We start from the raw sequence: 224,852 nt of genomic DNA, 5'->3' as shown, positions 1-224,852 counted from the left end.
GGCCACGTCATCGTGATCCAGCACATGGACGTACCGGACCTGCTCGTTGCCGCACATCTGGCAAACCTCATACCGCGGTGAATCGCCGTGCGACTCCGAATCACGCGAGTCATACACGGCGATCAGCCGCCAGCCCTTGTGGGGCAATCCACGTAGTCGCCAACCCTGCTGGATGCTCATGAGTGACCTCAGAACGGTGGCTTCGGGTCCGGATCGTCATCGCTATCGTCAGGCCATTCGCCCCATGTAAACAAGTCGGGGCAGGTGTCCCATTCGGCGCGCATGCGTTGCAGGTCGAGAAAGTAGCCGTTGCGTCCCCCGCGCCGCTTCTTCCGCGCCTTGAGCCGTTTCGCCAGCAGGATTTGAATGTCGTTGTCGGCGAAGTGGTTGTCGCCCTTGCGTGGCTTCAGCCAGTTGTCGGCGGCAGCACGCAGGTCCGACGTAGCCACCCACGGCACGCCGCCGGATTCCTCCGTGTTGGGCGGGAGGTTGCCGGTCAGCAGCATGTCGAACACGTAGGCAGATAGGCCCGGCAGGCTGCGCGCTTTCTGCTCCGAAAGCGCCATGTTCTTTGGAAGATTGTGCGACGGACGCCAATCACCAAGATCCATGTTCATCAGGTCGTAAAGCATGGCCGCCAGCCCGGCTCCGGGGATCAGCGTGCCATTCGGTGACTTGGCGTAAAGCTGCTTCTCGATGGCCGCAAAGTAGGTGTAGTCCTCCATGTGGTCGTCGGGCACGTCGAAGATCGCGAAGCGCCTGGCGTTCGCACCTGCCGGGACGATCCACCGCTCGTTCGACGCCATGATGATGTGGGCATAGTTCGGCGCAGTGACCACGTCAGCGCCTTTCCCTTCGATGACCAGCGTGTCCTCGGTGATGAGGGTTTTCATCACCGCTTCCGCGGTCTTGTCGCCGTGCGTGGTCACTTCGTCCGCGAACAGCAGGCAGCAGTCCCGCAGGTGAAGATTGAAGTTGCCGGTGACGTGTTTCGCATTGGTGACTTGGAGGCCGTGCCGCCCAAACAGCTCCTTGGCTGCGCGACCAAACACGCCCTTGCCGGTGCCTTCCTTGCCCCGCAGGATCAGCGCGACGCCCGCTGGGCGGTCCGGACGCTGCACCGCGTCGGCCAGCCACTTCAGCCCATAGTCGGAGCCACCGCAAAGGAAGTGGATATGCTCGCGCATCAAAGACCAGTCACCGCCGGGCGCAGGGGCCACGCCCCAGCCGCGCCAGAGATTCAGGAATCCATTGATCTCCTCGGCCTTGCCGGGAATGAAGATCACGTTGTCGAACTCGCGCCGCTGCGGATGGTCGATCCACCAGCTTCCGACAGCCTTCTGGATCGGCTGGCCGTTCTCAGCGAAGCCAACAACTACCTTCTGGTTGCGGTAGCGGTTCCGGAAGTCATCGAACGACTGTAGATCAAGGGCTTCGCGGTCCAGCTCGGGATGCGTCCGCCGCCAGCCTGCGATACGCACCTTGCCCGAAGTGATGACCGCGTGCTGGTCATTGAGCTTGAGGAGCCACGGATCAACGGCGTTCTCGTGCGCGCGCTCGATCTGCCGGAGCGCGTAACCCTTCCAGTCCGGCTTGTCCTTGACGCTCGCGGCAATCTCGTTCGGCCCAGTGATGACGCCAAAAATCATGTCGTCGGACACCTCGGCGCGCACCAAGTCGCAACAGACCCGGAACAGGGCTTCCGACCGGGAGGTGTATTTGGTCGGGTCGATGGGGTCCGTGCCGGTCGCGATCAGGGCCAGCGTCGATTCCTTGATGCTCTTGCCGTTTGCCGTCGCCCACGCCGTAAGCTCATCGACGCCGACCCCTGTACCTCCGGCCACCGGCGGGGACACCCGTTGCCTACGCGCTGCGCGCGGTGGCGTAGCGGTTGCCTTAGCTGCCGGGGTGAATTGGTCGATGGAGTAGACGGCGGCATCGTCCCATTCGACCAGCCTTGCTAGTGCAGGCACGCGACCCTGTTTGCGCTTCTTCGCGTTCGGGAGGTTGACGGTCCCGGGCAGGCGCATGATCCGGCAAACGTCGTGGCAGGCGTCGGCCTGAAACACCTTCTCCAGCTGGACGTTGTACGCCTCCAGCTCCTGCGCTTTCGTCACGTTGCCGTCGATGACCAGCCGGTCATCTGGCGCGAGCTTGAAGAACCCCTGAAGCCCGCCGCCGCTCGAAATGATCACGGTTGGTTTTGGAGAGTAGTCCCGTAGAAGCCGCAGGATGCGGTCCTGTTCCTCGGCAATGTCCTCGCCTGCACGCGGGTCTATGTCCACATGCAGCCAAGCGAGCGCAGCAACGTCCTCCTTGGAGGCTTTGTTCTTCAACTCGCGGCGAACAGGGTTGACGTGAAAGTACAGGTTCTTGATTCCCTGCCGTTCCTCAATCCACTGGGCCGCTTCGACCCACTCCGCGGGCCGGAACGTCGTTGTCTCAATCTTGCCGTCCGGGACAATCGCGGTCAGCACCCAAGGTCCTTCCGGGCTCCACTTCTTGAGGAATTCGATGGTGGCGCGGGTGTCGTGCTCGATCTTCGGCTTCATCCGCGGCGACCTCCGCGATAGATGCCACGCTTGATCCCGCGGACCCGAGCCCAGCGTGCCCAAGCATCGTTGCATTGGGCGGCGTGCTGAGACGGGAAAGACGTTTCACCTTCAAGGACCTTGTCGCACCACCAGAGCAGGCGCTTGTAGTCCATGAATTCTGGAGTGCCGTCATCGACCTCGTGCAGCGTCGCTTTCAGCGAATCCAGCGTGGCCCAGGTCGTGTCGTAGGTATGCCGGTCCTCGTTGATGAAGTCGCTTTTCTGCGGGCGTGGCTCCAAGCCCTGCGGAAAGAACTCCCGCATGAACTTCTCAACGTCGATGATGAGTAGGTACGAAACGAGACAGGCCGCTTCGCGTGCCTTCTCCGGCGTCATTTCGGGGGCGTCACTTGCGCTATTACTCATGACGTATGCCCTCACTTCGCCTGCTGGGCGTCGAGCCAAGCATCGATTTCGTTGAGGTCCCACACGGTCGCGCGTGGCCCGATCTTGCGCGGCCTTGGGAAGTCGTCGCGCTCGGCATTCCAGCGCCAGAGTGTCGCCAAGCTGACGCCCAAGTATTGGGCTGCGCCTGTCGGACGGGCATAGCGCCGCTCTTTGCGGCGGGCAAGTTCATCGGAGACAGCCTGCTTCAAGGCAGGCAATGTGATTGCTTGATGCTTCATAGTGGCGAATCCTGAGCAGTTCAGCTCACGCCACCGGAGAGGTAGGCAGCACAGAGGCGTGAGCAACAAGCCCGTGAAGGGCGGCAGCTCGAACGCCTCGCTGCAACTACAGCGAATTGGGCTCCGTGATGGGCCGGGGCAGCGCCCCAGTACCTGTGCCCGTGGGAGATACCGGCAGACCCACGCCAGTTCGTCGGCGTCGTCTCCTGTCTCCAGCGATCAATCGAGAGGAACTATAGCCGAGTAAGACGACCGTCGTCTATTTGAACATCTTGTAGATCAGCTACTTAGTGTTGAAGGAACAAAAAGTCGCCCATTCCTCCATCAGTGGCTTCCGCTTCTCAAACAGATCACCACGCCTGTATGCAGCTTCGACCTTGTTCTTCACTACGTGAGCAAGAGCCATTTCCACTACATCACTGGCTGTATGCGTTTCTTCTGATGCCCAGTCCCTGAAGGTCGAGCGGAACCCGTGCGCCGTGATGACCTTGCCCTGCTTCGGGTCAATGTAACCCGCACCGCCGCGCTTGACGCTTGCATCGTGCATATCGCCCAGCAGCTTCGTCAACGTGTTGTCGGAAAGCGGATTCTTGCCACGCTGTGGCGTGAACACGAGGTCCGTCCCTTCGACCCGCGGCAACGCCTTGAGCATCTTGATTGCCGCATCCGAGAGTGGCACCCGGTGTTCTTTCTTGCTGGACTTCATCCGCTCGGGAGGGACCGTCCAGACCTTCGCCTCCAGGTCGATTTCGTCCCAGCGCGCGCCACGCGCTTCGCCCGACCGGGCCGCGGTCAGGATCGCGAATTCAAGTGCCCGCGCGCCCATGCCGTTCCGGGAGCGAAGGTCCAGCATGAACGGTTGCATCTGGGCATAAGGCAGCGCCGGATGATGCTGCACGTCCCGCACCTTCCCGGGCGCGGGCAGAACCTTGTCCAGATAGCCCTTCCAGCGCGCCGGGTTGTCGCCCTCGCGGAAGCCGCGGACCTTCGCCCAGTCCAGCACCGACTCCATGCGCTGGCGCACCCGGTTCGCCGTCTCGTTCTTCTCGGTCCAGATGGGCTCAAGGACGCGCAGGACGTGCGCGCGGTCGATGTCGGCGACGCGGAGCGAGCCCAGCACCGGGAAGGCATAGGCTTCGAGCGAACTGGTCCACTGGTCGGCGCTCTTGCCGCCTGACTTCCATTCCGCGGACTTGGACTCGATGAACTGGTGCGCGGCCTTCTCGAAAGTGATCTCAGCGAGCCGCGCCGCGAGCATTGCGCTCCGGGCCTCCCGCTTCGCGGTGATCGGGTCGATGTTCTTCGACAGCAGTTCGCGCGCCTCGGCTGCTTTGCGCCGCGCTTCGGACAGCGACACGTCCGGATAGCCGCCCAGCCCAAGATCGCGCCGCCACGGCTTGCCGGTTCCGGGTTTCACACCGGCGGTGTAGCGAAGCACCCAGCTCCGGGCTCCGGTCGCCGTGACTTGCAGCAGGAGGCCCGAGACAGACCCACCCACAGCGTAGTATCCGGGCTTCTTCAGGTTCCGCACTGCTACGTCTGTCAGTTCTTTTGCCTTGCGAGGCATGGCGCGCCCATCGAGTATTAACCTACCACCTACCCTACTATGAATGAGCGATGTAGCGATAGGGGGCGAGACCACCCGAGACGAAAACTTCTTGCCGAAACATGCAGGTACAGCGAGAATAGAGACTTGGCGAGATGAGCTAAGACCACCCAAGCGCGGTCCCTCTCTCCGCCAGATTCACGGTTCCGGTTTCCGTCCGGAACAGAGAAACCCGGGCCGCGCGATGCGCGGCCCGCGTCTATGGTGGCCCCGTCGGCCCCTCGCGACGCTAGGTCGAAAATCCCGCCAGGGCCGGAAGGCAGCAACGGTATCGATCGACGCGGGCGCCGAGGTCAGCCGGCGGGGCCGCCACCTTTTCAGGCATCTGAACCCCTGTAGGTGCGGGGCTTGCCCCGCACGGAGGCTTTCACCGGGAAGGCCCCGGCCGCGACCAGCGTCGCTCCTGCGCAGATTGGCCGGGTTTCCGTGGGATGCCCGCGCCGGGCAAGCCCGGCGCCTACTGCGGAGTGAACGGCACCGCGCGCGGCGCGGTCGGCTCGGCCAGCACCACGCACTCGCCCGGTTCGGCCACGCGGTGGCCGCGCGCGCGCAGCGCCTGGCCGTCGGCCGCGCTGGCGTAGTGGTACAGCATCATCCGCGCCCGCAGTTGCGCCGGGTATTCGCGTTCCAGGTCGTCCACCCCGGTATGCGACGGATTGCCATGCAGGCCGCAATCGTGGGCGATCAGTTCATCGTCGTCGGCATAACGCGCCAGCATCTCCGGGATCGGGCGGGTATCGCCGCTCCAGACCAGCGCGCCCTGCAGGCGCAGGCCCCACGCCGTCTCCGGCCAGTGGTGGCGCACCGGGAAGACTTCCAGGCGCACGCCGTCGTGCCAGAACGCCTCGCCGACCACGACCAACTGGAACGCATCCCAGAAATTGGCGCCGCCCTCGGCCAGTACGTTCGGATAATCACCGACGCGCCGATGCAGCAGCGGCACCACCGGCGCGGGCACGTACAGCCGCACCCGCCCACGCCGCCGTGGGTTGAAATACGCGTCGACGAACAGGCGCTCGAAGCCGGCCACATGGTCCAGGTGCACGTGGGTGACGAACAACGCGTCCGGCATCGCGCCGTAGCGGGCCTGGTATGCGGTCAGCCCTTCGCCGCCGCAGTCGATGGTCAGCCACGGCTGGCCGTCGCGCTCGATCACCGCCATCGGCGAGCCGAGTTCGACCGCCGAAGCGTTGCCGACGCCGAGGAAGCGCAGGGACCAGTCCATCACACGCCCCGGTTCCAGGCCAGGTCGTAGGCACGGCGCAGGCGCGCGAAATCCTTCTCCACGTCCTCGCGTGTGCGCTCGCCGCGCAGCTTGAGCAGCGAACGCAGCAGGCGCTTGAGGTTGCGCTCGCGCCAGCGCGTGGCGGGAATGCGCAGCACGCCGCGGTCGAAATCGATCAGCCAGCCGTGGCCGCCGGCGTCGAACAGGATGTTGTGCGCGTTGAGGTCGGCGTGGTCCAGCCCGGCGCGGTGGAAGCGCGCGACCAGGCGGCCGGCCTCCTCCCACGGCGCGCCGCGCCCAGCCACCAGCGCACGGTCGGCCAGCGAACGCACGCCCTCCAGCCGCTCCATCAGGATCGCCGCGCGGTAGGTAGGGCCCTGGCGCATGTAGAACGCCGCCAGCGGCCGCGGCACCGGCAGCTTCAGCGCGATCAGTTTCCGCATCAGCCGGAACTCGGCGAAGCTGCGGGTGCGGTCGGCGCCCTGCCACAGGTAGCGGTCGCGGCTGATGCGCGCGGCGACGCCGCCGCGCAGGTAATGGCGCAGCACGCAATGCCCGAACGGCGCGTCCACGAACCAGGCCCCGCCGCGCCCGCCCTCGCCCACCGGACGCGCCCGGCCGCCCCAGTGCGAAGGCGAAAACAAGGCGCTTTCGGCTTGCCGCAGATGTTGGCGGTCGAACAGAATGGCGCCGTAGCCGCGGCCTTCGCGGCAAGGCGTCAGCGCTTCAGTGGCGTCGAAAGCGACCATTCACCGCGAGTCTAACAACACCATGCCTCCAGCGTCCTCCCCATTGTGCCTCCTGCGGCTGTCCGCGCTCGGGGACGTGACCCACGTGGTCCCGCTGGTGCGCACGCTGCAGCAGGCCAGGCCGGGCATCGAACTGCACTGGGTGATCGACAAGGCCGGCCATCGCCTGCTCGAAGGGCTGCCCGGCGTGGTGTTCCATGTCTACGACAAGAAATCCGGCCTTGCCGGCATGCGCGCGCTGCGCGGCGAACTGCCCGCGGCCGGTTTCGCCGCGCTGCTGCAGATGCAGGTCGCCTTCCGCGCCAACGTGCTGTCGGCCTTCATTCCCGCCCGGCGCCGCATCGGCTACGACCGTTCGCGCTCCAAGGACCTGCATGGCCTGTTCGTCAACGAACGCATTCCCGACCGCCCCGGCATCCATGTGCTCGATGCGATCGGCAGCTTCTGCGAACCGCTGGGAATGAAACAGACCACGGTGAGCTGGGACCTGGCCACGCCGGCCGAGGCGCACGACTGGGCGCGCGCGCAGTGGGACGATGATGGCCGGCCGGTGCTGATGATCTCGCCCTGCTCCAGTCACGAGCGCCGCAACTGGTATGCCGACCGCTACGCGGCGGTCGCCGACCACGCCGCCGCGCGCGGCTGGCGGGTGGTGCTGTGCGGCGGCCGCAGCGAGCTGGAACGCCGCACCGCCGACGCCATCCTGGCGGCGATGCGCGCGCCGGCGCTGGACCTGGTCGGCAGGGACACGCTCAAGCAGCTGCCGGCCCTGCTGGCCCGCGCCAACCTGCTGATGACGCCCGATTCGGGCCCGATGCACATCGCCAACGCGGTTGGCACCAAGGTGCTGGGCCTGCATGCGGCCAGCAACCCCGAGCGCAGCGGCCCGTATTCGGACCGCCGCTACTGCGTGGACCGCTACGACGACGCGGCGCGGCGCTTCCTGCACAAGCCCGCGACCGAACTGAAATGGGGCGCGAAGATCGAGTTCGACGGGGTGATGGAACTGGTCAGCGTGGACGACGCCATCGCCGCGTTCGAGCGCTACGTGGCCGACCACCTCGGCTGAAGTCTCCGGACAGCCCGCCCAAATAACCGCAGGGCGCTCACCTGGGGGGCTGCGCGCGAAGGCGCGCGGGCTTCAGCGCGCGCGGTAATCCGCGTAGGACTTCTCTTCCACGTAACCCGACCCCAGCGCCAGGTTGATCGCCTTCTTGATCCGCGCGCGCTCATCGTTCTGGAAGTACACGCTGCGCGCCAGTTCGACGAAGCCGGCGTCGAAGGCCTGGGCCTTGTCCTTGAGGCGGATGTCGTCCTCGATGTCCCACAGCTGCTCGTTAACCGCCTTGAGCTCCGCGCGCAGGCCGTCGATCTCCCGCGCCGCGGCCGGGTGCGCGCTCCAGGTGCGCTCCAGCGCGGCCAGCTCGTTGCGCACGTTCGCCAGCTTGGCCGCGTCGCTCATGCGTTCGGACTTGATCTGCAGGATCGAGATCTTGTCGAGCAGTTCGCCGAAGGAAACGGGCACCAGGATTTCGGACATGACGGACACCAGCAGAACGAGGGGCACAGTGTAGCGGCCGGCAGGAACCGCGCGCCCAGCCGCATCCCGGAAACGAAAACGGCCCCGTCGGGGGCCGTTTCCAGATCTGGCGGGAAGGGGGGGATTCGAACCCCCGATACGCTATTAACGTATGCCTGATTTCGAGTCAGGTACATTCAACCACTCTGCCACCTTCCCGGTGGTTCCCGGCGAACCGGGCTGCGAATGATACGAGGCCTTGGCAGCGCGGACAAGCTGTTTCTGCAACCCGCCGTTCCGCGCCGCCGCCGCGCCCGCCCCGCCGGCCCGGCGCTCCCCGCCCAGCCGACGCCTTTCTCCCGCCACAGGACCGCGCGGTGCGGCTCTTGCCGTGCACCTGCGCGGACGCGATCATGAAAAACCTTTCCGCTGGAAACGGCCCCCTGCGGGCGCCCATGATCGAATTCGGACACCTCAGCCATGTCGGCCTGCGCCGCCAGCTCAATGAGGACACCTATTACGGCGACGGCGAACTGGGGCTGTGGCTGATCGCCGACGGCATGGGCGGCCATGCCTGCGGCGAGGTCGCCAGTGCGCTGGCGCGCGAGACCATCGTCCGCGAGGTGCGTGCCGGCATGGCGCTGCCGCAGGCGATCCGCGTCGCCGACGAGGAGATCATCCGCGCCTCGCGCCGGCGCAACGACAGCCTGCCGATGGGAACCACGGTGGTGGCCGCGCGCATACAGGGCAACCGCTTCGAAGTGGCCTGGGTCGGCGACAGCCGCGCCTATCTCTGGCGCGATGGCAAGCTGGCCCAGCTCAGCCAGGACCACAGCTACGTGCAGGAACTCATCGCGCAGGGCTCGCTGACCGCCGAACAGGCCCGCGCCCACCCGCACCGCAACGTCGTCACCCAGGCGCTGGGCGTGACCGACCCGGCCCACCTCAACGTGGCCACCATGACCGGGGAACTGCGCCCGGGCATGCAGCTGCTGCTGTGCAGCGACGGACTGACCGAGGAAGTGGACGACCACAGTCTGGCGCAGACGCTGGCGCAGGCCGACTGCAGCGCGCAGGAATGCGTGGATACGCTGGTGGCCGCGGCGCTGGACGGCGGCGGCTCGGACAACATCACCGCCATCCTCGTCCGCTGCCACTGAGCCGCCCTGTCATGCCGGCGCCCGCTCCGTAGGTGCCGGGCTCGCCCGGCACGGGGCCGTCCCGGCGTGGCCTGCCACGAGCAGGCGGGGCAGGCCCCGCAGCTACGCGGTGACCGCTTCCTCCTGCTTCTCCCCGTCCCACCAGGCATGGCCGGCCTTCTTGCGCAGGCGCTCCAGGCGCGCCTCGTGCGCCTGCAGTTCGGAAGCCGTGGCCACCACGCGCGGGCGCGGCAGCAGGACCGCGGCATCGAAGGCCTGCACCAGGCCCGCGCCGCCAGCGGTCTCGGTTTCCGGCAGGCCGAAGCCGATTTCCTCCTGACCCGAAGTCAGCGCGATGTAGACGTCGGCCAGGATCTGCGCGTCGAGCAGGCCGCCGTGCAGGTGGCGATGCGAATTGTCCACGCCCAGCCGCCTGCACAGCGCGTCCAGCGAGTTGCGCTGGCCGGGAAAGCGCTCGCGCGCCATCGCCAGCGTATCGGTCACCGTCACCCGTCCGGCAAGCGGCTCCCTGCCCGACAGCGCCATCTCGTTCTCGAGGAAGCCCATGTCGAACGCGGCGTTGTGGATGATCAGCTCGGCGCCGTCCACGTAGGCCAGGAACTCGTCGACGATCTCCTCGAAGCGCGGCTTGTCGGCCAGGAACTCCAGGCTCAGCCCGGTGACTTCCTGCGCGCCCACCTCGAACTCGCAGTCGGGCTTGAGGTAGCGGTGGAAGTTGTTGCCGCTGGGCCGGCGCTCGAGCAGTTCGACGCAGCCGATTTCGACCACGCGGTTGCCCTTCTTCCATTCCAGGCCGGTGGTTTCAGTATCAAGGACGATCTGGCGCATGGCCTGCCTCAGTTGCTTGCGGCGCCGTCGCGCACGCGGATTGCTGCATCGCGGGCCAACTGGTCCACACGCTCGTTGTCCGGGTCGCCATTGTGGCCCTTCACCCAGCGCCACTCGATCTGGTGCCGGCCGGTGGCGGCATGCAGGCGCTCCCACAGGTCGCGGTTCTTCACCGGGTCGCCGCCCGCGGTCTTCCAGTTGCGCCGCACCCAGCCCGGCATCCATTCGGTGATGCCCTGGCGCACGTACTGGGAATCGGTCTGCAGCATGATGTTGCAGGACTCGTTGAGCGCCTCCAGCCCGGCGATGGCCGCCATCAGCTCCATCCGGTTGTTGGTGGTGTGGGCTTCGCCGCCGGACAGTTCGCGCTCGTGCGCCTTGTAGCGCAGCAGCGCCGCCCAGCCCCCCGGCCCGGGATTGCCGAGGCAGGCGCCGTCGGTGTGTATTTCAATTGATTTCATGTCGTTCCGTTGAATGAAGCGTCAGGTCGCCACCGGCCCGCGCCAGCCCACCGGGCGGGCGGCTTCGGGACCGATGAAGGCCTGGGTGCGCTTCTCGAATTCCAGCACGCGGACCGCCCGCAGCGCCGGCAGCGCCTTGCCGCCGGCCTGCCCGGATTCGCTCCACAGCGGCCCCAGGTGGCGCACCGAGCGCACCCGCAATCCTTCCCGCTGCAGGCGGAGCTGGCAATGCGTGGCCGATGGCGGCCGCGCGCCCTGCCATTGCCAGCGCGCGCGGTAGGGGCTGTAGCGGTTGAGCACGGTCATCCACAGCCGCCCGCCCGGCATCAGCACGCGCGCGCACTCGGACAACAGCATTTCCAGTTCCACCGTGGCCACATGCTGCAGGACGATGGCATTGACCGCCTCGGACGGCAGCGGCAGCGGTAGCGCACAGTTCACATCGCCGGCCCAGGCGCGCCCATCGGCTGCCCGGTGCAGCCGCACCCCGCGCCCGCCGGGCGTTTCGGCTGGCAGCCAGGTCGCGCAGGGCGCCAGCCACAGCCATGGCTGTGCGGGAAATCCCTGCACCTGCTCCAACAGGTGCCGCTGTTCGGCGGTCCGCATCGCCTCCGCTCCAGCCTTCTCAAACCAGGCCGAGACTGCAGCTTGACGGGGGAACGGGGCGGCAGGCATGGTCCAATTCTATGCGACTGACCGCCCTGCCTGCATTCCAGGACAACTACATCTGGGCGCTGCAGGCGCCCGACGGGCGCACGCTGTTCGTCGACCCGGGCCAGGCGCAGCCGGTGCTGGACGCCGCCGCGCAGGGCATGCAACCGGCGGCCGTCCTGCTCACCCACCACCACGACGACCATATCGGGGGCGTGGCCGCGCTGCGCGAACGCTGGCCGGAACTGCCGGTGTTAGCGCCACGGGATGAACGGATTCAGCTGCAATGTGAAAGGGTCGGCGAAGGCGACCGGGTACAATCGGCCGGCTTCGATTTGACGGTGCTCGCCGTTCCCGGCCACACCCGGAGCCATATCGCCTTCCATGGCCACGGTCATCTGTTCTGTGGCGACACGTTGTTCAGCCTGGGCTGTGGACGCATGTTCGAAGGTACGCCCGCCCAGATGCTGGCCTCGCTGAAGCGGCTGGCGGCACTGCCGGGGCAGACGCGGGTCTGCTGCGGGCACGAGTACACGCTGGGCAATGCCGTGTTCGCGCGGCATGTCGATCCCACCAACGCGGCATTGCATCGCCGCCAACAGGAAGCCATGGACATGCGCAGCCGCTCCCGCCCGACCGTTCCCTCGCTGCTGGCCAGCGAACTGGAATGCAACCCCTTCCTGCGCACGCATGCCGAACCCGTGCGCCAGGCCATCGCCGCGCGGCTGGGCCGCCCGGTGGTGGACGAAGCGGAAGTGTTCGCCGAATTACGGCGCTGGAAAGACGGTTTCCGCGCGTGAGGCGGCACGGCCTGTCCCTGGCGCTGGGGCTGCTGCTCGGCGCCGGTGCCGGCGTCACCGCCGGCGCGCAGTCGCTGCCGGCCAGCGCCGGCCTGACTCAGAACATCGCCTCGCTCGCAGCCCTGCCGACCGACCCGGCCACGCTGCCGGCGCCGCTCACCCGCAACGGCCACCAGATATTCGCCAGCTTCCGCGAGGGACTGGCAATGGCGCAATGCGACGCGGACGCGACCAGCCCGCGCTGGCGCAAGCAGTTCGCGCACGCACCGTCGCGGCTGGGCAACGTCGAGGATGACGCCCTGCCGCTGTTCGGCTACGTCGTGGACGAACTGCGCGCAGCCGGCCTGCCCACCGAGTTCGCGCTGATCCCTTTCGTGGAAAGCGGCTACCGGCCCGGCGCGCGCAACGCCAGCGGTCCGGCCGGGCTGTGGCAGTTCATCGCCACCACCGCGCGCAACCACCGGGTGCCGATGGAAAGCGGCTATGACGGCCGGCTGTCGGCGGTGGATTCCACCCGCGCCGCGGTGCGCTACCTGAAGACGCTGTACGGCATGTTCGGTGGCGACTGGCAGCTGGCGGTCATGGCCTACAACGCCGGCGAGTACCGCATCCTGCAGGCCCTGCGCCGCGGCGGCATGAACGCCCAGAACGCCCGTCCGGCCGACCTGCCGGGCCTGTCCCCGATCACCCACGCCTACGTCGAGAAGCTCCACGCCCTGGCCTGCGTGCTCGAACAGGCGGAAAAGGAACCCGACCTGATGGCGGCCCTCGACCGGCCGGTGCCGGTCCTGCGCGGGCACGCCCTGCCGGCCGGCACCACCCTGGCCGACTGGTCCACGCGCAACGCGCTGGATCCGGCGCGCGTCGCCCGCCTCAACCCGGCGGTCACCGGCAAGCGCGCCGGGACCCGTGTCCTGGCGCCGGCCCTGCCAGACATGGACGCGGGCATGGACAGCCTGGCCACGGCCACGGCCGCGCCGGCGACCGCCCCGCTCCCGGCGCCTGCGGCGGTCGATGTCGCCACGACGCTGGCCGCCACGGCCGCCAGTGCCGGCAGCAGCGGACGCCGCCACACCGTCCGCAGCGGCGAATCGGCGTGGACGATCGCGCGCCGCTACGGCATCCCGGTCAAAACCCTGCTTTCCCGCAACAACCTGGATGCCAAGGCGGTCCTCAAGCCAGGCATGGTGCTGCGCTTCGAGGAGAGCCGCTGACTACGGCACGGGGTCCGGCCCCAGAGTCAGAAAAGCGAAAGCCCGGCCTATGGCCGGGCTTTTTTCTTCATTGAAACCGGGAAATCCACCACAGGGCGGAACGTCCCGGCATCCCTGCGACGCTCAGAGCTGGGATTCCTGCACCTGCACCTTGAAGCGCTTGCGCAGGCCGTCGACGAAGGCCTTGGCCGCCGCCGCGCCGTCGATCTGGCTCAACTGCTGCTTCAGCATCGCCTGCTGCGGCTCCGGCACTTCCTTCAGGTCTCCCGGGGTGACCTTGGTCACCGCGAACACCGCGTAGCGGCCGTCGTCCAGCTTCACCTTGCCATAGCTCGGCTTGCCATCGCTGGGCGGAGTGGCGCTGAACACCGCGCGGTTGGCGGCCGCCGTCGGCATCGGCGCGGTACGCGGCAGGCCCGGCATCGGCAGCACCTGCAGCTTCTCGCCTTCGGCCAGCGCCTGCAGCGTCTGCCCGCCCTGCAGCTTGGCCAGCAGCGCGTCGGCGGCCTTCTTCGCCACTTCCTCGGCGCGGTTGGCCTGCACCGCGGCGACCACCTTCTCGCGCGCCTGCGCCAGCGGGATGACCTGCTCCGGCGTATGCGCGGTCACGCGGATCATCACGTTGTGGTTCGGCCCGAGCTCGATCGGGTCGCTGACGGTGCCGTCTTCCTTCAACGCGTCGGAGAACGCCGCACGCAGCACGGCCGGATTGGCGGCGATGCCGCTGGCGGTGGCGCGGGTGAACGGCCCCAGCGTCTGCACCGGCAGGCCCACTTCCTTGGCGGCCGATTCCAGCACGGTCGGGTTCTTGTAGACCAGGTCCACCAGGCGGCCGCCGAGGTCGTTGAAGGCGCGCTCGGTGTCGGCCTGCAGCTGTTCGGCCGCGAGCTGGTCGCGCACTTCCTCGAACGGACGGCCTTCGCCGCCCTTGACCTCGCGCAGCTTCAGCACGTGGTAACCGAACTCGGTCTTCACCGGCCCGGCGATCTCGCCCGGCTGCATGGCGAACAGCGCATCCTCGAACGGCTTCACCATCACGCCATGCTCGACCCAGCCCAGGTCGCCGCCTTCGACCTTGGAACCCGGGTCGTCGGAGTTGGCCTTGGCCAGCGCGGCGAAATCGGCGCCCGGCTGTTTGGCGTCCGCCGCCAGCTTGGCGGCCTTGGCCTCGGCAGCCTTCTGCGAGGCGGCATCGCTGCCGGCGCTGATCAGGATGTGCGAGGCCAGGCGCTGCTCCGGCGTGACGAAACGGGCCTTCTCCTCTTCGTAGCGTCGACGCAGCGCAGCGTCGTCCGCGGGCGCCGCCGCCGGCATGCGGGCCGCATCCAGCTCGACGTACTCGATGGACACGCTTTCCGGCTGCATGAAATCGCGCGAATGGGCGTCGTACCACTGCTTGACCTGCGCGTCGTCCACGGCCGAGGTGTCGGCTTCCGGCGCCGGCAGCATCGCGAATTCCACGTCGCGCGTCTCGCCCAGCAGCTTCAGCAGGCGCTCGCTCTCGCCCTTGGTGGCGAAGCCCGACTGCGCCAGCGCGGTCGGGATGATCGACTGCTGCAGGCTGGTGCGCACCACCTGGTCGAACATCGCCGGCGTGCGCGGCGGCTGGCTCTGCGCCAGCACCAAGCGGTACTGCTCCGGATCGAACTTGCCGTCGCGCTGGAAGGCCGGGATCGCGGCGATGTAGTTGCGCACGGCTTCGTCGCCGATCACGATGCGCGCGTCTTCGGCGGCCAGCCGCACCACCTGCTCGTCGATCAGCTGGTCGAGCACGGCCAGCTTGTTCTCGGTGGTCTCGAACTCGCGCGGGTCGAAGTTGTCGCCCTGCTGTTCGCGGGCGTCCATGCGCACCTGCTCGAAGCGCGTGCGGAAATCCTCGACGCTGATCTCGTGGTGGTTCCACAGGAACGACATCGGCCACCACGACGGCGCCGAACGCCACCATGACGGCGGTGCCGATACCTTGGCGACGTTCTGCGCGCCGACACCGCCGAGATAGCTGTTGTCGATCACGAACAGGAACGGAATCATCAGCAGCCCCAGGATCACGGTCACGATCCAGCCCGAGGTCTTGTCGCGGAGTTTCTGCAGCATGGGAAAAATCAAGGCCTGATTGGCGAGCCGGGCAGTGTAACCCGCTTCCCGCCCGACTCCCAACCGAGCCGCCCGCGCCCGGGACGGCGGAGCCGCACGGGCCGGCGCCATCCCCGGCGTCGTGGATAAAAAAAGCCCCGGGCTTTCGCCCGGGGCTTGGAATCAATGGCGGAGCGGACGGGACTCGAACCCGCGACCTCCGGCGTGACAGGCCAGCATTCTAACCAGCTGAACTACCGCTCCGCGTATTGAAACTGTTGCCGGCCGCCAATCGCGGCCGGGGTGCCACTGCAGGCAGTGGCGGGTGGAACTGGCGGAGCGGACGGGACTCGAACCCGCGACCTCCGGCGTGACAGGCCAGCATTCTAACCAGCTGAACTACCGCTCCGCGCTTGATTGTGCGCTTTCGTCCCACTCGGGAGAGTGGAGAGAAAGCAAGGCCCCCGATCGCTCAGGGGCCTTCTTGAAACTGGCGGAGCGGACGGGACTCGAACCCGCGACCTCCGGCGTGACAGGCCAGCATTCTAACCAGCTGAACTACCGCTCCACTTTCAATACTGCTCGACGGTGCTTTTACGTGGTGGGTGCTGAGGGTTTCGAACCCCCGACCCTCTCCTTGTAAGGGAGACGCTCTACCACTGAGCTAAGCACCCCCGGTGAGCCGCTTAGTTTACAGCGTCCTTGAGGGCTTTACCAGCCTTGAACGCAGGATTTTTCGAAGCGGCGATCTTGATGGTGTCGCCGGTCTTCGGGTTGCGGCCGGTGCGCTCGGCACGCTCGCGGACCTGGAAGGTGCCAAAGCCGACCAGCGTCACGGCGTCGCCCTTCTTCAGCGCCTTGGTGATCTCGGCGACGACAGCATCGACCGCACGGCCGGCTTCGGCCTTGGAGAGGTCAGCAGCAGCAGCAACGCCATCGATCAGTTCGGTCTTGTTCATTATGTAAAACTCCCTATGCGGCAACCCGCGGAATAGATTGGGTTGGTCGTCGCCCATCACAGCAGCGGCGGCAACCGTAAGATCCTGCAAACACGCCGCCCGCTCGTCGAGCGGGCGCGTGAGTCGCACTTTTATACCAGCGCCCCCCTACCCACGCAAGCCGAAAAGCCAATAACGGCGCGGGTTTCAAGGGGTTTTGCGTTCATCATCAATGCTTGACGCGCGCCGCCGGAACTGCCTTCGTGCGGCCCCGCACCGCCACGCGCTGGCCCTTCTTGCGTGCCTTCTTCGGCGCCAGCGGCGCCTCCAGCGCGATGTCCAGCACCTCGTCGATCCACTTCACCGGGATGATGTCCAGGTCGCGCGTGACGTTGGCCGGGATGTCGGCCAGGTCCTTGCGGTTCTCCTCAGGGATGATGACGGTGCGGATGCCGCCGCGCAGCGCGGCGAGCAGCTTCTCCTTCAGCCCGCCGATCGCGGTGACGCGGCCGCGCAGGGTGATCTCGCCGGTCATCGCCACGTCCGCCTTCACCGGCACCCGGCTCAGCGTGGACACCAGCGAGGTGACCATGGCGATGCCGGCGCTGGGGCCATCCTTCGGCGTGGCGCCATCGGGCACGTGCAGGTGCACGTCGTGCTTCTGCAGGAAGTCCACGTCGATGCCCAGCGCCTGCGCGCGGGCGCGCACCACCGACAGCGCCGCCGTCGCCGACTCCTTCATCACGTTGCCGAGCTGGCCGGTCAGCGTCACCGCGCCCTTGCCCGGGATCAGCGTCGATTCGATCTGCAGCAGGTCGCCGCCGACCTCGGTCCAGGCCAGGCCGGTGACCAGGCCGACCTCGTTTTCCTCCTCGGCACGGCCGAAGTCGAAGCGACGCACGCCGAGGTACTTGTCCAGGTTGGCGGCATCGACCACCACCAGCGCCTTGGGCTTCCTGGCGCCCTTCTTGGCGGCCTTCTTCGCCGGCTGCGGGCCGGCGAGCGCGATCTCCTTGACCACCTTGCGGCAGATCTTGGCGATCTCGCGCTCGAGGTTGCGCACGCCGGATTCGCGCGTGTAGTACCGCACGATGTCGCGGATCGCGTCTTCCTCGATGGCCACCTCCGCCGGCGCCAGGCCGTTGGCCCTGAGCTGCTTGGGCAGCAGGTAGCGCGTGGCGATGTTGAGCTTCTCGTCCTCGGTGTAGCCGGGGATGCGGATCACTTCCATGCGGTCCAGCAGCGGGCCGGGGATGTTGAGCGAGTTCGAGGTCGCCACGAACATCACTTCGCTCAGGTCCAGGTCCACTTCCAGGTAGTGGTCGTTGAAGGCGTTGTTCTGCTCGGGATCGAGCACTTCCAGCAGCGCCGAGGACGGATCGCCGCGGAAGTCCATCGACATCTTGTCGATCTCGTCGAGCACGAACAGCGGGTTCCTGCTGCCGACCTTGTTGAGGTTCTGCACGATGCGGCCCGGCATCGAGCCGACGTAGGTGCGGCGATGGCCGCGGATCTCGGCCTCGTCGCGCACGCCGCCCAGGCTCATGCGCACGAACTTGCGGTTGGTGGCTTTGGCGATGGACTGGCCCAGCGAGGTCTTGCCCACGCCCGGGGGCCCGACCAGGCACAGGATCGGCCCCTTCATCTGCTTCACCCGCGACTGCACGGCGAGGTATTCGAGGATGCGGTCCTTGACCTTGTCCAGGCCGTAATGGTCGGCATCGAGCGTGTCCTGGGCGACCTTGAGGTCCTTGCGCACCTTGGTGCGCTTCTTCCACGGCACGCCGAGCAGCCACTCCAGGTAGTTGCGCACGACCGCGGCCTCGGCCGACATCGGCGACATCTGCTTGAGCTTGTTGAGTTCGTTCTTCGCCTTGGCCTCGACCGCCTTGGGCATGCCGGCCTCGGCGATCTTGCGCGCAAGCTCGTCCAGTTCGCCCGGCGCGTCGTCGAGGTCGCCCAGTTCCTTCTGGATCGCCTTCATCTGCTCGTTGAGGTAGTACTCGCGCTGGCTCTTCTCCATCTGCGACTTGACCCGGCCGCGGATGCGCTTTTCCAGCTGCTGCACGTCGATCTCACCATCGACCAGGCCGACCAGCATCTCCAGCCGGTCGCCGACCTGCAGCGTTTCCAGCAGCTTCTGCTTGTCGGCCAGGCGCACGCCGATGTGGGCGGCGATGGTGTCGGCCAGCCGCGACGGCTCCTCGATGCCATTGAGGGTCTGCAGCAGTTCCGGCGGCAGCTTGCGGTTGGTCTTGACGTACTGCTCGAACAGCGACATCAGCGAGCGCGCGATCGCCTCGATCTCACGCGGCTCGCGCGCCTCGTCCGACTTGAGCTCGGTGCCGGCGCCCTGCAGCGCGCCATCGTGTTCGCGGATGCCGTCAACGGCCACGCGCGCCAGCCCTTCGACCAGCACCTTGATGGTGCCGTCGGGCAGCTTCAGCAGCTGCAGCACCTGCGCCAGGGTGCCGACGGTGTACAGGTCGGCGGCGGCGGGATCGTCGGTCTCGGCGGACTTCTGCGCGACCAGCAGGATGCGCTTGTCCGCCTCCATCGCCCGCTCCAGCGCCTGCATGGACTTGTCGCGCCCGACGAACAGCGGGATGACCATGTGCGGGAACACCACCACGTCGCGCAGCGGCAGGACCGGCAGGTCGAGGACTTGGGTTTGGGTCTGGGCCATGGGGGCTCCACTTGGATTCGGGGGTGGCCATGAAAAAAGCCGATGGCCCCGTTATGGGGCCATCGGCAGGGTGATGCAAGTGGCGTCGGGGGAAGGTCCTGAACCCGGCTTCAGCCGCCATGGATGGACCGTTCCGCGCGGCCTGTTCAGTCGCCTGAAGCGGCCTTGGCCGGCGGCGTCTGGTAGATCACGTAGGGCTCGGACTTGTGCTCGATGACGGATTCATCGACCACCACCTTGCTCACGTTCTCCTGCGACGGCAGGTCGTACATGGTGTCCAGCAGCACCGACTCGACGATGGTGCGCAGGCCGCGGGCGCCGGTCTTGCGCTTGAGCGCCTTCTTGGCGATGGCCGACAGCGCGTCCGGACGGAACTCCAGTTCGACGTTCTCCATCTCGAACAGCTTCTTGAACTGCTTGGTGATGGCGTTCTTGGGCTCGGTCAGGATCTTGACCAACGCCGCCTCGTCCAGCTCCTCCAGGGTCGCCACCACCGGCAGGCGGCCGACGAACTCGGGGATCAGACCGAACTTGATCAGGTCCTCGGGCTCGACCTCGGCCAGCACCTTGCCCACTTCCTGCTTGCGCTCGCTGCTCTTGACCTTGGCGCCGAAACCGATGCCGCCGGCGTCGCTGGAGCGCGCCTGGATCACCTTGTCCAGCCCGGCGAACGCGCCGCCGCAGATGAACAGGATGTTCTTGGTGTCCACCTGCAGGAATTCCTGCTGCGGGTGCTTGCGCCCGCCCTGCGGCGGCACGCTGGCCACGGTGCCTTCGATCAGCTTCAGCAGGGCCTGCTGCACGCCTTCGCCGGACACGTCGCGGGTGATCGACGGGTTCTCGCTCTTGCGCGAGATCTTGTCGATCTCGTCGATGTAGACGATGCCCTGCTGCGCCTTCTCGACGTCGTAGTCGCACTTCTGCAGCAGCTTCTGGATGATGTTCTCCACGTCCTCGCCCACGTAGCCGGCTTCGGTCAGCGTGGTGGCGTCGGCCATGGTGAACGGCACGTTGAGCAGGCGCGCCAGCGTTTCGGCCAGCAGCGTCTTGCCCGAACCGGTCGGGCCGACCAGCAGGATGTTGGACTTGGACAGCTCGACATCGTCGCTCTTCTGACGGCTCTCGATGCGCTTGTAGTGGTTGTACACGGCCACCGCCAGCGTGCGCTTGGCGCGGTTCTGGCCGATCACGTACTGATCCAGGACCTCGAGGATCTCGCGCGGCTTGGGCAGCGAGCTGCGCGCCGACTGCGCCTTCTCCTCGAGTTCCTCGCGGATGATGTCGTTGCACAGCTCCACGCATTCATCGCAGATGAACACGCTCGGACCCGCGATCAGCTTGCGTACTTCATGCTGACTCTTGCCGCAGAACGAGCAGTAAAGGATCTTGCCGCTGTCTCCGGAACGACCTTGCCGGTCTTCGCTCATGCTTCGCTTACCCAGTTGCTCCCCCCGTGAACAGGGGGTTCGATTTCGAGAATAGCACAGGGCCGGATGGACGCCAGTCCAGTTCCGACCCTGCAGAAAACGCCGTGTTTTCGGCTACTTGCGCCGGTCACGCCGGCTGGATCGACTCTTCCGAACGGCGATCCACGACCTGGTCGACCAGACCGTATTCCTTCGCCGCTTCCGCGCTGAGGAACCGGTCGCGCTCCATGTCCAGTTCGATCCGCTCCAGCGGCTGCCCGGTGTGCTGGGCATACAGCCCATTCAGGCGCTGGCGCAGGTACAGGATTTCCTTGGCATGGATTTCGATGTCGGTCGCCTGCCCCTGCGCGCCGCCGGACGGCTGGTGGATCATCACCCGCGAGTTCGGCAGCGCGAAACGCTTGCCCTTGGCGCCGGCCATCAGCAGGAACGAGCCCATGCTGCATGCCTGGCCGGTGCACATGGTGCTGACGTCGGGCTTGATGAACTGCATCGTGTCGTAAATCGCCAGGCCCGCCGTCACCACGCCGCCGGGCGAGTTGATGTACAGGTGGATGTCCTTTTCGGGATTCTCCGCCTCCAGGAACAGCATCTGCGCGACCACCAGATTGGCCACGTGGTCGTCGATCGGGCCGACCAGGAAGATGATCCGCTCCTTGAGCAGGCGCGAATAGATGTCATAGGCACGCTCGCCGCGGCTGGTCTGTTCGACCACCATCGGAACCATGTTCAAGGCTGTGGTTCGGTTGTCCATGTGAGGTACCTGTGTTTGGCGGAAAACATCCCCGCGCCGGAGCGCGGGGCGGGTGGAGCGTCCGCCTTACGGGCGGATCGCTTCCTGGAACGACAGCGTCTGCTCGGTGTGCTGGGCACGCTCGGCGATCCAGTCGATGACCTGCTCTTCCATCACGCGGTTCTGCAGGCCACCCATCAGCTGGGGGTCGTTGCGGTACATCTCAATGACCTGTTCCGGCTCTTCGTAGGTCGAGGCGATCAGGCGCATGGTTTCGTTCAGGCGCTTCGGGTCCAGGCGCAGGTCGTTCCGGCGCGCGACCTCGCCGACCAGCAGGCCGACCAGCACGCGCTTGGAAGCGGCGTCCTTGAACCCTTCGTGCGCATCGGCCGGCACCTGGCCCGGGTTGCCGCCCTGGCGGCGGATCGCGTCCACCTGCTGGGCAAGCATGGCGCGCGCTTCGTTCTCGACCAGGCGCGGCGGCAGTTCGACCGACGCATAGGCGGCGATCAGCTGCTCGCCCACTTCGCGGCGCAGGCGGTTCATCAGCGCGCCCTTGAGCTCGCGCTCCAGGTTGGAGCGGATGTCGGCGCGGAACTGCTCCAGCTCGCCGTTCTTCACGCCGAAGCTCTTGATGAAGGCGGCATCGACGTCCGGCACCACCGGCTCGGACACCTCGGTGGCCTTGACCGTGACCTTGACGTTCCTGCCGGCCAGCGCCGGCACGCGCCAGTCGGCCGGGAACTCGACGTCCAGCGTCTTTTCCTCGCCCTTGGCCAGGCCGACCAGACCCTTCTCGATCTGCTCGAACATCATGCCCTGGCCGACGATGATCGTGCCCTGCTCGGCGCCTTCGGCCGGCAGGCGCTCGTCGCCGGCCTGCGACCAGGTTTCCAGCGCGACCAGGTCGCCTTCCTGCGCGCCGCGCGCGACCGCCTTCCAGCTGCGGCGCTGCTGACGCAGGTTCTCGATCATCTGGTCGATGTCGGCGTCGGTGACCTCGGCGGTGTGGCGCACCACGGTCAGCTTGGTCACGTCGACGTCGCCGAAGTCCGGCACCAGCTCGACGGTGGCGACGAAATCGAACTCGCCTTCGCCGGCCTTGTCGATGCGCGGATTGCCGGCGATGCGCAGCTCATGCTGGCGCAGCGCGGCATCGAAGGTTTCGCGCAGCAGGCCGTCCATCGCCTCGGCGCGCACCTGCTGGCCGAAACGCTGCTCGACCACCTTGGCCGGCACCTTGCCCGGACGGAAGCCCTTGATGCGCACGGTGCGGGCGATCTCGCCAAGCCGGCCACTGATGTGGCTCTGCAGGCGCTCCTCCGGCAGGGAGAAGGTCAGGCGGCGTTCCAGGTTGCCGGTGGATTCGATCGAAGCTTGCATGTGGACTCCTGCCACCGGTGGCGCCCAGGCCCCGGCACGATGTGGAAGATGAACGGTTTCCGGCGGAGACTTGATTCCGCCGCAGCCCTGTAGTTTCGCCGATTCCGGCGGGCGCTTCCAGCCTGCCGCCGGACAGGCGCCCGAAAGACCATCCGGCCGACCCACGGATGGTGCGAAAGGGGGGACTCGAACCCCCACGCCTTGCGGCACTGGAACCTAAATCCAGGGCGTCTACCAATTCCGCCACTTTCGCGTCCGGCCGGCATTATCGCAGGCCGCGCAGGCAAAAAACCGCCCGGATCGCCCGTCCGGCGCCCTCGAAGCGGCCGCACGCGACGCCGCGCGGGGACCCGCCAGCGACGGGCGGACAAAGAAAAGGGCACCCGCCGCAGCGGATGCCCTTGTCTGGTGGGCTGTCAAGGATTCGAACCTTGGACCTATTGATTAAGAGTCAACTGCTCTACCAACTGAGCTAACAGCCCTTGAAACAACGGTGCGCGCTACCGCCTGCGACACCTGGCTCCTGCCTCGAAACGCAGGATCCTCTCCTGGAGAGGAAAACAGCCACCCGGCGTACCAGGTGGCTGTCTCGATTGGTGGGCCGTCAAGGATTCGAACCTTGGACCAATTGATTAAGAGTCAACTGCTCTACCAACTGAGCTAACGGCCCTGAAAATCAGGGGGCGAATGTTACCCGCACCCTTCAGTTCTTTCAACCCCGGAATGTACATTCCGGCGTCTTTTGTTCAGTGGGGTGGCTGAGGGGATTCGAACCCCCGACCACTGGAATCACAATCCAGTACTCTAACCAACTGAGCTACAGCCACCACTGAAAACCTACAACCCACCGCTTGCGCCGATTGGCGCGCCCGACAGGAATCGAACCTGTAACCGCCGGCTTAGAAGGCCGGTGCTCTATCCAGTTGAGCTACGGGCGCTCTGACCGGATCGTCGCACTCCAACACGCGCTGGTCGCATCGGATGGTCGGGGTAGAGGGATTCGAACCCCCGACATCCTGCTCCCAAAGCAGGCGCGCTACCAGACTGCGCTATACCCCGGCGGTGAATCTCCCGAGGTTCCCCCCGAAAGGTCGGCTATTGTCGGAACTGCGGGGCAGTCTGTCAACGGCAGATTTCATCGCGGCGGGGGTTGGTTATGCTGCGGGCATCCCCGCACTTCCCAGGAGCTCCTCATGCGCAGCGGCAACCCAGCACTTTCCGACTCCACCTTCCTCGATCCCGGCAGCGGCACGGTGGTCGCGCGCGGCGGCGACGCAATGACCCTCAACGGCACCGTCAACAAAACCGGGCTGCTGCTGTTGCTGGCGGTACTGACCGCCGCCTTCGCCTGGAACCACACGCTGACCGACACCGGCGAACTCGCCAGCGGCGCGCGCCTGTACCTGTGGGGCGGGCTGATCGGCGGCTTCGTGCTGGCGATGGTCACGGTCTTCAAGAAGAACTGGGCGCCGGTCAGCGCACCGCTCTACGCACTGGCCGAAGGCCTGTTCCTGGGCACGATCTCGGCGATCTACGAGGCGCGTTTCGAGGGCATCGTGTTCCAGGCGGTGCTGCTGACCTTCGGCACCCTGTTCGCCCTGCTGTTCGCCTACCGCAGTGGGCTGATCCGGGCGACCGAGAACTTCAAGCTCGGCGTGGTCGCGGCCACCGGCGGCATCGCGCTGGTCTATCTGGCGACCATCGTGCTGGGCTTTTTCAACATCAGCATCCCCTTCATCCACGAGTCCGGGCTGATCGGCATCGGCTTCAGCCTGTTCGTGGTGGTGATCGCCGCGCTGAACCTGGTGCTGGATTTCGACTTCATCGAGAGCGGCGTGGACGCCGGCGCGCCGAAGTACATGGAGTGGTACGGCGCGTTCGGGCTGATGGTCACGCTGGTGTGGCTGTACATCGAGTTCCTGCGCCTGCTGTCCAAGCTGCAGTCGCGCAACTGATTGCACACCGGTTTTTGCAGGAGCGACTTCAGTCGCGAAGGGCTTTACCGGTGAAGCCCCTCGCGACTGAAGTCGCTCCTACGAAGCCGGGTACGAACGAAGAAGGGCGCCATCGGCGCCCTTCTTTTCACCCTCCGCTGCGCGCCTTACAGGCGGCTGGCGATGGCCCTGGCGAAGTCCATGGTGCCGCCGGTGCCACCCAGGTCGCCGGTCAGCGAATCCTTGGCTTCCATGGTGGCGACGATGGCCTTGCGCAGGCGCTCGGCGTTTTCCGGCTGGCCGACATGGTCCAGCATCTGCGCGGCGCCCAGCAGCAGCGCGCACGGGTTGGCGATGCCCTTGCCGGCGATGTCCGGCGCGGTGCCGTGCACGGCTTCGAAAATGGCCGCGCCCTCGCCGATGTTGGCGCCCGGGGCCAGGCCCAGGCCGCCGACCAGGCCGGCGCACAGGTCGGAGATGATGTCGCCGAACAGGTTGGTGGTGACGATCACGTCGAACTGCTCCGGACGCATCACCAGCTGCATGCAGGCGTTGTCCACGATCATTTCCTGGAACTCGATTTCCGGATAGTTCGCGGCCACTTCGCGGGCGACGTTCAGGAACAGGCCCGAGGTCGACTTGATGATGTTGGCCTTGTGCACGGCGGTGACCTTCTTGCGGCCGGTGCTGCGGGCCAGCTCGAAGGCGTAGCGCACGATGCGCTCGGAACCCTTGCGGGTGATGCGGGTGCCGGAGAACGCGGTCTCGCCGTCGGCCGAGACTTCCTGGCCTTCGGACAGGTAGGCGCCCTCGGTGTTCTCGCGCACGGTGATCAGGTCGACGTTCTCGTAGCGCGACTTGGTGTTCGGGAACGAGATGGCCGGGCGCACGTTGGCGTACAGGTCGAACTGGCGGCGCAGGGCCACGTTGATCGAGCTGAAGCCGCCGCCGACCGGCGTGGTCAGCGGGCTCTTCAGCGCGACCTTGTTCTTCTTGATCGATTCCAGCGTACTGGCCGGGATCAGCTCACCGTGCTTTTCCAGCGCGGCCAGGCCGGCGTCGGCGAATTCGTAGGACAGCCCGGCACCGAGCTTGTCCAGCACGAACAGGGTGGCGTCCATGATTTCCGGGCCGATGCCATCGCCGCGGATGACGGTGATTGTCTGCGTCATGATTTGGGTTCCGAACAGTGAGGGGGAGCGCGCCGGCCGGCTGCCCGGAATCAGGCGCATCCAAAAGTTTCAACTGTCAATTATGCCTGATCCGGCCGCCCCGCCCCAACTGGACCAAGGTCGCAGGTTCAGCCGTGGTCGTGCCCGGCCGGCGCCTGCGCGGCCCCGGACTCCAGCTGGTCGAGGAAATCCACCGCGCGCCGCAGGTGCGGGATCACGATCGAGCCGCCGACCACCAGGCCCACCGAGAAGGTCTCGAAGAACTCCTCGCGGTTGACTCCGGCGTCCTTGCACTGCGCCACGTGGTAGCTGATGCAGTCGTCGCAGCGCAGCACCAGCGAGGCCACCAGGCCCAGCAGTTCCTTGGTCTTCACGTCCAGCGCGCCGGCCTGGTAGGTCTGCGTATCCAGCGCGAAGAAACGGCGCACGACCTGGTTCGGCTCGGCCAGGATGCGCTGGTTCATGCGCTGGCGGAATTCGGTGAATTCGGCCAGGCGGTCCTTGTCGCCGGCGCTCACGCGCCCCCCCCGGCCAGCAGCGGCTCGAGCTTGCCGGCGCGGTGCAGCGCCATCATGTCGTCGTAACCGCCGACATGGACGTCGCCGACGAAGATCTGCGGCACGCTGGTGCGGCGGGTCAGCGCCATCATCTTCTCGCGCTCGGCCGGGTCCAGGTCGATGCGCACCTCGTTCCAGGTGCGGCCCTTGCTCTTTAGGAAGTTCTTGGCGGCCACGCAGTACGGGCACACGGCGGTGGAATAGATGGTGATCTCGGGTGTCTGGCTGCTCACGGGAACCTCCGCGCGGGGAATGTTGTCCCTATATGGTAGCGACCGGGCCGATCACACTGGTCGCCGCTGGAACACTGCGGGTTAACCTGCGCTTCACACCCGCCCACCGCTTCCCCGTCATTCTCCGCCCAACCCACCGGAGCCTCCCGCTTGCGCACGCTGCTGCTCGCCACCGCCGTCACCCTGGCCCTGGCCACGCCCCTTTCCCGCGCGCAGGAAAGCCGGCTGCCGGACATCGGCTCGTCCGCCGGCGAACTGCTCACCCCGGCGCGGCAGGCCGAGTACGGCGGCATGATGCTGCGCGAGCTGCGCAACTACGGCTACCTGCTCGACGACCCGCTGGTCGACGACTGGCTGCAGTCCATGGGCACCCGGCTCGGCTCCAACAGCGCCCAGCCGCAGCAGAAGTTCACCTTCTTCATGCTCAAGGACCGGCAGATCAACGCCTTCGCCACCCTGGGCGGCTACATCGGCATGAACGCCGGCCTGGTGCTGACCGCCGAGCGCGAGGACGAGGTCGCGGCGGTGCTGTCGCACGAGATCTCGCACGTCACCCAGCAGCACGTGCTGCGCAGCGTCGAGAAGGCCCAGCGCGACCAGATCCCGATCCTGCTGGGCATGCTGGCGGCCGTGGTCGCCGCACAGCAGGCCGGCGGCAACTCCTCCGGCGACGCCACCATGGCCGCGATCACGTCCGGCATGGGCCTGATGCAGCAGCTGCAGATCAACTTCACTCGTTCCAACGAATCGGAGGCCGACCGCCTCGGCATCCGCACGCTGGCGCGCAGCGGCTACGACGTCGATGCGATGGCCGGCTTCTTCGAGCGCATGTCGGCGGCGATGCGCGGCAACGAGGGCGGCTACTCCACGCCGGATTTCCTGCGCACCCACCCGGTCACCGTCACCCGCATCAGCGAAGCCAAGTCCCGCGCCGAGCAGATGAAGAAGGACACGGTGCTGCTGACCACGGCCACGCCCACCGGCGTGCGCCAGGAGCGGGTGAACCCGGCCGAACCCAGCACCGACCCGATCAAGGCCAGCGGCAACCCGCTGCTGCCGGGCTCGATGCAGCTGTCGCTGCCGTCGATCGGCCTGCCGCGGGGGCCCAGCGGCCAGTTCGACTGGGCGCGTGAGCGCCTGCGCGTGCTCAGCGCGCCCACCCCGTCCGAACTGGTGCGCGAATACCAGGACCTGCGCCGCAGCCAGAAGAACGGCCTGAGCGATCCGCAGCGCTATGGCGTGGCCATCGCCCAGCTGCGCGACGGCGGCAGCGCGGTCCAGCAGGCCCTGCAGGACCTGCAGCAGCTGCAGTCCGAACATCCCGACAACCTGTGGGTGAACCTGGCGCTGGGCGAGGCCGAGTCGCGCAACGGCCGCCACGCCGAGGCCAACCGCCGCTTCGACGCCCTGCTGCGCAGGCTGCCGCAGAGCCGGCCGGTGGCGTTGACCTACGCGCAGATACTCAACGAACAGGGCGGCGTGGAAGCCGGCAGGCGCGCCCAGGCCATGCTGCGCCCGCTGCTGGCGCGGGCCGGCGACGACCCGGTGTTCCAGCGCACCTTCGCCCGCGCCTGCGAACTGGCCGGCGACACGCCCCGTGCCAGCGAGGCCTATGCGGAGGCCGCCTACCTGAACGGCCGCCCCGAGCAGGCCCTGCTGCAGTTCCAGGCCCTGCTCAAGCAACCGGAGCTGGACTACGTGAGCCGCGCCCGGGTCGATGCGCGCATCGAAGCGATCATGCCCACGGTGCTGGAAATGCGCCGGCTGGGCGTGCGCGACCCGGACATGGAACGCCGGTAGCGCCGGCAGCCGGGCGGGCGGCAGACACCCCGTGCGCTGTCACAAACCCGTCATCAAACCGTAGTCTACTGGGCACATCCCCGGTCCGATGGGCTTCCTGGTAGACAAGACGTGCAGAAACGCATCCTCATCGTCGACGACGAACCGGCGATCCGCGACATGGTCGCCTTCGCCCTGCGCAAGGGCGAATACGAGCCGGTGCATGCCGGCGACGCGCTGGAGGCGCAGACGGCCATCGCCGACCGCGTGCCGGACATGATCCTGCTGGACTGGATGCTGCCCGGCACCAGCGGGCTGGAACTGGCCCGCCGCTGGCGCAAGGAAACGCTGACCCGCGACGTGCCGATCATCATGCTCACCGCGCGCGGCGAGGAGAACGACCGCGTCGGCGGGCTCGAGGCCGGCGTGGACGACTACGTGGTCAAGCCGTTCTCGGCGCGCGAACTGCTGGCGCGCATCCGCGCGGTGATGCGCCGCACCCGCGACGACGACGAGGACGGCAGCGTGGCGATCGGCCCGATCCGCATCGACGGCGCCGCCCACCGCGTTTTCGCCGGCGACGCGCCGGTCTCGATCGGCCCGACCGAGTACCGCCTGCTGCACTTCTTCATGACCCACCCCGAGCGCGTTTACACCCGCTCGCAACTGCTGGACCACGTGTGGGGCGGCAGCGTATACGTGGAGGAGCGCACCATCGACGTGCACATCCGCCGCCTGCGCAAGACGCTGGAGCCGTTCGGCGCGGAAAACATGGTGCAGACCGTGCGCGGCGCCGGCTACCGCTTCTCGGCCTCCATCTGAGCATCGGGCCGGCAACCGGCCCCGGTGCTTCCTGCTATAACCGATCGCAGTACGGCTCCACCCGCATCACCTAGAGCGCAATGCCCCGCCAATTCCGATCCGCCTGGTTGAAGACGCTGGCCACCGTGGCCGCGCTGCTGTTGTCGGCCCTGCTGATCGGCGCGCTGCTCGGCCATCCGGCGCTGGTGGTGGCGCTGGCAGCGCTGGGCGTCCTCGCCTGGCACTACTGGCGGCTGCGCCAGGTGCTGCTGCGCCTGACCGCGCGCCAGCGCTGGGAAACGGCCAGCGGCACCGGCGTGTGGAATGAACTGGATCGCCTGCTCCACCGCAACCAGCAGGAAATGCGCGCGCGCAAGCGGCGCCTGATCGAGATGCTGCGCAGCTACCGCGCCGCCGCCGCGGCGCTGCCCGACGCGGTGGTGGTGGTGGACCGCAACACCCAGCGCGTGCAGTGGTTCAACGAGGCGGCCACCGCGCTGCTCGGCCTGCAGCACCCGGCCGACATGGACGCGCCGCTGGTCGAGCGCCTGCAGCCGCTGCCGCTGGCGCACTGGCTGGCCGGCGGCCGCAACGCCGAGCCGATCCTGGACGCCAACTCGCCGGTCGATCCGGGCATCCGCCTGCACCTGCGCCTGATCCCGTATTCGGACCACCACTGGCTGCTGGTGGCGCGCGACGTCACCAAGCTGCTGCACCTGGAACAGGTACGCCGCGATTTCGTCGCCAACGTCTCGCACGAGCTGCGCACGCCGCTGACCGTGGTGCACGGCTACCTGGACATGATGGACCCGGAGGACTTCCCCGATACCGGGCCGATGCTGGCGGAAATGCGCAAGCAGTCCCAGCGCATGGCGCAGCTGGTGGAAGACCTGCTCACCCTGTCGCGGCTGGAATCGCAGCAGCACACCGAGCTGGAAACCGTGGCGATGACCTCGATGCTCGCCTCGCTGCGGCGCGAGGCCGAGGCGCACAGCCAGGGCCGCCACACGATCATCATCGAGGACAGCGCGGGCATCGACCTGGCCGGCTCCAACAAGGAGCTGCACAGCGCGTTCTCCAACCTGGTCACCAACGCGGTGCGCTACACCCCGGCCGGCGGCCGCATCACCCTGACCTTCGCCCGCGAAGGCCAGGGCGCGGTGCTGGCGGTGACCGACACCGGCTACGGCATTCCCGCCAGCCACCTGCCGCGGCTGACCGAACGCTTCTACCGCGTGTCCAGCAGCCGCTCGCGCGAGAGCGGCGGCACCGGCCTGGGCCTGTCCATCGTCAAGCACATCCTCGGCCTGCACCAGGCGCGGCTGGACATCCGCAGCGAAGTCGGCCAGGGCAGCACCTTCGCCTGCCATTTCGACGCCGAACACGTGCGCCCGCGCAGCGCCCTCCCCCCGTCCCCGTCCACGGAAGATTTCCCGGCATGAACGCTCCCGCCCCGCCTCCCGCACCCGCGGCCTCCGGCAACGATCCGCTGCGCGAGCCGGCGCTGTACATCAACCGCGAGCTGTCGCAGCTGGACTTCAACTTCCGCGTGCTGGCGCAGGCGATGGACGAGCAGGTGCCGCTGCTGGAACGGCTGCGTTTCCTGTGCATTTCCTGCACCAACCTGGACGAATTCTTCGAGATCCGCGCCGCCGCGGTGCGCCACGCGCAGGAGTTCGGCCTGCCGCCGGCGCCGGACGGGCTGAGCCCGCAGGAAATCCTGGCCGCCATCCACGACCGCGCCGCCGAACTGGTGGAGCAGCAGTACCGCTGCTGGAACGACGTGCTGCGCCCGGCCCTGCAGGAAGCGGGCATCGGCATCCTCTCGCCCTCCACCTGGACCGCGCGCCAGCGCCGCTGGCTGCGCGCCTACTTCCGCAACGAGATCATGCCGGTGCTCTCGCCGCTGGGGCTGGACCCGTCGCACCCGTTCCCGAAGATCCTCAACAAATCGCTGAACATCGTCGTCGTGCTCAAGGGCACCGACGCCTTCGGCCGCGCCGGGCACCTGGCGCTGGTGCGCGCGCCGCGCTCGCTGCCGCGCATCATCCAGTTGCCGAAATCGCTGGGCGGCACGCAGGACTTCGTGCTGCTCTCGGCGGTGCTGTCCACCTTCGTCAACGAACTGTTCCCGGGCATGGACGTGCGCGGCGCCTACCAGTTCCGCGTGACCCGCAACTCCGAGCTGGTGGTGGACGAGGAGGAAGTGGAGAACCTGGCGCTGGCGCTGCGCGACGAGCTGGTGGACCGCGGCTACCGCCCGGCGGTGCGCCTGGAGATCGCCCACGACTGCCCGCGCCCGATCGTGCAGACCCTGCTGCAGAACTTCGGCCTGTCCGAGAACGCGGCCTACCGCATCGACGGCTCGGTCAACCTCAACCGCGTCATCCAGGTCTACGACCTGGTGCAGCGGCCGGACCTGAAGTACCCGCCGATGACGCCGCGCGTGCTCAAAACCCCCGAGGGCATCTTCGAGATCGTCGCGCGCGAGGACGTGCTGCTGCACCACCCGTTCGATTCGTTCAGCACCGTGCTGGAGCTGATCCGCGAGGCGGCGGTGGACCCGAACGTGCTGGCGATCAAGCAGACGCTGTACCGCACCGGCAAGGACTCGGGCATCGTCGAGGCACTGATCCAGGCCGCGCGCAACGGCAAGGACGTGACCGTGGTGGTGGAACTGCGCGCGCGCTTCGACGAGGAAGCCAACCTCGGCCTGGCCGACCGCCTGCAGGACGCCGGCGTGCAGGTGGTCTACGGCGTGGTCGGCTACAAGACCCACGCCAAGATGCTGCTGATCGTGCGCCGCGAGGGCCGCAAGCTGCGCCGCTACGTGCACCTGGGCACCGGCAATTACCACAGCGGCACCGCGCGCGCCTACACCGACCTGAGCCTGATCACCGCCGATCCGGACATCGGCAACGACGTGCACCAGCTGTTCCAGCAGCTGTCCGGGCTGGCCTCGAAGATGAAGCTGGAATGCCTGCTGCAGTCGCCCTTCACCCTGCATGCCGGCCTGCTGCAGCGGATCGAGCGCGAGACCCAGCTGGCGCTGGACGGCAAGCCGGGACGCATCATCGCCAAGATGAACGCGCTCAACGAGCCGCAGGTGATCCGCGCCCTGTACGCCGCCTCGCAGGCCGGCGTGCAGATCGACCTGATCGTGCGCGGCGCCTGCACCCTGCGTCCGGGCGTGGAAGGGGTGTCGGACAACATCCGCGTGCGTTCGATCGTCGGCCGCTTCCTGGAGCACAGCCGCGTCTACTGGTTCGGCAACAACGGCGCGCCCGAGCTGTTCTGCGCCAGCGCCGACTGGCTGGAACGCAACCTGCTGCGGCGCGTGGAGACCTGCTTCCCGATCCTGGACAGCGACCTGGCCCGGCGCATCTACCGCGAGGTGCTGCAGAACTACCTGGACGACAACCTCAACGCCTGGGAGCTGCAGGCCGACGGCCGCTACCGCAAGTGCACGCCGCAGCCCGGGCACCCGCCGCACTCGGCGCAGCAGGCGCTGCTCGAAGCGCTGTAGGACATCTACCAGCGCCCGTAGGAGCGGCTTCAGCCGCGAACCGGGCTTCCCCGCACTATCCCCGTCATCGGGCCGGTTGGCCGGGCAAGCCCCGTTCGCGGCTGAAGCCGCTCCTACGGAAGGCGCTGTCCGTATCGCGTCCGGGGTGACATGCCCCCCCGGCCATCCACTACCATTCCGCCATGCCCCAGTCCTCCCCGACCTTCCCCCCCCTGCAGGACGGCGACCTGCTGGCCGCCATCGACCTGGGCTCCAACAGCTTCCACATGGTCATCGCCCGCTACCTGCTCGGCCAGCTGCGGGTGGTCGACCGCCTGCGCGAGACGGTGCGCATGGCCGACGGGCTCGACGGCAAGGGCGGGCTGTCGGCCGAGGCGCGGCAGCGCGCGCTCGAATGCCTGGCCCGCTTCGGCCAGCGCATCCGCAACATCCCGCCGTACCGGGTGCGCGCGCTGGCCACCAACACCGTGCGCCAGCTGCGCTCGCCGCTGTCGTTCCTGATGCCGGCCGAGACCGCGCTGGGCCACGCCATCGAAGTGGTCAACGGCCGCGAGGAAGCGCGCCTGATCTACCTGGGCGTGGCCCATGCGCAGCCGCCCAAGCCGGGCCAGCGCCGGCTGGTGATCGACATCGGCGGCGGTTCCACCGAGTTCATCATCGGCAGCGGCATGCAGCCGCTGGAGCGCGAGAGCCTGCAGGCCGGCTGCATCGCCAGCACGCGCCGTTTTTTCCCGGGCGGCAAGCTGAGCAAGAAGCGCTGGAAGGACGCGCTGACCGAGATCGGCGCCGAGTTCCAGCCGTTCGCGGCCAAGTACCGGGCGCTGGGCTGGGACGAGGCGCTGGGTTCGTCCGGCACGCACAAGGCGATCAGCGAGATCTGCGCGGCGATGAAGCTGAGCAAGGGCGCGATCACCGCGCAGGCGCTGCCGCAGCTGCGCGAGGAACTGCTGCGCGCCCGGCACATCGACGACATCAACCTGCCCACCCTGTCCAGCGAGCGCCGGCCGATCATCGCCGGCGGCGTGCTGGTGCTCGAGGCCGCCTTCCAGTCGCTGGGCCTGCAGAAGCTGCTGGTGAGCAAAGCCGCGATGCGCGAAGGCATCCTCTACGACATCATGGGCCGGGCCAGCGACAACGACCCGCGCGACGAATCGGTGGCGGCGCTGACCCGGCGCTATGACATCGACGCCGCCCAGGCCCTGCGCGTGGAAGCCACCGCCCATCGCCTGTTCGAGCAGGTCGCCGAGAGCTGGAAACTGGATTCGGACGACGCCCGCATGCTGGGCTGGGCCGCGCGCCTGCACGAACTGGGGCTGATGATCGCCCACAGCGGCTACCACACCCATGGCAGCTACGTGATCGAGCACTCGGACATCGCTGGCTTTTCGCGCCAAGAGCAGCAGATGCTGGCGGCGCTGATCCGTACCCACCGCCGCGGCGTGCCCAAGGCCGCCTTCGACGCCCTGCCCGACCGCCTGCTGCTGCCGGCCCGGCGCACCGCCGCGCTGCTGCGGCTGGCGGTGCTGCTGCACCGCTCGCACGAGGACGACCCGATTCCGACGCTGGAACTGAGCGTGGACGGCAACACCCTGTCGCTGGTGCTGGACAAGGCCTTCATCGACGCCCGCCCGCTGCTGCGCGCCGACCTGGTCGGCGAGACCGAAGGCATGGCCGGCCTGGGCATCGCGTTCCGGCCGTTCGTGGCCTGATCCGGCAACACCGGCACACGGGCCGCCGGCGCGCCGGCCGTTGCCCGGCGCAAGCGTCGGGGCTGCGCGGCATGCAGGACCGTCCGACCGGCGGCCGGGCGCTGCCGGCGAACCTTCCGAGCCGTTGGTTTTCCCGCAGATGCGTCCGCCAGCGCCGGCACGGCGCGCATGGATTGCACCGCCGCCGGGCCGCGCGCGCAGAACGCCCGCGATCCGGCTCACTCCTCCGGGGCGGGCTTCCTGGCCCAAGCCGCGAACTCCGGCCCCGCCAGCCGCAGGTTCTGGCGCAGGTAGGCGCGCAACCGCGGCCCCGGCGGCTCCGGCGCCGGTCCGCCGAGGTGGCGCTGCAGCATCGTTTCCATCGCGAACAGGTAGGCCTCGCGCGGGACTGGCGCTACCGGCGAATGCCCGCCGCCGGGCTCCACCAGGAACGTGACGGGGCGTCCGGCCGCCTTGAGCGTGGCCACGTAGTGGGTGACCTCGCGGATCGCCACCGTGCGGTCCGCGCCGCCGGCCATGACCAGCAGCGGCCGGTGCATCAGCGCCGCGTTCGCCAGCGGCGACTGCGCATGCAGGCGCGCATAGGTCGCAGGATCGGTGGCGTCCAGCGACAACGTCGCCAGCATGTGTTTGAGCGAGCGATCCGGCAGATCGCCCTGATCGCCGGCATCGACCAGCCAGCGCATCGCATGACCCAGGTCCGCCGGCGGCGAGCCGGCCACGCCGACCTTGAACAGTCCGGGCTGGAAGGTCAGGCCCAGCAAGGTCGAATACCCGCCGAAGGAATGCCCCACGATGCCGACGCGCGCCGCGTCGCCGATGCCCTGCGCCAACAGCCAGCGCACGCCTTCGACGATGTCCTGTTGCACGCGGCCGTTGCCGTAGTCTCCATGCGCGGCGAACGTGTAGTCGCGTCCGTGGCCGTTGGAGCCGCGGAAATTCGACTGGAACACCACGTAGCCGCGATTGGCGAGGAACTGGGCGACGCCGTCGTAGCCCGCGCGGAAGTGGTTGATCGGGCCTCCATGCACGTGCGCGACCAGCGGCGCGCGCGCGGCGTCCACGCCCGGCGGCAGCAGCAGGAAACCGCGAACGCGCATGCCATCGGAGGCGAGGTAGTCGATGGCGACCTTGCGCGCCAGCGCGGCTTCCTTCGGCATGCCTGCGGCAATCCCGGGGTCGTCGAGGACGCGGCGCAGGTCGCCATTGCGCGGGTCGTACAGCCACCAGCGCGGATCGCGCAGGGTCGAGGCGCGCTCCGCCACCAGCCAGCGCGCGGACGGGCCGTCGCCGACCTGCACGTCGATGTCGCGGCCCGGGAACTTCCTCGCGATGGCGGACACCGTGGCCTGCGCCGCACCGATGCCATAGGTCGCGGCGACGGTGCTGCGATGGCTGGCGACCAGCGGTTGCTGCGTGCGCGGGTCCAGTTCGATTTCGTCGAGGTCGGCCTCGTGGCGCGGGTCTTCGTGGATCGTCTGCAGCGTGTCGTCCGGCGCCAGGCGCAGCACGCGCCGGAAATTTCCGCCAGGCGCATCGCTGCCGGGATTGCCTTCCATCAACAGGCTGCCGTCGGGCATTGCGGCGAGCAGGTCCAGCTTTTCCGTCGGCTCGAGGTGCAGCACTTCGCGCAGCGAACCGTCCGGAAGCACGCGATGCAGTGCATCGTGGTCGCCCTCGAAGCGCGCCAGTGCGACGACGCGACCACGCGCATCGAGCGCGACGTCGTGGATCCAGCGCGCGTCCTCGCGCAGCAGGGTGCGCTGGCCGTGCGCATCCATGCGCACGATCCGCCCCCGCTCGCCGTTGCCGGTGGACACGCGTTCGCGCAACAGCACCGCGGCTGGCTGCGAGGGATCGAGCTTCATCACCCGACGCCGCTCGCTCCCGCCCAATGGCACGCGCATGCCACCGCGGCCATCGGCGCCGACGATGTCCAGCGAACGCGGCGCGCGCAGGAACAGCCAGCGTCCGTCGCGCGACCATAGAAGTTGTTCGGCTTGGCTGCGCGCGACCAGCACCCTTGGCTTGCCGCCGGCGGTGGGCAGCAGGAACAGGCTGCGCGACTCGCCCTGCTCGCGCAGGTAAGCCACGTAGTCGCCGCCCGGCGATAGCCGCACCGAGGCGAGGCTGCGGCTTTCGAGGAAGGCGGTGCGCGGCAGTCGCGGTGCGCGCGGCAGCGCGCGCTGGGCGGCGATGGCGTTGCGCAGTTCGGCGGTGGCCTCTGCCGCCGGCGCCTGCCACGGCGCGGACAGCAGCGCGAGCAAGGCCAGCGTCCCGCATAGCTCACGGAACTTCGTCATTTCGATTTTCTCCGTCAGTCCGTGCGCTCAGGCAGCCGCGACCTGCAGGCCCGGCGGCGATGCCGGCAGGGCTTCGCGCTTCGGCACCATCAGCCACAGCGCGACCAGCGCGGGCACGCCGACCACGCCGCACATCGCCACCCACAGCCAGCGATTGCGCGGCGACAACTGCTGGCGCGCGCTCAACCAGATCGCACCGAACAAGGACACCACGCAGCAGGCCAGCGCCAGCCACAGCATGCTGCGCGGCATCGGCTGCGGCGGCGCGCGCAACGGGTCGGGCGCGGCATACAGGTCCTGCGCGCCCAGGCAGAGCGTGCGCAGCGCCGGCGACAACCACCAGATGCGCGCGGTGTAGGCGGCCGGCAGGTCCTGGCCGATGTCGCGACGCGCCACGATACGCGCGCGGCCGTTGCCGTCGACGCGCAGCACCTGCTGGAACGGATGCTGCAGCTCGCTCGACCACACACCCCAGGTGTAGGTGAACGACACCAGGTAGCCATCGAGCAGTTCGATCACGTCCATCCGGCTGAGATTGCCCACCTTGCCCGGCATCGGCACACGCATCAACGGCTGCAACAGATCCAGTCCGTTCATCGCTTCGCGACCGGGATAGAAATAGGCAGCGCGGTCGCTCAGCACCAGCAGGTTGTCGCCGGCCGGTTGCGGCGGGCTGGCCATCACTTCGCCCCGCGGCAGGCGGATGCGTTCGTAGATGCGTCCCTGCCCGTCGTCGTACTGGTAGGCGGCGTGGGCGTTGTACAGGTAGTCCACGGCGAACGGCATGGTCGGCGCCGGGAACGCCGCTTGCGCCTCACCCATCCCGAGGGCGCCGCGCGCACGCTTGTCCAGCGCGCCGTAGCCGACAAAACGCATGCTGTCGTGCTTGAACACCCAGGTGATGTTGCGTTCGCCGTCGGTGAACTCCATCGGCTGGAGGTTGGTCATCTCGCCGCGGTGCGGCAGGTTGCGCAGCGGGTAATGCGTGTACACGTCGGACAGCGCTATCTGCTCGCGCCACAGCACGGCATCGGGATCGCGGCTGTCCTCGATGCCGAGCAGCAACATGTCCTTGCCTTCGGCGCGGTCGGCTTCGATGTAGCCGCCCTGCGGCGGCGTCGGCGTGTTGAGCGGATGTGTGCCGGTGGCCGTCCACGCCATCTCGGCACCGAAGCCCAGCATCCAGAGCAGGAAGTAGGCGCCGAGCTGCACCGGCAGCGCGGTCGCCGCGGTGGCGGCGAGGCCGCGCGGCGCGGCCACCGGATCGGGGCGGAACACGATGGCGACCAGCCCCACCAGCACGGCCAGCAAGGTCGCCTGCAGCGCCAGCATCGCCACGCCCGAGGCCTGCGCGAACATCAGCAGGCACGGCAGCACCAGCACCGCGAACGAATGCCGGCGGTTGCCGATCATCGCGTAGGCACCCGCCGCGTAACCGATGAGGGCGATCAGCCAACCGGCGATCGGCATCATCCAGTGGCGCATGTCCACCACGCGCGCGGTCATCGTGTCCTGGTACAGCGCGATCAACGCGATCGGGAATGCCACGGCGACGAACAACAGCACCGCGCCCGCGCCGCCCAGCGCACCGGCAATCTGCAGGCGGTGCATAGGCCTGTGCAACAGGCTGAGCCATTGGTTCGGTTTGCGGTAGGTGCCCATCTGGTACAGCCCCAGCAAAGTGCCGGCCACCGCATAGGTCATGGCGAAGACCTGGTAGACCAGCAACGGTTGCTGGGCCAGGTCGACGATGCGGGCCATGAAGCCCAGGATGCCGGCGTGCACCGCCGCGGCCGCGATGGCCCACAGGCGGAAGCGCAGCAGTTCGCTCTTGAAGAGATCTTTCACGTTCTTGTCCTCAGGCCGCGACCGGCGCCGCATGGTTCTTGGCAAGGAAGGCGTTGACCGCGCGGTCCAGGCTGACCGGCATCGACTGCACGTTGCGCGCGCCGGCCTCGCGCAGGAAGCGCTCGAAGCCGTCGTCCTGGTCCAGCACCAGGTAGTGGTGCAGGCCGTCCAGGCACTGCGCTTCCAGCAGGCCCGGCACGGTGTGCAGTTCCGGCCCCTTGAACGGCACGTCCGCGACCCAGTGGCTGACGCGCGCGGTGAAATCCTCCGGCGCCGACATGTTCCTGAGCTGGCCGCGCTCGAGGATGATCAGGTTGTCGGCGATGCGCTCGATCTCTTCCATCTGGTGCGAGCAATAGATCACCGTGCACTCGCCTGTGGCGTTGCTGTACATCAGCGATTCCAGAAACGCGCGCTTGGCGACCACGTCCAGGCCCAGCGTCGGCTCGTCCAGCACCAGCAGTTCCGGCCCCTGCGCCAATGCCAGCGCCAGATTGAACCCAGCGCGCTCACCGCGCGAGAGCTGGCCGATCTTCTGCTCCGGCAGCACGTTGTAGTGGCCGATCACGCCGTCGAACGCCTGTTGGTTCCAGCGCACGTACTGGTGGCGCTGCATCGTCATCACCTGCGACACACGCATCCACGCTGGCAGGGTGTGTTCCTCGTTGACGAAGCCGATCCGCGCGCGGTCCTGCGGCGTCAGCGACTGGCTGTCCCGGCCGAGGATGCGCGCCTGCCCGGCGCTGGGCGGCATGAAGCCGAGCAGGATCCGGAACAGGGTGGATTTGCCGGCGCCGTTGGCGCCGACGATGGCGTGGATGCGCCCGCGCGGGACGCACAGGTCGAGATTGTCCAGCGCCAGCTTGCGGCCGTAGCGCTTGGACAGCGCGCGGGTCTCGATGACGTAATCGTGGGTGGGCATGGTGTTCTCTCTGGGCTGCCGCCCCGGTGCAGCGGAAGAACCGCCTGCCGGAACGGCGTGACGAAGCCGGTCCCTCGCTGCGCTCGGGACGACGGGGAACGGGGATCGCGTCAGGCGGTCCTGCGCGGAACGAGCTGCTGGAATTCGTGGGCGACCCGCGCCTGCACCTCGTCAGGCGGGAATCCCAGCGGGATCACGTCGTTGACGAAGCGGCCGATGGCGTCGTCCAGCCGGCGCGCGCGCTCGGCGTCGGACAGCCGCTGGCGTGGCGCGGCCACGTACAGGCCCATGCCCTGGCGCGACTCCAGCCAGCCTTCGGTGGTCAGTTCGGCGTAGGCCTTGGCCACGGTGTTCGGGTTGATCATCAATTGCTGCGCCAGCCCGCGCACGCTGGGCAGCTGGTCGCCCGGGTCGAGCTCGCCGGTGGCGATCTTCATCCGCACCGCATCCACGATCTGCCTGCCGATCGGACGCGGATCGCCGGTCGTGATCTGGATCATCAACGCCTGGGTTCGTGCCATGCCCTTGTCCCGCCATCTGTACTATTTGAAATAGTACAGTTAATACATGCATGGGCGTCAAGCGTCTTCCGACGAATGCCCGCATCGCGGGGACGAACCGGCCCCGGCGGGCGACGGGACGTCATCGGCCGGTCATCGCCGCGACACGCGCCGGTCACCCCGTGCGCGCACCCTGCCGGCAAACGGAGGAGCCATGCGCTACGCCATCGTCACCGAGACCTATCCGCCGGAGGTCAACGGCGTCGCCCTGACCGTGCAGGGCCTGGAGCGCGGCCTGCGCGCCCGCGGCAACGAAGTGGACGTGGTGCGCCCGCGCCAGCGGCAGGAGGCGGCGCAGCCGCACGAACTGCTGGTGCGCGGCGTGGCGCTGCCGCGCTATCCGGGGCTGCGCTTCGGCCTGCCGGCACCCTGTCGGCTGGCCCAGCACTGGCGCCGGCAGCGTCCCGATGCGGTCTACATCGCCACCGAAGGCCCGCTCGGCTGGTCGGCGCTGCGCACCGCGCGCCGGCTCGGCATCCCGGTCGCCACCGGCCTGCACACCCGCTTCGACACCTACCTGCCCGACTACGGCGCGGCCTGGCTGCAGCCCGTCGCCCTGGCCTGGATGCGCCGCTTCCACAACCGCGGCGACGCCACGCTGGTGCCCACCCGCGAACTGCAGGGCTTCCTGGACGGCAACGGGTTCCACCATCCGCGCCTGCTGGCGCGCGCGGTGGATGCCTCGCAGTTCTCGCCGCGGCAGCGCGATGCGGAGCTGCGCCGGGCATGGGGGTTGGACCCACGCGGGCTGGCGGTGATCCACGTCGGCCGCATCGCCGCGGAAAAGAACCTCGACCTGGCGATACGGGCATTCCGCCGGATCCAGCGGCAGCGCCCGGACGCGCGTTTCGTCTGGGTCGGCGACGGGCCGCTGCGCGAGCGCATCGCGCGCGAGAACCCCGGCTTCATCTTCTGCGGCATCCAGCGCGGACAGGAACTGGCGCGCCACTTCGCCAGCGGCGACCTGTTCCTGTTCCCGAGCCGCAGCGAGACCTTCGGCAACGTCACCCTGGAAGCCATGGCCAGCGGCGTGGCCACGGTCGCCTTCGACTACGGCGCCGCACGCGAACATCTGCAGAGCGGGTACAGCGGCGTGGCCGTGGACAACGACGAGAACTTCATCAGCGCCGCGCTGCGCCTGGCGGAGGACGACGCCCTGCGCGCGCCGCTCGGCGCCAACGCCAGCCGCGCCATGCAGCGGCTGCACCCGGACCACGTGGTCGCCGAGTTCGAGGCGCTGCTGCACGAACTGTCGCAACGGAGACGCGCCCATGCCCTTGCTGCCGCCTGACGGCCTACTCGCCCGCGAGACCCGCTGGTGCCGGCGGGCGAACCACTATTGCCGGCGTCGCCGCATCCGCACGCTGTTCGCGGCCATCAGCCGTCTCGGCGATGGCGTGTTCTGGTACCTGCTGATGGGGGCGCTGGTGCTGGCCGACGGCATGGACGGCCTGCGCGCGTCGGCGCACATGGCCGCCACCGGCATCGTCGCGCTCACGCTCTACAAGACCCTCAAGCGCTGGACCCGGCGCCCGCGCCCCTTCGCCGCCGACCTGCGCATCCGCGCGTGGGTGGCGCCGCTGGACGAATACAGCTTCCCTTCCGGCCACACCCTGCACGCAGTGTCGTTCACCGTCGTCGCGCTGGCCTGGTACCCGTGGCTGGCGCCGCTGCTGCTGCCGTTCACCGCGGGCGTGGCGCTGTCGCGCGTGGTGCTCGGCCTGCACTACCCCAGCGACGTGCTGGCCGCGACCGGCATCGGCCTGCTGCTCGGCGGCGTCTCGCTGCAGTTGGCGCCGCTGCCGCTCTGACCGGCCGCACCGGCCACATCGGGCAATGCGCAAACGCGCGGGCGCCCGCGCCACGGGGTGAAGCCGCGGCATTGCCCCTTACAATGGCCGCCATGACCACGCTGTTCATCTCCGACCTGCACCTGGACCCCAGCCGTCCGGCCATTACCGAACTGTTCCTGGATTTCCTGCGCGGACAGGCCCGGCAGGCCAAGGCGCTGTACATCCTCGGCGATCTTTTCGAGGCCTGGATCGGCGACGACACGCCCTCCGCCGCCGCCGACGCGGTCGCCGCCGCCCTGCGCGAACTGGCCGACGCCGGCGTGCCGGTGTTCTTCATCCGCGGCAACCGCGACTTCCTGGTCGGCGAGGATTACGCCCGCCGCGCCGGCATGCGCATCCTTCCCGATCCGTGCGTGATCACCCTGTACGGCAAGCCGGTGCTGCTGCAGCACGGCGACCTGCTGTGCACCGACGACACCGCCTACCAGGCGTTCCGCGCGCAGACCCGCGACCCGGCCTTCATCGCCCAGTTCCTGTCGCAGCCGCTGGAGGCGCGCATCGCCTTCGCGCAGAAGGCGCGCGCGGCCAGCCAGGCGCGCCAGTCGGAAATGAAGGAAGGCGACCGCGCCCAGTTCGAGACCGTCACCGACGTGGCCCCGGCCGAAGTCGTCGCCACGTTCCGGCGCTATGGCGTGCACACCATGATCCACGGCCACACCCATCGCCCGGCCGTGCACAGCGTGCAGGCCGGCGACGCCACCTGCACCCGCATCGTGCTCGGCGACTGGTACGAACAGGGGTCGGTGCTGCGTGTGGATGCTGAAGGCTTCCGGCTGGAAGCGCTGGGGTGAGATTGCCTGCCGGATACGGCGTGGCGGCCGCGGTACTGGCCCTGTTGGCCGGGGCGTGCAGCCATCACCCCACCGCTTCCGTGCAGGACGAGTACATCAGCATCGGCAATGGCCGGCTGATCGACGATTTCGACGACGCCCAGGTCATCGGCAACGGACCTTACCGCTACCGCTTCGTCCTGCACCGCAGCCCCCACGGCGGGCCCGCGACATCGCACCCCTTCGCCCTGTCCAACCGGCTCCACCAGCTGCCATTCGTGACCGACGCCAAGCAGGTCTTCCGGGGCGTGACCGACGCCCAGGGGCGCACGCCGGTCTTCGCCTTCCCCCATCCCATCGAGACAGACAGCTGGCTGCTGCGCGAGTGTTTCGGCGACGGACCGTTCGGCGAGCAGTTCCGGTTCAGCCACGCCGACGGCACCCGGCGGTTCGGCGTGCCCTACATTCCATACAGGATCGTGGTCTGCGGTCCCGTTGCGCGCATGTACCGTGGCATCAGCGACGGCAATGGCCATACCGGCTACGTGGCCAGCGCCAAGCCGAACCAGGCGTTTCTTTTCGAGCTTGCCGACGAAGAAGCCGAAGCCAGGCACTCAGAACAGAACGACAACCTGCAGGCAGCCCGGTACTGCAAGGAACGGCGTTCCGGCAGTTGATGCGTTGGCGCATGCGCCGCCTCGCGCGCCATCGCCGACAAGCTCCCGTCGAGCCTGATCCAACCGGCATCCCTGCTTGAACGACGCATACGACGCCAACGGTTTGCCGTGCATGCAGCCAACCGCTCCGGCATGGCGGGCTGGGCAAGGATGGGCGCCGTAGCTTCGCTTCGACGGGCCCATGCTCAAGCGCGGCCGCATGGCTCACATCATCCCGGGAAAATTCACTGCCCCGTAGCGTGGCGCCACCGCCCCGTTTGCCGGGCGACCTATGGCGTTCGCATCATTGCGGCGGCGGTGGCGAGGCCGGATCGAAGGCGCAGCCCTTCGCGGTCCTGCCGTCCAGCAGCCACGACACGCTGAACGGATACGTCATGTCGGACATGCCGTCCGAACAGGGTTCGCGGCGCACGTCCAGCCGGAACGGCGTGCCGCCGTCCTCGCCCGCCAGGTGCAGGCCGTCGGCATCGATGCGGCGCGTGGCCTGCAGAAGGCGCGGCGCGTCCATCGTCTCCGGCGTGGTGTAGGCCAGCGTCGCGCCTTCCACCTTCACGCCCCAGAACGGCTCGACGCCCGCCGCCTGCAGGTTCGCCGGGAACGCGGCCATGTCCGGGTCCACCTGCGCCGCGGCCGCTTCGCGCGCGGGGGTATCGGCGTCCGGCGCGGCGGGGCTGCACGCGGCCAGCATCGCCATCGGCAGGATCGTCAACAGGAGACGGAAGGAAGGCATGCGATTCTCCATGGGATGCGCAACACGAGGGCGGCCATCGTCGCATGCGGCAGGTAAACGCCATGCGAGCCGTGTGCCGCGAAGCCCGTGCTCCGCGCAGGACGCCGCTGCCGTCGTGCTCACCCGGCCTGTTCGACCAGGTCCGCCAGTTCGTCCTCGTCGAAGCCGGCCAGCAGGCGCGCTTCGAGGTTGAAGGGGCCGTGCAGGTAGCCGCCGGCGTATTCGCGCAGCAGTTCCTTGAACCGCGCGCGCGGCTCCACGCCGGCGCGCTCGCAGTACCAGCGGTACCAGCGCGAGCCGGCGGCGACGTGCGCGACTTCCTCGCGCAGGATCACCTCCAGCACGTCGGCGGTGGCGTCGTCGCCGAGCGCACGCAGCTTGGCGATCATCGCCGGCGTCACGTCCAGGCCGCGCGCTTCCAGCACGCGCGGCACCAGCGCCATGCGTGCCAGTCCGTCGTGCGCGGTTTTCTCGCACATCTCCCACAGGCCGTTATGCGCGGGAAAATCGGCGTAGTCGTGGCCATGCGCCAGCAGGCGTTCGCGCAGCAGCAGGAAATGGCGCGATTCGTCGTCGGCGCAGCTCACCCAGTCGGCGTGGAAACTGCCCGGCAGGCCGCGGAAGCGGTACACCGCGTCCCAGGCCAGGTCGATGGCGTTCAGTTCGATATGGGCGATGGCGTGGATGAAGGCGGCGCGGCCTTCCGCGCTGCCGAGGCCGCGGCGCGGCAGGTCGCGCGGATGCACCAGCACGAGATTCGCCGGCCGGCCGGGCATGCGGATTGGCTCCGGATCGGGCGCGTTTGCTGGCAGCTTGAGTTTGCCGGCGCGGAACTGTGCGGCGTAGTGCTGGGTGAGCGCTACCTTCCGTAGCGGGTCGGCTTCGGCCAGGCAGATGCGGGCTGCGTCGAGGAGGGTGCCGCTTTTCCCTTCTCCCTGCGGGACGGGGTGCCCTTGGGATGGAAGATGGCGCGCAGCGCCGGATGAGGGCTGGCTTCCCGAAGGGGTGGGCGTTTGTTGCATTGTCATTGGACGTCGGACATTGCCACTTCGTTTGCCCCTCACCCCAACCCCTCTCCCGAAGAGAGAAGAGAGGGACTTCAAGTGCGCTTCGCTGCGTCAGGCGCGGCGCTTGTTCTTCGCCTCGTCCGAACGCAGCTGCTGGATGCGCTCGAAATAACCCGGCTCGATGCCGGTGACGTAGTGGCCGTTGAAGCAGGACGAGTCGAACGCCTTCAGCTCCGGGTTGCCCTCGCGCACCGCCGCTTCCAGGTCTTCCAGGTCCTGGTAGACCAGCCAGTCGCAGCCCAGGTGCTTCTCGATGTCCTCGACGCTGCGCTCGTGCGCCACCAGTTCCTCGGCGGCCGGCATGTCGATGCCGTAGATGTTGGGGTGGCGCACCGGCGGCGCGGCGCTGGCCAGGTACACCTTGCGTGCGCCGGCGTCGCGCGCCATCTGCACGATCTGCTGGCTGGTGGTGCCGCGCACGATCGAGTCGTCCACCAGCAGCACCACGCGGTTGCGGAATTCCAGGTGGATCGGGTTGAGCTTGCGGCGCACCGATTTCACGCGCTCGCCCTGCCCCGGCATGATGAAGGTGCGGCCGACGTAGCGGTTCTTGACGAAGCCCTCGCGGTACTTCACGCCGAGCACGTTGGAGATTTCCAGCGCCGCGTCGCGCGAGGTGTCCGGGATCGGAATGATGGTGTCGATGTCGTGGTCGGGCTTGAGCCGCAGGATCTTCTCGCCCAGCTTCTGGCCCATGCGCATGCGCGCCTTGTGCACCGACACGTTGTCGATCATCGAATCCGGGCGCGCGAAGTACACGTACTCGAAGATGCACGGCGTCTGCTGCGTGGTGGTGGCGCAGACCTCGGCGAACAGTTCGCCGCGCTCGGTGATCACCAGCGCTTCGCCCGGGGCGACGTCGCGCACGCGTTCGAAGCCGAGCACGTCCAGCGCCACCGACTCGGAGGCGACGATGTATTCCTCGCCTTCGGCGTGGCTGCGCCGGCCCAGTACCAGCGGGCGGATGCCGTGCGGGTCGCGGAAGGCGACCAGGCCCAGGCCCAGCACCACGCTGACCACCGCGTAGCCGCCCTTGCAGCGGCGGTGCACGCCGGCCACGGCGCGGATCGCCGCTTCCGGGGTGAGCATGCGCTGCGCGTCCAGTTCGTAGGCGAACACGTTCAGCAGCACTTCGCTGTCCGAATCGGTGTTGATGTTGCGGCGGTCGGCCTCGAACACCTGCTGGCGCAGCGCCTCGGTGTTGATCAGGTTGCCGTTGTGCGCCAGGGCGATGCCGTAGGGCGAGTTGACGTAGAACGGCTGCGCCTCGTCCGTGCCTTCCGAACCGGCGGTCGGGTAGCGCACGTGGGCGATGCCGATGCGGCCCTGCAGCAGCGCCATGCGGCGCTCGTCGAACACGTCGCGCACCAGTCCGTTGCCCTTTTCCACGCGCAGGCGGGTGCCGTGCGCGGTGGCGATGCCGGCGGCGTCCTGGCCGCGGTGCTGGAGGACGGTCAGGCCGTCATAGAGCTGCCCGGCGACGTTCTGGTTGCCGACGATTCCGACGATGCCACACATGTTGCGCGATCTCCGCTGGGCCGTGGCCCGGTTAACGTGAAGGAGGCCGTGCCTGGCCCGATGGCCCGGTCCCTGCCGGGCCGGGGTGATCCGGGCGCACCTGCGCCGGATCGGTGTTGGAAGGCCACGCCTTCGCCGGGTCCTGGCGGCTGCCTCCGGTCGCGGCCGGCAGGGCGTCGTCCGCCCCCTCCGGCACCGCTTGCGGCAGTCCGCTGCCCGCTTCATGTTCGCTGAGCGCGGCATTATCGCCTGCCAGCACCGCCTTGCCCAAGTCCAGCAGCGCATGTTCCGGCATGGCTGGCATTTCCGGCAGGCGCGCGCGCAGCCAGTCGGCCGGCGGCCGCAGCCACGAGGCCACCTGCGAACGCCGCCACGCCTCGCCGTCGGCCACCGGGGTGAAGCCCACCACCAGCACCGCCAGCACGGCCAGCAACACGCCGCGCACGAAGCCCAGGCCGAAGCCGAGCAGGCGGTCCGGGCCCTTGAGCAGGAGCGTTGAATCGACCACCCCGCGCAGCAGCATGCCGACCGCCGAAACCGCCAGCAGCACGCCGAAGAAGGCGATGGCATGGCCGGCGGCGTACTGGCCCGGGGTCGGCGCCGCGCCGCCGCTGAGCACCAGCGTGGCGTCATGGCCGAAGCGGAACGCGGCCCAGCCGGCCAGCACCCAGCCCAGCACCCCGAACACCGTGGCCAGCAGGCCGCGCGCCAGCCCGAACAGGGCCGACAGGACGATCAGCCCCAGCAACAGCAGGTCGATCACGGGTGGCGCTGCCGGTGCATCAGGCGGGGGAACGCATCAGGGGTGCGGCCGGACCATGCCGGCGATGCCGATCTTCGCCGCCACCTGCGCCTTGAGCTGCTCGGCATCGGCACGGTTGGCCACCGGCCCGACCCGGACGCGGTTGAGCACGCCGCTGTCGGTGCGCACCTGCTCGACGAAGGCGCTGAAACCGGCCGCGCGCACCTTGTCGCGCAGCGCATTGGCGTCGGCCGGCCGCGCGAACGCGCCCAACTGCACGGCGAAGCCGACGCGGCTGGCCGCCGGCGCGGTGCGGACCGTCGTCGTGGTGCGTTCGGGTGCCGCCGGCCTGGCCGCTTCCGGCTTCGGTGCGGCGGGCCTGGGCTCGGGACGGGTCTCCGCCGCCACCGGCCGGGTCGGCTCGGCCGGCAGGGTTTCGGTACGCACCGGCGACGAGGCCGGGGCGGGAGCCGCCGACGACGCGGGCGCGGGCTGCGCGGCGACCGGCGCCGCCGGCTCCTTGCCGGCGTCCAGCACCACCACCTGCGGGTTCACGTCGCGGCTGGCCTTGCCTGCTTCCAGGCGGATCAGCTCGGCCTGCGCGCGATCGGCATAGGGACCGATGCGCACGCGCCAGACGGCGCGCCCATTGAGCGTGTCGGGCTGGCGGAAACCCGGCAGGTTGGACTTCTTCAGGTGGGCGATCACCGCGTCGGCGTCGGCCTCGGTCGCATAGGCGCCGAAGTTCACCGCGTAATTGCCGGCAGCCGCCGTCGGGGGCAACGCTTCGCCCTCCGCCGTCGTTGCCGGGGAGCTGCCTTCGGCCACGGGCTGCGCGCCCGGCATGCCGGTGGCGCTGCCCGTGGCCGGCGCGTTGGGCGCCACCAGCGGCAGCTCGCGGGTTTCGAACTGGGCGTCGGCCGGCGCGTCGGGCGCGCGCAGCGGCACGTCCTGCACGCCGCTGTCCGGCGCCGGGCCCTTGACCAGCATGGGCAGGAAGATCACGGCCAGCGCCACCAGGACGATGGCGCCAATCAGTCGCTGTTTCAGGGGAGTATCCACGGCAGGGCGTCAGGGCGGTGGGCGGAAGTCCGGCGATTATAGGTGGCGCTGCCGCTGAGCAACGGCGCGGCAGCTGAACGGCGGGAGCGCGTCTTGCGTGCGTGAAGGGATTTTCCCGGCAGGTAGACATCGCGCATCGATGCGCCCGCAGGGTTTTCCGGTCACCGGCGCAGCAGCGGCAGGGCCTCGGCGACGGTGTGGAAGGAGCCGAACACCAGCACGCGGTCGCCGCGACGGGCCTGCTCCAGCGCGCTGGCCAGGGCCTGCCGCACGTCCGCGCAGGCCGCGGCGTTGCCGGCCGCGCTGCCGGCCAGCCGCGCGCGCAGCTGCTCGGCGCTCTGCCCGCGCGCGCCGTCCAGCCCGGCCAGGAACCAGCGGTCGACCCGCGCCTGCAGCGCTGCGACCACGCCCGGCGCATCCTTGTCCGCCAATGCCGCGTACACCGCCAGGGTGCGCCCGGCGGCCGGCCGCGCCTGCAGGGCGGCGCCCAGGGCGGCGGCGGCCTGCGGGTTGTGGCCGACGTCGACCAGCACTTCCACCCCGTTGCGCTCGAAGCGCTGCAGGCGCCCGGCCACCTGTGCCTGCGCCACGCCCTGCGCCCACGCCGCGCGCGGCACCGGGCGGTCCAGCGCGCGCAGCGCGGCGATCGCGGTCGCGGCGTTGGTCCGCTGCACCGGCGCCCACAGCGCCGGCTGCGGCAGGTCGATGCGGAAGGACACGTCGCGCCAGCGCCAGGTGCCGGCGTCGATGGCTTCGGCAAAGAAATCGCTGCCGAAGCGGATCGCATTGGCGCCCAGCACGTAGGCGCGGCGCAGCACGCTGGACGGCGGGTCGATCTCGCCCAGGATCACCGGCTTCCAGCCGCGGATGATGCCGGCCTTCTCCTGGCCGATGGTCTCGCGGTCGCTGCCCAGCCAGTCGGCATGGTCGATGTCCACGGTGGTGATGACCGATACGTCGGCATCGACGAGATTGACCGCGTCCAGGCGCCCGCCCAGCCCTACTTCCAGCACCGCCAGGTCCAGGCCGGCGCGCGCGAACGCCCACAGCGCGCACAGCGTGCCGTATTCGAAATAGGTCAGCGGCGTGTCGCCGCGCGCGTCCTCGACGGCGTTGAAGCCGGCGACCAGCGTGGCGTCGTCCACGTCGGCACCGTCGATGCGCACGCGCTCGTTGTAGGCCAGCAGGTGCGGCGAGGTATAGGCACCCACCGTCCAGCCGGCGGCGCGCGCGATGGCCTCGATGAAGGCCACCGTCGAGCCCTTGCCGTTGGTGCCGCCGACCACGATGCAGCGCCGTGCCGGCCGCTCCAGGCCCATGCGCCCGGCCACCTCGCGCACGCGCTCCAGCCCCATCGCAATGGGCTGCGGATGCTGTCGGTCGATATGGGCGAGCCACTGCTCGAGCGTGGCGGGACGTGCGGAGGACATGCGGGATTCTCGGATGACACGCGCCTGCACGGTGCGGCGGCACGGATGGGCGCACATGATACAGCCGCGCGCGGCGCCCGCCGCCGGTCCAGCCCGAGGCCGCCATCATTCACCCGGCAGCCGTCGCGGCCATGGGCGGGCGCTTCCCCCAGACCATTGGAACGGCAGCTACGGCGGCCCGCCTGGCCGCAAGGCCTGCCCTTCCCGCCCCGCCTTGATGCTCGCGGACTGCCGGGAATTATGTTTGGATTCCAGCGCTCGAAAATCCACAGAAAAGGGGAAATGCAGTGAAGCAACTCCCGCAAGTGAAACGCTTTCAGAAGGGCGCATGGGGCCTGGCCGCGGCCTTGATGCTGCTGTTCTCCGTGGACGCGGCAATGGCGGCCACGGTGCCGATCGAAAATTTCGCGGCGCAGCAGACGTTCGAGAATCCGCGGATTTCCAGCAACGGCTCCTACGTCGCGGTGTCGGCCAATCTGGGAAACGACGAATACGGCATCATGATCTACAGGCTGGCGGACATGTCCAACACCGCCTTCCTCAAGCTGCCCAGGTACGAACTGGCACACGAAATCCACTGGATCAGCGATACCCGCCTCGTCTACGTGAAGGGCGGCAAGCGGGGCGCGCGCGAGCAGCCTTTCAGCTTCGGCGAGATCATCGGACTCGATTACGACGGCAAGAACCACAGCTATATCTTCGGCTACAAGGAATCCCTGCTCGGGGTGGGCGTCCCGGCGGGCTTCGGCGTATTCGAGGGACTGCCGCGCGAAGCCAACGGCAGGTTCTTCATGAGCCGCGCGTCGCCCGAGAACAGCCTGCCCGCCACGCTGATGTACGAGGTGGACGCGAGCAGCGCCCGCAACGTCAAGAGCCGGCTTGTCGCCGACATCGGCGAACGCGGCATGGGTTTCGTGCTGGATGCGTCCGGCGTGCCGCGCTTCGCTTACGGCACGGACAAGGACGAGAACCAGCTGCTGTACGTGGCCGACGCGGAAGGCCGGAACTGGCGCGCACTGGCTTCGGCCACCGTTGGCGGTACGTTCCGGCCCATCGCCATCACGCCGGACAACCAGCATGTCATCGGCTATCACGCTGCCGGCAATGGGCCTTCGTCGCTGGTGAAGGCCGATCTTTCGCTCGCCAACCGGCAGGTGCTGGTGGAGGACGGCTTCAACAGCGTCGGCGAAGTGGTATGGGACCGCCAATGGCAGCCCCTGGCGGCTGAAATAAAGGGCGGCCAACCCCGCGTGGTCTATATCGACCCGGCCAATCCCGACGCGAAGCTGCACGCCGAACTGCGCAAGGGTTTCCCCGGCCAGAACGTGCGTTTCGCCGACCACAGCGCGGACGGCAACCTGTCGCTGATCGCCATCGAAAGCGACCGTAATCCGGGCGAGTGGGCGGTGATGGACCGCAGGAAGGATTCCCTGGCGCGCCTGCTGCAACGGAATGCCGCGATCGATCCGGCGCAGATGGGACCACGCCACTACTTCCGCTTCACCGCCAGCGATGGAACGGAACTGGACGGATACGCGACCCTGCCCGCAGGCGCGCAGCCTTCCAGGCTGCCCATGGTGCTGCTGCCGCATGGGGGCCCGCATTACGTCACCGACACATGGAATTTCGACACCGACGCGCAGTTCCTGGCATCGCGCGGCTATCTGGTACTGCAGGTCAACTATCGTGGCTCCGGCGGCCGTGGCTATGCCTTCCAGGAATCCGGTTACCGCAGATGGAATACGCGCATCCAGGACGATCTCATCGATGGCATGCGCTGGGCGGTGGAAAAGGGCTATGCCGATCCGCAGCGCATCTGCGTCTATGGCTCGAGCTTCGGCGGCTACTCGGCGATGATGCTGGCGGCCAAGGCACCGGAGCTGGTCAAGTGCGCGGCAGGCCTCGCCGGCCTCTATGACCTGCGCGCGATGGCCAACAAGAGCGATACCTCGCGCAGCTACTACGGCCGCGCTGCGATCGAACGTTTCGTCGGACAGGACGACGGCGCGCTGCTGGCCAGTTCGCCACTGGCGCTGGCGACCCGCATCCGGCAACCCGTGCTCCTGGCGCACGGCGACAAGGATGAGCGCACTCCGATCGCGCAGGCCGAGGCGATGAGGAGAGCGCTGGAAAAGGCAGGCAACAAGCCGATCTGGATGGCGGTCGCCAGGGAGGGCCACGGCTTCTACAACGAGAAGAACGTGGTCGAGTTCTACAGGCAGCTGGAATCGTTCCTCGCGGAGAACATCGGCACCGACTGACGAGGCGGGAACCCAACTGCCCGGCGGAGCGGCGCCCGTGCCGCCGCAGCCGCCGGGCCGTCCGCCGTCCCTATGCAGGGGCGACTTCAGTCGCGGTGAGTCCGTACCGGAAAGTCCCCATCGCGACTGAAGTCGCTCCTGCAGGCGTTTCGAAGATGCGGGTGGACCGCGAAGACGCCTACGGCTGCGCGGGGACGTCGGCGACCGGCTGCTGCGGTCCGCGCGCGGCGCGCAGTTCCGCCAGTGCCTGGCGGCAGGCGTCCAGGTCGTTGCCGCACAGCACGCTGGTGACCACGAAGCGCCGCCGGCCGTCGCTGACCAGGCGGTTGCGCACCATCATCGGGCCGTCGAGCTGGAACAGGCTCAGGCCTTCCTCGTCGCGCAGCCAGAAGTTGGCCTGCCGGCCGTAGCGGCGGAACAGCGCCAGCGGGCCGATCGCGGCGATGGCCTCGGGAATCTGCAGGAAACCGATCGGATACGGGTCGGCGATGTAACCAGGCAGCGCACCGTCGCCATCCGGCGCGGGCATCGGCACGCGGCCGCTGCTGCGTTCCTCGAAGAACGGATCGTGCGGCCGCCAGCGCTCCTGTACCGCCAGCGCCTCGGGCAGAGGTTCGAACGCGAACGGCAGCCGGTAGCGCGGCTGGCCGCGGTATTCCGGCGGCACGGTCCAGGCGCGGGCCGCCGCCAGCGCCGCCGCGTCCAGCGCCGCCAAGCCGGAGGCCTGCTCGACGCGCGCTGCCGTCACCCGCCCGCAGGCGTCGGTATCGATGATCACGTTGATCGTGTAGCCGAGCAGCCGCCACAGTTCGGACGGCGGATAGTGCGGCGCGCGGTTGTCCTGCACGGAAAAAGGCGGGCAGCCATCGGCCGGCTGCGCCATCGCCGGCAACGGCGACAGCGCCAGCAGCGCGGCGGACAGCCAGCGCGCGCCTGTCCGTGGCAGCGCCATCAGAGCGCCCGGTGCTTGGCCTCGCCGAAGAACGGGGTGTGGTGCGCGCAGTCGTTCAGGCGCACCACTTCCAGGCTTTCCACGTCCGGTCCTTCGAGCAGGTTCAGCGTGGTCGGCGCCTGGCGGAAGGTCCACAGCTTGCCGATCGGCAGGCCCAGCACCCTGCACAGGATCACGCGGTTGACCGCATCGTGCGCGACCACCAGCAGGGTGTCGTCCGCGCCCAGCCCTTCGGCGGCGCGGGCCAGGCCGCGCCAGCTGCGGTCCAGCACCTGCCGCAGCGATTCGCCGCCGGGCATCAGCACGGTATCGGGCTCCTCGCGCCAGGCGCGCAGGCGCGCGGGGTCCTTGTCGTTGATCTCGCTGGCGAGCAGGCCTTCCCATTCGCCATGGGCGATTTCCTGCAGGTCCGCATCGGTCTGCAGCATCGACTCGCGGGCGCTGCCCAGCGCGGCGCGGGCGGTGCTCTGCGCGCGCGACAACGGCGAAGCCACCGCACGGGTGATGTCCAGCGAATGCAGGCGTTCGCCCAGCGCCCTGGCCTGCGCCTCGCCCACCGGCGAGAGGGGAATGTCGATCTGGCCCTGGTAGCGGCCTTCGGCGTTCCACGGCGTTTCGCCGTGGCGGGCAAGCAGGATGCGCATGCAGTTGGGAGCTCGTGGCGGGGGCCCGCATCATAGCCTGTCGCCGCCGCGGTGCAGGGCACGGTTGCCCGCGTTACGAATCCGCGCGCCGGCGGCGACATGGAGACAGGGACGCCGGGAGGTGAGCGGCAGCGATGCCGTTCCGCGGAAGCGGCGACGCATGCGCGCGCTCCTTCGGCGTCCCCGGCATCGGGGCCTGCCGTATCGGCAGCCGCGCGCAGGGCATGGGCGCATGCCCTGCGCACCATGCAGGGCACGCATCGGCGGCGGCCCCTGCCGCGTGGCGCCTGCTAGCATGCCGCGCATGAAAAACACGACCGATACGCTGCGCCGCGCGGCCGCATGGCTGGCAGCGGCCGCGTTCCTGCTGCCCGCGCTGGTGGTGATGCTGCGCGCGCCCAAGGTGCCGTATGCCGATCAATGGCGCTTCCAGGCGCATCTGCTGTCCACGCCGTTCCCGCAGAGCGTGGTCAACGCCGACAACGGCCACCACGAGCTGCTGCCCAGCCTGGTGCGGCTGGCCGAACTGCACTGGCTGCATGGCGGCCAGTGGCTGCAGATCGGCATCGGCATCGTATTGCTGCTGGCCACGCTGGCGCTGGGCTGGCGGCAGCTGGCCGCACTGCCGGCATCGCAACGCCACGCCGCGTGGCTGGCGCTGCTGCTGGGACTGTGCTGGCTGGGCAACCAGCGCGCGCTCGGGCACGGCAACGAAACCGTGCATGCCTACAGCGTGACCGCGCTGCTGCTCGCAGGGCTCCAGGTGCTCGGCCAGCGGCTGCGGCCGGGCCCGGGCGCGGCGGGCATCGCCGCGCTGTGCGGCCTGGCCGCGGCATTCTCCTTCGGCAGCGGCATCGCGACGTTCGCGGCCTTCTTCCCGATGCTGTGGCTCACCCGCGCGCGGCCGGCGGCATGGGCCACGCTGTCCCTTGGACTGGTGCTCACGCTGGCGGCGCTGCAGCTGACCGGCGACAGCGCCGGCGCGCTCGCGTTCGCGCCGCTGTCCTGGATCTCGTCCTGGCTGCGCTGGCTGGCCGGCCCCTGGATCCATGCCGCATGGCCGGTGCTGGACCCGGCGCTGGCCGAACGCCTGCCGCCTGCGCTGGGCGCGTTGCTGGCGCCCGTCGCATCGGCCTACGAAGGCCGTTTCGGGCCGGTGATGCTGGCCTGGTTCCCGCACATTCCCATCGCGCTGGCGGGCCTGGCCGCGCTGGCATGGCTGCTGCTGAAGGCATGGCTGGCCCCGCACACGCCGTCGGCGCCAGCGCAGCGGCTGGGCATCGGCATCGCCCTGTTCGCCGCGGCCACCGGCGCCCTGGTGGCGGTGGTGCGGGATGCGTATTTCCAGACCTATCCGGACCAGTTGCTGGCGCCCCGCTACCTGGTGTGGTCCAGCCTGTTCTGGGCCGGCCTGCTGCTGGCGGCGACGGCGCGCGCGTCGTCGCCGCGGCGCGCGCTGTCGCTGGTCCTGGCCGTTGCCGTGGTGCTGCTGCCCAGCCAGCTGTGGACGGCCAGACTGGCCGGAAGCATGCGCCAGGTGGCCGCGCATATCGCCGCGGCCGCCGCTGTCGGCGTGGTGGATCGCGCAGCGCCGCGGGGAGAGAACGTGCCCGCCGAGATCGCCACCGCCCTGCCGTTGCAGCGGCAGGCGCAGGTCGAGATGTTCGCCTGGCCGCAGGCGCGCTGGCTCGGCCGCACCCCGCCGTCGCAACCGCTGGCCATACGCGACCTGCAGGTCGAAGCCGTGGACAACCTGCTGGAAACACCGGCAAGGCGCGTGCAATTCGCCACCGGTGCAGCCGGCGGCGATGCGCGCCTGCTGCTGGTCGACGCCGACGGCGTGGCCCGTGGACTGGCGGTGCCCGACGCGGGCGCGGGACCGGACCGCTGGATCGGCTGGATGGAGGGCGGCGACACCACGCCGCCGCAGGCGATGCGCATGCCCGAATGAACGCAACGCGCCGATGCCGCCCGCGACGGGCGTGGCGGCCGACGCCAGGCGTTACCATGGCCGCCCCATCGGCCGCATGGCATGACGCCCACATGAGGGCCAGCACTTCTTCCGCCCGCATCGTGGCATGAGCAGCGACCCGGTTTCCGCCCCTTCCACCCGCCGGCCCTGGAACGAACGCCTGCAGCCGTGGGCGGCCGCCGTCCTGAGCGCGCTGCTGCACCTGCTGGTGCTGCTGCTCCTGCTGCACTCCACGCCGCCGGTGGTGACCACGCCGCAGGGAACGTCCGGCGGCGGCCGGGTCAAGGTGGATTTCGTCGGCGAAGCGCCGCCTTCGCCGCCCACCGCGCGCCAGCCGCCGGGGCCGAAGCCGGTGAACGAGCGCAAGCGGCCTTCCAGACCGGCGGCGCGCCGGCAGGCCGATGCACGCAAGCCGGTACCGGAGGCCAGGTACATCGAGCCCCCCGCCGAACCGGAACAGCAGCAGGACAGGAGCGATGCGCCGCCCGCGGCCGAGTCGGCGCAGGCCGCGGCCACCAGCCCGCCGGAAAGCGTGCAGCGCCGGCCGCAGACCTGGACCGGGCGCCCGCCGGGCTGGCAGCCGAAGGAAACCGCGCCCGACGACGGACGCTCCTCCGGCCCGGTCAACCGCAACGGCCATCGCAACGACGCGGCCGCGGGCGAGCCGGCCATGGAAGTGGGCGGCTACCAGATCATCTACGACCTGCTCGCCGAGACGCGGCTGCGCACCTGGATGGAACAGGGCATGAAGGAACTGTCCATTCCGCTGCCGGGCACCAGCTACCTGATGGTCTGCCCGGCGGAGGTCGCGCTCAGGCGCGGCTCCAGCAAGTGCCGCCTGCTCGCGCCCGACGCGCCGGAACTGCGCTCCATCGGCGACGCGCGCGACGTGGTCACGGTGATGTATGTCTACCGGCGCGGCGAACTGGTCTGGCGCGGGCCGGGCCCGTACCGCTGACGCGGCCGCGTTTCAGCGCGCTCCCGCAGCACACTCGTAGGTGCGGGAGCGCTCCGCATGATCGCCGTGGAAGTCCCGTATGGGGCGAGTCCTACACCTGCGCGTCGCCGGGGATTGCATGCTCCGTTGCAGAGAAGGCGCCGACATCTCTGGGTGGGCATCCCACAACACACTCGTAGATGCGGGGCTCGCCCCGCATGTCCGCCGTGGAAGGTCCGTGTGGGACAAGCGCCACGCCTGCGCGTCGCCAAGGGATTGCATGCTCTGTTGCAGAAAAGGCGCCGGACTGAGCGGGAATCCCGCGACACCCCCCGTATGTCCACCATGAGAAAGCCGGTGTGGAGCGAGCCCCGTGCCTACGGGGCCGTCGGCGGACCGAAGGCATGCCGCCACGGATGGCGGCAACAAAAAACCCCGGACGTTTTCCCGTCCGGGGTTTTCGATCAAACCGGAGCGCGGCTTACTTCGACGCGGCTTCCATTTCCTTCAGCAGCTGCGGCGCCGGCGCCACTTCCTGCATGATCCAGCGCATGTAGCGCTGGTCCACCGAGATCATGCGGGTCATCACCGGGTCGAACACCCAGTTGCTGGCCACCGACTCCCAGATGCCATCGAACGCCAGGCCGACCAGGCGGCCGTGCGCGTCCAGCACCGGCGAGCCGGAATTGCCGCCGGTGATGTCCAGGTCGGACAGGAAGTCCACCGGCACGCTGCCGAGGCGCTTGTCTTCCAGGCCGCCGTAGCGCTTGGCCTTGACCGCGTCGAGCAGCGCCTTCGGCGAATCGAACGGGTCGACGCCGGTCTCCTTGGCGGCGACGCCTTCGATGGTGGTGAACGGCTGCTGCACCTTGCCGTCCAGGCCGGTGTAGCCCTTCACGTTGCCGAAGGTGATGCGCAGGGACAGGTTGGCGTCCGGGTAGACGAACTCGCCCTTGCTCTGCTTGTAGTCGGCGATGGCCTGCAGGAACAGCGGGCGCGCCACCAGTTCCTCGCCGCGCTTGACCTTGTTCTGGTGCTCGATCTGCAGCAGCGCCGGCATCACCGCCACCGCGTACTGGATGGCCGGGTCGGTGCTGGCCTCGAACGCGGCCCTGTCGGCGTTGAACCACTTCATGCGCTCGGCCAGGTCGCCCAGCCGCGAGCCGTCCAGGCGCGCCAGCGCGGCGTCCACGGCCGCGGCGTCGCTGCCCCCCAGCCAGGTGTCGAACGCCGGCACGCGCTGGCCGGCGGGCAGCGCGACATAACGCTGCAGCCAGTACTGCTGGAACTGCCGGTCCATGGCCGCCACGTAGCGGCGGTCCATCTGCTTCAGGCCGCCTTCGATGGCCGGCAGGTCGCGTTCCTGGTAGCCGTCCTCGCGCTGCGCGTCGGGCTTGGCCTTCTCGAGCGCCAGGCGGTACAGGCGCACCGCGGTGCCCAGCGTGCCGGTGCGGTTGAACATGCCCAGGGTGATGTCGCGCTGCTGGGTGCTGCGCGCCTGGGTGCCCAGCGCCTGCAGCTGCGCGTAGGCATCCAGCGCCGGCTTGCCCTTGGCGCCCTGCCCGCGCAGCCATTCCAGCACCGCGGCTTCTTCCTTCTGCTTCTGCGCCAGCACGTTGTTGCGCTTGAAGCCGTCCAGCTGGCCGTCGTAGTTCTTGCTGGTGTTGTTCCAGCTGGCCATGGTGGCGGCGTACTTCACCGCGATGTCCTTGTTGTCCCTGCTGGCCGCCTCGACCAGCGCGATCTGGTCCTTGTAGGCCTTGGCGATGGTCGGGTACGTCCAGCCGGCGGTGTTCTCGAACTCGCTGACCAGCGCGTAGCGGTCGGTGCGGCCCGGGTAGCCGGCCACCATCACGAAATCGCCCTCGCCCAGCGGCTGGTCGGCCAGCTTCAGCCAGTGCTTCGGCTGGTACGGCACGTTGTCGGCCGAGAACGCGGCCGGCTTGCCATCCTTGCCGACGTAGGCGCGGTAGAACGAGAAATCGCCGGTGTGGCGCGGCCACATCCAGTTGTCGACGTCGCCGCCGAACTTGCCGACGCTGCCCGGGGGCGCGTACGCCAGGCGCACGTCCTTGATTTCCAGGTTCTTGAACAGGCGATAGGTGTTGCCGCCGGAGAAGCTGTACAGCGTGCAGCTGTAGCTGTCGTCGGCCTCGCACTCGGCCACCAGCTTCTTCTCCAGCGCCTCCAGCGCCTCGGTGCGCTTGAGCGGGTCGTTGCCGGCGGCGGCGATGGCGGCCTTGGCCTGCTGGGTGACATCGGTGATGTCGTCGAGCACGTAGATGCGCGCGTTCGGGCCGGCGCTCAGTTCATCCTTGAAGCTGGCCGCGCTGAAGCCGTCCTTGATCAGGTTCTTCTCGGCGGTGGAATTGAGCTGGATGGCGCCATAGGCGCAGTGGTGGTTGGTCGCCACCAGGCCCTGCGGCGAGACGAAGCTGGCGGTGCAGCCGCCCAGCGCCACCACCGCGCCCATCGGGTCGCCGGTCAGGTTGCTCAGCTGCAGCGGGTCCAGTTTCAGCCCGGCCTTCATCAGCGGCCCGGCGATCTGCGGCAGCTGCTGCGGCACCCACATGCCCTCGGCGGCGGCGGCCGCCTGCGCCAGGCCGAGCCCGGCCACCACGGAAAAAGCGAGAAGATTCAGACGCATGAAGCGGGTCCCCGGAAAATGGAAGCCCCGATTGTAGCGGGTGAAACCGTTGCCGTAGCCATGCCCGCCGGTACGGGCGGTTACGGCCGAAAGCATATAATCGGCGCTCTTTTCCCACTGCGGTTTCCGGCAATGACACAGAACACGATGCGCGCGCTGGTCAAGCGCGAGGCGACCAAGGGCATCTGGATGGAAGAGGTGCCGGTGCCGGTGCCCGGTCCGAACGAGGTGCTGATCAAGCTGGAGAAGACCGCCATCTGCGGCACCGACCTGCACATCTACCTGTGGGACGAGTGGAGCCAGCGCACCATCAAGCCGGGCCTGACCATCGGCCACGAGTTCGTCGGCCGCATCGCCGCGCTCGGCTCGGCGGTGACCGGCTATGAAATCGGCCAGCGCGTGTCCGCCGAAGGCCACATCGTCTGCGGCCACTGCCGCAACTGCCGCGGCGGCCGCCCGCACCTGTGCCCGAACACCGTGGGCATCGGCGTCAACGTCAACGGCGCCTTCGCCGAATACATGGTGATGCCGGCCAGCAACCTGTGGCCGATCCCGGACCAGATCCCGTCCGAACTGGCCGCGTTCTTCGACCCGTACGGCAACGCCGCGCACTGCGCGCTGGAATTCGATGTCATCGGCGAGGACGTGCTGATCACCGGCGCCGGCCCGATCGGCATCATCGCCGCCGGCATCTGCAAGCACATCGGCGCGCGCAACGTGGTGGTCACCGACGTCAACGATTTCCGCCTGAAGCTGGCCGCCGACATGGGTGCCACGCGCGTGGTCAACGTCGCCAACCAGTCGCTGAAGGACGTGATGGCCGACCTGCACATGGAAGGCTTCGACGTGGGCCTGGAGATGAGCGGCAACCCGCGCGCCTTCAACGACATGCTCGACTGCATGTACCACGGCGGCAAGATCGCCATGCTCGGCATCATGCCCAAGGGTGCCGGCTGCGACTGGGACAAGATCATCTTCAAGGGCCTGACCGTGCAGGGCATTTACGGCCGCAAGATGTACGAGACCTGGTACAAGATGACCCAGCTGGTGCTGTCCGGCTTCCCGCTCGGCAAGGTGCTCACCCACCAGCTGCCGGTGGACCGCTTCCAGGAAGGTTTCGACCTGATGGAACAGGGCAAGGCCGGCAAGGTCGTGCTGAGCTGGAACTGAGGCCGGTTGGTCCTCGAAAAAAAGGCGCCTGACGGCGCCTTTTTCGTTCATCGCATCAGCGCAGCGCTCAGCGCGCGATCTTCACCGCCAGCACGAGGCGGTCGTCGGCCAGCTGGCCGAAGTTGTCGCGGCCCTTGCCGTCGGTGCCGTAGTAGCCCAGCGACACCTCGGCGATGCCGAAGCTGCGGCCGATGCCCACGCCCCAGTCCGTGTAATCCTGGGCCACGTCGCTGTCGTTGAACACGCTGCGGCCGACGTTGGCCGACAGGGTGAAGTCCTTCGGCAGGCCCCAGTCGCCGCCCACGCCGTAGTACCAGCCGGTGGTGCCGCTGCCCCACACGTCGTTGGTGTAGCTGACGTTGACCTTCCAGGTCTCGGCCAGGGTGGTGGTGGTGACCAGCTCGTTGTAGGCCATCTCGCTGGCACCCGGGTAGGTGTAGCGGTTGAGCAGGACGTCGACATTCACCTTGTCGCTGACATCGAAGCCGTAGCCGACGAAGTAGTCCACCTCGATGTCCGGGCTGTCCTGGCCGAAGTCCACGCCCGAGGCGAAGCCGCCGACATACAGGCCGCTGGCCGAGGTCCAGGTGACGGTGCCCTGCACGGTCGGCTTCTCGTCGGTCTGCGACGCGCCGCGGAACAGGTAGTCCGAAACCGCGCTGACTTCCCAGCTGACGGGCGATGCGGCGTCTTCGGCGCAGGCGGCGAACGGAACGGAAAGCAGGGCAGCACAGGCAACGGCGGCAAGGCGCTTGCAGGGGATCATGTGGGTCTCCGGGAAATGGGATGCCGGCGCCGCCATGGCGCAGGATTCACAAATTCTTAACCAGATTGACCGGCAACGCCAGCGTTCCACCGGTACGGGCGGACCCGCCGGTGATGCCGGCGCCCGGTCGCCTGACATCGTCGGCCACTGGATTACCGGGGCGGACACGCGCCCGCCCCGGTGAACGCGTACGGTTACCGGACGGGTCCAACGCACCTCCGGGCGCGCGGAAGTCGCCCGGACTGCGCGGTCCGGAACGCCGCGCTGCCGCCGCTAGCTGGCAAGGGATGCCGGAAACACCCCATGGCGCCGCGCCGCCAGCGCCACGACCTGCCCCGCCGTGTAGGACGGCGCGTCGGGCGGAAGCTCGACTTCCACGTCCACGGCAGCGCCGCGCAGGCGCGCGCGCAACCGCGCCCGCGCGCCGCTGCGCTGCACCGACAGCACGGTGCCCACCCAGTCGCCGGCATCGCCGACGCGCATGTCTTCCGGGCGCACGTAGACATCCAGCGCGGCCGCGTCCGGCAGCCCCGCCGGCCGCGACCAGCGCGCGCCGGCCACGTCCAGCGCGTCGCCGTCGGCCCGCGCCGGCAGGCGGTTGGCCTCGCCGACGAAGCCGTAGACGAACGGCGACGCCGGCCGGTCGTAGATCTCGCCCGGGCTGCCGACCTGCTCGATGCGGCCGCGGTTGAGGATCGCCACGCGGTCGGCCAGTTCCAGCGCCTCTTCCTGGTCGTGGGTGACGAACACCGTGGTCAGGCCGGTGCGGTCGTGCAGTTCGCGCAGCCAGCGGCGCAGGTCGCGGCGCACCTGCGCGTCCAGCGCGCCGAACGGTTCGTCCAGCAGCAGCACGCGCGGCTCGATGGCCAGCGCGCGCGCCAGCGCCACGCGCTGGCGCTGGCCGCCGGAAAGCTGCGTCGGGTAGCGCCCGCCCAGGCCGTCGAGCTGCACCAGCGCCAGCAGTTCCTCCACGCGCGCGTCGATGCGCGCCTTCGGCCAGCGCTGCGCGCCGCGCCGCACTTCCAGGCCGAAGGCGATGTTGGCGCGCACGTCCATGTGCCGGAACAGCGCGTAGTGCTGGAACACGAAACCGGCGCGGCGCGCCTGCACGCTCAGCGCGGTGGCGTCCTCGCCGTCGAACAGGATGCGTCCGTGTTCGGGCTGCTCCAGCCCGGCGAGCGCGCGCAGCAGGGTGGTCTTGCCCGACCCCGACGGCCCGAGCAGGGCCAGCAGCTCGCCGCTGCGGATGTCCAGGCTGACGCCGTCGAGCGCGGGAAACGCGCCGAAGCGCTTGCCCAGTTGTTGGATGCGGATGTTCATCGTCACCTCAGCGGTGGTGCGCGGCGGCCAGCGACTGACCGTGCCGCCATTCCAGGAAAGTCTTCAGCACCAGCGTCAGCAGCGCGGTGCCGGCCAGCAGCGAGGCGCAGGCGAACGCCGCGCTCCAGGTATGCGCGGACGGCTCGTTGTAGAGGATCTCCACGTGCAGCGGCAGCGTGTTGGTGCGCCCGCGTATGTGCCCGGACACCACCGACACCGCGCCGAACTCGCCCATCGCCCGCGCACTGCACAGCAGCACGCCGTACAGCAGGCCCCAGCGGATGTTGGGCAGGGTCACCTTCCAGAACATCTGCCAGGCGTTGGCGCCCAGGGTCAGCGCCGCCAGTTCCTCGTCGCTGCCCTGCTGCTCCATCAGCGGCATCAGTTCGCGGGCGATGAACGGGAAGGTGACGAAGGTGGTGGCCAGCACGATACCGGGGATCGCGAACACGATGCGCGGCAGCTGCAGCAGCACCTCGCCAGCCACCGGCAGGTGCAGGCGCACGCCCTCCTCGATCAGCGGCCACAGCCAGCCGTCGCGGCCGAACAGCAGGATGAACACCAGCCCGGCGACCACCGGCGACACCGAGAACGGCAGGTCGATCAGGGTCACCAGCCAGCGCTTGCCGGGGAAGCGGTGCTTGCTCACCACCCACGCCGCGGCGATGCCGAACACCAGGTTGAGCGGGATGACGATGGCGGTGACCAGCAGGGTCAGGCGCACCGCCGCCAGCGCGTCCGGATCGCTCACCGCGCTCCAGAACGCCTGCGCGCCACCGCGCAGCGCCTCGACGAACACCAGCAGCAGCGGCAGCAGCAGGAACGAAAGCAGGAAACCCAGCGCGCCGAGAATCAACAACGCACGCACCCAGCGCGGCTCGGTGGTCACGCTGGCCACGCGCGCGGCGGCACGGCGGCCGGCCGGCGCGGCGATCGCCACGGGCAGTCCGGATACCATCTCGGTCATCGCGCGCCCCTGCGTTGCAGCCGTGCCTGCAGGCTGTTGACCAGCAGCAGCACCAGGAAGGACAGCAGCAGCATCGCCGCGGCGATGGCGGTGGCGCCGGCATAGTCGAACTCGTCCAGGCGGATGGTGATCAGCAGCGGCGCGATCTCGGTGGCGAACGGCAGGTTGCCGGCGATGAAGATCACCGAGCCGTACTCGCCCACCCCGCGCGCGAACGCCAGCGCGAAACCGGTCAGCATCGCCGGCCACAACGCCGGCACCACCACGCGCACGATGGTCTGCCAGCGGCTGGCACCCAGCGTCGCCGCCGCTTCCTCGAGCTCGCGCTCGGCTTCGGCCAGCACCGGCTGCACGATGCGCACCACGAACGGCAGGCCGACGAACACCAGCGCGACCACGATGCCCACGGGCGTGTAGGCGACTTTCAGGCCCAGCGGTTCGAGCCAGCGCCCGACCCAGCCCTGCCCGCCGTACAGCGCGGTGAGCGCAATGCCGGCCACCGCGGTGGGCAGGGCGAACGGCAGGTCGATCATCGCGTCGAACAGGCGCCGGCCCGGAAAGCGATAGCGCACGAACACCCACGCCACCCAGGTGCCCATCAGCGTGTTGAACGCCGCCGCGGCGAAGGCGGTGCCGAAGCTCAGCCGCAGCGCCGACAGCACGCGCGGTTCGCTCCATATGCGCCAGATGCCGTCCACGCCCAGCCCGGCCGCGCGCAGGAACACGCCGGCCAGCGGGATCAGCACGATCAGCCCCAGCCAGAACACGGTGATGCCCATGCCGACGCCGAAGCCGGGCAGCACCCGGCGTTGGCGCCGCGCACGCGGCAGGGATTGCACGCCTGCGCCCACTTACCTGTCTGCCTGGATCTGGTCGAACACGCCGCCGTCGGCGAAGTGCTCGGCCTGCGCCTTTTCCCACGAGCCGAACGCCTCGCGGATGGTCACCAGCCGTACCTGCGGAAAACGCGCCACGTCGGCCGGCGCGGCCAGTTCGGGATGGCGCGGACGGTAGTAGTGGCGCGCGGCGATGCGCTGGCCCTCGGCCGAATACAGGTACTGCAGGTAGGCCTGCGCCACCTCGCGGGTGCCGTGGCGGTCGACGTTGCGGTCGACCAGCGCCACCGACGGCTCGGCCAGGATCGACAGCCGCGGCACCACGATCTCGAACTTGTCCGGGCCCAGCTCCTCCTGCGCCAGGAAGGCCTCGTTCTCCCAGGCCAGCAGCACGTCGCCGATGCCGCGCTGGACGAAGGTGGTGGTGGCGCCGCGCGCGCCGGTGTCCAGCACCGGCACGTTGCGGAACAGCGCGCGCATGTAGGTGAGGATGCGCGCGCGGTCGCCCTTGAAGATGTGCTCGGCATAGGCCCAGGCGGCGAGGTAGTTCCAGCGCGCGCCGCCGGAGGTCTTCGGGTTGGGCGTCACCACCGACACGCCGGCGCGCAGCAGGTCCGGCCAGTCGCGGATGCCCTTCGGGTTGCCCTTGCGCACCAGGAACACGATGGTCGAGGTATACGGTGCGCTGTTGTCGGGCAGGCGCGACTCCCAGTTGGCCGGCAGCAGCCGCGCCTTCTGCGCGATCGCATCCACGTCGTAGGCCAGCGCCAGCGTCACCACGTCGGCCTGGATGCCGTCGATCACCGCGCGCGCCTGCTTGCCGGAACCGCCGTGTGAGGTCTCGATGGTGACGGTGTCGCCGCGGGTTTCCTTCCAGTGGCGGGCGAAGGCGGCGTTGAAATCGCGGTACAGCTCGCGGGTGGGGTCGTAGGACACGTTGAGCAGCTGCACGTCGCGGGCGAAGGCGCCGCCGGCGACCAGGGTCAGCAGGAAGGCCAGCGAGGCGCGGCCGGCACGGGAACGGAAGGTCTGGGTCATGGGGAATGCTCCGTCAGAAGGAAACCTGCAGGCGCGAGAACACGGCCTTCTCGGCAGGCAGGGCGATGCCGCCGGGAGCGGCATCGAAGCGGCTGTGCAGGTAGTTGGTCGCCAGCCTGAGGTTGGCCGTCAGGTACCAGTTGGCGCCCAGCGTCCAGGCGCGCACGCGCGAGGCGGAGGCGGCCGGATCGGCGTAGAAGGGGAACGCGTCGTCGTCGATGTCCAGCACGCCGTAACGCGCGGTGAGTTCGAACGCGCCCAGGCCACCGTTGCTGCCGAACGGCCGGGCTGGGGTCACCCCGCGGTAGCCGGCATCCTCGCCGGTGAGCACGTAGCTGGCGGTGGCCTGCCAGGCGCGGTGGTCCAGCTCCGCACGCCGGCCGTCGCGTGCCACCTGCTGCTGCGAGACGATGTACTCGCCCTGCAGGCCGAAGCCGTTGCGGTAGAACCAGGCCTGCGGCGACCAGCGGCGGTGGCTGCCGTCGGCCAGCACCGTGCCGCGGTAGCTGAAGAAGGTGGCCTGCCCCGGCGTGCGATAGCGCGGCAGGAAACTGCTGCCGGCACCGTGCTTCTCGCCGGTGCTGGCGCCCAGGCCGAAGCCCAGGCCCGCCCAGGCGCTGTCCGTTCCCTTCAACGGTTCGAAGAACACGCGACCGGCGAACTCGACATCGTCGTCCGGATTGCTGGTCATCGCATCGCGGCCATCGACCGCGCCGTTGAACACGCCCAGCGCGTAGCTGAACCTGCCGTTGGCGACCTCGCCCTGCAACTGCACGCCGAGGTCGCGGTTGGGCGCCAGTTCGCTGGCCAGCGCGCGCTCGACATCGACCAGCGCGGCGGAAGACTGCAGGCGTTCCAGCCCGACCGGCGAGGTGAACTTGCCTACGCGCACCGTATAGGCCGGATCGAAGCGCAGGTCGGCATAGGCATCGACGATGCTGGCGCTGTCGCCGGCGAACTCCGGGGTGAAGCGGTAGGCCAGCAGCCTGCCCAGCGACCCTTCCAGCGTCGGCCGCGCGGTGCGCAGCAGGAAGGTGTCGTTCTGGCTGCTGTCGTCGAGGAACACCCGCGCATCGCCCTGCAGCAGGCCGCGCAGCTTCAGTTCGTAATTGCCGTCGCCGGACCTGAACGCGGCACCCTTCTGGTCGACCGTGAGCTTCGGCGCGGTCTTCGCCGCGGCCACGCGCTCTTCCTCCTGCAGCTCCAGGCGGCGCTCGAGGATGCGCAGGCGCTGGTCTAGGTCGGCCAGGCCGGCACCTTCGGCGGGTGCGCCGCCGGACACGCCGGCCAGGCGTTCCAGCCGCTCCAGGCGCTGCTGCAGCTGCTCCACGGTGGGCTGCTGCGCCTGCGCCGATGCCGCCGCCCCGCACAGCGCCACGGCCAGGCTGAGGGACAACAGCTTCCTGGTCGGCACGGTGGACGGGAGGAAGGGCGCGGTCATCGGTGGCTCCTGGAAGGCATGGGTGGGAGCGTCGATGCTGCGGGCGCATACCCGGACGGAGAAATGACTTCGGCCGTGGCGCTTATAGCCATTCCCCATGAAACCGGCGGCGGCGACGCCCGGCCGCTAGAATCGGCACTCCTTCCACCGCAAGACCCTGCCATGACCGCAACCGCGAACACTTCCCCGCTCACCCGGCACTACGCCGAGGAACTGGACGCCATCCGCGCGCAGGGGCTGTTCAAGTCCGAACGCATCATCACCAGCCCGCAGTCGGCCGAGATCACCCTGGACGACGGCCGCACCGTGCTGAACTTCTGCGCCAACAACTACCTGGGCCTGGCCGACCACCCCGACCTGATCCAGGCCGCGAAGGACGCGCTGGACAGCCACGGCTTCGGCATGGCCTCGGTGCGCTTCATCTGCGGCACCCAGGACCTGCACAAGCAGCTGGAGAAACAGATCGCCGACTTTTTCGGCAAGGACGACACCATCCTCTACGCCGCCTGCTTCGACGCCAACGGCGGCCTGTTCGAGCCGCTGCTCGGCGAGGACGACGCGATCATCTCCGACGCGCTCAACCACGCCTCGATCATCGACGGCGTGCGCCTGTGCAAGGCCAAACGCTTCCGTTATGCCAACTGCGACATGGCCGACCTGGAAGCGCAGCTGCAGGCCGCCGATGCCGCCGGTTGCCGGACCAAGCTGATCACCACCGACGGCGTGTTCTCGATGGACGGCTTCATCGCCCCGCTGGACGAGATCACCGCGCTGGCGAAGAAGTACAACGCGCTGGTGCACATCGACGAATGCCATGCCACCGGCTTCCTCGGCGCCACCGGCCGCGGCTCGGCCGAGGTGAAGGGCGTGCTCGACAGGATCGACATCATCACCGGCACCCTGGGCAAGGCCATGGGCGGCGCGCTGGGCGGCTTCACCTGCGCCAGCGCCGAGGTGATCGAGCTGCTGCGCCAGCGCTCGCGGCCCTACCTGTTCTCCAACTCGCTGCCGCCGCACGTGGTCGCCGCCGGCATCAAGGCCTTCGACATGCTCGACAAGGCCGGCGACCTGCGCGGCAAGCTGGCCGAGAACACCGCCTACTTCCGCCAGAAGATGACCGCCGCCGGCTTCGACGTGAAGCCGGGCGTGCATCCGATCAGCCCGGTGATGCTGTACGACGCGCCGCTGGCGCAGAAGTTCGCCCAGCGCCTGCTGGAAGAAGGCATCTATGCGATCGGCTTCTTCTTCCCGGTCGTGCCCAAGGGCCAGGCGCGCATCCGCACGCAGATGAGCGCCGCGCACAGCCGCGAACACCTGGACCGCGCCATCGACGCCTTCACCCGCATCGGCAGGGAACTGGGCGTCATCAAGGGCTGATCCGGCCCAAGCGCAGAACGGAACAGGCGCCCTCGGGGCGCCTGTTCCATTTCCGGCCGGACGTCGCATCCGACGGGCATTGCTTCTTCACGCAGGCGGCAAAGCCCCCCGATGGAAGCTAGTTCTTGGCGGCCGGTGCCGCCGCGGCGCCTTCGGGCGTATTGCCGCGCGCCACGCGGATGCCGTTGGCCTTCATCCACGCGTCGAACTGGTCGGCGCTCATGTTCTTCCCTTCCTGCTGCATCAGGAAGCGGTAGTTGCCCAGCGCATCCTTCTCCGCCATCGGCGCTTCCACCGTCACCGTGACCGGCTTGTCCTCGACGGCCGCGGCCACCGGCTTGCCGGACGACGCGCAACCGGCCAGAACCGCGGCAGCCGCCAACGCAAATGCAACGGGAATGCCGTTTTTCATCGCGGAGCCGTGCGTCATGAAAGAACGGCAGGAAAGCCGTTCTTCATGGCGAAGCCGCCCGAAAGGGTGACGCACAGGGACGTGCGTCATGAAAACACCGCGGATGAAAGCTGGCATGGCCGCACGACCTCGCTGGAAACAGGCCTACAGCCTAATCATGCACTTTAAGAAATCAAGCTATACACATGAATTAAATGAAGAATTTTCATGAATTGGCGTCTAGGCCCGCTGAATGCGCAGCGAGCGCCCCCAGTTCCTCCGCTTCCAGTTCCCGCCACTGCCCCTTGGCCAGCCCGCCCAGCGTGACCGGCCCGATCGCCACCCGCACCAGCCGCAGCACCTCGAAGCCCAGCACCTGCAGCAGGCGGCGGATGTGGCGGTTGCGGCCTTCGTCGAGCACGATCTCCAGCCACGCGGTGCGCTCGCTCGCGCGCAGGACGACAACCGAATGCGCGGCCAGATGCTCGCCGGCGTCCTCGATCCCCTCATGCATGCGCGCCAGCTGCGCCGCATCGGGCGCGCCGTCGATCTGCACGCGATAGGTCTTCAGCGGCCCGGTCGCGGGGTCGGTCAACCGCGCCGCCCATTCCGGATCGTTGCTGAAGAACAGCAGGCCTTCGCTGGCCTTGTCCAGGCGCCCCACCGGCGCCAGCCACGGCATGTCCGCGCCGTCGAAGCAGCGGTAGACGGTGTCCCTGCCTTGTTCGTCGCGCACGCTGGTGACCAGGCCACGCGGCTTGTTCAATGCCACGTAGAGGCGGCGCACCGCGGCGATGGGCTGGCCATCCAGGGTGATGCGCTGCCGGCCGGCCACGACGGGAAACTCGGGGTCCAGGACCACCCGCCCGTCCACGCCGACCCTGCCGGCCAGCACGCGGCGCGCGGCTTCGCTGCGCGAGCACACGCCCGCCTTGGACAGCACGCGCGCCAGGCCATGGCGCGGCGCGGCGGCCTTCTTCGCGCCGGTGGCGGGAGGCGAAACGAAATGCCCGCCCTGTCTGGCAGGGCGGGCATCGCGGGAAATCCTGCGCGGCATCCAGGCGGCTTGCGTTACTTGACCTCGGCCGCCGGCTTGGCTTCCGCCGCGCCTTCGGCGGCCGGCGCCGCCGCCTTGACCACGCGCACGCCGCGCGCCTTCATCCAGGCATCGAACTCGTCGGCGGTCATGCGCTTGCCGCCCTGGCTCATGTCGAAGCGCCACGGCGTGTTGTCATACTGCGTCTGCGGCTTGTAGGCCGCCGGATCGTTGGGGTTGATCGCCGGACGCGCCGGCATCGCGCTGGCGACGTTGTTGCAGCTTTCCACGCGCAGGCGCATCAGCACGCGGTCGAGCGACTGTTCGTCGCTGAAGTTGGAGGTCAGCACGCCCGACGGCATGCCCAGCCGCCCCTGGCGGGCATGCAGCTCTTCGGCGACCGGCTCGATCACCGTGGCCGGCAACGGCGGCGGCACGACGGTGCTGGCCGAGCAATCGACGGCTGCGTGGGCGGCGGGGACGAGAACCAGGGCCATGGCGCCGGCCAGTGCGATACGCAGCATCGTATTTCCATTCGTGCGGAGAACGCCGCGAGTGTAGGCATGCCCTACAGGGCTTTCAACCATCCGTTGCAGCCCGGCGCAGGTCAGGTACGCGCATCGCGCTGCACCCCGCGCAACGCGGACGGGCCGCGGCGCCGGCGCAATGCGCGGCAGCGGCGCAAAAAACAAGGCCCGGCGTCAGCCGGGCCTTGTCTGGATCAACCGATGCGTCCGATCAGTTCTGGACGTTCAGCTCGGTGCGACGGTTCTTGGCGCGACCTTCCGGATTGTCCGAACCATCCGGATTGGTGTTCGGGGCAATCGGGCGGCTCTCGCCGTAGCCGATCGGACCCTGCAGGCGCGACGCGGCGACACCGTTGGTGGTCAGGTAGTCGTACACGGCCTTGGCGCGACGCTCGGACAGCTTCTGGTTGTAGGCGTCGGTACCCTTCGAGTCGGTGTGACCGGCGACTTCAACGCGCAGTTCCGGGTAACGCTTCAGGATCTCGCTGGCCTCGCTCAGGATCGCGACGGCATCCGGACGCAGGGTCGACTTGTCGAAGTCGAAGTTCACGCCCTTCAGGTCGATCGACACCGGAACCGGGCAGCCGTCCGGACCAACGATCTGGCCAGCCTGCGAGTTCGGGCACTTGTCGTCGCAGTTGTTGACGCCGTCACCATCGTCGTCCAGGTCGGCGCAGCTCGGCGCGACCGGAGCCGGCGGCGGCGGGGCAACGGCGGCAACCGGGGCCGGGCCCAGCGGGATCACGACGCCGACCGAAGCCAGCACGTCGCCGAACCAGTCGTTGTCGTTGCCGGCCAGGCGCGGGTTCACGCTCTGGTCGTCGAAGTCGCCACGGTAGGCCAGCTCGGCGCGCACGGCGACGCGCTTGTCGAAGGTGGTCTGCAGACCGACGCCGACCTTGGCGGCCAGGTTGCCGTCCTTGCGCTCAGCCGGGGAGTTCGGCGAGCTGATGACGTACTCTTCCTCGGCCTTCTGGTAGCCCAGGCCGAACAGCAGGTACGGGTTCCAGCCACGGCCTTCCTGGATGAAGTGGCGACGCAGGTCCAGCGACACGCCGTACTGCGACCAGTTCAGATCCTGGTTCTTGTCGAAGTTCGGGTTCTGGTAGTTCAGCTCGCCGTCCAGCGACCAGTTCGGGCTGATGAACTTGCCCAGGCCCAGGGTGCCGAACGGAGCGTCGTTGGTGCCACGGTCGTTGTCCTGGAAGTTGAAGCCGGCCGAACCGGTCAGGTACCAGCGGTCGTCGAATTCCTGGGCCGACGCGGCCTGGGCAAACGCCAGACCACCCAGCAGCGCGGCGGTAAGGATCTTCTTGTTCATGAATACAACTCCTTGTTTCGGGGGTATGAAACCGGTAATGGCATGGTCCAGCACAGCGATTTCGTTCGTCGCGTCCGAAAGATGGCCGTTTCCGCACGCCAACGCGGTGCACATTATGCGCTGGGTCGTGAAGACGACGTTAACAGCTATATAACAAATGACGCAGCCCCGGACCTTGGGTGGCCGGTGAAGCGCCACCCTATACAGCTTGCCAAAAACACGCAAGAGCCAGGCGGGGCGGGCGTTTCGGGCTCTTACGGCACAGGCGGACTCCTGGTCGCGTGAAGACCCACGGCGGCCCCCGGCCTGTCATCTTCGCCTGAACGGCGCCTGCGTATCATGGCGTTGCTCCCTCACCGAACGGAACTTTTCCCATGAAAGCTGTCGGCCTGGGCCGCTACCTGCCCATCGAAGACCCCCGCGCCCTGGAAGACGTCGCGCTTCCGCCGCCCGCCGCGCCGCAGGGACAGGACCTGCTGGTGGGCGTGCAGGCCGTCTCGGTCAACCCGGTGGATACCAAACTGCGACGCTCGGGCACGGGTGAGGAAATCCCGCACCGCGTGCTGGGGTTCGACGCGGCCGGCGTCGTGCTGGCGACCGGGCCGGAGGTGACCGCCTTCGAGGTCGGCGACGAGGTGTACTACGCCGGCAACGTCACCCGCCCCGGCTGCAATGCGCAGCTGCAGCTGGTGGACGAGCGGCTGGTCGGCCGCAAGCCGGCGACGCTGGATTTCGCCGAGGCCGCGGCGCTGCCGCTGACCACGCTCACCGCGTGGGAGCTGCTGTTCCAGCGCATGCCCTACCAGCTGGACGGACGTCGCAATGCCGGCCGGGTCCTGCTGGTCATCGGCGGCGCGGGCGGCGTGGGTTCGATGGCGATCCAGCTGGGCCGCCATGCGGGATTCACCGTGGTGGCGACCGCCTCGCGCGAGGAAACCCAGGCCTGGTGCCGGCAACTGGGCGCCGAGCAGGTGATCGATCACCGCCAGCCGCTGGCGCCGCAACTGCACGCGCTCGGCATCACGCAGGTGGACGCGGCGCTCAACCTGGCCGACACCGACCGCTACTGGCAGGCGCTGGGCGAACTGCTGGCGCCGCAGGGGCATGTCGGCCTGATCGTGGAACCGGCCGGCGACCTGCGCATCGGCGATCCGTACAAGGCCAAGTGCATCGGCATCCACTGGGAATTCATGTTCGCGCGGGCGCGTTTTCGCACCGCCGACATGATCGAGCAGCACCGCATCCTCACCCGCGCCGCCAGCCTGATCGACGCGGGGGAACTGCGTTCCACGCTGACCCGGCGCATGGGCGCGATCAACGCCACCAACCTCCGCGAGGCGCACCGGCTGCTGGAATCGGGCAGCACCGTCGGCAAACTGGTGCTTGAAGGTTGGGAGGAGTGAAGAAGCAGGAACGAGTGGAAAGAAACGAGGAACAAGAGAAGGCAAAGGCCCTGCTCATCCTCACGTAATCCGGTCGTCGTGCAACTGTTTGCCCCTCCGCAATAGATCAAGGGCCGCAGCGGAACACCGCCGTTGCCGTTGCTCCCTCTCGTTCCTCGTTTCTCTCCACTCGTTCCTGCCCCATGTCCCTCGCCTCCCGCCTGCTGCAACTACTGCTCGGCCTGTTCCTGTTCGGCATCGCCTCGGCACTGATGATCCGCGCCGGCATCGGCATCGCACCCTGGGACGTGCTGGCGCAGGGCATCTCGCTCCGCAGCGGGCTGGCCTTCGGCCTGGTCACCAACCTGGTGGGGATCGCCGTGCTGCTGATGTGGTGGCCGCTGCGGCAGCGGCCGGGCGTGGGCACGGTGCTGAACGTCCTGCTGATAGGTCCCAGCGCCCAGCTCGGGCTGCATGTCGTGCCCGTCGCGCAGGGACTGCCGTGGCAGGTGCTGCTGTTCCTCGCGGGGCTGGTGCTGCTGGCCATCGCCACGGGCCTCTATATAGGCGCGCGCCTGGGCCCGGGACCGCGCGACGGCCTGATGACCGGCCTGCATGCGCGCAGCGGCTGGGCCATCTGGAAGGTACGCACGTTGATCGAAGCGGCCGCGCTGGCGGTGGGCTGGTCGCTGGGCGGCAACGTCGGGCTGGGTACCCTGGCCTTCGCGCTGCTGATCGGACCGCTGTGCGGCATCACGCTGCCCCTGTTCGACCGTCGCGGCCCGGCGACACCGCCGGCCGCGGCACCGTCGGCGGACTGAGCCACTTGCCGCAGGCGGGGTTTCGCGGCACGCTGGCCTGATCCGTACGCAAGCGTATCCATCATGACGCCAGCCACCGACACCGCCTATCCCCATCTGTTCGCGCCGCTGGACCTGGGCTTCACCCGGCTCCGCAACCGCATCCTGATGGGCTCGATGCACACCGGGCTCGAGGACCACGTCCGCGACTTTCCCAAGCTGGCCGCCTACTTCGGCGAACGCGCCGCCGGCGGCGCCGCGCTGCTGGTCACCGGCGGCTTCTCGCCGAACATCGCCGGCTGGCTGGCGCCGTTCGGCAGCAAGTTGTCGTGGCCGTGGGAAGTGGGCCGGCACCGGCAGGTCACCGCCGCCGTGCACGGCCATGGCGCCCACATCTGCCTGCAGCTGCTGCACGCCGGCCGCTACGCCTACCACCCGCTGCAGGTGGCGCCGTCGAAACTGAAGGCGCCGATCAATCCGTTCACCCCGCGCGCGCTGTCGGCGCGGGGCGTGGAGCGCCAGATCGCCAGCTACGCCCGCGCCGCCCGGCTGGCGCGCGAGGCCGGTTACGACGGCGTCGAGGTGATGGGTTCGGAAGGCTATCTGATCAACGAGTTCATCGCCCCGCGCACCAACAAGCGCAGCGATGCGTGGGGCGGCGACGCCGACAGGCGCATGCGCTTCGCCGTGGAGATCGTACGCCGCATCCGCGAGGCCTGCGGCCGGGACTTCATCATCATCTACCGGCTGTCGCTGCTGGACCTGGTGGAGGACGGCAGCAACTGGGAGGAAATCCTGCGGCAGGCCCGCGCCATCGAAGCCGCCGGCGCGACCCTCATCAACTCCGGCATCGGCTGGCACGAAGCGCGTGTGCCCACCATCGCCACCTCGGTGCCGCGCGCGGCCTTCACCGGCGTCACCGCCAAGCTGCGCCCGCACGTGAACGTTCCGGTGATCGCGGTCAACCGCATCAACATGCCCGACGTGGCCGAACGGGTGCTGGCCGACGGCCAGGCCGACATGGTCTCGCTGGCGCGGCCGCTGCTGGCCGACCCGCAGTGGCCGGCCAAGGCCCGCGCCGGCAGGCCCGAAACCATCAACACCTGCATCGCCTGCAACCAGGCCTGCCTGGACCACATCTTCGTCAACAAGCGCGCCACCTGCCTGGTCAACCCGCGCGCCGCGCACGAAACCGAACTGGTCTACCGCCCCACCACCGCGGCCAAGCGCGTGGCGGTGGTCGGCGCGGGCCCGGCCGGCCTGGCCTGCGCCACCGTCGCCGCCGAGCGCGGCCACACCGTCACCCTGTTCGATGCGGCCGACGAGATCGGCGGCCAGTTCAACGTGGCCAAGCGCATCCCCGGCAAGGAGGAGTTCCACGAGACCCTGCGCTATTTCCGCCACCGCCTGGCCGATACCGGCGTGGACCTGCGCCTGGGCACGCGTGTGGACGTGCCGATGCTGGCCGGCTTCGACGAGGTGGTGGTGGCCACCGGCATCTCGCCGCGCAGGGTGGACTTCCCCGGCGCCGACCACCCGATGGTGGTCAGCTACCTGGACGTGCTGCAGGGCCGTGTCCAGGCCGCGGACAAGGTGGCCATCATCGGCGCCGGTGGCATCGGCTTCGACGTGGGCGAATTCCTGGTGCAGGAAGGCCCCTCGCCGTCGCTGGACCCGGCGCGCTGGATGGCCGAATGGGGCGTGGACGCCAGCTTCGAGAGCCGCGGCGCGCTGGCGCGGCCACGGCCGGAAGCGCCGGCACGCAAGGTATGGCTGCTGCAGCGCAGCCCCGGCAAGCCCGGTGCCCGCCTCGGCAAGACCACCGGCTGGATCCACCGCGCCACGCTCAAGGCCAAGGGCGTGCAGATGCTGGGCGGGGTGGAATACCTGGGCGTGGACGACCAGGGCCTGCGCATCCGCGTCGACGGCGCCGAGCAGCTGCTGGACGTCGGCACCGTGGTGGTCTGCGCCGGGCAGGAGCCGATGCGCACCCTGGCCGATGCACTGGCGGCGGCCGGCGTCAGCGCCCATGTCATCGGCGGCGCCGACGTGGCCGCCGAGCTGGACGCCAAGCGCGCGATCGACCAGGGCAGCCGCCTGGCTGCCGCGCTTTAGGAACGCCCGCTTCGGACCCGGCCGGTCCCTGCCGGCCCAGTCGCCACCTGCCAGTGATCGAGCGGGAAAACACCAAGGGCCGGCGGCGCTCATCCCGCCGCCGGCTTCTTCCGACGGCGAAGCGCCGCCAAAGCGGCCGGCAAAGCCTGTTTTTCGTGATGGAAAACACATCCCGGGCCAAGCCGAGGCGAATGCGCGGGCTCTCCGGAGGCGATTCCGGCCCCTGCAACGAAGCTGAATGTCAAGAATGCGCATTCAGGATGAGTTTGGGATTGCCCCCCTACCTTGCGCCCACTTTCCGCTCACCCCCCAGTTCTGGTGAGCACGGCGCAGCCCCCACGATCCGTTGATCGGGGACTGCCCACGGGGCGGCCCCGATGCCACGGCCGCCTCCCCATGACGCCAAGCCCAGTCGTCCGGTTCCGCTTCCAAGCGAGGAACAGGCAGGTTGCGGCCCATACGGAGCAAGGAGACCTATGAAACTGGCCTGGATTCTCTGGCTGTCGCAGTTGTTGCCGCAGCCGGCCGCCGATTCGCTGTGCCTGAGCACCACCGTCTATCTGGAAGCCCGCGACCAGACCCTCCGCGGCCAGCAGGCCGTGGCCGAAGTCGCACTGCGCCGCCTCGACAGCGGGCTGTGGGGCGACTCGATGTGCCAGGTGGTGACCGCACGCAAGCAGTTCGCCCCCACCCTGGTGGCGCCGGACACCCAGCTGCGCAACAACGACGCCTGGGCCGAAGCCGTGGACGTGGCCTTCGCCGCCGAGCGCAACTGGGCCCTGCCGGCCGGCCAGCGCAAGGAGATCGTGCCGGGCGCCAGCCACTTCGCCGCGCACGCCATCGCCAGCCCGAGCTGGCGCAATGCCTACCAGGTGGCGACCATCGGCGGGCATACCTTCTACAAGGTGCAGTCGCTCAAGCCGCGCGCCTCCTGACTTTGCGGCGCCCTCGCCTGCCGGTCACACCGGCCGGCGCGCCCGGGACGATAATGCGGGGGTCATTCCACCCCCGAGGTACCCGATGAAGCTCTACACCAAGCCCGGCGCCTGCTCCCTGGCCGACCACATCGCGCTGATCTGGTCCGGCCTGCCCTTCGACGTGCAGATCGTGGACTACGCGACCATGAAGTCGCCGCAGTACCTGGCCATGAACCCGGCCGGCGCGGTGCCGGTGCTGGAGGACGGCGGCTGGGTGCTGACCCAGAACGCGGCCATCCTGCACTACATCTGCGACAAGGCGCCGGCCGCCGGCCTGGACGGCGGCAGCGACCCGCGCACCCGCGCCGAGGTCAACCGCTGGCTGTCCTTCGTCAACGCCGACCTGCACCCGGTGTACTACCCGATCTTCGGCTCCACCAAATACCTGGAAGACGAAGCGGTCATCGCCCGCACCCAGCAGAATTCGCGCGACAAGCTCAAGGGCCTGTACCAGCGCCTCAACGACCGCCTCGCGCAGGTCGACTGGCTGGGCGGCACGCCGCGGCCCTCCATCGCCGATGCCTACACCTATGTGACCCTGCGCTGGGCGCGCGGCCTGAAGATCGACCTGGCCGGCATGGACGCGCTGGACCGCTTCGAACAGCGCATGCAGGCCGATCCGGCCGTGCAGGCCGCGCTCAAGGCCGAAGGCCTGGAATAAGCGGACGCATCCGCATGAACGACGGGCCGCCGGTTGCACGACCGGCGGCCCGTCGCGTTTCAGGGCCGGGCTTCAGCGCACCGACAGCGTCGCGATCAGGCGCGGCTTGTCGCGATACAGGGCAGGATACTGCCGCTTCAGCGCCTCGACCTTGGGCAGGTCGTTGATGCGGATGTAGGGCGCGTCCGGGTGCAGGGCCAGATAGTTCTGGTGGTAATCCTCGGCCGGATAGAAGCGCCTGCCGCCCTCCACCCGCGTCACCACCGGCGCGGCGAACACGCCGCTGCGCTGCAGCTGGTCGATGTAGGCCAGCGTCGCCGCGCGCTGCGGCGCGTCGTCGGCATAGACCACCGAACGGTACTGGCTGCCGCGGTCCGGCCCCTGCCGGTCCAGCTGCGTGGGGTCGTGCACCACCGAGAAGAACACCTGCATCAGCTGCGCGTAGCCGACCTGCGCCGGGTCGTAGGTCACCTGCACCGCTTCGGCGTGGCCGGTGCGGCCCGTGCCCACCCGCACATAGCGGGCGTCGGCCGCGCTGCCCCCGATGTAACCGGCCACCGCGCTCTCCACGCCCTTCACATGCTGGAACACGCCCTGCACGCCCCAGAAGCAACCGCCGGCGAACACCACGCGCGCGTGGCGCACGCCCGGCTGGCGCAGATCGGCCATGCCGCCGGGCGCGGGAACATCCACCATCGCCGCAGCCGCCGCATGCACGGGGCGATCGAGGCCGAGCACGCCCAGCACCAGCAGGCCGGCAACCAGGACGGCAACGCCGCCGGCAACCAGTTTGTCCATCGCGGGTTTCATCGTCTGGCCTCCGTGGTTCATCCGAAGGTAAAGGCGTAGGCGCGCACGCCCGGGACGAGGAACTCAATCTCGAATAGGCGTTCCTTCACCTCGCCGTTCTGGCGGATCAGCTGGTACAGGCGGTTGCCGTCCACCTGCCCGTCGCCATCGGCGCTCACGTCGCCACCAGCCATGGCGCCTGGCGCATGGCCGTCGATGCGCACCTTGAAACGTACCGGTTTGCCAGCCGCTTCCGGCGCCAGAACCAGGTGCAGGTCGCGCGCATGGAAGCGGAACGCGATGCGGCCGCCGGCCTGCTGCAGCCGCGCGTCCTCGTCGCCCACGATCCAGCGCCCGCCCAGCGCCCACTGGTTGAGCCGCAGTGCGGCCGGCACGGTGTAATCGAACGCGCGATCCGCACGCAGCCCGCCCGGTGACGCGACGTTCTCCGCGCGCGCATGGCCGATGTAGGTTTCCGGCGAGCGCAGGTTGCCCATGTCCGCGGCGCGCTCGACGCCGCCGCGCGCCGCGGACATCGTCGCCGCCGGGGCCGCATCGCCGGGCAAGGTATTGCCCGCCTCGCGCAGCAGCTGGCGGATGATGCGTTCGGAGCCCTCGTAATCGCCCTCGCCGAAGTGATGGGCGCGGATGCGCCCCCGCGCGTCGATGAAATAGTGCGCGGGCCAGTAGCGGTTGTCGAAGCGCCGCCAGATCGCAAAATCGTTGTCGAGCGCGACCGGCCAGGTGACGCCCAGGTCCTCCACCGCGCGCTGCACGTTGCGCACGTCGCGCTCGAACGCGAACTCCGGCGCATGCACGCCGATCACCACCAGCCCATGATCGCGGTAGCGTTCGTACCACTGGCGCACATGCGGCAGCGCGCGCAGGCAGTTGATGCAGGAGTAGGTCCAGAAATCGACCAGCACCACCTTGCCGCGCAGCGCCTGCGCATCCAGCGGCGGGCTGTTGAGCCAGCCGCTGGCGCCGGCCAGCGACGGCAGCGTGCCTTCGACCGGCAACGCCGGCCGCGCGGCATCGCCCGCCATCATCATCATCATCATCGAACCGCCCGCCGCCGGCTGTCGCGCGGGCAGTGTGTCGAGCAGCCCCTGCTCCAGGCGCGCGGTGCTCACCGTCGACAGCCGGGTCAGCACGCCGGTATCCCAGCCCATCGCGATCGCGACCACTGCCAGCAGCGCGGCCACGCCCAGCGCGCGCCGGATCCACTCGCCCGCGCCCAGATGCCGCTTCAGCGTGGCGAACACGCGGCCGCCGATCCACACCGCCAGCGCCAGCGACGTCGCCGCCCCCAGCGCATAGGCCAGCAGCAGGCCGCTGGTGCCGACGCTCGCGCCTTGCAGCGCCGCGCCGGTGAGGATCAGGCCCAGGATCGGCCCGGCGCAGGGCGCCCACAGCAATCCCGTGGCGACACCGATCAGCAGCGCGCTGCCAACGCCGCCGCCTTCGCCGGCCGACGCGTCCAGCCGCCCGCCCAACCGCTGCAGCGGCGACAGCAGCCGGTTGGCCAGCGCGGGCCACAACAGGGCCAGCGCGAAAATGGCCATCACCGCCAGCGCGATCCAGCGCCCGGCCTGGTTGGCCTGCGCCACCCAGCGGCTGCCCACCGCCGCCAGGCTGGCGACGGCGGCGAACATCAGCGCCATGCCGGCCAGCAGCGGCAGGGTGCTGCGCAGGAACGGCCGGTCCGCGCGCGCGAATACGAATGGCAGCACCGGCAGGATGCAGGGGCTGAGGATCGTGAGCACACCACCGAGATAGGCCAGCAGGAGCAGGAACATGGAGCGTCCTTTGTGGAATCGGGGATGCGGCGCTCAGGCCGCGACGAAGGTCATGGCCACGCCGTTCATGCAGTAGCGCAGCCCGGTGGGGCGCGGCCCGTCGTCGAACACGTGGCCGAGGTGACCGCCGCAGCGCCGGCAGTGCACCTCCACCCGCAGCATGCCGAAGGTGGTGTCGCGGTCCTCGCCGACCGCACCGTGCAGCGGCGCCCAGAAGCTCGGCCAGCCGGTGCCGCTGTCGAACTTGGTGGCCGAGGAGAACAGCGCCAGCGCGCAGCCGGCGCAATGGAAGGTACCGCGCCGGTGCTCGGCGTCGAGCGGGCTGCTGAAGGCGCGCTCGGTGCCTTGCCCGCGCAGCACCGCGTATTGCGCCGGGGTCAGCTGCCGGCGCCACTGGGCGTCGCTGCGCATGATCTCGAAACTGCCCCGGCTGGCCGGCGGCACCGGGGCAGCCCGGCTGCAGGCGCCTGCGCCGAACAGGCCGGCCGCGGCCAGCGTGCCGCCGATGCCCAGCAGCTTGCGTCGGGTGAGGGACATTGGGCGGTCTCCAGGCAGGAACGACAGGGCCATGCTGCGCCCGGGGCGATCAACGAATCCTCACGCGGAGTTAAATTTTCCGTGACACATCGGCGCCGGCTTGCGCCGACAATGGAGGCCACTCCCCGCCGGCCGGACGTGCCGATGAACCACGCCAGACGTGTGCTGATCGTCGAGGACGATGCGCACATCGCCCACCTGCTGCGCATGCACCTGCGCGACGAAGGCTACGAGGTGACCCACGCGGCCACCGGCGACGAGGGCCTGCGCCTGCTCGAGAACGACACCTGGAGCGCGCTGGTGCTGGACCTGGTGCTGCCCGGCGTGGACGGCCTGGAGATCTGCCGGCGCGCGCGGGCGATGACGCGCTACACGCCCATCATCATCACCAGCGCGCGCGCCAGCGAGGTGCACCGCATCCTCGGCCTGGAGCTGGGCGCGGACGACTACCTGGCCAAGCCGTTCTCGATGCTGGAACTGGTCGCGCGGGTCAAGGCGCTGCTGCGCCGGGCCGAAGCGATGGCGCAGAACGCGCGCATCGAGGCCGGTGCGGTCGAGGTGGCCGGCCTCCGCATCGACCCGGTCGCGCGCACCGCGCAGGTCGACGGCGCCGCGCTGGAACTGACGCCGCGCGAATTCGACCTGCTGCATTTCTTCGCCCGCCACCCGGACCAGGTGTATTCGCGCATGGACCTGCTCAACCAGGTCTGGGGCCATCGCCACGACGGCTACGAACACACCGTCAACACCCACATCAACCGCCTGCGCAACAAGATCGAACGCGACCCGGCGGCGCCGCGCCGCATCCTCACCGTGTGGGGACGCGGCTACAAGCTGGCCGGCGGCGACGGGAGCGGGGCATGAACCGGCTGACGCTCTCCCAGCGCCTGTCGCTGGTGTTCTGCGCGCTGCTGCTGGTGTGCTGCGGCGCGCTGGCGTGGATGCAGATGCGCAGCACGCGCATGCACGAACAGGAAACCGTGCAGCGCCTCTCGCGCGGGCTGGCCGAGCACATCGCGCGCAGCGGCGAGCTGATGGATGCGCGCGGCCTGCGCGACGGCGAGGTGCGCGCGTTGTTCGGCAAGCTGATGGCGGTCAACCCCAGCGTCGAGGTCTACCTGCTCGACGACCAGGGCCGCATCCTCGGCCACGACGCGCCGGACGGGCACCTCCGGCGCGACCGCGTCGACCTGGCGCCGGTGCGGGCGCTGCTGGCCGGCGCGCCCTTGCCCATCCTCGGCGACGACCCGCGCAGCGACAGGGGACGCAAGATCTTCAACGCCGCGCCGCTGCGCGTGCAGGGCCGCCAGGCCGGTTACATCTACGTGGTGCTGGCCGGCGAACAGCGCGACGCGCTGGCGGCGGACATCGCGGCCAGCGCCAGCCTGCGCACCGCGCTGTGGTCGCTGGCGATCGTGGCGCTCGTCGGCCTGCTCGCCGGCATCGTCGCCTTCCGCTGGGTCACCCGCCCGCTGCGCCGGCTGACCCGCGACATCCAGGCCTTCGACGTCGACGGCGGCGTGCCCGCGCTGCCGGCGCCGCCCGCGCCGCTGCGGCCGGGCGAACGCGACGAGCTGGCGATCCTGCAGCACAGCTTCGCCCACATGGCCCAGCGCATCGGCGAACAATGGCGGCAGCTGCGCCAGCAGGACCAGCAGCGCCGCGAACTGGTCGCCAACATTTCCCACGACCTGCGCACGCCGCTGTCGTCGCTGCACGGCTACCTGGAAATCCTGGCGCTGAAGGACGCCACGCTCGGCGCCGACGAACGCCAGCGCTACCTGTCCATCGCGCTGGCGCAGAGCAGCAAGGTCGGTGGCCTGGCGCAGGCGCTGTTCGAACTGGCGCGGCTGGAACACGGCGGCGTGGTGCTGGAACCGCAGGCGTTCTCGTTGCCGGACCTGGTGCAGGACGTATTCCAGAAGTTCGAGCTGGCGGCGCAGGCGCGGCGGCAGTCGCTGGCCGCGGACATCCCGCCGGGCCTGCCCGCCGTGCAGGCCGACCTGGGACTGGTCGAACGCGTGCTGACCAACCTGCTCGACAACGCCATCCGCCATACGCCCGAAGGCGGCCGCATCTCGGTGACGCTGCGCGCCATCGGCGGCGACGTCGAGGTCCGCATCGCCGATACCGGCCCGGGCATCGCCCCGGAACGGCGCGCGCAGCTGTTCAGCGCGCCGTCCGCGCTCGACAGCCGGCGCCCGGACAGCGGCGGCCTCGGCCTGTTGATCGTGCACCGCATCCTGCAGCTGCACCAGCGCAGGATCGAACTGGCCGCGGGCGATGCCGGCGCGGTGTTCGTCTTCTCGCTGCCGGCGGCGGAGCGCAGGCCCACCGCCGGATGACGACGGGCAGACGGACCGCTCAGCCGATCTCGCGGATCACGTTGCCGTGGCCGTCGCGCAGCTGCGTGGGCACCACTTCCACCTGCAGCCTCCCGCCCGGCAGCGCATAGACGCCGCGCTCGGCGCGGATGGTGCCCAGCATCGCCGCGAGCGTGGCGTCGGACAGCACGCAGCGCGCGCTGTCGTCATCCAGCTGCAGCGCGTCCGCCACGCCCGGTTCGAAGCGCCACTGCCGCTCCCTGCCGAGCACCACCAGCGGCCGGTCGTGCGGCAGGCGCAGCGGCAGCAGTTCCAGCACGCTGCCGACCTGCCCGGCGCCCAGCACCAGCGTGATGCCCGCGCCGTCGGCGGACCAGTCCAGCGTGTCCACGAACAGCATGCCGGTGCTGGAACCCTCGCGCCGGCTGCCCGCTTCCAACCGCGCCGCCAGCGCCGGATCGGCCAGCAGCGAAGCGCGCGCGAGGGCGGTGATCCACGACGGCATCGCCGGCGCCAGCGCATCCAGCACGCCCAGCGTCGACCAGCGCCTGACCGCCGCCATCTCGTCGTCGGTCAGGCCCACCATCTGCAGGAAGGCCAGGCGCCCGTTGGGCGTATCGATCGCCGGCAGCTGCGGGTCGGCCACGAAGGCCAGGTGGCGCAGCTGCGTATCGGCCTCCAGCGCGATCGGGCCATTGGCATCGAGGTGGTGGCCGGCCTCGAACACGTTGCCGCTGCCGAACACGTAGCGCGCCACGTTCTGCAGCAGGTTCAGCGGCCACGCCGGCGGCATGCCGCCGCTGCCTTCGCCGGCATCCGCCGCGAGGCGGAAGGTCAGCTCGAAACCGAAGCCGCTTTCCTGCGGATCGTCGCTCTGTTTGTCGTACAGCTCGGAGAAGCCGTAGGTGACGTAGTGCCAGTGCGGCTGCGGCGCCTGGCTCCAGTAGACGCTGATGCCGTCCAGCGGATCGTCGCCGCCCAGCGTGTGCGACACCAGCGTGCCGTAGTGCCTCGGCTCCTGCCGCGGATACACCGCGCGCAGCGCCGCGTTGATGGCGTCCCATCCCGCGGTGCCGGTTTCGCCGCCGTCGTGTTGATCCATGCCTGGCGCTCCCTCGGATACGAACCGCGCATGATAGTGCCGACCGCGCGGCGGCAGGCGGCGATGCCCGCCCTCACCTGCGCCGCGTGCCGGGCGCCGGTGCGGGCCTCACGCCAGCACCAGCGCGCGCGTCTCCTCCAGCCAGCGGTTGGCGAATGCCGGGCTCTTGGCCCTGCCCAGCGCGGCCGCCACTTCCGGCCACAGCTGTTCCAGCCCCACCGCGTTGCGGCTGCGCTCGATCTTGAGCTGGATCAGGTAGCCCTTCAGGCCGAGATGCCGGCGCACCGACTCGGCCATCCAGTCGCGCAGCTGCTGGCAGCGCAGCGGGTCGTCGCCCAGCTGCGTGGTGACCGGCACTTCCGGCGCGCGCTCGACGCTGCCGCCGACCGCCTCGATCAATCCCAGCGCCGCCAGTTGTTCCAGCACGTCCTCCGGCGCCCGCAGCCCCTGCGCCATCTGCTGCAGCTCACGGCTGTCGCGCTGCCCGTCCACCAGCAGCAGCACCGAACGCAGCGCCGGCGCCAGGCGCAGGCCGCGGTCCTCGATCTCGCGACGGCCAGCCGCCGTCTTGGCATGGATCAACGCCATTCCCCCTCCCGCATTTGTGCATCGCAACCACGATGCGCGCGAACGGCAGGCGGGCCCCCGCCCCGTCGTGTCCTGCCCGCACGCGCATCGCCCCTGCGATCGCCGCCCTGCGGCCCGCGCTATGTCCCCAGCGCGCGGCGGATTTCCTCGAGTGCGCCCGGGTCGTCCAGCGTCGACAGGTCGCCCGGGTCGCGCCGCTCCGCCAGGGCCTGCAGCGAACGCCGCAGCAGCTTACCCGAACGGGTCTTGGGAAGCGCATTGACGATATGCACATGGGCCGGGCGCGCCACCGCCCCCAGCGACGCGGTGACCTGCCGCACCATCTCCGCCGACAGCGCCGCGACCTCGTCCGCGGCCGCCGCCTGCCTGAGGGTGGCGAACACCAGCGGCACCTGCCCCTTCAGTTCGTCGTGCACGCCGATCACCGCCGCCTCGGCCACGCGCGGATGGCCGCAGATGGCTTCCTCGATCTCGCGCGTGCCCAGCCGGTGCCCGGCCACGTTGATCACGTCGTCGGTGCGGCCGAGGATGAAGGTGTAGCCGTCCTCGTCGCGGATGGCCCAGTCCAGCGAGCTGTACAGCAGCTCGTCGAAATGGCTGAAATAACTCTGGAGGAACCGTTCGTCGTCGTTCCAGACCGTGCTCATGCAGCCCGGTGGCAACGGCGGCTGGATCACCAGCACGCCCTTCTGCCCGGGCGCGACCTCGGCGCCGGTCTGCTCGTCGATCACCTTCATCCGGTAGCCGAGATTGGGAAAACCCGGCGAGCCGAACTTCACCGGTTTCATGTCCAGGCCGGGCAGCAGCGTCAGCGCCGGCCAGCCGGTCTCGGTCTGCCAGTAGTTGTCGATCACCGGCTTGCGCAGCGCATCGCCGATCCACTGCGCGGTGGGCTCGTCCAGCGGCTCGCCGGCCAGGAACAGGTACTTCAGTTCCGACAGGTCGTGGCGGTGGATGAAATCCACGTCGTGCTTCTTCAGCACGCGGATCGCGGTGGGCGAAGAGAACATCGTGCGCACGCCGTACTGCTCGCACAGCGCCCACCAGATGCCGGGGTCTGGATTCGTCGGCAGTCCTTCGTACAGCAGCGACGTGCAGCCGCCGATCAGCGGCCCGTACACGTTGTAGGAATGGCCCACCGCCCAGCCGACGTCGGAGGTGGAGAACATCACTTGGCCGGGAGCGCAGTCGAACACGGTGCGCATCGACTGCGCCATCGCCACCGCGTAGCCGCCGACATCGCGCTGCACGCCCTTCGGCTTGCCGGTGGTGCCCGAGGTGTACAGCAGGTAGCTGGGCTCGTTGGATTCCAGCCACTCCACCGGTACTTCGACATCGCCCACCTGCGCGCGCAGCGCGGCGTAATCCTCGTCGCGCCCGGGCACCTTCGGCAGCGCCGCGTCCAGCCCGCGCGAGACGATCAGCACCTTCGGCGGCGGACTGGCGGCCTCGGCGCATGCCGCATCGACCATGGGCTTGTACGGGATCACCTTGCCGCCGCGCATGCCCGCGTCCGCGGCGATCAGCAGCTTCGGCCGGGCATCGTCGATGCGCAGCGCCAGGTTGTGCGCGGCGAAGCCGCCGAACACCACCGAGTGCACCGCGCCGATGCGCGCGCAGGCCAGCATGGCGAACACCGCCTCGGCCATGTTCGGCATGTAGATCACCACGCGGTCGCCGCGGCCGACGTCCAGTTCCTTGAGCACCGCGGCGAAGGCATTCACTTCGCGGTGCAGCTGGCGGTAGGTGATCTCGCGGGTCGTGCCGGTCTCGGTGGAAACGACCACCAGCGCCAGCTGGTCGGGCCGCTCCTGCAGGTGGCGGTCGACGGCGTTGTAGCAGAGGTTGGTCAGGCCGCCGACGAACCAGCGCCGGAACGGCGGGTTGGAGTAGTCCAGGATCTGCCGCGGCGGGCGATGCCAGTGGATCGCCCTGGCTTCTTCGGCCCAGAACGCCTCCGGTTCCTCGATGGAACGGCGATGGATCTGCTCGTACTGCACGACGTCCTCCGGCACCTGCCTGGTCCGCTTCGAGCATAATCCCGGGGCGGACGCCGCTCCCTGCGACGATGGTCGTACGACGAAAGCCGGACGCGCTAGAACGGACAGGACGAAGCGAACATCATCGCCGCGCCGGTCGCCGGATGGACGAAGGCGAGGCGGCACGCGTGCAGGTGCACGCGCGCCGCGGGCGCGGCCCCGTACAGCACGTCGCCGGCGATCGGATGGCCGAGGCTGGCCATGTGCAACCGCAGCTGGTGGCTGCGCCCGGTAATCGGGTCCAGTTCGACCCGCGTGCGGCCGGCCGCCGCATCGCGCGCCAGCACCCGCCAGCGCGTCAGCGCCGGCTTGCCGTGCTCGTGGTCCACCTTCTGCTTCGGCCGGTTCGGCCAGTCGCAGATCAACGGCAGCGCGATCTCGCCGGCATCGTCCTCGACCATGCCTTCGACCACGGCCTCGTAGCGCTTGCCGACGCGGCGCTGCTCGAACTGCGCAGACAGCGCCGCCTGCACCGTCCTGCCGCGCGCGTACAGCATCAGCCCGGAGGTCACCTGGTCCAGGCGATGTACGGTCAGCACATCCGGATGCACCGCCTGCAATCGCGACACCAGGCAATCCTGGTTCTCCGGCAGCCGCCCGGGCACGGACAGCAGGCCGGCCGGCTTTTCCGCCACCAGCAAGGCGTCGTCGATGTGGTGCAGCGCGATGTCGTGGGTCATGCGATACGGAAATCGAGAACAGTGGCCGGATACCGTGGGGCAGTGCCGGCCACAGGGCGGCAACCGCGGCGATGCCGGGGAGATGCGAGTCTGTCGGCCCGCGGGCGGTGTTACCCAAAGCAGAACGGGGAAGCCTGAGCCTCCCCGTTCGTCATGCCATCGGACCGCTGCGGTTACAGCAGGTCGGCCACGCCGGCGCGCTCTTCTTCCAGCTCGGCCAGGGTGATGTCGATGTACTTCCTGGAGAAGTCGTCGATCGGCAGGTCCTTGACGATGGTGTACCTGCCGTTCTCGGTGGTCACCGGGAAGCCGAACACCACGCCTTCCGGAATGCCGTAGGAGCCGTCGGACGGCACGCCCATGGTCACCCACTTGCCGTTGCTGCCCAGCACCCAGTCATGCACGTGGTCGATGGCGGCATTGGCGGCCGACGCGGCCGAGGACAGGCCACGGGCGGCGATGATGGCCGCGCCGCGCTTGCCGACGGTCGGGATGAAGGTGTTGGCGTTCCATTCCTGGTCGTTGACCAGTTCGGCCACCGAGGCGCCGCCGGTGGTGGCGAAGCGGTAGTCCGGGTACATGGTCGGGCTGTGGTTGCCCCACACGGTGAACTTCTCGAAGCTGTCCACGGTCTTGCCGGTCTTGGCAGCCAGCTGGCTCAGGGCGCGGTTGTGGTCCAGGCGCAGCATGGCGGTGAAGTTCTTCGGGTCCAGGTCCGGCGCCGACTTCATGGCGATGTAGGCGTTGGTATTGGCCGGGTTGCCGACCACCAGCACCTTCACGTCGCGCTTGGCCACGGCGTTCAGAGCCTTGCCCTGCACGGTGAAGATCTTGGCGTTTTCCAGCAGCAGGTCCTTGCGCTCCATGCCCGGGCCGCGCGGACGCGCGCCGACCAGCAGGGCCACGTCGACGTCCTTGAACGCCACCAGCGGGTCGGCGGTGGTCACCACGCCGGCCAGCAGCGGGAACGCGCAGTCTTCCAGCTCCATGACCACGCCCTTCAGGGCGGCCTGGGCCTTTTCGTTGTCGATCTCGAGCAGCTGCAGGATGACCGGCTGGTCCTTGCCGAGCATTTCGCCCGAAGCGATGCGGAACAGCAGGGCGTAGCCGATATTGCCGGCAGCGCCGGTCACGGCGACACGTACGGGTGCTTTCATGGGGGTTTCCTCTGCTAAGAAGGTGTCATCGGGTTGGCCCGGCCTTCGCGGTCGCGGAGGCGGGCCGGAACGGGTGCGCAAAAACGGCCACCTTTGCGGGTGGCCGTCGGCAGGATCAGGCGGCGAGGACCTTGTTCCACTCGGCCACGCGGTCGGCCTTGGCGGCCAGCACGGCGTCGGCATCGCCCTCGATGGTGATCTTGTTGATCAGGTCGCCCTGCTTGACCGAATCGACCACGTCCAGGCCTTCGGTGACCTTGCCGAACACGGTGTGCTTGCCGTCCAGCCAGTCGGTCTTGATGTGGGTGATGAAGAACTGGCTGCCGTTGGTGTTCGGGCCGGCATTGGCCATGGACAGCACGCCGCGCTCGTGGCGCACGCCGTTGTTGGTCTCGTCCTCGAAACGGTAGCCCGGGCCGCCGCGGCCGGAACCTTCCGGGCAGCCGCCCTGGATCATGAAATCGGCGATCACGCGGTGGAAGTTCAGGCCGTCGTAGAACCCGCGCTTGGCCAGGTTGACGAAGTTGGCCACGGTCAGCGGCGCCTTGTCGGCGAACAGCTCGACCGTGATCGGGCCGCGGGAGGTGTCGAAATGGGCGGTCAGGGACATGGGAATCCTTGTGGGAGAAGACGTCTATCGCAGACCGCATAGGATACACCCGCCCCGGCGGGCCCATCTCCCCCATCCCCGCTGCACCCCGCCCGGCCGCCGGCTGAATGCCCGCCCGGGGGCCCTTCACGGCCCCTTTTCGCGGATCGGCCGCATGCCCGTATAATGTTGGACTTCTTTTCCCCATTCACGGCACCGGCTGGCCGTCTTTCGCATGTCCATCGAAAACCTTCGCAACATCGCCATCGTCGCCCACGTCGACCATGGCAAGACCACCCTCGTCGACCAGTTGCTGAAGCAGTCTGGCACCCTGTCCGAGCGCACGGTGCTGGCAGAGCGCGTGATGGACAGCAACGACCAGGAAAAGGAACGCGGCATCACCATCCTGGCCAAGAACACCGCCATCAACTGGCAGGGCAACCGCATCAACATCGTCGACACCCCCGGACACGCCGACTTCGGCGGCGAGGTGGAGCGCGTGCTGTCGATGGTGGACTCCGTGCTGCTGCTGGTCGACGCGATGGACGGCCCGATGCCGCAGACCCGCTTCGTCACCCAGAAGGCCTTCGCGATGGGCTTCAGGCCGATCGTCGTGGTCAACAAGGTCGACCGCCCGGGCGCGCGCCCGGAATGGGTGATCGACCAGGTGTTCGACCTGTTCGACAAGCTCGGCGCCACCAACGAGCAGCTGGACTTCCCGATCGTCTACGCCTCGGGCCTGAACGGCTACGCCGGCATGGAAGACACCGTGCGCGACGGCGACATGACCCCGCTGTACGAAGCGATCATGAAGTACGTGCCGGCGCCGGAAGTCGAGACCGAAGGTCCGTTCCAGATGCGCATCAGCCAGCTGGACTACAACAACTTCGTCGGCGTGATCGGCATCGGCCGCATCCAGCGCGGCAAGGTCAGGAAGAACATGCCGGTCAGCATCGTCGACCGCGAAGGCAAGAAGCGCCAGGGCAAGATCCTGCAGGTGCTGGGCTTCATGGGCCTTGAGCGCATCGAGGTCGAGGAAGCCCAGGCCGGCGACATCGTGGCCATCTCCGGCATCCAGGAGCTGACCATCTCCGACACCGTCTGCGCGCTGGACACCCCGGAAGCGCTGCCGGCCCTGACCGTGGACGAGCCGACCATCTCGATGACCTTCCAGGTCAACAACTCGCCGTTCGCCGGCAACAAGGACCTGTCCGGCGGCAAGTTCCTGACCAGCCGCCAGCTGAAGGAGCGCCTGGAGCGCGAGACCGTGCACAACGTGGCGCTGAAGGTCGAGCAGCTCGAGGACGCCGACAAGTTCCTGGTGTCCGGCCGCGGCGAGCTGCACCTGTCGGTGTTGATCGAAACCATGCGCCGCGAAGGCTACGAGCTGGCCGTGTCGCGCCCGGAAGTGATCATCAAGGAAATCGACGGCCAGCTGATGGAACCGATCGAACAGCTGGTGGTGGACATCGAAGAGCAGCACCAGGGCGGCGTGATGGAGAAGCTGGGCACCCGCAAGGCCCTGCTGGAGAACATGGAGTCCGACGGCAAGGGCCGCGTGCGCCTGGACTTCAAGATCCCGGCGCGCGGCCTGATCGGCTTCCAGAACGAGTTCAAGACCCTGACCCAGGGTTCTGGCCTGCTGTTCCACGTGTTCGACCATTACGGCCCGAAGGAACAGGGCGCCATCGCCAAGCGCCTGAACGGCGTGATGATCGCCAACGCCCCGGGCGCCACGCCGGCCTATTCGCTGGGCCCACTGCAGGAACGCGGCAAGCTGTTCGCGGCCGAAGGCGACAACGTGTACGAAGGCCAGCTGATCGGCATCCACTCCAAGGACAACGACCTGACCGTCAACGCGATCAAGACCAAGCCGCTGACCAACATGCGCGCTTCGGGCAAGGACGACGCGATCCAGCTGACCCCGGCCATCAAGTTCTCGCTGGAGCAGGCCCTGGACTTCATCGACGACGACGAGCTGGTGGAAATCACCCCGAAGGAAATCCGCCTGCGCAAGAAGTTCCTGACCGAGAGCGATCGCAAGCGCGCCTCCCGCGCCGGCTGATCGACTTGACCGCGCGCAAGCCCTACAACCCGGATCCGCACGCGCATCCGGGACTTGCCGCCATCGCCCTGCTGGAAGCGGTCAAGGCCGTGCTGGCCTTTCTCGCCGCCGCGGGCCTGGAGATCTCCGGGCCCGCTCCGCTGCGCACCATCGTCAATACGCTGATCCGCCGCGTCGGCGCCGATCCCGAGCACGGATCGTTCTCCACGCTGCTGGACATGATCACGCCCGACACCGTGCATGTCGGCGCCATCGCCCTGGTCGCCTATGGCCTGCTGCGCTCGCTGGAGGCCTGGGGCCTGTGGCGTGCCAAGGCCTGGGCGTCGTGGCTGGGCTGCATCTCCGCGGCGCTGTACCTGCCGCTGGACGTCTACGCCATCGTCCGCCATCCCGGCTGGGCGTCGTGGCTGCTGCTGGCCGCCAACATCCTGGTGGTCTGGGTGCTGGCACGTGATATCGGCAAGCGCCGGCCACCGGCCGGGCGCTGAGCCTCTCCCGCCGCTACAGCCGGCGGTGGTCAACACCCCCTCCTGCAGACCAACGTAACGCGCCGCGCGGCATGCTTCCCGATCGCCGGCTTCCCTTGCCCGGCATCGCCGCCGTTTCCCGCGCCCACCTTTCGAACACCGCAGCGCCCCTGACGGACGGCGCCAGATCGCACGCATGCCGTTTGCCAAGCCCTGTCCGGCCCGATAGCCTGCGCGGCATGCGGCCCATCCTGAAGCCTTCCCGACTGCTCCTGCCCGTGCTGGCGGCAACGCTGTGCTGCGCCTGCCAGCGCACCTCCAGCGCCAGCCCGGCCGCCGCGCAGCCGTTCCCCTACCAGGAAGCGGGCATCGCCGAACTGCAGGCGCGGATGACCGCCGGCGAGCTTGACAGCGTCACCCTCACCGACGCCTACCTGCGCCGCATCGCCGAGCTGGACCGGGCAGGCCCGGCGCTGCGCTCGGTGATCGAAATCAACCCGGCCGCGCGCCGCGAAGCCGCGCAGCGCGATGCCGAGCGCCGCGCCGGGCGCGTTCGCGGTCCGCTGCACGGCATGCCGATCCTGCTCAAGGACAACATCGGCGCCACGCCGATGCACAACACCGCCGGCTCGCTGGCGCTCAAGACCTTCCGCCCGCAGCGTGACGCCTTCCTGGTGCAGCGCCTGCGCGAGGCCGGCGCGGTGATCCTGGGCAAGACCAATCTGAGCGAATGGGCCAACTTCCGTTCCACCCGTTCGACCTCGGGCTGGAGCGCGCTCGGCGGGCAGACCCGCAATCCGTATGCGCTGGACCACAACCCCTGCGGGTCCAGCTCGGGCAGCGCGGTGGCCGTGGCCGCCAACCTGGCGGTGGCCGCCGTCGGCACCGAAACCGACGGCAGCATCGTCTGCCCGGCCGCGGCCAACGGCGTCGTCGGGCTCAAGCCGACGGTGGGGCTGGTCAGCCGCGACGGCGTCATCCCCATTTCCTTCAGCCAGGACACCGCCGGCCCGATGGCGCGCAGCGTCGCCGATGCCGCGCTGCTGCTCGGCGCGATGGCCGGCCGCGACGAATCCGACCCCGCCACCGCGGCCATGCCCGGACGCGCCGTGTACGACTACGGCGCGCGGCTGCGCCCGGACGCGCTGCGCGGCGCGCGCATCGGCGTGCTGCGCAACGCGCTGGGCGAACGCCCGGAAATCCGGCCGTTGCTGGACCAGGCAGTCGCGGCGATGCGCGCCGCTGGCGCCACCGTGGTCGAGACCACCCTGCCCGGCGAAGACGGCTGGGAGAAGGACGAAATGACGGTCCTGCTGTACGAGTTCAAGAACGGCCTGAACCGCTACTTCGAGCAATGGCGCACGCCGGTGGACTCGCTCGGCGCGCTGATCGCGTTCAACCGCGCCCATGCCGCGCAGGAAATGCCGTTCTTCGGCCAGGAACTGCTGGAACAGGCCGACGCCGTCGGCTCGCTCAACGATCCGGCCTATATCGCCGCGCGCGGCAATGCGCGGCGGCTCGCCGGCCCGGAGGGCATCGATGCCGCGCTGCGCGCCGACCGGCTCGACGCCCTGATCGCGCCCACGACCGGCGCGGCGTGGCGCACGACGCCCGGCCAGGGCGATGCCTACCCGGGCGGCAGCTACGGCGCCGCCGCGGTGGCCGGCTACCCGAGCCTGAGCGTGCCCATGGGCCACGCCGATGGCCTGCCGCTGGGACTGCTGTTCATGGGCACCGCCTGGAGCGAGCCGCGCCTGCTGGAACTGGGCCATGCCTACGAGCAGCTGACGCGGGCGCGCAGGCCACCGGCGTTCGCCGACACGCCGCAGGCCCGCTGACGCCTGCCCCTAGGCCGCCGGTGCGCCGTCCTCCGCGCCCGGCGAACGCACGTCCTCCGGCGCGCCGTCCTGCAACGGGTACGGCGCCTCGGCCTGGCGCCCGATCTCCGCGCGCAGCCGCGGCAAGGCGTAGGGATGCTCCCGCGCCAGGAAATCGATCATGCGCTCGCGCACGATGCAGCGCAGGTCGAAGGCGTCGCCGGAATTGCGCGCGCTCACCAGCAGGCGCACCTGGATGGCGTGTTCGTTCGTCTCGGTCACCTGTGTCACGCAGACCCGTCCATCCCACAACTGCGCCTCGTGGCAGATCCGCTCCAGCTCGGCGCGCACCGCCGCGACCGGCGTCCGGTAATCCAGCCACAGGAACGCGGTTCCCAGCAGGTCGGCGCTGCGCCGGGTCCAGTTCTGGAACGGATTCTCGATGAACCAGGACAGCGGCACCACCATGCGCCGCTCGTCCCAGATCCGCACCACCACGTACGAACTGCCGATCTCCTCGATCCGCCCCCACTCGCCTTCCACGATCACCACGTCGTCCAGCCGGATCGGCTGGGTCAGCGCGATCTGCAGCCCGGCGATCAGGTTGCCGAACACCGGCCTTGCGGCGATGCCGGCCACCAGGCCGACGATGCCCGCCGAGGCCAGCAGGGTCTTGCCGACCTGCCGCACCTGCGGGAAGGTCAACAGCACCACCGCCACGCCGCACAGCACGATCGCGCCCATCAGCACCCGGCTCAGCACCCGCGCCTGGGTCTGGATGCGGCGCGCGGCAAGGTTGTCGGCCACCTCGATCGGGTGGCTGCGCACGATCGCACGCTCGCCGGCCGCCACAGCGCGCACCAGCAGCCAGGTCAGGCACGCCACCACGCCCACGTGCAGCAGGTGCTGCGCCGCCTGCAGCGCCCGCCCCTGCAACGGGGTCGCGCCCAGCGCCATTTCGAGGAACAGCAGCGGCAGGAAGAACGCCAGCGGCAGGCTCACCACCCGCACGATGCGCGCGCGCCGGTAGTCGCGCCCCCGGGTACGCCGGAACAGCCACAGCATCAGCGTCCAGACGACGACACCGACGAGAATCGCCGCCCCCAGCGGCAGGGCGTAGGTGCGTATGACGGTCCATTCGGCCATCGATGCGTGTCCTCCGGGGAGACGAAAGGATGTGCCACGCAGAATGCGCCCATCGGCATGATCGCAATGTCATGCCGCAGGCGGGCCGCTTCCCGTCGCGATCACCTCCGTCCTGCGGACGCGCCCGCGCTGCGCGCGTCCAGGCCGTCCGGCACGCCTGCCGAAGCTAGGCTTCCGGCGCCTGCTGCCGCTTGCGCACGATCGCCATCGCGATCTCCAGCGACTGCTCGTAGTTCAGCCGCGGGTCCACGGTGGAACGGTAGGCCCGTTCCAGATCCAGCTCGGTGAGCTCGCGCGCGCCGCCGGTGCATTCGGTGACGTCCTCGCCGGTCAGCTCCAGGTGCACGCCGCCCAGGCGCGTGCCGGCCGCGGCATGCAGGTCCAGCGACAGTTCCACCTCGCTGCGGATGTTGTCGAAGCGGCGGGTCTTGTAGCCGTTGCTGGTGCTCTCGGTATTGCCGTGCATCGCATCGCACACCCACAGCACGCGCCGGCCGTCGCGCTTCACCGCGTCCAGCAGCGGCGGCAGCTTCTCCGCGATCTGCGCCGCGCCCATGCGGTGAATGAAGCTCAGCCGGCCCGGCTCGTCATCGGGATTGAGCGCGTCGATCAGACGCAGCAGCTGGTCCGGCTGCACCGACGGCCCGACCTTGATCGCGATCGGGTTGCGCACGCCGCGCAGGTACTCCACGTGCGCCCCTTCCAGCGCCGCGGTACGCATGCCGATCCACGGATAGTGCGTGCTCAGGTTGAACCAGCCGTGCTGGCGCGGCACCTGCCGGGTCAGCGCCTGCTCGTAGGGCAGCAGCAGCGCTTCGTGCGAGGTGTAGAAATCGACCCGGTTGAGGTTGTGCACCTGGGCGCCGGACAGGGTTTCCATGAAACGCACCGCATCGCCGATGGAACCGACCATCTTCTGGTACTCGGCCGCGAGCGGCGAGCAGCCCATCCAGCTCAGGTTCCAGTACTCGGGGTGGTGCAGGTCGGCGAAACCGCCGTCGATCAGCGCACGCACGAAGTTCATCGTCAGCGCCGACCGCGAATGCGCGACGATCATGCGCTGCGGATCGGGCACGCGCGCGGCCTCGGTGAACTCGGGCGCGTTGATCACGTCGCCGCGATAGCTGGGCAGGGTCACCCCGCCCCGCGTTTCGGTGTCGGCCGAACGCGGCTTGGCGTACTGCCCGGCGAAACGCCCGACCCGTATCACCGGCTTGCGCAGCCCGTGCACCAGCACCAGGCTCATCTGCAGCAGCACCTTGAGCCGGTTGGAGATCGTGCCGGATTCGCAATCGGCGAAGTTCTCCGCGCAGTCGCCGCCCTGCAGCAGGAAGCGCTTGCCCTCCTGCGCCTCGGCCAGCTGCTGCTTGAGCGCGAGGATCTCCCACGACGTCACCAGCGGCGGCAGCTGGCGCAGCTGCGCCAGCGCGGTTTCCAGCGCCTGCGGATCGGGATAGGTCGGCATCTGCAGCGCAGGCCGCCCACGCCAGCTGTCCGGCGCCCAGTTCGATGCGGAGGCGGCCGGGGACAAGGAGTGGGACAGGTTCATGCGGTTACCGTCGTGGTGCGTGGGGGAATCGTGGAATCAGAACAGGCGTGTCCTGCGCGCGCGCAGGCCGGCAATCAGCGCCCAGGCGGCGAGCAGCGCGAACCACACCAGGCTCCACATGGGCATGCTCAGGCCGAGGAAGGTCCAGTCGATGTTGCCGCAGTCGCCGGTGCCGGTGAGCACGGTACGAAACACCTCGAACGGCCCCATGGTCTCGCTGAGGAAGCCCAGCGGCGGCCCGCAGCTGCTGCCCAGGTCCTTCGGCAGCAGTTGCACGTAGACGTGGCGCCCGGCGATGCCGGCGCCCACGGCCGCGGCGACGAACGCCAGCACGCCATAGAGCGCGCGGCCGCCGCGCGACGACGGCCCGTGCAGCGCGCCCAGCAGGAACACCAGCCCCAGCGCGGCGAAGGCGATGCGCTGGAAGATGCACAACGGGCAAGGCTCCAGCCCCATCTTCAGCTGCATGTAGATCGCGAACGCCAGAAGGCCGGCGCATGCCAGGAAACCCAGCAGGCACTGCGCGCGGAAACTCCACCGCAAAGGATTCATCACGTCATTCCGGATCAATGATCCGGCAAGCGTAGCAGGCCCGCAGCCGCGCGGCAGCACCGCCGGGCATGACGATGCCGCATAAGCCCGGCGGCCCGCGTTCCTCCATCCGCGCACGTGCCTGGCATCCGGCAGCCACGCGCGACGGACGCCGGACCCTCCATGGACCATCAACGGCGGCCCGCATTCGGAGCGAGGCCACACGCGGGCGGACAGCACGCGTCGCGACCAGGCCAGCTCGGGGCGCAGGGCGCGGGTCCAGCAGAAACGAAAAACCCGGCCTGGGCCGGGTTCTCGTTGCATCGGTGCTGCGGAGGGCGCGATTACTCGGCCACTTCCTCGGCAACGACGGCCGGACGGTCCACCAGCTCGACGTAGGCCATCGGCGCGTTGTCGCCGGCGCGGAAGCCGCACTTCAGCAGGCGCAGGTAGCCGCCCGGACGGGTGGCGTAGCGCGGGCCCAGCACGGTGAACAGGTTGCCGACGGCTTCCTTGTCACGCAGGCGGGCGAACGCCAGACGACGGTTGGCGACGGAGTCGACCTTGGCCAGGGTGATCAGCGGCTCGGCGACGCGGCGCAGTTCCTTGGCCTTCGGCAGGGTGGTCTTGATCAGCTCGTGCTTGAACAGCGAGGCGGCCATGTTCTTGAACATCGCTTCGCGGTGGGCGCTGGTGCGGCTGAACTTACGGCCAGACTTCTGGTGACGCATGGGACAGATTCCTTGAATTGAATGATGAGACGTTGGACTTCATTGTCGCCATCGTGGCGTTGCTGCATGGACTGCGGATGGTCCTGGCCGCCCCATCCCTGGACGACCGGCGCAGCGGCCTTGTCAGCCGTCAGCGCGGGTACTGCTTACAACATTCCCCCGCATGGTCGCCCATGCGGGGGAACGGATGCTGCCATCAACCCAGCATGCCGTGGGCGGAGACGCCGGCCGGCGGCCAGTTCTCCAGCTTCATGCCGAGCGACAGGCCACGCTGGGCCAGCACTTCCTTGATCTCGGTCAGCGACTTCTTGCCGAGGTTCGGGGTCTTGAGCAGTTCCACTTCGGTCTTCTGGATCAGATCGCCGATGTAGTAGATGCTCTCGGCCTTCAGGCAGTTGGCCGAACGCACGGTCAGCTCCAGGTCGTCGATCGGGCGCAGCAGCACCGGATCCACGCCGTTGTTGGCCGGCTTGGCCGCACCGCGGTCGCGGTGGGTGAAGTCACCGAACACCGACAGCTGGTCGCTGAGGATGTCGGCCGCGGTGCGGACGGCTTCCTCGGCGTCGATCGTGCCGTTGGTTTCGATATCGATGACCAGCTTGTCCAGGTCGGTACGCTGTTCGACGCGGGCCGCTTCCACGGCATAGGCGACGCGGCGGACCGGCGAGAACGAGGCGTCCAGGACCAGGCGGCCGATGGCGCGGGTTTCTTCGTCCGGACGACGGCGCGATGCCGCCGGCTGGTAGCCGAAGCCACGCTCGACCTTCAGGCGCATGTTGATCGCCGTGTCCTTGGTCAGGTTGCAGATGATCTGCTCGCCGTTGAGGACTTCGACGTTGTGGTCGACCTTGATGTCGGCGGCAGTCACCACACCCGGGCCCTGCTTGGACAGGGAAATGGTGGCGCTGTCGCCGGAATGCATGCGGATGGCCACGTCCTTCAGGTTGAGCAGGACTTCGAGCACGTCCTCCTGCAGCCCTTCGACCGTGGTGTACTCATGCAGCACGCCGTCGATCTCGACTTCCGTGATGGCGAAGCCCGGGATGGACGACAGCAGCACGCGACGCAGGGCGTTGCCCAGCGTATGCCCGTAACCCCGCTCCAAGGGCTCGATAACGACCTTGGCGCGGGTGTCGGTAAGGCGTTCGATCTGCGGACCACGGGGACGCAGAACCTGGTTGGCGGTAACCGTCATGTTGCGGGTTCTCCTAGTGAACCCCCGGCCGTCGCCGGGGGTTCTCCAATGTGAATTACTTCGAGTACAGCTCGACGATCAGCGCTTCGTTGATGTCCGCCGGCAGGTCGGCGCGATCCGGCACGGCCTTGAACACGCCGCTGAACTTCTTCGAATCGACTTCGACCCACGACGGGCTCAGGTCATGCTGTTCGGCGATGGTCAGGGCTTCCTGCACACGCAGCTGCCTGGCAGCCTTTTCCGACAGTGCGATCGCGTCGCCGGCCTTGACCTGGTACGAGGCCAGGTTGACCGACTTGCCGTTCACGGTGACGCCGCGGTGCGAGACCAGCTGGCGCGCGGCCGGGCGGGTCACGGCGAAGCCCATGCGGTAGACGACGTTGTCCAGGCGGGTTTCCAACAGCTGCAGCAGGTTCTCGCCGGTGTTGCCCTTCTTGGTCGAGGCCTTCTTGTAGTAGTTGCGGAACTGGCGCTCCAGCAGGCCGTAGATGCGCTTGACCTTCTGCTTCTCGCGCAGCTGGGTGGCGTAGTCGGACAGCTTGCCCTTGCGGGCGGTGGCGCCGTGCTGGCCGGGCTTCTGCTCCAGCTTGCACTTGGAGTCCAGCGCGCGGGCCGGGCTCTTCAGCGACAGGTCGGCGCCTTCGCGACGGGCGAGCTTACAGGTAGGACCGATATAACGAGCCATTTCTTATCGCTCCTTTAGACGCGACGCTTCTTCGGCGGACGGCACCCGTTGTGCGGGATAGGCGTCACGTCGATGATGTTGGTGATCTTGTAGCCGACGTTGTTCAGCGAACGCACGGCCGACTCACGGCCCGGACCCGGACCCTTGATGCGGACTTCCAGCGACTTCACGCCGTAATCCAGCGCGGCCTTGCCGGCCTTCTCGGCGGCGACCTGCGCGGCGAACGGAGTCGACTTGCGCGAACCGCGGAAGCCGGCACCACCGGAGGTCGCCCAGGACAGTGCATTGCCCTGGCGGTCGGTGATGGTCACGATGGTGTTGTTGAAAGAAGCGTGGACGTGGGCGACGCCGTCGGTGATGACGCGCTTGATCTTCTTCTTGGTCTTAGCAGCAGCGGGCTTAGCCATTTTCTAGGGTCCCTTACTTCTTAAGCGCCTTGCGCGGACCCTTGCGGGTGCGTGCATTGGTCTTGGTGCGCTGACCACGCAGCGGCAGGCCGCGACGGTGACGCAGGCCGCGGTAGCAGCCCAGGTCCATCAGGCGCTTGATGGCGATGCCGACTTCACGACGCAGGTCGCCTTCGACGATGTACTTGCCCACTTCGAGGCGCAGACGGTCGATTTCCGGCTCCGACAGGTCGCGGATCTTGGTGGTCGAAGTAACGCCTGCGGCTTCGCAGACCTTCTTCGAGCGGGTACGGCCGATGCCGTAAATGCTTTGCAACCCGACCCAGACGTGCTTCTGGGCTGGCAGGTTGACGCCTGCAATACGCGCCATGACGCGGTTCTCCAGCTGAGTGATGGCCGAATGCGCACCGCGTGGCGCGCCATTCCGGCAGGATGGATCAAAAAAGTGAACTAGCGATTCTAACAAGGCCTCGGTTTGCTTGGAAGCCCGTGGAACACAAGGTTCCATGGACCCGGCGTGGGGAGTGTGCCCATGCTCCGGCGCCGGATGTGCCTGGCAGGGAGATCGCTCTCCGAGCCGCCCGCGCTACTCCCGCGCGGAACAACCACATCACACCCCCACCCGAGACCGCTGCGGGGGCCGCCCTTCTGTCTTGAAGGCCTGCCCCGGGAACCAGGGCGGCGCTTCGCGCTATGAAGCGGAAAGTATAGCGGGTGAATCAGCCGCGCGCAAAACCGCCGCGGTTGCCGCCCTTCAGGTTCGCCTTCTTCAGCAGGCTCTCGTACTGGTGCGACATCAGGTGCGCCTGCACCTGGGCGATGAAGTCCATCACCACCACCACCACGATCAGCAGCGAGGTGCCGCCGAAGTAGAACGATGCGTTCAGCTGCGTGCGCATGAGCTCCGGCAGCAGGCAGACGATCACCAGGTACAGCGAGCCGGCCGCGGTCAGGCGGGTCAGCACGCCGTCGATGTACTCGGCCGTGGCCTTGCCCGGGCGGATGCCGGGGATCAGCGCGCCCGACTTCTTCAGGTTGTCGGCGGTTTCCTGCGAGTTGAACACCAGCGCGGTATAGAAGAACGCGAAACCGGTGATCAGCGCGGCGAACACGATCATGTGCAGCGGCTCGCCCGGACCCAGCGCGTTGGCGACCTTCTGCAGCCAGGTCGCTGAACTGGCCTGGCCGGACCACATCGCCAGCGTGGCCGGGAAGGCCAGGATGCTGGAGGCGAAGATGGCCGGGATCACGCCCGCCATGTTCAGCTTCAGCGGCAGGAACGAGGTCTGGTTCATGTACGCATTGCGGCCACCTTGGCGGCGGGCGTAATTGACCGTGATGCGGCGCTGGCCGCGCTCGACGAAAACCACGAAGTAGGTGAACGCCAGCACTACCAGGACGATCAGCAGCAGCGAGATGAAGCTCATGTTGCCGTCGCGGTAGGACTCCACGGTCTGGATGACCGCCGCCGGCAGGCCGGCGACGATGCCGGCGAAGATGATCAGCGAGACGCCGTTGCCGATGCCGCGCTCGGTCACCTGCTCGCCGACCCACATCAGGAAGATGGTGCCGGCGGTCAGCGCGACCACGGCCGTGAGCACGAAGCCCATGCCCGGCGCGTAGACGACCGGCGCGCCGCCCGGCGACAGCTGGTTCTGCAGCGCCAGGGCGATCGAACCGCCCTGCACGATGGCCAGCAGCACCGCGCCGATGCGCGAATACTGGGTGATCTTGCGGCGTCCGGATTCACCTTCCTTCTGCATGGCCTTCAGGGCCGGGAAGATGTGGACCGCCAGCTGCATCACGATCGATGCCGAGATGTACGGCATCACGTTCAACGCGAAAATGCTGAAACGGTGCAGGGCGCCGCCCGAGAACATGTTGAACATGTCCACGATACCGCCGCCCTGCGCCTGCATCAGCGCAAGCATGGCATCGGGATTGACGCCCGGCACCGGCACGTAGCAGCCGATGCGATAGACGAGCAATGCCCCGACTACGAACAGAAGACGCTGGCGAAGTTCAGTGAACTTGCCCATTCCGCCCGCGAGGTTACCGATGCCAGCTTGCGCCATGTTTCAGTTACTCCTGTACGCTGCCGCCGGCAGCTTCGATCGCAGCCTTGGCGCCGGCGGTAGCCGCCACACCCTTCAGGGTGAACGCCTTGGTCAGCTCGCCCTTCAGGACGATCTTGGCCTTCTTGGCCGAGGTCGGGACCAGCTTGGCAGCGCGCAGCGCCGCGAAGTCGATCTCGCCGGCTTCCAGGCGATCCAGGTGGTAGGACAGCACTTCGGCGGTGTCCTTGGCCATCTTGGAACGGAAGCCGATCTTCGGCAGACGGCGCTGCATCGGGGTCTGGCCGCCTTCGAAGCCGGCCTTGATCTTGCCGCCACCCTTGCGGGCGAACGAACCCTTGTGGCCGCGGCCGGCGGTCTTGCCCAGGCCCGAGCCGATACCGCGGCCGACGCGGGTGCGCTCGGTGCGGGCGCCCGGTGCCGGGCTCAGTTCATTGAGACGCAGAGTCATGGTCGATTACTCCTCAACCTGGACGAGGTACTGAACCTTGTTGATCAGGCCGCGAACCTGCGGGCTGTCCTTCAGTTCACGCACATCGTTGAGCTTGTTCAGGCCCAGGGCACGCACCGACAGGCGGTGACGCGACTGGGTTCCACGCAGGCCGCGCACCAGGCGCACCTTCACGGTCTTGTTGGACTCATTAGCCATGGTTGAGTTCCTCCACCTTCTTGCCGCGCTTGGCCGCGATGCGGGCCGGCGACTGCATGCCCGCCAGACCCTTCACGGTGGCGCGCACCAGGTTGATCGGGTTGCGCGAACCGGTGGCCTTGGCCAGCACGTTCTTCACGCCAACGGCTTCCAGCACGGCGCGCATGGCACCGCCGGCGATCACGCCGGTACCTTCCGAAGCCGGCTGCATGAACACGCGGGCCGCGCCGTGGCCGTCCTTGACGGTGTGCCACAGGGTGCCGTTGTGCAGGTCCACGCTGACCAGGTTCTTGCGGGCCTGTTCCATCGACTTCTGGATGGCGACCGGCACTTCGCGCGCCTTGCCATAGCCGAAACCGACCTTGCCTTCGCCGTCGCCGACCACGGTCAGGGCGGTGAAGGTGAACTGGCGACCGCCCTTGACGGTCTTGCTGACGCGGTTGACCGCGACCAGCTTTTCGATCATGCCGTCGTCGATCTTCTCTTCGCGGTTACGGTCGCGATCGCGACCCCGCTGCTGACGCTCTTCTGCCATGTTGATTCCTTGGTTGTTGGGTATGTACGGCTCGGGGCCGCTTATGGTTGTGAAGTGATGCGTCGTTCCGGTGGGCCGCTGCAGAAGAGCGGCGCCGTCCGGCCTCACTCAGGCCGGCGAGCAGGCGGGCAGGAAGCCGAAGCCTCCTGCCCTTGTGCCTTAGAACTGCAGGCCGGCCTCGCGCGCGGCATCCGCCAGGGCCTTGATGCGGCCGTGGTAGCGGTAGCCCGAACGATCGAAGGCGACCTTCTCGACGCCGGCGGCCTTGGCGCGCTCGGCAACGATGCGGCCCACCTTGGCGGCGGCATCGGCGTTCTTGCCGTTCTTCAGGCCGTCCTTGACGTCGGCCTGGGTGGTGTTGGCGGCAGCCAGCACCTTCGAGCCGTCGGCGGTGAAGACCTGCGCGTACAGGTGCTGGCCGGTACGCAGCACCGACAGGCGCGGCACGCCCAGGGTGCGGATGTGCGAACGGGTCGACTTGGCGCGACGCAGGCGAGCGATGTTCTTGTTCATGATCTTTATCCTCGAAAGCTGAAAACCTAGGAATTAGGCCTTCTTGGCTTCCTTGCGAATGATGTTCTCACCGGCGTACTTCACGCCCTTGCCCTTGTAGGGCTCCGGCGGGCGGTAGCCACGGATCTTGGCGGCGACTTCACCGACCACCTGCTTGTCCGCGCCCTGCACGACGATTTCCGTCTGCGTCGGGGTGGCCAGGGTGATGCCTTCCGGCGCCACGAACACGACGGGGTGCGAGAAGCCCAGCGACAGGTTCAGGTCCTTGCCCTGCATGGCGGCGCGGTAACCCACGCCCACCAGCTCCAGCTTCTTCTCGAAGCCTTCGGACACGCCCTTGACCATGTTGGCCAGGATCGCGCGGACGGTGCCGGTGAGCGCATCGAAGGACGGGTCCTTCGGGTTCAGCGTGGCAACGCCGTTGTCGATGGTGATTTCAACGCCAGCGGCCTTGTTCAGCGACAGGGTGCCCTTCGGGCCCTTCACGCTCACGGATTCCGGCTGGATGTTCAGTTCAACGCCCTTGGGCAGGTTGATCGGCTTCTTGGCTACGCGGGACATGGTCTACTCCTTCTCGCTTAGGCCACGAAGCACAGGACTTCACCGCCGACGCCCTGCTGGCGCGCCTGCGCATCGGTCATGATGCCCTTGGAAGTGGAAATGATGGCGATGCCCAGGCCGTTGAGGACCTTCGGCAGCTCGCTCTTGCCGCGGTACTGGCGCAGGCCCGAACGCGAGAAGCGCTTCAGGGTCGCGATGACCGGCTTGCCCTCGAAGTACTTCAGGACGATTTCCAGCTCGGCCTTGTTGTTTTCCAGCTGGTTGACGCGCAGGTCGGCGATGTAACCCTCGTCCTTCAGGACCTGGGCAATCGCCACCTTGATCTTGGACGACGGCGCTTTCACCGTCTGCTTGCCAACCGCGGCCGCATTCTTGATGCGGACCAGCAGGTCGGCGATGGGATCAGTCATGCTCATGTGTATACCTTTGAGTGCACCGATATCCGCTTTCGCGAAAATCTCGAGTTTTCCCGGGAGGGGCCGGGGCCCTTTTCCAACGTCACCCGCACTTTCGGCCGGGCAAGACGCGGGAGTATACGACAAAAAGTCCGACTTGCGTCGGACTCTTCGTCTTGCCGGCAGGTTGCCCTTCCGGCCCGCCGGCCGGGCCTTGCGGCCCGGCGCGGAGGTTTCTTACCAGCTGGCCTTGCGCAGGCCCGGCACGTCGCCACGCATGGTGGCTTCGCGCAGCTTGTTGCGGCCCAGGCCGAACTTGCGGTACACGCCACGCGGGCGGCCCGACAGTTCGCAGCGGTTGCGCTGGCGGCTCGGCGACGAGTCGCGCGGCAGCTTGGACAGCTTGGCCGCAGCCTCGATCTTCTCCTCGTAGCTCGCGTCCTGCGAGGACACGATCTTCTTCAGAGCAGCACGCTTGTCGGCGTACTTCTTGGCCAGCTTTTCCCGCTTGATGTCGCGGTTGACCATGGAGGTCTTTGCCATTTCGGTTTCCTCGACGGATCAGTTACGGAACGGGAACTTGAACGCTGCCAGCAGCGCCTTCGCTTCCGCATCGGTCTTGGCGGTGGTGGTGATGGCGATATCCATGCCACGGATCGCATCGACGGCGTCGAAGTCGATTTCCGGGAAGATGATCTGTTCCTTCACGCCCATGTTGTAGTTGCCGCGACCGTCGAACGAACGACCCGACACGCCGCGGAAGTCACGCACGCGCGGCAGCGAGATGTTGATCAGGCGATCCAGGAATTCGAACATGGTGTTGCGGCGCAGGGTGACCTTGCAGCCGATCGGCCAGCCGTCGCGGATCTTGAACGAGGCCACCGAGATGCGCGACTTGGTGACCACCGGCTTCTGGCCGGTGATCTTGGTCATGTCGGCCACGGCGTTCTCGAGCACCTTCTTGTTGGTCGCGGCTTCGCCGACGCCCATGTTGACGGTGATCTTGACCAGCTTCGGCACTTCCATCGGATTGGTGTAGCCGAACTGCTTCATCAGCGCCGGCACCACTTCTTCCTTGTAGATTTTTTCGAGACGGGAAGTCATCAGCTCATTCCTCAGGCGTCAATCGCCTCACCGCTGGAGCGGAACACACGCAGTTTGCGTCCATCCTCCAGCACCTTGAAGCCAACGCGCTCGCCCTTGCCCGAAGCCGGGTTCAGGACATTGACGTTGGAGATATGGATCGAAGCTTCACGCTCGACCACGCCGCCGGCAACGCCTGCCTGCGGGTTCGGCTTGGTGTGGCGCTTGACGATGTTCACGTTGGCGACGACCACGCGGTCGCCGTCGACGCGGACGACTTCGCCCTGCTTGCCCTTGTCCTTGCCGGTGTTGACGACGACCTGGTCGCCCTTCTTGATACGGTTAGCCATGATTATCTCCTGTCGCTCACAGCACTTCGGGAGCGAGCGAGACGATCTTCATGAACTTCTCGGAACGAAGTTCACGGGTCACCGGCCCGAAGATGCGGGTGCCGATCGGCTCCTGCTTGTTGTTCAGCAGGACGGCGGCGTTGCCGTCGAAACGGATCAGCGAACCGTCGGCGCGACGCACACCCTTGCGGGTACGCACCACGACGGCGTCGTACACTTCGCCCTTCTTGACCTTGCCGCGCGGGATCGCGTCCTTCACGGTGACCTTGATGATGTCGCCGATGTGGGCATAACGGCGCTTCGAGCCGCCCAACACCTTGATGCACATCACTTCCTTGGCACCGGAGTTGTCAGCGACGTCGAGGTAGCTCTGCATCTGAATCATGATTCAGGCTCCTTATTTCGCTGCGCGGGTGATGACTTCCACCACCCGCCAGTTCTTGGTCTTGGACAGCGGCGCAATTTCGGTCACACGCACGAAATCACCTTCGTTGCAGGTGTTCTCGGCGTCGTGAGCGTGCAGCTTGGTCGAACGCTTGATGTACTTGCCGTACAGGGCGTGCTTGACCTGGCGCTCCACCAGCACGGTGACCGTCTTGTCCATCTTGTTGCTGACGACACGGCCTTCGACCGTGCGCAGCGTCTTGCTTTCAGTATTTTCGCTCATCGCAGCCATCCTTACTTCGTGCTGCCGATCAGGTGCTTGACGCGAGCGATCTCGCGGCGCACCCGGCGGGTTTCGTGGGTCTTCGGCAGCTGGCCGGTGGCGGCCTGCATGCGGAGCGAGAACTGCTCCTTGCGCAGGTCGACCAGGTGGGCCTTGAGTTCGTCAGCCGACTTCTCGCGGAGTTGTTTGATGTCCATCAGCGCACCGTCCGGGTCACGAAAGTGGTGGTGACCGAGAGCTTGGCCGATGCCAGGCGGAACGCCTCGCGTGCCACTTCCTCGGAAACACCCTCGATTTCATAGATCATGCGGCCCGGCTGGATCTGGGCGACCCAGTACTCCACGCCGCCCTTACCGGCGCCCATTCGGACTTCGATGGGCTTCTTGGTGATGGGCTTGTCCGGGAAAACGCGGATCCACATCTTGCCGCCACGCTTGACGTAACGGCTGATCGAACGACGGGCCGCTTCGATCTGGCGCGCGGTCAGCTGACCGTGAGCGGTGGCCTTCAGGCCGTACTCACCGAAGCTGACGGCATTGGCGCTCCAGCTCAGGCCGTCGTTGCGGCCCTTGAACATCTTGCGGTATTTGGTTCGCTTGGGTTGCAACATTGCCGTTACCTCGCTTCACGAGCCGGGCGCGACGGACGGTCGGCACGGTCGCCACGATCGTTGCGATCGCCGCGCGGGCTGTCGTCCTGCTTTTCCTGGCCAACCTGGGAGAAATCGAAGACTTCGCCCTTGTAGATCCAGACCTTGATGCCGATGATGCCGTAGGTGGTGCTGGCCTCAGCGAAACCGTAGTCGATGTCGGCGCGCAGGGTGTGCAGCGGCACGCGGCCTTCGCGGTACCACTCCGAACGGGCGATTTCAGCGCCGTTCAAGCGGCCAGCCACGTTGACCTTGATGCCCAGGGCACCCAGGCGCATCGCGTTGCCGACCGCACGCTTCATCGCGCGGCGGAACATGATGCGACGCTCCAGCTGCTGCGCGATCGACTCGGCGACCAGCTGCGCGTCCAGCTCCGGCTTGCGCACTTCGGTGACGTTGATGTGCGCCGGGACGCCCATCACTTCGCTCACTTCCTTGCGCAGCTTCTCGATGTCCTCACCACGCTTGCCGATCACCACGCCCGGACGGGCGGTGTGGATCGTCACGCGCGCGGTCTTGGCCGGACGCTCGATCAGGATCTTGGAGATACCGGCCTGCGCAAGCTTCTTGCGAAGCATCTCGCGGACCTTCAGGTCGGCCGCCAGGTAGCTGGCGAACTCGGCCTTGTTGGCGTACCACTTGGAGTTCCAGTCCTTGGCGATGCCCAGGCGGATACCAATCGGATGAACTTTGTGACCCATCGTTATTTGCCCTCGCCCACGACCACGGTGATGTGGCTGGTGCGCTTGAGAATGCGCGTGCCGCGGCCCTTGGCGCGGGCCATGAAGCGCTTCAGGCTCGGACCTTCATCAACCATGATGGTCTTGACCTTCAGCTCATCGACGTCGGCGCCCTGGTTGTTCTCGGCGTTCGCGATGGCCGACTCCACCACCTTCTTGATGAGGGCGGCAGCCTTCTTGTCCGAGAACTTCAGCAGGTTGACCGCACGCTCGGCCGGAAGGCCGCGCACCTGGTCAGCGACCAGACGGGCCTTCTGCGGGGAGATGCGCGCGGTGCGCAGGATTGCTTTCGCTTCCATCGTCATCTCTCCTTACTTGCCCGACTTCTTGTCAGCACCGTGACCCTTGAAGGTCCGGGTGATGGCGAATTCGCCGAGCTTGTGGCCGACCATGTTCTCGTTGACGAGAACCGGGACGTGGTTCTTGCCGTTATGCACGGCGATGGTGATGCCTACCATTTCCGGCAGGATCATCGAACGGCGCGACCAGGTCTTGATCGGCTTCTTGCTGCCCGCAGCGGCCTCCACCTTCTTGACGAGGTGGTGATCGACGAACGGGCCCTTCTTGAGTGAACGTGCCATGGTCGATTAGCCCCTACGATCGCGGACGATGAACTGCTGGGTGCGCTTGTTATGGCGCGTCTTGTAGCCCTTGGTCGGGACACCCCACGGGGTGACCGGATGCGGGTTACCCTGGCCGGCCTTGGCCTCACCACCACCGTGCGGGTGGTCCACCGGGTTCATGGCGGCACCGCGGACGGTCGGGCGGACACCGCGCCAACGCTTGGCGCCGGCCTTGCCCAGCTTCTCCAGGTTGTGCTCGTCGTTGCCGACTTCGCCGATGGTGGCGCGGCACTCGACCGGCACCTTGCGCATTTCACCCGAGCGCAGGCGCAGGGTGGCGTAGATGCCTTCGCGGGCAACCAGCTGCACCGAAGCACCGGCGGCGCGGGCGATCTGGGCACCCTTGCCCGGCTTCAGCTCGATGCCGTGGATGGTGGTACCGACCGGGATGTTGCGCAGCGGCAGGGTGTTGCCGGTCTTGATCGGCGCATGCGCGCCGGAGATGACCTGGTCACCCGCCTTCAGGCCCTTCGGGGCGATGATGTAGCGGCGCTCACCGTCGACGTAGCACAGCAGGGCGATGTGGGCGGTGCGGTTCGGATCGTACTCGATGCGTTCCACGCGCGCCGGAATGCCTTCCTTGTTGCGCTTGAAGTCGATGATGCGGTAGTGCTGCTTGTGGCCACCGCCCACGTGACGGGTGGTGATGCGGCCGTGGTGGTTGCGACCACCGGACTTGCTCTGCGACTCCACCAGCGCCGCGTGCGGTGCGCCCTTGTGCAGATCGGGCGTGACCACGCGCAGGGCCGAACGACGGCCTGCGGAGGTGGGCTTGAATTTCATCAATGGCATGGGATGTACCTCAGGCCTTGGCCGTTACATCGATGGACTGGCCATCGGCCAGACGCACGTACGCCTTGCGCCAATCGCCGCGACGGCCAGCGCGGTTACGGAAGGACTTGCTCTTGCCCTTGACGTTGACCACGTTGACGGCCTCGACCTTGACGTCGAACAGCTGCTCGACCGCGGCCTTCACATCGGCCTTGGTTGCTTCGTTCGAGACTTCGAAGACGTACTGGTTGGAGAGTTCCTGCAGGCGCGCGGTCTTTTCGGAGACTCGCGGAGCGCGCAGCACGCTGAAGATTTTTTCGTTGCTGCTCATGCCAGCCACTCCTCGACCTTCTTGACCGCATCGGCGGTGATGACGACCGTGTCGGCACCGACCAGCGCGACCGGATCCAGACCCTGCACGTCACGCACCTGCACGTAGGGCAGATTGCGGGCCGACAGGTACAGCGATTCGGAAGCGTCCTCGGTCACGATCAGCGGGCGCTTGCCCACTTCCAGACCGGCCAGCTTTTCCACCAGACCCTTGGTCTTGACGGCGTCGACGTCGAAGGCCTCGACGACCTTGATGCGACCCTGGCGGTTCAGCTCGGACAGGATGGCGCACATGGCGGCGCGATACTGCTTGCGGTTGACCTTCTGCTCGAAGCTGCGCGGCTTGGCCGCGAAGGTGACGCCACCGCCGACGAAGATCGGAGCGGTCAGGGCACCGTGGCGAGCGCCACCACCCTTCTGCTTCTTCGACTTCTTGGTGGTGCCGGCCACTTCAGAGCGCGTCTTCTGTGCCTTGGTACCGGCGCGAGCGGCGTTGCGGTAGGCAACGACGACCTGGTGGACCAGATCTTCGCTGAAATCGCGGCCGAACACGGCTTCGGAGACCGAGACCTTGTTGTTGCTACCCGTGATAACGAGTTCCATCGTCATCTCTCCTTATGCCTTGCTCGCCGGACGCACGATCACGTCGCCACCGGCAGCACCCGGAACGGCACCACGAACGGCGATCAGACCGCGCTCGACGTCGACCTTGACCACTTCCAGGTTCTGCGTGCTCTGCTGCACGGCACCCATGTGGCCGGCCATCTTCTTGCCCGGGAAAACGCGACCCGGGGTCTGGCGCTGGCCCAACGAACCCGGCGCGCGATGCGACAGCGAGTTACCGTGGGTGGCGTCACCCATGGTGAAGTTGTAGCGCTTGATGGTGCCCTGGAAGCCCTTGCCCTTGGTGACACCCTGGACGTCGACGATCTGGCCGACCTCGAAGATATCCGCCTTGACTTCGCCACCGACGGCGTAATCGCCGATCTGGGCGTCCTCGACGCGGAATTCCCACAGGCCACGGCCGGCTTCGACCTTGGCCTTGGCGAAGTGGCCGGCTTCCGGCTTGTTCACCAGGGCGGCGCGACGGGCGCCGACGGTCACCTGCACGGCGCTGTAGCCGTCGGTTTCGACGGTCTTGATCTGCGCGATGCGGTTCGGGGTGGCTTCGATCAGGGTCACCGGGATGGACAGGCCATCATCGGTAAAAACGCGGCTCATGCCGGCCTTGCGGCCCACGAAGCCCAACGAATACTTCTTCGTCATGGTCGTAGTCCTCAGGTCAGCTTGATCTGAACGTCGACGCCGGCAGCCAGTTCGAGCTTCATCAGCGCGTCCACGGTCTTGTCGTTGGGGTCGACGATGTCGAGCACGCGCTTGTGCGTGCGGGTCTCGTACTGGTCACGCGCGTCCTTGTCGACGTGCGGGGAAACCAGAACGGTGTAACGTTCGATCTTGGTCGGCAGCGGGATCGGGCCACGCACTTGCGCGCCGGTCCGCTTGGCCGTTTCAACGATCTCGCTGGCCGAGCGGTCGATCAAGCGATGATCGAACGCCTTCAGCCGAATCCGGATCTTTTGGTCCGCCATGACGGTGTTCCTATAGGTCTAAAGAGCGACAGGCCCGGCCTCTTGTGTACCGGACCCCATGAATGCGCGGCCATGCCACCCGGCCGTCGCGCGAATCCCTTCAAAACAGCAAGGCGGCCCGGTTTCCCGGCCCGCCCCAGACACAAACAAACGCGCAGAAAGCGCCCCGATGCCCTGGAGCGACCCACGCGACCTGTCCTTAGTCTGGCGAATACGAAGCGCGTCCTGCCCTTCATTTCGCTGGTTGCGAAGCCCATGCATGCATGAGTCCCGCGAGTGGTCGTGCATTCTGTCAGCATTCCCGGGGCTTTGCAAGTACCGGGTACGCCCCGCCTCCTGCGCTTCAGCTGCCGGCATGCCTGGACGGGAGGCGGCCGGGCCGCGCTCCCGTCCTGACGCCTCATTCGGCGGGAGTGCCGGCCTGCAGCAGGCTGTTGAACAGCAGCTTGAACGAGCCGTGGGTCTGCGAGCGGAAGGTGATGTCCGTGCCGAAGAAGGTCAGCCGGCCAGCGCCGACATCGGCCTCGGCGGCCAGCACCCCGCCCTGCAGGTGCTCCTGGCCCCAGGCCCAGCCACTGCGCAGCGGCGTGGCCGAGTCGAAACGCAGCAGCGGGCGGATGTCGTCGCGGCCGGCCGGCAGGTCGAACACCGGCGCATTGTCCCAGCGGCCATCGGAGAAGTACACGTCCAGGCGCTGCGGCAGGCCCCAGTTGAGCGGGCGCGACTTGTCCACCGCCACCTGCAGCACGCTGCCGGGGATGTAGTACTCGCGCTGGCTCAAGGCCCGCGGCTGGCCGTCGGCGCCGGGCGCCTGCAGGTGGCTGCGCAGCGGCAGGCCCAGCTGCAGCGCCAGCCCGCTGGACGAGCCGGTGGCCACGACATGGCCACCGGCCTGCAGGAACCGGCGCAGCGCGGCGACCGCGGCCTCGCCCTCCAGTTCGCCGAGCATCGGGCGGAACTCGGCCGGGATGGTGGCCGGGTCCGGCGAAGCCGGCGTGCGCCCGGCCTTGCCCTCGATGGCCAGCGCCTTGGGCAGCGGCAGCGCGCCGCTGGGCAGGATCAGCACGTCGAAGCGGCTGCGCAGGTCGCCGTCGAGGATCTGCCGCGGGTACACCACTTCATAGTCGAAACCGAAGCTGTCCAGGACCAGCCGGGTCCAGCCCGAAACCATGGAACCGCCGTAGTGGTCCCACAGCGCGATCCGCGGCGCCTTCACCGGCACGCCGCCCTCGACGCGGCGACCGGCGGCAGCCGCCCGCACGCCGGTCCCGCGCAGGGCGGCGGCCAATGCGTCGGGCGCGGCCGACGGCACGAAGAAGGCGCCGTCGCGGTCCTGCAGGCGCCGCACCGGTACGCCCGCCTTCAGCAGGCGGTTGACCGCGATCACGCTGTTGTTGGCGCGCGCATCCAGCAGGTAACCATTGGCCGAAGCCGGCACCGGCGCGTCGGCCGGCACCTGCAACTGCCCGGCCGGGAGCGCCTCGAACGGACCGTCGAAGCCCTCCAGCACGCGGTCGAACGCCACGCCCATCTGGAAGGCCAGCGTCCAGCCGGCCGAGTCGTAGGGCGCGATCGGCGGACCGCCCGCGTATTCGAAGTCGTGCGGGTGGTCCTGCGGCTCGAACATGTCCAGCACGTGCGGCCGGAACGCCTGGTCGGCCTTGACCACGAACGAACCGGCCGGGTACCTGCGGCCGCCCGCCGCGAACGGCCGGGTGGCGCGCTCGACCTCGACGCCGGCCAGCTGCAGCGCGTTGACGAAGGCGGTCGCGGTCGGGAAATCCGCCTGGTCGGCGGGGATGATGTAGCCGCGCGGGTCGCGCTGCTCCGGGCGCCGCAGCAGCGCCTTCACCTGCGCCGCGTCCAGCTCCGCGGCCGGCTTGCCGTCCTTGCCGGCGGCCTCGCGCGCCCTGGCCAGCGCGCTCGGGCTGGCCGTCCAGCTGTCACGGCTGCCGCGCTCGATGGAATTGCGGCCCATGCGGTAGATGTTCCACAGCAACTGCTCGCGGTTGCGCGAGGCGTAGTCCAGCAGCGCCCAGTTGGCGGTCAGGCTGTAGTCGATGGACTGGCGGAAATGCCAGGTCTGCGCCGGCACCGGCGCCGGCAGGTTGCTGTCCGGCAGCTGCCGGTCCGGCAGGAACGGGATCTGCATCGGCGTCGGGTTGCCGGTGATCTCGGTCAGCACGCCCAGCATGTTGTGGAAGTACGGCATGGTGCGCAGGCCGCCGTTCCACCAGGTGGAATACACGCTGCCGCCCTTGGACACCGCACCGGGCTTGTTCTCCTGCAGGAAGCGCAGGTTCATCGTCGAGCCCAGCGACTCCAGCCCGACCGGGATCATCGCGTCGATGTTGTAGTTGTAGGGATCGCGGTACGGCGGGATCACGATGACCGTGCCCTTGGGCGAGGTCTGGTGGTGGTTGTAGACGATCTGCGGGTACCAGCGCGTGTACATGGCCAGGTTGAGGTTGCGCGTCTCCTGCAGCGCGGCCATGTAGAAGTCGCGGTTGTTGTCGTGCCCGGCGTACTTCTGGTACAGGCGTGGCGGCTTGTCGAGCACGCGCCTGGCCGGTACCGGTTCGCGCATGTACCAGTCCGAATACAGCTCCTGCCCGTCCGGGTTGGCGTGGACCAGCAGCACGATGGTGTCGTCGAGGATGCGCCGGGTCTCGGCGTCGTCGCGGCTGGCCAGCTGCCAGACGGTCTCGATCAGCTGGTGCGCGCCGACGGTCTCATTGGCGTGCAGGCCGCCGTCGATCCACACCACCGCCTTGCCCTGCCCGGCCAGCCGGCGCGCAACCGCTTCGTCGTCGCGCGCCCGTGCCAGGCGCTCGGAGATGCCGCGGTACTCGTCCAGCTTCGCCAGGTTGGCCGGCGAGGACGCGATCAGCATCAATTGCGGGCGGCCTTCCGAGGTTTTGCCCAGTTCGACGAGGCGGAAACGGTCGGAGCTGGCCGCGACCTTGCGGAAATAGGCTTCGGTCTGGGTGTAGTTGGCGAGCATGTAATCGTCGCCAATGGTGAAACCGAAGTGTTCCTTCGGCGACGGCGCCGCCGCCTGCGCCACCGCGGCGAACGCGGCCAGCGCCACTGCCAGTGCCGCCCTGCGCCGCCCTTGTCCCGTTACTCGCAACATCCCGTCTTCTCCTCGCGTTTGTCCTGCCGGCCCGGCCATCGCACGCACCTTAGGCGCATCCGCCCTGCCCTTCACGTAGCGAAGGTCATGGCGGCGGCGTGGCCGGTGCGCGCGCCTGCGCGGCTCATGGATACAAGAGAGGAGTGGGGAGCGTTTTCCGCCATGCGGAACGCGTTATCCGCCAAGGTGTCGATGAAGATCCGGAAGCGCGGGCTGTCGCTGACCGCCGCGGCCGCCAGCAGTCAATGAAGATGCAATGGCATCCGGCGACAGCCCAGCAGTCCCCTGCCGTCGTCCGAGCAAACCGGAGCGCTTTCCACGCATCGCTCCCATGGAAGCGCCAGATACCGCATTGCACACATGCCAGCGAGCGCATGGCAAGTCTCCTGGCGAACATGGCAACCGGCCCCGACCACACGTCGCGCGAATCCCCATGTGGCGCCGCACCAGCTTGGCGGCCGGCGGCCACACGCCTGTCCGCCGCCCCTCCCACCAGCAGCGGTGATCAGTCCCAGGCCGGCGCCAGGCCTTCCGGGTTGACTTCGCGGCCATTGCGCTCGAGCGCGGCGATGCGCGCCATGTCTTCGGCGTCCAGCTTCAGGCCGCGGGCTAGCAGGTTGCTGGCCAGGTTCTCGCGCCGGGTCGAGGACGGAATCACCGCATAGCCGAGCTGCATCGCCCAAGCCAGGGCGACCTGCGCCACGGTGGCGTCGTGCCTGGCGGCGATGTCGGCCAGCACCGGGTCCTTGAGCACCTTGCCGTAGGCCAGGGTCATGTAGGAGGTGACGGCGATGCCCTGTTCCTCGAGGAACGCGGTGAGCCTGCCGTTCTGCAGGTAGGGGCTGAGTTCGACCTGGTTGGTCGCGATTTCACCTGCACCGACCGCGGCGATGGCCTGCCGGGTCAGTTCGATGTTGAAGTTGGATACGCCGATCTGGCGGGTCAGGCCCAGCCGCTTGGCTTCGGCCAGCGCGGCCATGTAGTCGGCCAGCTCGACGCCGTTGCCGGGGGCCGGCCAGTGGATCAGGGTCAGGTCCACATGATCGGTGCGCAGCCTGGCCAGGCTCTCGCGCAGGCTCGGGACCAGCTTGTCGGCGGCGTAGTTGTCGACCCAGATCTTGGTGGTGAGGAATAGGTCCGCACGCGGCACGCCGCTTTCGGCGATGGCCTGGCCGATGTCGGCCTCGTTGCCGTAGATCTGCGCGGTGTCGATGGCGCGGTAGCCCAGTTCGAGCGCGGATTTCACCGAATCGATGACGGCCTGGCCGGTAAGGCGGAAGGTGCCCAGGCCGAAGGAAGGAATGCTCATGGAATGACTCCTGGAGGAAAAAAATGAGTTGCCCGTCGCGGACGGAGCAGCGGCTCAGGCGCCCTGCGCCACGCGGCGGCGGCCGGCATTGCCCAGCCAGACAAGGCCCAGGCCGCCCGCGGCCAGCGCGGCACCCGCCAGCGGCACGGCGGCGTAACCCAGCCCCTGGCCGATGACGGCGCCACCGAGGGCGGCACCGACCGCATTGCCAAGGTTGAACGCACCGACATTGACCGACGAGGCCAGGCCCGGTGCCTGCGCGGCGGCCTGCATGACCCGCATCTGCACCGGCGGCACGATGCCGAAGGCGGCCGCGCCCCAGACCACCAGGCCGATCGCCGCGCCGACGTGGGTGGTCATCACCAGCGGCAGCACCGCCATGACCACCGCGAGCGCGCCGAGGATCAGCGTGGTCGCGCCGTCCAGCGACCAGTCGGCCAGGCGGCCGCCGATGCTGTTGCCCAGCGTGAAGCCGATGCCGATCAGCACCAGCGCGAAGGCCACGAACCCCGGGCTGGCGTGGGTGATTTCCGCCAGCACCGGCGCCACGTAGGTGTACAGCGCGAACATCGCGCCGGCGCCGAGCACCGTGGTGCCCATCGCCAGCAGCACCTCGGGGCGGGCCAGCACCTTGAGCTCGCGGCGCACGTCCGGACGCGTGCCCGGCTCGCCCTTGGGCAGCGCCAGCCACAGCGCGGCGATGGTGACCAGGCCGAGCACGGCGGTGCCGCCGAAAGCCAGGCGCCAGCCCACTTGCTGGCCGATCCAGGTCGCCGCCGGCACTCCGCCGATGTTGGCGATGGTCAGGCCCATGAACATGGTGGCGATGGCGCTGGCCTGCCTGTCCTTCGGCACGACACTGGCGGCGACCACCGCGCCGATGCCGAAGAAGGCGCCGTGGTTGAGGCTGGTGACCAGGCGCGACAGCAGCAGGGTCGTATAGCCGGGCGCGAACGCGGACAGCAGGTTGCCGACGGTGAACAGCACCATCAGCCACATCAGTGCCGCGCGTTTGCCGAAGCGACTGAACAGCAGGGTCATCACCGGCGCACCGGCCATGACGCCGACCGCATAGGCGGAGACCAGCATGCCGGCGCTGGGGATGCTGACCTGCACGCCATCGGCAATCACGGGCAGCAGTCCCATCGGGGTGAATTCAGTGGTGCCGATGGCGAAGGCACCGATGGCGAGGGCGAGCAGGGCGTTGGAAGATTTCATGGCGCGCAGTGTGCCCGGCTAATATTTGCGGATTAAGCCCCATATCCACCAAATTCATTTGACTCAGGATCAATAATGAAAACCACCCTTGATGAACTGCAGGCGTTCGTGGCCGTGGTGGACGCCGGCTCGATCACCGCCGCCTCGGAACTGCTGGGACTGACGATCTCGGCCACCAGCCGCACGCTCGGACGGCTGGAGGAAAAGCTGCAGACCACCCTGCTGCGGCGCACGACGCGGCGCCTGGAGCTCACCGAGGAAGGCGCCGCCTTCCTGCAGCACGCACGCGCCATCCTCGCCTCGGTGGACGAGGCCGAGGAACAGATGGCGGCACGGCGCATGCGGCCCGCGGGCCGGCTGCGGGTCGATGCGGCCACGCCCTTCATGCTGCACGTGCTGGTGCCGCTGGTGGCCGGTTTCCGCGAGCGCTATCCCGAGGTCGAGCTGGAGCTGAACTCGAACGAGGGCATCATCGACCTGATCGAGAAGCGCACCGACGTCGCCTTCCGCATCGGCGCACTGAAGGACTCCACCCTGCACGCGCGCCCGGTGGGCGGCAGCCACGTGCGGGTACTGGCCAGTCCGGCCTATCTCGAACGCCACGGCACGCCGGTCGTGCCGGGCGAGCTGGCCCGGCATGCGCTGCTGGGCTTCACCCAGCCCGAATCCCTCAACGAGTGGCCGCTGCGCGATGCGGCCGGCAACGTCGTGCGCATCCAGCCGACGATCGCCGCCTCCAGCGGCGAGACGCTGCGCCACCTGGCCCTGGCCGGCCAGGGCATCGTCTGCCTGTCCGACTTCATGACCCGCACCGACCGCGAGCAGGGCCGGCTGGTGCCGCTGTTCCCGGCGCAGACGCTGGACGTGCGCCAGCCGGTCAACGCGGTCTACTACCGCAACACCGCGCTGGCCGCGCGCATCACCTGCTTCGTCGACCATGTGGTCGAAACGCTGGGCGCGCGCCCGTTCGACGGCTGACGCCTCCGACCGCCCGGTCATCACGGCGCCGCAGTGAAGGCCGGGCGCGGATGACGACAACGACGGACTCGCCGGAAGCGGGCACAAGGTAGCCGCGGCACCGACCACCAGGCGCCCTGCTTCCCCGGAAGGCGGCAACAAGAAACCTCGGGGAGCGTTTTCCGGCACCGTTTGCCGACAGCCCGAAGAGTTGCCACCACCCATGGCGGCAACAAAAAAAAGGGCGGCCCGGAGGCCGCCCTTTTTCCACGCTCCCCGCGAACGGGGAAAACGCGATTACTTGGTGATCTTGGCGACCACGCCGGCGCCGACGGTACGGCCGCCTTCGCGGATCGCGAAGCGCAGGCCTTCGTCCATCGCCACCGGGTTGATCAGGGTGACGGACATCTTCACGTTGTCACCCGGCATCACCATCTCCACGCCCTCCGGCAGCTGCACGGCGCCGGTGATGTCGGTGGTACGGAAGTAGAACTGCGGACGGTAGCCCTTGAAGAACGGGGTGTGACGGCCACCTTCGTCCTTGGACAGTACGTACACCTCAGCCTCGAACTCGGTGTGCGGGGTGATCGAACCCGGCTTGGCCAGCACCTGGCCGCGCTCAACGTCGTCACGCTTGGTGCCGCGCAGCAGCAGGCCCGCGTTGTCGCCCGCCTGGCCCTGGTCCAGCAGCTTGCGGAACATTTCCACGCCGGTCACGGTGGTCTTCTGGGTCGGACGGATACCGACGATTTCGATTTCGTCGCCCACCTTGATGATGCCGCGCTCGATACGGCCGGTCACCACGGTGCCGCGGCCCGAGATCGAGAACACGTCTTCCACCGGCATCAGGAACGGCTTGTCGATATCACGCTCCGGGGTCGGGATCCAGCTGTCCAGCGCCTCGACCAGCTTCAGGATCGCCGGCACGCCGATGTCGCTCTGGTCGCCTTCCAGCGCCAGACGGGCCGAACCGTGCACGATCGGGGTGTCGTCGCCCGGGAAGTCGTACTTGCTCAGCAGCTCGCGCACTTCCATTTCGACCAGTTCCAGCAGCTCGGCGTCGTCCACCATGTCGGCCTTGTTCAGGAACACGACGATGTACGGCACGCCGACCTGACGCGACAGCAGGATGTGCTCGCGGGTCTGCGGCATCGGGCCGTCAGCGGCCGAGCACACCAGGATCGCGCCGTCCATCTGCGCCGCACCGGTGATCATGTTCTTGACGTAGTCGGCGTGGCCCGGGCAGTCGACGTGGGCGTAGTGACGGGTCTCGGATTCGTACTCGACGTGCGCGGTCGAGATCGTGATGCCGCGCGCCTTCTCTTCCGGCGCGGCGTCGATCGAGGAGTAGTCCTTGAACTCGCCACCGAAACGCTCGGCGCCGATCTTGGTCAGCGCGGCGGTCAGCGTGGTCTTGCCATGGTCGACGTGGCCGATGGTGCCGACATTGACGTGCGGCTTGGTACGTTCGAACTTACCCTTGGACATTTTGCGATTCCTTGATTAGCTGAAAGTTTGAGGGAGAACCTGAGCCCCAGGGGCTCAGGCCTTCTTGATGACGGTTTCGGCGATGTTGTTCGGCGCCGGCTCGTAGTGGTCGAATTCCATCGAGAACGTGGCGCGACCCTGGGTCATCGAACGCAGCTGGGTGGCGTAACCGAACATTTCGCCCAGCGGGATCATCGCATTGATGACAACGCCCGAGATGTTGGTATCGGAACCCTGCAGCACGCCGCGACGACGGCTCACGTCGCCCATCACGTCACCCTGGTAATCCTCCGGGGTCACGATCTCGACCTTCATGATCGGCTCCAGCAGCACCGGCTTGGCCTTGGCGAAGCCCTGCTTGAAGGCCATCGACGAAGCCAGCTTGAACGCCATTTCCGAGGAGTCGACGTCGTGGTACGAACCGAACACCAGCTTGACCTTCACGTCCACCACCGGGAAGCCGGCCAGCGGGCCACTGGTGATGGTCTCGCGCAGGCCCTTCTCGACCGACGGGATGAATTCCTTCGGAATCACGCCACCGGTGATGTCGTTGATGAACAGGAAGTCGTCCTTGATGTCGGCGCCGTGCTTCTCGCGGTCCTCGGCGGTGATCGGGGACATCTCGATCACGACGTGACCATACTGGCCCTTACCACCGGACTGCTTGGCGTGCTTGTAGTCCGACTTCACGTCCGCGGCCTGGATGGTTTCGCGGTACGCGACCTGCGGCTTGCCGACGTTGGCTTCGACGTTGAACTCGCGCTTCAGGCGGTCGACGATGATGTCCAGGTGCAGCTCGCCCATGCCCGAAATGATCGTCTGGCCCGACTCTTCGTCGGTCTTGACGCGGAACGACGGGTCTTCCTGCGCCAGACGGCCCAGGGCCATGCCCATCTTTTCCTGGTCGGACTTGGTCTTGGGCTCGACGGCCATCGAGATCACCGGCTCCGGGAACGCCATGCGCTCCAGGACGATCGGGGCGTCGAGGGCGCACAGGGTGTCACCGGTGGTGACGTCCTTCAGGCCCACCGCCGCGGCGATGTCGCCGGCCAGCACTTCCTTGATCTCGTCGCGCTGGTTGGAGTGCATCTGCAGGATGCGGCCGATGCGCTCCTTCTTGTTGCGCACCGAGTTCAGCACCTGGTCGCCGGCATTCAGGACGCCCGAGTAGACGCGGAAGAAGGTCAGCGAACCCACGAACGGGTCGGTCATGATCTTGAACGCCAGCGCCGAGAACGGGGCCTTGTCGCTGGATTCGCGCGACAGCTCCTTGGTCTCGTCGTCGACGTCGGTACCCTTGACCGCCGGCACGTCGACCGGCGACGGCAGCAGCTTGATGACGCCGTCGAGCATGGCCTGCACGCCCTTGTTCTTGAACGCCGAGCCGCAGAACATCGGGACGATCTCGGTCGCCAGCGTACGGATACGCAGGGCGTTGTAGATCTCGTCCTCGGTCAGCTCCTCGCCGCCCAGGTACTTCTCCATCAGCTCTTCGCTGGCTTCGGCGGCCGACTCGACCATGAACGCGCGCGCTTCCTCGGCCTGCGCCTGGAGCTCGGCCGGGATGTCGCGGTACTCGAAGCTCATGCCCTGGGACTTCTCGTCCCACGCGATGGCCTTCATCTTCACCAGGTCGACCACGCCCTGGAAGTTGTCCTCGGCGCCCACCGGGATCTGCATCGGCACCGGCACGGCACCCAGGCGCGCCTTCAGCTGGTCGCGGACCTTGAAGAAGTTGGCGCCGGTGCGGTCCATCTTGTTGACGAACGCGATGCGCGGCACGTGGTACTTGTTGGCCTGGCGCCACACGGTTTCGGACTGCGGCTGCACGCCGCCGACGGCGCACAGCACGAACACCGCACCGTCGAGCACGCGCAGCGAGCGCTCCACTTCGATGGTGAAGTCGACGTGCCCGGGGGTGTCGATGATGTTGAAGCGGTGCTCCGGCATGGACTTGTCCATGCCCTTCCAGAACGCGGTGGTGGCAGCGGACTGGATCGTGATGCCACGCTCCTGCTCCTGCTCCATCCAGTCCATGGTGGCGGCGCCATCGTGCACCTCACCCAGCTTGTGGCTCTTGCCGGTGTAGAACAGGATGCGCTCGGACGTGGTGGTCTTGCCGGCATCGATGTGGGCCATGATGCCGAAGTTGCGGTAACGCTCGATGGGAGTGGTGCGGGCCACGGGGAGCCTCTCAGATTTTTCGGATTTCGGAATGGCCGAATGCCGCCTTTCGGCGGCCTTCGGGTTGGCGCGGCGATTCTGTCACCGCGAAGTGACACACAGATGGTGTCACCGGCCTGTGTTCACAAGGCCTTCAAACTCACCAGCGGTAGTGCGCGAACGCCTTGTTCGCTTCCGCCATGCGGTGGGTTTCTTCACGCTTCTTGATGGCGCCGCCACGGTTTTCCGAGGCGTCCAGCAGCTCGGCGGCCAGCTTGCGCGGCATCGAGTTCTCGCCACGCTTGCGGGCCGATTCGATCAGCCAGCGCATCGCCAAGGCCATCTTGCGCGAGGCGCGCACTTCGACCGGCACCTGGTAGGTGGCGCCGCCGACGCGGCGGGACTTCACTTCGACGGCCGGAGCCACGTTGTCCAGCGCCTTCTGCACCAGCTCGATGGCATTCGGATTCTTTTCGCCGATCACGTCCATGGCGCCGTACACGATCTTTTCGGCGACGGACTTCTTGCCGCTCTGCATGACCATGTTGATGAAGCGGGCGATGGTTTCGCTTCCGTGCTTCGGATCGGGCAGGACGGAACGCTGCGGAGTATTACCCTTACGCGACATAGTGCTCTCTCCTTAGGCCTTCGGACGCTTGGCGCCGTACTTGGAACGGGCCTGGCGACGCTTGGCGACGCCGGCGGCGTCGAGCGAGCCACGAACGGTGTGGTAACGCACACCCGGCAGGTCCTTGACGCGACCGCCGCGGATCAGGACCACGGAGTGCTCCTGCAGGTTGTGGCCTTCACCGCCGATGTAGGAAATCACTTCTTCCTGGTTGGTCAGGCGGACCTTGGCAACCTTGCGCAGAGCCGAGTTCGGCTTCTTCGGAGTGGTGGTGTAGACACGGGTGCAGACGCCACGGCGCTGCGGGCACTTGTCGAGCGCCGGCGAGGCACTCTTGTAGGTGGTCGCTTGCCGCGGCTTGCGGACCAGCTGGTTGATCGTCGCCATCAGTAGGTTCTTCTGATTGGGGCCGTAAAAAACGGCCAAGGATGCGGAAAATGTAAAGCAGGCCCGAAATTCAGGCCTGCCGAGACAGACGATTGTAGCAACCCGTCCAGAACGCAGTCAAACGCGCCCTTTCCAGGCCAGCCCTGATCCCGGGCTGTTACAGGGGGGCCTCCATGTACCCCGTTCAGGTCGGGCCACCGGTCCGCGGACGGACCGGCAACCCTTCAAAGCGCCCGGCCGGAGCCGGACCTACCTCACTCCTCGCCGCCCGCCGCCTGTTCAGCTTCGGTCGACGCAACCTCCGACTCGACCACCGCGGCCGTACCGGCCAGGGTCTCGATCTCCGACTCGGTCAGGCCGGAGGCGCCGCGACGGCGCTTGGTGTGGTACGCAAGGCCGGTACCCGCCGGAATCAGGCGGCCGACGATCACGTTTTCCTTCAGGCCGCGCAGGTTGTCCGCGGTGCCGCGCACGGCAGCCTCGGTCAGCACGCGGGTGGTTTCCTGGAACGACGCGGCCGAAATGAACGACTCGGTCGCCAGCGAGGCCTTGGTGATGCCCAGCAGCACCGGCTCGAAACGGGCCGGCAGCTCGTTGCGGGACGCCAGCCTGGCGTTCTCCTCGATCACGCGCTGGCGCTCGGCCTGCTCGCCATTGAGGAACTTGCTGCCGCCCTGGTCGATGATCTCGACCTTGCGCAGCATCTGGCGGGAGATCACCTCGATGTGCTTGTCGTTGATCTTCACGCCCTGCAGGCGGTACACGTCCTGGATTTCCTTGACCAGGTAGCGCGCCAGCTCCTCCACACCCTTCAGGCGCAGGATGTCCTGCGGGCTCGGCTCGCCGTCCACGATGGTTTCGCCGCGGCTGACGTGCTCGCCTTCGAACACGATGATCTGGCGGTACTTCGGAATCAGCTCCTCGTGCTCGGAACCATCGGTGTCCTTGATGATCAGGCGCTGCTTGCCCTTGGTGTCCTTGCCGAAACTGATGATGCCCGAACGCTCGGCCAGGATCGCCGGATCCTTCGGCTTGCGCGCCTCGAACAGGTCGGCCACGCGCGGCAGACCACCGGTGATGTCGCGGGTCTTGGACGCTTCCTGCGGGATCTTGGCGACCACGTCGCCCACGCCCACCGGAGCGCCGTCCTGCAGGTTGACGATCGAACGCGGCGGCAGCAGGTACTGCGCCGGCAGGTCGGTGCCCGGGATGGTCAGGTCGTTGCCCTTGCCATCGACGATGCGGACCAGCGGACGCAGGTCCTTGGCCTGCGAGCCGCGACGCTTCGGATCGGTGATCTCGCGCGAGGCCAGGCCGGTCAGCTCATCGGTCTTCTCGATGACGGTGACGCCGTCGATGAAGTCGATGAAGCGGATGAAGCCGGCCACTTCCGACACGATCGGGTGGTTGTGCGGATCCCAGTTGGCCACGGTCTGGCCGGCCTTGATCTCGGCGCCATCCTTGACGGTGATGGTGGCGCCGTACGGCAGCTTGTAGCGCTCGCGCTCTCGGCCGTGGGCGTCGAGCACCGACACTTCGCCCGAACGCGACACCGCCACCAGCGAACCGTTGGCGTGGTCGACGTGCTTGAGGTTGTTGAACTTGACCGAGCCGGTGGTCTTGACGGTGATGTTGTCCACCGCCGCCGCACGCGACGCCGCGCCACCGATGTGGAACGTACGCATGGTCAGCTGGGTACCCGGCTCGCCGATCGACTGCGCGGCGATGACGCCGACCGCTTCGCCGATGTTGACCAGGTGGCCGCGCGCCAGGTCGCGGCCGTAGCAGCGGCCGCAGACGCCGAAGGCCGATTCGCAGGTGATCGTCGAGCGCACCTTGATCGACTGCACGCCAGCTTCTTCCAGCTTGTTCACCCACTGCTCGTCGAGCAGCGTGTTGCGGGTGACGATCGGATCCTCGTCGTTGCCCGGCAGGAACACGTCCTCGGCCACCACGCGGCCCAGCACGCGGTCCTTCAGCGGCTCGACCACGTCGCCGCCTTCCACGATCGGGGTCATGGTCAGGCCTTCGACGGTGCCGCAGTCGACCTCGGTGATCACCACGTCCTGCGCCACGTCGACCAGGCGACGGGTCAGGTAACCCGAGTTCGCGGTCTTCAGCGCGGTATCGGCCAGACCCTTGCGGGCGCCGTGGGTGGAGTTGAAGTACTCCTGCACGTTCAGGCCTTCGCGGAAGTTCGCCTTGATGGGCGTCTCGATGATCGAGCCGTCCGGGCGGGCCATCAGGCCGCGCATGCCGGCCAGCTGGCGGATCTGCGCCTGCGAGCCACGCGCGCCCGAGTCGGCCATGATGTACAGCGAGTTCATCGACTTCTGGTCGACGATCTTGCCTTCCGAATCCTCGACCTTCTCGGTACCGATGGTTTCCATCATCGCCTTGGCGATGCGCTCGTTGGTGCGCGACCAGATGTCGACCACCTTGTTGTAGCGCTCGCCGGCGGTGACCAGGCCCGACTGGTACTGCTCCTGGATTTCCAGCACTTCCTGCTCGGCTTCGCCCAGGATGCCCTTCTTCTCGTCCGGGATCAGCATGTCGTCGATGCCGATCGACACGCCGGCGCGGGTCGCGTAGGCGTAGCCGGTGTACATCAGCTTGTCGGCGAACACCACGGTGTCCTTCAGGCCGAGCAGACGGTAGCTCTGGTTGATCAGGCGCGAGATGTTCTTCTTGGTCATCTCGGTGTTGCACAGCTCGAACGGCAGGCCCTCGGGCATGATCTCGCTCAGCAGCGCACGGCCGACGGTCGTGTCCTGGATCGAGGCCTTGCGGACCTTGTTGCCCTGCTCGTCGCGCTCGACCTGGGTGATGCGCACCTTGACCTTGGCATGCAGCTCGACCACGCGGTTGTCGTAGGCGCGCTTCACTTCGTTGGTGTTGGCGAACACCATGCCCTCGCCCTTCTTGTTGATCAGGGCGCGGCTGAGGTAGTACAGGCCCAGCACCACGTCCTGCGACGGCACGATGATCGGCTCGCCGTTGGCCGGGGACAGGATGTTGTTGGTGGACATCATCAGCGCGCGCGCTTCCAGCTGGGCTTCCAGCGAGAGCGGCACGTGCACGGCCATCTGGTCACCGTCGAAGTCGGCGTTGAACGCGGTGCAGACCAGCGGGTGCAGCTGGATGGCCTTGCCTTCGATCAGCAGCGGCTCGAACGCCTGGATGCCGAGGCGGTGCAGGGTCGGCGCGCGGTTCAGCAGCACCGGGTGCTCGCGGATGACTTCTTCCAGGATGTCCCAGACTTCGCCTTCCTCGCGCTCGACCAGCTTCTTGGCGGCCTTGATGGTGGTGGCCAGGCCGCGACGCTGCAGCTTGGCGAACACGAACGGCTTGAACAGCTCCAGCGCCATCTTCTTCGGCAGGCCGCACTGGTGCAGCTTCAGGTACGGACCGACGGTGATCACCGAGCGGCCGGAGTAGTCCACGCGCTTGCCGAGCAGGTTCTGGCGGAAGCGGCCCTGCTTGCCCTTGATCATGTCGGCCAGCGACTTGAGCGGGCGCTTGTTGGTGCCGGTGATGGCGCGGCCGCGGCGGCCGTTGTCCAGCAGCGCGTCGACCGATTCCTGCAGCATGCGCTTTTCGTTGCGCACGATGATGTCCGGAGCGTTGAGCTCCAGCAGGCGGCGCAGGCGGTTGTTGCGGTTGATGACGCGGCGGTACAGGTCGTTCAGGTCGGAGGTCGCGAAGCGTCCGCCGTCCAGCGGCACCAGCGGACGCAGGTCCGGCGGCAGCACCGGCAGCACGGTCATGACCATCCACTCCGGACGGTTGCCCGATTCCAGGAAGGCCTCGACCAGCTTGATGCGCTTGGTCAGACGCTTGAGCTTGGTTTCCGAACCGGTGGAGGCGATTTCCTCCTTCAGCTTCACCATCTCGGCCTGCAGGTCGATGGTGCGCAGCAGTTCGTACACGGCCTCGGCGCCCATGGCGGCGTCGAAGTCGTCGCCGTGCTCCTGGCGCGCCTGCAGGTACTGTTCTTCGGTCAGCAGCTGGCGGCGCTCCAGGGCGGTCAGGCCCGGCTCGGTCACCACGTAGGCTTCGAAGTACAGCACGCGCTCGATGTCGCGCAGGGTCATGTCCAGCATCAGGCCGATGCGCGACGGCAGCGACTTGAGGAACCAGATGTGGGCGACCGGCGAGGCCAGGTCGATGTGGCCCATGCGCTCGCGGCGCACCTTGGCCAGGGTCACTTCGGTGCCGCACTTCTCGCACACGACGCCGCGGTGCTTCATGCGCTTGTACTTGCCGCACAGGCACTCGTAGTCCTTCACCGGGCCGAAGATGGCGGCGCAGAACAGGCCGTCGCGCTCCGGCTTGAAGGTGCGGTAATTGATGGTTTCCGGCTTCTTCACCTCGCCGAAGGACCAGGAGCGGATCAGGTCAGGCGAAGCCAGGCCGATCTTGATCGCGTCGAAGTCCAGCGTCTGGCGCTGCTGGTTGAAGAGATTGAGCAGGTCTTTCATGGTGTTCTCCGAAAGGAGGAATGCTGTGTCGATGGGCTGTCAGGGCGCTGCCGGCGGCGCCGCCGCATCACTGCGGCGGCGCCTGCGCGATCAGTTGTCTTCCAGTTCCATGTTGATGGCCAGGGAGCGGATTTCCTTCACCAGCACGTTGAAGGATTCCGGCATGCCCGCGACCATCTCGTGCTCGCCGTCGACGATGTTCTTGTACATCTGGTTGCGGCCCTGCACGTCGTCGGACTTCACCGTCAGCATTTCCTGCAGGGTGTAGGCCGCGCCGTAGGCTTCCAGCGCCCAGACTTCCATCTCACCGAAGCGCTGGCCGCCGAACTGCGCCTTGCCGCCCAGCGGCTGCTGGGTGACGAGCGAGTACGGGCCGGTCGAGCGGGCGTGCATCTTGTCGTCGACCAGGTGGTTCAGCTTCAGGTAGTGCATGTAGCCGACGGTGGTCTTGCGGTCGAACGCCTCGCCGGTGCGGCCGTCGTACAGCTGCATCTGCGTCTTGCTGGCGTTGAAGCCCAGCTGCTCGGTGTCCTTGTCGCCATCCGGGTACGCCAGGTTCAGCATCTCGCGGATCTCGTCCTCGTGCGCGCCGTCGAACACCGGGGTGGCCATCGGCACGCCGTCGGTCAGGTTCTTCGCCAGCGCCACCAGTTCGGCGTCGCTGAACTGCGACAGGTCGACGCGGTCGCCGGACAGCTTGCTGTCGTGGTTGTAGATCCTGCCGAGGAACTCGCGCAGCTCGTTCACCGCACGCTGCTGCTCCAACATCTTCTGGATGCGGCGGCCCAGGCCCTTGGCGGCCCAGCCCAGGTGCACCTCGAGGATCTGGCCGATGTTCATGCGCGACGGCACGCCCAGCGGGTTGAGGCAGATGTCCACAGAGGTGCCATCGGCCATGTACGGCATGTCCTCGACCGGCACCACGTTGGAGACCACGCCCTTGTTGCCGTGACGGCCGGCCATCTTGTCGCCCGGCTGGATGCGGCGCTTCACGGCCAGGAACACCTTGACCATCTTCAGCACGCCCGGGGCCAGGTCGTCGCCCTGGGTGATCTTGCCGCGCTTGTCGGCGAAGCGGCGTTCGAATTCCTTCTCGTGCGCCTGGATCTGCTTCTGCGCGCGCTCGATGGCTTCCGACGCGTCCTCGTCCTTCATGCGCAGGGTGAACCAGTCGGCCTTCTTCAGGCCGTCCAGGAAGGCGTCGGTGATGGTGTCGCCCTTCTTCAGGCCGGCACCGCCGTTGGCCACCTTGCCGACGATCTGCGAGCGCAGGCGCGCGTAGATCGCCGCTTCCAGGATGCGGAACTGGTCGTCGAAGTCCTTCTTGACGCGCTTGATCTCGTTCTCTTCGATCTGGCGCGCGCGCTTGTCCTTCTCGATGCCGTCGCGGGTGAAGACCTGCACGTCGATGACGGTGCCGTCCATGCCCGGCGGAACGCGCAACGAGCTGTCCTTAACGTCCGAAGCCTTCTCGCCGAAGATCGCGCGCAGCAGCTTCTCTTCCGGGGTCAGCTGGCTTTCGCCCTTCGGCGTGACCTTGCCGACCAGGATGTCGCCGGCGCGGACTTCGGCGCCGATGTACACCACGCCGCTCTCGTCCAGGCGGTTGAGCGCCTGCTCGGAGACGTTCGGGATGTCGGCCGAGATTTCCTCCGGCCCCAGCTTGGTGTCGCGCGCGACGCAGGTCAGTTCCTCGATGTGGATCGTGGTGTAGCGATCCTCTTCCACCACGCGCTCGGAGAGCAGGATGGAGTCTTCGAAGTTGTAGCCGTTCCACGGCATGAACGCGATCAGCATGTTCTGGCCCAGGGCCAGCTCGCCGATGTCGGTCGACGGGCCGTCGGCCAGCACGTCGCCGCGCGCGATCACGTCGCCCACGTTCACCAGCGGACGCTGGTTGATGCAGGTGTTCTGGTTGGAGCGGGTGTACTTGATCAGGTTGTAGATGTCGACGCCGGCGTCGGCGGCATCGGTGATCTCGCTCTCGTTGACCTTGACCACGATGCGGCCGGCGTCGATCTGCACGATCTCGCCGCCACGACGGGCATTCACGGTCACGCCCGAGTCACGCGCCACGGCGCGCTCGATGCCGGTGCCCACCAGCGGCTTCTGCGCGCGCAGGGTCGGCACGGCCTGGCGCTGCATGTTCGCGCCCATCAGCGCGCGGTTGGCGTCGTCATGCTCCAGGAACGGCACCAGCGCCGCGGCGACCGACACGGTCTGCATCGGCGAGACGTCCATGAAGTGCACTTCCGCCGGCGGCTTCAGCAGCGACTCGCCCTGGTAACGGCACGGCACGAACTGCTCGGTGAGCATGTTCTTGGCATCGGTCAGGGCGTTGGCCTGGGCGATGACGTACTCGTTCTCCTCGATCGCCGACAGGTACTCGACGTCGTCGGTGACCTTGCCGTCCACGACTTTGCGGTACGGGGTCTCGAGGAAACCGTACTGGTTGGTGCGGGCGAACACGGCCAGCGAGTTGATCAGGCCGATGTTCGGGCCTTCCGGGGTTTCGATGGTGCAGACGCGGCCGTAGTGGGTCGGGTGCACGTCGCGCACTTCGAAGCCGGCGCGCTCGCGGGTCAGGCCGCCCGGGCCCAGTGCCGAGACGCGGCGCTTGTGCGTCACTTCCGACAGCGGGTTGTTCTGGTCCATGAACTGCGACAGCTGCGAGGAACCGAAGAATTCCTTGATGGCAGCGGCGACCGGCTTGGCGTTGATCAGCTCCTGCGGGGTCAGGCCTTCGGACTCGGCCATCGACAGGCGCTCCTTGACCGCGCGTTCGACGCGGACCAGGCCCACGCGGAACACGTTCTCGGCCATTTCACCGACCGAACGCACGCGGCGGTTGCCGAGGTGGTCGATGTCGTCCACCACGCCACGGCCGTTGCGGATCTCGGTCAGGACCTTGATCACGTCGAGGATGTCCGAACCATCGCCATGCGCGGCGACCAGGCGCTTGGACTCCTCGTCGTTGCGCTCGCCGAAGTACTTGCTGTCGTACAGCACGGCTTCGCCGGTGACTTCCTTGCGGCCGACGCGGCGGTTGAACTTCATGCGGCCGACCGTGGACAGGTCGTAGCGCTCGAAGGTGAAGAACAGGTTGTGGAACAGGTTCTGCGCGGCGTCCTTGGTCGGCGGCTCGCCCGGGCGCATCATGCGGTAGATCTCGACCAGGGCCTCGAGCTGGGTCTTGGTCGGGTCGATGCGCAGGGTGTTGGACAGGTACGGACCGCGGTCCAGGTCGTTCACCCACAGGGTGCCGACCGCGTCCACGCCGGCCTTGCGGAAGTTCTGCAACTGCTCTTCGGTGATCTCGTCGTTGGCCTGGGCCAGCAGTTCGCCGGTGTTGGCGTCGACCACGTCGTGCGACAGGATGCGGCCGACCAGGTAGTCGTCCGGCACGGCCAGCGCGGCGATGCCCGAGGCCTGCAGCTGCTTGACGTGGCGCGCGGTGATGCGCTTGCCGGCTTCCACGATGACCTTGTCGCCGTCAGCCAGGTCGAAGCCCAGGGTTTCGCCACGCAGGCGCTCGGCCACCAGCTCCAGCTGCACACCCTCGCCTTCCGGCAGGATGTGGAAGGTGTTGATGTCGAAGAACTCGTTGAGCATTTCTTCGTTGTTGTAGCCGAGCGCGCGCAGCAGGATCGACACCGGCAGCTTGCGGCGGCGGTCGATGCGGGTGAACAGCGCGTCCTTCGGGTCGAACTCGAAGTCCAGCCAGGAACCGCGGTAGGGAATGATGCGGGCGCTGTACAGCAGCTTGCCCGAGCTGTGGGTCTTGCCGCGGTCATGGTCGAAGAACACGCCCGGCGAACGGTGCAGCTGCGACACGATGACGCGCTCGGTACCGTTGACGATGAAGGTGCCGTTGTCGGTCATCAGCGGGATTTCGCCGAGGTAGACCTCCTGCTCCTTCACGTACTTGATCGCCTTGGTGGACGACTCCTTGTCGTAGATGACCAGGCGCACGGTCACGCGCAGCGGCGCGCCGTAGCTCATGCCGCGCTGGCGGCACTCGCGCTCGTCGAACACCGGCTCGCCCAGCTTGTAGCCCACGTACTCCAGGGCGGCATTGCCGCTGTAGCTGGAGATCGGGAACACCGACTTCAGCGCGGCGTGCAGGCCGTGGTCGGAGCGCTTGGCCGGGTCAACGTTCTCCTGCAGGAACTCGCGGTACGAGTCGACCTGGATGGCGAGCAGGAACGGCACCTCGAGGATCGAGCGCTGCTTGCCGAAATCCTTGCGGATGCGCTTCTTTTCGGTGTACGAATAGGACGTCATGGGATCTTCCACCTTGTTGTGCGGGCCGTGCGTCCACGACCCGGAAGGGAACTTTTAAATTGTCAGTTGGAAGTCGCTGGTATTGCCGGCACCAGCACGCCTTCTCCCGCTACTTCCAACTGCCAACTCGTCTGCCTGCCGCCCTGCCCGCCGCGCGATGCGCGGGCCGGCCGGGGTTGGAACGCAGCCCGTGTTGGGCTTTTCACCGCACCGGGCATGCCCGGCTCTACAACGACCAAAGGCCGGGGGCTTTAGGCCCCCAGCCCTGGCTGCATCGCCGTGATTCGATGGCGACGCAAGGGAACTGCTTACTTCAGCTCGACGGTGGCGCCGGCAGCTTCCAGTTCCTTCTTGAACTTCTCGGCGTCTTCCTTCGAAGCGCCTTCCTTCACGACGCCACCGGCCTCGGCCAGATCCTTCGCTTCCTTCAGGCCCAGGCCGGTGATGGCGCGGACGGCCTTGATCACTTCGACCTTCTTGGCGCCGGCATCCTTCAGGATGACGTTGAACTCGGTCTGCTCTTCGACGGCAGCGGCCGGGCCGGCAGCGGCGACGGCCATGACCGGGGCGGCGGCGGAAACGCCGAACTTGTCTTCGATGGCCTTGACCAGCTCCATCACTTCCATCAGGGACTTCTCGGCGATGGCGTCGACGATCTGTTCGTTGGTAAGGGACATTTTGATTACCTTTGGAAAATATTCTGGGTTGAGGTTCTATTCAGAACCACGGGAACGTCGAACTCAGGCGGTTTCAGCGGCCGGCTCGGCAGCTTCGACAGCCGCACCACCGTTCTGCTTCTCACCAACAGCCTTGACGGCACGCGCGAACATGGTGACCGGCTCGGTCAGGACGCGGGCCAGCATGGCCAGAGCCTGATCACGGGTCGGCAGCGATGCCAGCACGTCGACGTGGCTGGCCGGGAAGATTTCCCCACCGATCGCCACGACCTTCGCCTTCAGCTTGTCGTTGCCCTTGGCTGCTTCCTTGATCAGGCGACCGGCGGCGCCGGGCTCCTCGAGCGAAAACGCATACAGCAGCGGACCGACCATCTGGTCCTTAGCGACTGCGAAATCGGTGCCTTCGACGGCGCGCGCGGCCAGCGTGTTCTTGACAACCTTCAAGAAAACGCCGGTTTCGCGGGCCTGCTTGCGCATCGCGGTCATCTGGGCGACCGTGGTGCCAGCGTATTCGGCTGCGATCAAGGAGTGGGCCTTGGCGGCGACGTCTGCCAGTTCGGCGACTACTTCTTGCTTCTGGGACAGATTGAGAGCCATTGCACTCCTCCAATTGAACTCCGCTTACGGCTCCTGCCGTGTGCGGTCCTGTGCGGCATCCGTCCTGGACGCCGGGAACATCGGGATGATGCTCCGGGGGTGGGCCGTTCTAGACCTGGAGTGGGCCAACCTGGGAAACCCAGACGTGCGTGAACCAGAAAAACTCCAGAAGGGCACCATCTACGCAGGGTGATTCCGGGGAATCGATTAAGCGATCCCGCTATGCCGGCGGCGACTCCTTGCCAGATCGAGCTTCCCTGCCCGTCGCCGGTATGCGCTGACCGCGCCTGCGGTCTTTGACGGCTACCGCGGACGATGCACTGCCCGCGATGCCTTCAAATGTCACGGCCACGGCACCGAAGCGCCGCGGCCGCTTGAAACGATTACTTCAGGGTCAGCGACGACTGGTCGACGGTGACGCCCGGGCCCATCGTCGAGCTGACCGAAACCTTCTGCAGGTAGGTGCCCTTCGAGGTGGCCGGCTTGGCCTTGATCAGGTCCAGCAGCAGCGCCTGCAGGTTCGACTGCAGCGCGGCGTTGTCGAAGCTGGCCTTGCCGATGGTGCAGTGGATGATGCCGGCCTTGTCGGTGCGGTAACGCACCTGGCCCGACTTGGCGTTCTTCACGGCTTCGCCCGGGTTCGGGGAAACGGTGCCGACCTTCGGGTTCGGCATCAGGCCGCGCGGGCCCAGCACGGTGCCCAGCTTGCCGACGACGCGCATGGCGTCCGGGGTCGCGATGACCACGTCGTAATTCAGGTCGCCGGCCTGCATCTTCTCGGCCAGGTCGTCCATGCCGACGGCTTCGGCGCCAGCGGCCAGGGCTTCGTCAGCCTTGGCACCGGCCGGAGCGAACACGGCCACGCGGACCGACTTGCCGGTACCGGCCGGCAGCACGGTCGAACCGCGCACCTGCTGGTCGGACTTCTTGGCATCCACGCCCAGGCGCACGGCCACGTCGATCGACTCGACGAACTTGGCCTTGGTGGCGGTCTTCAGGATGTTGATCGCGTCCTCGAAGGCATAGCTCTTGCCCGGGACGACGGCGGCCTTGATGGCCTTCTCACGCTTGGTCTGTGCCATCTGATTAACCCTCCACCACCAGGCCCATGGAACGGGCCGAGCCCGCGATCGTACGCACGGCGGCGTCCAGGTCGGCAGCCGTCAGGTCCGGCTCCTTCGCCTTGCAGATTTCTTCCAGCTGCTTGCGGGTGACCTTGCCCACCTTGTCGGTGTTCGGGCGCTTGGAGCCGGAGGTGATGCCCGCCGCCTTCTTGAGCAGCACGGTGGCCGGGGTGCTCTTGGTGATGAAGGTGAAGGTACGGTCCGAATAGGCCGTGATGATCACCGGCACCGGGATGCCCGGCTCCAGCTTCTGCGTGGCGGCATTGAACGCCTTGCAGAATTCCATGATGTTCAGGCCGCGCTGACCCAGCGCAGGACCGACCGGCGGCGAGGGGTTGGCCTGACCGGCCTTCACCTGCAGCTTGATGTAACCGACAACTTTCTTTGCCATTTGAGTGCTCTCCGGGTGCTAGCGCCTTGCGACAACAGGCTCCCCATCGGACCGGGAATCACGCGTCCCGGCATCGCGTTTTGAAATCTTGGAATCGCGGCAAAGGCCACCTCTCGGCAGCCTTTGGTTTCAGCCCCTCGCAGGGAGCCGGCAATTCTAGCAGTTTTTCCAGGGCCAACCTGAACAGGCTGGCCCTGCGGATCAGACGGCCTTCTCGACCTGGCCGAACTCGAGCTCGACCGGGGTGGCGCGACCGAAGATCAGCACCGACACGCGCAGGCGGCTCTTCTCGTAATTGACTTCCTCAACCACGCCGTTGAAGTCGTTGAACGGACCGTCGATGACGCGGACCATCTGGCCCGGCTCGAACAGCACCTTCGGACGCGGCTTCTCGACGCCTTCCTGGACGCGGTCCAGGATGGCGGCAGCCTCGTCGTCGCGGATCGGCAGCGGACGGTCGGCGGTGCCGCCGATGAACCCCATCACCTTCGGGGTTTCCTTGACCAGGTGCCAGCTTTCGTTGTCGATGCGCGGAATGCCGGCTTCCTCGTGGGTCTCGATCTGGACCAGCACGTAACCCGGGAAGAACTTGCGCTCGGAACGGCGCTTCTGGCCGGAGCGCATTTCCACCACTTCCTCGGTCGGAACCAGGACGTCGCCGAAACGCTCCTCCATGCCCTCGCGGGCGATGCGGTCACGCAGGGCCTGGGCTACCGACTTCTCGAAGCCCGAATAGGCGTGGACGACGTACCAACGTTTCACTGTTATCTCCTCAACGACCCAGGAACCACTGGGTCAGCTTCTGGATCGCGAAGTCGAAACCACCCAGCAGCAGGCTCAGCACGATCACCACCACGATCACCACCCACGTCATGCGGATGGCCTCCTGGCGGGTCGGCCACACGACCTTGCGCAGCTCGAAACGGGATTCGGAAAGGAATTCGCGGGTCTGGTGACCCTTGGTGGTGAGCATGAACAGCGCGCCGCCAGCCACCAGGCCGACGACCACGGCCAGCGCACGCAGCTGACCGGACCATGCACCCAACTGGGCCGAGCGCAGCGGAGTGGAGAACCAGAACCAGACGAACAAGCCCGCCAGCACCAGCAGCCCGGCGCCAACGTACTTGACCATATCGCCACCCGAGGCGGCGCTCTTGGAATGCTCGATCTTGCTGTTCATCCGACTCTTGTTGCGGGCGCGACCAAGGTCACTGGATAGAGTGTGGCAAGTGGCACGCCAGGAGGGACTCGAACCCCCAACCTGCGGTTTTGGAGACCGCTGCTCTGCCAATTGAGCTACTGGCGTATGACTTGGCTTGTTTCACGTCCCTTAGACGGCGAAGGCGGACCGAGGTTCCCGGCCCGCCATTCGCGTACCAGCGGCAGACTCAACTACCGCCGGGTACTGCAGGCTTACTTGGTGATCTTGGCGACCACGCCGGCGCCGACGGTACGGCCGCCTTCGCGGATCGCGAAGCGCAGGCCTTCGTCCATCGCCACCGGGTTGATCAGGGTGACGGACATCTTCACGTTGTCACCCGGCATCACCATCTCCACGCCCTCCGGCAGCTGCACGGCGCCGGTGATGTCGGTGGTACGGAAGTAGAACTGCGGACGGTAGCCCTTGAAGAACGGGGTGTGACGGCCACCTTCGTCCTTGGACAGTACGTACACCTCAGCCTCGAACTCGGTGTGCGGGGTGATCGAACCCGGCTTGGCCAGCACCTGGCCGCGCTCAACGTCGTCACGCTTGGTGCCGCGCAGCAGCAGGCCCGCGTTGTCGCCCGCCTGGCCCTGGTCCAGCAGCTTGCGGAACATTTCCACGCCGGTCACGGTGGTCTTCTGGGTCGGACGGATACCGACGATTTCGATTTCGTCGCCCACCTTGATGATGCCGCGCTCGATACGGCCGGTCACCACGGTGCCGCGGCCCGAGATCGAGAACACGTCTTCCACCGGCATCAGGAACGGCTTGTCGATATCACGCTCCGGGGTCGGGATCCAGCTGTCCAGCGCCTCGACCAGCTTCAGGATCGCCGGCACGCCGATGTCGCTCTGGTCGCCTTCCAGCGCCAGACGGGCCGAACCGTGCACGATCGGGGTGTCGTCGCCCGGGAAGTCGTACTTGCTCAGCAGCTCGCGCACTTCCATTTCGACCAGTTCCAGCAGCTCGGCGTCGTCCACCATGTCGGCCTTGTTCAGGAACACGACGATGTACGGCACGCCGACCTGGCGCGACAGCAGGATGTGCTCGCGGGTCTGCGGCATCGGGCCGTCAGCGGCCGAGCACACCAGGATCGCGCCGTCCATCTGCGCCGCACCGGTGATCATGTTCTTGACGTAGTCGGCGTGGCCCGGGCAGTCGACGTGGGCGTAGTGACGGGTCTCGGATTCGTACTCGACGTGCGCGGTCGAGATCGTGATGCCGCGCGCCTTCTCTTCCGGCGCGGCGTCGATCGAGGAGTAGTCCTTGAACTCGCCACCGAAACGCTCGGCGCCGATCTTGGTCAGCGCGGCGGTCAGCGTGGTCTTGCCATGGTCGACGTGGCCGATGGTGCCGACGTTGACGTGCGGCTTGGTACGTTCGAACTTACCCTTGGACATGGCTGCTTCTTCTCGGTAACAGGTTGGTTATGGCGCTTTGAGCAAGATGGTGCTCACGAAAGGAATCGAACCTTCGACCTCCTCCTTACCAAGGAGGTGCTCTACCGACTGAGCTACGTGAGCGAGTTTTGTATTATGGCATGTTTTTTCATTCGTTCAATGGAGCGGGAGACGGGAATCGAACCCGCACCATCAGCTTGGAAGGCTGAGGTTCTACCATTGAACTACTCCCGCACCGGGAACGACGCCACAACATGAAACTGGTGGAGGGAGGTGGATTCGAACCACCGAAGGCGTAAGCCAGCAGATTTACAGTCTGCCCCCGTTGGCCGCTTGGGTATCCCTCCGCTCCACCCCTCTTTGATGACCTTGGCCTAACCGGTCAGGGGTGGGAGAGCCCGCTATTCTGGTGATGGCGCCCGATGCTGTCAACAGAAATTTTCACATTCCGCGAAAATTCCGTCGTCCGCCTCCGCCGCGCCTTCACTCGCCCGGCATCTTCAGCTTTTCGTCGGCGAAGATCGCCACATGCGGCACGCCGTCGGCGCCGATCCAGCCGCGGTACATGCCTTCGGTATTGAACGGCGTGGCCGCCTTGCCGTCGGCCGACAGCACGATCGCGCCGCCGTCGCCGCCCAGCTCCGGCAGGCGCTTGACGATGACCTCGTCGCCCGCCTGCGCCGGGCTTTCCCGCAGGTATTTCATGCGCGAACAGATCTCGTGGGCCGCGGCCAGGCGGATGTAGAACTCGCCCCAGCCGGTGCCCGACACCGCGCAGCTGTCGCTGGCATAGGTGCCCGCGCCGATGATCGGCGAATCGCCCACGCGGCCGTAGCGCTTGTTGGTCATGCCGCCGGTGGAGGTGCCGGCGGCCAGCTTGCCCTCGGCGTCCAGCGCGACCGCACCGACGGTGCCGAAATGCTTGGCCGTCTCCAGGTCGGCGTGCGCCTGGCCGGCAGCCTCTTCCTTGAGGGCGCGCTGCAGCTGCTGCCAGCGCTTCTCGGTGCGGAAATACGAAGGATCGACCTGCTCGATCTTCTGCTCCGCGGCGAACATCTCCGCGCCCTGCCCCACCATCATCACGTGCGGCGAGTGTTCCATCACCGCGCGGGCCAGCAGGATCGGGTTCTTGACGGTATGCACGCCGGCCACCGCGCCGGCGCGCAGCGTGGCGCCATCCATCAGCGAGGCGTCGAGTTCGTTCCTGCCGTCATGGGTGAAGACCGCACCGCGCCCGGCATTGAAGGTCGGGTCGTTCTCCAGCACGGTGATCGCTGCGGTCACCGCATCCATCGCCGGCTTGCCGGCGACGAGCGCCTCGTGCCCCTTGCGCAGGGCCGCTTCCAGGGCGGAGCGGGCGGCGCGCACTTCTTCCGGATTGAGGTCCTGGCGCTCCACGCCCGCCCCGCCATGGATCACGAGCAGCGGGGACGCCGGCGCCGCGATGGCGGCTGCGGAAGACAACGAGGCCAGGCCCAGCAATACAGCGGAAGTCAGCTTCATGTTTCTTCACTCTGGAAAGGTGCCCGATTCTAGGCACGCCTTCGCCGGTCTGAACAGACACTTACGGCACCCCTGCGGGCACCGCACGGGCGGAAAGCGGAAAGGGGCCGAAGCCCCTTCCGTCCTGCCCCGCGTCATGCCAGCCGCTCAGTCCGGCTGCAGTTCCAGCTCCCCGTCCACCACGCTGGCGACCGCGGTGAACGCCGGGTTGTCGACCGTGAAGCCGTCCAGGTGCAGCCGGCTGCCGGCACCCACGCCCGTCACCGGGATGGAGCTGAATTCCAGCGACTGCCCGCTGCTCAGGCGGTCGGCGGTGCGGTGCGGCATCACCAGCCAGGCGTAGCCATCGTCGAGCGAGTACACGCGGCCGCGACCGTCCGCCTCCACGCACAGGGCGGTGTCCTCGTCCACGCCGATGCCGACGATGTCGTCCTGACCTTTTTCCTGGGCGGCGCGCGCGACGAACACGATCAGCCGCCCCAGGCGCTCGCGCTTGGCGAAATGGGTGTCGGTGACGACATTGGACAGGTAAGGCATGGCCAGGAAATCCCGGTCCATGGTGACCTCGCTGCCCATCGGGTCGCTCAGCGCGGCCGGCGAATTGACGCTGCCGCCGTCCAGGGCGCCATAGCTGTAGCCGCCCAGGATCGCCAGCCCGGCGCTGGTGCCGCCGATCGGCTTGCCCGCCGCGACATGCTCGTTGAGCACCTGGTTCAGTTCGGTTCCCTTCCAGAAACGGATGTAACGCGACTGGTCGCCACCGGCGATGAAGATCGCGTCTGCGCCGCGCACGACCCGCAGCACCGCCGGGTCGTCGGCTGCCTTGCGGCTGTCGAACACCAGGGTCTGCACCGAGGTGACCCCGCCGATGTCGTGGTACAGCTCCTTCTGCAGGTTGTCGTCGCCGGAGGCGCGCAGGATCACCACGCGGCCGTGGCCAGCGCGCTCGACCCACCAGTGGAAAGCCTCGGGAACCCAGTCGCCGCCGCCCATCAGCATCATCGCCGCCTGGGTCTGGCCGGGGCGCGGCGCATCGAGGTCGCCCACCTCGTAATAGCGGTAGCCCGGGTCCGACAGGCTCCTGCTGCCGGCGGCTCCTGCGCCCCCCGCCACGACCAAGGCGGCCAAGGCCAGGGCGACCCGACCGTACCGGGAAACCATCCGCTTCATACCGCTCCCTCCAACGCCGCATGTAATCGCTTCCACGCCGTAATGCCAGACTTTCCGGCAGTGGTCAAGCGTGTAAAAAAGGTGTTAGATGATCACGCCCCATTCACGTTTCACACGGGGCTCTCCGGCGCTTGCGCGGGCCGGCCAAGACACTTCCCGGAACACTTCAGCAGAGACCCGATTCATGCGCAGACACGCAATGGTGCGTTCAATCCAGTTGGCCCTGCTTGGCATGGCCGCTCCCGCAATGGCTCTGGCCCAGAGCACCGACAACGATCAAACCAAGCAGCTGGATACCGTGCAGGTCACCGGTTCGCGCATCCCGCGCGCGCAGGTGGAGGGCCCCGCCCCGGTCACGGTGGTCAACGCCGAGCAGATCAAGGCCGCCGGCTTCACCTCGGTCCCGGATGTGCTGCGCTCGCTCAGCCAGAACAACGGCTACACCCAGGGCCAGCAGAACACCACCGGCGCGCAGTCGACCCCGGGCGCGCAGGCCGTCGACCTGCGCGGCCTCGGTCCCAACCACACGCTGGTGCTGATCAACGGCCGCCGCATCGCCGACTTCCCGCTGCCGCTCAACGGCAAGAGCAACTTCACCGACATCGGCAACATCCCGCTGGGCATGATCGACCGCATCGAAGTGCTGACCGGCAGCGCCTCGGCGGTGTACGGCTCGGACGCGATGGCCGGCGTGATCAACTTCATCCTGAAGAAGTCCACCGACGGCACCACCATCGATTACCGCTACGGCGACACCAGCCGCGGCGGCGGCGAATCCCACGACCTGACCCTGACCACCGGTTTCGAGCAGGGCAACTTCAGCGGCATCGTCGGCGTGGAGCTGATGGACAAGCGCCCGGTCTGGGGCACCCAGCGCAAGGCGCAGGATTCCACCCTCGACGGCCCGACCTCGCGCAGCCGGCTGCCGAGCCTGGTCGCACGCCGTTATGACGTCGACGATGACGTCGCGCTGGATCCGGAAGGCGACTGCGCCGCACTGGAGGGCATGAACGGCGGCACCACCCATCTGGCCGAAGACCGTTACGGCGAGCCCTATTGCGGCAGCGAACGGGTCACCGCCCAGCGCACCATCAACAACCAGCGCAAGGGCGCCACCGCCTACGGCTCGTTCGAATACCGCTTCGGCGACAACCTGTCCTGGTTCGCCGACGTCCAGCTCGGCCGCCAGGAGGTCAAGCTGATGACCGGCAATGGCAGCCCCACGGCGGTCAGCGACAACATGGGCTGGGAGTTCCACGACCCGGCGTCGACCGACAACAACGACAAGGTGTTCTACAACGCCGGCACCGGCCATTACGAGATCTGGCAGCGGCAGTTCAGCCCCGAGGAAGTCGGCGGGCTGGAGAAACGCATGAACACCACCACGCAGAAGACGCTGGCGGTGACCACCGGGCTGAAGGGCATGTTCGCCGACAGCTGGAACTGGGAGGCCGCGTACAACCATTCCCAGTACAAGGCCGACGTGAAGATGCCGCGCATCAACGCCGCCGCCGCCAACCGCTTTTTCCTTGGCGAGCGGCTGGGTTACGACGACGATGGCTACGCGATCTACAACCCGGATCCGACGCGCCTGTTCAAGCCGCTGACGCCGGCCGAGTTCGCCGCCCTCGGCGCGATGTCCACGTTCCGCCCGGAAGCCAAGAACGACAACGTCAGCTTCACCACCGACACCCCGGCGCTGTTCTCGCTGCCGGCCGGCGACGTCGGCTTCGCCGGCGTGGTCGAGTACGGCCGCCAGTCCTACGCCATCCATCCCGATCCGCTGGCGCTGACCGCCGACGCCTATTACGGCCCGCAGTACGGCGACGGCAGCGGCAGCCGCAACCGCTGGAGCGCCGCCGGCGAACTGCGCGTGCCGCTGGCGTCCAGCCTGCAGGCCAGCCTGGCCGGCCGCTACGACCGCTACAGCTTCGGCAACAGGCATCCGGGCAAGTTCACCTACAGCGCCGGCCTGGAATGGCGTCCGTTCGACACGCTGCTGGTGCGCGGCTCCTACGGCACCGGCTTCCGCGCACCGGACATGCATTACCTGTTCGCCGGCGACGACTACTACCGCAAGGTCTCGACGGACTACTACCAGTGCCGCCAAGACGAGCCGGGCTTCAGCGACGGCGAGTGCTGGGACGACGGCAGCTGGGATGTCAACACGCTCGACGTCTACGCCGGCAACAAGGACCTGGACGTGGAGACCAGCAAGTCGTTCACGGCCGGCTTCGTGTGGTCGCCCATCGCCAACTTCGACCTGGCGGTGGACTACTACAAGATCAAGGTGATGAACCAGGTGCAGTCGCAGGACCGCGAGATCCTGCGCATCACCGAAGCCAACTGCCGCCTCGGCAAGACCGACGCTGGCGCGACCGTCGACCCCAGCTCGCCGACCTGCGTCGACGCGATGGCGCGGGTGATCCGCGATGCCGACGGCACCATCACCAGCGTGCACTTCGCGCCGATCAACATCGCCCGCGAGGAGACCTCGGGCGTGGACGTCACCGCCCACTACCGCCTGCAGACGGCGATGGCCGGCGACTTCAACTTCACCGGCACCTACACCTGGGCCCATCGCCACACCCGCCAGCAGTACCCGGGCGATCCGACCGAGGACATGCTGTCGGTGAGCTTCAGCGACACCACCCTGCCGCGGGTCAAGTCCAACCTGGGCGTGACCTGGGACAAGGGCGCGTGGGGCGCCAGCCTGTTCGGCGACTACCTGGGCCGCGTGGCCAACTACGACAACGATGCCTGGACCGAAGCCACGTGGCGTTTCAATGCCGGCGCGCGCTACGACATCAACGACCACCTGCGGGTGTCGCTGTCGGTCAACAACCTGTTCGACAAGATGCCGCCGCGCGACGCGACCTGGGCCGCGTACCCGTACTACAACACCTCGTGGTTCGACGCGATCGGCCGCAGTTACTTCGTGCAGGTCACCTGGAAGCTGGGCGGCAAGCCGCTGTAAAACGGAGCGCCCGTCACCGCAACAACGACAAGGCCCGCGATGCGGGCCTTGTCGTTTGCGCAGGGCTGGCCCGATCCATCGATGCCGCCAGCGCCCCCTTGGTTCTCCACAGCGCATGTGCAGAACACCGGGAAAAGCCTGTGGAAAACTCCCGCGCGCGGCGACGCCGCAAGGACCCTGCGCAGGCTGTCGAATTTTTGGCCAGCCACAGCGTGGCGGTGGCTCCCACCGGCCAGCGGATACGCGAAGGCCCCGCATCGCGGGGCCTCGCGCTTCCAGCATTGCGCCGGGAATCAGACGTTGAAGCGGAAATGCAGCACGTCGCCTTCCTTGACGATGTAGTCCTTGCCTTCCAGGCGCAGGCGGCCGGCTTCCTTGGCGCCCTGCTCGCCCTTGAGGTTGATGAAATCGTCGTAGCCGATGGTCTCGGCGCGGATGAAGCCGCGCTCGAAATCGGTATGGATCACGCCCGCGGCCTGCGGTGCGGTGGAACCAGCGCGCAGCTGCCAGGCGCGGACTTCCTTCACGCCGGCGGTGAAGTAGGTCTGCAGGCCGAGCAGCTTGTAGCCGGCGCGGATCACCCGGTTCAGGCCGGGCTCGTCCAGGCCGAGGTCCTTGAGGAACTCGTCGCGGTCGGCGTCGTCCAGCTGCGACAGCTCTTCCTCGATCGCCGCGCACACCGGCACCACCTCGGCGCCTTCGGTTTCGGCGCGGGCGCGCACCGCATCCAGGTGCGGATTGTTCTCGAAGCCGTCCTCGGCGACGTTGGCGATGTACATCAGCGGCTTGAGCGTGATCAGGAACATGTCGCGAATCAGCGCCTTCTCCTCCGCGTCGAGCCCGGCCGAGCGTGCCGAACGGCCCTGGTCGAGCGTGGCGGCCAGCTTTTCCAGCACCGGCTTGCGCGCCAGCGCGTCCTTGTCGTTGGCCTTGGCCGCGCGGTTGGCGCGGTCCAGCGCCTTCAGCACCGACTCCAGGTCGGCCAGCGCCAGTTCGGTGTCGATGGTCTCGATGTCGGCGATCGGGTCGACCTTGTTGGAGACGTGGATGACGTTGCCGTCCTCGAAGCAGCGCACGACATGGGCGATGGCGTCGGTCTCGCGGATGTGGGCCAGGAACTTGTTGCCCAGGCCCTCGCCCTTGGACGCGCCGGCGACCAGGCCGGCGATGTCGACGAACTCCATCGTGGTCGGGATCACCCGCTCCGGCTTGACGATCGTCGCCAGCGCATCGAGCCGCGGATCCGGCACCGGCACGATGCCGGTGTTCGGCTCGATCGTGCAGAACGGGAAATTGGCCGCGGCGATGCCCGCCTTGGTCAGCGCATTGAACAGGGTCGACTTGCCGACGTTGGGCAGGCCGACGATGCCGCATTTGATACCCATGCCACAAACTCCAGGATTCGGGATTCCGGCCTGCGCTCTCCAGTGGCGTCGCCGCCCGCGAAAGCGCAGGCCGCAATCACGGTTTGCCCGTGTGCAGCCGCTTCATGGCCTCGTTGAAATCGCCATCTGCCGCCAGCGGCAGCACGTCGATGGCGTCGTCGATGGCGCGCGAGATCAGCATCTCGTCGTCCTTCGACGGACGGCCCAGCACCCACGCCACCACGCGGTCCTTGTGGCCCGGATGGCCGATGCCGATGCGCAGGCGGTGGAACCTGCCGTGCCCGAGCAGGCGGATGGTGTCGCGCAGGCCGTTCTGGCCGCCATGGCCGCCGTCGAACTTCAACCGCGCCGTACCCGGCGGCAGGTCCAGTTCGTCGTGCGCGAGCAGGGTCTGCTCCGGTTCGATCTTCCAGAACCGCTGCGCGGCGGTGACCGACTTGCCGGAAAGATTCATGAACGTGGCCGGCTTGAGCAGCCATACCGGCTGGCCGCCGATGTCGACCTTGGCCACCTCGCCGAACAGCTTGCCTTCGAGCGTCCAGCGCGCGCCCGCCCGTTCGGCCAGGGCCTCAACGAAATGAAACCCGGCATTGTGCCGGGTCCGGGCGTGTTCGGGTCCGGGATTGCCCAGACCGACGATCAATCGCAGGCCAGTCATGCGTCCACCGTTGGCCGCGTCCGCCCGGTGCGGGCGGACGCAGCCGGCCGATTACTCGGCAGCTTCTTCGGCGGCGGCGCTCGGGGCCTTGGCGATGACGACGGCATCGTCGTGGTCCTTGCCCAGCTTCAGCGCCGGGATTTCCACGCCCGCCGGCAGCTTCAGCTGCGACAGGTAGATGATGTCGCCGGCGGTCAGGGCGGCCAGGTCGACTTCGATCGACTGCGGCAGGTCCTTCGGCAGGCAGGCGATGTGCACTTCCTTCAGCTCGTGGGTGACCAGCACGTCGGCGGTCTTGCCGGCCGGGGAGATCTCCTCGTTGATGAAGTGCAGCGGCACGGTGGCGTTGAGCACTTCATTCTCGTTCACGCGCTGGAAGTCCAGGTGCATGACCAGCTGCTTGTACGGGTGACGCTGCATGTCGCGCAGCAGCACCTTGTAGATGCTGCCGTCGAGGTTCAGGTCGATGATCGAGGAGTAGAACCACTCGTTCTGCTGGGCCAGCCAGATTTCGTTGTGGTTGAACTCGACCATCGCCGGCTCGCGGTCACCGCCGTAGACGATGCCCGGAACCAGGCCGGCGTGACGCAGGCGGCGGCTCGCACCCTTGCCCTGCACGTCGCGACGGGCGACTTTGATTTCGTGGGACTTTGCCATTGTTGACTACTCTTGGTTGTTGCACCGCAGGCGGTGCGTGGTGAAGACATTCCCGCGACCAGGAATGCCGTTGTCGGTCCCGACGACATGCCGGGCCCGGGGTTCGTCAATCCACGTACATCGAGCTGACCGACTCGCCGAAGGCGATGCGGCGCATCGTCTCGGCCAGCATTTCGGCCACGCTGATCTGGCGGATCTTGGTGCAGACACGGGCCACGTCGGACAACGGGATCGTGTCGGTCACCACCAGCTCGTCGAGCTGGGAGTTGTTCAGGTTGTCCACCGCCGGGCCCGAGAGCACGGCGTGGGTGCAGTACGCGGCGACCTTCACCGCGCCGCGCGCCTTCAGCGCGGCGGCGGCGGCGCACAGGGTGCCGGCGGTGTCGACGATGTCGTCGACCATCACGCAGGTCTTGCCCTCGACGTCGCCGATGATGTTCATCACCGTGGCGACGTTGGCGCGCGGACGGCGCTTGTCGATGATCGCCAGGTCGGCGTCGTCCAGGCGCTTGGCCACCGCGCGGGCGCGCACCACGCCGCCGACGTCGGGGCTGACCACGATCAGGTTGTCGGTGCCGTAGGCGCGCCAGATGTCGGCCAGCAGCAGCGGCGAGGCGTACACGTTGTCCACGGGCATGTCGAAGAAGCCCTGGATCTGGTCGGCGTGCAGGTCGACCGTGAGGATCTGGTCGGTATGCACGGCCGAGAACATCTTGGCGGCGACCTTGGCGGTGATCGGCACGCGCGAGGAACGCATGCGGCGATCCTGGCGGGCGTAGCCGAAGTACGGCACCACCGCGGTGACGGAGGCGGCGCTCGCGCGCTTGAGCGCGTCGATGATCACCAGCAGCTCCATCAGGTTCTCCGCGCTCGGCGCGCAGGTCGGCTGCACCACGAACACGTCCTGCTTGCGCACGTTCTCCTGGATCTCGACCTGCACTTCGCCGTCGGAGAACTTGGAGACCAGCGCCTTGCCCGGCTGCACGCCCAGTTCCTTGCAGATGCTCTGCGCAAGGTGTTTGTTGGCGTTGCCGGAAAAAACCAGCAGGTTCTGTGCGTCTTGCATGTCGGCTTTCTCGGGCGGCGGCGAAAGAGCGGGAGCGGGTGTCACGCAAAGCCCGGCCAACGCCGGGCTTTCCTTGAATCCCCGCACGGGCGAAGTACGGGTTCGCGAGAAGACTCGCATGAGTGGCAGGGGCGGTAGGATTCGAACCTACGAATGCCAGGATCAAAACCTGGTGCCTTGGGCCTCTTGGCGACGCCCCTGCATCAATCCATCACTGCATCGCCTCCAGCGCCTGGAGCAGCGGCGAGCGCGCGGCGCCCGCAACCACCCAGGCCCGCAGCTGGCCCGGCAATTCCGCCAGCGCCTGCTCTGCGGCAGCGCGCGTGGCGAACTCGACGAAACAACCGCTTCCCGACCCCGTGAGGCGTGCCTGGCCGACGCGCGAAAGCGCCTGGAACACCGCTTCGACGGCGGGTTCCCGGCATCGCAGCACCGGTTCGAACGCATTCCCGAGGACGGTCCCGGAAGCGAAGTCCGCTATTTTCGCGGGCGCGGCATCCCGCGTCAAATCCGGGGAACGGAACAGGTCGGCGGTGGGCACGTGCACGCCCGGGTCCACCAGCAGGTACCAGGCCGGCGCCAGGTCCAGCGGCACCAGCCGCTCCCCCACGCCCTCGGCCCAGGCGTTGCGCCCGCGCACGAATACCGGCACGTCGGCCCCCAGGCGCAGGCCCAGCGCCGCCAGCGCGTCCTCATCCAGCGCGGTGTTCCACAGCGCATTCAGTGCGACCAGCACGGTCGCCGCGTCGGACGAGCCGCCACCGAAGCCACCGCCTGCCGGAATGCGCTTTTCGACGCGAATGTCCACGCCTTGCGTGCAATTGGCTGCGCTTTTCAGCGCGTTCGCCGCACGGACCACAAGATCGTCGGCCTCGGCCACGCCGGGAACGGACAACCCCTCGCGGCGGACTTGGCCGTCGTCGCGCAGGCGCAGGCCGATGCGGTCGCCCCAGTCCAGCAGGCGGAACACGGTCTGCAGCTCGTGGTAGCCGTCCGCGCGCCGGCCGGTGATGTGCAGGAACAGGTTCAGCTTGGCCGGCGCCGGCCAGTACGACCAGCCGGCCGCATCCACGACGGTGCTCATGGGCCGTCCATGCTCCATTCGTCGACGATCAGCCGCACCTTGGCGTCGCCGTTGACCGCCTCGATGCGGCGCGGCAGGGCCGGGCGGGCGGCATCCTGCGGATACCAGTCCAGATAGTCGATGCGCCACCCGTCCTGCTCCAGCACGCGCGGCAGCCCTTCGGCGTCGTAGCCCTGGTAGGCCGGCACGACCGCGCCCGAGGCCCGCATGCCGCGCACCCAGGCGGCCAGCTGCTCCACCGGAATCTCCCAGCCGGTGGCCTGCAGCAGCAACTGCCCGGCGTCGGCGCCGCTGCGCGGACCGCCGTCCAGCCCATCCAGCCGCACCGGTTGCCCGGCACCGCCGCTCAGCTGCCAGCTCTGCCGCGTCACCGGCGCGGCCAGGCTGACCTGGTAGGCCTCGCCCCGCTGCTGCCAGTCGATGCGGCCGCTGCCGCCGTTGCGGCCCTTGCTGATCGCGACCCGGCCCTGGAACGACCACGCCGGCACGGTATCCAGCACCGCCAGCCGCGCCGTTTCCACGGCCGGCTCGGACGTCGTATGCACCGGCACCGCCGGCGGTGCCTGCCGCGTCGCCATCGAACCACAACCGGCCAGCGCGCCCGCTGCCAGCAGCGCCGCCACGCATCGCCACGCCATGACCGTCATACGCCGAGCGCCTCGACCGCACGCTGCAGCGCGCGGTTGTCCGGGTCCAGCCTGCGGGCCTCGTCGAAGAAGCGCCGCGCCTCGTCCTTCTGCCCAAGCGCCCACAACACCTCGCCGACATGCGCGGCGATTTCCGGGTCCTTGTTCAGGCTCCAGGCGCGGCGCAGTTGCACCAACGCCTCCTCTTTCCGTCCCAGCCGGTACAGCACCCAGCCATAGCTGTCGACGATGGCGGCGTTGTCCGGTTCGGCCACGCGCGCGCGGTCTATCAGTTCCAGCGCCTCCTGGAAGCGTGCGGTGCGGTCGGCCAGGGTGTAACCCAGCGCGTTGAGCGCGGCCACGTTCTCCGGCTCGGCGACCAGGATCTTGCGCAGGTCGGCTTCGGCGCGCGCGATGTCGTCGCGCCGCTCCCAGGCCAGGGCGCGCGCGTAGAGCAGCGCGCCATCGTCCGGGTAGGCGGCCAGGCCGCGGGTCAGGATGTCGACCTCGGCATCGTTGTGTTCCTCGCGCTGCTGCAGCTCGGCCTCGAGCAGGTAGGCGTCGCGACGCACGTCGTCGTCCACCGCGGCGTCGGCCTGGATGGCGTGGACCTCATCGGCCGCCTGCGCCTTCTCGCCCAGTTCGTGCAGGGCATTGACCGCGCGCAGCCGCGCCTCGCTGCGCTGCGGGCCGCCGGGCACGCCGTGGTACCAGTCCACCGCCTCGCGGTAGCGCTTGAGGTATTCGGCGATGCGGCCCAGCAGCAGGCGCTGGTCCGGATCGGGCTTGCTGGCCTTGGCCGAGATGTCCCGGTAGAGCGTCAGCAGCCCCGCGTCGTCCTTCTGCTTGGCCAGCAGCGAGGCGCGCATGCCCCAGGTCTGCACGTTCTGCTCGCCCACGGCGAGCATGCGTTCGGCGGCCTGCGGCTCGCCGAAGGCGTCGTAGGCAAAGGCCAGCGCGTTGCGCAGCTCCTCGTCGCCCGTTGCCTTGGGCTCGATGCCCTTCAGCAGGGCCAGCGCTTCGTCCTTCCTGCCGGCCTGGTTGAGCTGGGTGGCGTGCAGCAGGGCCACGCGCGGCTCGTCGGGGAAGCGCCTGACCACCTCGCCGACCATGCGCTTCGCCAATTCCGGGCGCTCCATGCGCAGCGCCAGCCGGCCGAATTCCTGCCAGGCCTCCAGATCGTCGGGGATCGCACCGGCATCGACCAGTTCGCCCAGCACCTTGGCCGGCGCGGCCGGGTCGCGGCCACCGGTGGCCAGCGCCAGCACTGCATAACGCCAGGCCCGCGGCTCGCGCGAGCGCAGCACCGCCAGCAGTTCCTTGCGGGCCAGCCGGGTATCGCCCTGGCGCAACGCCAGGGAGGCGCGGGTGCCGCGCACCGCCAGCGCGCCGGGATCGCGCTGCGCCCACAGCGCCAGCGCCTCGGCCGCGCTGGCCTCGTCGTCGGCCAGCATGGCGATGCGGGTGGCGCGCTCGGCCAGCCCCACGTCGCCGGCGCCCTCGCGCGCGGCCTGCAGGTACCAGCGCGCGGCGTCGGCCAGCTTGCCCGCCTGCAGGGAGAACTCCCCCGCCAGCACCGGCGTCAGCGAGGCGGTTGCCGCCCGCTCGGCCGGTTGCGGCGCAGCCGCCAGCAGCGGCGCCGACGCCAGGAAAAGCAGCAGGACGCTGTATGTACGGTTGAGCCGGATTGGTCTGGAAATGGGCATCTGCGGCAATCGGGCCGTAAAATGGCGGCCATCAACAGCCAGCAGCTTATCGCAAGCAACTGAACAGAATGACCCTGTGGGTGCTCGGACTGAACCATCAGACCGCGCCGGTGGAACTGCGCGAACGCGCGGCCTTCGGCGGCGACGCGCTGCCGCGCGCGCTGGCCTCGCTGCGCCAGTCGCCGCAGCTGGCCGAAGCCGTGCTGCTGTCCACTTGCAACCGCACCGAGTTGTACGCCGTGGCCGAGGACGGCCAGTCCCTGGCGCAGTGGCTGGAAAACCATGCCGGCGACCTGCAGGGCTACCTGTATCAGCACCGCGACGACGATGCGGTGCGCCACCTGTTCCGCGTCGCCACCGGGCTGGATTCGATGGTGCTGGGCGAACCGCAGATCCTGGGCCAGGTGAAGGACGCCTGGGCGCTGGCGCACGACAGCGGCGCCATCGGCAACCACCTGGACCGGCTGTTCCAGCAGACCTTCTCGGTGGCCAAGCGCGCCCGCACCGATACCCGCGTCGGCGCCAACCCGGTATCGGTGGCCTCGACCGCGGTGCGCCTGGCGCAGGATTCGTTCGCGCGGCTGGACGACTCCACCGTGCTGCTGGTCGGCGCCGGCGAAACCATCGAGCTGGCCGCCAGGCACCTGGGCGAGGCGCGGGTGAAGCGCCTGCTGATCGCCAACCGCACCCTCGCCCACGCCCAGGACCTGGCCAGCCGCCACGGCGGCGTGGCGCTGCCGCTGACCGAACTGGAGCGCCACCTGGCCGAGGCCGACGTGGTGTTCTCGGCCACCGCCGCGCGCGAGCCGGTGATCCTGCAGCGCCAGGTCGCCGCCGCGCTGCGCGCGCGCCGGCACAAGCCGATGCTGCTGTTCGACCTGGCGGTGCCGCGCGACATCGAGGCCGGCGTGGGCGAGCTGGCCGACGCCTATCTCTACACGGTCGACGACATGGAGCGCGCCGTGGAGGAAAACCGCCGCAGCCGCCGCGAGGCCGCGACCGAGGCCGAGGCCATCATCGACCTGCAGGTCTCCCGCTACATGGAGAACCTGCGCGCCACCCACCTGCAGGCGCCGCTCAAGCAGCTGCGCGCGTTCGGCGAGGCGACCCGCGCCGAACTGCTGGACAAGGCCCGCCAGCAGCTGGCCAACGGCAGGTCCGCCGACGAGGTGCTCGAGCAGCTCGCCCACGGCCTGACCAACCGCCTGCTGCACCCCCCCACCGCCGCGCTGCGGCAGGCCGCGCTGGAAGGCGACGCCGACCTGACCCGCGCCGCCGAGCGCCTGTTCCCGGCCACCCCGGGATACCGCCACCCCGTTGCGAGGACCGATGACGCCGACCCTGCGCCGTAAGCTGCTGGCCCTGGCCGAGCGCCGCGAAGAACTGGAACGCCTGCTTGCCGACCCGGACGTGGTCGCCGACAACGCGCGCTTCCGCGACCATTCGCGCGAATTCGCCCAGCTCGAGCCGGTGGCCGCCGCGCTGGCCGCCGAAACCCGCGCCCGCGACGATCTGGCTTCCGCCGAAGCGATGCGCGCCGACCCCGAGCTGCGCGAGCTGGCCGAGGAGGAAATCGCCGCGGCGCAGGCGCGCCTGCAGGCGCTGGACGAGGAACTGGCCCTGCTGCTGGTGCCGAAGGACCCGCGCGACGAAGGCAACCTGTTCCTGGAAGTGCGCGCCGGCACCGGCGGCGACGAGGCGGCGATCTTCGCCGGCGACCTGTTCCGCATGTACGCCCGCTATGCCGAGCGCCAAGGCTGGAAGGTCGAGATCGAATCGGACAACCCCGGCGAGCACGGCGGCTACAAGGAAGTCGTGGCGCGGGTGGTCGGCCGCGGCGCGTACTCGAAGCTGAAGTTCGAGTCCGGCACCCACCGCGTGCAGCGCGTGCCGGCCACCGAATCGCAGGGCCGCATCCACACCTCGGCCGCCACCGTGGCGATCATCCCCGAGGCCGACGACGTGGAAGACATCGTCATCAACCCGGCCGACCTGAAGGTGGACACCTTCCGCTCCTCCGGCGCCGGCGGCCAGCACGTCAACAAGACCGAATCGGCCATCCGCATCACCCACGTGCCGACCGGCGTGGTGGTCGAATGCCAGACCGAGCGCAGCCAGCACGCCAACCGCGACAAGGCGATGAAGCGGCTGAAGGCGCAGCTGCTCGATGCCGAGCGCAGCAGGCAGGCCGCGGCGCAGGCCGAATCGCGGCGCCTGCAGGTCGGCAGCGGCGACCGCAGCCAGCGCATCCGCACCTACAACTTCCCGCAGGGCCGCATCACCGACCACCGCGTCGAGGGGCTGACCCTGTACGACCTGCCCAACATCATCGAAGGCGACCTGGACGCCCTGGTCGGCCGCCTGCAGCACGAGCACCAGGTGGACGAACTGGCGCGGCTGTCCGAAGGCAGCTGAGCCGCGCCCGTCGCCCCGCGCGCAGCCGTCATTCCAAGAACGCGCCGGCGTGGCGCCGGAATGACGGCAGAATCGGGCATATCGCAGCAGAGGGTCCGGCCACCGCATGAACGCCCCGTACGACGAACGCCAGCAGCTGCGCATCGCGGTGCAGCGCCAGCCCGCCGACTTCATCGCCTGGGTGATGCTGGCCGACGCCGAGCTGGGCGCCGGCGACCTGACCGCCGGCGAACATGCCGCGCAGCGCGCGCTGCAGCTGCGCCACGACCATCCCGAAGCGCTGGCGCGGCTCGGACGCGCGCGCTGGATGCAGGGCAGCCACGAGGAAGCGGCCAACCTGCTGCGCCACGCCTCGCGGCAGGTGCCGCAGCACCCCGGCATCGCGCTGTGGCTGGGCCACGCGCTGGAAGACGCGGGCCAGCCGGAAGCGGCGGCCGACGCCTATCGCCGCGCGCATGCGCTGATGCCGGAGGAAGCCTACATGGCCGCGCAGCGGCTGAACTGGCAGCGGCGGCTGTGCGACTGGCGCGGGCTGGAGGCGTTGTCGCGGCAGGTCCGCCACGCGGTGGCGCAGGGCAATCCGGCGGTGGAGCCGTTCGCCTTCCTCAGCGAGGACGCCAGCGCCGCCGAACAGCTGGCCTGCGCCCGCCAGCGCGCGCAGGCGGTCGCCGCTTCGACGCCGCGGCTGCCGCCGGCGCCGCCGCGCGCGCACGGCCCGCTGCGCGTGGGTTTCCTTTCCAACGGCTTCGGCGCGCACCCCACCGGGCTGCTGACGGTGGCGCTGTTCGAACAGCTGCGTGCACATGACGGATTGCAGGTGCACCTGTTCGCGCTCAACCGCGACGACGGCAGCCGCATCCGCCAGCGCCTGCACGCCGCGGCGCATGCGCTGCACGAGGTCGCCGACATGCCGCACGCGGTCATCGCCCGTCGCATCCGCGAGGCCGGCATCGACGTGCTGTTCGACCTGCGCGGCTGGGGCGGCGGCGGCACGCCGGAAGTGCTGGCGATGCGACCAGCGCCGCTGCAGATCAACTGGCTGGCCTACCCCGGCACCTCGGGCGCGCCGTGGATCGACCATGTGCTGGCCGACGGCTTCGTGCTGCCGCCGGCGCTGGAACCGGCGTTCAGCGAAAAGGTGCTGCGCCTGCCGCGCGCGTTCCAGCCCTCGGACAACACCCGCGTGGTCGAGGAGCCGCCATCACGCCGCGAGTGCGGCCTGCCCGAACGGGGCGAGGACGGCAGCGGTGTGGTGTTCTGCTGCTTCAACAACAGCTACAAGCTCAACCCGCGCAGCGTCGCGCGCCTGCTGGAAGTGCTGCGCGGCGTACCCGGCAGCGTGCTGTGGCTGCTGTCCGGACCGGGCCTGGCCGACGACCGCCTGCGCGGGGTCGCGCATTCGCAGGGCATCGATCCGGCGCGGCTGGTGTTCATGCCCAAGCTGCCGCACCCGCAGTACCTGGCGCGCTACCGCCACGCCGACCTGTTCCTCGATACCCATCCCTACAACGCGCACACCACCGCTTCCGACGCGCTGTGGGCCGGTTGCCCGGTGTTGACCGCGCCGGGCGCCACCTTCGCCGCGCGCGTGGCCGGCAGCCTCAACCATCACCTGGGGCTGGACGAGATGAACGTGGCCGACGACGCGGCCTTCATCGCCGCCGCGGTCCGGCTCGGCAACGACCCGGCGGCGCTGGCCGGGCTGCGCCAGCGCCTGGCCGACGCCCGCCGCGATGCCAGCCTGTTCGACATGGCCGGCTTCGCCCGTGATTTCGCCGACCTGCTGAAGGACCTGCAACGCCCATAGGTGCGGGGCTTGCCCCGCACGAGGCTTTCGCGGCAATGCGCGTGCGGGCAGGCCCCGCACCTACGGGTTACAGCTACCGCAGCCGCTTCACCCGCTGCCGGTAGTCGCCCACGTTGTCGCCGTCGATGCGGCGCTGCTGCGTGCCCTTCACCTCACCGACCTTCCGCTCCGAGCCGGTCACCGGCTTGGCGTCCACGTCGGTCTCGTGCTCGAAAGCATGCGATTTGTCCGTATTGCGGTAGTACCGGTACAAGGCCCAGTACAGCGCGGTCGCGCCGGCCGGGCCTGCGGCCAGCAACCAGAGTCCACTGTCGTCGCTCATGAGGCAGCTACCAGGAATGCGATTGCGAGGGCTTCGATGATCGTGCCGGCGGTCAGCGCGGCCAGCAGCAGCTTCCACTGCTGCACCGGCACGCTGCCCATGGTCTCGCCGGTGCGGCCGTTGACCGCGATGTAGTGCAGCATGCCGCCGTTGCTGCCGGGCTGGTGGTAGGAATACAGCCACACCGGCAGGTACATCGACACCCAGCGGGTGCCGTGTACTTCCAGCTGCTCCTGCTCCCAGCGCACGCCGCGGTCGTAGCGGCGCACCGAGGGCGCCACCTGCGCGCGCGCGATCGACAGCAACTGGTCCTCCAGGCGCGGGCGCAGCTTCTCCACGTCGAGGTCGCGCTTCTCCGAGGTGAAACCGGCCAGGTAGGAGGCGTTCCACTTCAGCGCGTTCTTGGTGTCGAACGGCAGGATGGTGTTGATGATGTTGTTGGTATTGGCCCGCGTGTCCAGGTTGCCGCGCCCGGCGGACGATTCCAGCGGCAGATCGTCGACGGTGAAATCCACCTGCCGTTCCACCTGGTACACGTCGGCGTCGTAGTAGGTCTGCTTGTTCTTGTCGGTGCCGCGGGTGTATTCGCGCGTCTTGATCTCGCCCTTGCCGGCCACCGCCGCGCTGACGTTGCCGTCGACGATCATGTACGGCAGGTAGACGCCGACCACGTTCTCGGGCGTGAACTGCTCCTTGAACGCCTTGAGCGCGAACAGGCGGCGCTTGTCCACGAACTGGCGGATGCGCGCGACCGCGTCGTCCTTCTTGATGTGGAACGGCAGCACCGCGTCGGGCACCGCGCCGTTGGCGACCTGCTCGTTGACGCCGAACACGTGGCGGCACCAGTGACAGCGCGCGGTCATGGTGCTTTCGGTATTGACCGTGACCTCGGCGCCGCAGCCGCCGCACTTGAAGCTCATCAGGCTGGAGGTACCGGCGTCGATGTCGCGCGCGCCGGAGGCGACGACCGTGCCGCGCAGCTGGTCGATGGCCTCGCCCAGCCCGAACTCCTCCTCCACGCGCGCGCCGTGCCACTCGTGCCGGCAGTACAGGCAGACCAGCACGTCGGTGCCGGCCCGGGGCCGGATGTCGGTGGCGCCACACTTGGGGCAGCGGTTGAGGCCGTCCTTCAGTTCGGTGGCGGAAGTGTCGATGGCCAGCGGATCGGGCGCCTCGACCTCGTCGCGGATGGCCTGCGGCAGGCGCGAGGTGTCCAGCGGGAAACTGCCGGGTGGAGGCGGGACGTCGCGCGGCGAACCGGGCCCGTCCAGCGTCGCCGCCGGCAGGGGCGGCGGCGCGGCGGCGGACCCGGGCAGCGGCGGTGGGCCGTTACGGGTATCGGACATGGGCGTCGTGCGTCCGGCCGGTTACAGGCCCAGCGCCTTGGCTTTCAGCGCGTCGTAGTCGCCCTGGGTGATCAGGCCCAGGTCCAGCATTTCCTTGGCCTTCTTCAGCTTGGCCACCGGATCGTCGGCCGCCGGCGCAACCGGCTGCTGCATGCCGCCGACGCCGAACATGCCCGAGGCCATGCCGACGCCGACCAGCCCCGCCGCACCGCCGTTCTCGCCGGCCGACTGGATGCCCTGGGCGACGCTGGCCTGCAGGTTGGAGTTGCCGCGCGCCCCGGACAGCGCATCGGCGCGCTGCACGGTCTTGAGCAGCTCACGGGTGTTGGCGTCGTACTCGATGGAGACGATGGCGGTCTTGACGATGGCCAGGCCGCGGTCGGACTGCCACTGGTAGGCCTGCTCGACCGCCGCCGACAGGCTCTGCGCGAAGCCGATGGAATCCTGCTGCAGCTTGGTGATGCGGTTGCCCTTGCCGGGGTCGTTCGTGTACAGGCTGAAGGCCGGTGCCAGCGAACCCACCACTTCGTTGAACAGCTGGCTGGCGGCGGCGTTGTCCAGGTCGGTGAAATCGAACACCTGGCCCGGGCGCAGGTAGCTGGCCGGCACGAAGTTCTTCACGAACAGGATGGGGTCGACGATCTTCAGCGTGTACGAGCCACGCGTGACCGCACCCACCTGGGTGTTGAGGAAGCCGTCGTCCCAGTAGATCTCGGACTGGGTGCCGAAACGGTTGTCCGGCAGCTCCTTCAGCGAAACGAAGAACGCCGCCTGCTGCGCACCCGGCTGGCCGCCGAACTTGAAGCGCTCCCAGCTCTGCTTGATGAAGGTGCTGACCAGGCCGTCGCCGGCGAAGATCGACTGCGAGTTCGGATCGTCCGAGCGCCACTCGTAGCCGCCCGGCTCGGCGACGAAACCGGTGATGGCGCCGTCCTGGAACAGCAGCAGGCCGTAGCCTTCGGGCACGACGATCTTCGAGCCGTTGGTGATGATGTTGGACGAGCCGCCGGTGTTGGAGCCGCGCCCGGCGTTGGTGCCGCGCGGTACCGCCGCGAACAGCGCCGCCGTTGCCGGCAGGCCGTCCGGCACCGTGAAGAAGTCCTTCCACTGGTCGGCCAGCACGCCGCCGATCGCACCCTTTGCTGCCTGGACAAGCCCCATCGCACTGCTCCTGATCCATTGCCGGGCACCACGCCCGGCGCATGCGCAAAACTACATGAAAACCGAGGAACGAGTGAACAGGAACCAGGAACCAGGAACGAGAGGGAGCAGAAGCAAGGGCGCGCGCTTTTGATTCCGCCTTTACCCGTTCCTGTTCACTCGTTTCTCGCCTTAAGCTCGCCCTTCCAGACAGGGAGCCACCATGGGCAAGCTCAAGCGCAAGGAATACGAACGGCTGCTGGAACCGATGCAGCTGGAACTGGCGGCGATGGCGCGCTGGGTCCAGCACTCGGGCCAGCGCCTGCTGGTGCTGTTCGAGGGCCGCGACACCGCCGGCAAGGGCGGCGCGATCCAGGACGTCGCCCGGCACCTGAACCCCCGCCAGTGCCGCGTCGTCGCCCTGCCGCGCCCGACCGACCGCGAGAGCACGCAGTGGTACTTCCAGCGCCACGTCGCCCACCTACCCGCCGCCGGCGAGATCGTGCTGATGGACCGCAGCTGGTACAACCGCGCCGGCGTGGAGAAGGTGATGGGCTACTGCACCGACGCCCAGTACCAGGCCTTCCTCGAGCAGGCGCCGGTCTTCGAGCGGCTGCTGGTGGACGACGGCATCCTGCTGTTCAAGTACTGGCTGTGCGTGGACCAGGAGCAGCAGGAAAAGCGCTTCGCCGAGCGCCGCGAGGACCCGCTCAAGGGCTGGAAACTGTCGCCGGTGGACCTTAGGTCACGCCTGGAATACGGCGCCTACACCCAGGCGCGCGAAGCCATGCTGGAGGCCACCCACACCCGGCACGCGCCGTGGACGCTGGTGGATTTCAACGACCAGAAACTCGGCCGCCTCACCCTGATCCGCGACCTGCTCGACCGCCTGCCGGAAACGCGCTTGGACGAAGCGCCGATCGAGCTGCCGCCGCTGCCAGGCAGGCCGAAGAAGGAGAAGTACGGCGTGGTGAAGCCGCTGCCACCCTATCCGCTGGCGTAGATGCGGGGCTTGCCCCGCATTGGGAAGTTCGTCGGGAAAGCCAGTGCCGGGCGAGCCCGGCACCTACAGGGCCACCGCGCCCGCCTTCCGTAGATGCGGAGCTCACCCCGCATGGGCGTCGCCGGGAAAGCCTGTGCCGGGCAAGCCCGGCACCTACGCGGCCACCGCTGCCCGCGCATGGCGCTTGCCGTGCAAGCACCGTCCCGCGCTGCGACGCGACGACGCTTCAGGTCGCCTTGCCGCCCGCCTCGGCGATGGCCTGCTCGATCTTGTGTGCGTCCACCGGGCCGAGGAACTGTTTGGCGACCTTGCCGTCGGGAGCGATCAGGTAGGTCATCGGCAGGCCGCGCGGCGTAGCGAAGTCCTCCGGCGGGTTGTAGGGGTCGAGGATGACGATCGGATAGGCCACCGGGTGCTTGTCCAGGAAGGCGCGCATCTCCTCCGGCTCGATGTCCTCGTAGGCCAGCCCGACCACTTCGACGTTGCCGCGCATCGCATGCAGCGCCGACAGTTCGGGCATCTCCTGCAGGCACGGCCCGCACCAGGTCGCCCAGAAATTGACCACCACCCATTGCCCGCGGTGGCTGGCCAGGTCGTAGTCCTTGCCGTCCACGGCCTTGGCCTGGAAACGCGGCATCTCCGCGGTCTTCGCCACCACGCCGCTGGTGGCGGCATCGGGTGTGCCGGCCGGGGCTTCGGCCGGCGCGGAGGGCGGCGGTGCGGAGGGCGCAGCGGGCGCCTCGGCGTCGGGCTGCCTGCAGCCGGCCATCGCCAGCGCCAGCAGCGCGACGGGAAGCAATCGGATGGTCATCGTTCGTCTCCGGTAATGGCATAGATGTCGTCCACGCGGCGCTTGAGCAGCTCACGCAGCGGCACGCGCAGTTCGTCCAGCGCGCGGCAGGCCGCCTGGCCCAGCGCGTCCTCGCGGAACGGCAGGTATTCCTCGGCGACCGGGATGCGCAGCTGCGAGCTTTCGTACAGGTCGCGCAGGGTGATGCGTTCCAGGTCGCGGGCCAGCAGCCACTGCCCGCGCTCGTCGCGGCGCAGCAGGTTGATGGTCTCCATCTGGCACAGCAGTTCCTGCAGCAGCGAATCGGTGAGCATCGGCTCCAGCGCCAGCAGCTCCTCCTCGCCCAGTCCGCGGCCGTGTTCGCGCGCCTCGCGGAAGCGCCCGATCAGGCGCAGCAGGCCGTACAGTTCGCAGCCCTGCGGCAGGCGCAGCGCGGCTGGCTGGTAGCGGAACGCGGCGATCGACGAGGCCAGCGAGGCGCCCAGCAGCACCGACACCCAGCCCAGGTAGATCCACAGCAGCAGGATCGGCACGAACGCCACCGTGCCGTAGAGCTTCTGGTAGGACTGGAAGCTGCCCAGGTACAGGCCCATGCCCCACTTCACCAGTTCCAGCATCACCACTGCCAGCAGCGCGCCGGGGATGGCGTGGCGCCATTTCACGACGTGGTGCGGCACCACCCGGTAGACCAGCATCACGCAGGCGAACTCGATCAGCACCGGCGCCAGGCGCAGCGCCAGGTCGGCCAGCCAGCGGCCCTCCACCGTGCCGAACAACGGCAGCGCGAACACCTTGGCCGACACCGCCAGCGACGCGGCGGCGAGCATCGCGCCCAGGGTCAGCACGGTCCAGTACACCAGGAAGCGGGTCAGCCGCGGCCGCGCCGAGGCCACCCGCCAGATCCGGTTGAAGATCTGCTCGATGCTGTTGAGGGTGATCAGCAGCGAGACCACCAGCGCGATGAAGCCGGCCGCGGTGAGCTGGCCGACGCTGGCCGAAAATTGCCGCAGGTAACCTTCCGCCGCGCGCGCGGCCGAGGGCACGAAGTTGGAGAACACGTAGTCGCTGAGCGCCTCGCTCCAGCGGTCGAACATGGGGAATGCCGACAGCACGCCGAACACCACGATGGCCAGCGGCACCAGCGCGAACACGGTGGTATAGGCCAGCGCGCCGGCCGCCTCGAACAGGCGGTCGTCGAGGAATCGGTGCCACAGGAAACGGGCGAAGCTGGCCCGGCGCCCGCTGTCACGGACCCGTTCCATCCATAGATTGAGCGAATCCAAGGGTTCCATGCGGCAAGGGTACCCGATGCAAAGCGCGGCCCGCATCGCCGATACTGCCGCCTCCCGTGTGATGTGTGGATGGTGCGATGGCGGAAATCCTGGTGCTGTACTACAGCCGTGGCGGCTCGGTGGCGCGGCTGGCGCGGCAGATCGCCCGCGGCATCGGCGAAGTGCCCGGCATGAGCGCGCGCCTGCGCACGGTGCCGCCGGTGGCCGCGGTCACCCAGACCAGCGCCCCGCCGGTGCCGGAGGACGGCGCGCCCTATGTCGAGATCGCCGACCTGGCCGAATGCGACGGCATCGTGCTCGGCAGCCCTACCCGCTTCGGCAACATGGCCGCGCCGGTCAAGCATTTCCTCGACGGCCTCGGCGCCGAATGGGTCAACGGCACCCTGTCGGGCAAGCCGGCGGCCGTATTCACCTCCACCGCGTCGATGCACGGCGGCCAGGAATCGACCCTGCTGTCGATGCAGCTGCCGCTGCTGCACCACGGCTGCCTGATCGTCGGCATCCCCTTCACCGAGCCGGCGCTGAGCCACACCACCGGCGGCGGCACGCCCTACGGCGCCAGCCACGTGGCCGGCGCGCAGGACGACCCGCAGCCGACGGACGACGAGGCGCACCTGGCGCGCGTGCTGGGCCGGCGCGTGGCCGACATCGCACGGAGGCTGGCGCGATGAACGCAGCGACGAACCGACGCCCGACCCTGCTGCTGGCGCTGATCGCGCTGGCCGCGCTCTACACCTGGTGGTTCCTGGACGACAAGCACTGGCTGGCCACGCAGCTGGTGTTCACCGGGCCGCCGCTGCTGCTGGCCATCGCCCTGCGCCTGGGCTGGCGGCTGGCGCCGTTCTGGTCGGGCGTATTTGCGCTGGGCTGGTTCAGCCACGGCGTGATGAGCGCCTGGAGCCATCCGGAAACGGCGCGGCTGGCCTGGGTGGAAATCCTGCTGTCGCTGCTGGTGATCGCCCTGGCCAGCCTGCCGGGCCTGCGCGCGCGCTTCGGCAGGCGCGGGAGGTAGATCGCGGCTAGGCCTCCGGTGCCTTGACGCCGCGAGCAGGAATCATCGGGCGCGTATCCCCAACCTGCAGTGCCCGCGTAGGAGCGGCTTCAGCCGCGAAGGGGCCTGCGCCCCAGACTTTTCCGCAGGCGCGCGGTGGGTGCCGGACAGGCGTGAAAGCCCCATCGCGGCTGAAGCCGCTCCTACGGGCGTTCGGTGGGCCTTATCATTGCCACCTCGCACCTGGATTCACGGCAATGATGGAAGACCTTCTGATCGTCACCACCGGTGGCACGATCGACAAGATCTATTTCGACGACAAGTCCGACTACCAGATCGGCGACCCGCAGATCGGCATGATCCTGCGCGAGCTGGGCGTGACGTTCCGCTTCAACGTGATCCCGATCCTGCGCAAGGATTCGCTGCACATCACCGACGCCGACCGCGAGCTGATCCGCGCCACCATCGCCGCGCAGCCGACCCGCCACGTGCTGGTTACCCACGGCACCGATTCGATGGTCGCCACCGGCAAGGTGCTCAAGACCATCCCCGGCAAGACCATCGTGATGACCGGCGCGCTCAGCCCGGCGCGTTTCCGCGGCTCGGACGCCGAGTTCAACATCGGCTGCGCCATCGGCGCGGTGCAGTCGCTGCCCGAAGGCGTCTACATCGCCATGAACGGCCGCGTGTGGAACCCGGACAAGGTGCGCAAGAACGTCGAGGCCAACCGCTTCGAACCGGTCTGACGTGGCCCGCGGCACCCGCGCCACCGCCGCGCTGGACAAGGCCGGGATCGCCCACGGCCTGCACGCCTACGACTACTCGGCCGAGGTCGACAGCAAGGGCCTGGCCGCGGCGCGGGCGCTGGGCATCGACCCGGCGCGCATGTTCAAGACGCTGATGGCGTGGGTGGACAAGCAGCCGGTGATCGCGGTGATCCCGTCCGACCAGCGGCTGTCGCCGAAGAAGCTGGCCGCCGCCTGCGCCGGCAAGCACGCGCAGATGATGGAGATCGCCGAGGCCGAGCGCCGCAGCGGCTACCGGGTCGGCGGCATCAGCCCGTTCGCGCAGCAGCGCCCGGCCGCCGTGCTGTTCGCCAGCGGGGCGCAGGCGCACGAACGCATCTGGATCAACGCTGGCCAGCGCGGCCTGCTGCTCGACATCGCCCCGGCCGACGCGCTGCGTTTCCTGCAGGCGCGCTGCGCCGACATCTGCGAAGAATGACCGCCCGCCTCCCGCAGGATCGACGCCGGTAGCGTGGGCCTCGGTCGCGAACGGGCTTTACGCGAAGTCTCATCCGCATCGATTCCTGTCCATAAGGGAAACCCGCACTGGCCGGGAGGCCGCGTCCAGATTTACGCACCTGCGCAAGGCCCCAGTTGGTCGGGAAAGCCCCCTCGCGGCTAAAGCCGCTCCTACAGAAATGGAAAGCCCCGCGTGGGCGGGGCTTTCCGTATGCAACAAACCGACGGACTCAGCCGTCCAGGCGCACCAGCCAGCCATGGCGGTCGGGCAGGCGGCCGTACTGGATGTCGGTCAGTTCCTTGCGCAGCGACATGGTGACCTCGCCGGCCGGCGCGTCCAGGTTGCCGACCGAGAAACCTTCGCCCTTGAGCTGGCCGATCGGGGTGATGACCGCGGCGGTGCCGCAGGCGAACACTTCGGTGATCTCTCCCGAGGTCACGCCCTGCTTCCACTCGTCGATGGTCACCTTGCGCTCCTCCACGGTCATGCCGCGGTCGCGCGCCAGCTGCAGGATGGATTCGCGGGTGATGCCTTCCAGGATGCTGCCCGACAGCGCCGGGGTGACCAGCTTGTTTTCCTTGCCGTAGACCAGGAACACGTTCATGCCGCCCAGTTCTTCCAGGTACCTGCCCTCGACCGGGTCCAGGAACAGCACCTGCGAGCAGCCCTGCGCCTGCGCCTGCTGCTGCGGCAGCAGCGACGCGGCGTAGTTGCCGCCGCACTTGGCCGCGCCGGTGCCGCCCTTGGCCGCGCGCGCGTAGTCGGTGGACAGCCAGATCGCCACCGGCGCCACGCCCTTGGCGAAGTACGGGCCGGCCGGGCTGGCGATCACGTAGTAGCTGGCCTTGTGCGCGCCGCGCACGCCCAGGAACGCCTCGTCGCCGATCATGAACGGGCGGAAGTACAGGCTGGCCTCGTCGGCATCGGACACCCAGTCCTTGTCCACGGCGATCATCTGCTTCAGCGACTCGACGAAGATCTCCACCGGCAGTTCCGGCAGCGCCAGGCGGGCGGCCGAGCGCTGCAGGCGGCGGCCGTTGGCGTCCGGGCGGAAGGTCCACACCGAACCGTCGGCATGGCGGTAGGCCTTGATGCCCTCGAAGATCTCCTGGCCGTAGTGCAGCACCGCCGCGGCCGGATCCAGCGCGATCGGGCCGTACGGCATCACCGCCGCGTCATGCCAGCCGGTGTCCTTGTCCCAGCGCACGGCCACCATGTGGTCGGTGAAGTGCAGGCCGAAGCCCGGCTTCTCCAGGATCTTGGCGCGCTCTTCGGCGCTGCGCGGGTGGTCCGAACGGGTGACGTGGAAGCTGAGGGACTGGGACACCGGATGTTTCCTTCCAGATTGCGGTTTTTGAAGCCGGTCCGCGCGCGGACCGGCGCGTTGCACACCTTACAGCATGCCCGTTTCGAGCCGGGCCGCCTCGGACATCATGTGCTTGCCCCATGGCGGGTCGAACACCAGTTCGACGTCGGCCTCGGCCACGGTCGGGATCATTTCCAGCTTGCTGCGCACGTCGTCGACCAGGATCTCGCCCATGCCGCAGCCGGGCGCGGTCAGGGTCATGCGCACATCCACCTCGCGCCGGCCATCGTCCAGGTGCTTGATGTCGACGTCGTAGATGAGCCCGAGATCGACGATGTTGAACGGGATCTCCGGGTCGAAGCAGGTCCGCAGCTGCTCCCAGACCAGCTTTTCCACGTCCTCGTCGCCGGCGTCCTCGGGCAGTTCCAGCCCCGGCGGCGGTTCCTTGCCGATGGCGTCGCCGTCCTTGCCGGCGATGCGGAACAGGTTGCCTTCGACGAACACGGTATAGCTGCCGCCCAGCGCCTGGGTGATATAGCCGTAGCTGCCGGCCGGCAGGGTCACGCTGTCGCCCTGCGGCACCATCACGGCCGGGCAATCGCGTTCGAAATGGACGGGTTCGCTGCTGCGGGAGTACATGTGGATCGATATGGGGACGCGGACGCTACCCGCAAGGCGGCCATTTTAGCCGACTGGGCGTGCCGACCGCTGAAGGGCTATGCTGCGTGACCTTTCCGGGAATCCCCATGTCTCCTGCCCCACCGCCGGCCAGCCGCACCCAGCACTGGCTCTGGCCGCTGCTGTTGCTGCTGGGAAGCGTCACCCTGGCCATCGCCTGGCTGATGGTCGCCCTGGCCACCGCCTCGCAGGCCGGCTGGATGGCAGTCGCCGCCGCGGCCGAAGCGGCGTGGATGCTGCGCCTGGGCACGCTGCCGGGCGGCAAGGCCCGGATCGCCGTGGCGATGCTGGCGACACTGCTGATCGCGCTGGCCGCCAACTGGGGCATCGCGGCGGCCTATATCGGAGGACCGATGGGCCTGGTGCCCTGGGAATCGGCGCTGCGGCTGGGCCCGCACCTGGCCTGGACCCTGATCGGCCTGGCCAACGGCACCGCCGAAATCCTCTGGCTGCTGGCCGGGCTGGCGGTCGCCTGGTGGCTGGCGCGCTGATCGGCTCAGCGCGACGAGGGCAAGGAACGCTTCAGGAACATGGCGACTTTCTCGCCGAAGTCGTCCAGTCCCTTGTCGTCATTGCCGCCGACCCAGCCGCCCACTTTGCGGTCGGTAACGTCGCCCTCAGCCAGCAGCGCCCCGTCCGATTTGCGTACCGCCCGTGCCGTTACCGAAAACTTCTGCGCCCCCGCACCAAACCCGACGAAATAGCGCAACGCCTGGTTGCCCTTCTTGAAATCGATGATGTGGCCAGTCAGCGAGATCGTGCGCTGAGGGTCCGGGCAATCGGCCCCGCCGCCCTCGAGTGCGGCGCGCATTCCCGGAATCTTCTCCGGAATGTTGCCGGCCACGCTGCGCTGGATATCGGCCAGCTTTTCCGCGGGAATCATGGCAGCCCTGGCTTCCTGCTTGCTGCTGATCAGCCCCTGGTTGACCTCGAACCGGGCCACTTCGACACAATCGAAGACCGCTGCCGACAACGGCACTGACGCCAGCGTTGCAGGAGCAGCGCTGTCCATGGGTGCCGGCGCCGGTGGTGACGCGTCCGCCGATGATGCGGGAGCCGTTTGTGCTCCGGCCTCCACCCCGCCATCGGTGCGCTTCTGCGCCCACCAGCCCCCATCGGACTGCGCACCGGATTGTGCGGCGGCCCCACCGCCGCACAGCATCAGAAACGCGCAGCACGCCGCGCGCATGGAACGCTCCCGCATATTCTTTACCCCCTGTGGATCGACTACTGCCGCGACGCCGGCTCAGTGCCCGCCGTCCAGCGCCTTTAGTTCGCTGACCAGCGCCCCCGCCGCCTCGGCGCCGTCGCCGTACAGCATGCGGGTGTTGTCGGCGTAGAACAGCGCGTTCTCGATGCCGGCAAAACCGGTGCCCTTGCCGCGCTTGATGACGATGGTGTTCTTCGAATCCACCACGTCCAGGATCGGCATGCCGTAGATCGGGCTGGACGGGTCGGTCTTCGCCACCGGGTTGACCACGTCGTTGGCGCCGATCACCAGCGACACGTCGGTGGTGGCGAACTCGGGGTTGATGTCGTCCATGTCGGCGATCAGGTCGTAGGGCACGCCGGCCTCGGCCAGCAGCACGTTCATGTGCCCGGGCATGCGCCCAGCGACCGGGTGGATGGCGAACTTCACCTTGACCCCGCGCTCGATCAGCCGCTGCGCCAGTTCCCATATCTTGTGCTGGGCCTGGGCCACCGCCATGCCGTAGCCGGGCACGATCACCACCCGCTCGGCGAAAGCCATCATCGCCGCCACGTCGGCGGCCTCGATCGGCTTCTGGCTGCCGCTGATTTCCGCCGCGCCCTGCCCGCCGCCGCCGAAGTTGGAGAACAGCACGCCGCTGATCGGCCGGTTCATCGCCTTGGCCATCAGACGCGTCAGCAGGATGCCGGCCGCGCCGACCATCATGCCGGCGATGATCAGCGCCTCGTTGCCCAGTACGTAGCCCTCGAAGGACACGGCCAGGCCGGTGAAGGCGTTGTACAGCGAAATCACCACCGGCATGTCGGCCCCGCCGATGGGCAGGGTCATCAGCACGCCCAGCGCCAGCGCCGCCACGAAGAAGGCGATGATCGCCACCGGCTGCAGGCTGATCGCCGCCCACGCGCCCAGCGCCACCATCGCCACGGCCACCAGCAGGTTGAACGCCTGCTGCCCGGGGAAGGTGACGCGCTTGTCCAGCCGGCCATCGAGCTTGGCCCAGGCGATGACCGAACCGGACAGCGACACCGCGCCGATGGCCGAGCCGATGACCGCCAGCGCCAGCACCGTGGCCGAGGGCTGCCGTGCCGCGAGCGCGGCGATGGCCTCCGCGCTCCAGTGGCTGGTATCGCGGCCGGCCACGTCGGCGAAGCGCAGCAGTTCCACCGCGCCGATGGCCGCGGCCGAGCCGCCGCCCATGCCGTTGTACAGCGCCACCATCTGCGGCATGTCGGTGATGGCGACCTTCTTCGCCGACACCCAGGCCAGGCCGGTGCCCAGCACCAGCGCCACCAGGATCAGCGCGATGTTGTGCAGACCCGGCAGGAAGAACGTCGCCACGGTGGCCAGCAGCATGCCCACGCCGGCCCAGTGGATGCCGCTGCGCGCGGTCTTCGGCGAGGCCATGCGCTGCAGGCCCAGCAGGAACAGCGTGGCGGCCACCAGGTAGCTCGCCTTCACCAGCAAGGTCATGTTCATGCCGCCTTCTCCAGAACCATCGTTTCCGTAACGGGAGCGCGCCTGTCGCGGCGGTGGTGCTCGCGCATCTCGATCGCCGTCTTCAGCAGCCCGATCATGCCCATGCCGAAAGCCACCAGGCCCAGCGACAGCTGCGACAGCGCCGCCGACTCTGCCAGCGCGGCGCCCAGCAGACCGAGCACGATCGGCAGCAGCGCCTGCAGGGCCAGCAGCCAGAGCATCCAGTAGCCCTTGCGCGGGTCTTCCCATACGTCGCGGGAAACCTTGTTCTGGGTCCGGGTCGGGTCCTGCAGCGAGGACATGCCGATGCCGACGCCGGCATACAGCAGGGCGTTGTTGAAGGCATCGAGCAGGCCGTCCAGGCCCCTGAACAGCGGCAGCGCCGCATAGCCGAGCGCAGCCAGCAGGGCCGGGTACTGCAGGTAGCTGAGCCACTGGAAGACCCGCCGCGCCTCGAACCGCCGCGCGGGCGCCTGGGACGCAGGCGCGGTCACTTGTCCCTTCCTTCCGGCTTCCGCGAGCTCTTGAACATCTCCAGCATGCGCTCGGTGACGACATAGCCGCCGGCGGCGTTGCCCGCGCCCAGGGCGACGGCGATGAAGCCGATGGCCTTCTCCAGCGTGGTGTCGGCGTGGCCCAGCACCACCATCGCGCCGATCAGCACGATGCCGTGGATGAAGTTGGAACCTGACATCAGCGGGGTGTGCAGGATCACCGGCACCCGCGAGATGATCACGTGGCCGGCGATCGCCGCCAGCATGAAGATGTACAACGCCACGAACCCGTCGCTCATTGCTGTCTCTCCGGGGCTGGAACGCCCGCCCCGCATCATAACCATGCGATGAACGCCGGCGCGACCGTTGCCATGTCAACCAATCCGGCCGCCGGGCGTTATCAGCGTCAGGACCGACCGGAACGCTACCCTGTGCTGGTGACCAGCCCGCCCCTGACGCCCACCGCCGCCCCCGCCTCGCTGGAAGCCTTCCTGGCCGGCATCGGGCCGCGCGCGTTCCGCTTCGCCGAGGCCGGCCTGCGCCAGCGCGACGACGCGCTGGACGCGGTGCAGGACGCGATGGAACGCATGCTCGGCTACCGCGCGCAACCGGCCGAGGAATGGACGCCGCTGTTCTGGAGCATCCTGCGCCGGCGCATCATCGATCTGCAGCGGCGGCGCGGCTTCCGGCTGAAGTTCTGGGCGCCGGCGCAGGACGAGGACGGCCCCATCGACTGGGCCGACGACAGCCCCGGCCCGGCGCAGCAGCACGAGCAGCGCGAGGAGTACGCGCGGCTGGTGCAGGCGCTGCGGCAGCTGCCGGCGCGCCAGCGCGAAGCGTTCAGCCTGCGCGTGCTGCAGGAGCTGGACGTGGCGACCACGGCGCGGATCATGGGCTGCTCGGAAGGTTCGGTGAAAACCCATCTGTCGCGCGCGCGCGACGCATTGCAGAAACAACTGGAGGCCACGCGGTGAACCGCCTGCCCACATCCCGGCACGAAGACTTCGACCGCTCGCTGCGGCAGCTGCAACGGCATGCCGACGGCGCGGTTTCCCCGGCCACGCTGGCGCGCCTGCGCCAGGCGCGCCAGCAGGCCACCGCCGACGCGGGCGCATCGCCGTGGCGCCGCCGCGGCTGGTGGCTGGCCACCGCCTGCTCGGCGGTGCTGGCCGTCACCGTGGCGGTGCAGTTCAACCGCACCCCGCCGGTGCTGCCCGCCAGCGTGGCGGCCGATGCCGCCGACGAACTGTCCGACGACGCCCTGCTGTTCGACGAAAGCCCGGAGCTGTACCTGTGGCTGGGTTCGGACGCCGTGGCGATGGAGTGAGAACGATGAAGATCCGCCCGCCCTTCCTGCTGCCGCTGCTGCTGGCCTGCGCCGTGCCGGCACTGGCCCAGCAACCGCCCCTGCCCGAATGGGACCAGCTGACCCCGGCCCAGCGCGAGACGTTGATCGCGCCGATGCGCGACCGCTGGAACGCCTCGCCCGACCACCGCCAGCGCATGTACGACCACGCCCGCGGCTGGCAGCAGATGAGCCCGGAACAGCGCGCGCAGGCGCGGCGCGGCATGCACCGCTTCAAGAGCATGTCGCCGCAGCAGCAGCGCGAGGCGCGCGCCCTGTTCTCGAAGATGCGCACCATGGACAAGGCCCAGCGCGAACAGCTGCGCGAGCAGTGGCACCGCATGACGCCCGAGCAGCGCCGGCAGTGGCTGGAGGCCAATCCGGCGGATTGAGGCCGGCCGCCGGGTTGCGTACCCGGAACCTGCCGCCTTCCTGCGGCACGGTGCGGCATACCGCGCCGGTCCCGCTCATCCGGAAAGATGGTGCTGCGACGCTGGCCAGATGCAATCGCGCCCGGCCGCCTTGGCCTGGTACAGCGCCGCGTCGGCGCGCTCCAGCAGGCCGGGATAATCCTCCCCGTCCTTCACCGCTGCAATGCCGATGCTCGCCGTCGAGCGCATGCCGTCGGCGAACGCGCCAGCAGCGTCCGCGCTGAACGCCGCCCGGACCTGTTCAGCGAAAACATGCGGCGGGATCCCGTCGCGCATGACCAGAGCCACGAACTCCTCGCCACCGAGACGGCCGATGATCGTGCCCGGCGGCGCGTGCTCGCGCAGCTTTTCCGCGAACAACCGGATCACCCCGTCACCGCGGCCATGTCCATGGCGGTCGTTGATCTGCTTGAAGTGATCGAGGTCGCCCATGATCATCGCCGCGACCCGCCCGCGCGCACCGCCGTTCAACGCGGCATTGGCCTGCTGCTCGAATCCCCTGCGATTGAGAAGCCCGGTCAGCACGTCAGTCAGGGCGTCGCTGCGCATCTTCCCCACCACGTCCGAAGCGATCAGCGCGAAGATCGCCACGGCCAGGGTGGAGGCGATGATCACGTCGGAAACGGAAGTGAACACCCAGTAGAACAAGGGGTACTCGTCCCCGGCCGAACCGCTGGCCATGATGATGAAGGGCCTGGCCAGGAACAGCAGCAGCGCCATCCATATCTGGAAATACAGCAACTGTTCCACCGGAGTCCGCGACGTCCTGCCGTGCACGTGACGCAGCATCACCGCGCATATCGCGGCGATCCCCAGGTTGACGACGATCCCCCGCTCCTGCAGCCCGCGCCCGGCATCGACGGACAGCCACCAGCCCAGCATCGTCAGGAGATTGATCGCCAGCAGCACGCCGTATCCCGGGGCCCGTCCCATCCGCACCGCGAGAGCGACGGCCACCAGCGTGGCCGCCAGCAGGATCAGTACGTTGGCGAGCAGTCTCAGCGCCATCGTGTCGTGCGGGAGGGAGAAGTACAGCACGATGAAGCACAGCGTCCTCACCGTGTACGAAGCCACCAGGATGGCGATGTAGGTGTGCTGGCGGTCATGCCGCCAGAGGAAATAAAGGCTGACCGCGAAGATCGCGGACATCACCGGATTCAATATCCCGATAACGACATCCAGGATCATCATTGGCCTTATCCCCCGTCGATCCGTGGCGGCCAGGGAGCCGCGGCCGCCGGATTATCGCGTGTCCGCCGTCTTCTCCGGCGCGTCACGGACGCCGGCCGCCAAGTCCGCCGGCTTGCGGCTGGCGCACCCCGGCCATCGCGGCCTTCGCGCCCATGGCACCCCTTCGCCCCGCCCTCGCCCTCGCCCTCGCCCTCGCCCTCGCCCACGAAGCGTGCCGCGCCCCTCACACCGGCGGAATCTCCCCGGCCGCCGGGCGCTCGGGCCACACCGTTTTCACCAGCAGTTCGTCGTTCCAGTCGAAGGCCAGCGCGCCGTCCTTGAGGAACAGCGAGACGAAGTTGAGCACGTTGCGCGCGTACATCTCGCTGGCGTGGACGGCGCCCATGCTGGCCAGGTCCAGCGGGCCGGCCACGGTCACGCCGTCCACGTCGAGGGTTTCGCCCGGCCGCGTCGCCTCGCAGTTGCCGCCGGTTTCGGCGGCCAGGTCGACGATAACGCTGCCCGGGCGCATGCCGGCGACCATCGCCGCGGTCACGATCTTCGGCGCCGGGCGGCCGGGCACGGCGGCAGTGCAGATCACCACGTCCACGCCCTTGAGGTGCTCGGCCAGGCGCCGCTGCTGCTCGGCGCGTTCGGCGTCGGTGAGCTGGCGCGCATAACCGCCCTCGCCGGCGGCGCTGACGCCCAGGTCCAGGAACCTGCCGCCCAGCGACTCGATCTGCTCGCGGGTTTCCGGGCGCACGTCGAAGCCCTCCACCTGCGCGCCGAGCCGCCTGGCGGTGGCGATGGCCTGCAGGCCGGCCACGCCGGCGCCGACCACCAGCACCCTGGACGGGCGGATGGTGCCGGCGGCGGTGGTCAGCATCGGGAAGAAGCGCGGCGCCAGCTGCGCGGCGATCAGGGTGGCCTTGTAGCCGGCCATGCCGGCCTGCGAGCTGAGCACGTCCATGGCCTGCGCGCGGGTGGTGCGCGGCAGCCGCTCCAGCGGGAAGGTCACCAGCTGCCGCGCCTGCAGCGCGGCCGCGCGCGCGGGCTCGGCCTGCGGATGCAGGGCGCCCACCAGCACCGCGCCGGGCTTGAGCTGCCCGATCAGCGCCGGCGGCGGCGCCTGCACGCACAGCACCAGGTCGGCGCCGTCCACGGCCTCGTCGATCTGGGCGCCCGCATCGCGGTAGGCCTGGTCGGTGAAACCGGCGGCAAGGCCGGCACCGGCCTGCACATGCACCGTCGCCCCGGCCGCCAGCAGCTTCTTCACCGTCTCCGGCGTAGCCGACACGCGCCGCTCGCCCGCCGCGGCTTCCTTCAACACCCGTACCTCAACGGCCATGCCCGTCCCCGATGCGCAGTGGAATATCTGCCGGATCGTAGCAAAGCCGGGCGCCGGCAACCCGGCGCGCGCTCAATGCAGGGTGGAGGTCTGCGGGTCCAGGCGCTCGATAACGCCCTGCATGGCGCTGTCGAACGCGCCGTCGTCCATGTGCGGGCGCAGGCGGCCGAGCCGCTCCATCACCACCAGTTCCTCGGGCGAGGCCACGCAGAAGCGGATGCCGCGGCGGTTGACGAACAGCAGGCGCGAGGAGATCGGGCTCACCCAGGACAGCTTGCCGGCCTGCACCTTGCCGTCCTTGTCGATGAAATCCAACCAGGTACCGATGTCCATGGCGCGGAAGCGGGCCGCGTCGGCGTGGTCCACGCTTTCCGGGCGCGCCTCGGCGCCCAGGTCCAGCGCCGCCGACTCCTGCGCGGGCGGCGTGGGCAGGCTCACCTGCGGCAGTTCCGGCAGCGCGCGTTCCAGTTCCGGACGCGCCTCGGCGATGGCCTGCAGCGTGTCGTGCAGCGCATCGATGGCGCCCACGCTGCCTTCGCCGTGCAGGCCGACGCTGGCGAACACCTTGCGCAGGCCCGGCTGGATCGACTGCAGCCAGGGCTTGCCGACCACGTGCCGGCGCGCCTCGGCCACTTCCTCCAGCAGCACGTCGGCCAGCGCGAGCGTCTCGCCGACGGACTCGCCGTCGTCGCCTTCGCGCAGCAGGCTCATGGTCAGATGGTGGTTCCAGGGCTGGCGCAGGAAGGCCTCGATCGCGGCCGGCAGCGGCGCGCCCTGCAGGCGCCGCTCCAGTTCGGCCAGGGCGCGGGCGCGCGCCAGCTCCAGCTTTTCCTGGCCGCGCTGGGTTTCGGTGGCGCGGCGTTCGGCGATCTCGATGCGGCGGCGGTGCTGGGCGAGGAAGTCGCGGAACTCTTCCTCCAGGGTCAGGAAGATCGCCAGGTTCTCGTTGAACTCGGCGATCAGCCGGTCGATGATCTCCTCGACCTTGCCCATCAGCGCACGTTCGGCCTGGCTCTCGCCGGCGTTGCCCTCGCAGGCCTCGGCCAGCGAGTTGAGCAGGCGCCGCGCCGGGTGGGTCTTCTGCACGAACATGCGCCGGTCCAGCAGCGCGACCTTGACGAAGGGCACCACCAGGCGGCCGATCAGCTCGCGCGAGCGGCCTTCCAGTTCGCGCTCGTCCAGCATCACGTCGAACAGCATGCCGACCAGGTCGATGGCGTCCTCGTCCTGCGGGTCCAGCCGCGCCTGCCCCGGATCGACGCCGAGGCGGGTGGCGCCGGAAATCACTTCGTTCTTGAGCCGCTGCGCCAGCGATTCGCTCTGGTCGCCCACCGCCGCGCGCAGGGTCGCCGTCGGCGTGGCCTGCAGCAGCGAGAGCACCGACATCATTTCGTGCTGGCTCAGCGGCCGCTGCTGGCCGACCGCCACCTGCGCGGCGGCCGTGGCGTCCTCGCGGACATGGCGGGTCTGCGCCAGCAGCTCGTGCAGCGCCTCCAGGATCATGTTCTGGTTGCCGAGCGCGGGATCGCCCTCGTAACCGCCGTAGACGCCGGCCTGCAGCTCGCTGCGGTGGCGCGCCCAGCGCTCGGTGAAGCGGCGCGCCCAGGCTGGCGCGTTCTGCGGGTCGGAGAAGTCCTCATCGCCGCCCTGCGGCATGCCCGTTTCGGCGGCGGCTTCGGCCATGGCCGGTGCGCGCGCGGGGCGCGCCGGGGCAGCCGGACGCTGCGGCTGCGAGATGCCGGGCATCACCCCGGCCTGCGCGAGGCGCTCGTCCACGTCGCGATAGATGCGCCCGACCTGGGTGGCGAACTCGCGCTCGCACAGCTTGATCAGCACCAGCCGGACCTCGGCGGCCAGGTCGCACACGCCGAAGGCTTCGTGCACCGCCACGCCGATGTGTTCCGGGCCGATCGGGTTGGTGTCCACGTCCAGCGCCTCGACGCCGCCGATCCACGCCAGGCGGCGGTCCAGCCGCGCCAGCACCGGCTTCCAGTCGCGCAGCACCACGCCGGCGAAATTGCGCACCGCCAGCCGCGATTCCAGTTCGTGTTCGGACATCAGGCTCAACCCGCCCTCGCCCTGCGTGGCTTGGGCCAGCGTGGCCTCGGCCGACAACGGCGCGGCGGCATCGAGCGCGGCCCAAGCCTGCTGCAGGTGGGCGGCGAAACGCGCGGCGATGTCCTCGCGGCGGCGGCGCAGTTCGCGCATGCCGTCGAGGAACACCAGCTGCGACGCGCCGGCAGTTTCGGCGCGGTCGAACAGGGCATCGTCGAATCCGGCCAGCACCTTGGCGAACGCGGCCGACAACGGCGGCAGCGCGGCCTCGCGCGACAGCGCCAGCAGTTCCGGATTGTGTCCGGGACGCGCGGCAGGATGCGGATTGGACATCATGCGCAATGGCTCCGCACCTTCGCAGGCGCTGCTCTTCTCGGGATCGTATGGAAGGAAGCGGACAGCCCCCCGGTTTCCGCCCACGCATGGTAGGAGGAGAAGCTGAACAGGGCCAGTGATGCAGTCCGCACTTTGTACCTCGCCGCCGGCAACCCGGCATCTCCCGCCATGCTAAGCGTCCGGCGTGGAATTGGCGAGAAAGGCGCCAGCGGGGGGCGCCGACGGAGCGCACAGAACCGCCGCCCCCGGCACGGGCCGGCCCTCCGGCGATGTCTATAATCCACGGCCACCTTCCGCGCACCCGCCTCATGTCCGATTCCTGCTTCATGCAAGCGCTGGGCCAGCGCCGTTCGGTCCCGTCCCTGCAACTGGGCGAGCCGGCCCCGGACGACGCCACCGTGCTGGCCATGCTCGCCGCCGCGGTGCGCGTGCCCGACCACGGCAAGCTGGTACCGTTCCGTTTCCTGCGGCTGCGCGGCGACGCCCGCCACGCACTGGGCGAGTACCTGGCCCGGCGCAGCCGCGAACGCACCCCCGACGCCCCGCCGGCGGCGATCGAGAAGGACCGCCAGCGCTTCTCCCACGCGCCATTGATCCTGACGGTGATCGCGCGCCTGCAGGACAACCCCAAGGTGCCCGAGCAGGAACAGCTGCTGACCGCCGGCTGCGTGTGCTTCGCCCTGCTGCAGGCCGCGCAGGGCTTCGGCTTCGGCGCGCAGTGGCTGACCGCGTGGATGGCCTACGACGAAGGGGTCGCGCGCCACCTGGGACTGGCCGGCAACGAGCGCATCGTCGGCTTCATCCATGTCGGCACGCCCAAGCTGCAGGTGCCCGAGCGCGAACGCCCGGACCCGGCCGGCCTGCTGGAGGACTGGCGGCCGTGACGGCCATGGCGGCGGGCCGGCCGCTCTACCTGGTCGATGCCAGCCTGTACGTGTTCCGCGCCTGGCACTCCATGCCGGACAGCTTCCAGGACGCGCAGGGCTGGCCCACCAACGCCGTGCACGGCTTCGCCCGCTTCGTGCTGGAGCTGCTCGAACGCGAGCGACCGGCGCATATCGCCATCGCCTTCGACGAGGCGCTGGACAGCTGCTTCCGCCACCGCCTCTACCCGTCCTACAAGGCCAACCGCGAGCCGGCGCCGGACGCCCTGCGGCGCCAGTTCGCGCACTGCAAGGCGCTGTGCGCGGCGCTGGGGCTGGTGGTGCTGGCCGACCGCGACTACGAGGCCGACGACCTGATCGGCAGCGCGCTGCACGCCGGGCGCGGTCACGCGCTGCGCGGGGTGATCGTCTCGGCCGACAAGGACCTGTCGCAGCTGCTGCTCGAACACGACGAGCAGTGGGACTACGCCCGCAACCAGCGCTGGGGCGCGGCCGGGGTCAAGGCGCGCCACGGCGTGCACGCGCACCAGATCGCCGACTACCTGGCGCTGTGCGGCGATGCGGTGGACAACATCCCCGGCGTCAGCGGCATCGGCGCCAAGTCGGCGGCGGTGCTGCTGGCCCATTTCGGCAGCCTCGACGCGCTGCTGGAGCGGATCGACGAGATTCCCTTCCTGCGCCTGCGCGGCGCCGCGCAGATGGCCGTGCGCCTGCGCGAGCAGCGCGAACTGGCGCTGCTGTTCCGGCAGCTGACCACCATCGCCCTCGATGCGCCGCTGGCCGCGGCCACGCCCGGTTTCACCCGCGGCGCGGCCGACGCGGACATGCTCGCCGGGCTGTGCGAATCGCTGCGCTTCGGCCCGCTCACCCGGCGCCGGCTGCTGGCCGCCGCCGGGCTGGAATCGCCCTCCCCACCCGCCAGCGAGTTCGCATGAGCCAGCACACCGCCGAACCCCGTGTCGTCTACGAAGGCCGCTACCAGCGCATGGTGGTGCGCGGCACCTGGGAATACAGCGAGCGCACCCATGCCGGCGGGCTGGCCGCGATCATCATCGCGGTCACCCCGGACGACGAGGTGCTGTTCGTCGAGCAGTTCCGCGTGCCGCTGCAGGCGCGCACCATCGAGATGCCCGCCGGGCTGGTCGGCGACATCACCGCCGGCGAATCGATCGAGGCCTCCGCCATCCGCGAGCTGGAAGAGGAAACCGGCTGGACCGCCGACCACGCCGAAGTGCTGATGATCGGCCCGACCTCGTCCGGCGCCAGCAGCGAGAAGATCGCCTTCGTGCGCGCCATCGGCCTGCGCCGGGTCGGCGACGGCGGCGGCGACGACAGCGAGGACATCACCGTGCACCACGTCCCGCGCAACCGCGCCGCGGCGTGGCTGGTGGAGAAGATGGGCCAGGGCTTCGAGCTGGACGCCAAGCTCTGGGCCGGGCTGTGGATGATCGAACACCATCTGGACGGCCGCCCGCGATGAGCCTGCTCGAACGCCCGGCCGGCGTGCCCGCCGTACCGCTGCTCGGCCCCGGGGACCCGCCGCCGTTCACCGTGCACAATCCACACGGCGGATCACCCTTCCTGCTGCTCGCCGATCATGCAGGGCAGCGCGTTCCGGCCGCGCTGGGCGGGCTGGGCCTGGCGCAGGCCGAGCTGGACCGCCACATCGGCTGGGACATCGGCATCGCCGGCACCACCCGCGCGCTGTCCGCGCGGCTCGATGCATGGGCGATCGAGCAGACCTATTCGCGCCTGGTGATCGACTGCAACCGGCCGCTGGCCTCGCCGACGCTGATGCCCGAAACCAGCGATGGCACCGCCATACCGGGCAACGCCGGCCTGGATGCGGCGCGGCGGCGGCAGCGCATCGATGCCATCCACGCGCCCTATCACGCGCGCATCGCCACCGAGCTGGACCGCCGCCACGACGCCGGCACGCCCACGCTGCTGGTGATGATGCACAGCTTCACCCCGGCGATGAACGGCACGCAGCGGCCCTGGCATGCCGGCGTGCTGTACCACCGCGACACGCGTTTCGCCCATGCGCTGCTGCAGGCACTGCGCGACGAGGGCGACCTGGTGGTCGGCGACAACCAGCCGTATTCGGTGAGCAGCACCAGCGACTACGCGGTGCCGGTGCATGGCGAGGGCCGCGGGCTGGTGCACGTGGAACTGGAGATCCGCCAGGACCTGATCGCCGACGCCGCCGGCCAGCAGGCCTGGGCGGAACGGCTGGCGCGGATTTTCACGGCCCTGCAGCCGGCCTTGCTGGCACACGCCACCGCCTAGGAGCGCACTTCAGTGCGTGAAGAGGCCTTCCCGGGAAAGCCCCATCGCGCACTGAAGTGCGCTCCTACGGGGCATGTCGTGGATGCGGGACAAGCCCGCATCCACGACAACGCGGGTACCGGCCATCGGCCGGCACCCGCAAAGGCTCAGGCGAAGCTGTCGGTGGCGCGCACCAGCGCATCCACGTTCTCGGCCTCGAACGCCGAGTGGCCCGAGGCAGGGGTGATGTGCAGCTGCGCCTTCGGCCAGGCCTTGTGCAGGTCCCAGGCATTGGCCAGCGGGCACACCACGTCGTAGCGGCCGTGCACGATCACGCCGGGGATGTCGGCGATGCGGTGCGCGTCGCGCAGCAGCTGGTCCTCGACCTCGAAGAAGCCGCCGTTGACGAAGTAGTGGTTCTCGATGCGGGCGAAGGCCAGCGCGAACTGCGGATCCTCGTGGCTGTTGATGAAGTCGTCGTCCACGTGCAGGAAGCTGGTGGCGCCTTCCCACACGCTCCACGCCCTGGCCGCGGCCAGGCGGGTGGCCTCGTCATCGCTGGTCAGGCGGCGGTGGAAGGCCGAGATCAGGTCGTGCCGCTCCACCGGCGGGATCGCATTGACGTAATGGTCCCAGGCGTCCGGGAACAAGCGGCTGGCGCCTTCCTGGTAAAACCATTCCAGCTCCCAACGGCGCAGCATGAAAATGCCGCGCAGGACCAGTTCGGTCACGCGCTGCGGGTGGGTCTGCGCGTAGGCCAGCGCCAGGGTCGAGCCCCAGCTGCCGCCGAACACCTGCCAGCGCTCGACCTGCAGGTGCGTGCGCAGCTTCTCGATGTCGGCCACCAGGTCCCAGGTGGTGTTGTCCACCAGGTCGGCATGCGGCGTGGAACGGCCGGAGCCGCGCTGGTCGAACAGGATGATCCGGTACTTCGCCGGGTCGTGGAACTGGCGCATCTTCGCCGTGCAGCCGCCGCCGGGGCCGCCATGCAGCATCACCACCGGCTTGCCGTCGGGGTTGCCGCACTGTTCGTAGTACAGGGTGTGGCGCCCGTCGACCTTGAGCGTACCGGTGTCGTAGGGCGTGATCGCGGGATAAAGCGTGCGCATGCGCTGGCTCACTGCGTGGAGAACTGCCGATTGTAGGCCGGGGGCAACGCCGGCGGGGACGCCGCCGGGCGCGCGGTTCATCCGCACACGCGGTTGCGGCCCTCGCGCTTGGCGCGGTACAGCTGGCGGTCGGCGGCGGCCAGCAGGGTGCGCTGCGACTCCTGGCCCGGGCGGAGCTCGGCCACGCCGATGCTGGCGGTGACCACCAGCGCCGGATCGACCTCGTCCATGCGCTGCCGGGCCAGCGCCATGCGCAGCGCCTGCAGCCGTTCCAGCACCTGCTCCAGTGTCGCGCCCCGGAACACCGCCAGGAACTCCTCGCCGCCATGCCGCGACACGAACTGCTCTCCGCCCAGATGCAGGCGCAGCAGCTCGGCCACCTCGCGCAGCACGCGGTCGCCGCTGTGGTGGCCGTAGCGGTCGTTGATCTGCTTGAAATGGTCGATGTCGATCAGGGCCACGCACAGCGGTTCGCCGCGGTCGCCGGCGCGTTCCAGTGCCAGGCGCAGGTGGATCTCGGCCGCGCGGCGGTTCGGCAGGCCGGTCAGCACGTCGTGCGTGGCCTGGTGCTCCAGCTGCTGCAGCAGCCGGTCGCGTTCGATGCCGGCCAGCTCCAGCGCGCGGTTCTTGTCGCTCAGTTCCTCGGTGCGGGCGGCGATCACCCGGTTGAGCCGGCGCTGGCTGCGCCGGTAGCTGGCGGTGCGCAGCCAGAAGCCCAGCACCACCGCGGCCACCAGCGCCAGCCCGGCCAGCACGCGCGAGGACGTGCGCTTCCACAGCGGCGGCACGACCTCCAGTTCCATCGTCGCCGTGCCCACTTCCTGCTGCCGCGTCCAGTCCAGCGGCAGCGCCATGGCCTGCACTTCCAGCCGGTACTGGCCGGGCGGCAGGTTGGTGTAGACCGCCTCGGTGCCGGTTCCGGCCTCCACCCATGCTGCGTCGAAGCCGTGCAGGCGGTAGCGGTAACGCATCTTGTCCGGCGCGCGGAAGTTCAGCGCCGCGTAGTCGACGGCCAGGCGGCGCGCGCCCGGCTCGAGCCGCAGGCGGCCGGCCGGCGCCCGCGCAACGCCGTCCACCGACAGCGCCTCGAACACCACCGGCGACGCCTTGCCGTCGTAGCGGCCGGCGATCCGCGGATCGATCAGCCCCAGTCCCGCCGAGGTCGGGAACGCCAGCGCGCCGTTGCTGGCGCGCCAGCCGGCCGGCATCGACGCGCCGTTGCCCTGGTTGCCCGGCATGCCGTCGCTGTGGTCGACCACGTGCACGGCCAGTTGCTGCCGGGTGCCGGCGTCGATCTGGTCCAGCTCCTGGCGGGCGATGCGGAACACGCCGATGTTGCTGGGCAGCCACAGGTTGCCGGCCTGGTCGTCGATGATGCGGAACAGCTTGTCGCGCGGCAGGCCGTGGCGGTGGTCGTAGACGCGGAACGCGCCGTCGCGCATGCGCAGCAGGCCGCGGTCGCTGGCGATCCACAGGTCGCCGCCCGCCTCGCGCAGGAAATCGAACACGTACTGCGCGGGAATGTCGTCCTCCGCGTCCCAGGTCCGCAGCGTGCCGTCGGCGGCCAGCGCGGCCATGCCGCCGGTGGTGCCGATCCACAGCGTGCCGTCGTCGGTATCGCGGTACAGCGCCTGCACCACCGCCGCGGGCTGTCCCTTGCTGTCCAGCCGCAGCTGCAGGCGCCCGTCCTGGTAATGCGCCAGGCCATGGGTGCCGCCGATCCACAGGCCGCCGTCGGCGTCGGCCAGCAGTGCGCGCACGATCGGCTCGCCGTGGGTGCCGAGCCGGATCCGCTGCAGCACCCTGCCCTGCGCATCCAGCCGGAACACGCCCTGGTCGTAGGTGCCCGCCCACAACGTGCCGTCGCGCCAGGCCAGCGCCAGCACCGACGGATCGCGGCCATCCCCGCTGCCCAGGCGCACCGGCTGCATGTGCCGGTCGTGCCAGCGCTCCAGGCCGTCGGCATGGCCGATCCACAGCGACCGGTCCTCGCTCTGCAGCACCACGCGCACGTAGTCGCTGCGCAGGCCGTCGGCGCGGGTGAAACCGACCGCGGCGACCTCGGCCACGCGGTGCAGGCCATCGGTGCTGCCGCTCCAGATCAGGCCCTCGCGGTCGGCCAGCAGGGCCGGGCTCACCGGCCCGGCGATGGCCAGGTGCTCGTCGCCGTCGCCGGCATGGCGCAGCAGTTCGCCGCTGCTGCTGGACAGGCTCATCCAGATCGCGCCGACCTTGTCGCGCAGGACCGCGTCCACGCGCCGGCCGGCCTGCAGGTGCTCGACCGTGCCGGCGCCGTCGCGCCAGTAGACGCCGTCGTCGGTGGCCAGCAGCCAGCCGCCGGCACCATCGGCGGCGATGCCGCGCACCGCGGTGGCCGCGGCCCAGTCCCTGGCCCAGGGCTCGGCGCGCCCGCCGCGCAGCCGGAAGGCGCCGGCGTCGGTGGCGACCAGCACCGCGCCGCCCTCGCCCCGGGCCAGCGCGTTGACCCGCCCGTCCGGCAGGCCGGCGTCGCCGCCCACGTCGCGGATGCGGCCTGCCGCGTCCATCCGCAGCAGGCGGTTGGCCGAGGCGATCCACAGGCTGCCGTCGGCGTCGCGCAGCAGCGCGGTCACCGGCAGGCGGCGCGCGGCGGCCTCGCCCAGGTGCTGCCAGCGGCCCTGGTGATAACGGAACACGCCGTCGGCGGCGGTGCCGAACAGCACGCCGCCATCGGCTTCGGCAAGAATGCAGAACACGCCCGACAGCTCCGCGCCCGGCGTGTTCTGGCGGTCGAAAACGGTGAACTGGCGGCCGTTGAAACGCACCACGCCTTCCCAGGTCCCGGCCCAGATGAAGCCGTCGCGGTCCTGCGCCAGCGCATGCACGAGGTTGTGCGGCAGGCCGTCGGCCATGGTCCAGCCGCTGACCATGTAATGGCGGCCGTCCTGGGCCCGCGCCGCCGGCAGGAAGCACAGGCAGGCCAATGCCAGCACCGCGCCCCAGCGCCACGGCGGCGGCCATGCGGCGCGCACGCGGGAAACCACGCCCCTGGCGATCTCGATACTACCGGCCAACAGAACCGTCCCCCTTCGCGGCTTGGCGCGACGGCCACCGAGGCCATCGCGCCAGGCCAATCTACCACCGCGAAGGGGCGCGCATCCGCCGCGGAATCCCGGCGGATGGGACGTTCAGCTTGCCGCTTCGTCCGGCCGCACCCGGAACCAGGCCGCGTACAGCGCCGGCAGGAATACCAGGGTCAGCACCGTGCCGACGATCAGCCCGCCCATGATCGAGATCGCCATCGAGCCGTAGAACGCGCTGCGCGAGAGCGGGATCATCGCCAGCACCGCGGCCAGCGCGGTCAGCACGATCGGGCGGAAGCGGCGCACGGTGGCATCGATGATGGCGTGCCAACGGTCGTGGCCGGCATCGATGTCCTGCTGGATCTGGTCAACCAGGATCACCGAGTTGCGCATGATCATGCCCGCCAGCGCGATGGTGCCGAGCAGCGCCACGAAGCCGAACGGCACGCGGAAGATCAGCAGGAACAGGGTCGCGCCGATGATGCCCAGGGGCGCGGTGACCAGCACCATCGCCGCGCGCGAGAAACTGCGCAGCTGCAGCATCAACAGCGTCACCACCACGATCAGGAACAGCGGCATGCCGGCCTTGATCGAGTTCTGCCCGCGCGCCGAATCCTCCACCGTGCCGCCGACTTCCAGCAGGTAGCCGTCCGGCAGCGCGGCGCGGATGCCGTCCAGGGTCGGCAGGATCTGGCCGGTGACCTCCGGCGGCAGCAGGCCGTCGGCGATGTCCGCGCGCACGGTGACGGTGGGCAGGCGGTTGCGGTGCCAGATGATGCCGTCCTCGAACACGTACTCGAGCCTGGCCACCTGCGACAGCGGCACCGCGGTGCCGCCGGGCGTGGGAATGGCCAGGCTGGCGAGCAGGTCCAGCTGCGCGCGCTCCTCGTCGGGACCGCGCAGCAGCATGCCGATCTGGCGGTTGCCTTCGCGGTAGGTGCTCACCTGCATGCCCGACAGCGAGCTGCCCAGGAAATGCGCGATCTGCGCGCTGCTCACGCCCAGCGCGCGGGCGCGGTCCTGGTCCACCACCAGCCGCACCACCTTGCTCGGCTCGGACCAGTTGAGGTTGACGTTGGCCACGTGCGGGTTCTGCCGTACCTTGTCGGCGACCTGCCGCGCGATGGCCTGCACCCGCTCGATGTGCTCGCCGGACACGCGGAACTGCACCGGGTAGCCCACCGGCGGGCCGTTCTCCAGCCGGGTCACGCGCAGCTGCACGTCGCTGAACTGCGGCACCACCTCCTTCAGCAGCCAGTCGCGCACCTCCTCGCGCGCGTGGATGTCCTGCGCCAGCACCACGAACTGGGCGAAGTTGGTCGCCGGCAGCTGCTGGTCCAGCGGCAGGTAGAAGCGCGGCGAGCCGCTGCCCACGTAGCCGACGTAGTTGGCGATGCCCTCGCGCTGTTCGAGCAGCGCTTCCAGCTTGCGTGCCTGCGCCTGCGTGGCGGCCAGCGACGCACCCTCGGCCAGTTCGATGTCCACCATCAATTCCGGCCGGGTCGAGTCCGGAAAGAACTGCTGCGGCACGAAGCGGAACATCGCCAGCGAGAATACGAACAGGCCGACGGTGGCGAAGATCACCAGCCAGCGGCGGCGCAGGCAGGCGTCGAGGAAGCGCCGGAAGCGCTGGTAGAACGCGCTCTTGTACGGGTCGTGGTCGTGCGCCAGCTGCTTCGGCCGGACCAGGTTGGCCAGCGCCGGGTTGCGGTCGGCCCAGCGCACGCGCAGCGCGTGCCAGCGCGCGGCGAGGCTGCCCGGCTTCGGCGGCTGCGGGTTGTGCAGGTCCGGCAGCATCTTGTCGCCCAGGTACGGGATGAACAGCACCGCGGCGATCCACGACACCACCAAGGCGATGGTCACCACCTGGAACAGCGAGCGCGTGTACTCGCCGGTGCTGGAGGCGGCGGTGGCGATGGGCAGGAAGCCGGCGGCGGTGATCAGCGTGCCGGTCAGCATCGGGAACGCGGTCGATTCCCAGGCGAAGCTGGCCGCACGCAGGCGGTCGTAGCCCTGCTCCATCTTGGTGGCCATCATCTCCACCGCGATGATCGCATCGTCCACCAGCAGGCCCAGCGCCAGCACCAGCGCGCCCAGCGAAATCTTGTGCAGGCCGATGTCGAACTGGTGCATGACGAAGAAGGTCATCGCCAGCACCAGCGGGATCGACACCGCCACCACCAGCCCGGTGCGCCAGCCCAGCGAGAAGAAGCTCACCAGCAGCACGATCACCACCGCCTCGGTCAGCACCTTGACGAACTCGCCGACCGAGTCCTCCACCGCGTGCGGCTGGTCGGAAACCTTGCGCAGCTCCATGCCGGCCGGCAGCGTCTTCTGCAGCCGCGCGAACTCGTCGTCCAGCGCCTTGCCGAGCTTGAGGATGTCGCCGCCGTCCTTCATCGCCACGGCGATGCCGATGGCGTCCTCGCCCATGAAGCGCATCTTCGGCGAGGCCGGGTCGGCGAAACCGCGCTTGATCTGGGCGATGTCGCCCAAGTGCACGGTGCGGTCGCCGGCGCGGATCGGGAACGCGGCGATGTCCTGGACCGACTGGAACTGGCCGGTCACGCGCAGCTGCACGCGGTCGCTGGCGGTCTCGAACCAGCTCGCCGGGGTAACCGCGTTCTGGTCGGCCAGCGCCTGCTGCACCTGCTGCATCGATATGCCCAGCGTGGCCAGCTTGGTGTTTGACAGCTCGATCCACACCTTCTCGTCCTGCAGGCCGAGCAGGTCCACCTTGCCGACGTCGGCCACGCGCTGCAGCTCCAGCTGGATGCGGTCGGCGTAGTCGCGCATCAGCGCGTAGTCGAAGCCCTTGCCGGTCAGCGCGTAGATGTTGCCGAAGGTGTCGCCGAACTCATCGTTGAAGAACGGCCCGACCACCTCGGCCGGCAGCTGCGAACGGATGTCGCCGACCTTCTTGCGCACCTGGTAGAACAGTTCCGGCACGTCCTTGGAGCGCATCGAATCGCGCGCCATGAAGATCACCTGCGATTCGCCCGGCCGCGAGTACGACTGGATGAACTCGAACTGCCCGGTGTTCATCAGCGCCTTCTCGATCGGCTCGGTCACCTGCCGCGAGACCTGCTCGGCGGTGGCGCCCGGCCACGCGGTCTGCACCACCATCGCCTTGAACGTGAACGGCGGGTCCTCGGACTGGCCGAGGTGCTTGTAGGACCAGGCGCCGATGACCGCCAGCGCGATCATCATGAACAGCACCAGCGCGCGGTTGCCCAGCGCCCATTCGGAGAGATTGAAGCGGCGCACGGGTTACTCCTTGTCTGCCGGATGAGACAGACGCACCGTCATCGCACCGCGGGCGTCCCCTTCCTGGGGGAGAAGGGCGAAGGTGCCATGCGCGAACCTCCTCGACAGGTTCATCGTGCAGCCTCCTGCTCCGGCTTCGGCATCTTCGGGTCAATGGGCTTGTTGGCCCGGTCCACCGCCGTCACCGGCTGGCCTTCGCGCAGCAGGTGGCCACCGGCGGCGACCACCCAGTCTCGGGGCTTCAGGCCCGACAGCACCGGCACGCTCTGCGCGCCGTAGGCACCGAGCGTCACTTCGCGCAGCTGCAGCGTGCCCTTGGCCGGGTCCACCACCCACACGCCGGCCTGCTGCGGGGTCTTGCCCGGCTGCACCGCCGCCAGCGGCACGCTCAGCGCGCCGCCCTTGCCGCGGGCCACGTACACGCGCGCGCTCTGCCCCAGCTCCACCGCGTCCAGCGCCTCGGCCGCCAGGCTTACGCGCGTGGCATAGGTGCGTGCCTGCGCGTCGGCGGCCGGCGCGATCTCGCGGATCGTGCCGGGCCAGCGCCTGCCGGGGTTGTTCCACAGTTCCACTTCCACCGCCTGGCCCACCGCGAAGTCGCGGATGCCGCTTTCCGGCAGGGCGATGGCGACCTCGCGGGCGCCATCGGCGGCCAGCGTATAGATGGTCTGGCCGGCGGCGACGACCTGCCCGGCTTCGGCCTGGCGGCTGGCGACCACGCCGTCGGTGGGCGCGCGCAGCTGCGCGTAGCCGGCCTGGTTGCGGGCCACGTCCAGGTTGGAACGGGCCGCGTCGGCCTGGCCCTGGGCCGCCTTCAGCGCGGCGGTCTGCGCGTCCAGCGCCGAGCGGCTGACCAGCTGCTGCCCGGCCAGCGCGGCATAGCGCTTGTGCTCGTCGCGCGCGCGCACCAGGTCGGCCTCGGCGGCGGCGTACTGCGCCTGCGCCGCGCGCGCCTGCAGCGCGTAATCGGCCACGTCCAGTTCGGCCAGCAGTTGGCCCTTGCGCACCCGCTGGCCGGCGTCGACCTCGCGCCGCAGCAGGTTGCCGCCCACCCGGAACGACAGCGCCGCTTCCTGGCGCGCCCGCACTTCGCCCGGATAGGCGGCGATGGTGTCGCCCCCGCCTTGCGGGTGGACGACCAGGACCGGAACGGCAGGTGCGGGAGCGGGCTCGGATCTGCCGCAGGCGGCCAGCAGGGCCACCAGCAGGGAACCGCCAATCCATCGAGCAGTATTCATGGGCAGGGATCGCAGGGGAGGAGGGAAAGGGGGATGGCGGCGTTCACCGCCATTACTGAACGAGCCGGTATAGTATAAATACAAAACCAATTGGTCTAGTATTCGCGCATGTCTTCGCATCAGCCTTCCCACACCCCCGGCAAGTCCGCCCCGCGCGGCGCCGGCCCCGGCCGCCCCAAGGACCTGGGCAAGCGCGCCGCGATCCTGGAAACGGCCAAGGAAATGTTCATCGAACTGGGTTTCAACGGCGTGAGCATGGATGGCATCGCCGCCGGCGCCGGCGTCTCCAAGCTCACCGTCTACAGCCACTTCGGCGACAAGGAGACCCTGTTTTCCGAGGCGATCCGGGCCAAGTGCGCCGAGATGATGCCGGACGAGCTGTTCGTGACCGACAGCGAAGGCCCGCTGCGCGACCAGCTGCGCGGCATCGGGCACGCGTTCTTCGCCCTGATCAGCAGCGACGCGGCCATCGCCACCCAGCGCATGATGATGACGCCGGAGACCGACGACCGGATCCGCGAGATGTTCTGGCAGGCCGGCCCCCAGCGCACCGAGAGCGCGCTGGCCGAGTTCCTCGGCGCCCGCGTGGCGCGCGGCGAACTGGCCATCGACGATGCGCACCTGGCCGCGCGCCAGTTCTTCTGCCTGATCAAGGGCGAGCTGCACGCGCACATGATGTGCGGGCTGTGCCCGGCCCCGGAGCAGCGCGACGCCGAGGCGCACATCGCCACCACGGTCGATTTCTTCATCCGCGCCTATGCGCCCCCGCCCCTAACCTGAACGAACCGGAGGTCGTGATGACTTCCGGCACTGCGGACCTGCGGCGGCCACGGCGATGCTTGCCCCGCACTGCCCGCGCCAACCGGTAAAATGGCCGGCCCACTGCGCCGGATTGACGAGACACCATGACGATCGATTACTCCCACGCCCGCGAAATGATGGTCGAACAGCAGGTACGTCCCTGGGACGTGCTGGACCTGCGCGTGCTGGACGTCCTGGCGCGGCTGCCGCGCGAAGCCTTCGTGGCCGAGTCGCACAGGGCGCTGGCCTATGCCGACATCGAACTGCCGCTGGGCCATGGGCAGAAGATGATGAAGCCGGTCGTCGAAGGCCGCATGCTGCAGGCGCTGGACCTGCAGCCGGGCGACGAAGTGCTGGAGATCGGCACCGGCAGCGGCTTCATCAGCGCCTGCCTGGGCGAGCTGGCCCGCGAGGTGCTGAGCCTGGAAATCCAGCCGGAGCTGGCCGAGCGCGCCCGCGCCAATCTGGATGCCGCCCGTCTCGGCTCCAACGTGCGCATCGAGGTCGCCGACGCCCTGCAGTGGCAGACCCAGCGCCACTTCGACGCCATCTGCATCACCGGCGCGGTGGATACCGTGCCGGCGCACATCCTGAAGTGGCTGCGCCCCGGCGGCCGCCTGTTCGTCATCCAGGGCCGCTCGCCGGTGATGGAGGCGGTGCGGGTCAAGGCCGACGGCAGCGTCGAATCCCTGTTCGAAACCGACATCGACTATCTGCAGGGCGCCGCTCCGGCCCCGCAGTTCCAACTCTGATCCGCTACATCCAAGGAAGCCGCAATGATCCGCCGATCCCTCGCCCTTGCGCTGGCTGTCGCCCTCTCGCCGCTGGCGGCCAACGCCGCCGACCTGCTGCAGGTCTACGAAATGGCCCGCAACGGCGATCCGCAGCTGGCCTCCGCAGAGTCCAACCGGCTGTACACCAAGGAAGGCCAGGTGCAGGCGCGCGCGGCGCTGCTGCCCTCGCTCAACGGCTCGGCCTCGCTGAACCGCACCCGCACTTCGCTGGAAGGCGTCAGCGGATCGACCACCGGCACCGCGCGCCGCTACGGCATCAACGGTGAGCAGACCCTGTTCAACTGGACCCAGTTCGCCAACCTGCGCGCGCAGCGCGAGATCAGCAAGGCGGCCGACTTCGACCTGGAATCGGCGAACGACGACCTGATCGTGCGCACCGCCACCACCTACTTCAACGTGCTGGTGGCGATCGAATCGCTCAGCGCCGCGCAGACCAACGAAGCGGCGGCCAAGAAGCAGTTCGACTACGCCGACAAGCGCCTGGAAGTGGGCCTTGCGCCGATCACCGACGTGCACGAAGCCCGCGCACAGTACGACCAGGCGCGCGCCAACACCATCCTCGCCCGCAACACCCTGGCCGACGCCTACCAGGCGCTGACCGAACTGACCGGCCAGCCGGTGCAGGGCCTGCGCAGCCTGCCGGAGGATTTCCGTCCGGAACTGCCGGCCAACCGCGGCGACGTCGACAAGCTGGTGGCCGATGCGATCGCGCAGAACCCGGCACTGAAGGCGCAGGAACTGAAGGTCAACGCCGCCGAATCCAGCGTTTCCGCCGCCCGCGGCGGCCACTACCCGACCCTGTCGCTGGGCGGCAGCTGGGGCAAGAGCGCCAACTGGGGCGACAGCATCGGCGCGTCGTCGTCCGGCCCGGATGCGACCACCAACTCGATCGGCCTGACCCTGAACGTGCCGATCTTCGCCGGTGGCGCCACCCAGTCCTACGTGCGCCAGGCCCTGGCCCAGCGCGACATGGCCCAGGACGGCTACGAGCAGCAGAAGCGCGCGCTGGACCGCAACACCCGCAACGCCTACCAGGCGGTGGTGGCCGGCATCAGCGAGGTCGAGGCGCGCCGCCTGGCCGTGGTGTCCGCGCAGAGCGCCTACGATGCCTCGCAGGTCGGCCTGGAAGTCGGTACCCGTACCGTGCTGGACGTGGTGCAGAACCAGCGCACCCTGTTCCAGGCCAAGCTCGACTACGCGCAGGCCCGCTACAACTTCCTGCTCAGCCGCCTGCAGCTCAGCCAGGCCATCGGCGGGCTGGACGTGGCCGAGGTGCAGGACGTCAACCGCCTGCTGACCCAGGACGCGGAAGCGCAGCTGACCCCGGGCAGCATGCAGTAACCCCGCCGCACCCGGCGTGGAAACGAAAAGGCGGGCTTCGGCCCGCCTTTTTCGTATCTGGTGTGACCACAGGCGATGCCGGGTTTGTGGATGCGGGGCCGCCCCGCATGAACCTTCCCCAGGCGCTCATGCTGGGCAAGCCCCGCACCTACTCCGATGCCGGCAGGCGCGGCGCGATCAGCGCCAGCGTGCGTTCCAGCGCGCCGCGGCCATTGGCGACCAGCTCTGCGCCGGCCGCGACCATCTTCCCGCGGGCTTCGGCGTCGTCCAGCAGGTGCAGCAGTTCGTCGCCGAGCCCGGCGACGTCGCCGCGGATGCACAGCGCGCCGGCCTCGCTCATGCGCCGCGAGATCTCGGCGAAATTGTGCAGGTGCGGTCCGGTGATCACCGCCGTTCCCATCGCCGCCGGCTCGAGCAGGTTGTGCCCGCCGATGGCCTGCAGGCTGCCGCCGACGAAAGCCACCTGCGCGCAGGCGAAGAACGGCATCAGTTCGCCCAGCGTATTGATCACGAATACCTGCGTGTCGGCGGCGGGCCACTGCGCGGCGCCGCGCGTGGCCACGCGCCAGCCCTGCGCGCGCGCGGACGCCTCGACCTTGCCGAACCGTTCCGGATGCCGCGGCGCCCACAGCAGCAGCGCGTCGGGATGGCGTTCCAGCACGCGCGCGTGCAGGTCGATGACCGCCTGCTCCTCGCCCTCGTGCGTACTGGCGGCGATCCACGTCGTCCGTCCCGCGGGCACGTGCGCGTGGAAGGCGGCCAGCATCTGCGCAGGATCCGGCGGATGGATGTCGAACTTCAGGTTGCCCAGCGCGCGGACCTGTTCTTCCCGCGCACCGAGCACGACGAAACGGCGCGCGTCCTCGCGCGACTGCGCGGCCACGCAGGTCACCGTGCGCAGCGCGCGCCCGACCAGCGGCCGCAGCAGGCGGTAGCCCTTCAGCGAGCGGGCCGACAGCCGCGCGTTGAGGATGTAGACGGGGATGCCGCGGTCGCGGCAGCCGAACAGCAGGTTCGGCCACAGCTCGGTTTCCATGATCAGCGCCAGGCTCGGGCGGAAATGGTCCAGGAAGCGGCCGGCGCTGCCCGGCACGTCGTACGGCAGGTAGACGTGGTCCACCGCCTCGCCCCACAGCGCGCGCACCCGCTGCGAGCCGGTCGGGGTGATGGTGGTGATGACCCAGCGGATGTCCGGCCGCTGCCGGCGCAGCGCGTCCACCACCGGCGCGGCGGCGTTGACCTCGCCCACCGACACCGCGTGCAGCCACACGCAGGGCCGGCGGCCGCTTTCCGGATAGGAGGCATAGCGCTCGTCCCAGCGCTTGAAGTATTCGCGCACGCGGAAGCCGCGCCAGACCAGGTGATAGACGGTGATGGGCAGCAGCAGGTACAGCAGGGCCGAATACAGGCCCCGCAGCAGCAGTTCGACGGGATCCTTGCGCATGCAGCGAGGATACCTAGGAGCGGGGAACTAGTGGATAGGAACGGGAAACGAGTGAGAGCAACCCCCTCAGCGCGCCCGCTTCTACTCGTTCCTCGTTCCTCTCCACTCGTTCCTCATTAGAATCCCCCCATGTCCGACACCCCCACCACCGCCACCCGTCCGCCGTTGTGGCAGCCCCGCCACTGGCCGACGTTCGCCTGGCTGGCGCTGGCCATGCTGGGCGCGCGCCTGCCCTGGTTCCTGCAGCGCGCGATCGGCCGCGGCATCGGCTGGCTGGCGCTGCACCTGGCACGCTCCCGCCGGCATGCCGCCGAAGTGAACATCCGTCTGTGCTTTCCCGGACAGGACGAGGCCTGGCGCCGGCAACTGCTGCGCGACAGCTTCGACGCGCTGGGCGTGGGCATCTTCGAGTTCGCGCGGGCCTGGTGGGGCGGCATCGGCGCCATCCGTCCGCAGGTGGAGATCGAGGGCCTGGAGCACCTGCGGGCGCTGCAGGCCGAGGGCCGCGGCGTGCTGCTGGTCTCCGGGCACTTCATGACCCTGGAGATGTGCGGGCGCCTGCTGTGCGATCACGTCCCGCTGGCCGGCATGTACCGCCGCTACCGCAACCCGGTGATGGAATGGGCGGTCAAGCGCGGCCGCCTGCGTTATGCCTGCGCGATGTTCGCCAACGAGGACATCCGCGCCACCGTGCGCCACCTGAAGAAGGGCGGTTTCCTCTGGTACGCGCCCGACCAGGACATGCGCGGCAAGGATTCGGTGTTCGTGCCGTTCTTCGGCATGCCGGCCTCCACCATCACCGCCACGCACCAGTTCGCGCGCCTGACCGGCTGCGCCGTGGTGCCCTACTTCCATCGCCGCGAGGGCGGGCGCTACCTGTTGAAGATCGCCCCGCCGCTGCCGGATTTCCCCACCGACGACGCGGTCGCCGACACCGCGCGCGTCAATGCCGCCATCGAGGACATGGTGCGCGAGGCGCCCGCCCAGTATTTGTGGATCCACCGCCGCTTCAAGCGGCAGCCGGAAGGACGCAGCCGCTTCTACGAGCGCGGCTGAGCGCTCTCCTGCGGGCGCCCGGCCGGGTTTGCCAGCAGCGCACCGGCGAACAGCGCGGCCAGCAGCAGGGTCGCACCGCCCCAGAACGCCGAGTAGAACGCCAGGTGGGTATTGAACGGGAACACCGTCACCGCCAGCGCCAGCGTCGCCGGCCGCGCGCGCGCGCGCGCCTCCTCGTCCGCATAGCGCCAGGCGCGCCAGGCCATGGCCGCGCCGGCCAGCCACAGCAGCAGGCCCAGGATGCCGGTTTCGGCCAGGATCTCGAGCACCAGCTGATGGGCGTGCAGCGCCGGCCCCGCGCCCCATGCCGCGTACTGCCCAGGCGCCGGATCGCACTGCGGCCAGGCGTTGCGGAATTCGCGCACGCCCACCCCGTTGAACGGGTGCGCACGCACCATGCAGGCCGCCGCCGTCCATATCTGGCCTCGCCCGGACAGGGCCGCGTCCACGCCCTGCGCATCGCCGGCCAGCGCCAGCGTCGTGCGCGCCACGCGCTCGCGCACCTGCGTGGACAACCCCGCCAGCGCCACCGCGCCGAGCACGGCGGACAGCAGCAGCAGCGCCATGCCCTTCCTGCCGAGCAGGCGCCAGCCCGAGAACAGCACCACCAGCGCGTAGGTGATCCACGACGCGCGCGAACCGGCCAGCACGATCACCACCGCGGTCGGTACCGCCGCCAGCAGCCAGCCCCAGCGCCCCCATCGCGCGGCGGCGGCGAACAGCAGGAAAGGCGTGAGGCTGGCCAGCACCTGGCCGAATTTCAGGTTGCATGGCCCGAACACGCCGCTGAGCCGGTCCGCCAAGGCCGCTTCGCCGGCGCCGCACAGGCCATGCCCGTCGATCAGCCACTTGAGCTGGTCCATCGACCAGAACAGCGGGCTGGTGCCGGCGATCGCCTGCGCCAGCGCATCCAGCACCCACAGCGCGACGACGATGCCCAGGCCGGCGAAGGTGATGCGGCGCCGTGCGTCGCTCGCCACCGCGATGGCGACCAGCCACATGAAGGGCAGATGGCGCAGCCCGGCCCCGACCCTGCCCCACGCCCTGGCGGGATCGTCCGCGTCCAGCGCGGAGACCAGCTGCGGCAGCCAGTAGGCCAGGAACAGCGTGCTGGTCAGCGCCCACGCCGGCACGCTGAGCAGGGACGCCCCGCCGGCGCGCAGGCGCAGTTGCAGCAGGCGGACCACGGTCGCCAATGCGCCCAGCCCCAGCACCGCCTCGGCGATGCCCGGTGCCGGCCACAGCGCGACGAAGGCGATCACCCAGGCCGGCGCCCATTTCCCGGGAACGGACGGCGCAGGCCGCATGCGCGATTCAGCCGACAAGGTCGCCATAGGTATCCAGCGTCGCGCGCTGCATCGCCCGCAAGGTGTAAGGAATGCGCCGCGGCAGCGACGGCGATTGCCGCAGCAGCTCCAGGGCCCGCGCCGCCAACGCCGCCGCGTCGCCCGGGGACACCGCGCCGGAGGGCTGCAGTTCGGCCAGCAGTTCGCCCACGCCGCCGTGATCCCAGCCCAGCACCGGTCGGCCCACGGCCAGCGCCTCCAGCACGGTGCGGCCGAACGCCTCGGGCTTGTCCGACAGTTGCAGCACCAGGTCGCTGGCCGCGTAGGCCTGCGCGATCCGCGCGGTCGGCTCGGTGATGGCCACCGCGTCGGCGATGCCCAGCGCCATGGCCTGCTGCTCGAGTTCGCGCACGTAGGCCTCGCGCCCGGGTTCGCGCGCGCCCGGCATCCACAGCCGCGCCGGCATGCCCTGCCCGCGCAGCGCCGCCAGCAGGCTCAGCGCATGCGCATGCCCCTTGAGGCGGGTGCCGCGGCCGGGCAACAGCAGCAGCGGACCGTCGCCGGCCAGCGCCGGATGCAGCGCCTCCACCGCCAGCCGCGGGCGGCGATCGGTGGGCGCCACGTGGGGAAACTGCGCCAGGTCCACGCCGCGCGGGATCACCCGCAGGCGGCGCGGATCGGTGGCCGGGTAATGCGCGAGCAGGTAGTCGCGCACGGTGTTCGATACGCAGATCACCCGCTCGCCGCTGGCCATGATGCCGCTGTAGCGGCCCGGCGAATTCAGCCCATGCATGGTGGTGACCCAGTGCGGACGCCGCTCCGTGGGCAGACCGCGCAGCGCGTGCCAGCCCAGCCAGGCCGGCAGCCGCGAACGCGCGTGCACGATGTCGGCGCCGGTTTCGGCGAACAACCGCCGCAGCGACACCACGTGGCGCAGGGTCAGCAGCGACTTGCGGCCGATGTCCAGCGCCAGATGCTCGGCGCCCAGATCCAGCAGCGACTGCACCAGGCGGCCGCCGGCCGAAACCACGATGGCGCGGTGTCCGGCGTCCACCAGCGCCTGGGCGATTTCCAGCGTCGAACGCTCCACGCCGCCGGAGTGCAGCGCCGGCAGCAGCTGCACCACGGTCAGGCGGCGCATCGTGGCGTTCAGTCGACCAGCACGAATACCGCGCCGCAGTACGGGCACGCGGCTTCGCCGCTGGGCTCGTCCTCGATCGGCAGGTAGACGCGCGGGTGCGAATTCCAAAGCGCCATTTCCGGCGTCGGGCAGCTCAACGGCAGGTCGGCACGGTGCACGTTGTAGCGCTTCTGCGCGTTGGCGGGCGCGGCGGCGGTATGGCTCATGGCGTCATTCACACAGGAAAACCGGGACCGGCCAATTCTAGCAGCGCCGGGCAGGAGCATGAGCCACGCCGGGCATAACCGGCCGCCATGGCCGTCGCCACTTTTTTCAATGGTCGCGGCCATGGCGCCCGCCTATGGTGGCCCGGCATCCACCCTCGCGCGCTCCGGAGCCGCCATGCCGCCCATCGTCCGCCTTGCCGCCGCCATCGCCGCGCTGTCGTTCTGTCCGTCCGCGTGGGCGGCCACCCCGCAGCCGGCGGACCTTTTGATCGCCGGCGGGCGGATCCACGACGGCAGCGGCGCTCCCGCCGTTACCGGCGACGTCGTCATCGCCGGCGACCGGATCGTCGCGGTCGGCCCCGGCGCCGGCAGTCGTTATGCGGCCACGCGCACCATCGACGCAGCCGGCAGGATCGTCGCGCCCGGCTTCATCGATCCGCATACCCATCCCTATACCTACATCCGTTCGGACGATGCGGGCGTGCGCCGCAACGCACCGTGGCAGTACCAGGGAGTGACCACCATCGCCCATGGCGTGGATGGCGGTGGTACGCCGGAAGTAGCCCGCGAAAGCGAGGAGTTCGCGCGCGCGGGCGTCGGCACCAACCTTGTTCCCTACGTGGGTTTCGGCCCGGTGCGGCGCGCCGTGCTCGGCCACGCCGCGCGCGCGCCGACGCCCGCGGAGCTGCGGCGCATGCGCGACCTGGTCGCCCGGGGCATGTGCGAGGGCGCGGTGGGCTTTTCCACCGGCCTGTTCTACGCGCCGCAGAGTTTCGCCGGCCGCGACGAGGTGGTGGCGCTGGCGCGCGAGGCGGCGATCCGCGGCGGGCTGTACGACACACACCAGCGCGACGAATCGTCCTACGACATCGGCCTGCTCGCCTCCACCCGCGAAGCGCTGGCCATCGGCCGCGAAGCGGGGCTGCCGGTGCATATCGCGCACCTGAAGGCGCTGGGCAACGACGTGCATGGCATGGCGCCGGCACTGGTGAAGCTGGTGGAACAGGCGCGCGCGCAGGGACAGCGGGTCACCGCCGACCAGTACCCGTGGCTGGCGTCGGGCACCGGCATCACCGCCGCCCTGCTGCCGCGCTGGGCCGTGGACGGCGGCAGCAGCGCGCTGCAGGAACGGCTGCAGGACCCGGCGCAGCGCGAGCGCATCCGCGCCGGAATGCGCGGGAACCTGCAACGCCGCGGCGGCGCCGGGGCGCTGCTGCTGATCTCCGCCGACCAGGAGTGGACAGGGCGGACGCTGGCCGCGATGGCCGAGGCGTGGAAGCTCGACCCGATCGACGCGGCGCTGCGCATCATCGAACACGGCATCGGCCATCCGGGCCGAAGCGGCGGTTCGGTGGCCTCGTTCAACATGGACGAAGACGACGTGCAACTGCTGATGCGCCAGCCGTGGATGGCCACCAGTTCCGACGGCAATGACGGCCATCCCCGGCAGTACGCCAGCTTTCCGCTGAAATACCAGCGCTACGTGCGCGAACTCGGCGTGCTGGGCACCGAGGAGTTCATCCACCGCTCCACCGCCCTGACCGCACGCATCCTGGGCCTGCAGGAACGCGGCGAACTGCGGCCGGGCTTCTTCGCCGACGTGGTGGTGTTCGACCCGGAGCGGTTCATGCCGCACGCCGATTACCTGCACCCGCGCGAACTGTCTTCCGGCATCGCCCTGCTGCTGGTCAACGGCGCCATCGCCATCGAAGACGACGTGCAGACCGACGCGCTCGCCGGCCGCGTGCTGCGGCATGTACCGCCGGCCGGCACCTGCCCTTGAGCCAACGGGCGGCGGCGCATCGAGCGTCGCCGCGCGCGTCCTTACCGTCCGTCGCCTCGCGTCCAGCGTGCCCGGGCGGCGCGGATCGCGCCTGGGCGGATGCATCCATGCAATAGCCGCAAGCTATGCCTGACCGACGGAACGGAAAGTCTGCGCGCGTGCATCCGTGGCTACCATCCGGGCATGCGGATGTTTTCCGCGTCCATGCAAGGGGAAAAGCACGATGAAACCGCAACCGGCACTTTCGATCCTGAGCCTCATGCTCGCATCGGCCATCGCCATGGACGCGGCAGCGGCGCAGGAACAGGCGCCGCCGCCTGCCGAAGCCGGCAAGGATCCGCAGCAGCCGGCTGCCACCACGCTCGACGGCGTGGTCGTGGTCGGCAGCCGCTTCGCCGGCAACAGCCAGACCGGCATGCTGCCGGTCAACACGATCTCCGAGGAAGACATCCAGGCTACCGGCGCGGTGTCCGGCGAGGACCTGCTGCAGAGCCTGCCGCAGGTGGGCGACATGATGTTCGACAATACCGACACCGCGTCGAACCTCAACGCCGCGCGCGGCGACGTGGGCTCGGTCAACCTGCGCAACCTCGGCACCGGCAACACCCTGCTGCTGGTCAACGGCCGGCGCATGGTCAACCACCCCGGCACCCAGACCGAAAACTTCGTGCCGCGGCAGACCGCCAACATCAACGCCATTCCGCTGTACGGCGTGAAGCGCATGGAAACGCTGCTGGGCGGCGCCTCCGCGCTGTACGGCTCCGACGCCGTGGCCGGCGTGATGAACGTGGTGATGGACACGCATTTCCAGGGCCTGAAGATCCAGGGCCAGTACGGCGGCTCGGAAGGCACGGATTTCCGCCAAGGCAACCTCAACATCAAGGCCGGCCGCTGGTTCAACGACGGCCGCACCCGCGTCACCGTGCTCGGCGGGCACACCTACCGCAGCGTGATGGAGGCGTCCGAGCGCGACTACTCGGCCAACCAGGACCACATGGATTTCATGGCCGGCACGCCGTGGGAAGGCATGACCGCGTTCGACGACCGCACCACCTCCAGCGCATGGGGCGTGTTCCAGGCCGTCAACGGCCGCCAGGTCAAGCAGAACGGGAAGAACATCACCAACAGCAGCGGCAGCTTCCACATCGAGCCCATTCCCAACGGCTGCGCCACCCTGCTCAACGACGACGTCTGCATCCAGACCGGCGCGCAGAGCACCGCCGTGGACCGCCCGCTGCGCTTCAACGCCAACTCGCAGCGCTACCTGATGGGCGGACTGGACCGCAACAACCTGTTCGGCACGATCGAGCACGACATCGACGACAACTTCGTCGCCTTCGGCGAAGTGAGCTACTACCAGTCGACGTACGAGGGCATGCGCGAACAGGCCGCCTCGCTCGCCGCCGCGCCGATCATCGTGCCCGCCTCCAACTACTGGAATCCGTTCGGCGCGAAGTACCTGGCCGACGGTTCGCTCAACCCCAATCGCCTGCCCGGCCTGAACGTCGCCGACGAAGGCGTGGACCTGCGCATCAGCAGCTACCGCGCCACCGAAACCACGCGCCCGTATACGGTCGACGACGACTCCTACCGCGTCATGGGCGGCGTGCGCGGCATGCTCGCCGGCTTCGACTGGGAAAGCGCCGTGCTGTACTCGCGCGCCACCACCCTGGACACCCAGCATGGCTCGATCAGCAACACCCTGTTCGCGCAGGCGCTGGCGCGCAACGATCCTGGCGCCTACAACCCCTTCGGCGGCGGCAACCTGCAGGACTGGTCGGCACCCAGCAACGCGCCCAACGACCCGACCACCATCGCCAGCTTCCTCGTTCCAGTGAAGCGCCGCGCCACCGCCTCGCTGTTCCAGGTGGACACGCGTTTCACCCGCGAGCAGCTGTTCACCCTGCCCGCCGGCGACGTGGGCCTGTCCTTCGGCGCCGAGTGGCGTCGGGAGACGCTGGCCGACGAGCGCGACGACCGCCTGGATGGCACCCTCACCTACACCAACCCGCTGACCGGGGACATCACCTCCGACGTGCTCGGCGCCAGCCCGGCCGGCAATACCAGCGGCGACCGCAACGTGGCCTCGGCCTACGTCGAATTCGCCGTACCGCTGGTGAAGCCGGACATGGGCATCCCGCTGGTCCGTTCGCTGGACCTGCAGATCGCCGGGCGCTGGGAGCACTATTCGGACTTCGGCAACGTCTCCAACCCGAAAGTCGCGCTGGCCTGGGATGTCTTCGATGGCTTCATGCTGCGCGGCAACTGGTCCACCAGCTTCCTGGCGCCCAACATCCTGCAGATGTATTCGGACGGCACGGTGGTCAGCAACAGCCGCCTGGACTACTACCAGTGCGAGGCCGACGTGCGCGCCGGCCGCATCGCCAGCTTCAGCCAGTGCGGCAAGTCGTACAGCACCCAGGCGGTGCGCGAAGGCAACCTGGACCTGAAGCCGGAAACCTCCGAGGCGTGGTCAGCGGGCATGGTGTTCCAGCCGCGTTTCCTGCCGCGCGCGGCCGGGCAGTTCACCTTCACCATGGACTACTGGTCCATCGAACAGGAGGACATGATCGCCGTCACCGGCGAACAGACCCACCTGGCGCTGGACTACCTGCTGCGCATGCAGGGTTCGTACAACCCCAACGTGCTGCGCGATGCGCCCGACGACGCCAAGCGGGAGAACTTCGCCGGTACCGGGCTGGAGGCGGTCGGCAACGTGCTGCAGGTCCGTGACCAGTACACCAACCGCCTGCCGCGCCTCACCCGCGGCATCGATTTCGGCCTGTCCTGGCGGCTGCGCAGCGACCGTCTGGGCACCTTCAGCGCCAGCCTGGACGCCAGCCGGCTGATCGAGCAGACGCAGATGCCTTCGGACCTGGAGAGCATGGTCGAGCAGGCGCAGCAGTCCGGCCTGATCAACAACGGCTTCACCATCCGCAGCGCCGGCAACCTGCTCGGCATCAACGGCACGCCGGAATGGCGCGCGTCGTTCAACGCCAGCTGGCGCTACCGCGACTGGAGCGTGGGCACCTTCGTGCGCCGTGTCGGCGCGTTCGATTCGAGCGACGCGCAGCTGGCCGACGGCACCCTGTACCGGATCCCGGCCTGGACCACCACCAACCTGTGGCTGGAACGCCGCTTCGGCGAGTCCGGCAACCTGCTGGACAACAGCAGCGTGCGCCTGACCGTGCGCAACGTCGCCGACCGCGACCCGCCGCTGTCCGCGCGCAGCCTGGGCTTCTACTCCTCGCTGCACAACGCGCTCGGCCGTGGTTACTACCTGACCTTCACCAAGTCCTTCGAGTAACCGCCCGCGGCGGGATCACGCCGCCCCTGCCGGCGGCCGCGCACAGACCGACGCCGGAACCGGGGCATTCCCGGCTCCGGCGGACCGGAACGTCGATGCTGCCGGCCGCACGCCCTGCAGCTGGCCGACCGCCCGCCTCAGGACAGGATGCCCAGCAGCCCACCCACGCCGATGCCGACGACGGTACCGACGAAGAGACCTGCCAGGAACTGCAGCCGCAGCGGATCGGAGACGCCATGCCTGCCGTCGTGGTCCGCACTCTTCTTGAACATGCCTCATCTCCCGATATGAACAGCGGACGGAGGGGCGCGGCGTTACCGCGCGGTGGCGGGACCCCTTCCCGCCTCCAACCTCCCTGTTCCCTCCGCATGGCGTTCCTCGCCGGTCGAGAAGACGCCCCCTGCCTCTCGGAGGCTCTCCGGCCTCACGCGGATTTCACCCGAGATGCCCCGGTTCCGTAACTGTCAGGATTGACAGGTTTCGCGGCTTTCCTCTGGATCGCGGGCCGGGCGTCCCGCCAGTTCGATCCAGCAGGCGAAGGTGGGATGGCCTTCGATCATCACCGGCGGCGCGGCGCGGTGGACATGGAAACCGGTCCGGCGCAGCAGCCGCTCCATCGCCAGCGGCGAAACCGTGATGAGCCGCTTCCCTCCCTGGCTTTCCACGTAGTCGGCGGCAAGCTGCAGGATGTCCACCGCCAGTGCGGACGGGCGCTGCGTGGCAACGCCCGTCCGCGTGCTTCGCAGGTCCATCACCGCAAAGCGCGACAGCTCCCAGACTTCTTCCGAGCGTGGCGGCGGCAGGCCGTTCATCAACTGCGGGAACATCTCGCCCAGCAGGTAGGGCCCTGTGGTCGGCAGCAGGCGCGCGTAGCCGACGATATCGTGCCGGTCGTCGCGGACGATCACGTGCACCGTTTCCGGCTGGTCGAACCTGTCGCGCTCGATCCCCGGCGGCGTGTCCATCTGCCAACCCAGCGTTTCGATGAAAACACGGTAGCGATACTGCCCGAGCGCCTCGTTGAGCAGTGGCGGCAGATCGCCCGCGCTGGCAAGGATGAATTCCATGACGCAACCCCCGTTCCTGTGGATGGGGTTTCAGTCTTGCAATGCAGCACAGGCGCGATAACTGTCAGTATTGACAGGTCGCGCAGCGTCCAGGCGGAAGGCGGCACACCCTCCATACGCACCACATTCGAACCGGATGGAACCCTGCGTTGGCGTCAGCGAAATCCGACGGCGCCGAGCACCACCGGTTTCCATTCCAGCGTCTCGAGCAGACGCTGAAGGCAACGCGCCGTATGGTCCGGCCCGATGTCCCTGCCCTGTTCATCCACCAGCATGACGTTGCTGCGCGGGGTATCGCGGCATGCCGCCGATACCGGTCGGGCCAAGGTATCGATATGCCAGTCCCAGCCCACCGACACGGCTGGGGAGGAGGTCGTGACCCATTCGGTGTAGCCACTTATGGCCGAGTACACCGCACCGGCGGTACCGGCGCACGCCTCCCCGTCCAGCCCCGATACCAGGTGCACGAGCCGGAGCTGGTCCAGCGCGCGGCGGGGAAGGCGGATGTAACCATCGTCGTCAGTCATTATCATGCGGCCTTGGCAGCGCAGGCATCCGTGGCGCGCGGCGCCGGGCGGTGGGGTTTCCCCAATCTAGATGCCCCACGCATGCGCTGGAAACTGTCAGTACTGACAGTGCCGCTGGACCGGCATCACGATTTCATCGAGGGGCGGAAATGGAGGCGTGGCGGGAAGACCAACTCAATGCCCTGCTGGCTCCGGGCGGACAGGACGACCTGTTCGGCACGGTAGCCGGGCTGGTGCGTGCGCTGGGCTTCGAGCACTGCGCCTACGGCATGCGCGCGCCGCTGCCGCTGGCCCAGCCGGAGATCGTGATGCTCAACGACTACCCGGAAGCCTGGCAGAAGCGCTACATGGAAAACGCCTACCTGCAGGTCGACCCGACCGTCCGCCAGGGCGCGGCCTCGCTCGACCCTTTCGCGTGGTCGAATTCGGGCGATCCGCACGATGCGGCCGCCGCCTTCTGGGAGGACGCGCGCCTGCACGACATCACCTGCGGCGTATCGCTGCCGGCGCTGGCGGCCAACAGCGTGCGCGGCATGCTGACCGTCACCCGCGGCGGCCAGAAGCTGGACGAACGGGAACTGCGCGCGAAATGGCCGCAGCTGCTGTGGCTGGGCCAGGTCGCCCACCACGGATTGGCGCGGGAAATGCTCGTGCGCTGGCGGGCGACCTCGCGCGAGGCGATGAGCGAACGCGAGATCGAGATCCTGCGCTGGGTCGCCGAAGGCCACACCAACCGCCAGATCGCCGCCCGCCTCAACATCACCGAGCGCACGGTCAATTTCCACCTCAACAACGCCATGGCCAAGCTCGACGTCGGCAACCGCACGGCCGCCGCGGTGCGTGCTGTAGTGCTTGGCATCATCGCCTGAGGCACCAGGCCGGCGGGAAACTCCAGAGACGACAAGGCCGGCATGCGCCGGCCCTGTCGCTGCCGTGGTTGTAACGAGGCTCAGGCGCCGCGTTCGGCGTCCATCTGCTTGCGGATCTGCGCATCGACCGCGGCGATGGCGGTCATGTTCAGCACGCGGCGCGAACTGGCGCTGCTGGTGAGGATGTGCACCGGCTTGGAAATGCCCATCAGGATCGGGCCGATCGCCACGCCGTCGGTGAACACGCGCACCAGGTTGTAGGCGATGTTGGCCGCCTCCAGGTTGGGCAGCACGAACAGGTTGGCGCGGCCCTTGAGCGTGCTGTTGGGCAACAGCTTCTCGCGCAGCGCCTCGTCCCACGCGGTATCGCCCTGCATCTCGCCATCCACGTTCAGCCGCGGATTGCGCTTGAGCAGCTGCTCGCGCACCTGGCGCATCTTCAGCGCGTCCTTGGAATCGTGGCTGCCGAAGTTGGAATGCGACAGCAGCGCCACCTTCGGCTCGATGCCGAACAGCTTCATGCGGTAGGCCGCCTGCAGCGTGGATTCGACGATCTGCTCCACGCTCGGGTCTTCCTGCACGTGGGTATCGACGAAGAAGAACACGCCCTGCGAGTTGATCACGCCGGTCATCGCCGAGGTCGAGCTGACCCGCGGCTCCAGCGGAATCACGCTGCGCACGTAGCCGAGCTTCTTGTGGAAACGGCCGACCACGCCGCTGAGCATGGCGTCGGCCTCGCCGCGCGCCACCATCACCGCGGCGATCAGCGTCGGGCGCGAGCGCAGCAGGTTCTTGGCCGCGGCCACGGTCACGCCGCGGCGGCCGGTCTTCTCGTGGTAGTACTGCCAGTAGTCGTTGAAGCGCGGATCGTCGTTGATGTTGGTGATCTCGAAGTCCACGTCCGGCCGCATGCGCAGGCCCAGGCGCTGGATGCGCGCTTCGATCACGTCCGGGCGGCCGATCAGGATCGGGAAGGCCACGCCCTCGTCGATCACGTTCTGCACCGCGCGCAGCACCACCTCCTCCTCGCCCTCGGCGTAGACCACGCGCTGCTTGTCGGCGCGCGCCTGGTCGTAGACCGGCTTCATGAACAGGCTGGTGCGGTAGACGAACTGCGCCAGCTTCTGGCGGTAGGCCGCCATGTCGTCGATTGGACGCGTGGCCACGCCCGAATCCATCGCCGCCTGGGCCACGGCCGAGGACAGCTCCACCAGCAGGCGGCGGTCGAACGGGCGCGGGATCAGGTAGTCGCGGCCGAAGCTCGGCGTGTCGCCGCCGTAGGCCGCGCCCAGGTCGGAGGCCTCCTTGCGGGCCAGCGCGGCGATGGCGCGCACGCAGGCCACCTTCATCGCCTCGTTGATGCCGGTGGCGCCGACGTCGAGCGCGCCGCGGAACAGGTAGGGGAAGCACAGCGCGTTGTTGACCTGGTTCGGGTAGTCCGAACGGCCGGTGCCGATGATCGCGTCCGGGCGCGCGGCGCGCGCCAGTTCCGGCATGATTTCCGGGGTCGGGTTGGCCAGGGCGAAGATCACCGGGTCCGGCGCCATGGTCTTGACCATCTCGGCGGTGAGGATGCCCGGGGCCGACAGGCCCAGGAAGATGTCCGCGCCCTCGACGATCTCGGCCAGGGTGCGCTTGTCGGTGTCGCGCGCGTAGCGCGCCTTCTCCGGGTCCAGGCCTTCGCGGCCGGTGTAGATCACGCCGTCGCGGTCGAAGGCCAGCACGTTCTCCGGCCTGACGCCCAGTTCCACCAGCATGTTCACGCAGGAAATGCCGGCCGCGCCCATGCCGGTGGTGGCGACCTTGACCTCGCCGATCTTCTTGCCGGTGATGTCCAGCGCGTTGAGGATGGCGGCGCCGACGATGATGGCGGTGCCGTGCTGGTCGTCATGGAACACCGGGATGTTCATGCGCTCGCGCAGCTTGCGCTCGACCACGAAGCATTCCGGCGCCTTGATGTCTTCCAGGTTGATGCCGCCGAAGGTCGGCTCCAGCGAGGCGATGATGTCGACCAGCTTGTCCGGATCGTTCTCGTCCACCTCGATGTCGAACACGTCGATGCCGGCGAACTTCTGGAACAGCACGCCCTTGCCTTCCATCACGGGCTTGCCGGCCAGCGGGCCGATGTTGCCCAGGCCCAGCACCGCGGTACCGTTGGAGATCACCGCCACCAGGTTGCCCCGCGCGGTCAGTTCGCTGGCCGCGGCCGGGTCGGCGACGATCGCTTCGCAGGCATAGGCCACACCGGGCGAGTACGCCAGCGAGAGGTCGCGCTGGGTGAGCATCGGCTTGGTGGCGGCGACCCGGATCTTCCCCGGTGGCGACATGCGGTGATAGTCGAGGGCGGCCTGCTTGAAATCTTCTTTGGACATCGACGGGACTTGCTGTGGCTGAATGCCCGATTCTAGCGACTCAACGACGACAGGAACCGTTTCATCGGGGACTGTATTCAGGACAGCGCGCCCGATTCGCCATGTTGCTTCGCAACAATTTGCGAAAATATTTTTCATGACGCCGGTTATCTGCTACATAGACACCTCTCCAGCGGGGAATACGGGGACACAATGAAAGTGATCCGGCATGGATAAAAAACTATTTCACGGCGCGCCCGCCACGCTTCGGGGCAAGGGCCTGGGCGCCAGCGATGGCGCGCTGTCGACGACCGACGCCGGCCACCAGGGCTGGTCCATCCTGCGCGAGCAGGTGAGCCTGCCCGCCGCCGTGCTGCTGCGCTCGGCGCTGCTGCACAACCTGGAATGGATGCGCCGCTTCGTCGCCGCCTACGGCGTGCAGCTGGCGCCGCACGGCAAGACCACGATGAGCCCGGAACTGTTCGGCCTGCAGCTCGACGCCGGCGCCTGGGGCATCACCGTGGCCACCGCGCCGCAGGCGCGCGAGGCATGGCGGGCCGGCGCGCGCCGCCTGCTGATCGCCAACCAGCTGGTCGGCCCGGCCAACATGGCCATCGTCGCCGACCTGCTGGACGCCGGCGACACCGAGGTGTTCTGCCTGGTGGACTCGGCCGACAACGCCGACGCGCTCGGCCGCTGGTTCCACGCGCGCGGCCTGCGCTTGGACGTACTGCTGGAAATCGGCATTGCCGGCGGCCGCACCGGCGTGCGCGACGACGCGCAGGCGCAGGCGGTGGTCGAGGCCGTCGCGTGCTGGCCGCAGGCGCTGCGGCTGGCCGGCGTGGAAGTCTACGAGGGCGTGGCCGGCGACGAGGCCGGCGTGCGCGCGGTCCTGCGCCGCAGCGTGGAAACCTTCCAGCGCCTGCGCGACGGCCGCGCCTTCGGCCGCGTGCCGGCACTGCTGACCGGCGCCGGCTCGGCGTGGTTCGACGTGGTCGCCGAGGAATTCGCCGCGCTGTCCGGCGACGTCGCGGCGGAGATCGTGCTGCGCCCCGGCTGCTACCTCACCCACGACGTCGGCGCCTACCGCCAGGCCGCCACCCGCATCCATGCCGGCAACCCGGTCGCGCGGCAGATGGGCACCAGCCTGCAGCCGGCGCTGCGGCTGTGGGCCTACGTGCAGTCGCGGCCGGAGCCGGACAAGGCCATCGTCGGGCTCGGCAAGCGCGACGCCGCGTTCGACGCCGGTTTCCCGGTGCCGGCGCTGCACTACCGCCCGGGCGATGCCGCCCCCGCCGACGCCGCCGCGCACTGGCAGGTGGCGGCGATGATGGACCAGCACGCCTTCCTGCAGGTGCGCGCCGACGACGACCTGCGCGTGGGCGACATGCTGTGCTTCGACATCTCGCACCCGTGCCTGACCTTCGACAAGTGGCGCCACCTGCTGGTGGTCGACGACGACCACACCGTGGTCGACGCCGTTTCCACGCAGTTCTGACCGCCTGCCCGGACCGGTACGCATGAGCCATGGACACCTGCTGCTGATCTACGCCGTGCTGGCGATCCTCGCGTTGATCGTGCTGATCGCCCGTTACCGGCTCAATCCCTTCATCAGCGTCACCCTGGTCTCGATCGGGCTGGCGCTGCTGGCCGGCATGCCGGCGCCGGAGATCCTGCCCGCCTACGAACAGGGCGTGGGCAAGACGCTGGGCCACATCGCGCTGATCGTGGCGCTGGGCACCATGCTCGGCAAGATGATGGCCGAGTCCGGCGGCGCCGAGCGCATCGCGCGCACGCTGATCGCCCGCTTCGGCACGAAGAACGTGCACTGGGCGATGATGCTGATCGCCTTCTGCATCGGCCTGCCGATCTTCTTCGAGGTCGGTTTCGTGCTGCTGATCCCGATCGCGCTCAACGTCGCCCGCCGCACCGGCGTGCCGCTGCTGCTGGTCGGCCTGCCGATGGTGGCCGGGCTGTCGGTGGTGCACGGGCTGGTGCCGCCGCACCCGGCGGCGATGCTGGCCGTGCACGCCTATGGCGCCGACGTCGGCCGCACCGTGTTCTACGCGCTGCTCGTGGGCCTGCCGACCGCGGCGCTGGCCGGGCCGCTGTTCGCCAGAGTGGTGGCGCCGCGGGTGACGCTGCCGGCGCACAACCCGATGGAGGCCGCGCTGCTGGACGAGGGCCACGGCCGCATTCCCGACGACCAGCTGCCCGGCTTCGGCATCACCATCGCCACCCTGCTGCTGCCGGTGGCGCTGATGCTGCTGGGCGGCTGGGCCGACCAGATCGCCACGCCCGGTTCGCCGCTCAACCACGGCCTGCGCTTCATCGGCCACTCGGTGGTGGCGCTGCTGCTGGCCACGCTGCTGAGCTTCGTCACCCTGGGCCTGCTGCGCGGCTTCAACCGCGAGCAGATCCTGAAGTTCTCGCAGGAATGCCTGGCGCCGACCGCCGCCATCACCCTGCTGGTCGGCGCCGGCGGCGGCCTCAACGGCATCCTCGTGCATACCGGCGTGGCCAGCCAGATCATCGACCTGTCGCGCCAGTTCGACCTCTCGCCGCTGCTGATGGGCTGGACCATGGCCGCGCTGATGCGCATCGCCACCGGCTCGGCGACGGTGGCGATGACCACCGCCTCGGGCATCGTCGCGCCCATCGCCGCCGCCCTGGGCTACCCGCACCCGGAACTGCTGGTGCTGGCCACCGGCGCCGGCTCGGTGGTGCTGTCGCACGTCAACGACGGCGGCTTCTGGCTGGTGAAGGAATACTTCAACATGTCCGTGGCCCAGACCTTCAAGACCTGGACCGTGCTGGAAACCCTCATCTCCGTCACCGCGCTCGCGCTGGTGGCGGCCCTCGCCGCCGTGCTCTGAACCGAAGATCCCATCATGTTCGACATCGTCTACGAACTGCGCCAGCGGCTGCACGAATTCAGCCCGGTCGAGGTCCGCATCGCCACCACCATCCTCGCCGACGTCGATGCTGCCGCCCAGTACGGGGTGACCGAGCTGGCCGAACGCGCCGAAGTCAGCGCCGCGGCGATCTCGCGCTTCGCCAAGACCCTGGGCTGCGAGCACGTGCGCGAACTGCGCGCGCGGCTGGCGTCGGCCAGCGCGGTCGGCAAGCGCTTCCTGGAGCAGCAGAACGCGCCACCGGTGTCGGCGCTGTTCGCGCAGATCTGCGACGACATCCAGGCCAGCCTGCGCCACAACCTGGCCAACCTGCAGGAAGAGGTGGTGCAGCAGCTGGCCGATGCGGTCTGCCAGGCGCGGCGCATCCACGTGTTCGGCATCGGCGGCTGCTCCACCGTGTTCTCGCAGGAACTGCAGAACCGGCTGATGCGCTTCGGCCTGCCGATCACCGCCTGCAGCGACGCGGTGGTGATGAAGATGACCGCCGCCATCCTCGGCCCGCAGGACCTGGTGCTGGCGCTGTCGGTCAGCGGCATCACTCCGGAAGTCACCTCGGCGGTGGAGATCGCCCGCACCTACGGCGCGCGCGTGGGCGCCATCACCCGCGCCGGCACGCCGCTGGCCGACCTGAGCGACTGGCTGCTGCCGATCAGCATCGAGGAAACCGATTTCGTGTTCAAACCTTCCGCCTCGCGCTACGCGATGATGCTGGCCATCGACGTGCTGGCCACCACCACCGCGCTCAACGGCGCCAGCGACAACCACGAGCACCTGCGCCGCATCAAGCTGGCGCTGGACCGCTACCGGGGCGGCGACTCGCGCCTGCCGCTGGGCGACTGATCGATGCACGACGTACTGATCCGCAACGCGCTGGTGCTCGACGGCAGCGACCGCCCCGGCCGCCACGGCGACGTGGCGCTGCGCGACGGACGCATCGTCGCGGTCGGCGCGGTCGCCGGCAGCGCGCGGCAGGTGATCGACGCCGATGGCCGCGCATTGGCGCCGGGCTTCATCGACGTGCACACCCACGACGACCTGGAAGTGCTGCGCAATCCGGACATGGCCAGCAAGCTGTCGCAGGGCGTGACCACGGTGGTGGTCGGCAACTGCGGCATCAGCGCCAGCCCGGTGCGCATCCGCGGCGAGGTGCCGGACCCGATGAACCTGCTCGGCGAGGCCGGCGATTTCCGCTTCGCCGATTTCGCCAGCTACCGCCAGGCGGTGGAGGCCGCGCGGCCGGCGGTGAACGTGGCCGCGCTGGTCGGCCATACCGCGCTGCGCCAGAACCACATGGACAGGCTGGACCGCGCCGCCACCGCCGGCGAGATCGCCGCGATGCGCGCGCAGCTGCGCCAGAGCCTGGCGCAGGGCGCGCTGGGCCTGAGCAGCGGCCTGGCCTACGGCTCGGCGTTCCACGCACCGTCCAGCGAAGTGGCCGAGCTGGCGCTGGAACTGCCGCGCGGCGGGTTGTACGCCACCCACCTGCGCGACGAGTTCGGCGGGATCCTGGAGGCGATGGACGAGGCCTTCGACGCCGCGCGCGCGCCGCAGGCCGCGGTGCGCGTCTCGCACCTGAAGTGCGCGGGCATCGACAACTGGGGCCGCAGCCGCGAGGTGCTGCACCGCCTGGACGCCGCATCCGGCAGCCAGGACGTGGCCTGCGACTGCTATCCCTACGCCGCCAGCGCCTCCACCCTGGACCTGAAACAGGTCACCGACGCCTACGACATCCTGATCACCTGGTCCGAGCCGGAACCGGCGCAGGGCGGACGCCTGCTGGCCGACATCGCCGCCGACTGGGGCGTTCCGCTGCTGGAAGCAGCGATCCGCCTTCAGCCGGCCGGCGCGGTCTACCACTGCATGGACGAGGCCGACGTGCGCCGCATCCTGGTGCATCCGTTGACCATGATCGGCTCGGACGGCCTGCCGCGCGATCCGCGCCCGCATCCGCGCCTGTGGGGCACGTTCCCGCGCGTGCTGGGCCATTATGCGCGCGACGAGGCACTGTTCCCGCTGCACACCGCCGTGCACAAGATGACCGGCCTGCCCGCTTCGCGCTTCGCGCTGGGCGCGCGCGGCGTCATCCGCGCCGGCGGATGCGCCGACCTGGTGCTGTTCGACCCGGCGCGCGTGCGCGATACGGCCAGCTTCCACGACCCGGTGCGCGCGGCCGAGGGCATCGACGCGGTGTGGGTCAACGGCCAGCTGGCCTACGACGGCCGGGACGTGGTCGCGCGGCCGGGGCGGTTCATCGCGCCGGATTGAAGCCCCTCTCCCCTCGGGAGAGGGGTTGGGGTGAGGGTATGGGGACGAAGCCTCCGCAATAGCTGGCTACACGAGGCTTCGCCCGTACCCTCATCCGCCCCTGCGGGGCACCTTCTCCCAATGGGAGAAGGGAAAAATTACTTTCCTTCACCACAAAGGAATCCCCATGACCGACATCAAACGTTACGGCGCCGAAGGCGGCGTCGGCCAGGGCAAACAACACATGCCGTTCTCGCGCGCGGTCGAAGCCGACGGCTGGCTGTACGTCTCCGGCCAGGTGCCGATGCGCGACGGCGAACTGGTCGGCGGCACCGTGACCGAACAGGCGCACGTGGCCATCGGCAACGTGCTGGCGATCCTCGCCGAGGCCGGCTACGGCCCCGAACACGTGGTGCGCTGCGGCGTATGGCTGGATGACGCGCGCGACTTCTACGCGTTCAACACCGTGTTCAAGCACTATTTCGGCGACCACCCGCCGGCGCGCGCCTGCGTGGAGAACCGCATGGTCGTGGACTGCAAGGTGGAAGTGGACTGCGTCGCCTGGAAGCGCCCGCAGCGCTGATTCCGCGCCTGTCCGCCCCTGCGCCGGCGCCGCCGGCCAGGGGGCGCCCACACCGTCGCGCATAACGGCCGGCTATGCCGCCGCGCGCTTTTGCGACTGGCGCCGCGCCCCGTTCCATGGCTATGGTGGATGCTGCCGCCCCGCGCCACGCTTCGTGCTGCGGCGCGGCAGACCGGCCCGCTCGCCATGGAGACACGCCATGCCTGCCCGCCTGCGCCCACGCCGGCCGCAGCCACTCCGTCCCGCCCCGACTGGCGGAAAACGCGCCGTCGGCCATCGAACCGTCTGCCACCGTCATGCGGACGGGCCGGCTCCCGCCGGACTGCCCGTGGCTCCGCCCCCTCCCCCGTGCCGCGGAGCCACATCCCCCCGGGCCGTTCTCCCCCCGGCGGCGCCGGCCCTCCGCCGGACCCCACCCCCGACACCTGCACTGGCAGGGCACGAGGTATTGATTCGATGATCCAACTTGATGCCGTACAGACGATCGCCTTCGGCGGCCTGACCCTGTTCGCCGGATACGCGCTGTGCCGCGCGATCCCGGTGCTGCGCCGCTACAACCTGCCCGAACCGGTCGTCGGCGGCCTGCTGGTGGCGCTGCTGGTGTGGGCCGCGCACGCGCGCGACACCACCCTGTTCGAACTGGACACCAGCCTGAAGGTGCCGTTGATGGTGGCCTTCTTCACCACGCTGGGTATCAACGCCAGCCTGCGCCTGCTGCGCGTCAGCGGCCGCCAGGTGATGATCTTCCTGGTGCTGGCCAGCCTGTTCGCCGTGCTGCAGAACCTGGTCGGCATCGGCGTGGCCTGGCTCTTCGACCTGCATCCGATGTTCGGCGTGCTCGCCGGCTCGGCCACGCTCACTGGCGGGCCGGCCACGGGCATGGCCTTCGCGCCGCTGTTCGAGAAGGCCGGCCTGCAGGGCGCCGAAACCCTGGCGATCACCGCGGCGATGGCCGGCATCATCTGCGGCGGCGTGGTCGGCGGCCCGGCCATCACCGTGCTGATGCGGCGGTTCGGCATCAGTGGGCCGGCCGGCAACGGCGCAGCCGCAAGCGCGGGCGCGGGCAGCGGCGAAGCCGACGAAACCGTGCACGTGCACTTCCCCAGCGAATCGGCGCGCGAATTCGACGCGCTCAAGAGCATCGTCGTGCTGCTGATGGCGATGTGGCTGGGCGCCTGGGTCAGCCAGGGCTTCGCCGGCCTGGGCCTGACCCTGCCGTCCTACATCGGCGCGATGCTGGTGGGTGCGGTGGTGCGCAACATCGACGACTACACCGGGCTGATCAGACTGTCGGTGCCGACCACCGACCTGATCGGCAACATCTGCCTGGCGCTGTTCCTGGCGGTGGCGCTGATGGACCTGAAACTGTGGGAACTGGCCGGCATGGGCCTGCCGCTGGTGGTCAACCTGGTGATCCAGGTGGCGCTGGTGGCGCTGTTCGCGGTGCCGATCTTCTACGTGATGGGCCGCGACTACGACGCGGCGGTGATGGGCGGCGGCTTCATCGGCTTCATGCTCGGCACCACCGCCAACGCCATGGCGGTGATGCGCCGGCTGGTGCAGCGCTATGGCGTGGCGCCACGCGCCTTCCTGGTGGCGCCGCTGGTGGGCGCGTTCTTCATCGACTTCGTCAACGCGCTGATCATCACCGGCTTCCTCAACTTCTGGCCGCACTGACGCGGCCCAGGCTTCCCGACGAAGGACCTGCGCAGGGCCGCCATCATGGCGGCCCCTGCCGTTTCAGGAGGTTGGGTTCCCACCGGCTCGCTGCGATGGAAGAGGCCGGCCGCATGGGCATTCCCGGGAACGCCTCGTGCGGGGCAAGCCCCGCACCTACGGGAATTCCCCGGCGTTCATGGCGGTGGCATCGCGCCGTCGAGGCTGCCCCCGGCCTATCCCATGCGGGGCAGCACATCTGACAAGGGCCCCGCACCACGGGAATTCCCCAGCGTTCCATGTGGGTCGCATCGCGCCGTCGAGGCTGCCCCGGCCTGTCGCGTGCGGGCCACACACCTGACAAGGGCCCCCCAGGGGCATTACCCCGGAAAGCCCTCGTGCGGGGCAAGCCGCACACCTGCGGTTGTCCCCAGTGCTCCATGTGAGTGGCATCGTGCCGTCGAGGTTGATCCCGGCTATCCCGTGCGGGCCACAAGGCCTGGTAGATGCGGGCTCGCCCCGCATCGACATTCCCCGGAACACCTCGTGTGGGGCGAGCCCCGCACCTACGGGGTGTCCGATGACGGACCTGCCGCCCCCGGATTGGCCGGGGGCATGCCCCCGGCGCTGTTGCCTGCCGTCACTGCGCGGCCGCACCGGCGCCGGGCCGGCGCGGGTCGGCCGCGCCCTGCACGCCGCCGTCGCCCACCATCAGCGTCTGCGTGCTGCCGATGGTCTCGTCGCTTTCGATGCGGTGGCCCATGCCGCGCAGCAGGCGCAGCGTATCGGGGCTGAAGCCCGGCTCGATCTGCAGCATGCCGCTGCCCATGTCCTGGTGGATGCGCGGCCGGTGGGTGGCTTCGGCGATGTTCATGCCGAAATCGACCACGTCCACGATGGTCTGCATCACCGTGCCGGGAATCGTATTGCCGCCCGGGCTGCCGGTGACCAGCCACACCTTGCCGTCACGCAGGACCAGGGTCGGCGACATGCTCGAGACCGGCCGGCGCCCGGGCTGCAGCGCGTTGGCGACCACCCGCCCCGGCTCCTTGCGCGCGGCCAGCTGCGCGCGCAGCGAGAAATTGCCGATCAGGTTGCCGAGCAGGAAACCGGTGCCTTCGGCCATCACGCCGGCGCCGAAGTCCGAGCCCAGGGTGAAGGTGTTGCTGACCGCGTTGCCGTCGGCGTCGATCACCGAGAAGTGCGTGGTCTGCGGGCTTTCGTAGGGCACCGGATCGCCGGCCGCCAGGGTGGTGGCATCGAGCGCGCGCTCGGGCGAGAACAGCTTCCAGCGCGCATCGGCATAGGCCTTGGACACCAGCCCGCGCACCGGCGCGGCAACGAAGGCCGGGTCGCCGGCATGGCGCGCGCGGTCGGCCCAGGCCAGCTTGATCGCCTCGGCCATGGCATGCAGCGCCGCCGCCGAGCCTGCGCCGTGCGCGGCCAGGTCCTCGTGCTCGAGCAGGTTGAGCATTTCCAGCACGCTGGCGCCGCCGCCGCTGGACGGCGGCATGGTGACCACCTCGCGGCCGCGGTAGGTGGTGCGCAGCGGTTCGCGTTCGAGGGCGCGGTAGCTGGCCAGGTCCTCGCTGGCAATCAGGCCGCCATGGCGCTGCATCGCCGCCACCAGCCGCTGCGCGATCGGACCGCGGTAGAACGCATCGGCGCCGTCGCGCGCGATCAGCCGCAGCGACCACGCCAGGTCGGCCTGGCGCAGGCGCTCGCCCGTGCGCAGCGCGCTGCCGTCGGCATGCAGGAACACGCTGGCGCCGGCCGGGCTACGCGCCAGCCGTTCGCGGCCCCAGTCCAGGGCGAAGGCCTCGTCGCGGCTGAGCACCACGCCCTTGTCGGCCAGTTCGATCGCCGGCTGCAGCAGGCGCGCCCACGGCAGGCGCCCGTGCTGGCGATGGGCGAGCGCGAGTCCGGCCACGGTGCCGGGCACGCCGGCGGCCTTCCAGCCGGCGGTCTCGCCGTCGATGCGGCCATCGGCGCCGATGAAGCGTTCCAGCGTGGCCGCCGCCGGCGCCATCGAGCGGTAGTCGATGGCGACGCTGCGGTTCTCGCCGGCCAGGTGCAGCAGCATGTAGCCGTCGCCGCCGATGTTGCCGGCGCGCGGCAGCAGCACCGCCAGCGCGAAGGCCGTGGCCACCGCCGCGTCCACCGCGTTGCCGCCGTCGCGCAGCACCTGCGCGCCGATCTCGCTGGCACGCTGGTTCTGGCTGACCACCATGCCGCGGTCGCCATGCTCGGGCTTCTGGATCGCCTGGTAGTTGAGCAGTTCGCGCGCGCCGGCCGGCGGCGCCAGCGCCAGCAGCGCGCACAGCAGCAGCGCCATGCCACGGCCCGGGAGGGAAACGAGGGTTCGCAGGGTCATGCCTATCTCCGGTTTGCGGTTCGCGGGCGCGACGGCGGCCATCGTCGGCACCGACGGCGGCGGCCACACTGGCTCACTGCGCAGCATGGCCGGCGGGTACGCGCTTGTCGCCCACATTTCATGACCCACGGTATAGCCCGCGCGCATGGCGGGCCTGCCCGTCCGCCGCGCACGGCGCTGGCGGCCTGCGGCATTCCATAGCTGCCGGTTAACACCTGCACCGCGAATGTGATCCCTGCTTCGGTATGGCCGGCGGTAATCTGCCGGCCATGCCGAAGCCCGTCCGTTCCGTCCCCTCCCCCACCGCCAATGTGCCCTCCGCCGCGGCGCGCCGGCGCCGGGCTGCCGGCACCCTGCTGCTGTGCCTGTCGCTCGCTCTCGCCGGCTGCGGTACCGCGCCGGAGGCCCGCGCACCGGCCGCCGCCGCGTCCACCGCCAAGGCCACGCAGGCCATCGTCGTCGCCGCGCATCCGCTGGCCGCGCGGGCCGGTGCCGAGGTGCTCGAACGCGGCGGCAGCGCGATGGACGCGGCCATGGCCGTGCAGCTGATGCTCGGGCTGGTGGAACCGCAGAGCTCGGGCATCGGCGGCGGCACGGTACTGCTGGCCTACGACGCGCGCAGCGGCGAGATCAGCGGCTACATCGGCCGCGAGCAGGCGCCGGCGAGCGCCGGTGCGGGCTGGTTCGACGACGCCGACGGCCAGCCGCTGGCGCGTGCCGACGCCATGCTCTCCGGCCGCGCCACCGGCGTGCCGGGCACGGTCGCCACCTTCGCCCTGGCCCTGCGCGAGCATGGCCGGCTGCCGTGGGCGCGGCTGTTCGACGGCACCATCGCCACCGCCGAGCAGGGCTTCACCATCACCCCGCGGCTGGAACGGCACATCCACGGCCGCTTCCCGCAGGCGGCGGCCGCCGACGTGCGCCGCTTCTTCGACGACGGCCACGGCGGCCTGCTGCGCGCCGGCGATACCCTGCGCAATCCGGCGTACGCGGCGACGCTGCGCACGCTGGCCGCCGGCGGCGCGGACGCGTTCTACCGCGGCGCGCTGGCGCGGGCCATCGTCGCCCGCACCGCCGAGGCGCCGCGCCCGGGCACGATGACGCTCGACGACCTGGCCGACTACCGCGCCGAGAAGGTGGCGCCGCTGTGCCGCCCGCTGCGCGGCTACCGGTTGTGCTCGCTGCCGCCGCCGGCCAGCGGCGTCGGCGTGCTGCAGCTGATGGCACTGCTGGACGGCACCGACATCGACCGCCGCGACGCCACCGACCCGCAGGCGTGGCTGCTGTTCGCCGAGGCCAGCCGGCTGATGTACGCCGACCGCGACCACTACGTCGGCGATCCGCGCTTCGTCGATGTCCCGGTCGAGGGCCTGCTGGCGCCGGACTACGTGGACGCGCGGCGCGCGCTGATCGGCGCGCGCGCCGCGGCGCAGCCGCCGCGGCCCGGCGTGCCCGCCGGCGCGCCGGCCATCGCCGCCGACGCCACCGACGAGCCGGGCGGCACCAGCCATTTCGTGGTGGTGGACAACGACGGAAACGCCGTCTCGGTGACCACCACCGTCGAATCGTTCTTCGGTTCCGGGCGCATGGTCGGCGGCTTCTTCCTCAACAACCAGCTCACCGACTTCGCCTGGGACCGCAAGGACGGCCGCCCCGGCATGGCCAACGCCATCGCCGGCGGCAAGCGCCCGCGCTCGTCGATGTCGCCGCTGCTGATGCTCGATGGCGATGGCCGCCTGGCCGGCGCGCTGGGTTCGCCCGGCGGCTCGGCCATTCCCGCCTACATAGGCAAGACCCTGGCCGGGCTGCTCTACTGGCGCCTGCCGCTGGACCAGGCGGTGGCTCTGCCCAACCTGGTCGCGCGCGGCGCGCGTTTCGACGGCGAGGCCGACCGTTTCCCGGCGCCGCTGCGCGCGGCGCTGCGCGAGCGCGGCGTGGACATCCGCGCCGGTGCCGGCGAAGACTCCGGCCTGCACGGCGTGTTCCTGCGCGACGGGCGCTGGGAATGGGCCGCCGACCCGCGCCGCGACGGCACCGCCGCCTTCCCCGCCCAACGGAGCCGCGATGCTTCCCGTTGAACCCCATGGCGAACCCGCCAGCGCCGATCTCGTCGTGCTCGGCGCCGGCGTCGTCGGCCTCGCCACCGCCTACGCCGCCGCGCGCCGCGGCCTGTCCGTGCTGCTGCTGGACCGTGCCGATGGCCCGGTGCAGGGCACCTCCTTCGCCAACGGCGCGCAGCTGAGCTACGCCTACACCGACGCCATGGCCGGCCCGTCCACCTGGAAACAGCTGCCGGCGATGCTGCTCGGTCGCAACGGCCCGTTCCGCACGCGCTGGTCGGCCGATCCGGATTTCTGGCGCTGGGGCCTGGCCTTCCTGCGCCAGGCCGGCGGCGCGCGCCTGCGCGCCAATACACTGGCCACGCTGGAGCTGGCGCTGGAATCGCGCACCGCGCTGCACGCGCTGCTGCAGCGCCACCCCATCGCCTTCGAGCATGCGGTGTCGGGCAAGCTGCACGTCTACCACGATGCCGCCGCGCTGCAGGGCGCGCGCGCGATGATCGCGCTCAAGCAGCCGTTCGGCGTCGAACAGCACCTGCTCGACGCGCGCCAGGCCATCGCCGCCGAGCCGGCGCTGGCCGCCATGCCGGGTATCGCCGGCGCGGTGCATTCGCCGCAGGAGGAAGCCGGCGACCCGTTCCTGTTCGGCACCGGGCTGCTGCAGGTGCTGCGGCAGCACTACGGCGCGCAGGCGCGCTTCGGCTTCGACGTCCGCCACGTGGTGCGGCAGGGCGACGGCTGGCGCCTGCAGCCGCTCGCCGGCGCGGCGGTGCGGGCGCGGCGGCTGGTGGTATGCAGCGGCATCGACGGCGCCGCGCTGCTGCGGCCGCTGGGCGTGCGCGTGCCGCTGATGGCGATCAAGGGCTATTCGTTCACCGCGCCCTGCGGACCGCGCGCGCCCACCACGAGCATCACCGATACCTCGCGCAAGCTGGTGTTCTGCCGCCTCGGCGCGCGCATGCGCGTGGCCGGGCTGGCCGACCTCAACCACTGGGACCCGCAACCGGACCCGGAGCGCATGGCGCAGCTGGTCGCGATGGCGCGCGCGTCGATGCCCGACGCGGTGGACTACGACAACATCGAAAGCCGCTGGGCCGGCCTGCGCCCGGTCACGCCCTGGTCCTCGCCCGAGATCCGCGCCGTCGCCGATGGCCTGGTGTGCAACCTCGGCCACGGCATGCTGGGCTGGACGCTGGCGATGGGCAGCGGCGAACGCGCGGTCGCGCTGGTGACGGCGCGGTGACGCGCGCGCCGCCATCGGTCGCCGGCGACGCCCGCATCGACTAGGATCGAGCCATGCGTCTGCGCCAGATTGAAGTCTTCCACGCGGTCTACACCACCGGCTCGATCAGCGCCGCGGCCCGTTCGCTGCACGTGTCGCAGCCATCGGTCAGCAAGGTGCTGCACCACACGCAGTACCAGCTGGGCTTCGAGCTGTTCAAGCTGGTGCGCGGGCGGCTGGTCGCCACCGACGAGGCGCACGCGCTGTTCGTCGAGATCAAGGACATCTACGACCGCCTGCTGTCGCTGCAGAAGACGGTGGGCAACATCCGCGACATCGGCGGCGGCCACATCCGCCTGGCGGTGGTGCCCTCGCTCGGCCAGCACGTGGTGCCGGCGGCGATCACCGCCTACCGGCGCCAGCACCCGGAAGTGACCTTCGACGTGCAGACCCTGCACCACGGCGACCTGTTCCAGGCGCTGTATGAGCGCGAGTGCGACATCGCCATCGCCTACAACCCGCCGCAGCACCCGCGCATGCAGCGCCGCGTGCTCGGGCAGGGCCAGCTGATGCTGCTGTTCGACAGCGCGCAATGGCCCGACCCGCCGGCGGCGATCCCGCTGCGCTGGCTGCAGGACCGTGACATGGTCGGCCTGGCCAGCAGCGGCCCCATCGGCGACCTGTTCACCGGCGAGCTCAAGCGCCAGGGCGTGAGCATGCGCGAGGTGGTGTCCAACCAGACCTATTCGCTGGCCGCGGCGCTGACCCGCTGCGGCGCCGGCATGAGCGTGCTGGACGAATTCACCGCCTGCGCCAACGCCGGCGGCACGCTGCTGGCGCGCCCGCTGGAACCGGAAATCGGCTTCCGCATCGAATGCGTGTACCTGGAGGACCGGCCGCCGTCCAAGGCCGCCACCGAGTTCATCCGCCAGTTCCAGCGCAGCCTGGCCGAAACGCGCGAAGCGCCAGCCGCCCCGTAGGAGCGGCTCGACGTGGCCTCGGGCCATCAGCCGCGATGGAGCTTTACCAATGAAGGCGCCCGATTTCCTTCCAGGTTTGAAAGACCACGAACCGTAGTCCATGCGGTCCATGCCGCATGGAGAAAGCCCCATCGCGGCTGAAGCCGCTCCTACGGCGGTCTGCGGACGAACTTCGGGTTCAACGCGCCCCAGGTGCTGTACTGGTCGGCCAGGATCACGCCGCTGAGCGTCTCGATCTCGGCCTGGGTGATCTGTTCCCCGCCCTGCCGGCCGAACAGCACCACCTCGTCGCCGGCCCGCACGCCGGGGATGTCGGTCACGTCCACCATGGTGGTGTTCATGGTGACCCTGCCCAGCACCGGCGCGCGGCGGCCACGCACCAGCACGCTGCCCTTGTTGGAATAGACGCGGCGGTAGCCATCGGAATAGCCGACCGGGAGATTGGCCAGCAGCGAATCGCGGCGCAGGGTGAACGTGCGGTCGTAGCTCACCGTGTCGCCGGCCGGGAACGCCTGCACCGAAGCCACGCGCGTCTTGAACGCAGCCACGTGCGCGAACGGCGGCTTGGGCGTGCCGCCGTAGCCGTACAGCGCACCACCCGGGCGCACCATGTCCAGGCGCGATTCGGGAACGTGCTGCAGCGCGAACGAATTGGCCGCGTGCAGCTGCACGTCGCCGCGGCGCAGCGCGGTGTGCGCGAACAGCCAGTCGGCCTGCTGCTGGAAGGTACGCACGCCGGCCAGCACGTCGGCCGGGTCCTCGCCCGGGAAATGGGTCATCAGGCCGACGATCCGCAGGCCATCGAGGCCAGCCAGCGCCACCGCGTCGCGCCGTCCCTGTTCCGTGGCCAGCTCCAGTCCGTTGCGACCCATGCCGGCCGAGTTCAGCGCCAGATGCACCGGCAGCGGCCGCCGCCGGCTGGCGAGTGCCGCCATCGCCTGCGCCACGGCGAGATTGCCGGCCAGTTCCTCGATCCGGTACGGCAGCGCGGCCTCGACCTCCTCCAGCGTGGCCGCGCGCACGCGCAGCACCCGGCCCCGGTAGCCGCAGGCCCGCACCATGCGCGCTTCCTCGGTACTGGCGATGCCGACGCAGGGCACGCCCGCGGCGATCACGCGCGGCATCACCAGGTCGATGCCGGTGCCGTAGGCATCGGCCTTCATCACCGCGCACAGCTGCGCCCCGCCCGCCAGCGCGCGCACGCGCCGCAGGTTGGCGTCGAACACGTCCAGGTCGATCTCGAGCCAGGCGTTGGCCGCCGCCATGCGCCGGCGGTCCGGCGATGGAGCCAGCAGCGGCGCGCAGCGCGCGTCGAGCGAGGCGGCCAGGGCCGTGCCCATCGCCGCGGCGATGAAGCCGCGGCGGCCGGGAGATGCGATGCGCGTATCCGTCATGGGGCGTCCCGATGCCGCCGGTCGCCCGGCGGCGCTGCTGGCAGGATCAATCGAAGCGGTACTCGACCTGCAGGTTGAACGAACGTCCGCGCGGATCGGCCACGCGCGGCTCCCAGGCGGCGCCGGAGGCGAAGTCGACCTGGTGCGCGGTGAACGGCGGGTCGGTGTTGAGCAGGTTGCGCACCGCCAGGGTGAAGCGCGTGTTCTCCAGGCCGGTCCAGGTCAGGCTGTAGTTGTAGGTGATGTAGTCGTCGACGTCCGGGTTCCAGTTGGCCGGCGTGTAGAAGCCTCCCTCCACGCTCACCGGCTCCTCGTCCTTGTAGCCGGAGCGGTAGACCTGGGTCAGCAGGTGCGCCCAGTCGCCGCGCGCCCAGCCGAAGCTCAACGTGTGCTTCCACTTCAGCGGCAGGTTGTAGAAACGCACGTAATCGCCCACCTTGTTCTCGCCATACGGCTCGTTGGCCAGCGACTTCTCCTTGAACGTGTCGATGTAGCTGCCGTTGAGGTTGACGTGCCAGCGGCCGCCGGCCAGGTCGCCGCTGAGGTTGGCGTCCAGTTCCACGCCGCGGGTCAGGGTGCCGCCGGAGTTGATGTAGCGCTGGTCGATCGCGGTGACCTTGCCGCTGCTGTCGCGGATCCAGTTGTCCGGGAACAGCGCGTAGTTGGCGGTCAGCGTCGCCAGGTTGGGCACGCGGATGGTGTTGCTGCGCTCGATCTCCCACCAGTCCAGGCTCAGGTTGAAGGTGTCCGTCGGCGAGAACACGAAGCCGATGCTCTTCTGCTCGGACTCCTCCGGCTGCAGGTCGGTCTTGCCGCCGGTGATGATGACCGGCTGGATCAGGTCGCAGCCCGGTATCGACGAGTTGACCGAGCCGCCCGGGCAGCTGGCCGGGTCGACCAGGTCGCGGCCGAAGTAGTCCACGCGGTTGACGCCGGCGAACAGCTTGGTGAACTCGGGCACCTTGAAGCCGGTGCTGTAGGCGCCGCGGAACGCCAGCGACTCGATCGGCTGCCACTTGAACGAATACTTCGGGTTGGTGGTGCCGCCGAAGGTGTCGTAGCGGTCGTGGCGCACCGCCACGGTCACGTCCAGCGTATCGACGATCGGCAGGTACATCTCCGCGTAGACCGCGTTGACGTCGCGGCGCACCCTGGGCAGTTCGCTGGTCTCGTCGAACGGCGCCTGGTAGATGGTGTTGTAGTTCAGCGGCAGGCCGTCCAGCACCTGCACGCCGCCGAACTCGAACTCCTCGCGCCGCGCCTCCACGCCGGTGGCCAGTTGCGCCTCGCTGCCCCACAGGCTGAAGCCGAGGCCGCCGCTGAAGCTGGCGTCGGCCGTGGTGACGGTGGACTTGCCGCCATACAGGTGCACGCCGCTGGCCGATGCCGCCTGCAGCGCGGCCGTCGCCGCCGCGCTCTGCTGCTGGCCCGGCATCAGGAACGGGTTGAGCAGGCCGCTGCCCAGCGCGTCCCTCAGCCCGCTGGAGAAGTAGTAGCCGCCGCGCAGGACCGATTCGGCCTCGTTGGAAGCGCGCGACAGGCCCACGTCGTAGTCCCAGCTGCCGATGCTGCCCTCGATGCCGGCCAGCACGCGGTAGGAGCGGGTGGTGGTGTCGATCTGGCGCGGACCGCAGGCCATGCAGCGCCAGCGGTAGGGAATCGGGTTGCCGTAGGTCAGGTTGGCGGTGCCGAAGTAGGCGGCCAGCGCGTTGTAGACCTGGTCGTAGGTTTCCTTCGTGGTTCCGTTCAGGGGATACCAGGTGCCCGGGCCCATCACCGAGGTCGCCGAGGCGCTGGAAGTGAGCTGCAGCGGCTCGTACTCGCGCTGCGACTCCACCCGCGAGCCCATCGCCTCGGCGTAGAAACGGTGGTTCTCGCCGATGCGGAAGGTGGCGCGGCCGAGGAACTGCAGGCTGTCCTGCGGCTGCTGCAGCGCCTGCGCGGCCGGGTAGTCCCAGGCGCAGGCGTACCTGGAGCTGCCGCTGTCCCACAGCCGGTAGTCGTACGGCCCCATCGCCGGGCCGCCGTTCTCGCAGCCGGCGCCGCCGGGCAGGTTGAGGATGTTGACGTAGTTCTGCCTGCTGCCGCCGTCCGGGTCGATGAGCGAGCCGTTGATGATGCCGCCGGTGGCGTTGGTCACCGTGGCGAACGGCGTGCCGCGCGTATCCGGCGACACGCCGCGGTCGGGCTGGAAGCTGTTGGCGAAATCGCGCTGGTAGCCGCGCAGGAACTCGCTGCGCCGCCAGTTGACCGTGCCCCACACGTTCCAGCGGTCGGTATCCAGATCGCCCACGCCGCCGAGCAGGCTGTAGTTGTAGATGTTGCCGCCGCCGTCCTGGGTCACGTCGAAGCCGGCGTTGACCGCGATGCCCTGGTAGTCGGTGCGGGTGATGAAGTTGATCACGCCGCCGATGGCGTCGGTGCCATACATGGCCGAAGCGCCGTCGCGCAGCACTTCGACCCGGTCGATCGCCGCGAACGGAATCGAGTTCAGGTCCACGGCCTGGCCGCGCAGGCCGTGGGTGGCGACGCGGCGGCCGTTGAGCAGCACCAGCGTGGCGTCGCTGCCCTGCCCGCGCAGGTTGGCGCCGGACACGCCGGCGGTGCCGCGCAGCTCGCCCAGGTCCATGTCCACCGACGCCGACACCATGCCGTCGGCACCGTTGCCGGCGATGTTGAGGAAGGACAGCAGTTGCTCGGCCGAGGTGATGCCCTGCGCCTCGATCTCGGCCTTCTGCACGATGGTGACCGGCAGCGCGGCCTCCACGTCCACGCGCTTGATGCGCGAGCCGGTGACGTTGACCTTGTCCAGGGTGGTGGCCGCCGGGGCGGCGTCCTGCGCGGCGGCCGGCGCGGCCAGGGCCGCCAGCAACGCGGCGCAGAGGAAGTTCAAACGGAGGTCGGGCTGGCTACGCATGATGTCTCCAAGGGACGGGGGGACGGACGACCAAGCAGTACGGCGGTGGAACGGATGCGGCGCGGTCAGCGCGGCGCGGGGGGAACCTCGTCGAGGAACAGCGCGCCGATCGCGCGGGCGATGTCGTAGGGGGTGGGATCGTTGCGGTTGCTCAGCAGCACCACGGTCAGGCGCTGCCGCGGCCAGCGCACCAGGCTGTTGCGGAAGCCGATGCTCTCGCCGTTGTGCCATTGCCGGCCCTCGGCGATGCGCCAGCCGAAGCCGTACCAGGTCGCTTCCGGCTCGTCCGCCACCTGCACCTGTCGGCCCAGCGCCAGCGCGCGGGTGGTGTCGTCGAACAGGCGGCCGTCGTACCAGGCCGCGTCCCAGCGGGCCAGGTCGTCGATGCTGGAATAGAGGCCGCCATCGCCCAGCACCGCGCTGTAGCTGTTCTGGTCGGTGCGCTCCCAGCCCTGCGCGGCCTGGCTGTAGCCCCAGGCGCGGTGCGGCACGTCCGGGCCGCCGGCGACATAGGCCAGGCTGTCGCGCATGCCCAGCGGGGCGAAGATGCGGGTGCGCAGGAACGCCGGGAAATCCATGCCCGAGGCGCGCTCGACCACCAGCGCGAGCAGCGCGTAGCCGCTGTTGCTGTAGCGGTAGGTGGTGCCGGGCGGAAAATACAGCCGGTCCTCGCGTTCCAGCAGCGCCAGCACGCCGGCATCGCGGATCTGCCCCTGCCAGGACGCGCCCATCAGGTCCTCGTAATCGAGCACGCCGGAGGTGTGCGCGAGCAGGTGGCGCAGGGTGATGGCGTCGGCCGCCGCCGGCAGCGAGGGCAGCCAGCGCCTGACCGGGTCATCGATGGACAGCGCACCGTCCTGCGCCAGCAGCAGGATGGCCGCGGCGGTGAACTGCTTGCTCACCGAGGCCAGCCGGTAATTGGTGTCCGCGCCGGCGGCGGTGCCGCTCTCCAGGTCGGCGCGCCCGTAGCCGCGCCGGACCAGCGCCCTGCCGTCCTTCAGCACCAGCAGCGAAGCGCCCGGAACATCGCCGTCGTAGGGCTGCATCAGGGCATCGATCGCGGCCTGGCGGGCGGCGTCATCGGCCGCGGCGGCCAGTGCCGGCACCGCCAGCGACACGAGCAGCAGCGCCGTTCGCCACACCACAGGAATCGACCGCAGGCAAAGCCGGTTGCGCATGCGTCCCCCGCACGGACCAAGACAGGAGTGATGGAATGCCGTCGCCGACGGGCCGGCGACCGGAATCCCGGCAAGCCTGCCTCCGCACTCCCTGCGCCTGTACCGGACTCCCCGATCCGGTCTCCCCTTCGCACCGCCCGTCGCGGCTTCACATTGGCGCTTTCACCCCGGCAGCGTCAACGCCATCACGCGGCCTGCCGAGCACCGCACGTGCATGCACCGGGCCGGCCGGAGAGAAGTCGTGAGCCGGCGAAAAACATCCGTCGAATCCATGGCTTGGGGTGACGGGACTTCACGCATGCTCCCACGCGCCGCCGATGCTTCGCGCGCGCGGATGGCCCCATCCATAACCTTCGGCTGTGGATCACCCAACCAATGCGAGGGATGGGTGGTTGCAGCCGCAACCAACATCCCCGCGCGCGCTAGTCGCCGATGCGGTCCATGCGGATGCGGTTGGCGAACAGCGAGAACGCCAGGGTGCCGGCCAGCCGGTTGGCGCGCTGCAGCCACGGCGGCAGCCAGCGCGGCGGCGCCAGCGCCCCGGTCTCGAACAGCGGCGCCAGCGCCTGCGCGTCGTCCAGCGTCATCTTGCCGGCGAACAGCCAGTGGCAGTAGCGCAGTTTCTCGTCGCGCAGCATCTGCCGGAAGAAGGTATGCACCGACACCAAGCCGCGCAGGTACACCGTGTCCTTGTTGAAGGCGCCGCCGCCGGAGGCCGGCACCCCGCGGAACACGCGCTGCGCCGAAGCGAAGCTTTCCTCGGCGGTCTGCCCCGCGTCGCGGAAGTAGCCGAACACCTCGATGAAGTCGGCGCCGTTGCGCGCCATCGCGATCGCCTCGATGCGCAGGCTGATGCGTTTGAGCCGCTGGATGTCGATGCTGCCGGTGATCTGCTCGGCGAACGTCGCCAGCCCTTCCTGGGTGGCGGTGATGCGCGGCGAGGACAGCGCCAGGCTCGGCAGCACCGCCTGCCGGCGCCCGTTGAGCGCGGTCAGCGAGTGCACCAGCGCCTCGTGGTGGAACAGCTGCGCGCGGTCGTAGACGCTGAAACAGGCGCCGCTGCGCAGGCGGATCTGGGTGGCGCCGGCGGCGGCCTTGGCGATCAGGTCCGGGTCCAGCACCACGCTGATCACCCGCGATTCGAAGAACCTGTCCAGGTCGTTCTGCAGCTGCAGCTGCAGCGCGACGGCCGAAACCGGCACCTGCTCCTCCGGGGCCAGCAGTTCGTGGTCCAGTTCCTGCGCGATCTGGATGAAATGCCGCGCCGCCTCGCGCGCGGTCGGGCCGTGGCCGGGCATCGGCTGCTCCGGCGTGCCGAACAGCTGCGCCGACAGCGCGTCCACCTCGTGCGTGCCCAGCGCCTCCAGCAGGCGCGCGGCCAGGTCCCAGCTGGCGGCCGAATCGCGCACGTAGCGCCCCAGCGGATGCGCCGGATCGGCCGCCGCCGCGATCGCCTCCAGCTCGCGCCGCGCCGCGCTGAAATCGTGCCTGGGATAATCCACCTGCGGCAGCCGCGGCGCGCCGCGGGCCACGCTGTCCAGGAACGGCGCCTGCGTCGACGCCGGCCAGCTCGCCAGGCTCAGCAGGCGGATGCCGCGCACCGCCGCGACCAGCCGCGCATCGAGCGCGGCGTGATGGGCGATGGCCGGATCGGAGGACGGGCTGTTCATGCGGCCACCATAGCAATCCCCGCACGTGCAATGCAGGAGCGAGGCGGGTCGGCCCTGAGACATGCGCCGCGAGGGCGCCTTGTCGACAGTGCCCCGTCACGGCGTACGCCACTGCCGCGGAAATGAAGCCGCCGCGTCCTCAGCGCCGCTTCGGTTTCCCCGCCGGCCGCCACTGCGCGCCGCGGTTGCCGCTGCGGCGCTCGGTGGCCTGCTCGGCCTGACGCTGCGCCAGCTTGGCCGCGGCCGCGGCCA

At 68.8% G+C, this 224,852-nt stretch carries 202 protein-coding genes, 16 tRNA genes and 1 other RNA gene (2 of these 219 cut by a window edge); 64 read left to right on the top strand and 155 right to left on the bottom strand.

Going from position 1 to position 224,852, the window contains the following annotated elements; translation table 11 throughout:
- From ABTV91_RS07170 to ABTV91_RS07150, 5 genes are all read right to left on the bottom strand, one after another.
- On the bottom strand, positions 1-180 hold the 5' end (the start) of the coding sequence (locus ABTV91_RS07170; protein ID WP_433853868.1) for a hypothetical protein. The gene continues 324 nt to the left of window position 1, outside the view; the window shows 180 of its 504 coding nt (coding positions 1-180); its start codon is at positions 178-180; its stop codon lies beyond the left edge, outside the window.
- An 8-nt stretch (positions 181-188) separates the two neighbouring features.
- Positions 189-2,552 carry a primase-helicase family protein gene (locus ABTV91_RS07165; protein ID WP_433853867.1) on the bottom strand — a complete coding sequence of 788 codons (2,364 nt, stop codon included), beginning with the start codon at positions 2,550-2,552 and terminating at the stop codon, positions 189-191.
- The gene (locus ABTV91_RS07160; protein ID WP_433853866.1) at positions 2,549-2,959 is read right to left on the bottom strand and encodes a hypothetical protein; all 411 of its coding nucleotides are present in this window, start codon (positions 2,957-2,959) and stop codon (positions 2,549-2,551) included. Before ABTV91_RS07160 ends, ABTV91_RS07165 begins: the two co-directional genes overlap by 4 nt.
- 11 nt (positions 2,960-2,970) lie before the next feature.
- Positions 2,971-3,219, bottom strand: coding sequence for a helix-turn-helix transcriptional regulator (locus ABTV91_RS07155; protein ID WP_433853865.1), 249 nt, complete (start codon positions 3,217-3,219; stop codon positions 2,971-2,973).
- 283 nt (positions 3,220-3,502) lie between these two features.
- Positions 3,503-4,786, bottom strand: a complete 1,284-nt coding sequence (locus ABTV91_RS07150; RefSeq protein WP_433853864.1) for a tyrosine-type recombinase/integrase — start codon at positions 4,784-4,786, stop codon at positions 3,503-3,505.
- A gap of 249 nt (positions 4,787-5,035) precedes the next feature.
- Here ABTV91_RS07150 and ffs point away from each other — a divergent pair.
- Positions 5,036-5,132, top strand: an RNA gene (ffs, locus tag ABTV91_RS07145) — signal recognition particle sRNA small type.
- 150 nt (positions 5,133-5,282) lie between these two features.
- Here ffs and ABTV91_RS07140 read toward each other — a convergent pair.
- Both ABTV91_RS07140 and ABTV91_RS07135 read right to left on the bottom strand, forming a co-directional pair.
- Complete coding sequence (locus tag ABTV91_RS07140) at positions 5,283-6,050, bottom strand: MBL fold metallo-hydrolase (RefSeq protein ID WP_433853863.1); 768 nt, start codon at positions 6,048-6,050, stop codon at positions 5,283-5,285.
- Entirely contained in the window at positions 6,050-6,799 is a 750-nt protein-coding gene (locus ABTV91_RS07135) for a 3-deoxy-D-manno-octulosonic acid kinase (RefSeq protein ID WP_433853862.1), read from the bottom strand. Before ABTV91_RS07135 ends, ABTV91_RS07140 begins: the two co-directional genes overlap by 1 nt.
- Before the next feature lie 22 nt (positions 6,800-6,821).
- On the opposite strand from ABTV91_RS07135, the gene ABTV91_RS07130 reads away from it, so the two are divergent.
- Positions 6,822-7,868: a glycosyltransferase family 9 protein gene (locus tag ABTV91_RS07130; protein WP_433853861.1), complete on the top strand. Its 1,047-nt coding sequence runs from the start codon at positions 6,822-6,824 to the stop codon at positions 7,866-7,868.
- Positions 7,869-7,940: 72 nt separating this feature from the next.
- Here the strand turns inward: ABTV91_RS07130 and ABTV91_RS07125 are convergent, their stop codons facing one another.
- On the bottom strand, positions 7,941-8,339 hold the full coding sequence (locus ABTV91_RS07125) for a DUF6165 family protein (protein WP_433853860.1): 399 nt from the start codon (positions 8,337-8,339) through the stop codon (positions 7,941-7,943).
- A gap of 107 nt (positions 8,340-8,446) precedes the next feature.
- A tRNA-Ser gene (locus ABTV91_RS07120) sits at positions 8,447-8,537 on the bottom strand.
- Between the two features lie 236 nt (positions 8,538-8,773).
- Here ABTV91_RS07120 and ABTV91_RS07115 point away from each other — a divergent pair.
- The gene (locus ABTV91_RS07115) at positions 8,774-9,478 is read left to right on the top strand and encodes a PP2C family protein-serine/threonine phosphatase (RefSeq protein WP_433853859.1); all 705 of its coding nucleotides are present in this window, start codon (positions 8,774-8,776) and stop codon (positions 9,476-9,478) included.
- Positions 9,479-9,580: 102 nt separating this feature from the next.
- Here ABTV91_RS07115 and dnaQ read toward each other — a convergent pair whose 3' ends face one another.
- From dnaQ to ABTV91_RS07100, 3 genes are read right to left on the bottom strand one after another with little or no spacing between them, the layout of a single operon-like run.
- The gene (gene dnaQ / locus ABTV91_RS07110; RefSeq protein ID WP_433853858.1) at positions 9,581-10,306 is read right to left on the bottom strand and encodes a DNA polymerase III subunit epsilon; all 726 of its coding nucleotides are present in this window, start codon (positions 10,304-10,306) and stop codon (positions 9,581-9,583) included.
- A gap of 8 nt (positions 10,307-10,314) precedes the next feature.
- Positions 10,315-10,767: a ribonuclease HI gene (gene rnhA, locus ABTV91_RS07105; protein ID WP_433853857.1), complete on the bottom strand. Its 453-nt coding sequence runs from the start codon at positions 10,765-10,767 to the stop codon at positions 10,315-10,317.
- A 21-nt stretch (positions 10,768-10,788) separates the two neighbouring features.
- Positions 10,789-11,373, bottom strand: a complete 585-nt coding sequence (locus ABTV91_RS07100; RefSeq protein WP_433853856.1) for a hypothetical protein — start codon at positions 11,371-11,373, stop codon at positions 10,789-10,791.
- Positions 11,374-11,453: 80 nt separating this feature from the next.
- Here ABTV91_RS07100 and gloB point away from each other — a divergent pair, with 80 nt between their 5' ends.
- Together gloB and ABTV91_RS07090 are read left to right on the top strand one after the other, a co-directional pair.
- Positions 11,454-12,218 carry a hydroxyacylglutathione hydrolase gene (gene gloB, locus ABTV91_RS07095; RefSeq protein WP_433853855.1) on the top strand — a complete coding sequence of 255 codons (765 nt, stop codon included), beginning with the start codon at positions 11,454-11,456 and terminating at the stop codon, positions 12,216-12,218.
- A complete protein-coding gene (locus ABTV91_RS07090) occupies positions 12,215-13,432 on the top strand; it encodes a transglycosylase SLT domain-containing protein (RefSeq protein ID WP_433853854.1) in 1,218 nt (405 codons plus the stop codon). Before gloB ends, ABTV91_RS07090 begins: the two co-directional genes overlap by 4 nt.
- Before the next feature lie 123 nt (positions 13,433-13,555).
- Here the strand turns inward: ABTV91_RS07090 and ABTV91_RS07085 are convergent, their stop codons facing one another.
- The 16 genes from ABTV91_RS07085 to ABTV91_RS07010 form a co-directional block, all read right to left on the bottom strand.
- Entirely contained in the window at positions 13,556-15,526 is a 1,971-nt protein-coding gene (locus tag ABTV91_RS07085) for a peptidyl-prolyl cis-trans isomerase (RefSeq protein WP_433853853.1), read from the bottom strand.
- A 166-nt stretch (positions 15,527-15,692) separates the two neighbouring features.
- Positions 15,693-15,769: transfer RNA gene (locus ABTV91_RS07080), tRNA-Asp, on the bottom strand.
- A gap of 68 nt (positions 15,770-15,837) precedes the next feature.
- Positions 15,838-15,914 (bottom strand) — tRNA-Asp (locus ABTV91_RS07075).
- Positions 15,915-15,996: 82 nt separating this feature from the next.
- Positions 15,997-16,073: transfer RNA gene (locus ABTV91_RS07070), tRNA-Asp, on the bottom strand.
- Positions 16,074-16,104: 31 nt separating this feature from the next.
- Positions 16,105-16,179, bottom strand: a tRNA-Val gene (locus ABTV91_RS07065).
- Between the two features lie 12 nt (positions 16,180-16,191).
- Positions 16,192-16,464 carry an HU family DNA-binding protein gene (locus tag ABTV91_RS07060; RefSeq protein ID WP_054663508.1) on the bottom strand — a complete coding sequence of 91 codons (273 nt, stop codon included), beginning with the start codon at positions 16,462-16,464 and terminating at the stop codon, positions 16,192-16,194.
- 208 nt (positions 16,465-16,672) lie between these two features.
- Positions 16,673-19,129: an endopeptidase La gene (lon, locus tag ABTV91_RS07055; RefSeq protein ID WP_433853852.1), complete on the bottom strand. Its 2,457-nt coding sequence runs from the start codon at positions 19,127-19,129 to the stop codon at positions 16,673-16,675.
- 146 nt (positions 19,130-19,275) lie between these two features.
- Positions 19,276-20,556 carry an ATP-dependent Clp protease ATP-binding subunit ClpX gene (gene clpX / locus ABTV91_RS07050; protein WP_433853851.1) on the bottom strand — a complete coding sequence of 427 codons (1,281 nt, stop codon included), beginning with the start codon at positions 20,554-20,556 and terminating at the stop codon, positions 19,276-19,278.
- 127 nt (positions 20,557-20,683) lie between these two features.
- Entirely contained in the window at positions 20,684-21,310 is a 627-nt protein-coding gene (gene clpP / locus ABTV91_RS07045; protein ID WP_433853850.1) for an ATP-dependent Clp endopeptidase proteolytic subunit ClpP, read from the bottom strand.
- 66 nt (positions 21,311-21,376) lie between these two features.
- Positions 21,377-22,672, bottom strand: coding sequence for a trigger factor (gene tig, locus ABTV91_RS07040; RefSeq protein WP_433853849.1), 1,296 nt, complete (start codon positions 22,670-22,672; stop codon positions 21,377-21,379).
- Positions 22,673-22,840: 168 nt separating this feature from the next.
- Positions 22,841-22,925, bottom strand: a tRNA-Leu gene (locus ABTV91_RS07035).
- 153 nt (positions 22,926-23,078) lie between these two features.
- Positions 23,079-23,154 (bottom strand) — tRNA-Lys (locus tag ABTV91_RS07030).
- Between the two features lie 112 nt (positions 23,155-23,266).
- Positions 23,267-23,342 (bottom strand) — tRNA-Lys (locus tag ABTV91_RS07025).
- Between the two features lie 80 nt (positions 23,343-23,422).
- Positions 23,423-23,499 (bottom strand) — tRNA-His (locus tag ABTV91_RS07020).
- A 34-nt stretch (positions 23,500-23,533) separates the two neighbouring features.
- Positions 23,534-23,610: transfer RNA gene (locus ABTV91_RS07015), tRNA-Arg, on the bottom strand.
- Between the two features lie 44 nt (positions 23,611-23,654).
- Positions 23,655-23,731, bottom strand: a tRNA-Pro gene (locus tag ABTV91_RS07010).
- 134 nt (positions 23,732-23,865) lie between these two features.
- Here ABTV91_RS07010 and ABTV91_RS07005 point away from each other — a divergent pair.
- A complete protein-coding gene (locus ABTV91_RS07005) occupies positions 23,866-24,627 on the top strand; it encodes a Bax inhibitor-1/YccA family protein (protein WP_433853848.1) in 762 nt (253 codons plus the stop codon).
- 146 nt (positions 24,628-24,773) lie between these two features.
- Here the strand turns inward: ABTV91_RS07005 and ABTV91_RS07000 are convergent, their stop codons facing one another.
- From ABTV91_RS07000 to grxC, 3 genes are all read right to left on the bottom strand, one after another.
- Positions 24,774-25,778: an isocitrate dehydrogenase gene (locus ABTV91_RS07000; RefSeq protein ID WP_433853847.1), complete on the bottom strand. Its 1,005-nt coding sequence runs from the start codon at positions 25,776-25,778 to the stop codon at positions 24,774-24,776.
- A 128-nt stretch (positions 25,779-25,906) separates the two neighbouring features.
- Positions 25,907-26,242, bottom strand: a complete 336-nt coding sequence (locus ABTV91_RS06995; RefSeq protein WP_228114303.1) for a carboxymuconolactone decarboxylase family protein — start codon at positions 26,240-26,242, stop codon at positions 25,907-25,909.
- A gap of 50 nt (positions 26,243-26,292) precedes the next feature.
- Positions 26,293-26,589, bottom strand: coding sequence for a glutaredoxin 3 (grxC, locus tag ABTV91_RS06990; RefSeq protein WP_433854141.1), 297 nt, complete (start codon positions 26,587-26,589; stop codon positions 26,293-26,295).
- 45 nt (positions 26,590-26,634) lie between these two features.
- Here grxC and ABTV91_RS06985 point away from each other — a divergent pair, with 45 nt between their 5' ends.
- From ABTV91_RS06985 to ppx, 5 genes are all read left to right on the top strand, one after another.
- A complete protein-coding gene (locus tag ABTV91_RS06985; protein WP_433854140.1) occupies positions 26,635-28,368 on the top strand; it encodes a M48 family metalloprotease in 1,734 nt (577 codons plus the stop codon).
- 111 nt (positions 28,369-28,479) lie between these two features.
- Positions 28,480-29,169: a phosphate regulon transcriptional regulator PhoB gene (gene phoB / locus ABTV91_RS06980; RefSeq protein ID WP_433853846.1), complete on the top strand. Its 690-nt coding sequence runs from the start codon at positions 28,480-28,482 to the stop codon at positions 29,167-29,169.
- A gap of 80 nt (positions 29,170-29,249) precedes the next feature.
- On the top strand, positions 29,250-30,590 hold the full coding sequence (gene phoR / locus ABTV91_RS06975; RefSeq protein ID WP_433853845.1) for a phosphate regulon sensor histidine kinase PhoR: 1,341 nt from the start codon (positions 29,250-29,252) through the stop codon (positions 30,588-30,590).
- Positions 30,587-32,674 carry a polyphosphate kinase 1 gene (ppk1, locus tag ABTV91_RS06970; RefSeq protein WP_433853844.1) on the top strand — a complete coding sequence of 696 codons (2,088 nt, stop codon included), beginning with the start codon at positions 30,587-30,589 and terminating at the stop codon, positions 32,672-32,674. The genes phoR and ppk1 overlap by 4 nt, the downstream gene beginning before the upstream one ends.
- Positions 32,675-32,856: 182 nt before the next feature.
- A complete protein-coding gene (gene ppx, locus ABTV91_RS06965) occupies positions 32,857-34,383 on the top strand; it encodes an exopolyphosphatase (protein WP_433853843.1) in 1,527 nt (508 codons plus the stop codon).
- Positions 34,384-34,601: 218 nt separating this feature from the next.
- On the opposite strand, the gene ABTV91_RS06960 is transcribed toward ppx, so the two are convergent.
- The 4 genes from ABTV91_RS06960 to ABTV91_RS06945 all read right to left on the bottom strand — a co-directional run bounded on the left by ABTV91_RS06960 (position 34,602) and on the right by ABTV91_RS06945 (position 39,977).
- Positions 34,602-36,686 carry a prolyl oligopeptidase family serine peptidase gene (locus ABTV91_RS06960; RefSeq protein ID WP_433853842.1) on the bottom strand — a complete coding sequence of 695 codons (2,085 nt, stop codon included), beginning with the start codon at positions 36,684-36,686 and terminating at the stop codon, positions 34,602-34,604.
- A 27-nt stretch (positions 36,687-36,713) separates the two neighbouring features.
- Positions 36,714-38,534: a hypothetical protein gene (locus tag ABTV91_RS06955; RefSeq protein ID WP_433853841.1), complete on the bottom strand. Its 1,821-nt coding sequence runs from the start codon at positions 38,532-38,534 to the stop codon at positions 36,714-36,716.
- A gap of 10 nt (positions 38,535-38,544) precedes the next feature.
- Positions 38,545-39,456, bottom strand: coding sequence for an ABC transporter ATP-binding protein (locus ABTV91_RS06950; protein ID WP_433853840.1), 912 nt, complete (start codon positions 39,454-39,456; stop codon positions 38,545-38,547).
- Between the two features lie 110 nt (positions 39,457-39,566).
- The gene (locus tag ABTV91_RS06945; protein ID WP_433853839.1) at positions 39,567-39,977 is read right to left on the bottom strand and encodes a GntR family transcriptional regulator; all 411 of its coding nucleotides are present in this window, start codon (positions 39,975-39,977) and stop codon (positions 39,567-39,569) included.
- A 193-nt stretch (positions 39,978-40,170) separates the two neighbouring features.
- Here ABTV91_RS06945 and ABTV91_RS06940 point away from each other — a divergent pair, with 193 nt between their 5' ends.
- The 4 genes from ABTV91_RS06940 to ABTV91_RS06925 all read left to right on the top strand — a co-directional run bounded on the left by ABTV91_RS06940 (position 40,171) and on the right by ABTV91_RS06925 (position 43,316).
- Positions 40,171-41,307, top strand: a complete 1,137-nt coding sequence (locus tag ABTV91_RS06940) for a glycosyltransferase family 4 protein (protein ID WP_433853838.1) — start codon at positions 40,171-40,173, stop codon at positions 41,305-41,307.
- A complete protein-coding gene (locus tag ABTV91_RS06935; protein WP_433853837.1) occupies positions 41,288-41,827 on the top strand; it encodes a phosphatase PAP2 family protein in 540 nt (179 codons plus the stop codon). The genes ABTV91_RS06940 and ABTV91_RS06935 overlap by 20 nt, the downstream gene beginning before the upstream one ends.
- 92 nt (positions 41,828-41,919) lie before the next feature.
- Positions 41,920-42,660: a UDP-2,3-diacylglucosamine diphosphatase gene (gene lpxH / locus ABTV91_RS06930; protein WP_433853836.1), complete on the top strand. Its 741-nt coding sequence runs from the start codon at positions 41,920-41,922 to the stop codon at positions 42,658-42,660.
- Between the two features lie 20 nt (positions 42,661-42,680).
- Complete coding sequence (locus tag ABTV91_RS06925; RefSeq protein WP_433853835.1) at positions 42,681-43,316, top strand: hypothetical protein; 636 nt, start codon at positions 42,681-42,683, stop codon at positions 43,314-43,316.
- A gap of 283 nt (positions 43,317-43,599) precedes the next feature.
- On the opposite strand, the gene ABTV91_RS06920 is transcribed toward ABTV91_RS06925, so the two are convergent.
- From ABTV91_RS06920 to folC, 6 genes are all read right to left on the bottom strand, one after another.
- Complete coding sequence (locus tag ABTV91_RS06920) at positions 43,600-44,046, bottom strand: COG3650 family protein (protein WP_433853834.1); 447 nt, start codon at positions 44,044-44,046, stop codon at positions 43,600-43,602.
- A 119-nt stretch (positions 44,047-44,165) separates the two neighbouring features.
- A complete protein-coding gene (locus ABTV91_RS06915; protein WP_433854139.1) occupies positions 44,166-44,942 on the bottom strand; it encodes a ferritin-like domain-containing protein in 777 nt (258 codons plus the stop codon).
- Between the two features lie 222 nt (positions 44,943-45,164).
- Positions 45,165-46,631, bottom strand: a complete 1,467-nt coding sequence (purF, locus tag ABTV91_RS06910; RefSeq protein WP_433853833.1) for an amidophosphoribosyltransferase — start codon at positions 46,629-46,631, stop codon at positions 45,165-45,167.
- A 31-nt stretch (positions 46,632-46,662) separates the two neighbouring features.
- The gene (locus ABTV91_RS06905; RefSeq protein ID WP_433853832.1) at positions 46,663-47,394 is read right to left on the bottom strand and encodes a CvpA family protein; all 732 of its coding nucleotides are present in this window, start codon (positions 47,392-47,394) and stop codon (positions 46,663-46,665) included.
- Between the two features lie 36 nt (positions 47,395-47,430).
- Complete coding sequence (locus ABTV91_RS06900) at positions 47,431-48,435, bottom strand: SPOR domain-containing protein (RefSeq protein WP_433853831.1); 1,005 nt, start codon at positions 48,433-48,435, stop codon at positions 47,431-47,433.
- A gap of 161 nt (positions 48,436-48,596) precedes the next feature.
- On the bottom strand, positions 48,597-49,865 hold the full coding sequence (folC, locus tag ABTV91_RS06895) for a bifunctional tetrahydrofolate synthase/dihydrofolate synthase (RefSeq protein WP_433853830.1): 1,269 nt from the start codon (positions 49,863-49,865) through the stop codon (positions 48,597-48,599).
- Between the two features lie 305 nt (positions 49,866-50,170).
- On the opposite strand from folC, the gene ABTV91_RS06890 reads away from it, so the two are divergent.
- Entirely contained in the window at positions 50,171-52,126 is a 1,956-nt protein-coding gene (locus tag ABTV91_RS06890) for an alpha/beta hydrolase family protein (RefSeq protein WP_433853829.1), read from the top strand.
- Between the two features lie 178 nt (positions 52,127-52,304).
- Here the strand turns inward: ABTV91_RS06890 and ABTV91_RS06885 are convergent, their stop codons facing one another.
- Together ABTV91_RS06885 and ABTV91_RS06880 are read right to left on the bottom strand one after the other, a co-directional pair.
- Positions 52,305-53,078: a TonB family protein gene (locus ABTV91_RS06885; protein WP_433853828.1), complete on the bottom strand. Its 774-nt coding sequence runs from the start codon at positions 53,076-53,078 to the stop codon at positions 52,305-52,307.
- The gene (locus ABTV91_RS06880) at positions 53,078-53,722 is read right to left on the bottom strand and encodes a histidine phosphatase family protein (protein WP_433853827.1); all 645 of its coding nucleotides are present in this window, start codon (positions 53,720-53,722) and stop codon (positions 53,078-53,080) included. The genes ABTV91_RS06885 and ABTV91_RS06880 overlap by 1 nt, the downstream gene beginning before the upstream one ends.
- Positions 53,723-54,026: 304 nt before the next feature.
- Here ABTV91_RS06880 and ABTV91_RS06875 point away from each other — a divergent pair, with 304 nt between their 5' ends.
- Positions 54,027-55,673 carry a hypothetical protein gene (locus tag ABTV91_RS06875; RefSeq protein WP_433853826.1) on the top strand — a complete coding sequence of 549 codons (1,647 nt, stop codon included), beginning with the start codon at positions 54,027-54,029 and terminating at the stop codon, positions 55,671-55,673.
- A 127-nt stretch (positions 55,674-55,800) separates the two neighbouring features.
- Complete coding sequence (locus tag ABTV91_RS06870; protein ID WP_433853825.1) at positions 55,801-56,652, top strand: type II toxin-antitoxin system RelE/ParE family toxin; 852 nt, start codon at positions 55,801-55,803, stop codon at positions 56,650-56,652.
- Positions 56,653-57,112: 460 nt separating this feature from the next.
- On the opposite strand, the gene ABTV91_RS06865 is transcribed toward ABTV91_RS06870, so the two are convergent.
- Positions 57,113-59,278: a S46 family peptidase gene (locus ABTV91_RS06865; protein ID WP_433853824.1), complete on the bottom strand. Its 2,166-nt coding sequence runs from the start codon at positions 59,276-59,278 to the stop codon at positions 57,113-57,115.
- A 147-nt stretch (positions 59,279-59,425) separates the two neighbouring features.
- On the opposite strand from ABTV91_RS06865, the gene tdh reads away from it, so the two are divergent.
- On the top strand, positions 59,426-60,448 hold the full coding sequence (tdh, locus tag ABTV91_RS06860) for an L-threonine 3-dehydrogenase (RefSeq protein WP_433854138.1): 1,023 nt from the start codon (positions 59,426-59,428) through the stop codon (positions 60,446-60,448).
- A gap of 67 nt (positions 60,449-60,515) precedes the next feature.
- Here the strand turns inward: tdh and ABTV91_RS06855 are convergent, their stop codons facing one another.
- The 6 genes from ABTV91_RS06855 to ABTV91_RS06830 all read right to left on the bottom strand — a co-directional run bounded on the left by ABTV91_RS06855 (position 60,516) and on the right by ABTV91_RS06830 (position 66,816).
- Positions 60,516-61,214, bottom strand: a complete 699-nt coding sequence (locus ABTV91_RS06855) for a TorF family putative porin (protein WP_433853823.1) — start codon at positions 61,212-61,214, stop codon at positions 60,516-60,518.
- A gap of 273 nt (positions 61,215-61,487) precedes the next feature.
- Positions 61,488-62,534: a sulfate/molybdate ABC transporter ATP-binding protein gene (locus ABTV91_RS06850; RefSeq protein ID WP_433853822.1), complete on the bottom strand. Its 1,047-nt coding sequence runs from the start codon at positions 62,532-62,534 to the stop codon at positions 61,488-61,490.
- Positions 62,535-62,541: 7 nt separating this feature from the next.
- Positions 62,542-63,501 (bottom strand): sulfate ABC transporter permease subunit CysW, encoded by a 960-nt coding sequence (gene cysW, locus ABTV91_RS06845; protein WP_433853821.1) that lies wholly within the window; start codon positions 63,499-63,501, stop codon positions 62,542-62,544.
- A complete protein-coding gene (gene cysT / locus ABTV91_RS06840) occupies positions 63,498-64,340 on the bottom strand; it encodes a sulfate ABC transporter permease subunit CysT (RefSeq protein ID WP_433853820.1) in 843 nt (280 codons plus the stop codon). The genes cysW and cysT overlap by 4 nt, the downstream gene beginning before the upstream one ends.
- A gap of 12 nt (positions 64,341-64,352) precedes the next feature.
- Positions 64,353-65,375, bottom strand: a complete 1,023-nt coding sequence (locus tag ABTV91_RS06835) for a sulfate ABC transporter substrate-binding protein (protein ID WP_433853819.1) — start codon at positions 65,373-65,375, stop codon at positions 64,353-64,355.
- 13 nt (positions 65,376-65,388) lie between these two features.
- Positions 65,389-66,816, bottom strand: coding sequence for an OprO/OprP family phosphate-selective porin (locus ABTV91_RS06830; protein ID WP_433853818.1), 1,428 nt, complete (start codon positions 66,814-66,816; stop codon positions 65,389-65,391).
- Positions 66,817-66,978: 162 nt separating this feature from the next.
- Between ABTV91_RS06830 and kbl the strand changes: the two genes are divergently transcribed.
- A complete protein-coding gene (gene kbl, locus ABTV91_RS06825) occupies positions 66,979-68,193 on the top strand; it encodes a glycine C-acetyltransferase (protein WP_433853817.1) in 1,215 nt (404 codons plus the stop codon).
- Positions 68,194-68,311: 118 nt separating this feature from the next.
- On the opposite strand, the gene ABTV91_RS06820 is transcribed toward kbl, so the two are convergent.
- The 4 genes from ABTV91_RS06820 to ABTV91_RS06805 all read right to left on the bottom strand — a co-directional run bounded on the left by ABTV91_RS06820 (position 68,312) and on the right by ABTV91_RS06805 (position 71,468).
- On the bottom strand, positions 68,312-68,722 hold the full coding sequence (locus ABTV91_RS06820) for a hypothetical protein (RefSeq protein ID WP_433853816.1): 411 nt from the start codon (positions 68,720-68,722) through the stop codon (positions 68,312-68,314).
- Between the two features lie 88 nt (positions 68,723-68,810).
- A complete protein-coding gene (locus ABTV91_RS06815; RefSeq protein WP_433853815.1) occupies positions 68,811-69,641 on the bottom strand; it encodes a pseudouridine synthase in 831 nt (276 codons plus the stop codon).
- A 14-nt stretch (positions 69,642-69,655) separates the two neighbouring features.
- On the bottom strand, positions 69,656-70,144 hold the full coding sequence (locus ABTV91_RS06810) for a hypothetical protein (protein WP_433853814.1): 489 nt from the start codon (positions 70,142-70,144) through the stop codon (positions 69,656-69,658).
- Between the two features lie 214 nt (positions 70,145-70,358).
- Positions 70,359-71,468, bottom strand: a complete 1,110-nt coding sequence (locus ABTV91_RS06805) for an OmpA family protein (protein ID WP_433853813.1) — start codon at positions 71,466-71,468, stop codon at positions 70,359-70,361.
- Positions 71,469-71,842: 374 nt separating this feature from the next.
- On the opposite strand from ABTV91_RS06805, the gene ABTV91_RS06800 reads away from it, so the two are divergent.
- From ABTV91_RS06800 to ABTV91_RS06780, 5 genes are all read left to right on the top strand, one after another.
- Positions 71,843-72,871 (top strand): zinc-binding alcohol dehydrogenase family protein, encoded by a 1,029-nt coding sequence (locus ABTV91_RS06800; protein WP_433853812.1) that lies wholly within the window; start codon positions 71,843-71,845, stop codon positions 72,869-72,871.
- Positions 72,872-73,053: 182 nt separating this feature from the next.
- Positions 73,054-73,671: a YczE/YyaS/YitT family protein gene (locus ABTV91_RS06795; RefSeq protein WP_433853811.1), complete on the top strand. Its 618-nt coding sequence runs from the start codon at positions 73,054-73,056 to the stop codon at positions 73,669-73,671.
- A 63-nt stretch (positions 73,672-73,734) separates the two neighbouring features.
- Complete coding sequence (locus ABTV91_RS06790; RefSeq protein ID WP_433853810.1) at positions 73,735-75,765, top strand: FAD-dependent oxidoreductase; 2,031 nt, start codon at positions 73,735-73,737, stop codon at positions 75,763-75,765.
- A 476-nt stretch (positions 75,766-76,241) separates the two neighbouring features.
- Entirely contained in the window at positions 76,242-76,700 is a 459-nt protein-coding gene (locus ABTV91_RS06785; RefSeq protein ID WP_055767569.1) for a cell wall hydrolase, read from the top strand.
- A gap of 85 nt (positions 76,701-76,785) precedes the next feature.
- Positions 76,786-77,403 (top strand): glutathione S-transferase family protein, encoded by a 618-nt coding sequence (locus tag ABTV91_RS06780; RefSeq protein ID WP_433853809.1) that lies wholly within the window; start codon positions 76,786-76,788, stop codon positions 77,401-77,403.
- A 72-nt stretch (positions 77,404-77,475) separates the two neighbouring features.
- Here ABTV91_RS06780 and msrA read toward each other — a convergent pair whose 3' ends face one another.
- The 3 genes from msrA to msrB are packed head-to-tail and all read right to left on the bottom strand — an operon-like array spanning position 77,476 to position 80,528.
- Positions 77,476-78,213, bottom strand: a complete 738-nt coding sequence (gene msrA / locus ABTV91_RS06775; protein ID WP_433853808.1) for a peptide-methionine (S)-S-oxide reductase MsrA — start codon at positions 78,211-78,213, stop codon at positions 77,476-77,478.
- Positions 78,214-78,230: 17 nt separating this feature from the next.
- Positions 78,231-79,991, bottom strand: coding sequence for a cytochrome c biogenesis protein DipZ (locus ABTV91_RS06770; protein ID WP_433853807.1), 1,761 nt, complete (start codon positions 79,989-79,991; stop codon positions 78,231-78,233).
- Between the two features lie 33 nt (positions 79,992-80,024).
- Positions 80,025-80,528, bottom strand: a complete 504-nt coding sequence (gene msrB, locus ABTV91_RS06765) for a peptide-methionine (R)-S-oxide reductase MsrB (protein WP_433853806.1) — start codon at positions 80,526-80,528, stop codon at positions 80,025-80,027.
- Between the two features lie 144 nt (positions 80,529-80,672).
- On the opposite strand from msrB, the gene ABTV91_RS06760 reads away from it, so the two are divergent.
- A complete protein-coding gene (locus ABTV91_RS06760; protein ID WP_433853805.1) occupies positions 80,673-81,392 on the top strand; it encodes a response regulator transcription factor in 720 nt (239 codons plus the stop codon).
- Positions 81,389-82,873 (top strand): sensor histidine kinase, encoded by a 1,485-nt coding sequence (locus ABTV91_RS06755; RefSeq protein ID WP_433853804.1) that lies wholly within the window; start codon positions 81,389-81,391, stop codon positions 82,871-82,873. The genes ABTV91_RS06760 and ABTV91_RS06755 overlap by 4 nt, the downstream gene beginning before the upstream one ends.
- Positions 82,874-82,892: 19 nt before the next feature.
- Here the strand turns inward: ABTV91_RS06755 and ABTV91_RS06750 are convergent, their stop codons facing one another.
- From ABTV91_RS06750 to ABTV91_RS06725, 6 genes are all read right to left on the bottom strand, one after another.
- Entirely contained in the window at positions 82,893-83,954 is a 1,062-nt protein-coding gene (locus ABTV91_RS06750; protein WP_433853803.1) for a suppressor of fused domain protein, read from the bottom strand.
- Between the two features lie 108 nt (positions 83,955-84,062).
- Positions 84,063-84,542, bottom strand: coding sequence for a hypothetical protein (locus tag ABTV91_RS06745; RefSeq protein ID WP_433853802.1), 480 nt, complete (start codon positions 84,540-84,542; stop codon positions 84,063-84,065).
- Positions 84,543-84,661: 119 nt separating this feature from the next.
- Positions 84,662-86,557, bottom strand: coding sequence for a propionate--CoA ligase (prpE, locus tag ABTV91_RS06740; protein ID WP_433853801.1), 1,896 nt, complete (start codon positions 86,555-86,557; stop codon positions 84,662-84,664).
- A gap of 80 nt (positions 86,558-86,637) precedes the next feature.
- On the bottom strand, positions 86,638-87,261 hold the full coding sequence (locus tag ABTV91_RS06735; protein WP_433853800.1) for an RluA family pseudouridine synthase: 624 nt from the start codon (positions 87,259-87,261) through the stop codon (positions 86,638-86,640).
- Positions 87,262-87,434: 173 nt separating this feature from the next.
- On the bottom strand, positions 87,435-88,418 hold the full coding sequence (locus ABTV91_RS06730) for a malate dehydrogenase (protein ID WP_433853799.1): 984 nt from the start codon (positions 88,416-88,418) through the stop codon (positions 87,435-87,437).
- Between the two features lie 115 nt (positions 88,419-88,533).
- Positions 88,534-89,028, bottom strand: a complete 495-nt coding sequence (locus ABTV91_RS06725; protein ID WP_433853798.1) for a peptidylprolyl isomerase — start codon at positions 89,026-89,028, stop codon at positions 88,534-88,536.
- A 214-nt stretch (positions 89,029-89,242) separates the two neighbouring features.
- Between ABTV91_RS06725 and typA the strand changes: the two genes are divergently transcribed.
- The 3 genes from typA to ABTV91_RS06710 all read left to right on the top strand — a co-directional run bounded on the left by typA (position 89,243) and on the right by ABTV91_RS06710 (position 93,377).
- Positions 89,243-91,072 carry a translational GTPase TypA gene (gene typA, locus ABTV91_RS06720; protein ID WP_433853797.1) on the top strand — a complete coding sequence of 610 codons (1,830 nt, stop codon included), beginning with the start codon at positions 89,243-89,245 and terminating at the stop codon, positions 91,070-91,072.
- 5 nt (positions 91,073-91,077) lie between these two features.
- Positions 91,078-91,560 carry a DUF2127 domain-containing protein gene (locus ABTV91_RS06715; RefSeq protein WP_433853796.1) on the top strand — a complete coding sequence of 161 codons (483 nt, stop codon included), beginning with the start codon at positions 91,078-91,080 and terminating at the stop codon, positions 91,558-91,560.
- Between the two features lie 218 nt (positions 91,561-91,778).
- Positions 91,779-93,377 carry an amidase gene (locus tag ABTV91_RS06710; protein WP_433853795.1) on the top strand — a complete coding sequence of 533 codons (1,599 nt, stop codon included), beginning with the start codon at positions 91,779-91,781 and terminating at the stop codon, positions 93,375-93,377.
- 9 nt (positions 93,378-93,386) lie between these two features.
- On the opposite strand, the gene ABTV91_RS06705 is transcribed toward ABTV91_RS06710, so the two are convergent.
- The 33 genes from ABTV91_RS06705 to ABTV91_RS06545 form a co-directional block, all read right to left on the bottom strand.
- On the bottom strand, positions 93,387-94,502 hold the full coding sequence (locus tag ABTV91_RS06705) for a mechanosensitive ion channel family protein (protein WP_433853794.1): 1,116 nt from the start codon (positions 94,500-94,502) through the stop codon (positions 93,387-93,389).
- A 166-nt stretch (positions 94,503-94,668) separates the two neighbouring features.
- A complete protein-coding gene (locus ABTV91_RS06700) occupies positions 94,669-96,051 on the bottom strand; it encodes a class II 3-deoxy-7-phosphoheptulonate synthase (RefSeq protein ID WP_433853793.1) in 1,383 nt (460 codons plus the stop codon).
- A gap of 36 nt (positions 96,052-96,087) precedes the next feature.
- Positions 96,088-96,603, bottom strand: a complete 516-nt coding sequence (locus ABTV91_RS06695; RefSeq protein ID WP_433853792.1) for a disulfide bond formation protein B — start codon at positions 96,601-96,603, stop codon at positions 96,088-96,090.
- A 323-nt stretch (positions 96,604-96,926) separates the two neighbouring features.
- Positions 96,927-97,313 carry a 50S ribosomal protein L17 gene (gene rplQ / locus ABTV91_RS06690; RefSeq protein WP_433853791.1) on the bottom strand — a complete coding sequence of 129 codons (387 nt, stop codon included), beginning with the start codon at positions 97,311-97,313 and terminating at the stop codon, positions 96,927-96,929.
- 196 nt (positions 97,314-97,509) lie between these two features.
- Positions 97,510-98,508: a DNA-directed RNA polymerase subunit alpha gene (locus tag ABTV91_RS06685; protein ID WP_054663357.1), complete on the bottom strand. Its 999-nt coding sequence runs from the start codon at positions 98,506-98,508 to the stop codon at positions 97,510-97,512.
- Positions 98,509-98,563: 55 nt separating this feature from the next.
- Complete coding sequence (gene rpsD, locus ABTV91_RS06680; protein ID WP_433853790.1) at positions 98,564-99,193, bottom strand: 30S ribosomal protein S4; 630 nt, start codon at positions 99,191-99,193, stop codon at positions 98,564-98,566.
- 14 nt (positions 99,194-99,207) lie between these two features.
- The gene (rpsK, locus tag ABTV91_RS06675; RefSeq protein WP_054663352.1) at positions 99,208-99,600 is read right to left on the bottom strand and encodes a 30S ribosomal protein S11; all 393 of its coding nucleotides are present in this window, start codon (positions 99,598-99,600) and stop codon (positions 99,208-99,210) included.
- Positions 99,601-99,613: 13 nt separating this feature from the next.
- Positions 99,614-99,970, bottom strand: a complete 357-nt coding sequence (rpsM, locus tag ABTV91_RS06670) for a 30S ribosomal protein S13 (protein ID WP_054663350.1) — start codon at positions 99,968-99,970, stop codon at positions 99,614-99,616.
- 349 nt (positions 99,971-100,319) lie between these two features.
- A complete protein-coding gene (gene secY / locus ABTV91_RS06665; RefSeq protein WP_433853789.1) occupies positions 100,320-101,675 on the bottom strand; it encodes a preprotein translocase subunit SecY in 1,356 nt (451 codons plus the stop codon).
- Between the two features lie 7 nt (positions 101,676-101,682).
- Positions 101,683-102,126 (bottom strand): 50S ribosomal protein L15, encoded by a 444-nt coding sequence (gene rplO / locus ABTV91_RS06660; RefSeq protein ID WP_433853788.1) that lies wholly within the window; start codon positions 102,124-102,126, stop codon positions 101,683-101,685.
- A 6-nt stretch (positions 102,127-102,132) separates the two neighbouring features.
- On the bottom strand, positions 102,133-102,324 hold the full coding sequence (gene rpmD, locus ABTV91_RS06655; protein WP_005408214.1) for a 50S ribosomal protein L30: 192 nt from the start codon (positions 102,322-102,324) through the stop codon (positions 102,133-102,135).
- On the bottom strand, positions 102,317-102,859 hold the full coding sequence (rpsE, locus tag ABTV91_RS06650) for a 30S ribosomal protein S5 (protein ID WP_055767513.1): 543 nt from the start codon (positions 102,857-102,859) through the stop codon (positions 102,317-102,319). The genes rpmD and rpsE overlap by 8 nt, the downstream gene beginning before the upstream one ends.
- 159 nt (positions 102,860-103,018) lie before the next feature.
- Positions 103,019-103,372, bottom strand: coding sequence for a 50S ribosomal protein L18 (gene rplR / locus ABTV91_RS06645; protein ID WP_054663339.1), 354 nt, complete (start codon positions 103,370-103,372; stop codon positions 103,019-103,021).
- Positions 103,373-103,405: 33 nt separating this feature from the next.
- Positions 103,406-103,933: a 50S ribosomal protein L6 gene (gene rplF, locus ABTV91_RS06640; protein WP_433853787.1), complete on the bottom strand. Its 528-nt coding sequence runs from the start codon at positions 103,931-103,933 to the stop codon at positions 103,406-103,408.
- A gap of 17 nt (positions 103,934-103,950) precedes the next feature.
- Complete coding sequence (gene rpsH, locus ABTV91_RS06635) at positions 103,951-104,349, bottom strand: 30S ribosomal protein S8 (RefSeq protein ID WP_433853786.1); 399 nt, start codon at positions 104,347-104,349, stop codon at positions 103,951-103,953.
- Positions 104,350-104,565: 216 nt separating this feature from the next.
- The gene (gene rpsN, locus ABTV91_RS06630) at positions 104,566-104,871 is read right to left on the bottom strand and encodes a 30S ribosomal protein S14 (protein WP_433853785.1); all 306 of its coding nucleotides are present in this window, start codon (positions 104,869-104,871) and stop codon (positions 104,566-104,568) included.
- Between the two features lie 18 nt (positions 104,872-104,889).
- Entirely contained in the window at positions 104,890-105,432 is a 543-nt protein-coding gene (gene rplE / locus ABTV91_RS06625; protein ID WP_104938140.1) for a 50S ribosomal protein L5, read from the bottom strand.
- Positions 105,433-105,443: 11 nt separating this feature from the next.
- Positions 105,444-105,761, bottom strand: coding sequence for a 50S ribosomal protein L24 (rplX, locus tag ABTV91_RS06620; RefSeq protein ID WP_054663326.1), 318 nt, complete (start codon positions 105,759-105,761; stop codon positions 105,444-105,446).
- Between the two features lie 16 nt (positions 105,762-105,777).
- The gene (gene rplN, locus ABTV91_RS06615; RefSeq protein WP_003479595.1) at positions 105,778-106,146 is read right to left on the bottom strand and encodes a 50S ribosomal protein L14; all 369 of its coding nucleotides are present in this window, start codon (positions 106,144-106,146) and stop codon (positions 105,778-105,780) included.
- A 12-nt stretch (positions 106,147-106,158) separates the two neighbouring features.
- Positions 106,159-106,428, bottom strand: a complete 270-nt coding sequence (rpsQ, locus tag ABTV91_RS06610) for a 30S ribosomal protein S17 (RefSeq protein WP_054663323.1) — start codon at positions 106,426-106,428, stop codon at positions 106,159-106,161.
- A gap of 11 nt (positions 106,429-106,439) precedes the next feature.
- Positions 106,440-106,625, bottom strand: a complete 186-nt coding sequence (gene rpmC, locus ABTV91_RS06605; RefSeq protein WP_055767495.1) for a 50S ribosomal protein L29 — start codon at positions 106,623-106,625, stop codon at positions 106,440-106,442.
- Complete coding sequence (gene rplP, locus ABTV91_RS06600; RefSeq protein ID WP_054663318.1) at positions 106,625-107,038, bottom strand: 50S ribosomal protein L16; 414 nt, start codon at positions 107,036-107,038, stop codon at positions 106,625-106,627. Before rplP ends, rpmC begins: the two co-directional genes overlap by 1 nt.
- A gap of 5 nt (positions 107,039-107,043) precedes the next feature.
- Entirely contained in the window at positions 107,044-107,778 is a 735-nt protein-coding gene (gene rpsC, locus ABTV91_RS06595) for a 30S ribosomal protein S3 (RefSeq protein WP_433853784.1), read from the bottom strand.
- A gap of 2 nt (positions 107,779-107,780) precedes the next feature.
- Positions 107,781-108,116 carry a 50S ribosomal protein L22 gene (rplV, locus tag ABTV91_RS06590; RefSeq protein ID WP_054668596.1) on the bottom strand — a complete coding sequence of 112 codons (336 nt, stop codon included), beginning with the start codon at positions 108,114-108,116 and terminating at the stop codon, positions 107,781-107,783.
- A gap of 12 nt (positions 108,117-108,128) precedes the next feature.
- Positions 108,129-108,398 (bottom strand): 30S ribosomal protein S19, encoded by a 270-nt coding sequence (gene rpsS, locus ABTV91_RS06585; protein ID WP_104938139.1) that lies wholly within the window; start codon positions 108,396-108,398, stop codon positions 108,129-108,131.
- A gap of 6 nt (positions 108,399-108,404) precedes the next feature.
- A complete protein-coding gene (rplB, locus tag ABTV91_RS06580; RefSeq protein WP_056931946.1) occupies positions 108,405-109,232 on the bottom strand; it encodes a 50S ribosomal protein L2 in 828 nt (275 codons plus the stop codon).
- A 10-nt stretch (positions 109,233-109,242) separates the two neighbouring features.
- Positions 109,243-109,542 (bottom strand): 50S ribosomal protein L23, encoded by a 300-nt coding sequence (rplW, locus tag ABTV91_RS06575; RefSeq protein WP_054663307.1) that lies wholly within the window; start codon positions 109,540-109,542, stop codon positions 109,243-109,245.
- Positions 109,539-110,144: a 50S ribosomal protein L4 gene (gene rplD / locus ABTV91_RS06570; protein ID WP_433853783.1), complete on the bottom strand. Its 606-nt coding sequence runs from the start codon at positions 110,142-110,144 to the stop codon at positions 109,539-109,541. The genes rplW and rplD overlap by 4 nt, the downstream gene beginning before the upstream one ends.
- 12 nt (positions 110,145-110,156) lie before the next feature.
- Positions 110,157-110,807: a 50S ribosomal protein L3 gene (gene rplC, locus ABTV91_RS06565; RefSeq protein WP_433853782.1), complete on the bottom strand. Its 651-nt coding sequence runs from the start codon at positions 110,805-110,807 to the stop codon at positions 110,157-110,159.
- Between the two features lie 11 nt (positions 110,808-110,818).
- A complete protein-coding gene (rpsJ, locus tag ABTV91_RS06560) occupies positions 110,819-111,130 on the bottom strand; it encodes a 30S ribosomal protein S10 (RefSeq protein WP_005408208.1) in 312 nt (103 codons plus the stop codon).
- 400 nt (positions 111,131-111,530) lie between these two features.
- Positions 111,531-114,266, bottom strand: coding sequence for a M14 family metallopeptidase (locus tag ABTV91_RS06555; RefSeq protein WP_433853781.1), 2,736 nt, complete (start codon positions 114,264-114,266; stop codon positions 111,531-111,533).
- Between the two features lie 505 nt (positions 114,267-114,771).
- Positions 114,772-115,575: a 2,5-didehydrogluconate reductase DkgB gene (gene dkgB / locus ABTV91_RS06550; RefSeq protein ID WP_433853780.1), complete on the bottom strand. Its 804-nt coding sequence runs from the start codon at positions 115,573-115,575 to the stop codon at positions 114,772-114,774.
- A 54-nt stretch (positions 115,576-115,629) separates the two neighbouring features.
- Positions 115,630-116,793: an MFS transporter gene (locus ABTV91_RS06545; RefSeq protein WP_433853779.1), complete on the bottom strand. Its 1,164-nt coding sequence runs from the start codon at positions 116,791-116,793 to the stop codon at positions 115,630-115,632.
- A 75-nt stretch (positions 116,794-116,868) separates the two neighbouring features.
- Between ABTV91_RS06545 and ABTV91_RS06540 the strand changes: the two genes are divergently transcribed.
- Positions 116,869-117,771, top strand: a complete 903-nt coding sequence (locus tag ABTV91_RS06540; protein WP_433853778.1) for a LysR substrate-binding domain-containing protein — start codon at positions 116,869-116,871, stop codon at positions 117,769-117,771.
- Positions 117,772-118,047: 276 nt separating this feature from the next.
- Here the strand turns inward: ABTV91_RS06540 and tuf (ABTV91_RS06535) are convergent, their stop codons facing one another.
- The 19 genes from tuf (ABTV91_RS06535) to ABTV91_RS06445 all read right to left on the bottom strand — a co-directional run bounded on the left by tuf (ABTV91_RS06535) (position 118,048) and on the right by ABTV91_RS06445 (position 139,247).
- Positions 118,048-119,238: an elongation factor Tu gene (gene tuf / locus ABTV91_RS06535; RefSeq protein WP_433853772.1), complete on the bottom strand. Its 1,191-nt coding sequence runs from the start codon at positions 119,236-119,238 to the stop codon at positions 118,048-118,050.
- A gap of 54 nt (positions 119,239-119,292) precedes the next feature.
- Entirely contained in the window at positions 119,293-121,422 is a 2,130-nt protein-coding gene (fusA, locus tag ABTV91_RS06530; protein ID WP_433853777.1) for an elongation factor G, read from the bottom strand.
- Positions 121,423-121,561: 139 nt separating this feature from the next.
- The gene (gene rpsG, locus ABTV91_RS06525) at positions 121,562-122,029 is read right to left on the bottom strand and encodes a 30S ribosomal protein S7 (RefSeq protein WP_104938134.1); all 468 of its coding nucleotides are present in this window, start codon (positions 122,027-122,029) and stop codon (positions 121,562-121,564) included.
- A gap of 12 nt (positions 122,030-122,041) precedes the next feature.
- Entirely contained in the window at positions 122,042-122,416 is a 375-nt protein-coding gene (gene rpsL / locus ABTV91_RS06520) for a 30S ribosomal protein S12 (protein ID WP_004145320.1), read from the bottom strand.
- A gap of 254 nt (positions 122,417-122,670) precedes the next feature.
- Positions 122,671-126,897 (bottom strand): DNA-directed RNA polymerase subunit beta', encoded by a 4,227-nt coding sequence (gene rpoC / locus ABTV91_RS06515; RefSeq protein WP_433853776.1) that lies wholly within the window; start codon positions 126,895-126,897, stop codon positions 122,671-122,673.
- Positions 126,898-126,987: 90 nt separating this feature from the next.
- On the bottom strand, positions 126,988-131,181 hold the full coding sequence (rpoB, locus tag ABTV91_RS06510; RefSeq protein WP_433853775.1) for a DNA-directed RNA polymerase subunit beta: 4,194 nt from the start codon (positions 131,179-131,181) through the stop codon (positions 126,988-126,990).
- A gap of 308 nt (positions 131,182-131,489) precedes the next feature.
- Entirely contained in the window at positions 131,490-131,858 is a 369-nt protein-coding gene (rplL, locus tag ABTV91_RS06505) for a 50S ribosomal protein L7/L12 (RefSeq protein ID WP_054663288.1), read from the bottom strand.
- A gap of 63 nt (positions 131,859-131,921) precedes the next feature.
- Positions 131,922-132,455 carry a 50S ribosomal protein L10 gene (gene rplJ, locus ABTV91_RS06500; protein ID WP_104938131.1) on the bottom strand — a complete coding sequence of 178 codons (534 nt, stop codon included), beginning with the start codon at positions 132,453-132,455 and terminating at the stop codon, positions 131,922-131,924.
- 383 nt (positions 132,456-132,838) lie between these two features.
- Complete coding sequence (gene rplA, locus ABTV91_RS06495) at positions 132,839-133,537, bottom strand: 50S ribosomal protein L1 (protein WP_054663283.1); 699 nt, start codon at positions 133,535-133,537, stop codon at positions 132,839-132,841.
- A 4-nt stretch (positions 133,538-133,541) separates the two neighbouring features.
- Positions 133,542-133,970, bottom strand: coding sequence for a 50S ribosomal protein L11 (gene rplK / locus ABTV91_RS06490; protein ID WP_054663281.1), 429 nt, complete (start codon positions 133,968-133,970; stop codon positions 133,542-133,544).
- Between the two features lie 201 nt (positions 133,971-134,171).
- Positions 134,172-134,732 (bottom strand): transcription termination/antitermination protein NusG, encoded by a 561-nt coding sequence (gene nusG / locus ABTV91_RS06485; protein WP_433853774.1) that lies wholly within the window; start codon positions 134,730-134,732, stop codon positions 134,172-134,174.
- A 10-nt stretch (positions 134,733-134,742) separates the two neighbouring features.
- Positions 134,743-135,150, bottom strand: a complete 408-nt coding sequence (gene secE / locus ABTV91_RS06480) for a preprotein translocase subunit SecE (protein ID WP_433853773.1) — start codon at positions 135,148-135,150, stop codon at positions 134,743-134,745.
- Between the two features lie 50 nt (positions 135,151-135,200).
- Positions 135,201-135,276 (bottom strand) — tRNA-Trp (locus ABTV91_RS06475).
- A gap of 107 nt (positions 135,277-135,383) precedes the next feature.
- Complete coding sequence (gene tuf, locus ABTV91_RS06470; protein WP_433853772.1) at positions 135,384-136,574, bottom strand: elongation factor Tu; 1,191 nt, start codon at positions 136,572-136,574, stop codon at positions 135,384-135,386.
- 47 nt (positions 136,575-136,621) lie between these two features.
- Positions 136,622-136,697: transfer RNA gene (locus ABTV91_RS06465), tRNA-Thr, on the bottom strand.
- Between the two features lie 37 nt (positions 136,698-136,734).
- Positions 136,735-136,808, bottom strand: a tRNA-Gly gene (locus tag ABTV91_RS06460).
- Positions 136,809-136,835: 27 nt separating this feature from the next.
- Positions 136,836-136,921 (bottom strand) — tRNA-Tyr (locus ABTV91_RS06455).
- A 136-nt stretch (positions 136,922-137,057) separates the two neighbouring features.
- Positions 137,058-138,077: an isoaspartyl peptidase/L-asparaginase family protein gene (locus tag ABTV91_RS06450; RefSeq protein ID WP_433853771.1), complete on the bottom strand. Its 1,020-nt coding sequence runs from the start codon at positions 138,075-138,077 to the stop codon at positions 137,058-137,060.
- Between the two features lie 147 nt (positions 138,078-138,224).
- Positions 138,225-139,247, bottom strand: a complete 1,023-nt coding sequence (locus ABTV91_RS06445; RefSeq protein WP_433853770.1) for a cyanophycinase — start codon at positions 139,245-139,247, stop codon at positions 138,225-138,227.
- A gap of 184 nt (positions 139,248-139,431) precedes the next feature.
- On the opposite strand from ABTV91_RS06445, the gene ABTV91_RS06440 reads away from it, so the two are divergent.
- Entirely contained in the window at positions 139,432-142,224 is a 2,793-nt protein-coding gene (locus tag ABTV91_RS06440) for a TonB-dependent receptor plug domain-containing protein (RefSeq protein ID WP_433853769.1), read from the top strand.
- Between the two features lie 293 nt (positions 142,225-142,517).
- On the opposite strand, the gene ychF is transcribed toward ABTV91_RS06440, so the two are convergent.
- From ychF to ABTV91_RS06400, 8 genes are all read right to left on the bottom strand, one after another.
- A complete protein-coding gene (gene ychF / locus ABTV91_RS06435; RefSeq protein WP_433853768.1) occupies positions 142,518-143,609 on the bottom strand; it encodes a redox-regulated ATPase YchF in 1,092 nt (363 codons plus the stop codon).
- A 76-nt stretch (positions 143,610-143,685) separates the two neighbouring features.
- On the bottom strand, positions 143,686-144,267 hold the full coding sequence (pth, locus tag ABTV91_RS06430) for an aminoacyl-tRNA hydrolase (RefSeq protein WP_433853767.1): 582 nt from the start codon (positions 144,265-144,267) through the stop codon (positions 143,686-143,688).
- Positions 144,268-144,318: 51 nt separating this feature from the next.
- Positions 144,319-144,924 carry a 50S ribosomal protein L25/general stress protein Ctc gene (locus tag ABTV91_RS06425; RefSeq protein ID WP_433853766.1) on the bottom strand — a complete coding sequence of 202 codons (606 nt, stop codon included), beginning with the start codon at positions 144,922-144,924 and terminating at the stop codon, positions 144,319-144,321.
- 106 nt (positions 144,925-145,030) lie between these two features.
- Entirely contained in the window at positions 145,031-145,990 is a 960-nt protein-coding gene (locus tag ABTV91_RS06420) for a ribose-phosphate diphosphokinase (RefSeq protein ID WP_153190512.1), read from the bottom strand.
- Between the two features lie 123 nt (positions 145,991-146,113).
- Positions 146,114-146,190, bottom strand: a tRNA-Gln gene (locus ABTV91_RS06415).
- A gap of 11 nt (positions 146,191-146,201) precedes the next feature.
- Positions 146,202-147,074 carry a 4-(cytidine 5'-diphospho)-2-C-methyl-D-erythritol kinase gene (ispE, locus tag ABTV91_RS06410; protein WP_433853765.1) on the bottom strand — a complete coding sequence of 291 codons (873 nt, stop codon included), beginning with the start codon at positions 147,072-147,074 and terminating at the stop codon, positions 146,202-146,204.
- A complete protein-coding gene (gene lolB, locus ABTV91_RS06405) occupies positions 147,071-147,721 on the bottom strand; it encodes a lipoprotein insertase outer membrane protein LolB (protein ID WP_433853764.1) in 651 nt (216 codons plus the stop codon). Before lolB ends, ispE begins: the two co-directional genes overlap by 4 nt.
- Positions 147,718-149,406, bottom strand: coding sequence for a tetratricopeptide repeat protein (locus ABTV91_RS06400; protein WP_433853763.1), 1,689 nt, complete (start codon positions 149,404-149,406; stop codon positions 147,718-147,720). Before ABTV91_RS06400 ends, lolB begins: the two co-directional genes overlap by 4 nt.
- A 68-nt stretch (positions 149,407-149,474) precedes the next feature.
- On the opposite strand from ABTV91_RS06400, the gene hemA reads away from it, so the two are divergent.
- The 3 genes from hemA to ABTV91_RS06385 all read left to right on the top strand — a co-directional run bounded on the left by hemA (position 149,475) and on the right by ABTV91_RS06385 (position 153,628).
- Positions 149,475-150,758, top strand: coding sequence for a glutamyl-tRNA reductase (hemA, locus tag ABTV91_RS06395; RefSeq protein WP_433853762.1), 1,284 nt, complete (start codon positions 149,475-149,477; stop codon positions 150,756-150,758).
- Positions 150,736-151,821 (top strand): peptide chain release factor 1, encoded by a 1,086-nt coding sequence (prfA, locus tag ABTV91_RS06390; protein WP_433853761.1) that lies wholly within the window; start codon positions 150,736-150,738, stop codon positions 151,819-151,821. The genes hemA and prfA overlap by 23 nt, the downstream gene beginning before the upstream one ends.
- Before the next feature lie 106 nt (positions 151,822-151,927).
- Positions 151,928-153,628: a tetratricopeptide repeat protein gene (locus tag ABTV91_RS06385; RefSeq protein ID WP_433853760.1), complete on the top strand. Its 1,701-nt coding sequence runs from the start codon at positions 151,928-151,930 to the stop codon at positions 153,626-153,628.
- Positions 153,629-153,701: 73 nt separating this feature from the next.
- Here the strand turns inward: ABTV91_RS06385 and ABTV91_RS06380 are convergent, their stop codons facing one another.
- Genes ABTV91_RS06380 through ABTV91_RS06370 form a run of 3 tightly spaced genes read right to left on the bottom strand, consistent with a single transcriptional unit; the run spans position 153,702 to position 156,457 of the window.
- The gene (locus tag ABTV91_RS06380) at positions 153,702-153,950 is read right to left on the bottom strand and encodes a hypothetical protein (protein WP_433853759.1); all 249 of its coding nucleotides are present in this window, start codon (positions 153,948-153,950) and stop codon (positions 153,702-153,704) included.
- Entirely contained in the window at positions 153,947-155,296 is a 1,350-nt protein-coding gene (locus tag ABTV91_RS06375; RefSeq protein ID WP_433853758.1) for a TFIIB-type zinc ribbon-containing protein, read from the bottom strand. The genes ABTV91_RS06380 and ABTV91_RS06375 overlap by 4 nt, the downstream gene beginning before the upstream one ends.
- Before the next feature lie 21 nt (positions 155,297-155,317).
- The gene (locus tag ABTV91_RS06370; RefSeq protein ID WP_433853757.1) at positions 155,318-156,457 is read right to left on the bottom strand and encodes an SPFH domain-containing protein; all 1,140 of its coding nucleotides are present in this window, start codon (positions 156,455-156,457) and stop codon (positions 155,318-155,320) included.
- A gap of 202 nt (positions 156,458-156,659) precedes the next feature.
- Here ABTV91_RS06370 and ppk2 point away from each other — a divergent pair, with 202 nt between their 5' ends.
- Positions 156,660-157,439, top strand: coding sequence for a polyphosphate kinase 2 (gene ppk2, locus ABTV91_RS06365; protein ID WP_433853756.1), 780 nt, complete (start codon positions 156,660-156,662; stop codon positions 157,437-157,439).
- A gap of 226 nt (positions 157,440-157,665) precedes the next feature.
- Here the strand turns inward: ppk2 and ABTV91_RS06360 are convergent, their stop codons facing one another.
- Together ABTV91_RS06360 and ABTV91_RS06355 are read right to left on the bottom strand one after the other, a co-directional pair.
- Complete coding sequence (locus tag ABTV91_RS06360; protein ID WP_433853755.1) at positions 157,666-158,250, bottom strand: TlpA family protein disulfide reductase; 585 nt, start codon at positions 158,248-158,250, stop codon at positions 157,666-157,668.
- Positions 158,247-159,521, bottom strand: a complete 1,275-nt coding sequence (locus ABTV91_RS06355; protein ID WP_433853754.1) for a YihY family inner membrane protein — start codon at positions 159,519-159,521, stop codon at positions 158,247-158,249. Before ABTV91_RS06355 ends, ABTV91_RS06360 begins: the two co-directional genes overlap by 4 nt.
- 77 nt (positions 159,522-159,598) lie before the next feature.
- Here ABTV91_RS06355 and wrbA point away from each other — a divergent pair, with 77 nt between their 5' ends.
- The 4 genes from wrbA to ybaK all read left to right on the top strand — a co-directional run bounded on the left by wrbA (position 159,599) and on the right by ybaK (position 161,736).
- Positions 159,599-160,192: an NAD(P)H:quinone oxidoreductase gene (wrbA, locus tag ABTV91_RS06350; RefSeq protein WP_433853753.1), complete on the top strand. Its 594-nt coding sequence runs from the start codon at positions 159,599-159,601 to the stop codon at positions 160,190-160,192.
- Positions 160,189-160,533, top strand: coding sequence for a DUF2069 domain-containing protein (locus tag ABTV91_RS06345; protein ID WP_433853752.1), 345 nt, complete (start codon positions 160,189-160,191; stop codon positions 160,531-160,533). Before wrbA ends, ABTV91_RS06345 begins: the two co-directional genes overlap by 4 nt.
- 239 nt (positions 160,534-160,772) lie before the next feature.
- A complete protein-coding gene (locus ABTV91_RS06340) occupies positions 160,773-161,258 on the top strand; it encodes an asparaginase domain-containing protein (RefSeq protein WP_433854137.1) in 486 nt (161 codons plus the stop codon).
- Position 161,259: 1 nt separating this feature from the next.
- Positions 161,260-161,736 carry a Cys-tRNA(Pro) deacylase gene (gene ybaK, locus ABTV91_RS06335; protein WP_433853751.1) on the top strand — a complete coding sequence of 159 codons (477 nt, stop codon included), beginning with the start codon at positions 161,260-161,262 and terminating at the stop codon, positions 161,734-161,736.
- Between the two features lie 250 nt (positions 161,737-161,986).
- Here ybaK and ABTV91_RS06330 read toward each other — a convergent pair whose 3' ends face one another.
- The gene (locus tag ABTV91_RS06330) at positions 161,987-163,084 is read right to left on the bottom strand and encodes a branched-chain amino acid aminotransferase (protein ID WP_433853750.1); all 1,098 of its coding nucleotides are present in this window, start codon (positions 163,082-163,084) and stop codon (positions 161,987-161,989) included.
- A gap of 66 nt (positions 163,085-163,150) precedes the next feature.
- Complete coding sequence (gene sufT / locus ABTV91_RS06325; protein ID WP_153190496.1) at positions 163,151-163,702, bottom strand: putative Fe-S cluster assembly protein SufT; 552 nt, start codon at positions 163,700-163,702, stop codon at positions 163,151-163,153.
- Positions 163,703-163,809: 107 nt separating this feature from the next.
- On the opposite strand from sufT, the gene ABTV91_RS06320 reads away from it, so the two are divergent.
- Positions 163,810-164,232, top strand: coding sequence for a hypothetical protein (locus ABTV91_RS06320; RefSeq protein WP_433853749.1), 423 nt, complete (start codon positions 163,810-163,812; stop codon positions 164,230-164,232).
- Positions 164,233-164,237: 5 nt separating this feature from the next.
- On the opposite strand, the gene ABTV91_RS06315 is transcribed toward ABTV91_RS06320, so the two are convergent.
- From ABTV91_RS06315 to ABTV91_RS06300, 4 genes are read right to left on the bottom strand one after another with little or no spacing between them, the layout of a single operon-like run.
- Positions 164,238-164,930 carry a DUF4410 domain-containing protein gene (locus ABTV91_RS06315; protein WP_433853748.1) on the bottom strand — a complete coding sequence of 231 codons (693 nt, stop codon included), beginning with the start codon at positions 164,928-164,930 and terminating at the stop codon, positions 164,238-164,240.
- Between the two features lie 57 nt (positions 164,931-164,987).
- Complete coding sequence (locus ABTV91_RS06310) at positions 164,988-166,427, bottom strand: NAD(P)(+) transhydrogenase (Re/Si-specific) subunit beta (protein WP_433853747.1); 1,440 nt, start codon at positions 166,425-166,427, stop codon at positions 164,988-164,990.
- Positions 166,424-166,921: a hypothetical protein gene (locus ABTV91_RS06305; RefSeq protein WP_433853746.1), complete on the bottom strand. Its 498-nt coding sequence runs from the start codon at positions 166,919-166,921 to the stop codon at positions 166,424-166,426. Before ABTV91_RS06305 ends, ABTV91_RS06310 begins: the two co-directional genes overlap by 4 nt.
- A complete protein-coding gene (locus ABTV91_RS06300; RefSeq protein ID WP_433853745.1) occupies positions 166,918-167,220 on the bottom strand; it encodes an NAD(P) transhydrogenase subunit alpha in 303 nt (100 codons plus the stop codon). The genes ABTV91_RS06305 and ABTV91_RS06300 overlap by 4 nt, the downstream gene beginning before the upstream one ends.
- A 132-nt stretch (positions 167,221-167,352) precedes the next feature.
- On the opposite strand from ABTV91_RS06300, the gene ABTV91_RS06295 reads away from it, so the two are divergent.
- From ABTV91_RS06295 to ABTV91_RS06285, 3 genes are read left to right on the top strand one after another with little or no spacing between them, the layout of a single operon-like run.
- Complete coding sequence (locus tag ABTV91_RS06295; RefSeq protein ID WP_433854136.1) at positions 167,353-167,895, top strand: RNA polymerase sigma factor; 543 nt, start codon at positions 167,353-167,355, stop codon at positions 167,893-167,895.
- Positions 167,896-167,900: 5 nt separating this feature from the next.
- Positions 167,901-168,248 (top strand): hypothetical protein, encoded by a 348-nt coding sequence (locus ABTV91_RS06290; RefSeq protein ID WP_433854135.1) that lies wholly within the window; start codon positions 167,901-167,903, stop codon positions 168,246-168,248.
- A 5-nt stretch (positions 168,249-168,253) separates the two neighbouring features.
- On the top strand, positions 168,254-168,658 hold the full coding sequence (locus tag ABTV91_RS06285; RefSeq protein ID WP_433853744.1) for a DUF3106 domain-containing protein: 405 nt from the start codon (positions 168,254-168,256) through the stop codon (positions 168,656-168,658).
- Positions 168,659-168,733: 75 nt separating this feature from the next.
- Here the strand turns inward: ABTV91_RS06285 and ABTV91_RS06280 are convergent, their stop codons facing one another.
- From ABTV91_RS06280 to ABTV91_RS06270, 3 genes are all read right to left on the bottom strand, one after another.
- Complete coding sequence (locus ABTV91_RS06280) at positions 168,734-169,888, bottom strand: GGDEF domain-containing protein (protein WP_433853743.1); 1,155 nt, start codon at positions 169,886-169,888, stop codon at positions 168,734-168,736.
- 223 nt (positions 169,889-170,111) lie between these two features.
- A complete protein-coding gene (locus ABTV91_RS06275) occupies positions 170,112-171,215 on the bottom strand; it encodes an NAD(P) transhydrogenase subunit alpha (protein ID WP_433853742.1) in 1,104 nt (367 codons plus the stop codon).
- A gap of 72 nt (positions 171,216-171,287) precedes the next feature.
- Positions 171,288-173,606: a DUF1631 domain-containing protein gene (locus ABTV91_RS06270; RefSeq protein WP_433853741.1), complete on the bottom strand. Its 2,319-nt coding sequence runs from the start codon at positions 173,604-173,606 to the stop codon at positions 171,288-171,290.
- Positions 173,607-173,914: 308 nt separating this feature from the next.
- On the opposite strand from ABTV91_RS06270, the gene ABTV91_RS06265 reads away from it, so the two are divergent.
- The 4 genes from ABTV91_RS06265 to ABTV91_RS06250 are packed head-to-tail and all read left to right on the top strand — an operon-like array spanning position 173,915 to position 176,779.
- Positions 173,915-174,490 carry a nitroreductase family protein gene (locus tag ABTV91_RS06265; RefSeq protein ID WP_433853740.1) on the top strand — a complete coding sequence of 192 codons (576 nt, stop codon included), beginning with the start codon at positions 173,915-173,917 and terminating at the stop codon, positions 174,488-174,490.
- 5 nt (positions 174,491-174,495) lie between these two features.
- Positions 174,496-175,425, top strand: coding sequence for a 5'-3' exonuclease (locus ABTV91_RS06260; protein WP_433854134.1), 930 nt, complete (start codon positions 174,496-174,498; stop codon positions 175,423-175,425).
- Complete coding sequence (locus tag ABTV91_RS06255; RefSeq protein WP_433853739.1) at positions 175,422-175,970, top strand: NUDIX hydrolase; 549 nt, start codon at positions 175,422-175,424, stop codon at positions 175,968-175,970. The genes ABTV91_RS06260 and ABTV91_RS06255 overlap by 4 nt, the downstream gene beginning before the upstream one ends.
- Positions 175,967-176,779 (top strand): N-formylglutamate amidohydrolase, encoded by an 813-nt coding sequence (locus tag ABTV91_RS06250; protein WP_433853738.1) that lies wholly within the window; start codon positions 175,967-175,969, stop codon positions 176,777-176,779. Before ABTV91_RS06255 ends, ABTV91_RS06250 begins: the two co-directional genes overlap by 4 nt.
- A 146-nt stretch (positions 176,780-176,925) precedes the next feature.
- Here the strand turns inward: ABTV91_RS06250 and pip are convergent, their stop codons facing one another.
- From pip to ABTV91_RS06230, 4 genes are all read right to left on the bottom strand, one after another.
- Positions 176,926-177,867 carry a prolyl aminopeptidase gene (gene pip, locus ABTV91_RS06245; RefSeq protein WP_433853737.1) on the bottom strand — a complete coding sequence of 314 codons (942 nt, stop codon included), beginning with the start codon at positions 177,865-177,867 and terminating at the stop codon, positions 176,926-176,928.
- A 77-nt stretch (positions 177,868-177,944) separates the two neighbouring features.
- The gene (locus ABTV91_RS06240; protein WP_433854133.1) at positions 177,945-180,776 is read right to left on the bottom strand and encodes a diguanylate cyclase; all 2,832 of its coding nucleotides are present in this window, start codon (positions 180,774-180,776) and stop codon (positions 177,945-177,947) included.
- A gap of 258 nt (positions 180,777-181,034) precedes the next feature.
- Positions 181,035-184,196: an efflux RND transporter permease subunit gene (locus ABTV91_RS06235; protein ID WP_433853736.1), complete on the bottom strand. Its 3,162-nt coding sequence runs from the start codon at positions 184,194-184,196 to the stop codon at positions 181,035-181,037.
- A 110-nt stretch (positions 184,197-184,306) separates the two neighbouring features.
- Complete coding sequence (locus ABTV91_RS06230) at positions 184,307-185,434, bottom strand: efflux RND transporter periplasmic adaptor subunit (RefSeq protein ID WP_433853735.1); 1,128 nt, start codon at positions 185,432-185,434, stop codon at positions 184,307-184,309.
- A gap of 108 nt (positions 185,435-185,542) precedes the next feature.
- Between ABTV91_RS06230 and ABTV91_RS06225 the strand changes: the two genes are divergently transcribed.
- From ABTV91_RS06225 to ABTV91_RS06215, 3 genes are all read left to right on the top strand, one after another.
- A complete protein-coding gene (locus ABTV91_RS06225; RefSeq protein WP_433853734.1) occupies positions 185,543-186,214 on the top strand; it encodes a TetR/AcrR family transcriptional regulator in 672 nt (223 codons plus the stop codon).
- Between the two features lie 125 nt (positions 186,215-186,339).
- Positions 186,340-186,987 carry a protein-L-isoaspartate O-methyltransferase family protein gene (locus tag ABTV91_RS06220; RefSeq protein WP_433853733.1) on the top strand — a complete coding sequence of 216 codons (648 nt, stop codon included), beginning with the start codon at positions 186,340-186,342 and terminating at the stop codon, positions 186,985-186,987.
- A 24-nt stretch (positions 186,988-187,011) separates the two neighbouring features.
- Positions 187,012-188,370, top strand: a complete 1,359-nt coding sequence (locus tag ABTV91_RS06215) for a TolC family outer membrane protein (RefSeq protein WP_433853732.1) — start codon at positions 187,012-187,014, stop codon at positions 188,368-188,370.
- 148 nt (positions 188,371-188,518) lie between these two features.
- Here ABTV91_RS06215 and waaA read toward each other — a convergent pair whose 3' ends face one another.
- Entirely contained in the window at positions 188,519-189,814 is a 1,296-nt protein-coding gene (waaA, locus tag ABTV91_RS06210; RefSeq protein WP_433853731.1) for a lipid IV(A) 3-deoxy-D-manno-octulosonic acid transferase, read from the bottom strand.
- Between the two features lie 129 nt (positions 189,815-189,943).
- Between waaA and ABTV91_RS06205 the strand changes: the two genes are divergently transcribed.
- Positions 189,944-190,870 carry an LpxL/LpxP family Kdo(2)-lipid IV(A) lauroyl/palmitoleoyl acyltransferase gene (locus tag ABTV91_RS06205; protein ID WP_433853730.1) on the top strand — a complete coding sequence of 309 codons (927 nt, stop codon included), beginning with the start codon at positions 189,944-189,946 and terminating at the stop codon, positions 190,868-190,870.
- Here the strand turns inward: ABTV91_RS06205 and ABTV91_RS06200 are convergent.
- Genes ABTV91_RS06200 through ABTV91_RS06190 form a run of 3 tightly spaced genes read right to left on the bottom strand, consistent with a single transcriptional unit; the run spans position 190,855 to position 193,503 of the window.
- Positions 190,855-192,204, bottom strand: coding sequence for an O-antigen ligase family protein (locus tag ABTV91_RS06200; protein WP_433853729.1), 1,350 nt, complete (start codon positions 192,202-192,204; stop codon positions 190,855-190,857). The genes ABTV91_RS06205 and ABTV91_RS06200 overlap by 16 nt on opposite strands.
- Positions 192,185-193,297 carry a glycosyltransferase gene (locus ABTV91_RS06195; RefSeq protein ID WP_433853728.1) on the bottom strand — a complete coding sequence of 371 codons (1,113 nt, stop codon included), beginning with the start codon at positions 193,295-193,297 and terminating at the stop codon, positions 192,185-192,187. Before ABTV91_RS06195 ends, ABTV91_RS06200 begins: the two co-directional genes overlap by 20 nt.
- 8 nt (positions 193,298-193,305) lie before the next feature.
- Positions 193,306-193,503 (bottom strand): zinc-finger domain-containing protein, encoded by a 198-nt coding sequence (locus tag ABTV91_RS06190; protein WP_433853727.1) that lies wholly within the window; start codon positions 193,501-193,503, stop codon positions 193,306-193,308.
- 175 nt (positions 193,504-193,678) lie between these two features.
- Between ABTV91_RS06190 and ABTV91_RS06185 the strand changes: the two genes are divergently transcribed.
- Both ABTV91_RS06185 and ABTV91_RS06180 read left to right on the top strand, forming a co-directional pair.
- Positions 193,679-195,286: an N-acyl-D-amino-acid deacylase family protein gene (locus ABTV91_RS06185; RefSeq protein WP_433853726.1), complete on the top strand. Its 1,608-nt coding sequence runs from the start codon at positions 193,679-193,681 to the stop codon at positions 195,284-195,286.
- Positions 195,287-195,509: 223 nt separating this feature from the next.
- Positions 195,510-198,593 (top strand): TonB-dependent receptor domain-containing protein, encoded by a 3,084-nt coding sequence (locus ABTV91_RS06180; protein WP_433853725.1) that lies wholly within the window; start codon positions 195,510-195,512, stop codon positions 198,591-198,593.
- Positions 198,594-198,730: 137 nt separating this feature from the next.
- Here the strand turns inward: ABTV91_RS06180 and ABTV91_RS06175 are convergent, their stop codons facing one another.
- The 3 genes from ABTV91_RS06175 to ABTV91_RS06165 form a co-directional block, all read right to left on the bottom strand.
- Positions 198,731-198,865 (bottom strand): hypothetical protein, encoded by a 135-nt coding sequence (locus tag ABTV91_RS06175; protein WP_433853724.1) that lies wholly within the window; start codon positions 198,863-198,865, stop codon positions 198,731-198,733.
- Between the two features lie 192 nt (positions 198,866-199,057).
- Positions 199,058-199,660: an acyl-homoserine-lactone synthase gene (locus tag ABTV91_RS06170; RefSeq protein WP_433853723.1), complete on the bottom strand. Its 603-nt coding sequence runs from the start codon at positions 199,658-199,660 to the stop codon at positions 199,058-199,060.
- Between the two features lie 155 nt (positions 199,661-199,815).
- Entirely contained in the window at positions 199,816-200,187 is a 372-nt protein-coding gene (locus tag ABTV91_RS06165; RefSeq protein ID WP_433853722.1) for a DUF4902 domain-containing protein, read from the bottom strand.
- Between the two features lie 149 nt (positions 200,188-200,336).
- Here ABTV91_RS06165 and ABTV91_RS06160 point away from each other — a divergent pair, with 149 nt between their 5' ends.
- A complete protein-coding gene (locus ABTV91_RS06160; protein ID WP_433853721.1) occupies positions 200,337-201,056 on the top strand; it encodes an autoinducer binding domain-containing protein in 720 nt (239 codons plus the stop codon).
- An 80-nt stretch (positions 201,057-201,136) separates the two neighbouring features.
- On the opposite strand, the gene ABTV91_RS06155 is transcribed toward ABTV91_RS06160, so the two are convergent.
- Positions 201,137-203,428 carry an NADP-dependent malic enzyme gene (locus ABTV91_RS06155; RefSeq protein ID WP_433853720.1) on the bottom strand — a complete coding sequence of 764 codons (2,292 nt, stop codon included), beginning with the start codon at positions 203,426-203,428 and terminating at the stop codon, positions 201,137-201,139.
- Between the two features lie 208 nt (positions 203,429-203,636).
- On the opposite strand from ABTV91_RS06155, the gene ABTV91_RS06150 reads away from it, so the two are divergent.
- From ABTV91_RS06150 to gltS, 6 genes are all read left to right on the top strand, one after another.
- Positions 203,637-204,905 (top strand): amino acid deaminase, encoded by a 1,269-nt coding sequence (locus tag ABTV91_RS06150; RefSeq protein WP_433853719.1) that lies wholly within the window; start codon positions 203,637-203,639, stop codon positions 204,903-204,905.
- Positions 204,906-204,927: 22 nt separating this feature from the next.
- Positions 204,928-206,283 (top strand): gluconate:H+ symporter, encoded by a 1,356-nt coding sequence (locus tag ABTV91_RS06145; protein WP_433853718.1) that lies wholly within the window; start codon positions 204,928-204,930, stop codon positions 206,281-206,283.
- Between the two features lie 15 nt (positions 206,284-206,298).
- Positions 206,299-207,162: a MurR/RpiR family transcriptional regulator gene (locus tag ABTV91_RS06140; RefSeq protein WP_153190466.1), complete on the top strand. Its 864-nt coding sequence runs from the start codon at positions 206,299-206,301 to the stop codon at positions 207,160-207,162.
- Positions 207,163-207,165: 3 nt separating this feature from the next.
- Positions 207,166-208,587 (top strand): N-acyl-D-amino-acid deacylase family protein, encoded by a 1,422-nt coding sequence (locus tag ABTV91_RS06135; RefSeq protein ID WP_433853717.1) that lies wholly within the window; start codon positions 207,166-207,168, stop codon positions 208,585-208,587.
- Positions 208,588-208,753: 166 nt separating this feature from the next.
- Positions 208,754-209,149, top strand: a complete 396-nt coding sequence (locus tag ABTV91_RS06130; RefSeq protein ID WP_433853716.1) for a RidA family protein — start codon at positions 208,754-208,756, stop codon at positions 209,147-209,149.
- A gap of 456 nt (positions 209,150-209,605) precedes the next feature.
- Positions 209,606-210,826 carry a sodium/glutamate symporter gene (gene gltS / locus ABTV91_RS06125; protein WP_433853715.1) on the top strand — a complete coding sequence of 407 codons (1,221 nt, stop codon included), beginning with the start codon at positions 209,606-209,608 and terminating at the stop codon, positions 210,824-210,826.
- 619 nt (positions 210,827-211,445) lie between these two features.
- Here the strand turns inward: gltS and ggt are convergent.
- Positions 211,446-213,179 (bottom strand): gamma-glutamyltransferase, encoded by a 1,734-nt coding sequence (gene ggt, locus ABTV91_RS06120; protein WP_433853714.1) that lies wholly within the window; start codon positions 213,177-213,179, stop codon positions 211,446-211,448.
- 269 nt (positions 213,180-213,448) lie between these two features.
- On the opposite strand from ggt, the gene ABTV91_RS06115 reads away from it, so the two are divergent.
- The 3 genes from ABTV91_RS06115 to ABTV91_RS06105 are packed head-to-tail and all read left to right on the top strand — an operon-like array spanning position 213,449 to position 217,441.
- Positions 213,449-215,257, top strand: coding sequence for a gamma-glutamyltransferase family protein (locus tag ABTV91_RS06115; protein WP_433853713.1), 1,809 nt, complete (start codon positions 213,449-213,451; stop codon positions 215,255-215,257).
- Positions 215,244-216,482 (top strand): FAD-dependent oxidoreductase, encoded by a 1,239-nt coding sequence (locus tag ABTV91_RS06110; RefSeq protein WP_433853712.1) that lies wholly within the window; start codon positions 215,244-215,246, stop codon positions 216,480-216,482. The genes ABTV91_RS06115 and ABTV91_RS06110 overlap by 14 nt, the downstream gene beginning before the upstream one ends.
- Before the next feature lie 53 nt (positions 216,483-216,535).
- Positions 216,536-217,441, top strand: coding sequence for a LysR family transcriptional regulator (locus tag ABTV91_RS06105; RefSeq protein WP_433853711.1), 906 nt, complete (start codon positions 216,536-216,538; stop codon positions 217,439-217,441).
- A gap of 149 nt (positions 217,442-217,590) precedes the next feature.
- On the opposite strand, the gene alr is transcribed toward ABTV91_RS06105, so the two are convergent.
- From alr to rsgA, 5 genes are all read right to left on the bottom strand, one after another.
- Positions 217,591-218,835, bottom strand: a complete 1,245-nt coding sequence (gene alr, locus ABTV91_RS06100; protein WP_433853710.1) for an alanine racemase — start codon at positions 218,833-218,835, stop codon at positions 217,591-217,593.
- Between the two features lie 46 nt (positions 218,836-218,881).
- Positions 218,882-221,752 (bottom strand): TonB-dependent receptor domain-containing protein, encoded by a 2,871-nt coding sequence (locus ABTV91_RS06095; RefSeq protein ID WP_433853709.1) that lies wholly within the window; start codon positions 221,750-221,752, stop codon positions 218,882-218,884.
- A gap of 65 nt (positions 221,753-221,817) precedes the next feature.
- Positions 221,818-222,930: a serine hydrolase domain-containing protein gene (locus ABTV91_RS06090; RefSeq protein WP_433853708.1), complete on the bottom strand. Its 1,113-nt coding sequence runs from the start codon at positions 222,928-222,930 to the stop codon at positions 221,818-221,820.
- Between the two features lie 422 nt (positions 222,931-223,352).
- Positions 223,353-224,600 carry a flavohemoglobin expression-modulating QEGLA motif protein gene (locus ABTV91_RS06085; RefSeq protein WP_433853707.1) on the bottom strand — a complete coding sequence of 416 codons (1,248 nt, stop codon included), beginning with the start codon at positions 224,598-224,600 and terminating at the stop codon, positions 223,353-223,355.
- A gap of 139 nt (positions 224,601-224,739) precedes the next feature.
- Positions 224,740-224,852, bottom strand: partial view of a ribosome small subunit-dependent GTPase A gene (rsgA, locus tag ABTV91_RS06080; protein WP_433853706.1) — the 3' end only. 985 nt of this gene lie beyond the right edge of the window; only the last 113 of its 1,098 coding nucleotides appear in the window; the start codon falls outside the window, past its right edge; the stop codon is at positions 224,740-224,742.

The sequence above is a fragment of the Stenotrophomonas nitritireducens genome, from assembly GCF_050984405.1.
In the GTDB taxonomy this organism is placed as follows: Bacteria; Pseudomonadota; Gammaproteobacteria; order Xanthomonadales; family Xanthomonadaceae; genus Stenotrophomonas; species Stenotrophomonas nitritireducens_B.
This window is presented reverse-complemented; position numbering and strand designations above follow the sequence as displayed.

What these genes read in the sequence shown, in the direction of transcription:
- dkgB (WP_433853780.1), bottom strand. Translation starts at nt 115,575, where the DNA reads ATGAGCATTCCTTCCTTCGGCCTGGGCACCTTCCGCCTTACCGGCCAG.
- ABTV91_RS06345 (WP_433853752.1), top strand. Translation starts at nt 160,189, where the DNA reads ATGAACGCAGCGACGAACCGACGCCCGACCCTGCTGCTGGCGCTGATC.
- ABTV91_RS06165 (WP_433853722.1), bottom strand. Translation starts at nt 200,187, where the DNA reads ATGACTGACGACGATGGTTACATCCGCCTTCCCCGCCGCGCGCTGGAC.
- ppk1 (WP_433853844.1), top strand. Translation starts at nt 30,587, where the DNA reads ATGAACGCTCCCGCCCCGCCTCCCGCACCCGCGGCCTCCGGCAACGAT.
- ABTV91_RS06920 (WP_433853834.1), bottom strand. Translation starts at nt 44,046, where the DNA reads ATGCCTTCCTTCCGTCTCCTGTTGACGATCCTGCCGATGGCGATGCTG.
- ABTV91_RS06230 (WP_433853735.1), bottom strand. Translation starts at nt 185,434, where the DNA reads ATGAATACTGCTCGATGGATTGGCGGTTCCCTGCTGGTGGCCCTGCTG.
- ABTV91_RS06315 (WP_433853748.1), bottom strand. Translation starts at nt 164,930, where the DNA reads ATGCGCGCGGCGTGCTGCGCGTTTCTGATGCTGTGCGGCGGTGGGGCC.
- secY (WP_433853789.1), bottom strand. Translation starts at nt 101,675, where the DNA reads ATGGCGCAAGCTGGCATCGGTAACCTCGCGGGCGGAATGGGCAAGTTC.
- ppk2 (WP_433853756.1), top strand. Translation starts at nt 156,660, where the DNA reads ATGGGCAAGCTCAAGCGCAAGGAATACGAACGGCTGCTGGAACCGATG.
- ABTV91_RS06255 (WP_433853739.1), top strand. Translation starts at nt 175,422, where the DNA reads ATGAGCCAGCACACCGCCGAACCCCGTGTCGTCTACGAAGGCCGCTAC.
- rplB (WP_056931946.1), bottom strand. Translation starts at nt 109,232, where the DNA reads ATGCCATTGATGAAATTCAAGCCCACCTCCGCAGGCCGTCGTTCGGCC.
- ABTV91_RS06770 (WP_433853807.1), bottom strand. Translation starts at nt 79,991, where the DNA reads ATGTTCCTGCTCCTGCTGGCCTATCTCGGTGGTGTGCTCACGATCCTC.
- rpmC (WP_055767495.1), bottom strand. Translation starts at nt 106,625, where the DNA reads ATGGACATCAAACAACTCCGCGAGAAGTCGGCTGACGAACTCAAGGCC.
- ABTV91_RS06240 (WP_433854133.1), bottom strand. Translation starts at nt 180,776, where the DNA reads ATGGTCAGCGGCTGGACCATGGCCGACGGCCTGCCGCACAACCTCGTG.
- rplF (WP_433853787.1), bottom strand. Translation starts at nt 103,933, where the DNA reads ATGTCCCGCGTAGCCAAGAAGCCGATCAACCTGCCCAAGGGCGTTGAA.
- tig (WP_433853849.1), bottom strand. Translation starts at nt 22,672, where the DNA reads ATGCAAGCTTCGATCGAATCCACCGGCAACCTGGAACGCCGCCTGACC.
- ABTV91_RS06155 (WP_433853720.1), bottom strand. Translation starts at nt 203,428, where the DNA reads ATGTCCAAAGAAGATTTCAAGCAGGCCGCCCTCGACTATCACCGCATG.
- ABTV91_RS06180 (WP_433853725.1), top strand. Translation starts at nt 195,510, where the DNA reads ATGAAACCGCAACCGGCACTTTCGATCCTGAGCCTCATGCTCGCATCG.
- ABTV91_RS06790 (WP_433853810.1), top strand. Translation starts at nt 73,735, where the DNA reads ATGACGCCAGCCACCGACACCGCCTATCCCCATCTGTTCGCGCCGCTG.
- ABTV91_RS06130 (WP_433853716.1), top strand. Translation starts at nt 208,754, where the DNA reads ATGACCGACATCAAACGTTACGGCGCCGAAGGCGGCGTCGGCCAGGGC.
- ABTV91_RS06705 (WP_433853794.1), bottom strand. Translation starts at nt 94,502, where the DNA reads ATGGCCGAATGGACCGTCATACGCACCTACGCCCTGCCGCTGGGGGCG.
- ABTV91_RS06695 (WP_433853792.1), bottom strand. Translation starts at nt 96,603, where the DNA reads ATGAATCCTTTGCGGTGGAGTTTCCGCGCGCAGTGCCTGCTGGGTTTC.
- rplN (WP_003479595.1), bottom strand. Translation starts at nt 106,146, where the DNA reads ATGATTCAGATGCAGAGCTACCTCGACGTCGCTGACAACTCCGGTGCC.
- ABTV91_RS06865 (WP_433853824.1), bottom strand. Translation starts at nt 59,278, where the DNA reads ATGCGTCTGAATCTTCTCGCTTTTTCCGTGGTGGCCGGGCTCGGCCTG.
- ABTV91_RS06200 (WP_433853729.1), bottom strand. Translation starts at nt 192,204, where the DNA reads ATGGCGACCTTGTCGGCTGAATCGCGCATGCGGCCTGCGCCGTCCGTT.
- prfA (WP_433853761.1), top strand. Translation starts at nt 150,736, where the DNA reads ATGACGCCGACCCTGCGCCGTAAGCTGCTGGCCCTGGCCGAGCGCCGC.
- kbl (WP_433853817.1), top strand. Translation starts at nt 66,979, where the DNA reads ATGACCGCAACCGCGAACACTTCCCCGCTCACCCGGCACTACGCCGAG.
- ABTV91_RS07155 (WP_433853865.1), bottom strand. Translation starts at nt 3,219, where the DNA reads ATGAAGCATCAAGCAATCACATTGCCTGCCTTGAAGCAGGCTGTCTCC.
- ABTV91_RS07160 (WP_433853866.1), bottom strand. Translation starts at nt 2,959, where the DNA reads ATGAGTAATAGCGCAAGTGACGCCCCCGAAATGACGCCGGAGAAGGCA.
- ABTV91_RS06850 (WP_433853822.1), bottom strand. Translation starts at nt 62,534, where the DNA reads ATGAACATCCGCATCCAACAACTGGGCAAGCGCTTCGGCGCGTTTCCC.
- msrA (WP_433853808.1), bottom strand. Translation starts at nt 78,213, where the DNA reads ATGAAACCCGCGATGGACAAACTGGTTGCCGGCGGCGTTGCCGTCCTG.
- ABTV91_RS06700 (WP_433853793.1), bottom strand. Translation starts at nt 96,051, where the DNA reads ATGAACCTGTCCCACTCCTTGTCCCCGGCCGCCTCCGCATCGAACTGG.
- cysW (WP_433853821.1), bottom strand. Translation starts at nt 63,501, where the DNA reads ATGACCGAGATGGTATCCGGACTGCCCGTGGCGATCGCCGCGCCGGCC.
- ABTV91_RS06885 (WP_433853828.1), bottom strand. Translation starts at nt 53,078, where the DNA reads ATGGCGCTGCCACGGACAGGCGCGCGCTGGCTGTCCGCCGCGCTGCTG.
- ABTV91_RS06170 (WP_433853723.1), bottom strand. Translation starts at nt 199,660, where the DNA reads ATGGAATTCATCCTTGCCAGCGCGGGCGATCTGCCGCCACTGCTCAAC.
- lon (WP_433853852.1), bottom strand. Translation starts at nt 19,129, where the DNA reads ATGGCCCAGACCCAAACCCAAGTCCTCGACCTGCCGGTCCTGCCGCTG.
- alr (WP_433853710.1), bottom strand. Translation starts at nt 218,835, where the DNA reads ATGACGGATACGCGCATCGCATCTCCCGGCCGCCGCGGCTTCATCGCC.
- purF (WP_433853833.1), bottom strand. Translation starts at nt 46,631, where the DNA reads ATGTGTGGCATCGTCGGAATCGTCGGCAACCAGAACGTCGCCGGGCAG.
- waaA (WP_433853731.1), bottom strand. Translation starts at nt 189,814, where the DNA reads ATGCGCAAGGATCCCGTCGAACTGCTGCTGCGGGGCCTGTATTCGGCC.
- tuf (WP_433853772.1), bottom strand. Translation starts at nt 136,574, where the DNA reads ATGTCCAAGGGTAAGTTCGAACGTACCAAGCCGCACGTCAACGTCGGC.
- ABTV91_RS06425 (WP_433853766.1), bottom strand. Translation starts at nt 144,924, where the DNA reads ATGGCAAAGTCCCACGAAATCAAAGTCGCCCGTCGCGACGTGCAGGGC.
- ABTV91_RS06880 (WP_433853827.1), bottom strand. Translation starts at nt 53,722, where the DNA reads ATGCGCATCCTGCTTGCCCGCCACGGCGAAACGCCGTGGAACGCCGAA.
- ABTV91_RS06800 (WP_433853812.1), top strand. Translation starts at nt 71,843, where the DNA reads ATGAAAGCTGTCGGCCTGGGCCGCTACCTGCCCATCGAAGACCCCCGC.
- ABTV91_RS06110 (WP_433853712.1), top strand. Translation starts at nt 215,244, where the DNA reads ATGCTTCCCGTTGAACCCCATGGCGAACCCGCCAGCGCCGATCTCGTC.
- rplC (WP_433853782.1), bottom strand. Translation starts at nt 110,807, where the DNA reads ATGACGAAGAAGTATTCGTTGGGCTTCGTGGGCCGCAAGGCCGGCATG.
- rpsK (WP_054663352.1), bottom strand. Translation starts at nt 99,600, where the DNA reads ATGGCTAAGCCCGCTGCTGCTAAGACCAAGAAGAAGATCAAGCGCGTC.
- ABTV91_RS06730 (WP_433853799.1), bottom strand. Translation starts at nt 88,418, where the DNA reads ATGAAAGCACCCGTACGTGTCGCCGTGACCGGCGCTGCCGGCAATATC.
- ABTV91_RS06855 (WP_433853823.1), bottom strand. Translation starts at nt 61,214, where the DNA reads ATGATCCCCTGCAAGCGCCTTGCCGCCGTTGCCTGTGCTGCCCTGCTT.
- rplJ (WP_104938131.1), bottom strand. Translation starts at nt 132,455, where the DNA reads ATGGCTCTCAATCTGTCCCAGAAGCAAGAAGTAGTCGCCGAACTGGCA.
- ABTV91_RS07115 (WP_433853859.1), top strand. Translation starts at nt 8,774, where the DNA reads ATGATCGAATTCGGACACCTCAGCCATGTCGGCCTGCGCCGCCAGCTC.
- rpoC (WP_433853776.1), bottom strand. Translation starts at nt 126,897, where the DNA reads ATGAAAGACCTGCTCAATCTCTTCAACCAGCAGCGCCAGACGCTGGAC.
- rpoB (WP_433853775.1), bottom strand. Translation starts at nt 131,181, where the DNA reads ATGACGTCCTATTCGTACACCGAAAAGAAGCGCATCCGCAAGGATTTC.
- ychF (WP_433853768.1), bottom strand. Translation starts at nt 143,609, where the DNA reads ATGGGTATCAAATGCGGCATCGTCGGCCTGCCCAACGTCGGCAAGTCG.
- rplK (WP_054663281.1), bottom strand. Translation starts at nt 133,970, where the DNA reads ATGGCAAAGAAAGTTGTCGGTTACATCAAGCTGCAGGTGAAGGCCGGT.
- ABTV91_RS06260 (WP_433854134.1), top strand. Translation starts at nt 174,496, where the DNA reads ATGGCGGCGGGCCGGCCGCTCTACCTGGTCGATGCCAGCCTGTACGTG.
- hemA (WP_433853762.1), top strand. Translation starts at nt 149,475, where the DNA reads ATGACCCTGTGGGTGCTCGGACTGAACCATCAGACCGCGCCGGTGGAA.
- rpsC (WP_433853784.1), bottom strand. Translation starts at nt 107,778, where the DNA reads ATGGGTCACAAAGTTCATCCGATTGGTATCCGCCTGGGCATCGCCAAG.
- folC (WP_433853830.1), bottom strand. Translation starts at nt 49,865, where the DNA reads ATGTCCTCCGCACGTCCCGCCACGCTCGAGCAGTGGCTCGCCCATATC.
- ABTV91_RS06275 (WP_433853742.1), bottom strand. Translation starts at nt 171,215, where the DNA reads ATGGCCGTTGAGGTACGGGTGTTGAAGGAAGCCGCGGCGGGCGAGCGG.
- ABTV91_RS06710 (WP_433853795.1), top strand. Translation starts at nt 91,779, where the DNA reads ATGCGGCCCATCCTGAAGCCTTCCCGACTGCTCCTGCCCGTGCTGGCG.
- ABTV91_RS06190 (WP_433853727.1), bottom strand. Translation starts at nt 193,503, where the DNA reads ATGAGCCATACCGCCGCCGCGCCCGCCAACGCGCAGAAGCGCTACAAC.
- wrbA (WP_433853753.1), top strand. Translation starts at nt 159,599, where the DNA reads ATGGCGGAAATCCTGGTGCTGTACTACAGCCGTGGCGGCTCGGTGGCG.
- ABTV91_RS06995 (WP_228114303.1), bottom strand. Translation starts at nt 26,242, where the DNA reads ATGAACCAGCGCATCCTGGCCGAGCCGAACCAGGTCGTGCGCCGTTTC.
- rplA (WP_054663283.1), bottom strand. Translation starts at nt 133,537, where the DNA reads ATGGCACAGACCAAGCGTGAGAAGGCCATCAAGGCCGCCGTCGTCCCG.
- rpsN (WP_433853785.1), bottom strand. Translation starts at nt 104,871, where the DNA reads ATGGCAAAGACCTCCATGGTCAACCGCGACATCAAGCGGGAAAAGCTG.
- ABTV91_RS06095 (WP_433853709.1), bottom strand. Translation starts at nt 221,752, where the DNA reads ATGCGTAGCCAGCCCGACCTCCGTTTGAACTTCCTCTGCGCCGCGTTG.
- ABTV91_RS06090 (WP_433853708.1), bottom strand. Translation starts at nt 222,930, where the DNA reads ATGCGCAACCGGCTTTGCCTGCGGTCGATTCCTGTGGTGTGGCGAACG.
- ABTV91_RS07085 (WP_433853853.1), bottom strand. Translation starts at nt 15,526, where the DNA reads ATGCTGCAGAAACTCCGCGACAAGACCTCGGGCTGGATCGTGACCGTG.
- ABTV91_RS06175 (WP_433853724.1), bottom strand. Translation starts at nt 198,865, where the DNA reads ATGTTCAAGAAGAGTGCGGACCACGACGGCAGGCATGGCGTCTCCGAT.
- ABTV91_RS06545 (WP_433853779.1), bottom strand. Translation starts at nt 116,793, where the DNA reads ATGAAATCTTCCAACGCCCTGCTCGCCCTCGCCATCGGTGCCTTCGCC.
- ABTV91_RS07150 (WP_433853864.1), bottom strand. Translation starts at nt 4,786, where the DNA reads ATGCCTCGCAAGGCAAAAGAACTGACAGACGTAGCAGTGCGGAACCTG.
- ABTV91_RS07130 (WP_433853861.1), top strand. Translation starts at nt 6,822, where the DNA reads ATGCCTCCAGCGTCCTCCCCATTGTGCCTCCTGCGGCTGTCCGCGCTC.
- ABTV91_RS06205 (WP_433853730.1), top strand. Translation starts at nt 189,944, where the DNA reads ATGTCCGACACCCCCACCACCGCCACCCGTCCGCCGTTGTGGCAGCCC.
- ABTV91_RS06685 (WP_054663357.1), bottom strand. Translation starts at nt 98,508, where the DNA reads ATGACGGTTACCGCCAACCAGGTTCTGCGTCCCCGTGGTCCGCAGATC.
- ABTV91_RS07165 (WP_433853867.1), bottom strand. Translation starts at nt 2,552, where the DNA reads ATGAAGCCGAAGATCGAGCACGACACCCGCGCCACCATCGAATTCCTC.
- rpsE (WP_055767513.1), bottom strand. Translation starts at nt 102,859, where the DNA reads ATGGCAGAAGAGCGTCAGCAGCGGGGTCGCGATCGCGACCGTAACCGC.
- ABTV91_RS06400 (WP_433853763.1), bottom strand. Translation starts at nt 149,406, where the DNA reads ATGCCCATTTCCAGACCAATCCGGCTCAACCGTACATACAGCGTCCTG.
- ABTV91_RS06450 (WP_433853771.1), bottom strand. Translation starts at nt 138,077, where the DNA reads ATGAAGCTGACTTCCGCTGTATTGCTGGGCCTGGCCTCGTTGTCTTCC.
- ABTV91_RS06870 (WP_433853825.1), top strand. Translation starts at nt 55,801, where the DNA reads ATGAGCAGCGACCCGGTTTCCGCCCCTTCCACCCGCCGGCCCTGGAAC.
- ABTV91_RS06420 (WP_153190512.1), bottom strand. Translation starts at nt 145,990, where the DNA reads ATGCAAGACGCACAGAACCTGCTGGTTTTTTCCGGCAACGCCAACAAA.
- ABTV91_RS06310 (WP_433853747.1), bottom strand. Translation starts at nt 166,427, where the DNA reads ATGAACATGACCTTGCTGGTGAAGGCGAGCTACCTGGTGGCCGCCACG.
- ABTV91_RS07000 (WP_433853847.1), bottom strand. Translation starts at nt 25,778, where the DNA reads ATGACGCAGACAATCACCGTCATCCGCGGCGATGGCATCGGCCCGGAA.
- ABTV91_RS06085 (WP_433853707.1), bottom strand. Translation starts at nt 224,600, where the DNA reads ATGAACAGCCCGTCCTCCGATCCGGCCATCGCCCATCACGCCGCGCTC.
- rpsS (WP_104938139.1), bottom strand. Translation starts at nt 108,398, where the DNA reads ATGGCACGTTCACTCAAGAAGGGCCCGTTCGTCGATCACCACCTCGTC.
- ABTV91_RS06935 (WP_433853837.1), top strand. Translation starts at nt 41,288, where the DNA reads ATGCCCTTGCTGCCGCCTGACGGCCTACTCGCCCGCGAGACCCGCTGG.
- ABTV91_RS07135 (WP_433853862.1), bottom strand. Translation starts at nt 6,799, where the DNA reads ATGGTCGCTTTCGACGCCACTGAAGCGCTGACGCCTTGCCGCGAAGGC.
- ABTV91_RS06750 (WP_433853803.1), bottom strand. Translation starts at nt 83,954, where the DNA reads ATGGATCAACACGACGGCGGCGAAACCGGCACCGCGGGATGGGACGCC.
- ABTV91_RS06185 (WP_433853726.1), top strand. Translation starts at nt 193,679, where the DNA reads ATGCCGCCCATCGTCCGCCTTGCCGCCGCCATCGCCGCGCTGTCGTTC.
- rnhA (WP_433853857.1), bottom strand. Translation starts at nt 10,767, where the DNA reads ATGAAATCAATTGAAATACACACCGACGGCGCCTGCCTCGGCAATCCC.
- ABTV91_RS07100 (WP_433853856.1), bottom strand. Translation starts at nt 11,373, where the DNA reads ATGCGGACCGCCGAACAGCGGCACCTGTTGGAGCAGGTGCAGGGATTT.
- rplQ (WP_433853791.1), bottom strand. Translation starts at nt 97,313, where the DNA reads ATGCGTCACCAGAAGTCTGGCCGTAAGTTCAGCCGCACCAGCGCCCAC.
- ABTV91_RS06940 (WP_433853838.1), top strand. Translation starts at nt 40,171, where the DNA reads ATGCGCTACGCCATCGTCACCGAGACCTATCCGCCGGAGGTCAACGGC.
- ABTV91_RS07125 (WP_433853860.1), bottom strand. Translation starts at nt 8,339, where the DNA reads ATGTCCGAAATCCTGGTGCCCGTTTCCTTCGGCGAACTGCTCGACAAG.
- ABTV91_RS06950 (WP_433853840.1), bottom strand. Translation starts at nt 39,456, where the DNA reads ATGCCCACCCACGATTACGTCATCGAGACCCGCGCGCTGTCCAAGCGC.
- ABTV91_RS06780 (WP_433853809.1), top strand. Translation starts at nt 76,786, where the DNA reads ATGAAGCTCTACACCAAGCCCGGCGCCTGCTCCCTGGCCGACCACATC.
- lpxH (WP_433853836.1), top strand. Translation starts at nt 41,920, where the DNA reads ATGACCACGCTGTTCATCTCCGACCTGCACCTGGACCCCAGCCGTCCG.
- ABTV91_RS06160 (WP_433853721.1), top strand. Translation starts at nt 200,337, where the DNA reads ATGGAGGCGTGGCGGGAAGACCAACTCAATGCCCTGCTGGCTCCGGGC.
- gloB (WP_433853855.1), top strand. Translation starts at nt 11,454, where the DNA reads ATGCGACTGACCGCCCTGCCTGCATTCCAGGACAACTACATCTGGGCG.
- pip (WP_433853737.1), bottom strand. Translation starts at nt 177,867, where the DNA reads ATGCGCACGCTTTATCCCGCGATCACGCCCTACGACACCGGTACGCTC.
- tuf (WP_433853772.1), bottom strand. Translation starts at nt 119,238, where the DNA reads ATGTCCAAGGGTAAGTTCGAACGTACCAAGCCGCACGTCAATGTCGGC.
- ABTV91_RS06810 (WP_433853814.1), bottom strand. Translation starts at nt 70,144, where the DNA reads ATGCTGCGTATCGCACTGGCCGGCGCCATGGCCCTGGTTCTCGTCCCC.
- ABTV91_RS06355 (WP_433853754.1), bottom strand. Translation starts at nt 159,521, where the DNA reads ATGGAACCCTTGGATTCGCTCAATCTATGGATGGAACGGGTCCGTGAC.
- typA (WP_433853797.1), top strand. Translation starts at nt 89,243, where the DNA reads ATGTCCATCGAAAACCTTCGCAACATCGCCATCGTCGCCCACGTCGAC.
- tdh (WP_433854138.1), top strand. Translation starts at nt 59,426, where the DNA reads ATGCGCGCGCTGGTCAAGCGCGAGGCGACCAAGGGCATCTGGATGGAA.
- ABTV91_RS06795 (WP_433853811.1), top strand. Translation starts at nt 73,054, where the DNA reads ATGTCCCTCGCCTCCCGCCTGCTGCAACTACTGCTCGGCCTGTTCCTG.
- phoR (WP_433853845.1), top strand. Translation starts at nt 29,250, where the DNA reads ATGCCCCGCCAATTCCGATCCGCCTGGTTGAAGACGCTGGCCACCGTG.
- ABTV91_RS06375 (WP_433853758.1), bottom strand. Translation starts at nt 155,296, where the DNA reads ATGTCCGATACCCGTAACGGCCCACCGCCGCTGCCCGGGTCCGCCGCC.
- ABTV91_RS06385 (WP_433853760.1), top strand. Translation starts at nt 151,928, where the DNA reads ATGAACGCCCCGTACGACGAACGCCAGCAGCTGCGCATCGCGGTGCAG.
- ABTV91_RS06725 (WP_433853798.1), bottom strand. Translation starts at nt 89,028, where the DNA reads ATGTCCCTGACCGCCCATTTCGACACCTCCCGCGGCCCGATCACGGTC.
- rplV (WP_054668596.1), bottom strand. Translation starts at nt 108,116, where the DNA reads ATGGAAGCGAAAGCAATCCTGCGCACCGCGCGCATCTCCCCGCAGAAG.
- ABTV91_RS06225 (WP_433853734.1), top strand. Translation starts at nt 185,543, where the DNA reads ATGTCTTCGCATCAGCCTTCCCACACCCCCGGCAAGTCCGCCCCGCGC.
- ABTV91_RS06960 (WP_433853842.1), bottom strand. Translation starts at nt 36,686, where the DNA reads ATGACGAAGTTCCGTGAGCTATGCGGGACGCTGGCCTTGCTCGCGCTG.
- ABTV91_RS06285 (WP_433853744.1), top strand. Translation starts at nt 168,254, where the DNA reads ATGAAGATCCGCCCGCCCTTCCTGCTGCCGCTGCTGCTGGCCTGCGCC.
- ABTV91_RS06755 (WP_433853804.1), top strand. Translation starts at nt 81,389, where the DNA reads ATGAACCGGCTGACGCTCTCCCAGCGCCTGTCGCTGGTGTTCTGCGCG.
- ABTV91_RS07140 (WP_433853863.1), bottom strand. Translation starts at nt 6,050, where the DNA reads ATGGACTGGTCCCTGCGCTTCCTCGGCGTCGGCAACGCTTCGGCGGTC.
- ABTV91_RS06820 (WP_433853816.1), bottom strand. Translation starts at nt 68,722, where the DNA reads ATGCCAGCTTTCATCCGCGGTGTTTTCATGACGCACGTCCCTGTGCGT.
- ispE (WP_433853765.1), bottom strand. Translation starts at nt 147,074, where the DNA reads ATGAGCACCGTCGTGGATGCGGCCGGCTGGTCGTACTGGCCGGCGCCG.
- rplL (WP_054663288.1), bottom strand. Translation starts at nt 131,858, where the DNA reads ATGTCCCTTACCAACGAACAGATCGTCGACGCCATCGCCGAGAAGTCC.
- ABTV91_RS06835 (WP_433853819.1), bottom strand. Translation starts at nt 65,375, where the DNA reads ATGACCCAGACCTTCCGTTCCCGTGCCGGCCGCGCCTCGCTGGCCTTC.
- ABTV91_RS06265 (WP_433853740.1), top strand. Translation starts at nt 173,915, where the DNA reads ATGTCCGATTCCTGCTTCATGCAAGCGCTGGGCCAGCGCCGTTCGGTC.
- ABTV91_RS06540 (WP_433853778.1), top strand. Translation starts at nt 116,869, where the DNA reads ATGAAAACCACCCTTGATGAACTGCAGGCGTTCGTGGCCGTGGTGGAC.
- ppx (WP_433853843.1), top strand. Translation starts at nt 32,857, where the DNA reads ATGCCCCAGTCCTCCCCGACCTTCCCCCCCCTGCAGGACGGCGACCTG.
- rplX (WP_054663326.1), bottom strand. Translation starts at nt 105,761, where the DNA reads ATGGCTAACCGTATCAAGAAGGGCGACCAGGTCGTCGTCAACACCGGC.
- ABTV91_RS06445 (WP_433853770.1), bottom strand. Translation starts at nt 139,247, where the DNA reads ATGAAGCGGATGGTTTCCCGGTACGGTCGGGTCGCCCTGGCCTTGGCC.
- ABTV91_RS06270 (WP_433853741.1), bottom strand. Translation starts at nt 173,606, where the DNA reads ATGATGTCCAATCCGCATCCTGCCGCGCGTCCCGGACACAATCCGGAA.
- rplD (WP_433853783.1), bottom strand. Translation starts at nt 110,144, where the DNA reads ATGGAACTCGTTATCACGGGTAGCAACAACAAGGTCTCGGTCTCCGAA.
- ABTV91_RS06320 (WP_433853749.1), top strand. Translation starts at nt 163,810, where the DNA reads ATGTCTCCTGCCCCACCGCCGGCCAGCCGCACCCAGCACTGGCTCTGG.
- rplW (WP_054663307.1), bottom strand. Translation starts at nt 109,542, where the DNA reads ATGAGCAGCAACGAAAAAATCTTCAGCGTGCTGCGCGCTCCGCGAGTC.
- secE (WP_433853773.1), bottom strand. Translation starts at nt 135,150, where the DNA reads ATGAACAGCAAGATCGAGCATTCCAAGAGCGCCGCCTCGGGTGGCGAT.
- sufT (WP_153190496.1), bottom strand. Translation starts at nt 163,702, where the DNA reads ATGTACTCCCGCAGCAGCGAACCCGTCCATTTCGAACGCGATTGCCCG.
- ABTV91_RS06745 (WP_433853802.1), bottom strand. Translation starts at nt 84,542, where the DNA reads ATGGCGTTGATCCATGCCAAGACGGCGGCTGGCCGTCGCGAGATCGAG.
- ABTV91_RS06735 (WP_433853800.1), bottom strand. Translation starts at nt 87,261, where the DNA reads ATGACCCACGACATCGCGCTGCACCACATCGACGACGCCTTGCTGGTG.
- rpsQ (WP_054663323.1), bottom strand. Translation starts at nt 106,428, where the DNA reads ATGAGCGAAAATACTGAAAGCAAGACGCTGCGCACGGTCGAAGGCCGT.
- ABTV91_RS06440 (WP_433853769.1), top strand. Translation starts at nt 139,432, where the DNA reads ATGCGCAGACACGCAATGGTGCGTTCAATCCAGTTGGCCCTGCTTGGC.
- ABTV91_RS06115 (WP_433853713.1), top strand. Translation starts at nt 213,449, where the DNA reads ATGCCGAAGCCCGTCCGTTCCGTCCCCTCCCCCACCGCCAATGTGCCC.
- rpsH (WP_433853786.1), bottom strand. Translation starts at nt 104,349, where the DNA reads ATGAGCATGACTGATCCCATCGCCGACCTGCTGGTCCGCATCAAGAAT.
- msrB (WP_433853806.1), bottom strand. Translation starts at nt 80,528, where the DNA reads ATGTCCCTCACCCGACGCAAGCTGCTGGGCATCGGCGGCACGCTGGCC.
- rplR (WP_054663339.1), bottom strand. Translation starts at nt 103,372, where the DNA reads ATGAACAAGAACATCGCTCGCCTGCGTCGCGCCAAGTCGACCCGTTCG.
- pth (WP_433853767.1), bottom strand. Translation starts at nt 144,267, where the DNA reads ATGACTGGCCTGCGATTGATCGTCGGTCTGGGCAATCCCGGACCCGAA.
- ABTV91_RS06360 (WP_433853755.1), bottom strand. Translation starts at nt 158,250, where the DNA reads ATGACCATCCGATTGCTTCCCGTCGCGCTGCTGGCGCTGGCGATGGCC.
- lolB (WP_433853764.1), bottom strand. Translation starts at nt 147,721, where the DNA reads ATGACGGTCATGGCGTGGCGATGCGTGGCGGCGCTGCTGGCAGCGGGC.
- ggt (WP_433853714.1), bottom strand. Translation starts at nt 213,179, where the DNA reads ATGACCCTGCGAACCCTCGTTTCCCTCCCGGGCCGTGGCATGGCGCTG.
- ABTV91_RS06195 (WP_433853728.1), bottom strand. Translation starts at nt 193,297, where the DNA reads ATGCGCCGCCTGACCGTGGTGCAGCTGCTGCCGGCGCTGCACTCCGGC.
- rpmD (WP_005408214.1), bottom strand. Translation starts at nt 102,324, where the DNA reads ATGGCTAATGAGTCCAACAAGACCGTGAAGGTGCGCCTGGTGCGCGGC.
- clpP (WP_433853850.1), bottom strand. Translation starts at nt 21,310, where the DNA reads ATGGACAACCGAACCACAGCCTTGAACATGGTTCCGATGGTGGTCGAA.
- rpsM (WP_054663350.1), bottom strand. Translation starts at nt 99,970, where the DNA reads ATGGCGCGTATTGCAGGCGTCAACCTGCCAGCCCAGAAGCACGTCTGG.
- ABTV91_RS06370 (WP_433853757.1), bottom strand. Translation starts at nt 156,457, where the DNA reads ATGGGGCTTGTCCAGGCAGCAAAGGGTGCGATCGGCGGCGTGCTGGCC.
- ABTV91_RS06815 (WP_433853815.1), bottom strand. Translation starts at nt 69,641, where the DNA reads ATGCCGCGCAGGATTTCCCGCGATGCCCGCCCTGCCAGACAGGGCGGG.
- rplO (WP_433853788.1), bottom strand. Translation starts at nt 102,126, where the DNA reads ATGACTCTGCGTCTCAATGAACTGAGCCCGGCACCGGGCGCCCGCACC.
- rpsL (WP_004145320.1), bottom strand. Translation starts at nt 122,416, where the DNA reads ATGGCGACGATCAACCAGCTGGTCCGCAAGCCGCGGCAAGCGACCACC.
- ABTV91_RS06830 (WP_433853818.1), bottom strand. Translation starts at nt 66,816, where the DNA reads ATGACCGCGCCCTTCCTCCCGTCCACCGTGCCGACCAGGAAGCTGTTG.
- ABTV91_RS06250 (WP_433853738.1), top strand. Translation starts at nt 175,967, where the DNA reads ATGAGCCTGCTCGAACGCCCGGCCGGCGTGCCCGCCGTACCGCTGCTC.
- ABTV91_RS06300 (WP_433853745.1), bottom strand. Translation starts at nt 167,220, where the DNA reads ATGAGCGACGGGTTCGTGGCGTTGTACATCTTCATGCTGGCGGCGATC.
- rpsD (WP_433853790.1), bottom strand. Translation starts at nt 99,193, where the DNA reads ATGGCTCGTTATATCGGTCCTACCTGTAAGCTCGCCCGTCGCGAAGGC.
- ABTV91_RS06140 (WP_153190466.1), top strand. Translation starts at nt 206,299, where the DNA reads ATGTTCGACATCGTCTACGAACTGCGCCAGCGGCTGCACGAATTCAGC.
- rplE (WP_104938140.1), bottom strand. Translation starts at nt 105,432, where the DNA reads ATGACTTCCCGTCTCGAAAAAATCTACAAGGAAGAAGTGGTGCCGGCG.
- ABTV91_RS06340 (WP_433854137.1), top strand. Translation starts at nt 160,773, where the DNA reads ATGGAAGACCTTCTGATCGTCACCACCGGTGGCACGATCGACAAGATC.
- ABTV91_RS06805 (WP_433853813.1), bottom strand. Translation starts at nt 71,468, where the DNA reads ATGAACAAGAAGATCCTTACCGCCGCGCTGCTGGGTGGTCTGGCGTTT.
- ABTV91_RS06785 (WP_055767569.1), top strand. Translation starts at nt 76,242, where the DNA reads ATGAAACTGGCCTGGATTCTCTGGCTGTCGCAGTTGTTGCCGCAGCCG.
- rpsG (WP_104938134.1), bottom strand. Translation starts at nt 122,029, where the DNA reads ATGTCGCGTAAGGGTAATACTCCGCAGCGTTCCGTCCTGCCCGATCCG.
- ABTV91_RS06760 (WP_433853805.1), top strand. Translation starts at nt 80,673, where the DNA reads ATGAACCACGCCAGACGTGTGCTGATCGTCGAGGACGATGCGCACATC.
- ABTV91_RS07060 (WP_054663508.1), bottom strand. Translation starts at nt 16,464, where the DNA reads ATGAACAAGACCGAACTGATCGATGGCGTTGCTGCTGCTGCTGACCTC.
- ABTV91_RS06135 (WP_433853717.1), top strand. Translation starts at nt 207,166, where the DNA reads ATGCACGACGTACTGATCCGCAACGCGCTGGTGCTCGACGGCAGCGAC.
- ABTV91_RS06945 (WP_433853839.1), bottom strand. Translation starts at nt 39,977, where the DNA reads ATGGCACGAACCCAGGCGTTGATGATCCAGATCACGACCGGCGATCCG.
- rpsJ (WP_005408208.1), bottom strand. Translation starts at nt 111,130, where the DNA reads ATGGCGGACCAAAAGATCCGGATTCGGCTGAAGGCGTTCGATCATCGC.
- ABTV91_RS06380 (WP_433853759.1), bottom strand. Translation starts at nt 153,950, where the DNA reads ATGAGCGACGACAGTGGACTCTGGTTGCTGGCCGCAGGCCCGGCCGGC.
- ABTV91_RS06555 (WP_433853781.1), bottom strand. Translation starts at nt 114,266, where the DNA reads ATGTTGCGAGTAACGGGACAAGGGCGGCGCAGGGCGGCACTGGCAGTG.
- ABTV91_RS06280 (WP_433853743.1), bottom strand. Translation starts at nt 169,888, where the DNA reads ATGATGATCCTGGATGTCGTTATCGGGATATTGAATCCGGTGATGTCC.
- ABTV91_RS07005 (WP_433853848.1), top strand. Translation starts at nt 23,866, where the DNA reads ATGCGCAGCGGCAACCCAGCACTTTCCGACTCCACCTTCCTCGATCCC.
- gltS (WP_433853715.1), top strand. Translation starts at nt 209,606, where the DNA reads ATGATCCAACTTGATGCCGTACAGACGATCGCCTTCGGCGGCCTGACC.
- ABTV91_RS06220 (WP_433853733.1), top strand. Translation starts at nt 186,340, where the DNA reads ATGACGATCGATTACTCCCACGCCCGCGAAATGATGGTCGAACAGCAG.
- ABTV91_RS06215 (WP_433853732.1), top strand. Translation starts at nt 187,012, where the DNA reads ATGATCCGCCGATCCCTCGCCCTTGCGCTGGCTGTCGCCCTCTCGCCG.
- ABTV91_RS06145 (WP_433853718.1), top strand. Translation starts at nt 204,928, where the DNA reads ATGAGCCATGGACACCTGCTGCTGATCTACGCCGTGCTGGCGATCCTC.
- ABTV91_RS06150 (WP_433853719.1), top strand. Translation starts at nt 203,637, where the DNA reads ATGGATAAAAAACTATTTCACGGCGCGCCCGCCACGCTTCGGGGCAAG.
- dnaQ (WP_433853858.1), bottom strand. Translation starts at nt 10,306, where the DNA reads ATGCGCCAGATCGTCCTTGATACTGAAACCACCGGCCTGGAATGGAAG.
- clpX (WP_433853851.1), bottom strand. Translation starts at nt 20,556, where the DNA reads ATGAGCGAAGACCGGCAAGGTCGTTCCGGAGACAGCGGCAAGATCCTT.
- ABTV91_RS06105 (WP_433853711.1), top strand. Translation starts at nt 216,536, where the DNA reads ATGCGTCTGCGCCAGATTGAAGTCTTCCACGCGGTCTACACCACCGGC.
- rplP (WP_054663318.1), bottom strand. Translation starts at nt 107,038, where the DNA reads ATGTTGCAACCCAAGCGAACCAAATACCGCAAGATGTTCAAGGGCCGC.
- ABTV91_RS06875 (WP_433853826.1), top strand. Translation starts at nt 54,027, where the DNA reads ATGAAAAACACGACCGATACGCTGCGCCGCGCGGCCGCATGGCTGGCA.